At 69.5% G+C, this 227,392-nt stretch carries 214 protein-coding genes and 1 pseudogene (2 of these 215 cut by a window edge); 111 read left to right on the top strand and 104 right to left on the bottom strand.

Annotation, left to right across the window (positions count from 1 at the left end; genetic code table 11):
- Together F9C11_RS03200 and tsaE are read left to right on the top strand one after the other, a co-directional pair.
- Window positions 1–208, top strand: the final stretch of a protein-coding gene (locus tag F9C11_RS03200; protein ID WP_409183456.1) for an alpha/beta fold hydrolase. Its footprint begins 881 nt before the window's first position; 208 of the gene's 1,089 nt are visible here — the last part of the coding sequence; the start codon falls outside the window, past its left edge; the stop codon is at window positions 206–208.
- Entirely contained in the window at window positions 205–660 is a 456-nt protein-coding gene (gene tsaE / locus F9C11_RS03195) for a tRNA (adenosine(37)-N6)-threonylcarbamoyltransferase complex ATPase subunit type 1 TsaE (RefSeq protein ID WP_409183455.1), read from the top strand. The genes F9C11_RS03200 and tsaE overlap by 4 nt, the downstream gene beginning before the upstream one ends.
- A 20-nt stretch (window positions 661–680) precedes the next feature.
- On the opposite strand, the gene F9C11_RS03190 is transcribed toward tsaE, so the two are convergent.
- On the bottom strand, window positions 681–2,339 hold the full coding sequence (locus F9C11_RS03190) for a DUF2207 family protein (RefSeq protein WP_409183454.1): 1,659 nt from the start codon (window positions 2,337–2,339) through the stop codon (window positions 681–683).
- A 91-nt stretch (window positions 2,340–2,430) separates the two neighbouring features.
- On the opposite strand from F9C11_RS03190, the gene F9C11_RS03185 reads away from it, so the two are divergent.
- Window positions 2,431–3,795 (top strand): neutral zinc metallopeptidase, encoded by a 1,365-nt coding sequence (locus F9C11_RS03185; RefSeq protein WP_409183453.1) that lies wholly within the window; start codon window positions 2,431–2,433, stop codon window positions 3,793–3,795.
- An 82-nt stretch (window positions 3,796–3,877) separates the two neighbouring features.
- Here F9C11_RS03185 and F9C11_RS03180 read toward each other — a convergent pair whose 3' ends face one another.
- The 9 genes from F9C11_RS03180 to F9C11_RS03140 form a co-directional block, all read right to left on the bottom strand.
- Window positions 3,878–5,287: an MFS transporter gene (locus tag F9C11_RS03180; RefSeq protein ID WP_409183452.1), complete on the bottom strand. Its 1,410-nt coding sequence runs from the start codon at window positions 5,285–5,287 to the stop codon at window positions 3,878–3,880.
- A gap of 366 nt (window positions 5,288–5,653) precedes the next feature.
- Window positions 5,654–6,970 (bottom strand): carboxyl transferase domain-containing protein, encoded by a 1,317-nt coding sequence (locus tag F9C11_RS03175; protein ID WP_409183451.1) that lies wholly within the window; start codon window positions 6,968–6,970, stop codon window positions 5,654–5,656.
- Complete coding sequence (locus tag F9C11_RS03170; protein ID WP_409183450.1) at window positions 6,967–8,388, bottom strand: acyl-CoA synthetase; 1,422 nt, start codon at window positions 8,386–8,388, stop codon at window positions 6,967–6,969. The genes F9C11_RS03175 and F9C11_RS03170 overlap by 4 nt, the downstream gene beginning before the upstream one ends.
- A 109-nt stretch (window positions 8,389–8,497) precedes the next feature.
- Window positions 8,498–9,244 carry an ESX secretion-associated protein EspG gene (locus tag F9C11_RS03165; protein WP_409183449.1) on the bottom strand — a complete coding sequence of 249 codons (747 nt, stop codon included), beginning with the start codon at window positions 9,242–9,244 and terminating at the stop codon, window positions 8,498–8,500.
- A 2-nt stretch (window positions 9,245–9,246) separates the two neighbouring features.
- Window positions 9,247–10,536 (bottom strand): hypothetical protein, encoded by a 1,290-nt coding sequence (locus F9C11_RS03160; RefSeq protein ID WP_409183448.1) that lies wholly within the window; start codon window positions 10,534–10,536, stop codon window positions 9,247–9,249.
- Window positions 10,536–11,201 (bottom strand): DUF3558 domain-containing protein, encoded by a 666-nt coding sequence (locus tag F9C11_RS03155; protein ID WP_409183447.1) that lies wholly within the window; start codon window positions 11,199–11,201, stop codon window positions 10,536–10,538. The genes F9C11_RS03160 and F9C11_RS03155 overlap by 1 nt, the downstream gene beginning before the upstream one ends.
- Window positions 11,201–11,794, bottom strand: a complete 594-nt coding sequence (locus tag F9C11_RS03150; protein ID WP_409183446.1) for a DUF3558 domain-containing protein — start codon at window positions 11,792–11,794, stop codon at window positions 11,201–11,203. Before F9C11_RS03150 ends, F9C11_RS03155 begins: the two co-directional genes overlap by 1 nt.
- Before the next feature lie 4 nt (window positions 11,795–11,798).
- Window positions 11,799–12,290, bottom strand: a complete 492-nt coding sequence (locus F9C11_RS03145; protein ID WP_409183445.1) for a PE domain-containing protein — start codon at window positions 12,288–12,290, stop codon at window positions 11,799–11,801.
- Window positions 12,291–12,391: 101 nt separating this feature from the next.
- Window positions 12,392–12,940, bottom strand: coding sequence for a DUF3558 domain-containing protein (locus tag F9C11_RS03140; protein ID WP_409183444.1), 549 nt, complete (start codon window positions 12,938–12,940; stop codon window positions 12,392–12,394).
- Between the two features lie 79 nt (window positions 12,941–13,019).
- Here F9C11_RS03140 and tsaB point away from each other — a divergent pair, with 79 nt between their 5' ends.
- The 3 genes from tsaB to tsaD are packed head-to-tail and all read left to right on the top strand — an operon-like array spanning window position 13,020 to window position 15,210.
- A complete protein-coding gene (tsaB, locus tag F9C11_RS03135) occupies window positions 13,020–13,685 on the top strand; it encodes a tRNA (adenosine(37)-N6)-threonylcarbamoyltransferase complex dimerization subunit type 1 TsaB (RefSeq protein ID WP_409183443.1) in 666 nt (221 codons plus the stop codon).
- Window positions 13,682–14,164, top strand: coding sequence for a ribosomal protein S18-alanine N-acetyltransferase (rimI, locus tag F9C11_RS03130; RefSeq protein ID WP_409183442.1), 483 nt, complete (start codon window positions 13,682–13,684; stop codon window positions 14,162–14,164). Before tsaB ends, rimI begins: the two co-directional genes overlap by 4 nt.
- The gene (tsaD, locus tag F9C11_RS03125; RefSeq protein ID WP_409183441.1) at window positions 14,164–15,210 is read left to right on the top strand and encodes a tRNA (adenosine(37)-N6)-threonylcarbamoyltransferase complex transferase subunit TsaD; all 1,047 of its coding nucleotides are present in this window, start codon (window positions 14,164–14,166) and stop codon (window positions 15,208–15,210) included. The genes rimI and tsaD overlap by 1 nt, the downstream gene beginning before the upstream one ends.
- Here the strand turns inward: tsaD and wecB are convergent.
- From wecB to F9C11_RS03110, 3 genes are all read right to left on the bottom strand, one after another.
- Entirely contained in the window at window positions 15,191–16,354 is a 1,164-nt protein-coding gene (gene wecB / locus F9C11_RS03120) for a non-hydrolyzing UDP-N-acetylglucosamine 2-epimerase (RefSeq protein ID WP_409186801.1), read from the bottom strand. The two genes, tsaD and wecB, sit on opposite strands and share 20 nt — an antisense overlap.
- 68 nt (window positions 16,355–16,422) lie before the next feature.
- Window positions 16,423–16,602 carry an LPXTG cell wall anchor domain-containing protein gene (locus F9C11_RS03115; protein ID WP_409183440.1) on the bottom strand — a complete coding sequence of 60 codons (180 nt, stop codon included), beginning with the start codon at window positions 16,600–16,602 and terminating at the stop codon, window positions 16,423–16,425.
- 21 nt (window positions 16,603–16,623) lie between these two features.
- Window positions 16,624–17,376: a choice-of-anchor P family protein gene (locus F9C11_RS03110; RefSeq protein ID WP_409183439.1), complete on the bottom strand. Its 753-nt coding sequence runs from the start codon at window positions 17,374–17,376 to the stop codon at window positions 16,624–16,626.
- 218 nt (window positions 17,377–17,594) lie between these two features.
- Here F9C11_RS03110 and xrtP point away from each other — a divergent pair, with 218 nt between their 5' ends.
- Window positions 17,595–18,275, top strand: coding sequence for an exosortase P (gene xrtP, locus F9C11_RS03105; RefSeq protein WP_409186800.1), 681 nt, complete (start codon window positions 17,595–17,597; stop codon window positions 18,273–18,275).
- A gap of 53 nt (window positions 18,276–18,328) precedes the next feature.
- Window positions 18,329–19,657, top strand: coding sequence for a glycosyltransferase family 2 protein (locus F9C11_RS03100; RefSeq protein ID WP_409186799.1), 1,329 nt, complete (start codon window positions 18,329–18,331; stop codon window positions 19,655–19,657).
- A 45-nt stretch (window positions 19,658–19,702) separates the two neighbouring features.
- Here F9C11_RS03100 and F9C11_RS03095 read toward each other — a convergent pair whose 3' ends face one another.
- Window positions 19,703–21,625 (bottom strand): N-acetylmuramoyl-L-alanine amidase, encoded by a 1,923-nt coding sequence (locus F9C11_RS03095; RefSeq protein ID WP_409183438.1) that lies wholly within the window; start codon window positions 21,623–21,625, stop codon window positions 19,703–19,705.
- A 312-nt stretch (window positions 21,626–21,937) separates the two neighbouring features.
- On the opposite strand from F9C11_RS03095, the gene groES reads away from it, so the two are divergent.
- Together groES and groL are read left to right on the top strand one after the other, a co-directional pair.
- Window positions 21,938–22,267 (top strand): co-chaperone GroES, encoded by a 330-nt coding sequence (groES, locus tag F9C11_RS03090; RefSeq protein WP_020662728.1) that lies wholly within the window; start codon window positions 21,938–21,940, stop codon window positions 22,265–22,267.
- 98 nt (window positions 22,268–22,365) lie between these two features.
- Window positions 22,366–23,979 (top strand): chaperonin GroEL, encoded by a 1,614-nt coding sequence (gene groL, locus F9C11_RS03085; protein ID WP_409183437.1) that lies wholly within the window; start codon window positions 22,366–22,368, stop codon window positions 23,977–23,979.
- A gap of 370 nt (window positions 23,980–24,349) precedes the next feature.
- Here groL and F9C11_RS03080 read toward each other — a convergent pair whose 3' ends face one another.
- Complete coding sequence (locus F9C11_RS03080) at window positions 24,350–25,090, bottom strand: SDR family NAD(P)-dependent oxidoreductase (protein ID WP_409183436.1); 741 nt, start codon at window positions 25,088–25,090, stop codon at window positions 24,350–24,352.
- 93 nt (window positions 25,091–25,183) lie between these two features.
- Here F9C11_RS03080 and F9C11_RS03075 point away from each other — a divergent pair, with 93 nt between their 5' ends.
- Window positions 25,184–25,846, top strand: coding sequence for a TetR/AcrR family transcriptional regulator (locus F9C11_RS03075; protein ID WP_409183435.1), 663 nt, complete (start codon window positions 25,184–25,186; stop codon window positions 25,844–25,846).
- A 1-nt stretch (window position 25,847) separates the two neighbouring features.
- On the opposite strand, the gene F9C11_RS03070 is transcribed toward F9C11_RS03075, so the two are convergent.
- The gene (locus F9C11_RS03070) at window positions 25,848–26,150 is read right to left on the bottom strand and encodes a WhiB family transcriptional regulator (protein ID WP_037368697.1); all 303 of its coding nucleotides are present in this window, start codon (window positions 26,148–26,150) and stop codon (window positions 25,848–25,850) included.
- 247 nt (window positions 26,151–26,397) lie between these two features.
- Between F9C11_RS03070 and F9C11_RS03065 the strand changes: the two genes are divergently transcribed.
- From F9C11_RS03065 to F9C11_RS03040, 6 genes are all read left to right on the top strand, one after another.
- Window positions 26,398–27,303: a MerR family transcriptional regulator gene (locus F9C11_RS03065; RefSeq protein ID WP_409183434.1), complete on the top strand. Its 906-nt coding sequence runs from the start codon at window positions 26,398–26,400 to the stop codon at window positions 27,301–27,303.
- A 714-nt stretch (window positions 27,304–28,017) separates the two neighbouring features.
- Window positions 28,018–28,506, top strand: coding sequence for a hypothetical protein (locus tag F9C11_RS03060; RefSeq protein WP_409183433.1), 489 nt, complete (start codon window positions 28,018–28,020; stop codon window positions 28,504–28,506).
- Between the two features lie 131 nt (window positions 28,507–28,637).
- Window positions 28,638–29,234: a response regulator transcription factor gene (locus F9C11_RS03055; RefSeq protein WP_020662719.1), complete on the top strand. Its 597-nt coding sequence runs from the start codon at window positions 28,638–28,640 to the stop codon at window positions 29,232–29,234.
- A gap of 321 nt (window positions 29,235–29,555) precedes the next feature.
- Window positions 29,556–30,128, top strand: a complete 573-nt coding sequence (locus F9C11_RS03050; RefSeq protein ID WP_009072423.1) for a sigma-70 family RNA polymerase sigma factor — start codon at window positions 29,556–29,558, stop codon at window positions 30,126–30,128.
- Window positions 30,129–31,070, top strand: a complete 942-nt coding sequence (locus F9C11_RS03045) for an anti-sigma-D factor RsdA (RefSeq protein ID WP_409183432.1) — start codon at window positions 30,129–30,131, stop codon at window positions 31,068–31,070.
- 63 nt (window positions 31,071–31,133) lie between these two features.
- Window positions 31,134–31,427, top strand: a complete 294-nt coding sequence (locus F9C11_RS03040; RefSeq protein ID WP_409183431.1) for a hypothetical protein — start codon at window positions 31,134–31,136, stop codon at window positions 31,425–31,427.
- A 117-nt stretch (window positions 31,428–31,544) separates the two neighbouring features.
- Here F9C11_RS03040 and F9C11_RS03035 read toward each other — a convergent pair whose 3' ends face one another.
- On the bottom strand, window positions 31,545–31,940 hold the full coding sequence (locus tag F9C11_RS03035) for a DUF5319 domain-containing protein (RefSeq protein WP_009072430.1): 396 nt from the start codon (window positions 31,938–31,940) through the stop codon (window positions 31,545–31,547).
- 139 nt (window positions 31,941–32,079) lie between these two features.
- Between F9C11_RS03035 and guaB the strand changes: the two genes are divergently transcribed.
- Window positions 32,080–33,591: an IMP dehydrogenase gene (gene guaB / locus F9C11_RS03030; RefSeq protein ID WP_409183430.1), complete on the top strand. Its 1,512-nt coding sequence runs from the start codon at window positions 32,080–32,082 to the stop codon at window positions 33,589–33,591.
- A 70-nt stretch (window positions 33,592–33,661) separates the two neighbouring features.
- Entirely contained in the window at window positions 33,662–33,826 is a 165-nt protein-coding gene (locus F9C11_RS03025; RefSeq protein ID WP_409183429.1) for a DUF3574 domain-containing protein, read from the top strand.
- On the opposite strand, the gene F9C11_RS03020 is transcribed toward F9C11_RS03025, so the two are convergent.
- Window positions 33,778–35,043, bottom strand: a complete 1,266-nt coding sequence (locus tag F9C11_RS03020; protein ID WP_409183428.1) for an MFS transporter — start codon at window positions 35,041–35,043, stop codon at window positions 33,778–33,780. The two genes, F9C11_RS03025 and F9C11_RS03020, sit on opposite strands and share 49 nt — an antisense overlap.
- 140 nt (window positions 35,044–35,183) lie before the next feature.
- Between F9C11_RS03020 and F9C11_RS03015 the strand changes: the two genes are divergently transcribed.
- From F9C11_RS03015 to F9C11_RS02995, 5 genes are all read left to right on the top strand, one after another.
- Window positions 35,184–36,323, top strand: a complete 1,140-nt coding sequence (locus F9C11_RS03015; protein WP_409186798.1) for a GuaB3 family IMP dehydrogenase-related protein — start codon at window positions 35,184–35,186, stop codon at window positions 36,321–36,323.
- 125 nt (window positions 36,324–36,448) lie between these two features.
- On the top strand, window positions 36,449–36,631 hold the full coding sequence (locus F9C11_RS03010) for a hypothetical protein (RefSeq protein WP_406640658.1): 183 nt from the start codon (window positions 36,449–36,451) through the stop codon (window positions 36,629–36,631).
- Between the two features lie 60 nt (window positions 36,632–36,691).
- Window positions 36,692–38,398: a GMC family oxidoreductase N-terminal domain-containing protein gene (locus tag F9C11_RS03005; RefSeq protein WP_409183427.1), complete on the top strand. Its 1,707-nt coding sequence runs from the start codon at window positions 36,692–36,694 to the stop codon at window positions 38,396–38,398.
- Between the two features lie 14 nt (window positions 38,399–38,412).
- Window positions 38,413–39,102, top strand: coding sequence for a maleylpyruvate isomerase family mycothiol-dependent enzyme (locus tag F9C11_RS03000; RefSeq protein WP_409183426.1), 690 nt, complete (start codon window positions 38,413–38,415; stop codon window positions 39,100–39,102).
- 179 nt (window positions 39,103–39,281) lie between these two features.
- Entirely contained in the window at window positions 39,282–40,745 is a 1,464-nt protein-coding gene (locus F9C11_RS02995; RefSeq protein WP_409183425.1) for an FAD-binding oxidoreductase, read from the top strand.
- A gap of 85 nt (window positions 40,746–40,830) precedes the next feature.
- On the opposite strand, the gene F9C11_RS02990 is transcribed toward F9C11_RS02995, so the two are convergent.
- Entirely contained in the window at window positions 40,831–42,276 is a 1,446-nt protein-coding gene (locus tag F9C11_RS02990) for an aldehyde dehydrogenase family protein (RefSeq protein WP_409183424.1), read from the bottom strand.
- 128 nt (window positions 42,277–42,404) lie between these two features.
- Here F9C11_RS02990 and F9C11_RS02985 point away from each other — a divergent pair, with 128 nt between their 5' ends.
- Window positions 42,405–43,052: a rhomboid family intramembrane serine protease gene (locus F9C11_RS02985; protein WP_409183423.1), complete on the top strand. Its 648-nt coding sequence runs from the start codon at window positions 42,405–42,407 to the stop codon at window positions 43,050–43,052.
- Here the strand turns inward: F9C11_RS02985 and F9C11_RS02980 are convergent.
- Window positions 42,985–43,530 (bottom strand): DinB family protein, encoded by a 546-nt coding sequence (locus F9C11_RS02980; protein ID WP_409183422.1) that lies wholly within the window; start codon window positions 43,528–43,530, stop codon window positions 42,985–42,987. The genes F9C11_RS02985 and F9C11_RS02980 overlap by 68 nt on opposite strands.
- 117 nt (window positions 43,531–43,647) lie before the next feature.
- Here F9C11_RS02980 and guaA point away from each other — a divergent pair, with 117 nt between their 5' ends.
- Window positions 43,648–45,204 carry a glutamine-hydrolyzing GMP synthase gene (guaA, locus tag F9C11_RS02975; RefSeq protein ID WP_409183421.1) on the top strand — a complete coding sequence of 519 codons (1,557 nt, stop codon included), beginning with the start codon at window positions 43,648–43,650 and terminating at the stop codon, window positions 45,202–45,204.
- Between the two features lie 54 nt (window positions 45,205–45,258).
- On the opposite strand, the gene F9C11_RS02970 is transcribed toward guaA, so the two are convergent.
- The 6 genes from F9C11_RS02970 to F9C11_RS02945 all read right to left on the bottom strand — a co-directional run bounded on the left by F9C11_RS02970 (window position 45,259) and on the right by F9C11_RS02945 (window position 50,321).
- On the bottom strand, window positions 45,259–45,489 hold the full coding sequence (locus F9C11_RS02970) for a hypothetical protein (protein ID WP_037368646.1): 231 nt from the start codon (window positions 45,487–45,489) through the stop codon (window positions 45,259–45,261).
- Window positions 45,482–46,774, bottom strand: a complete 1,293-nt coding sequence (locus F9C11_RS02965; protein WP_409183420.1) for a PspC domain-containing protein — start codon at window positions 46,772–46,774, stop codon at window positions 45,482–45,484. The genes F9C11_RS02970 and F9C11_RS02965 overlap by 8 nt, the downstream gene beginning before the upstream one ends.
- Window positions 46,775–47,179: 405 nt before the next feature.
- Window positions 47,180–47,734 carry a hypothetical protein gene (locus F9C11_RS02960; protein ID WP_409183419.1) on the bottom strand — a complete coding sequence of 185 codons (555 nt, stop codon included), beginning with the start codon at window positions 47,732–47,734 and terminating at the stop codon, window positions 47,180–47,182.
- Between the two features lie 12 nt (window positions 47,735–47,746).
- Window positions 47,747–48,292 (bottom strand): hypothetical protein, encoded by a 546-nt coding sequence (locus F9C11_RS02955; RefSeq protein WP_409183418.1) that lies wholly within the window; start codon window positions 48,290–48,292, stop codon window positions 47,747–47,749.
- Entirely contained in the window at window positions 48,289–48,786 is a 498-nt protein-coding gene (locus F9C11_RS02950; protein ID WP_409183417.1) for a hypothetical protein, read from the bottom strand. The genes F9C11_RS02955 and F9C11_RS02950 overlap by 4 nt, the downstream gene beginning before the upstream one ends.
- Window positions 48,787–48,857: 71 nt before the next feature.
- Window positions 48,858–50,321 (bottom strand): hypothetical protein, encoded by a 1,464-nt coding sequence (locus F9C11_RS02945; protein ID WP_409183416.1) that lies wholly within the window; start codon window positions 50,319–50,321, stop codon window positions 48,858–48,860.
- A 155-nt stretch (window positions 50,322–50,476) separates the two neighbouring features.
- Here F9C11_RS02945 and F9C11_RS02940 point away from each other — a divergent pair, with 155 nt between their 5' ends.
- Both F9C11_RS02940 and F9C11_RS02935 read left to right on the top strand, forming a co-directional pair.
- The gene (locus tag F9C11_RS02940; RefSeq protein WP_409183415.1) at window positions 50,477–51,835 is read left to right on the top strand and encodes a PspC domain-containing protein; all 1,359 of its coding nucleotides are present in this window, start codon (window positions 50,477–50,479) and stop codon (window positions 51,833–51,835) included.
- 44 nt (window positions 51,836–51,879) lie between these two features.
- Complete coding sequence (locus F9C11_RS02935) at window positions 51,880–52,548, top strand: response regulator (protein WP_409183414.1); 669 nt, start codon at window positions 51,880–51,882, stop codon at window positions 52,546–52,548.
- Here F9C11_RS02935 and F9C11_RS02930 read toward each other — a convergent pair.
- Window positions 52,545–53,453, bottom strand: coding sequence for a DMT family transporter (locus F9C11_RS02930; protein WP_409183413.1), 909 nt, complete (start codon window positions 53,451–53,453; stop codon window positions 52,545–52,547). The two genes, F9C11_RS02935 and F9C11_RS02930, sit on opposite strands and share 4 nt — an antisense overlap.
- 105 nt (window positions 53,454–53,558) lie before the next feature.
- Here F9C11_RS02930 and F9C11_RS02925 point away from each other — a divergent pair, with 105 nt between their 5' ends.
- A complete protein-coding gene (locus tag F9C11_RS02925; RefSeq protein ID WP_409183412.1) occupies window positions 53,559–54,461 on the top strand; it encodes a LysR family transcriptional regulator in 903 nt (300 codons plus the stop codon).
- A gap of 7 nt (window positions 54,462–54,468) precedes the next feature.
- On the opposite strand, the gene F9C11_RS02920 is transcribed toward F9C11_RS02925, so the two are convergent.
- The 7 genes from F9C11_RS02920 to F9C11_RS02890 form a co-directional block, all read right to left on the bottom strand.
- Window positions 54,469–55,635 carry a serine/threonine-protein kinase gene (locus F9C11_RS02920; protein WP_409183411.1) on the bottom strand — a complete coding sequence of 389 codons (1,167 nt, stop codon included), beginning with the start codon at window positions 55,633–55,635 and terminating at the stop codon, window positions 54,469–54,471.
- A 17-nt stretch (window positions 55,636–55,652) separates the two neighbouring features.
- Complete coding sequence (locus tag F9C11_RS02915) at window positions 55,653–57,302, bottom strand: protein kinase domain-containing protein (protein WP_409183410.1); 1,650 nt, start codon at window positions 57,300–57,302, stop codon at window positions 55,653–55,655.
- Between the two features lie 212 nt (window positions 57,303–57,514).
- The gene (locus tag F9C11_RS02910) at window positions 57,515–58,411 is read right to left on the bottom strand and encodes a hypothetical protein (protein WP_409183409.1); all 897 of its coding nucleotides are present in this window, start codon (window positions 58,409–58,411) and stop codon (window positions 57,515–57,517) included.
- A 252-nt stretch (window positions 58,412–58,663) separates the two neighbouring features.
- Window positions 58,664–60,331, bottom strand: coding sequence for a hypothetical protein (locus F9C11_RS02905; protein WP_409183408.1), 1,668 nt, complete (start codon window positions 60,329–60,331; stop codon window positions 58,664–58,666).
- 347 nt (window positions 60,332–60,678) lie between these two features.
- Window positions 60,679–60,984 (bottom strand): hypothetical protein, encoded by a 306-nt coding sequence (locus F9C11_RS02900; protein WP_409183407.1) that lies wholly within the window; start codon window positions 60,982–60,984, stop codon window positions 60,679–60,681.
- 57 nt (window positions 60,985–61,041) lie between these two features.
- The gene (locus F9C11_RS02895; protein ID WP_409183406.1) at window positions 61,042–61,338 is read right to left on the bottom strand and encodes a chorismate mutase; all 297 of its coding nucleotides are present in this window, start codon (window positions 61,336–61,338) and stop codon (window positions 61,042–61,044) included.
- A gap of 164 nt (window positions 61,339–61,502) precedes the next feature.
- Window positions 61,503–61,937 (bottom strand): DUF1707 domain-containing protein, encoded by a 435-nt coding sequence (locus F9C11_RS02890; RefSeq protein ID WP_409183405.1) that lies wholly within the window; start codon window positions 61,935–61,937, stop codon window positions 61,503–61,505.
- 133 nt (window positions 61,938–62,070) lie between these two features.
- Between F9C11_RS02890 and pcrA the strand changes: the two genes are divergently transcribed.
- Entirely contained in the window at window positions 62,071–64,482 is a 2,412-nt protein-coding gene (gene pcrA, locus F9C11_RS02885) for a DNA helicase PcrA (RefSeq protein ID WP_409183404.1), read from the top strand.
- A gap of 14 nt (window positions 64,483–64,496) precedes the next feature.
- Here the strand turns inward: pcrA and F9C11_RS02880 are convergent, their stop codons facing one another.
- A complete protein-coding gene (locus F9C11_RS02880; protein ID WP_409183403.1) occupies window positions 64,497–65,114 on the bottom strand; it encodes a histone H1-like repetitive region-containing protein in 618 nt (205 codons plus the stop codon).
- Between the two features lie 437 nt (window positions 65,115–65,551).
- On the opposite strand from F9C11_RS02880, the gene F9C11_RS02875 reads away from it, so the two are divergent.
- Window positions 65,552–65,770 (top strand): hypothetical protein, encoded by a 219-nt coding sequence (locus tag F9C11_RS02875; protein WP_409183402.1) that lies wholly within the window; start codon window positions 65,552–65,554, stop codon window positions 65,768–65,770.
- Between the two features lie 260 nt (window positions 65,771–66,030).
- On the opposite strand, the gene F9C11_RS02870 is transcribed toward F9C11_RS02875, so the two are convergent.
- A complete protein-coding gene (locus F9C11_RS02870) occupies window positions 66,031–66,717 on the bottom strand; it encodes a M23 family metallopeptidase (RefSeq protein ID WP_409186797.1) in 687 nt (228 codons plus the stop codon).
- A gap of 2,767 nt (window positions 66,718–69,484) precedes the next feature.
- Here F9C11_RS02870 and F9C11_RS02865 point away from each other — a divergent pair.
- The 8 genes from F9C11_RS02865 (at window position 69,485) to purH (ending at window position 78,456) form a co-directional block, all read left to right on the top strand.
- Window positions 69,485–71,080 carry a hypothetical protein gene (locus tag F9C11_RS02865; protein ID WP_409183401.1) on the top strand — a complete coding sequence of 532 codons (1,596 nt, stop codon included), beginning with the start codon at window positions 69,485–69,487 and terminating at the stop codon, window positions 71,078–71,080.
- A gap of 20 nt (window positions 71,081–71,100) precedes the next feature.
- Complete coding sequence (locus F9C11_RS02860) at window positions 71,101–71,397, top strand: hypothetical protein (protein WP_409183400.1); 297 nt, start codon at window positions 71,101–71,103, stop codon at window positions 71,395–71,397.
- Window positions 71,398–71,515: 118 nt separating this feature from the next.
- A complete protein-coding gene (gene sucC, locus F9C11_RS02855; RefSeq protein WP_409183399.1) occupies window positions 71,516–72,685 on the top strand; it encodes an ADP-forming succinate--CoA ligase subunit beta in 1,170 nt (389 codons plus the stop codon).
- A 1-nt stretch (window position 72,686) separates the two neighbouring features.
- Window positions 72,687–73,577 carry a succinate--CoA ligase subunit alpha gene (sucD, locus tag F9C11_RS02850; protein WP_009072477.1) on the top strand — a complete coding sequence of 297 codons (891 nt, stop codon included), beginning with the start codon at window positions 72,687–72,689 and terminating at the stop codon, window positions 73,575–73,577.
- Between the two features lie 217 nt (window positions 73,578–73,794).
- Entirely contained in the window at window positions 73,795–74,520 is a 726-nt protein-coding gene (locus F9C11_RS02845) for a DUF5336 domain-containing protein (protein ID WP_409183398.1), read from the top strand.
- A gap of 143 nt (window positions 74,521–74,663) precedes the next feature.
- Window positions 74,664–76,205, top strand: a complete 1,542-nt coding sequence (locus F9C11_RS02840; RefSeq protein ID WP_409183397.1) for a DUF6350 family protein — start codon at window positions 74,664–74,666, stop codon at window positions 76,203–76,205.
- Between the two features lie 74 nt (window positions 76,206–76,279).
- Window positions 76,280–76,897, top strand: coding sequence for a phosphoribosylglycinamide formyltransferase (purN, locus tag F9C11_RS02835; protein WP_409183396.1), 618 nt, complete (start codon window positions 76,280–76,282; stop codon window positions 76,895–76,897).
- Window positions 76,894–78,456, top strand: a complete 1,563-nt coding sequence (gene purH / locus F9C11_RS02830; protein ID WP_409183395.1) for a bifunctional phosphoribosylaminoimidazolecarboxamide formyltransferase/IMP cyclohydrolase — start codon at window positions 76,894–76,896, stop codon at window positions 78,454–78,456. Before purN ends, purH begins: the two co-directional genes overlap by 4 nt.
- Before the next feature lie 45 nt (window positions 78,457–78,501).
- Here purH and F9C11_RS02825 read toward each other — a convergent pair whose 3' ends face one another.
- Entirely contained in the window at window positions 78,502–79,014 is a 513-nt protein-coding gene (locus F9C11_RS02825; protein ID WP_409183394.1) for a GNAT family N-acetyltransferase, read from the bottom strand.
- 2,231 nt (window positions 79,015–81,245) lie between these two features.
- Here F9C11_RS02825 and F9C11_RS02820 point away from each other — a divergent pair.
- The 4 genes from F9C11_RS02820 to F9C11_RS02805 all read left to right on the top strand — a co-directional run bounded on the left by F9C11_RS02820 (window position 81,246) and on the right by F9C11_RS02805 (window position 87,659).
- Complete coding sequence (locus F9C11_RS02820; protein WP_409183393.1) at window positions 81,246–81,839, top strand: hypothetical protein; 594 nt, start codon at window positions 81,246–81,248, stop codon at window positions 81,837–81,839.
- Between the two features lie 50 nt (window positions 81,840–81,889).
- Window positions 81,890–83,476: a DNA polymerase Y family protein gene (locus F9C11_RS02815; protein ID WP_409183392.1), complete on the top strand. Its 1,587-nt coding sequence runs from the start codon at window positions 81,890–81,892 to the stop codon at window positions 83,474–83,476.
- A 172-nt stretch (window positions 83,477–83,648) separates the two neighbouring features.
- Window positions 83,649–86,981 carry an error-prone DNA polymerase gene (locus tag F9C11_RS02810; RefSeq protein ID WP_409183391.1) on the top strand — a complete coding sequence of 1,111 codons (3,333 nt, stop codon included), beginning with the start codon at window positions 83,649–83,651 and terminating at the stop codon, window positions 86,979–86,981.
- A 90-nt stretch (window positions 86,982–87,071) separates the two neighbouring features.
- Complete coding sequence (locus F9C11_RS02805; RefSeq protein ID WP_409183390.1) at window positions 87,072–87,659, top strand: pentapeptide repeat-containing protein; 588 nt, start codon at window positions 87,072–87,074, stop codon at window positions 87,657–87,659.
- 59 nt (window positions 87,660–87,718) lie between these two features.
- On the opposite strand, the gene F9C11_RS02800 is transcribed toward F9C11_RS02805, so the two are convergent.
- A complete protein-coding gene (locus tag F9C11_RS02800; RefSeq protein ID WP_409183389.1) occupies window positions 87,719–92,218 on the bottom strand; it encodes a glycohydrolase toxin TNT-related protein in 4,500 nt (1,499 codons plus the stop codon).
- A gap of 265 nt (window positions 92,219–92,483) precedes the next feature.
- Here F9C11_RS02800 and F9C11_RS02795 point away from each other — a divergent pair, with 265 nt between their 5' ends.
- Window positions 92,484–93,338: a bifunctional methylenetetrahydrofolate dehydrogenase/methenyltetrahydrofolate cyclohydrolase gene (locus tag F9C11_RS02795; RefSeq protein ID WP_409183388.1), complete on the top strand. Its 855-nt coding sequence runs from the start codon at window positions 92,484–92,486 to the stop codon at window positions 93,336–93,338.
- Entirely contained in the window at window positions 93,338–93,649 is a 312-nt protein-coding gene (locus tag F9C11_RS02790) for a DUF3017 domain-containing protein (protein WP_409183387.1), read from the top strand. Before F9C11_RS02795 ends, F9C11_RS02790 begins: the two co-directional genes overlap by 1 nt.
- Window positions 93,650–93,656: 7 nt before the next feature.
- Here the strand turns inward: F9C11_RS02790 and F9C11_RS02785 are convergent, their stop codons facing one another.
- Window positions 93,657–94,835, bottom strand: a complete 1,179-nt coding sequence (locus F9C11_RS02785) for an MFS transporter (protein WP_409183386.1) — start codon at window positions 94,833–94,835, stop codon at window positions 93,657–93,659.
- 185 nt (window positions 94,836–95,020) lie between these two features.
- Window positions 95,021–95,344, bottom strand: coding sequence for an ArsR/SmtB family transcription factor (locus F9C11_RS02780; RefSeq protein WP_409183385.1), 324 nt, complete (start codon window positions 95,342–95,344; stop codon window positions 95,021–95,023).
- Window positions 95,345–95,453: 109 nt separating this feature from the next.
- Here F9C11_RS02780 and F9C11_RS02775 point away from each other — a divergent pair, with 109 nt between their 5' ends.
- On the top strand, window positions 95,454–96,644 hold the full coding sequence (locus tag F9C11_RS02775; RefSeq protein ID WP_409183384.1) for an MFS transporter: 1,191 nt from the start codon (window positions 95,454–95,456) through the stop codon (window positions 96,642–96,644).
- 13 nt (window positions 96,645–96,657) lie between these two features.
- Window positions 96,658–97,305 carry a spermidine synthase gene (locus tag F9C11_RS02770; protein ID WP_409183383.1) on the top strand — a complete coding sequence of 216 codons (648 nt, stop codon included), beginning with the start codon at window positions 96,658–96,660 and terminating at the stop codon, window positions 97,303–97,305.
- A 39-nt stretch (window positions 97,306–97,344) separates the two neighbouring features.
- Here F9C11_RS02770 and F9C11_RS02765 read toward each other — a convergent pair whose 3' ends face one another.
- Window positions 97,345–97,926, bottom strand: a complete 582-nt coding sequence (locus F9C11_RS02765) for an HhH-GPD-type base excision DNA repair protein (protein ID WP_409183382.1) — start codon at window positions 97,924–97,926, stop codon at window positions 97,345–97,347.
- 27 nt (window positions 97,927–97,953) lie between these two features.
- The gene (locus F9C11_RS02760; RefSeq protein ID WP_409183381.1) at window positions 97,954–98,715 is read right to left on the bottom strand and encodes an AraC family transcriptional regulator; all 762 of its coding nucleotides are present in this window, start codon (window positions 98,713–98,715) and stop codon (window positions 97,954–97,956) included.
- A gap of 50 nt (window positions 98,716–98,765) precedes the next feature.
- Between F9C11_RS02760 and F9C11_RS02755 the strand changes: the two genes are divergently transcribed.
- Window positions 98,766–99,179, top strand: coding sequence for a DUF2000 family protein (locus F9C11_RS02755; protein WP_409183380.1), 414 nt, complete (start codon window positions 98,766–98,768; stop codon window positions 99,177–99,179).
- Between the two features lie 85 nt (window positions 99,180–99,264).
- On the opposite strand, the gene F9C11_RS02750 is transcribed toward F9C11_RS02755, so the two are convergent.
- From F9C11_RS02750 to F9C11_RS02740, 3 genes are read right to left on the bottom strand one after another with little or no spacing between them, the layout of a single operon-like run.
- Window positions 99,265–99,864, bottom strand: a complete 600-nt coding sequence (locus F9C11_RS02750) for a class I SAM-dependent methyltransferase (RefSeq protein WP_409183379.1) — start codon at window positions 99,862–99,864, stop codon at window positions 99,265–99,267.
- Between the two features lie 29 nt (window positions 99,865–99,893).
- A complete protein-coding gene (locus F9C11_RS02745; RefSeq protein ID WP_037712331.1) occupies window positions 99,894–100,259 on the bottom strand; it encodes a DUF2203 domain-containing protein in 366 nt (121 codons plus the stop codon).
- A gap of 37 nt (window positions 100,260–100,296) precedes the next feature.
- On the bottom strand, window positions 100,297–100,773 hold the full coding sequence (locus F9C11_RS02740; RefSeq protein ID WP_409183378.1) for a hypothetical protein: 477 nt from the start codon (window positions 100,771–100,773) through the stop codon (window positions 100,297–100,299).
- A gap of 227 nt (window positions 100,774–101,000) precedes the next feature.
- Here F9C11_RS02740 and F9C11_RS02735 point away from each other — a divergent pair, with 227 nt between their 5' ends.
- Both F9C11_RS02735 and F9C11_RS02730 read left to right on the top strand, forming a co-directional pair.
- Complete coding sequence (locus F9C11_RS02735) at window positions 101,001–102,224, top strand: NADP-dependent isocitrate dehydrogenase (protein WP_101435914.1); 1,224 nt, start codon at window positions 101,001–101,003, stop codon at window positions 102,222–102,224.
- Between the two features lie 190 nt (window positions 102,225–102,414).
- Window positions 102,415–102,726, top strand: coding sequence for an SH3 domain-containing protein (locus F9C11_RS02730; RefSeq protein ID WP_409183377.1), 312 nt, complete (start codon window positions 102,415–102,417; stop codon window positions 102,724–102,726).
- A 381-nt stretch (window positions 102,727–103,107) separates the two neighbouring features.
- Here F9C11_RS02730 and F9C11_RS02725 read toward each other — a convergent pair whose 3' ends face one another.
- A complete protein-coding gene (locus F9C11_RS02725) occupies window positions 103,108–103,839 on the bottom strand; it encodes an MBL fold metallo-hydrolase (protein WP_409183376.1) in 732 nt (243 codons plus the stop codon).
- 62 nt (window positions 103,840–103,901) lie between these two features.
- Here F9C11_RS02725 and F9C11_RS02720 point away from each other — a divergent pair, with 62 nt between their 5' ends.
- From F9C11_RS02720 to yhjD, 4 genes are all read left to right on the top strand, one after another.
- Window positions 103,902–104,717 carry an exodeoxyribonuclease III gene (locus F9C11_RS02720; protein WP_409183375.1) on the top strand — a complete coding sequence of 272 codons (816 nt, stop codon included), beginning with the start codon at window positions 103,902–103,904 and terminating at the stop codon, window positions 104,715–104,717.
- A 347-nt stretch (window positions 104,718–105,064) separates the two neighbouring features.
- A complete protein-coding gene (locus F9C11_RS02715) occupies window positions 105,065–105,487 on the top strand; it encodes a hypothetical protein (protein WP_409183374.1) in 423 nt (140 codons plus the stop codon).
- A 328-nt stretch (window positions 105,488–105,815) separates the two neighbouring features.
- On the top strand, window positions 105,816–106,835 hold the full coding sequence (trpS, locus tag F9C11_RS02710) for a tryptophan--tRNA ligase (protein WP_409183373.1): 1,020 nt from the start codon (window positions 105,816–105,818) through the stop codon (window positions 106,833–106,835).
- Window positions 106,836–106,902: 67 nt separating this feature from the next.
- Window positions 106,903–107,916: an inner membrane protein YhjD gene (gene yhjD, locus F9C11_RS02705; protein WP_409183372.1), complete on the top strand. Its 1,014-nt coding sequence runs from the start codon at window positions 106,903–106,905 to the stop codon at window positions 107,914–107,916.
- A gap of 56 nt (window positions 107,917–107,972) precedes the next feature.
- Here the strand turns inward: yhjD and F9C11_RS02700 are convergent, their stop codons facing one another.
- Window positions 107,973–109,202, bottom strand: coding sequence for a D-alanyl-D-alanine carboxypeptidase family protein (locus F9C11_RS02700; protein ID WP_409183371.1), 1,230 nt, complete (start codon window positions 109,200–109,202; stop codon window positions 107,973–107,975).
- A gap of 42 nt (window positions 109,203–109,244) precedes the next feature.
- On the opposite strand from F9C11_RS02700, the gene F9C11_RS02695 reads away from it, so the two are divergent.
- Window positions 109,245–109,490, top strand: a complete 246-nt coding sequence (locus F9C11_RS02695) for an SCO4848 family membrane protein (protein ID WP_409183370.1) — start codon at window positions 109,245–109,247, stop codon at window positions 109,488–109,490.
- 78 nt (window positions 109,491–109,568) lie between these two features.
- The gene (locus F9C11_RS02690) at window positions 109,569–110,951 is read left to right on the top strand and encodes a S8 family peptidase (RefSeq protein ID WP_409183369.1); all 1,383 of its coding nucleotides are present in this window, start codon (window positions 109,569–109,571) and stop codon (window positions 110,949–110,951) included.
- A gap of 65 nt (window positions 110,952–111,016) precedes the next feature.
- Here F9C11_RS02690 and F9C11_RS02685 read toward each other — a convergent pair whose 3' ends face one another.
- From F9C11_RS02685 to sdhC, 4 genes are read right to left on the bottom strand one after another with little or no spacing between them, the layout of a single operon-like run.
- Window positions 111,017–111,790 (bottom strand): succinate dehydrogenase iron-sulfur subunit, encoded by a 774-nt coding sequence (locus F9C11_RS02685; RefSeq protein WP_409183368.1) that lies wholly within the window; start codon window positions 111,788–111,790, stop codon window positions 111,017–111,019.
- Entirely contained in the window at window positions 111,790–113,544 is a 1,755-nt protein-coding gene (sdhA, locus tag F9C11_RS02680; protein ID WP_409183367.1) for a succinate dehydrogenase flavoprotein subunit, read from the bottom strand. The genes F9C11_RS02685 and sdhA overlap by 1 nt, the downstream gene beginning before the upstream one ends.
- Window positions 113,545–113,579: 35 nt before the next feature.
- Window positions 113,580–113,996 carry a succinate dehydrogenase hydrophobic membrane anchor subunit gene (locus F9C11_RS02675; protein WP_101435902.1) on the bottom strand — a complete coding sequence of 139 codons (417 nt, stop codon included), beginning with the start codon at window positions 113,994–113,996 and terminating at the stop codon, window positions 113,580–113,582.
- Window positions 113,997–114,000: 4 nt separating this feature from the next.
- Complete coding sequence (sdhC, locus tag F9C11_RS02670) at window positions 114,001–114,450, bottom strand: succinate dehydrogenase, cytochrome b556 subunit (RefSeq protein WP_078870582.1); 450 nt, start codon at window positions 114,448–114,450, stop codon at window positions 114,001–114,003.
- Window positions 114,451–114,992: 542 nt separating this feature from the next.
- Between sdhC and F9C11_RS02665 the strand changes: the two genes are divergently transcribed.
- The 6 genes from F9C11_RS02665 to F9C11_RS02640 all read left to right on the top strand — a co-directional run bounded on the left by F9C11_RS02665 (window position 114,993) and on the right by F9C11_RS02640 (window position 121,818).
- Window positions 114,993–116,138, top strand: coding sequence for a BMP family protein (locus F9C11_RS02665; RefSeq protein ID WP_409183366.1), 1,146 nt, complete (start codon window positions 114,993–114,995; stop codon window positions 116,136–116,138).
- Between the two features lie 80 nt (window positions 116,139–116,218).
- Complete coding sequence (locus tag F9C11_RS02660) at window positions 116,219–117,784, top strand: ABC transporter ATP-binding protein (RefSeq protein WP_409183365.1); 1,566 nt, start codon at window positions 116,219–116,221, stop codon at window positions 117,782–117,784.
- Window positions 117,781–118,878, top strand: coding sequence for an ABC transporter permease (locus F9C11_RS02655; RefSeq protein ID WP_409183364.1), 1,098 nt, complete (start codon window positions 117,781–117,783; stop codon window positions 118,876–118,878). Before F9C11_RS02660 ends, F9C11_RS02655 begins: the two co-directional genes overlap by 4 nt.
- A 47-nt stretch (window positions 118,879–118,925) precedes the next feature.
- A complete protein-coding gene (locus F9C11_RS02650) occupies window positions 118,926–120,158 on the top strand; it encodes an ABC transporter permease (protein WP_409186796.1) in 1,233 nt (410 codons plus the stop codon).
- On the top strand, window positions 120,158–120,547 hold the full coding sequence (locus F9C11_RS02645) for a cytidine deaminase (RefSeq protein WP_134732499.1): 390 nt from the start codon (window positions 120,158–120,160) through the stop codon (window positions 120,545–120,547). The genes F9C11_RS02650 and F9C11_RS02645 overlap by 1 nt, the downstream gene beginning before the upstream one ends.
- Window positions 120,544–121,818: a thymidine phosphorylase gene (locus F9C11_RS02640; RefSeq protein ID WP_409183363.1), complete on the top strand. Its 1,275-nt coding sequence runs from the start codon at window positions 120,544–120,546 to the stop codon at window positions 121,816–121,818. The genes F9C11_RS02645 and F9C11_RS02640 overlap by 4 nt, the downstream gene beginning before the upstream one ends.
- A 61-nt stretch (window positions 121,819–121,879) precedes the next feature.
- On the opposite strand, the gene F9C11_RS02635 is transcribed toward F9C11_RS02640, so the two are convergent.
- Entirely contained in the window at window positions 121,880–122,971 is a 1,092-nt protein-coding gene (locus F9C11_RS02635; protein WP_409183362.1) for a PA containing protein, read from the bottom strand.
- 211 nt (window positions 122,972–123,182) lie between these two features.
- Here F9C11_RS02635 and F9C11_RS02630 point away from each other — a divergent pair, with 211 nt between their 5' ends.
- Entirely contained in the window at window positions 123,183–124,274 is a 1,092-nt protein-coding gene (locus tag F9C11_RS02630; protein WP_409183361.1) for an adenosine deaminase, read from the top strand.
- Window positions 124,275–124,372: 98 nt separating this feature from the next.
- Window positions 124,373–125,581, top strand: a complete 1,209-nt coding sequence (locus F9C11_RS02625) for an MFS transporter (RefSeq protein ID WP_409183360.1) — start codon at window positions 124,373–124,375, stop codon at window positions 125,579–125,581.
- Here F9C11_RS02625 and F9C11_RS02620 read toward each other — a convergent pair.
- A complete protein-coding gene (locus F9C11_RS02620) occupies window positions 125,578–126,132 on the bottom strand; it encodes a TetR/AcrR family transcriptional regulator (RefSeq protein WP_409183359.1) in 555 nt (184 codons plus the stop codon). The genes F9C11_RS02625 and F9C11_RS02620 overlap by 4 nt on opposite strands.
- Window positions 126,133–126,232: 100 nt before the next feature.
- On the opposite strand from F9C11_RS02620, the gene F9C11_RS02615 reads away from it, so the two are divergent.
- Window positions 126,233–126,937 carry an SDR family NAD(P)-dependent oxidoreductase gene (locus tag F9C11_RS02615; protein ID WP_409183358.1) on the top strand — a complete coding sequence of 235 codons (705 nt, stop codon included), beginning with the start codon at window positions 126,233–126,235 and terminating at the stop codon, window positions 126,935–126,937.
- Window positions 126,938–126,942: 5 nt separating this feature from the next.
- On the opposite strand, the gene F9C11_RS02610 is transcribed toward F9C11_RS02615, so the two are convergent.
- On the bottom strand, window positions 126,943–128,196 hold the full coding sequence (locus F9C11_RS02610) for a primosomal protein (RefSeq protein ID WP_409183357.1): 1,254 nt from the start codon (window positions 128,194–128,196) through the stop codon (window positions 126,943–126,945).
- A gap of 154 nt (window positions 128,197–128,350) precedes the next feature.
- Here F9C11_RS02610 and F9C11_RS02605 point away from each other — a divergent pair, with 154 nt between their 5' ends.
- The gene (locus F9C11_RS02605; RefSeq protein WP_409183356.1) at window positions 128,351–130,855 is read left to right on the top strand and encodes a DEAD/DEAH box helicase; all 2,505 of its coding nucleotides are present in this window, start codon (window positions 128,351–128,353) and stop codon (window positions 130,853–130,855) included.
- Here the strand turns inward: F9C11_RS02605 and F9C11_RS02600 are convergent.
- Together F9C11_RS02600 and F9C11_RS02595 are read right to left on the bottom strand one after the other, a co-directional pair.
- On the bottom strand, window positions 130,842–131,396 hold the full coding sequence (locus F9C11_RS02600) for a hypothetical protein (protein WP_409183355.1): 555 nt from the start codon (window positions 131,394–131,396) through the stop codon (window positions 130,842–130,844). The genes F9C11_RS02605 and F9C11_RS02600 overlap by 14 nt on opposite strands.
- Before the next feature lie 468 nt (window positions 131,397–131,864).
- The gene (locus F9C11_RS02595) at window positions 131,865–132,446 is read right to left on the bottom strand and encodes an NAD(P)-binding domain-containing protein (RefSeq protein WP_409183354.1); all 582 of its coding nucleotides are present in this window, start codon (window positions 132,444–132,446) and stop codon (window positions 131,865–131,867) included.
- Between the two features lie 73 nt (window positions 132,447–132,519).
- Here F9C11_RS02595 and F9C11_RS02590 point away from each other — a divergent pair, with 73 nt between their 5' ends.
- A complete protein-coding gene (locus F9C11_RS02590) occupies window positions 132,520–132,837 on the top strand; it encodes a winged helix-turn-helix transcriptional regulator (RefSeq protein WP_409183353.1) in 318 nt (105 codons plus the stop codon).
- A gap of 32 nt (window positions 132,838–132,869) precedes the next feature.
- Here F9C11_RS02590 and F9C11_RS02585 read toward each other — a convergent pair whose 3' ends face one another.
- Entirely contained in the window at window positions 132,870–133,799 is a 930-nt protein-coding gene (locus F9C11_RS02585) for a sugar-binding transcriptional regulator (RefSeq protein ID WP_409186795.1), read from the bottom strand.
- Between the two features lie 185 nt (window positions 133,800–133,984).
- Between F9C11_RS02585 and F9C11_RS02580 the strand changes: the two genes are divergently transcribed.
- The 6 genes and pseudogenes from F9C11_RS02580 to F9C11_RS02555 form a co-directional block, all read left to right on the top strand.
- Window positions 133,985–134,992, top strand: coding sequence for a zinc-dependent alcohol dehydrogenase family protein (locus F9C11_RS02580; RefSeq protein ID WP_409183352.1), 1,008 nt, complete (start codon window positions 133,985–133,987; stop codon window positions 134,990–134,992).
- Window positions 134,985–136,325, top strand: coding sequence for an ABC transporter substrate-binding protein (locus F9C11_RS02575; protein ID WP_409183351.1), 1,341 nt, complete (start codon window positions 134,985–134,987; stop codon window positions 136,323–136,325). The genes F9C11_RS02580 and F9C11_RS02575 overlap by 8 nt, the downstream gene beginning before the upstream one ends.
- The gene (locus F9C11_RS02570; protein WP_409183350.1) at window positions 136,322–137,254 is read left to right on the top strand and encodes a carbohydrate ABC transporter permease; all 933 of its coding nucleotides are present in this window, start codon (window positions 136,322–136,324) and stop codon (window positions 137,252–137,254) included. The genes F9C11_RS02575 and F9C11_RS02570 overlap by 4 nt, the downstream gene beginning before the upstream one ends.
- A gap of 86 nt (window positions 137,255–137,340) precedes the next feature.
- Window positions 137,341–138,129, top strand: a complete 789-nt coding sequence (locus tag F9C11_RS02565) for a carbohydrate ABC transporter permease (RefSeq protein ID WP_409186794.1) — start codon at window positions 137,341–137,343, stop codon at window positions 138,127–138,129.
- Between the two features lie 12 nt (window positions 138,130–138,141).
- On the top strand, window positions 138,142–139,224 hold the full coding sequence (locus F9C11_RS02560; RefSeq protein WP_409183349.1) for an ABC transporter ATP-binding protein: 1,083 nt from the start codon (window positions 138,142–138,144) through the stop codon (window positions 139,222–139,224).
- 126 nt (window positions 139,225–139,350) lie between these two features.
- A pseudogene (locus tag F9C11_RS02555) lies at window positions 139,351–139,728 on the top strand (DUF3995 domain-containing protein); the annotation flags it as partial.
- Window positions 139,729–139,917: 189 nt separating this feature from the next.
- On the opposite strand, the gene F9C11_RS02550 reads toward F9C11_RS02555, so the two are convergent.
- Window positions 139,918–140,502 (bottom strand): TetR/AcrR family transcriptional regulator, encoded by a 585-nt coding sequence (locus F9C11_RS02550; RefSeq protein ID WP_409186793.1) that lies wholly within the window; start codon window positions 140,500–140,502, stop codon window positions 139,918–139,920.
- Window positions 140,503–140,553: 51 nt separating this feature from the next.
- Between F9C11_RS02550 and F9C11_RS02545 the strand changes: the two genes are divergently transcribed.
- Window positions 140,554–141,357 (top strand): class I SAM-dependent methyltransferase, encoded by an 804-nt coding sequence (locus F9C11_RS02545; RefSeq protein ID WP_409183348.1) that lies wholly within the window; start codon window positions 140,554–140,556, stop codon window positions 141,355–141,357.
- Window positions 141,358–141,395: 38 nt separating this feature from the next.
- Here F9C11_RS02545 and F9C11_RS02540 read toward each other — a convergent pair whose 3' ends face one another.
- The 3 genes from F9C11_RS02540 to F9C11_RS02530 are packed head-to-tail and all read right to left on the bottom strand — an operon-like array spanning window position 141,396 to window position 144,073.
- The gene (locus F9C11_RS02540) at window positions 141,396–141,590 is read right to left on the bottom strand and encodes a ferredoxin (RefSeq protein WP_037356317.1); all 195 of its coding nucleotides are present in this window, start codon (window positions 141,588–141,590) and stop codon (window positions 141,396–141,398) included.
- A 40-nt stretch (window positions 141,591–141,630) separates the two neighbouring features.
- Window positions 141,631–142,836, bottom strand: coding sequence for a cytochrome P450 (locus F9C11_RS02535; protein WP_409183347.1), 1,206 nt, complete (start codon window positions 142,834–142,836; stop codon window positions 141,631–141,633).
- Window positions 142,837–142,846: 10 nt separating this feature from the next.
- Window positions 142,847–144,073 (bottom strand): cytochrome P450, encoded by a 1,227-nt coding sequence (locus tag F9C11_RS02530; RefSeq protein WP_409183346.1) that lies wholly within the window; start codon window positions 144,071–144,073, stop codon window positions 142,847–142,849.
- A 206-nt stretch (window positions 144,074–144,279) separates the two neighbouring features.
- On the opposite strand from F9C11_RS02530, the gene F9C11_RS02525 reads away from it, so the two are divergent.
- A complete protein-coding gene (locus F9C11_RS02525) occupies window positions 144,280–144,912 on the top strand; it encodes a TetR/AcrR family transcriptional regulator (protein ID WP_409183345.1) in 633 nt (210 codons plus the stop codon).
- Window positions 144,913–145,054: 142 nt separating this feature from the next.
- Window positions 145,055–145,591: a DUF4232 domain-containing protein gene (locus tag F9C11_RS02520; protein ID WP_409183344.1), complete on the top strand. Its 537-nt coding sequence runs from the start codon at window positions 145,055–145,057 to the stop codon at window positions 145,589–145,591.
- Between the two features lie 13 nt (window positions 145,592–145,604).
- On the opposite strand, the gene F9C11_RS02515 is transcribed toward F9C11_RS02520, so the two are convergent.
- The 10 genes from F9C11_RS02515 to F9C11_RS02470 form a co-directional block, all read right to left on the bottom strand.
- Complete coding sequence (locus F9C11_RS02515; protein WP_409183343.1) at window positions 145,605–146,444, bottom strand: helix-turn-helix domain-containing protein; 840 nt, start codon at window positions 146,442–146,444, stop codon at window positions 145,605–145,607.
- 140 nt (window positions 146,445–146,584) lie between these two features.
- Complete coding sequence (locus F9C11_RS02510; RefSeq protein WP_409183342.1) at window positions 146,585–146,824, bottom strand: hypothetical protein; 240 nt, start codon at window positions 146,822–146,824, stop codon at window positions 146,585–146,587.
- Between the two features lie 133 nt (window positions 146,825–146,957).
- Window positions 146,958–147,710: an ESX secretion-associated protein EspG gene (locus F9C11_RS02505; RefSeq protein ID WP_409183341.1), complete on the bottom strand. Its 753-nt coding sequence runs from the start codon at window positions 147,708–147,710 to the stop codon at window positions 146,958–146,960.
- An 11-nt stretch (window positions 147,711–147,721) separates the two neighbouring features.
- Window positions 147,722–149,080: a hypothetical protein gene (locus F9C11_RS02500; RefSeq protein WP_409183340.1), complete on the bottom strand. Its 1,359-nt coding sequence runs from the start codon at window positions 149,078–149,080 to the stop codon at window positions 147,722–147,724.
- Window positions 149,080–149,703 (bottom strand): DUF3558 domain-containing protein, encoded by a 624-nt coding sequence (locus F9C11_RS02495; RefSeq protein ID WP_409183339.1) that lies wholly within the window; start codon window positions 149,701–149,703, stop codon window positions 149,080–149,082. The genes F9C11_RS02500 and F9C11_RS02495 overlap by 1 nt, the downstream gene beginning before the upstream one ends.
- Complete coding sequence (locus tag F9C11_RS02490; protein ID WP_409183338.1) at window positions 149,700–150,281, bottom strand: hypothetical protein; 582 nt, start codon at window positions 150,279–150,281, stop codon at window positions 149,700–149,702. Before F9C11_RS02490 ends, F9C11_RS02495 begins: the two co-directional genes overlap by 4 nt.
- Before the next feature lie 222 nt (window positions 150,282–150,503).
- Window positions 150,504–151,370: an aldehyde dehydrogenase family protein gene (locus F9C11_RS02485; protein ID WP_409183337.1), complete on the bottom strand. Its 867-nt coding sequence runs from the start codon at window positions 151,368–151,370 to the stop codon at window positions 150,504–150,506.
- A complete protein-coding gene (locus F9C11_RS02480; protein ID WP_409183336.1) occupies window positions 151,363–152,796 on the bottom strand; it encodes an aldehyde dehydrogenase family protein in 1,434 nt (477 codons plus the stop codon). Before F9C11_RS02480 ends, F9C11_RS02485 begins: the two co-directional genes overlap by 8 nt.
- 1 nt (window position 152,797) lies before the next feature.
- Window positions 152,798–153,772: a deoxyribose-phosphate aldolase gene (gene deoC / locus F9C11_RS02475; RefSeq protein ID WP_409183335.1), complete on the bottom strand. Its 975-nt coding sequence runs from the start codon at window positions 153,770–153,772 to the stop codon at window positions 152,798–152,800.
- A gap of 136 nt (window positions 153,773–153,908) precedes the next feature.
- On the bottom strand, window positions 153,909–154,541 hold the full coding sequence (locus F9C11_RS02470; protein WP_409186792.1) for a DUF1707 domain-containing protein: 633 nt from the start codon (window positions 154,539–154,541) through the stop codon (window positions 153,909–153,911).
- Window positions 154,542–154,646: 105 nt separating this feature from the next.
- Here F9C11_RS02470 and F9C11_RS02465 point away from each other — a divergent pair, with 105 nt between their 5' ends.
- Together F9C11_RS02465 and upp are read left to right on the top strand one after the other, a co-directional pair.
- Window positions 154,647–155,090, top strand: coding sequence for a protein tyrosine phosphatase (locus F9C11_RS02465; protein WP_409183334.1), 444 nt, complete (start codon window positions 154,647–154,649; stop codon window positions 155,088–155,090).
- Window positions 155,091–155,452: 362 nt separating this feature from the next.
- Window positions 155,453–156,076 carry a uracil phosphoribosyltransferase gene (upp, locus tag F9C11_RS02460; RefSeq protein ID WP_409183333.1) on the top strand — a complete coding sequence of 208 codons (624 nt, stop codon included), beginning with the start codon at window positions 155,453–155,455 and terminating at the stop codon, window positions 156,074–156,076.
- On the opposite strand, the gene F9C11_RS02455 is transcribed toward upp, so the two are convergent.
- Window positions 156,069–156,659 (bottom strand): TetR/AcrR family transcriptional regulator, encoded by a 591-nt coding sequence (locus tag F9C11_RS02455; RefSeq protein ID WP_409183332.1) that lies wholly within the window; start codon window positions 156,657–156,659, stop codon window positions 156,069–156,071. The genes upp and F9C11_RS02455 overlap by 8 nt on opposite strands.
- 95 nt (window positions 156,660–156,754) lie before the next feature.
- On the opposite strand from F9C11_RS02455, the gene F9C11_RS02450 reads away from it, so the two are divergent.
- The 8 genes from F9C11_RS02450 (at window position 156,755) to F9C11_RS02415 (ending at window position 165,342) form a co-directional block, all read left to right on the top strand.
- The gene (locus F9C11_RS02450; RefSeq protein ID WP_409183331.1) at window positions 156,755–157,156 is read left to right on the top strand and encodes a MerR family transcriptional regulator; all 402 of its coding nucleotides are present in this window, start codon (window positions 156,755–156,757) and stop codon (window positions 157,154–157,156) included.
- Complete coding sequence (locus F9C11_RS02445; RefSeq protein WP_409183330.1) at window positions 157,153–158,133, top strand: aldo/keto reductase; 981 nt, start codon at window positions 157,153–157,155, stop codon at window positions 158,131–158,133. Before F9C11_RS02450 ends, F9C11_RS02445 begins: the two co-directional genes overlap by 4 nt.
- A gap of 132 nt (window positions 158,134–158,265) precedes the next feature.
- The gene (locus tag F9C11_RS02440; RefSeq protein WP_409183329.1) at window positions 158,266–159,810 is read left to right on the top strand and encodes an NAD(P)-binding domain-containing protein; all 1,545 of its coding nucleotides are present in this window, start codon (window positions 158,266–158,268) and stop codon (window positions 159,808–159,810) included.
- A 1-nt stretch (window position 159,811) separates the two neighbouring features.
- Window positions 159,812–160,837, top strand: a complete 1,026-nt coding sequence (locus tag F9C11_RS02435) for an alpha-hydroxy acid oxidase (RefSeq protein WP_409183328.1) — start codon at window positions 159,812–159,814, stop codon at window positions 160,835–160,837.
- Entirely contained in the window at window positions 160,834–162,156 is a 1,323-nt protein-coding gene (locus tag F9C11_RS02430; RefSeq protein WP_409183327.1) for a cytochrome P450, read from the top strand. The genes F9C11_RS02435 and F9C11_RS02430 overlap by 4 nt, the downstream gene beginning before the upstream one ends.
- Complete coding sequence (locus tag F9C11_RS02425; RefSeq protein WP_409183326.1) at window positions 162,153–163,424, top strand: cation:proton antiporter; 1,272 nt, start codon at window positions 162,153–162,155, stop codon at window positions 163,422–163,424. The genes F9C11_RS02430 and F9C11_RS02425 overlap by 4 nt, the downstream gene beginning before the upstream one ends.
- A gap of 92 nt (window positions 163,425–163,516) precedes the next feature.
- Window positions 163,517–164,164 (top strand): response regulator transcription factor, encoded by a 648-nt coding sequence (locus F9C11_RS02420; protein WP_409186791.1) that lies wholly within the window; start codon window positions 163,517–163,519, stop codon window positions 164,162–164,164.
- Window positions 164,161–165,342, top strand: coding sequence for a sensor histidine kinase (locus tag F9C11_RS02415; RefSeq protein WP_409183325.1), 1,182 nt, complete (start codon window positions 164,161–164,163; stop codon window positions 165,340–165,342). Before F9C11_RS02420 ends, F9C11_RS02415 begins: the two co-directional genes overlap by 4 nt.
- Here F9C11_RS02415 and F9C11_RS02410 read toward each other — a convergent pair.
- A complete protein-coding gene (locus tag F9C11_RS02410; protein ID WP_409183324.1) occupies window positions 165,317–166,009 on the bottom strand; it encodes a DUF6198 family protein in 693 nt (230 codons plus the stop codon). The genes F9C11_RS02415 and F9C11_RS02410 overlap by 26 nt on opposite strands.
- Before the next feature lie 23 nt (window positions 166,010–166,032).
- Window positions 166,033–167,727 (bottom strand): adenine deaminase C-terminal domain-containing protein, encoded by a 1,695-nt coding sequence (locus F9C11_RS02405; RefSeq protein ID WP_409183323.1) that lies wholly within the window; start codon window positions 167,725–167,727, stop codon window positions 166,033–166,035.
- Between the two features lie 180 nt (window positions 167,728–167,907).
- Here F9C11_RS02405 and F9C11_RS02400 point away from each other — a divergent pair, with 180 nt between their 5' ends.
- Entirely contained in the window at window positions 167,908–168,816 is a 909-nt protein-coding gene (locus F9C11_RS02400) for a LysR family transcriptional regulator (protein WP_409183322.1), read from the top strand.
- 3 nt (window positions 168,817–168,819) lie between these two features.
- Here the strand turns inward: F9C11_RS02400 and F9C11_RS02395 are convergent, their stop codons facing one another.
- Entirely contained in the window at window positions 168,820–169,173 is a 354-nt protein-coding gene (locus F9C11_RS02395; protein ID WP_409183321.1) for a hypothetical protein, read from the bottom strand.
- A gap of 40 nt (window positions 169,174–169,213) precedes the next feature.
- On the bottom strand, window positions 169,214–169,666 hold the full coding sequence (locus F9C11_RS02390; protein ID WP_409183320.1) for a hypothetical protein: 453 nt from the start codon (window positions 169,664–169,666) through the stop codon (window positions 169,214–169,216).
- A gap of 146 nt (window positions 169,667–169,812) precedes the next feature.
- Here F9C11_RS02390 and F9C11_RS02385 point away from each other — a divergent pair, with 146 nt between their 5' ends.
- Window positions 169,813–170,196, top strand: a complete 384-nt coding sequence (locus F9C11_RS02385) for a hypothetical protein (RefSeq protein WP_037816084.1) — start codon at window positions 169,813–169,815, stop codon at window positions 170,194–170,196.
- Between the two features lie 36 nt (window positions 170,197–170,232).
- Complete coding sequence (hisS, locus tag F9C11_RS02380) at window positions 170,233–171,528, top strand: histidine--tRNA ligase (RefSeq protein ID WP_409183319.1); 1,296 nt, start codon at window positions 170,233–170,235, stop codon at window positions 171,526–171,528.
- A 443-nt stretch (window positions 171,529–171,971) separates the two neighbouring features.
- Here the strand turns inward: hisS and F9C11_RS02375 are convergent, their stop codons facing one another.
- Together F9C11_RS02375 and F9C11_RS02370 are read right to left on the bottom strand one after the other, a co-directional pair.
- Window positions 171,972–172,421 carry a flavodoxin family protein gene (locus F9C11_RS02375; protein ID WP_009072659.1) on the bottom strand — a complete coding sequence of 150 codons (450 nt, stop codon included), beginning with the start codon at window positions 172,419–172,421 and terminating at the stop codon, window positions 171,972–171,974.
- A 10-nt stretch (window positions 172,422–172,431) separates the two neighbouring features.
- Entirely contained in the window at window positions 172,432–174,060 is a 1,629-nt protein-coding gene (locus tag F9C11_RS02370; protein WP_409183318.1) for a phospho-sugar mutase, read from the bottom strand.
- A gap of 57 nt (window positions 174,061–174,117) precedes the next feature.
- Here F9C11_RS02370 and F9C11_RS02365 point away from each other — a divergent pair, with 57 nt between their 5' ends.
- The gene (locus F9C11_RS02365) at window positions 174,118–175,269 is read left to right on the top strand and encodes a glycosyltransferase (RefSeq protein WP_409183317.1); all 1,152 of its coding nucleotides are present in this window, start codon (window positions 174,118–174,120) and stop codon (window positions 175,267–175,269) included.
- 48 nt (window positions 175,270–175,317) lie between these two features.
- Here F9C11_RS02365 and F9C11_RS02360 read toward each other — a convergent pair whose 3' ends face one another.
- From F9C11_RS02360 to F9C11_RS02350, 3 genes are read right to left on the bottom strand one after another with little or no spacing between them, the layout of a single operon-like run.
- Window positions 175,318–176,103, bottom strand: a complete 786-nt coding sequence (locus F9C11_RS02360) for a purine-nucleoside phosphorylase (RefSeq protein ID WP_409183316.1) — start codon at window positions 176,101–176,103, stop codon at window positions 175,318–175,320.
- Entirely contained in the window at window positions 176,100–176,528 is a 429-nt protein-coding gene (locus F9C11_RS02355; RefSeq protein WP_409183315.1) for an ABA4-like family protein, read from the bottom strand. The genes F9C11_RS02360 and F9C11_RS02355 overlap by 4 nt, the downstream gene beginning before the upstream one ends.
- Window positions 176,525–177,502, bottom strand: a complete 978-nt coding sequence (locus F9C11_RS02350; protein ID WP_409183314.1) for a hypothetical protein — start codon at window positions 177,500–177,502, stop codon at window positions 176,525–176,527. Before F9C11_RS02350 ends, F9C11_RS02355 begins: the two co-directional genes overlap by 4 nt.
- 108 nt (window positions 177,503–177,610) lie before the next feature.
- Here F9C11_RS02350 and F9C11_RS02345 point away from each other — a divergent pair, with 108 nt between their 5' ends.
- Window positions 177,611–178,231 carry a MerR family transcriptional regulator gene (locus tag F9C11_RS02345; protein WP_409186790.1) on the top strand — a complete coding sequence of 207 codons (621 nt, stop codon included), beginning with the start codon at window positions 177,611–177,613 and terminating at the stop codon, window positions 178,229–178,231.
- A gap of 210 nt (window positions 178,232–178,441) precedes the next feature.
- Here the strand turns inward: F9C11_RS02345 and F9C11_RS02340 are convergent, their stop codons facing one another.
- Window positions 178,442–180,280 carry a serine/threonine-protein kinase gene (locus F9C11_RS02340; RefSeq protein WP_409183313.1) on the bottom strand — a complete coding sequence of 613 codons (1,839 nt, stop codon included), beginning with the start codon at window positions 180,278–180,280 and terminating at the stop codon, window positions 178,442–178,444.
- 124 nt (window positions 180,281–180,404) lie between these two features.
- Here F9C11_RS02340 and F9C11_RS02335 point away from each other — a divergent pair, with 124 nt between their 5' ends.
- From F9C11_RS02335 to F9C11_RS02315, 5 genes are all read left to right on the top strand, one after another.
- Complete coding sequence (locus F9C11_RS02335) at window positions 180,405–182,270, top strand: methylmalonyl-CoA mutase family protein (protein ID WP_409183312.1); 1,866 nt, start codon at window positions 180,405–180,407, stop codon at window positions 182,268–182,270.
- The gene (gene scpA / locus F9C11_RS02330; RefSeq protein ID WP_409183311.1) at window positions 182,267–184,435 is read left to right on the top strand and encodes a methylmalonyl-CoA mutase; all 2,169 of its coding nucleotides are present in this window, start codon (window positions 182,267–182,269) and stop codon (window positions 184,433–184,435) included. Before F9C11_RS02335 ends, scpA begins: the two co-directional genes overlap by 4 nt.
- Window positions 184,436–184,438: 3 nt before the next feature.
- Complete coding sequence (meaB, locus tag F9C11_RS02325) at window positions 184,439–185,431, top strand: methylmalonyl Co-A mutase-associated GTPase MeaB (protein ID WP_409183310.1); 993 nt, start codon at window positions 184,439–184,441, stop codon at window positions 185,429–185,431.
- Window positions 185,432–185,606: 175 nt separating this feature from the next.
- The gene (locus F9C11_RS02320) at window positions 185,607–185,921 is read left to right on the top strand and encodes a hypothetical protein (protein ID WP_409183309.1); all 315 of its coding nucleotides are present in this window, start codon (window positions 185,607–185,609) and stop codon (window positions 185,919–185,921) included.
- Between the two features lie 190 nt (window positions 185,922–186,111).
- Window positions 186,112–187,398, top strand: coding sequence for an amidohydrolase (locus F9C11_RS02315; RefSeq protein WP_409183308.1), 1,287 nt, complete (start codon window positions 186,112–186,114; stop codon window positions 187,396–187,398).
- A gap of 588 nt (window positions 187,399–187,986) precedes the next feature.
- On the opposite strand, the gene F9C11_RS02310 is transcribed toward F9C11_RS02315, so the two are convergent.
- Window positions 187,987–188,439, bottom strand: coding sequence for a gamma-glutamylcyclotransferase (locus tag F9C11_RS02310; protein WP_183124553.1), 453 nt, complete (start codon window positions 188,437–188,439; stop codon window positions 187,987–187,989).
- Between the two features lie 132 nt (window positions 188,440–188,571).
- On the opposite strand from F9C11_RS02310, the gene F9C11_RS02305 reads away from it, so the two are divergent.
- The 5 genes from F9C11_RS02305 to F9C11_RS02285 all read left to right on the top strand — a co-directional run bounded on the left by F9C11_RS02305 (window position 188,572) and on the right by F9C11_RS02285 (window position 192,870).
- Window positions 188,572–189,975 (top strand): NAD(P)H-quinone dehydrogenase, encoded by a 1,404-nt coding sequence (locus F9C11_RS02305; protein WP_009072684.1) that lies wholly within the window; start codon window positions 188,572–188,574, stop codon window positions 189,973–189,975.
- Between the two features lie 54 nt (window positions 189,976–190,029).
- Entirely contained in the window at window positions 190,030–190,506 is a 477-nt protein-coding gene (locus tag F9C11_RS02300) for a hypothetical protein (RefSeq protein WP_409183307.1), read from the top strand.
- A 198-nt stretch (window positions 190,507–190,704) separates the two neighbouring features.
- Window positions 190,705–191,340 (top strand): hypothetical protein, encoded by a 636-nt coding sequence (locus F9C11_RS02295; RefSeq protein ID WP_409183306.1) that lies wholly within the window; start codon window positions 190,705–190,707, stop codon window positions 191,338–191,340.
- A gap of 79 nt (window positions 191,341–191,419) precedes the next feature.
- Entirely contained in the window at window positions 191,420–192,001 is a 582-nt protein-coding gene (locus tag F9C11_RS02290) for a class F sortase (protein WP_409183305.1), read from the top strand.
- Window positions 192,002–192,072: 71 nt separating this feature from the next.
- Window positions 192,073–192,870 (top strand): VOC family protein, encoded by a 798-nt coding sequence (locus F9C11_RS02285; RefSeq protein ID WP_409183304.1) that lies wholly within the window; start codon window positions 192,073–192,075, stop codon window positions 192,868–192,870.
- A 1,491-nt stretch (window positions 192,871–194,361) separates the two neighbouring features.
- On the opposite strand, the gene glpK is transcribed toward F9C11_RS02285, so the two are convergent.
- On the bottom strand, window positions 194,362–195,870 hold the full coding sequence (gene glpK / locus F9C11_RS02280; RefSeq protein ID WP_409183303.1) for a glycerol kinase GlpK: 1,509 nt from the start codon (window positions 195,868–195,870) through the stop codon (window positions 194,362–194,364).
- Between the two features lie 22 nt (window positions 195,871–195,892).
- On the bottom strand, window positions 195,893–196,642 hold the full coding sequence (locus F9C11_RS02275; RefSeq protein WP_182894669.1) for an MIP/aquaporin family protein: 750 nt from the start codon (window positions 196,640–196,642) through the stop codon (window positions 195,893–195,895).
- 213 nt (window positions 196,643–196,855) lie between these two features.
- On the opposite strand from F9C11_RS02275, the gene F9C11_RS02270 reads away from it, so the two are divergent.
- Window positions 196,856–198,625 (top strand): glycerol-3-phosphate dehydrogenase/oxidase, encoded by a 1,770-nt coding sequence (locus tag F9C11_RS02270; RefSeq protein WP_409183302.1) that lies wholly within the window; start codon window positions 196,856–196,858, stop codon window positions 198,623–198,625.
- Window positions 198,626–198,755: 130 nt separating this feature from the next.
- Here F9C11_RS02270 and F9C11_RS02265 read toward each other — a convergent pair whose 3' ends face one another.
- Window positions 198,756–199,289 (bottom strand): GNAT family N-acetyltransferase, encoded by a 534-nt coding sequence (locus F9C11_RS02265; protein WP_409183301.1) that lies wholly within the window; start codon window positions 199,287–199,289, stop codon window positions 198,756–198,758.
- 148 nt (window positions 199,290–199,437) lie between these two features.
- On the opposite strand from F9C11_RS02265, the gene F9C11_RS02260 reads away from it, so the two are divergent.
- Window positions 199,438–200,892: a class I adenylate-forming enzyme family protein gene (locus tag F9C11_RS02260; RefSeq protein WP_409183300.1), complete on the top strand. Its 1,455-nt coding sequence runs from the start codon at window positions 199,438–199,440 to the stop codon at window positions 200,890–200,892.
- 1 nt (window position 200,893) lies between these two features.
- Here the strand turns inward: F9C11_RS02260 and F9C11_RS02255 are convergent, their stop codons facing one another.
- From F9C11_RS02255 to F9C11_RS02235, 5 genes are all read right to left on the bottom strand, one after another.
- On the bottom strand, window positions 200,894–202,141 hold the full coding sequence (locus tag F9C11_RS02255; protein WP_409183299.1) for a histidine kinase: 1,248 nt from the start codon (window positions 202,139–202,141) through the stop codon (window positions 200,894–200,896).
- Window positions 202,126–202,509: a DUF1707 domain-containing protein gene (locus F9C11_RS02250; RefSeq protein WP_409183298.1), complete on the bottom strand. Its 384-nt coding sequence runs from the start codon at window positions 202,507–202,509 to the stop codon at window positions 202,126–202,128. Before F9C11_RS02250 ends, F9C11_RS02255 begins: the two co-directional genes overlap by 16 nt.
- A gap of 8 nt (window positions 202,510–202,517) precedes the next feature.
- Window positions 202,518–203,069, bottom strand: coding sequence for a DUF1707 domain-containing protein (locus F9C11_RS02245; RefSeq protein WP_409183297.1), 552 nt, complete (start codon window positions 203,067–203,069; stop codon window positions 202,518–202,520).
- A 54-nt stretch (window positions 203,070–203,123) separates the two neighbouring features.
- Entirely contained in the window at window positions 203,124–204,917 is a 1,794-nt protein-coding gene (locus F9C11_RS02240; protein ID WP_409183296.1) for an acetyl/propionyl/methylcrotonyl-CoA carboxylase subunit alpha, read from the bottom strand.
- Window positions 204,918–205,018: 101 nt separating this feature from the next.
- Window positions 205,019–205,318 carry an SAV_915 family protein gene (locus F9C11_RS02235; protein WP_037716509.1) on the bottom strand — a complete coding sequence of 100 codons (300 nt, stop codon included), beginning with the start codon at window positions 205,316–205,318 and terminating at the stop codon, window positions 205,019–205,021.
- Between the two features lie 50 nt (window positions 205,319–205,368).
- Between F9C11_RS02235 and F9C11_RS02230 the strand changes: the two genes are divergently transcribed.
- Window positions 205,369–206,097, top strand: a complete 729-nt coding sequence (locus tag F9C11_RS02230; protein WP_409183295.1) for a hypothetical protein — start codon at window positions 205,369–205,371, stop codon at window positions 206,095–206,097.
- A gap of 42 nt (window positions 206,098–206,139) precedes the next feature.
- Here the strand turns inward: F9C11_RS02230 and F9C11_RS02225 are convergent, their stop codons facing one another.
- The 4 genes from F9C11_RS02225 to F9C11_RS02210 form a co-directional block, all read right to left on the bottom strand.
- On the bottom strand, window positions 206,140–207,486 hold the full coding sequence (locus F9C11_RS02225; protein ID WP_409183294.1) for a dicarboxylate/amino acid:cation symporter: 1,347 nt from the start codon (window positions 207,484–207,486) through the stop codon (window positions 206,140–206,142).
- Between the two features lie 103 nt (window positions 207,487–207,589).
- Entirely contained in the window at window positions 207,590–208,201 is a 612-nt protein-coding gene (locus F9C11_RS02220; protein ID WP_043831863.1) for a nucleoside triphosphate pyrophosphatase, read from the bottom strand.
- Window positions 208,202–209,169: 968 nt separating this feature from the next.
- On the bottom strand, window positions 209,170–210,789 hold the full coding sequence (locus F9C11_RS02215) for a DHA2 family efflux MFS transporter permease subunit (RefSeq protein WP_409183293.1): 1,620 nt from the start codon (window positions 210,787–210,789) through the stop codon (window positions 209,170–209,172).
- Window positions 210,770–211,378, bottom strand: coding sequence for a PadR family transcriptional regulator (locus tag F9C11_RS02210; RefSeq protein ID WP_409183292.1), 609 nt, complete (start codon window positions 211,376–211,378; stop codon window positions 210,770–210,772). Before F9C11_RS02210 ends, F9C11_RS02215 begins: the two co-directional genes overlap by 20 nt.
- Window positions 211,379–211,612: 234 nt before the next feature.
- Here F9C11_RS02210 and F9C11_RS02205 point away from each other — a divergent pair, with 234 nt between their 5' ends.
- Entirely contained in the window at window positions 211,613–211,783 is a 171-nt protein-coding gene (locus F9C11_RS02205; RefSeq protein WP_409183291.1) for a hypothetical protein, read from the top strand.
- Here F9C11_RS02205 and F9C11_RS02200 read toward each other — a convergent pair.
- Window positions 211,773–213,059, bottom strand: a complete 1,287-nt coding sequence (locus tag F9C11_RS02200; RefSeq protein WP_409183290.1) for an MFS transporter — start codon at window positions 213,057–213,059, stop codon at window positions 211,773–211,775. The two genes, F9C11_RS02205 and F9C11_RS02200, sit on opposite strands and share 11 nt — an antisense overlap.
- 91 nt (window positions 213,060–213,150) lie before the next feature.
- Here F9C11_RS02200 and F9C11_RS02195 point away from each other — a divergent pair, with 91 nt between their 5' ends.
- Both F9C11_RS02195 and F9C11_RS02190 read left to right on the top strand, forming a co-directional pair.
- A complete protein-coding gene (locus tag F9C11_RS02195) occupies window positions 213,151–213,762 on the top strand; it encodes a TetR/AcrR family transcriptional regulator (protein WP_409183289.1) in 612 nt (203 codons plus the stop codon).
- A 12-nt stretch (window positions 213,763–213,774) separates the two neighbouring features.
- On the top strand, window positions 213,775–214,179 hold the full coding sequence (locus tag F9C11_RS02190) for a hypothetical protein (RefSeq protein ID WP_409183288.1): 405 nt from the start codon (window positions 213,775–213,777) through the stop codon (window positions 214,177–214,179).
- Between the two features lie 173 nt (window positions 214,180–214,352).
- Here the strand turns inward: F9C11_RS02190 and F9C11_RS02185 are convergent, their stop codons facing one another.
- Window positions 214,353–214,565, bottom strand: coding sequence for an acyl-CoA carboxylase epsilon subunit (locus F9C11_RS02185; RefSeq protein ID WP_409183287.1), 213 nt, complete (start codon window positions 214,563–214,565; stop codon window positions 214,353–214,355).
- Window positions 214,566–214,572: 7 nt separating this feature from the next.
- Window positions 214,573–216,210: an acyl-CoA carboxylase subunit beta gene (locus F9C11_RS02180; protein WP_409183286.1), complete on the bottom strand. Its 1,638-nt coding sequence runs from the start codon at window positions 216,208–216,210 to the stop codon at window positions 214,573–214,575.
- A gap of 98 nt (window positions 216,211–216,308) precedes the next feature.
- Between F9C11_RS02180 and F9C11_RS02175 the strand changes: the two genes are divergently transcribed.
- Window positions 216,309–217,190, top strand: coding sequence for a GNAT family N-acetyltransferase (locus F9C11_RS02175; protein ID WP_409183285.1), 882 nt, complete (start codon window positions 216,309–216,311; stop codon window positions 217,188–217,190).
- Here the strand turns inward: F9C11_RS02175 and F9C11_RS02170 are convergent.
- Entirely contained in the window at window positions 217,187–218,062 is an 876-nt protein-coding gene (locus F9C11_RS02170) for an SRPBCC family protein (RefSeq protein WP_409183284.1), read from the bottom strand. The genes F9C11_RS02175 and F9C11_RS02170 overlap by 4 nt on opposite strands.
- 31 nt (window positions 218,063–218,093) lie before the next feature.
- Window positions 218,094–218,795, bottom strand: a complete 702-nt coding sequence (locus F9C11_RS02165; RefSeq protein ID WP_409183283.1) for an NAD(P)H-dependent oxidoreductase — start codon at window positions 218,793–218,795, stop codon at window positions 218,094–218,096.
- A gap of 70 nt (window positions 218,796–218,865) precedes the next feature.
- Between F9C11_RS02165 and F9C11_RS02160 the strand changes: the two genes are divergently transcribed.
- Complete coding sequence (locus F9C11_RS02160) at window positions 218,866–219,849, top strand: GlxA family transcriptional regulator (protein ID WP_409183282.1); 984 nt, start codon at window positions 218,866–218,868, stop codon at window positions 219,847–219,849.
- A gap of 125 nt (window positions 219,850–219,974) precedes the next feature.
- Here F9C11_RS02160 and F9C11_RS02155 read toward each other — a convergent pair whose 3' ends face one another.
- Both F9C11_RS02155 and F9C11_RS02150 read right to left on the bottom strand, forming a co-directional pair.
- The gene (locus F9C11_RS02155) at window positions 219,975–220,799 is read right to left on the bottom strand and encodes an NBR1-Ig-like domain-containing protein (RefSeq protein ID WP_409183281.1); all 825 of its coding nucleotides are present in this window, start codon (window positions 220,797–220,799) and stop codon (window positions 219,975–219,977) included.
- Between the two features lie 246 nt (window positions 220,800–221,045).
- Entirely contained in the window at window positions 221,046–221,906 is an 861-nt protein-coding gene (locus F9C11_RS02150; protein WP_409183280.1) for an alpha/beta fold hydrolase, read from the bottom strand.
- A 70-nt stretch (window positions 221,907–221,976) separates the two neighbouring features.
- On the opposite strand from F9C11_RS02150, the gene F9C11_RS02145 reads away from it, so the two are divergent.
- Window positions 221,977–224,904 (top strand): BTAD domain-containing putative transcriptional regulator, encoded by a 2,928-nt coding sequence (locus F9C11_RS02145; protein ID WP_409183279.1) that lies wholly within the window; start codon window positions 221,977–221,979, stop codon window positions 224,902–224,904.
- Here F9C11_RS02145 and F9C11_RS02140 read toward each other — a convergent pair.
- Window positions 224,864–225,391, bottom strand: a complete 528-nt coding sequence (locus tag F9C11_RS02140) for a hypothetical protein (protein ID WP_409183278.1) — start codon at window positions 225,389–225,391, stop codon at window positions 224,864–224,866. The two genes, F9C11_RS02145 and F9C11_RS02140, sit on opposite strands and share 41 nt — an antisense overlap.
- 105 nt (window positions 225,392–225,496) lie before the next feature.
- Window positions 225,497–226,609 carry an NlpC/P60 family protein gene (locus F9C11_RS02135; RefSeq protein WP_409183277.1) on the bottom strand — a complete coding sequence of 371 codons (1,113 nt, stop codon included), beginning with the start codon at window positions 226,607–226,609 and terminating at the stop codon, window positions 225,497–225,499.
- 80 nt (window positions 226,610–226,689) lie between these two features.
- Here F9C11_RS02135 and F9C11_RS02130 point away from each other — a divergent pair, with 80 nt between their 5' ends.
- Window positions 226,690–227,392, top strand: partial view of a biotin--[acetyl-CoA-carboxylase] ligase gene (locus F9C11_RS02130; RefSeq protein WP_409183276.1) — the 5' portion only. Its footprint extends 107 nt past the window's final position; the window shows 703 of its 810 coding nt (coding positions 1–703); its start codon is at window positions 226,690–226,692; its stop codon lies beyond the right edge, outside the window.

Raw genomic sequence — 227,392 nt, 5'->3', positions numbered from 1 at the left:
CGGCGACTCGGACCGGTTCACGCCGTTCGCGCACGCCGAGCGGATCGCCGCCGAGCTGCCGGACGCCGAGCTGGTGCGGGTGCGCGGAGCCGGGCACATGGTGCAGCTCGAACAGCCCGAGCTGGTGAACAGCCATCTCATCGACCTGCTGCAGCGCTGTGCCGGCAGCGCCGCGCCGAACCGGCGAAACTGGTGGTGGACAAGGTGATTCTGGAAACCCCCGAGGACACGATGGCCTTCGGGCGAACGCTGGGCGCGGCCCTGCGCGCGGGCGATCTGGTGCTGCTGGACGGTCCGCTCGGGGCCGGGAAGACAACGCTGACCCGTGGCATCGCGGACGGGCTCGGCGTCGGCGGGCGGGTCAGTTCGCCGACCTTCGTGCTGGCGCGAGTGCACGCCGCCGGTGCGGCCGGAGTGCCGCTGATCCACGTGGACGCGTACCGGCTCGGCGGCGATCTGTCCCAGTTGGACGACCTCGATCTGGACACCGACCTGGAATCGTCGGCGGTGGTTGTCGAGTGGGGCGAGGGCAGCGCGGAGCGGCTGTCGGAGGACCACCTGGTGGTCCGGCTGACCCGGCACGACGACGACACCCGGACGGTCGTGCTGGAACCGCACGGCTCCTGGACCACCCGGGTCGCCGAGCTGCGAGCGGCCTAGCGCTTCCCGTCCGGCATCCGCTACGACCCGGTTTTCGACGGTTCCTTCGTCAGCGCGTGGTTGAGCGCGGTCAGGAAGGCCAGCAGCCGAGGGCCGAAGCGTCGCAGGTCATCGTCCTGTTCGACGCCGCCGTACCAGGAGAGGCCGGCCTGGCCGTCCGCGTCCGGGTCCACCTCGGCGAACGCGCCGAGCCAGCGTTCGGTGTCGCCGAGCACCACCGCGTACGGCAGAGAACGGGAGAACACCATCTCGCGGTCCTCCGGGCGTTCGATGTCTTCCGCGCGCACCCGGTGCAGGTAGCGCAACAGCCCGCGGATCTGGCCGGCGACTGCGCGGCCGCGGGCGGTGCGGGACGGCAGCAGCGCGCGAGCCGCGGCGAGACCCAGGCCGGCGAGCGCCACCGCGACGCCCAGCAGCGCGTGCCCGACGGTGAACGAAAGCACCGCCGTCGCGACCAAGCCGAGCCCGAACAGCAGGATGCCGGGCAGCGCCAGCACCCCGCGCGAGGTGTCCGGACGACGCGAGAACCATTGGCTGGCAACGACGTCCCGGTACATGGAGTCCTGGATCGGTGTCGCGTCGAGATCGTTCAGCCGGGACAGCAGGACGGTGTCGGTTCCTTCCGGCAGCAGCGTTTCATAGACCACCCGCTCGAAATCGCGCAGGTGCTCGTCCGGCGGGTTCCGCCGGGAGATCTGCCAGTCCGGACCGGGAAGCTCGGCCAGCCACAGGTAATTCCGCACCGCCAGATCGACGACGGTGGCCGCGATGTCCACCGGGTCCACCGACTCGTCCATCACGGTGCCGATCTGCCCGGGAAGCACCCCGTCCGGAGAAGCGAACCAAGTTCGGCCGTTTTCCCGCAAAAGAACTTCAATTGTGGTATCGCCGGTGCTGGTCGCGAGTTCGTCTTGCTTTCGGCGCCGCCATACGAATAGCGTGGCGGCAATCAGCAAAACGGCAACCACGGCGAAGCCGATGACGGACGGCAAGGTGAGCGAGAATGCCGCCGCCAATGCGCTGGCCGGCACGAAATCGGCATTCGCCGGCGCGGTGCCCGGCGGCAGCCCGACCGACAGTTCCATCCGCGCGCCCGGCGGCAAATCGTTCTGCTGCAGCCGCAGCACGCCGGTGTGGTCGACCTCGGACAGCGTGCACGGCTGGTTCGCGCCGACCGAACAGGTCACCGGCGCCATCTGCCGGGCCGGGGCGAGGAAGGACGCCTTGATTTCCTTCACCGGCTGGTCGAAGCCGCCCGCGACGAGCGCGCGCACCTGCTGGCCGCCGCCCTGGTCGGCGAGGGCGCCGGCGAGCGTGTAGGCGACGGTGGATTCGCCCGCGCCGAAGGTGAGCGTCAACTGGTCGTCGGCCTGCGCGACGGCGGCGCCGCCGGTGGCCTTCGCGTCCCGCATCGTGTAGCGCAGGTCCTGCCCGTCGTCGGCGGGCAGCCGCAGCGGCAAGGTGGACACCAGCCGCTGTCCGCCTGGGACAGTCACCTTCTCGGTGACCTGGAAGCCGCCGTCGCGCAACAGTTTAAGTGCGATTTCCGCAGTCGCTTCGGGGGCCGCTTGCGCATTCTCGGAATGCCGCCCGATTCCGGAGAAGGCCGCCGCCGGACTCAGGCCGGAGAGCACCGCCAATGCCGCGATCGCCGCCGCGGAAACCCATTTCCTCGCCACGGCAGCAGAGCCTAGAGCACACCGGCTAGGCTGGGTGCCCCGGCGGTGAAAAAAGCCGGATTACGCGAATCACGCAATCGCAGGGGGAACGATGACCTGGCCACCGCAAGGCGGTCCTTATCCGGTTCCGCCGGGAGCCGCCCCGCTCCCGCCGCCGCGGCCGCTGCCGCCGGGGATGCCGCCGGGCGCCGGGATGCCAGGCGGCGCGATGGCGGGGCCGGGGATGCCGCCGGGACAGCAGTTTCCGGGCGGGCCGCCGGCTCAGCAGTTCCCTCCCGGACCGCAGTTTCCCGCTGCCGGACCGGCAGTTCCGCTGCCGCCGCCTGCCGCGCCGTTGCCGCCGCCGCAGGTCGCTCCGGCACCGGGACCATTCGCCGCGTCCCCTGGGGTGCCCGCGCCGGCATTCGACGCGGGCACCCGGCTCGACGGCTACCGTGCAGGGCGCCCGCCGAAGAAAAAGCACGCCGGGGTGATCGTGCTGGTGTCGGTGCTCGGTGCGATCGTGCTGGTCCTCGGGGGACTGGCAGCGCTCGGTGCGGCCGTGCACAAAGACAAGCGCGTCGACGCGGCGAGCACCACGCCGCCGACGTATTCCTCAATCTCCAGCGAAACGCCGTCCACCCGGTACCCCACCGAAAGCAGCACTTCGGCCACGACCACCTCGGCAAGCAGGGCAACCCGCGCAACCACCAGCCACTCGGAACCGGCGTCCGAGGCCCCGCCGGCGCCCCGCGGCCCGCGACCAGTGAAGGAGACCGCGCGGAACCCGCTGTTCGCCAGCGCCGACGCCGGATTGCGAAACGTGGCGTGCACGCTCAGCCGCTGGAGTTCGGACCGGGCAGGCGCGGAACGGTTCTTCCAGTCCGGCATCCGCTGCCTGAACACGGTGTGGGCGCCGGTGCTCGGCGACGCCGGCCTTCCGTTCGACGGCCCGAACCTGGTGGTCGCGCAGTCCGGCCAGATGCAAAGCCCGTGCAGTTCGTCCGGTGACAATTTCGCCGCCTACTACTGCCCGACGAACGGGACCATCTACATGCCGATGGACAAGCTCCAGATCGAGGAATACGGCGCGCATCCCGGCGTCTACCTCGCGGTGCTGGCCCACGAATACGGTCACCACGTGCAGAACCTGTCCGGCGTCGAGGAGGCGATGAGCGAGCAGCGGTATGACGCGGGGGCCGACTCCGCCGCCGGGCTGGAGCTGTCCCGCCGTCTGGAACTGCAGGCGCAGTGCTTCTCCGGCATGTTCCTCGGTGCGTCGTCCAGCGCGGGCGGGTCGATCGACCGCAACATCTACAACGAGGCCTGGAACTCCGAGGACCGCGGGGACCACGGCGGCGGTCCTCGCGACCACGGCACCGACGAGCACTCCGCCGCCTGGTGGCGCCAGGGGGCGACGAAGAACCGCACCCAGCAGTGCAACACCTGGACGGCGAACTCCTCCGACGTGGCCTGACCCGCCGCGACGAGCTGCAAGCGGCCTGAACGCCAACAAGGGCCCCTCGAACGCGAGGGGCCCTTCTCAGCTCGGCAAGCGGTTACTGGCTGGCCCTGGCCGCCGCGTCCTCCGAAGCGGACAGTGCCGGAGCAGACCCGAGCAGCGGCCTCTTCGCGGTTTCCTTCAGCTTCAGCAGCGTGAGTACGCCGACCACGCCCGCGATCATCAGGTAGTACCCCGGCCACTTGAGGTCCCCGGTCGCCAGCACCAGCGCGCTCATCACCAGCGACACCGTCCCGGCGAACGCGGACACGAAGATGTTGAACGAGATCGACAACCCGCCGTAGCGGACCTCGGTCGGGAACAGCGCGGGGAGCGTGGACGGGCAGGTCGAGGAGAAGCAGATCAGCAGCAGTCCCATCAGGACCAGGCCGAGCAGCACCGAGAGCAGCGACCCGCTCTTGAGCAGCAGCACCATCGGAAGGCCGAGCACGATCAGCCCGCCGGCGCCGACCCACAGGATCGGCTTGCGGCCGACCTTGTCGCTGAGCCTGCCGAGCAGCGGGATGAGCAGCACGCCCAGCCACAGCACGCCGATCTGCAGCCATTCCGCCGCGGTCGCCGAAATGGCCTGCCCGCCGTTCGCGGACATCGTGCGGTCGTCCTTGAGGTAAGTCGGCATATAGCTGGTGAGCATGTAGTTGGTGACGTTCCAGGTCACCACGAGCCCGCCGGCCAGCAGCATCGTCGGCCAGTACTTGCTGAAGATCGTGCGGACGACGTGCTGGGACTCGGCGTCCTCGCGCTTGCCGGATTCGTCGAGCAGCTGCTGGAAGGCCGGCGTCTCCTCGAGCTTCGTCCGGAGGTAGACCCCGACGATGCCGAGCGGAAGCGCCACCATGAACGGGATCCGCCAGCCCCAGGTGTCCATGAAGGCCGGCGTGGAAACCAGCGGGAGCACCGACGAGACGGTCGCGCCCAGCGCGTAGCCGATGAAGGTGCCGAACTCCAGGAAGCTGCCGAAGTAGCCGCGACGGCGGTCCGGGCTGTACTCGGCGATGAACGTCATCGCGCCGGCGTACTCGCCGCCGGTGGAGAAGCCCTGCAGGACCCGCGCGCAGACCAGCAGGATCGGCGCGGCCAGCCCGATCGAGGAGTACGACGGGATCAGTCCGATCAGGAACGTGCCGGTCGCCATCAGGATGACGGTCACCGCGAGCACCTTGGTCCGGCCGATCTTGTCGCCGAGCGGGCCGAAGAACAGGCCGCCGAGCGGGCGGACCAGGAACGCCACCGCGAAGGTCGCGAACGTCGCGAGCTGGGCCAGCGCGGGATTGCCGGGCGGGAAGAACTGCGCCTCGATGGTGGTGGAGAGGTAGCCGTAGACCCCGAAATCGAACCACTCGGTGATGTTGCCGACCGCGGCCGCGCCGACCGCCCGGCGCATTGTCGCGTCGTCCGTGACGGTGGCGCCGCCCGACGGCCCCCTCCCGTCTGCTGCCTCTGTCACATCGCTCCCTTCGCGTTTTCAGGACTCACTGCGCAGAGCCCCCGCCATCACCTACCGCGAGCGGTCCAAAGCCTAACGTGATGCGTCTCACTCCCGCTCGGGGGTAGCGGAGGTAACGCCGACCGGGGAGCATGCGTTGTAGCAGGTAGATACCTGTAAAACCCCATCAACTCGCTCGCGTCGGCCAGCGGATCACCCGGATTCGCCGACGGCAGTGACGCGCGCAACCCGTGAGGAGGAGCCGCAATGACGGCAGTATTCGTGGCCATCGCAAGCTGTGCAACCGCGGGAGTCGCTGTAGCGGCCACCCTCGCGTCCTACGCGCAGCGCAAGTGGCGGGTCCGCGCCGTCGAGGCGTGACCTGTCTTAAGGCTTGACGATTCCGACGGCCAGGCCGAGGCCGACCAGGTCCTGCGGACGCAACCGCAGCTGGTCGGCCACGGCCGGCACGTCGGTCATCGGGCGTTTGAGGATCGCCGCCGCGGCTTCCGGGGAAGTGACCGAGAAGTAGGCGTCCGGGGCGATCCATGTCGCGCCCGCAGCGGCGAAAGCCAGCGCGCCACCCGAACCGCCTTCGCCGATCACCAGCGTCGTGACCGGCACCGCGGCGGTGGCGATCGCCTCGAACAGTTCCGCGATCGCTGGTCCTGCCCCGTTTTCTTCCGCTTCCGCGTCGTTCGCCGCGCCGGGAGTGTCCACCAGGGTCAGCACCGGAATCCCTAGCCGGGACGCCAGCCGCACGAGCCGGGCTGCGGTACGGAATCCGGCTGGACGCGTCGCGGTGCCGCATTGTGCGGCGTACGCGATCGCGCGGCCTTCTCGCCAGCCGAAGCCACATTGGACGCCTTCGTCCACATGACCGGCACGGTCGCCTTGTACGTTCTCTCGCCAGTCGAAGTACGCGTCGAGGTACTCGGGTGCGCGCGCTCGCGAAGAAGCGCGCGCTGCGCGTACGGCGTCCCAGCCGGTCTCGGGCAACGCGGCGTCGCGACGGGCGTTAGGCGGGGGAGCGGGCTCTGTCGACGGCGAAGCCAACAGCTGTAGCCAGCGCGCGAGTACGGGACCCAGTTCTTCGGTCTCAACGAGACGGTCGACCTGACCCCACTCCAGCTTCGCTTCGACGGTGTACGCCTCGGCCGGAGACGTCGCTGGCCGTACGCGAGAGCCCGCGAAACCGACCTGTGCGTCGGGGAGTCCTAACACGACATCAGAACCGGCACCGAGCGTCGCCCAGCCGCCGCCGGTGGATGGATCGCGCAGGACGGAAATCTGCGGGACGCCCGCCGCGCGTGCTTCCGCGGCGGCGCGCGCGATGCGTTGGAGCTGGGAAAGCGCGCGCATGCCGTGCTGCATCCGGCTGCCGCCGGTCGCGACCAGTGAAACCACCGGCAGTCCACGCTCCTTCGCGTGGGCGAAGGCGGCCTCGACGCGGTCGCCGGTCTGCTGGCCGATCGAACCGCCGAGGAAGCCGAACTCCCAGGCGATCAGCACCGTCGGCACGGCACCGATCCGGGCTTCCCCGACGACGACCGATTCGGTCTCGCCGGTGCGCGCGGCGGCTGCGGCCCGAGCCTGGAGATATCCCGGCCAGCCGAGCGGATCGTCCGCTGGAGTGTCCGGAAGGGACAGGTCGGTGAACCCGGTGGAGATGCCGGCCAGCAGCTCGCGCGCGGTGGTCCTCATCCCAGCGCTCGTTTCATGACCTTGCCCATGTCGTTGCGCGGCAACGCATCCAGGTACCGCACGACGCGGGGCCGCTTGTGCGGGGCGAGCAGTTTCGCCACGTGGTCGGCGAGTTCCTCGACCGTCGGGCGCGCGCCGTCCGGCACGACCCACGCGACGATCCGCTCGCCGAGGTCGTCGTCCGGTTCGCCGGTCACCGCCGCCTCGGCGACGTTCGGGTGTTCCAGCAACGCGTTCTCGATCTCGCCCGCGCCGATCTTGTAGCCGCCGCTCTTGATCAGGTCGGTGGCCTTGCGGCCGACGATGCGGACGTATCCGTCGGGGTCGCGGGTGGCCATGTCGCCGGTGCGGAACCAGCCGCCGTCGAGCGCGGCGGCGGTCGCGTCCGGGCGGTTGAGGTACTCGGTGAACAGATTCGGCCCGCGGACCTGGATCTCGCCGACCGCGTCCGGCTCTTCTACCGGAGTCCCGGTCTCGTCGACCAGCCGCAGATCGACCCCGGCCAGCGGAACGCCGACCGAACCCGGCTTGCGCTCGCCGTCGGCGCGGACGCTGGTGTTCATCAGGGTTTCGGTCATGCCGTAGCGCTCGACGACCTGCTGCCCGGTCGCGGCGGTGATCCGCTGGTGGTCGTGCACCGGCAGCGCGGCCGAGCCGGACACCAGCAGCCGCGCGGACTTGAGCGCGTCGGCGAGGGCTTCGTCGGTCGCGACCGCTTCGGCGATGCGGTGGTACATCGTCGGGACGCCGAACAGCATCGTCGCGCCGTTCGCGAGTTCTTCGGTGACGCCTTCGAGCGAGAACCGCCCCAGGTGCCGGACGGAGCCGCCGCGGCGCAGCGGTCCGAGGATGCCGAGGATCAGGCCGTGGACGTGGAACAGCGGCAGGCCGTGGACGAGCACGTCGTCGGCAGTCCACTGCCAGGCGTCCTCGAGCGCGTCGAGCGTGCTCGCGATCGCGCGGCGGGGGAGCACGACGCCCTTGGGCGGGCCGGTCGTGCCGGAGGTGTAGACGATGAACGCGGGCGCTTCGGCGTCGGGCTCGCCGGACGGCGGCTTCCCGTCGCCCTCCAGCGGAATGTCGCGCCGCGGCAGGTCCAGCGCGGCAGGCAGTTCGACGCCGGGTTCGGCGAGCACCAGCGCGGGCTCGCTGTCGGCGAGGATGTGGCCGAGTTCGCGTTCGCCGATCTTGGGGTTGAGCGGCACCACCGGAACTCCGGCGAGCAGCGCGGCGACCACCGCGACGCTCGTGTGCAAGGTCGGGGTCGCCCAGACCGCGATCCGGCGGTCCGCGGGCAGTTCGGCGGCCAGCGCCCCGGCGACCGCGCCGAGTTCGGCGTAGGTGAGCTTTCGGTCGCCGAAGCGCAGCGCTTCCTTGCCGGATCCGGCGGCGACTGCGGGAAACAGCGGATCGGGCACTTTCGCGGACCTCCTGCGTCACCGGCACCTGGAACCGCACCGTACCGCCTGGCGGCGGTCGCCACCTGCGATGCGATTCACAGATCCTGATTGTCAGGGGTACCCAGGTTCAGGCGAGATTATCGAGCAGCGCGCGCACCCGCTCGACCATCGTTTCGTACCGGGCCGGGGCGACGTTCACGTACCGCTCGCCGCCGTCGGTTTCGGAGAACGAGAACAGGTAGCGCCCGTGCTCGGTGTCGTAATACGTGCAGATGTCGCGCCCGCTGATCCGCCGCCCGCCGAGCCCGTCGCGTACGCCCGCGGTGATCTGCCCGCCGCCGGCGCGGGGCAACGCGGCGATGTCGAGCAGATGCCGGACGTCCTGTCGCGCCGGACCGCCGTCGATGGCCAAGTTCAACGCCGATTCCGGCACCGACACGGCCTGCCCTCGCGCAGGCTGGACTCGCGGCAGCTCCCGGATCAGGTCCTCCGCCAGCGCCTCCGCCCGGGCGGGCCGCAACACCACCGTGCTGGTCGACGGCATGTGACAGGCCAGCACCGCGTCCTTGCCCAAGGCCGCGACGACCAGCCGATACCGCCGCTCCCGCCCGCTCTCGACGGTCGCCGACAGCTCACTGGCTCCCCGGCACAGCACGGTCATCGTCCGGGCGAACGTCTCGTCCAGCCCACCGCGTCCCCAGACCCCTTGGTCCGCCATGGCGCTCACCGCGGCTTCGCGGTACGCGCGCATCTCCTCGGGATCGCGCCACAGCGGGTCGGGCGCGAGCGCCGCCGGGAGCGAAACCCCAGCCAGTTCCGCCGCGAGGGGCAAGCAGTCGGCCGGGAGCACCACCTCGCGGGTGAGCACGAGCATCGTCAGAGCCCGATCACCGGCGGAACCGCCTTGGGAAGGTCCCCGATGAGCGCCGCGTCCGGGTCTTGCTCGACCAGGTAGTCGGCGGTTTCGTGGACGAGGTCTTCTTCCCCTTCGCCCTTCTGCCCGTGGCCCATCGCGCCCATGCCTCCCGGTGCGCCCGCGCGCCCGTTGGCTCCCGCTGCCGCGCCACCTCGTGCGAGGCTCTCGGCGTTGGGCCCGACGCCGGTTCCCGCTCCTCGGCCGACGTTGTTGCCCGCGTTCCCGCCGCCGTTGCCGTTGCCGTTGCCGAGGCTGCCTCCGTTGCCGCCGCCGGTTCCCGGGAGCCCAGGGGAGTAGAAGCTGTTGCCGCCGCTGGGGTTTCCGGTGCTGTTGTTGAACGACCAGGAGCTGGGGTTGCTGGTGTTGGTGGGGTTGCCAGTGCTGGTCAAATCCGGCGGAACGTAACCGGACGTCCGAGTGTCGTCCGGCAGATTCGCAGGCGGCACGTGCCGCCCCGACTCCGGCGGATTGCCGGGAGGCGGAGTGTAGCGCCCCGGATCCCACCGATGGGTCTCCGAGGGAGGCAACGTCCCCGGCGGACCGGTGCGATCGTTGGTGTGGTCTTGGTGGGTGGTGCTGCCGGTGTTGTCGCCGGTGCTGCTGGTGTTGCCGGTATTGCCGCTGACGTAGCCGCCCTCGGAGTAGGTGCCGCCGGGCCCGCCCGGGGTGTAGTGCGTGGGCAGGTGAGCGGTCCCGGTGCCGCCGGGCTGGGTGATGGTGAAGTCACCGCCTGCGGAGGGGAGAGCGAGCTGGCCGTATTGCGACGGGTCTGCCCAGCGGGCGGAGTTTTCCGTGGACTCCCCGTGATACGCCTGGTAACTGTTGACGACCTCTTGCGCCTTCTTCTCCCACGCCTCGATTTCGTCGGCCCGGTTGGACATGAACGACAAGGGAGTGTCGCTGACCCAGTCGTCCGCCGGCTTGTCTCCGAGATCGCCGACGGACTCGATTTTGCTGCGCAGCCCGTCGAAGGAACCGCCCTGGCCGGAGTAGAGCGCCTGGGCCTGTGCGAGGTGCTGGCCACTGGTCTGGGACGCCTGGACCAGCGGTCCGGCCCCGACGTAGGCCCGGCCGGCGGCGTCGCCCTTCCAGTACTCGTCCATCGCGCTCTGAAGCTGCCGCATCTCGTTGGCGATGTCCTCGTGCTGCGCGGAGAGCGCCGCGGACTGGTCGGAACCGTGGAACATGCCGCCGGAACCCTTGCCCGATTTGACCAGGCGAACGATTTCCTGCGGGGTGAGGTTGGCCATCAAGCACCTGCCTTGATAGTGGTGACGGCAGCGGCGGCGGTTTTCGTCGCCAGCGCGCACGGGTCGTCGTAGCCGGGGAAAGATTTGTCGAGCATCACGGAGGCGGTGAAGGTTTCGTCGTCTTTGATCCCGACCGCGATCTGGCAGCCGCCGCGCTTGCGGTCGTCGGTGGTGCCCGCGAAGACGGCGGGATAGCCGTTGACGTCTGGAGCGACCTCGAAGTAGCCGGATTTGCTGTCGCTGTTGGCGTAGGCGCCGGCCAGGCCGCCCTGTCCGGGGAGCAACCCGAGGCCGACGCTGTTGTCCCGGTCGTCGTACCAGGTGCACAGGGGCGCGACGAGACCCTGCCCTTGCCGGTGGCGGACGGCGTTGATGACTTCGGTCGCCTGGGCTTGGCTGAGCAGGGAGCAGGGGTTCTGCTCGTATTTGGTGGCGTCGAGCGGGTTGTTCACCTTGGGCACGCTGCGCGTCGCGCTCGTCGGCGAAGCCGACTCTGGCGTCGCTGCGACCGAGGTCCCCGGAGTCGAGGAACAGGCAGTCAAGGAGAGCAGAAGGAGACTCCCGGCTGCGGCGAAGGCGACCGGTTTTGCTGACTCAGGCCCGGTGGCCACGGAGTTGTCGGGGTCGCGAACGCGGATGACCTCCAGCACGATGCGGTTTGCCATCAGGCCCCCGCCTTGATCGTGGTGAGAGCAGCCGCAGCTGTTTTCACCGCAAGCGAGCACGGGTCGTTGTAGAGCGGTGAGGTCGTCCGGAGCGCGACCGAGCTCGTGAAGGCCTCGTCGTCTTTGATTCCGACGGCGATTTGGCAGCCGCCGCGTTTCCGGTCGTCGGTGGTGCCCGCGAAGACGGCCGGGTAGCCGTTGACGTCGGGGGCGGGTTCGAAGTATCCGGATTCGCTGTCGCTGTTGGTGTAGGCGCCGGCGAGGCCGCCCTGCCCGGGGAGCAGTCCGAGGCCCACCCGATTGTTGTCGGCGTCGTACCAGCTGCAGATAGGAGCGACGACGCCTTGGCCTTGGCGGTTGCGGACGGCCTTGATGACCTCGGTTGCCTGGGCTTGACTGAGGAGAGCGCAGGGGTTCTGCTCGTATTTGGTGGCGTCGAGCGGGTTGTTCACCTTGGGCACGCTGCGCGTGGTGCTCGTCGGTGCCGGCGACGACGCGGCTGTCGCCGGAACCGGATTGCCTGGGTTCGAGGAGCAGGCGGTGACGGCGAGCAGGACGAGGCCGCCGGTCGCGGCGAGGGCGAAAGGCTTCACCGGTTCATCCTTGCTTGCGCAGGCTGGCGGTATTGGCGTGGTCCTGGTTCTCGTACTTGGCGATGGCGTCTTTCAGCTTGTCCGCGTAACCCTGCGCGTAGGCCCGCTGTTGCTGAAGGCTGGCCACATATGCGTCAGCATGACCGTCGGCGGCCTTCTTCTGCATCGTGCTGGCCGGATCATCGGCAGGTGGGGGCACGATTTTCAACTGCCCGCCCGCTTGCGCCATGTTGTCGAGCTTGTCCGCGATTTCCTGCCACTTGGGCTGCAAGGCCTTCATCGCGTCGATGTCCATGTTGAACCCGCCACCAGCCGCGGCGGCGTTCACCTTGGCGTCTTCGGCCGCGCGCTGCTGGTAGACCCGCACGCCGTTGGAGTTCATCGCTTCGCCGAACTGCTTGTCCTGACGGTCGCGTTTGGCCTGCTCTTCGGGGTCGACGTACCCGGCGCGCCCGTCCACCGGCTGGCTGCTGCTGGACGGCTGCCCATTGCCCACGATGACGCTCCCCCTCGCTCCCGGCCGACTGCCGATGCTGTGACTCAGCTTAATCGGTCGAGGTTCCGCGTGCGGACAAAATCCCCCAAGCCGGGCAGGTCTCAGGAGCTTGCTCGGAGGGTGGCGACGACCGCGGCAGCTGCGTTGACGGCGACTGCGCAGGGGTCGCCGTAAGACGGGGACCGGGGGCGGAGGACGACTGAACTGGTGAATGCCTCCTCGGCTTGGACAGAGACGGCGATCTGGCAGCCCCCTTCCGATCGGTTGTCGACGACGTTCGTGAAGGCCGCTGGGTACCCGCCGATCGGCGGGGCGGTCTCGAAGTAGCCGGTGCTGCTCCCGTTTTGGTAGGCGGCGGCGAGGCCGCCAGGGACCGCGACGAAACCGATGGTCAGGGAGCTGTTCTTGCTGTCGTTCCAGACGCAGGCCGGGATGGTGGCTCCGGCGGTCGAGCGGTTGCGGACGGCGTTGAAGACCTCGGTGACCTGCGGGAGCAGAGCGCACGGGTCCTGTTCGAATTTCCGTATGTTCAGCGGCTGCGGCATCTCGGACGGCGGGGAAGATTCCACCACCGGCGGGGTGGGAGCAGCCGAGCAACCAGCCAAAACCAGCACTCCGCCGAGCAGTGCCCCCAAAGTCAGCTTAGTCACGGAAAGTATTCTTCCGGACCCCCGAAACCCACCCGCCCGCTCCCCAGTCCCCATCGGACCAGCGCTATCCTGGGAAATCGTGCTGGTATTGGCGATCGACACGGCTACTCCGGCGGTGACGGCGGGCATCGTTGCCGTCGACGAGGCTGGGCTCGTCACCCGGGCGGATCGCGTCACGGTGGATCTTCGGGCGCACGGCGAGTTGATCGCCCCGCACGCGTTGGCTGCTGCGGAGGCGGCGGGCGTCACGCTTCGCGAGCTTGACGCGATCGTGTGCGGCGTCGGGCCGGGTCCCTTCACTGGACTGCGGGCTGGCATGGCCACGGCGGCTGCGTACGCGCACGCGCTCGGCATTCCGGCGTACCCGGTGTGCAGTCTCGACGCGATCGCGGCGGACGTCGTACGCACGGAGAAGCCGTTTCTCGTCTTCACGGACGCGCGGCGTCGCGAGGTCTACTGGGCTGCGTACGACGCTTCGGGCGTGCGTACGGACGGTCCCCACGTACAGCGGCCCGCGGACATCGAGACTGACATTCGCGTTGCGGCGGGCGACGGTGCGTTGCAGTACGCGGCGGCGGTGGGCGTGGTGCCGATCGAGCCGCGGTTTCCGTCGCCGGCTGGGTTGGTGCGCGTTGCGCGTACGGCGCTTCTCGAGCGCGCGGAGCCGGAGCCGTTGACGCCGTTGTACTTGCGTCGTCCGGACGCTGTCGAGCCCACGGCTCGCAAGAGGGTGACCGCGCTGTGAAGCTCGACCAGTTGCGCCGCGCTGACGTCGTGAGGTGTGCGGAGATCGAGAAGATCCTCTTTCCCGGCGACGACCCGTGGAGTGCGCGCGCCTTCCATTCCGAGCTTGACCAGGGGCATTACTACCTGGCCGCGCGGTCGGACGACGGGAAGACGCTGCTGGGGTACGCGGGGCTCGCGGTGGTCGGGCGCCGCGGAGATTACGAAGCGAGCGTCCACACGATCGGCGTGGTGCCGGAGGCGCAAGGGCAGGGCATCGGCAAGGCGCTGCTTCGCGCGTTGCTGGCGCGCGCGGACGAGCTGCACGCGGCTGTGTTCCTCGAGGTGCGTACGGACAACGACCCCGCCGTGAAGCTGTACGAAGCGCACGGTTTCCAGAAACTCGGCATCCGGAAGCGTTACTACCAGCCCTCCGGCGCTGACGCGTTCACCATGGCCCGCCCCGCGCAGGCCCCGGCACGAGACGAGGTGGCCGGCTGATGGCGCGCGTCATCATGGGCATCGAAAGCTCCTGCGACGAGACCGGCGTCGGCCTCGTCCGGCTGCACGAAGACGGCACGGTCGAACTCCTCGCCGACGAGGTCGCGTCCAGTGTGGACCAGCACGCTCGCTTCGGCGGGGTCGTGCCCGAGGTCGCCAGCCGCGCGCATCTCGAAGCGATGGTGCCGACCGCCGAACGCGCATTCGCCACGGCCGGGCTGAAACTGTCCGATGTGGACGCGATCGCGGTGACGGCCGGGCCGGGTCTCGCGGGCGCGTTGCTGGTGGGCGTTTCGGCGGCGAAGGCGTATGCGACCGCGCTGGATGTGCCGCTGTACGGCGTGAATCACCTTGCCGGGCACATCGCGGTGGACACGTTGCAGCACGGCCCGTTGCCGACGCCGGTGTTGGCGTTGCTGGTTTCCGGCGGGCACACGCAACTGTTGCGAGTGGACGACATCGCGTCGGCCATCACCGAGCTTGGGTCCACTGTGGACGACGCGGCGGGCGAGGCGTACGACAAGGTCGCGCGCGTGCTGGAGCTTCCGTACCCGGGCGGGCCGCCGATCGACAAGGCGGCCAAGCAGGGCAACCCGAAAGCGATCGCGTTCCCGCGCGGGATGACTGGCCCGCGTGACGCGAAGTTCGACTTTTCCTTCTCTGGTTTGAAAACCGCGGTGGCGCGCTGGGTGGAGAACGCCGAGCGCGCGGGCGACGCGGTGCCGGTGAACGACGTCGCGGCGTCTTTTCAGGAAGCAGTCGCGGACGTGCTTACCGCGAAGGCGATCCGCGCCGCGCGCGAACAGAACATCGGAACGCTGGTGATTTCCGGCGGCGTGGCAGCGAATTCGCGGCTTTCGGAGCTGGCGGCGGAACGGTGCGCGGAGGCGGGGATCGAACTGCGCGTGCCGCGGCCCCGCTTGTGCACGGACAACGGCGCGATGATCGCGGCATTGGGGGCGCACGTGGTGGCGGCGGGCCGGCCCGTGGCGCCGCTGGACTTCTCGGCGAACCCGGGACTTCCGGTCAACGTTGTGTCCCTTTAGGACTCACCAGAGCGGCGGACGCCTCGGAAACCCCTAGCAGGGCCTCGATCGCCAAAACAGACTGAGCGGCCGCGGAACCGTTTCCGTACGGATTCGCGGCCGTCGCAGCGCTGATCTCCCCGCGAAGAAGGCGCGCGGCGGTGTAGGTGATCAGCTCCGTGTCAGTGCCGACCAGCCAAGCGCAACCGGCTTCGACGGCCTCCGGGCGTTCCGTAGTGTCGCGCAGCACCAGCACCGGCGTGCCGAACGTCGGCGCTTCCTCTTGAATACCACCGGAATCCGTCAGCACGAGCGACGCCAACCGCAGCGCACGCACGAGGTCGGGGTATTCCAACGGCTCGGTCACCGTCACTCGCGGGACCCCGCCCAGCACTTCCTCAACCTGTTGTCGCACAGCCGGATTCGGGTGCACCGGGAAGAGCACCTGCACGCGCGGATGAGCCTCGACGATCTGGCGCACGGCGGTCAGCGTGCGCGTCAACGGCTCACCCCACGACTCGCGGCGATGCGACGTCACCAGCACCAGCTGTTCGCCCGCTTCGGCGATTCCCATCTCCAGCAAGGCAAGCGCCGGATCGCGAGCGGGCAAGTCCCGCGCGGCCACCGCCAGCACGGCGTCCACGACTGTGTTGCCAGTACGCGTGATTCGCTCCGCCGGTACGCCTTCGGCCAGCAACGCCGCGCCAGCAGCCGCCGTCGGGACCAAGTGCAGCGCCGCGATCCGCGAGATCATCTGCCGCGTTCCCTCCTCAGGGAACGGCGCCGTCAGATCGTGCGTACGCAGTCCGGCTTCGAGGTGCACCACCGGAATGCCGAGCCAGAACGCGGCGAGCGCGCCGGCCAGCCCGGTGGTGGTGTCGCCCTGCACGACGACCGCGGACGGCTGGTACCGCCGTAGTGCGGCGTCGAGCGCGGGCAGCAGACCGGACACCAGTTCCGCCTGGGTGCCGGACACCCGCGGCGGCACGTCGAGCCACGCGTCGATCTCGACCTCGAACGGGGCCAGCGCCTGTTCGACCATGCCCTGGTGCTGACCGCTGTGCACCACGAGCGGCCGCAACCCGGGCCGGGCGTCCAGGGCCAGCGCGAGCGGCGCGAGCTTCACCGCTTCCGGCCGCGTGCCGGCCAGCAGCATCACGTCCAACGTTTTCACCCTTCGAGTGTCCCGGGAATCCGGGCTGCCGGCGGGTTCGCGCCGGCAGCCCGGATTCTTCAGCCGTCCAGGCGGGCGAACCGCCGATTCCGGCGGCGGACGGCGATCAGCGCGGCGATCCCGAGGAGCACCAGCGCCACGCCGACCGCGACCCACCAGCCGACGTCGGCGCCGGTGGCGGCGAGGGTGCCCACCCCGCCACCGGCGACGCCGACCCCGGCGCCAGGCATCTTGTACATCGGTCCATCACCTCACCAGGGTCAGGCGGCCGAACGACGGCGGGTGAAGCGCAGGCCGACCGGCACCGCGATCGCGGCGACCACGCCGAAGCCGATCCACATGCCGGCACCCGAGGCGAGCGGCATCGGCGGAGCGGCCGGGCCGCAGGTCGCCGAGGACAGGATCACGTCGCCCGAGCCGAGCGCGCCCAGCGCGTCGCCGCCGAGCAGCTTCAGGTGCAGCGCGTTGACGGTGAGGCTGCCGTCGCTGTTCTTGATCTGCTCGTTCAGGATCAGCGTCGCCACGTGCAGCGGGCCGACCTGGACCTTCAGTGCGGTGTTCGGGGCCGGGTTGGCGTCGACGGCGCCGAGGCTGCCGAGGCTCGCGCCGACCAGCGTGGTGCTGCCCTTGACGCCTTCCTGGGTGGCGGTGCAGACGGCCTCGACCGCCTTCGCGCCGACGTCGCCCACAGCGGCCTTGAGCAGCGGCAGCCCGACGTCGGCGACGGACGCCTTCGAGGTGACCGCGCCGGAGTTGTCGTCGCGCACCGCGGACGTGGTGATCACGCCGGTGGTGAGCACGCCGGGAACGTTCGCGGAGACCGCGGTGTTTTCCGTCGGGCCGCCTGTGTTCGCGGCCGCGAGCGGGCCGAGGTGGACCGCGGGCTGGCCGAGCAGCGTCACGTTGACGTCGACGCCGTAGGCCGACCCGTCGCCGGGAGCGGCGCTGGCCGGAGCGGCTCCGGCCAGGGCGATGCTCGCCACGACAACGGCGAGCATTCCGCCTCGTCGCACGAGGTGTCTCTTCACTGGTCCTCCGATTTTTCTCAGGGCGAGCCGCTGCACGGACGAATCCCGCTGAGCAAGAGTCGGCACGCGGATCGGTTATCGGCGGAGGTTTCCGGAATTGCACAGTTTTTTCGCCAGATCACCACATCGGGTGATACGGAATCCGCATTTCCCCAGGTTGCGTGAAGCATCACCCGAACGGAGTAGCAAGCATAGGTAAGAATATGCCGAAAGGTGCTCGGGCGTCCCCGGAACGGGGCTGCCCGGCGAAGGGCGGACGCCGGCGCGGACACGACCGTGGCAGGGCCCGCCCCGGTGCCGCTGGGTTTCTTCTCGAGAGGGTCGTCGTGACAGCAGTCAACGCGCCGGTGTCAGGCGCATCCCGGTTTCCGCTGCTCATCGCGGTGTCCGGGGTGCTCGCCGCGGGGGTGGTGCTGGTGCTCGTGGAACGCGGGTACCGCGAACTGGAGGTGCGGCTGGCCGGGGCCATCCTCCAGGTTTTCACCTCATCGGGGGTCTATGTGGCCGGAAACCGGGAATCGGTCTACTTCGGGTTGTCTAGCGATACTCCATTCGGGTTGCGGATGACTCCGGAATGCTCGTCGGTTTTCCTTCTTCTACCCTTGATATTAGTGACCGCCGCACTTCTGTGGTTCCGGCCGAGGAATGCCCGCCGGCTCTTTTTCTCGCTGGGGATTGCCGCGATCGCGGTGATTCTGGTTAATCAGTTACGGATTCTCACCATCGTCGGGCTGGTCAACGGGCTCGGCACCGACGAGGGCTACTACTGGGGCCACACCCTGCTCGGCTCGCTGGTCAGCGTCATCGGCGGTGCGATCTCGCTGGTGCTGTTCGTCTGGCTGGCGACCCGGAAGACGAAGGCCGAGAAGCGGGCCGCGGCGTGAGCGACTCCGGCCTGAAGATCCTGCTGTCGGTCACGCAGGCGTTCGCGCTCACCATGAGCGTCGCGTTCCTCGTGTACGTCGTGGTGATCGTCGTGCCGTACCTGCGCCGCAAGCCCGCGCCCGTCGGCGATCCGGACGACTTCTCCTGGCACTTCTTCGTCCCCTGCCGCGACGAGGAAGTGGTCATCCGCGAGACGGTGAAGTACCTGCGCGGCACCTTCCGTCGCGCGCACGTCTGGGTCGTGGACGACGACTCCGACGACCGCACCGCCCGCGTCGTGCGCTCGGTGTGGCGGCGCAACGGCGGTTACGACCCGAACCTGCACCTGGTCGCCCGGCAGCGTCCGGAAGCACGCACGGGCAAGGGGGACGCGCTCAACGCCGCCTACCGCGAACTGGACGACTGGCTCGGCCCGGACGCGGATCGCGACCGGGTAGTGGTCGTGGTCGTCGACGCGGACGGCCGTCCCGCGGCCAACTGTCTCGAAGTCTGCGCGGCGGACCACTTGTTCGGCGATGAAACCGTCGGCGCCGTCCAGCTCGACGTCCGGATGAGCAACGCCCGCAGCCGCCCGCCCGGCCGCACGTGGTTCTCCCGCGCCTTCGGGCTGAAGCTCGCCCAGTTGCAGGACTTGGAGTTCCGTACCGCGATCGCGGCGATCCAGACGTCGCGCGGCTTCACCGGCACGATCTCCATGGGCGGCAACGGGCAGTTCACCCGGCTGTCCGCATTGGACTCGATCGCCGGCGAGGAACTGGCCCCGTGGCGCGGTTCGCTGCTGGAGGACTTCGAACTCGGCGTGCATCTGCTCACCGCGGGCTGGCGCACCGGGTTCACGCCGGATTCCTATGTGGCGCAAGAAGGTCTGTACAGCCTGCGGCGATTCCTGGTGCAGCGCACGCGCTGGGGGCAGGGGACCATGCAGTGCATGCGGTACCTGCGCCGGATCTGGGACTCGCCGCATGTGTCCACTTTGGGCGCCGCGGAGATGATGTATTACCTGGCGCAGCCGTGGATGCAGCTGCTCGGCTCGCTGCTGTACCCAGTGCCGTTCATCATGCTTCTCGTGACCACCGCCGGCCATCCCGGTCAGGTGTGGACGTGGTTCACCAACGGTGCCTGGATTCTCTTCGCGATCTACGGTTCGTTCGGGCTGCTGCCGTTCGTCGTCTGGGGACCGATTTACCAGATGAAATGCTTGCGCAGCAAGAACATCTTCCGCGGGCTGGGCATGGGCCTGCTGTACGCGGCCTACATCTACACCTTCTACATCACGTCCTGGCGCGCGCTGTTCCGGCTGGTGCGCGGTCGTAACGGCTGGGCCAAGACCCGGCGTAATACGGAGGCTAGCGCGGGCGTGAAAGTGGCGCTGGACGCGTGAATGCCCGGGCCGCGTGCGTGCGGCCCGGGCATTCGGAAAGGTTGATCAGGACGCCGGTTCGAGGTCCACGTCGTCGCGGCTGACGTACGCGACGCGGTGGCCGAGCTGGATTTCCACGTACTTCGCCTTGCCCTTCACGACCTTGTTGGTCGCGACGTCGAAGGACGCCGAGTAGTACTCCGAGCCGGTCAGCCCGCCGACCGAGTACTTCTGGCCCGCGCCGAGCTGATACGGCAGCGGCTTGAGTTCCTGCACCGGAATGTCCTTCGGGTACGCCCCGGCCTCCGGGTACGCGCTGCCGTAGACCGGCACGGCCGCCTTGCCTTCCTTGGGCGTCGCGACGAATCCGCCGGCCGGATACGCGGTGGGCGCGTCGCCCGGGTTGCGGAACCAGCCCTTCTGGCCCAGGTACCAGATCGCGGTCCAGTCGTCCTTGGTGTCCGCGACGGCGTACTTCTGGCCGGTGGCCGCGCGGCTGCCGATGTCCGCGACGTCCATTGTGGACGGATTGGGTCCGTGCATGCCCACATCGGACAGCAGCGGCGCGGACTCGCTCGGCTCGGTGTGCAGCACGACCGAGCCCGAAGCCCGCTCCGGGCAAGGGTTTCCGGACCCGATCTTGTCGCAGCCGGTGAACACCGGACGGTTGGCGGAGAACTCCGGCGCGATCATCACCAGGTCGGAATCCGGCGCGCCGTCGTGCTCCAGCGGGGCGCCGAGCAGGTCGAAGTAGTGCGCCCAGTCCCAGTACGGACCCGGGTCCCAGTGCATGCTCTTGATCTTGTCCGCGTTCGGGCCGGGCACGTTGTCGTGGCCGAGGATGTGCGCCCGGTCCAGCGGAACGCCGAAGCGGTGGGCGAGGTAGCGCACGAGCTTGGCGGACTGGCGGTACATCGCCTCGGTGAACCAGGTGCCCTGCGCGGCGAAGCCCTCGTGCTCGACGCCAAGGGACTTCGCGTTGAGATACCAGTTCCCGGCGTGCCAGCCGACGTCCTTGGTCGGCACGTGCTGGGCGATCTGGCCGTCCGACGAGCGCACGGTGTAGTGCCACGCGGTCTGGCCCGGGGTTTGGGCCTGCTTCAGCACCGAGTCCCAGGTGCCCTCGGTGTCGTGGATGACGATGTAGTCGATCTTCTGGTCGCGTGGCCGGTCGGCCTGGTCGTAGTTGCCGTAGCTGTCGCCGATCTTTTGGAACGGCGCGGGCACCGATTCGCAGGACAGCGACCGCGGGCACTCGGTGGCCGGCGGCTTTCCGGCACGCAGGCCGAGGCGGTCCGCCTGGGCCCGGTCCGGGGTGACGCCGGAAGCTGCGGCGAGTTTGACGGCCTGGCCGTCGTCGGTCGTACGCGCGACGCCGCTGTTGATGGTGGCGAAGACTTCGTCGGCGAAGGTGCGGGCGCCGGTGACGTCCTCGGAGCCGCTGTAGCGCGCGACGGCTCCGTACCAGTCCTTCGCGTTGTCGCTCTGGACGCCCAGCTCTCGCTGGTACTCGGCCAGCAGCGCCGCACCGCCGCGAATGTTCGCTTCGGCGTCCGTACGCAGCTTCGCGGCGTCGGTGTGCAGCAGTTCGGCGGCCTGGTCGATGGTCTGACTGCCGGGCGGGGGAGCCGGGGCTTCGAGCGGCCGCAGGCGCAGGGTCGGGCGAGAGTCGTCGCCGCGGGGGTCTTCGTCGGGATTGTCGAATTCGCTGGTGCGCAGGCCGGCGGTGCGCACGTCGGTGAGGTGCATCGGGCCGTACCCGGCGGCGGTGCTGGGCGCGCCGGAATGAGTGTCCCAGCGTGATTCCAGGTACGAGACGGCCAGCAGCACGTCCGCCGGGACGCCGAATTCGGAGGCGGCGTCGGCGAAGGCGCGCTGCCGGGCCTCGTTGGCGGGCTGCGCGGAGGCGGGCACGGTGACCGCGATCGCGGCCAATGCCAGCAGCCCGGTGGTGGCAGCGGCCAGCCGCCACGGGAGTGAGCGGGGCATAGGAGGACTCCAGGAGTGAGATGCCTGTCTGTGCGGATCCAACCAGGTGTCGCCGGGAGTCGGGGATGGTTTTCCGCCAGATGGGGCCGAACGGGCACGCGGCGGCGCCCGGGCGGCGCGGTGCCTGGTGGAGGGGCTCGCGCGCACCCTGGAACAAAGTGGCCGGTCAGCGGCTTCCGGCTCAGGATTCACCAGGTCCGGCGGACCCTCCTTGCGAAGCTGGCACTCACGTGGCTAGAGTGCTAATCGAACGGCCCGGACACGCCCCGGCACCCGCGACGGCGGGGGTGGTATGAGCCGTAACCAGTCATCATGCCGACGCTTTCGACGACCGTGGAGGTCAACCCGGTGAGCGTGAACATCAAGCCGCTCGAGGACAAGATCGTTGTCCAGACGAGCGAGGCCGAGGAGACGACCGCTTCCGGCCTCGTCATCCCCGACACCGCCAAGGAGAAGCCCCAGGAGGGCAAGGTTCTGGCCGTGGGCCCGGGCCGCATCGACGACAAGGGCAACCGCGTTCCGCTGGACGTGGCTGTCGGCGACGTCGTCATCTACTCCAAGTACGGCGGCACCGAGGTCAAGTACAACGGCGAGGACTACCTGATCCTCTCCGCCCGCGACGTGCTGGCCGTCATCAACTGACGCGTCACTCGCAGCGCAAGGACGCCCCGGGCCCCGCTCATGCCGGGGTGCGGGGCGTTTTGCGTCGCACGACAACCGAAAGGTAAGCGGAAAGCGTTATGCCCAAGCAGATCAGTTTCGACGAGGACGCTCGTCGCGCGCTCGAGCGCGGGGTGAACAAGCTCGCCGACGCGGTCAAGGTGACCCTCGGCCCGCGCGGTCGCCACGTCGTCCTCGACAAGAAGTTCGGCGGACCGACGATCACCCTCGACGGCGTCACCGTCGCCCGCGAGGTCGAACTCGACGACCCGTTCGAGAACCTCGGCGCGCAGCTCGCGAAGAGCGTCGCCACCAAGACCAACGACGTCGCCGGCGACGGAACCACCACCGCCACGGTGCTGGCCCAGTCGCTGGTCAAGCACGGCCTGCGCAACGTCGCCGCCGGCGCCAACCCGACCGCGGTCGGCAAGGGCATCGAGGCGGCCGCGGAGAAGGTCGTCGAGGTCCTCAAGGCCAAGGCCACCCCGGTCAAGGGCCGCGACAACATCGCCCAGGTGGGCACCGTCACCTCGCGGGACGCGGCGATCGGCGCGCTGCTCGGCGAGGCCGTCGAGCGCGTGGGCGAGGACGGCGTGATCACCATCGAGGAGTCGTCGACGCTGGCGACCGACCTCGTGATCACCGAGGGCGTCCAGTTCGACAAGGGCTTCCTGTCGGCGCACTTCGCGACCAACCCGGAGGACCAGAAGGCGATCCTCGAGGACGCCTACGTCCTGCTGCACCGCGAGAAGATCTCGGCGCTGGCCGACCTGCTCCCGGTGCTGGAGAAGGTCGTCGAGGCGAAGAAGCCGCTGCTCATCATCGCCGAGGACGTCGACGGCGAGGCGCTGTCCACCCTCGTGGTGAACTCGCTGCGCAAGACGATCACCGCGGTCGCGGTCAAGGCCCCGTTCTTCGGCGACCGCCGCAAGGCGTTCCTGGACGACCTTGCCGTCGTCACCGGCGGCGAGGTCATCTCCGCGGAGATCGGCCGCAAGCTGTCCGAGGTCGACCTCGGCTCGCTGGGCAAGGCCCGCCGGGTCGTCGTCACCAAGGACGACACGACGATCGTCGACGGCGCGGGCACCAAGGACGCCATCGCCGCGCGGACCGCGCAGATCCGCAAGGAGATCGAGACCACCGACTCCGACTGGGACCGCGAAAAGCTGCAGGAGCGGCTCGCGAAGCTCGGCGGCGGCGTGGCCGTGATCAAGGTCGGCGCGGCCACCGAGACCGAGCTGAACGAGCGCAAGCACCGCATCGAGGACGCCGTGGCTTCGACCAAGGCGGCCGTCGAAGAGGGCATCCTGCCCGGCGGCGGTTCGGCGCTGGTGCACGCGGTCAAGGAGCTGGACGGCGACCTCGGCCTGACCGGCGACGAGGCCACCGGCGTGCGCATCGTCCGCGACGCGCTCACCGCGCCGCTGTTCTGGATCGCGACGAACGCGGGCTACGAGGGCGCGGTCATCGTGAACAAGGTCCAGGAACAGGGCTGGGGCCAGGGCTTCAACGCCGCCACGGGCGAACTGACCGACCTGATCGCGGGCGGCATCGTCGACCCGGTGAAGGTCACCCGCTCGGCCGTCGCGAACGCGGCGTCCATCGCCCGGCTGGTGCTGACCACGGAAAGCTCCGTGGTCGAGAAGCCGGCCGAGGAAGAGCCGGAGGCCGCTGGCCACGGGCACGCGCACTGACGCTGGGTTGTTTTTGACGGGGCGGCACTCCTTGGGGGTGCCGCCCCGTTGGCGTTGGCTCCGTTTGGTGTTGGTCCCGTTTGGCGTCGTCGATCGGCCAGATCGCCACCTCGGGAGCGGAGGCGGTCACCTGGACCGCCGTGCTCCTGGTGCAGTTCCCGTAGCGGCTCGTCAAGGCGGGCCCCGATTTAGGTTATGCCGTAGAGTTTTCGCGACTCGCCAGCGGCTGCGCAGACGCACCTCGCTTCGGCCCCGCACGGTTGCCATCCACAACTCCGTGACGCTGTGGACAAGTGCGGTCGAGGACCGGGTTCCGGGGACCAGGGCCGATAGACTGGGACCGGGGGGCCAAGCGGAAGGTCGGGGCTGGTCAGGCGGTGAACCCGCCGTCCACCGTGATCGACGTTCCCGTCAGGTACCGCCCGTCCGGGCCGGCCAGGTAAGCCACCGCCGCCGCGATGTCCGACGGATTTCCGTAGTGCCCCAACGCGATATGCGCCAACTGATCGCCGGAGTGCGGGCCGTCCGCGGGGTTCATTTCGGTGTCCGTCGAGCCTGGGTGGACCAGCATCGCCGTGATACCGCGTGGTCCCAGGTCGCGCGCCAGCCCCTTCGTCATCCCGACCAGTGCCGACTTGCTCGCCGAGTACAGGCTCAAACCGACGAACGGCGAACGCTCGGCCAAGTCGCTGCCGATCGACACAATCCGGCCGCCGGGAGGCATGTGCCGCACCGCGGCCCGGGCTGCCACCAGTGGTGCCTTGACGTGGATCGCCAGCGTTCGGTCGATCGTTTCCGTGGTCAGTTCGTCGACCGGCGCCGACGGGAAGATTCCGGCGTTGTTCACCAGCACGTCCAGTCCGCCGAGTTCGGCCGCGGTCTGGTCGACCGCGCTGGTCACCGCGTCCGCGTCCGCGACGTCCGCCTGCAGGGCGAGACCTCGCCTGCCCAGTTTTTCGATGGCCGCGACCACGTCCGCCGCCCGGTCCGCGGCGCGTTCGTAGGTGATCGCGACGTCCGCGCCGTCCTCGGCCAGCCGGAGTGCGATCGCCGCGCCGATCCCGCGGCTTCCGCCGGTGACCAGTGCGACCTTGCCGTCCAGGGTTCCCATGCCCCACCTCTTTCTGTAGTGATGACTAAATAAATAGCCGCGTACGATGGGCTGGGTCAAGACTTCTGTATCGCTCACTAAAGAAGGTGGTCCATGTCACCCCGCGGCCGCCCCCGCGCGTTCGACCGCGAGCACGCGCTCACCCAGGCCATGTTCGTGTTCTGGGAGCGCGGTTACGAGGGAGCGTCGCTGGCGGAGCTGACCGAGGCGATGGGGATCAAGCCGCCAAGTCTGTACGCGGCCTTCGGGGACAAGGAAGCACTGTTCCGCGAAGCGATCGAGCGCTACCAATCCGTGTACGGCCAGCACACGATGCGCGCGCTGACCGAAGAGCCGACAGCGCGCGCGGCGGTCGAAGCGATGCTTCGCAACAACGCTTGCGCGTACGTGGAACCTGGACATCCGAAGGGATGCATGGTGGTTCTCGCGGCCACCAACTGCACGCCCGCCAATGCGTCCGTGTGGAAGTTCCTGGCCGCTTCGCGCGACGAAGTGCGTCACCAGATTCGCGCGCGCCTTCGTCGCGGAGTGGAAGAAGGCGACCTCGCGGCCACTGTGGACATTGACGCGCTCGGTGCGCTGTACGCGACTGTCTTTTATGGACTGACCCTGCAAGCGCGCGACGGCGTCGACCTCGACTCGCTGATGACCGTCATCGACCTCGCGCTCGCGCTGTGGCCCGAAAACGGCGGAGGGGCGGCGTCCACTGTGGACACCGCCCCTTCCGCGCCGGGATTGAAGCCAGTCGTGCGATAAGTCAGAGGTGCGCCATGGTCAGCGCGCGTTTGTCCTGTTTGATGATGTGGTCTCGTTCCGATTCGGACAGTCCGCCCCAGATGCCGTAGGGCTCGTGCACGGCGAGCGCGTGCTTGCGGCACATCTCCAGCACCGGGCACGACAGGCAGATCGCCTTGGCCCTGGCCTCGCGCCGCGCCCTCGCCGGTCCCCGCTCTCCGTCCGGGTGGAAGAAGGATCCGCTGTCCATCCCCCGGCACGACCCCTCCAGCTGCCAGTCCCACATGTCTGCGTTGGGGCCGGGGAGCCTGCGCGTGTCTGCCATCCTGACCGCCTCCGTCATCCGGTCGATGCCATTAGCTGCTCTGCTGTGGTGCCGATACTCCATTCGGTGCAACGGCGGTAACGTTAGAAGCGCGCCAATAGTTGTTCAATAGATCGGCGGCGATTCAGCCGTTAGGCATCCCCCAGATGTGTGAGCAGGGCTTTTGGCTCGGGTTGCCGGGAGTCCGGGCGGGCTGGATATTGACCGGGTGGGATCCGGATCAGGCGATGGAGAACCCACCCTGCCGGTGGCCTCGGTCGCCCGCCGGCTCGGTGTCGCGCCGTCCACCCTGCGTACTTGGGACCGTCGCTACGGTCTCGGCCCCAGTCGGCACACCGACGGCAGGCACCGCCGCTACGGCAGCTCCGACATCGGCCGTCTCGAACTTATGCAGCGCGCGCTCCTTCGCGGCGCTTCGACAGCGGAGGCCGCGCAGTACGCGTTAGAGCAGATGCCGCGCGCGGATTTCGTGCCAGCGCCCGCCGAGCCTGTTGAAGCGACGCAGACGAAGGCGGCGACTGATGACGTCGAAGTCCCTTCGCGGCTCGCGCGTCGCCTTAGTACTGCTGCGTTGGCCATGGACGTCGGCGCGGTACAGCGAATGCTTGTCGACGCCATCAGCGAGCTAGGCGTGCTTCAGGCGTGGTCGGGCGTGATCGACCCTGTTCTCACCGCGCTCGGCGCGCGGTGGCGAGGCGTGCACGCGGGCGCGGAAGTGGAGTACCTGCTCGCTGAGTGCGTGTACGCGGCTTTAGTGCGCGCGACACCAGTCCTCGACGAGCCTCGGAACCAACGGCCGGTCCTTCTCGCGTGCGTGCCGGACGAACGGGACAACATGCCGGTGTACGCGCTCGCGGCCGCTCTCGCCGGGCGAAGGATCGGCGCGCAGCTCTTCGGCATTGCGCTGCCTCAAGAAGTGTTGGCGGTAGCGGTCCGGCGAAGCGCGCCCGCGGCAGTGGTGTTGTGGGCGAATCGGGCGGAGGCAGACCCGCGCCTCTTCGCGCGCGTGTCCCGCGGCCGGCAGCGGACCCGGCTGTTCGCCTGCGGCCCCGGCTGGGATCCGGCGCTGCTGCCGCCGAAGGTTGAGCTGCTGCCGGATCTTTCCGCCGCGGCCGACCGCGTGGAGCACGTTCTTGTCGGTGCTCCGCGCTAGAAAGGTCGAGTGGACGAAGAAGCGCTGACGGCCCTCGCGTTCGGCCCGGACGCCGGGTCGCCGGATCCGATCCCTCGCGACGGCTCGCCAAGGCAATGCCTCCTGGCGGCGATCGTGCTGGGCGCACGAGGCCGGTACGCGGCGGCCGCGGAGTTGCTCGACCCGCTCCGGCGAGACCGCGACCCGCTGACGGCTTCACTGGCGGCGAGCACGCTGGCATCGCATCGGCGGCAGCTGGGGGCTCACGTCGCGGCACGGAAGCTGGACGGGGAGGCACTGCTGGCGGTCGGGCTGCGCGGGAAGGGAGCGCGAAGTGCGGCGACGACTGGCGGCCGTTCGAGAACGGCTAGCGGCGGCTCGGGAAGGGCTGGCGGCGGTTCGGGAACGGCTAGCGGCGGCTCGGGAGGCGCAGGTGGTGGTTCGGGAACGGCTGGCGGCGGCTCGGGAACGGCGCGCTCGGGCTCGCTTGGCGTTGGCTTGAGTTCGGCAGGCGCGAGAACGAGTTCGGTGGCGGCGGCCGGTGTGGGCGAGCGTGGTGCTGGCGCGGAAGCGGGATCCGCAGCCACCGCATCGGCGTCGTCCGCACCAGGGCCCACTCAGGCAGCCGTCCGTACCCACGCACCGGCCACCCCGAGCCAAAGCAGCCACGTCACATCCGCCGAAGACCCGTACGGGCTGGACCTCCCAGGTGCCCGCGCCGATGCTCTCCTCGGCTTGGCCGCCGACAACCTCGCCCTCGGCCGCCTCTCCGCCGCTCGCCGTCTCGCCATCCGGGCCGCGCAGGCTGACCGGCGCTGGCGGGCGACCATCCGCGGCGGCTGGGTCGGCGCTGAGATCGAACTCGCCGCCGGGCAGCCCGAAGCCGCCGTCGCTCCGGCTCGGCTGGCCTACGAGACCGCCGTCGGTCGTCACGCTCGGCGACACATCGTGAAGTCCGGCATCGTCCTCGGTGTCGCCCTGCTTGCCGCCGGACAGGATGGCGCGCGGGAACTCGTCCTCGCAGCTGCCGCCGACGCCGAAAAATATGAACTCGACTCACTTAATTGGGTGGCCGCTCGCGTAGCCGCGGACCTGGACCCCGACCGGGCTGAGGAGTATCGATTCAGGAGCCGTCAGGTGTTGCACGCAGTGTTACGGCACACCGATCCTTGTGTGATGCGCATCGCACACGAATCGCCGTGGGTGCCCGTCGGACCCGGGTAGGCCTGCGGGAACGGGCGTTCCGGCATCCGGGCTAAGAAACTTCAAAAAAAGCCACCGGATCGTGTCAAGGTTCGGGCTAAAGCGTCCGATAGGGGAAGTGGAATGTCACCCGGCTGCAGGAAGGAAACCCCGTGACGACGGTCTTGATCTGCGACGACCGACGCAGTGTCCGCGAAGGGCTCACCCGTGTGATGTCCGCGGTGCCTGGGGTCAGTCGCATCGACTGCGTAGCGCACGGTGACGAGCTGCTGGCCCGGTACACCCGTCAGCCGGTCGACGTCGTGCTGGTCGGAACGCAACGTGCGGTCCCGACGGGCGTCGAGGCCACCCGCCGGCTCGTCTCCGCGAACCCCCAGGCGAACGTCATCGTGTTCGGAGCCCCGGACGACGCGGGCAGCATCGCGGCCGCCATCGCTGGCGGAGCGCGCGGCTACCTGCGCTGGGACGCTTCGCGGCCCGAACTGGTCGCCGCGCTCGCGCACACCCTGGCCAGCACCTCGGTGCCCGCGCCGCGGCAGCCGTCCGACCCGGGCGTGCAGCTCACCGAGCGCGAACTGCAGGTGCTTCGCGGCATGAGCCAGGGCAAGAGCAACGGCCAGATCGGCCGCGAGCTGTACCTCTCCGAGGACACGGTCAAGACGCACGCGCGGCGGCTGTTCCGCAAGCTTGGCGTCCGCGACCGCGCCCAGGCCGTGGCGCACGGCTTCCGCCGCGGTCTCGTGTCCTGACCGAGGCCGGGCAAGCCAATACGGGACTTCCGATCCGGTTCCCGCGGTGACGAACGGGCCAGGGCTGACAGCCCTGGCCCGTACCTGTTGTCCTGGCCTCTGCTCCCGTGCCCGCCCGCGTCCCCACCGCGTGACGGCACTGCCCCAGTCCGTCTGCCTGCGACAATCGCCGCCCGGCCGCGCCCGGCGCGCCGGTCACCACCTCTGGCGGTTGTCTGGTAGGACTCCGACGGTACGGTAGCTGTGACCGGCGCAGGACGGGGACGACCACGCGCCGGATTCTTTGCACGCCTACACGTAACGCTGGGACTGTTGTCTGCGATGGCCACTGTGGGGGATGGACTGGACGAGCCGGTCGCCGCCGCTGTCGAGGGAGACCCTCAGGCAGTCGAGCGGTTGCTGGCCGCCATTCGTCCCCTTGTGGTGCGGTATTGCCGCGCCAGGGTAGGCAGGCAGGAGCGTTCGTTCGCTTCGGCAGACGACGTTGCGCAGGAGGTGTGTCTCGCGGTGCTTACGGCCTTGCCTTCGTACCGTGACCAGGGCCGCCCCTTTCTGGCGTTCGTCTACGGAATCGCCCAGCACAAGGTGGCCGACGCGCACCGCGCCGCGGCCCGCAACCGGGCGGAGCCGGTCGCCGAGATCCCGGACGAGATCGAGGGCGGCGTCGGCCCGGAGCAGCGTGCTCTGCAGGGTGAGCTGAACGAGCGGATGGCGCAGTTGCTGCAGGTGCTGCCGGACAAACAGCGGGAAATCGTCGTTCTGCGGGTCGTGGTCGGGCTGTCGGCGGAGGAGACGGCGGAAGCCGTCGGTTCCACGCCGGGCGCCGTCCGCGTCGCCCAGCACCGGGCGCTCGCCCGGCTGCGCAAGGTGCTTGCCGCCGAGGAGGTGATCTGAGTGACCGATCGCGAAGACCGGGACAGAGACCTGTCACCTTCCGCCCAGGCCGGCGGCCTGACCGGGTACGAAGCGGAAGCCGACGGCGACCTTACGGCCATCCAGGCCGACGACGCACTGCTCGACGCGCTCGGCGGGACCGATCCGGCTGTCGCCGACGGGCTCGGTGACCAGGAACTGAACGCGCTGCTGCTCGCGTGGCGCCGCGACATCGACAGCGAGCCGCTCGCCGAGCTGGTCGACGTCGACACCGCGGTCACCACGGTGAAGACCGCCACGCTGGCGCGCAAATACCAAAGCCGCGGCCGCCGTCGCCGCTATCTCGTGCCGGTGGCCGCCGCGTGCGCCGCCGCCGCCATCGCCTTCACCGGCACCGGCCTCGCCGCGCGCGACGCCCAGCCCGGCGACACGCTCTGGGGCCTCACGAAGGTCCTCTACGCCGACCACGCCCGCTCCGTCGAGGCCGCCGCCGCGGCGAAGCTCGACCTGGAGAAGGCGAACCTGGCGCTGGCCGACAACCGGCTCGCGGACGCCCGGCGCGCGCTCGCCGACGCGCAGGCCGCGCTCAACCAGGTCACCGACGCGGACAACCGCAACCAGCTCCTGCAGCAGCACCGCGAACTGGCCGCTCAGCTCGGTCAACCGACGGCTCCGCCCACCGGGCAGACCCCGTCGTCGCCGCCCGTCGTTCCGCCCGCGCACGACCCGGTCAGCAGCGCCGCGCAGCCGCCCGGCCAGTCGACGTCGCTGCCGGGCACCGGCGGCGGGCACACCAATCCGCCGCCGGTCACCTCGGTCACGCCGCTGCCGCCGGTCACGTCCACTCCGAGTTCGCCGCCGCCGTCGCCGAGCGCCACCCCGAACGATCCAGGCACGGGCAGCAGCCCGCGCAACGAGTCGTCACAAGGGGCGCAGACCCCGAACGGCACCAGCGGCTCCTAGCTTTTCCGAAGGTCCCGGCACGCACCGTGCCGGGACCTTTTTCGTACCGACGGGGGAGGCACGATGCTGGTTTTCGGAGAGCCCTTCGAGACCTCGCACGGGACGGTCCTGATCACCGTCACCCGGCAAGGCCGTCGAGGCGGGCCGGGGCGTGCGATCGGGCTTTACTCGATCACCGAGGACGGCGTGACCTGGACGCCCGCGGTCGACCAGGGCCGGATCGCGCTGATCGGCGTGTGCACCGGTTTCGTGGCCGCCGCCTTGGCGACGCTGGCCGTGGTGCACCGTCCGCCGTGGCCGAACCTGTCCGAGCGGGCGCTGATCGCCAAGGCGGAGAGCGCGAAGCACCGCCGCTGACCACGGTTGTCCACAAGTCGACTTCCCTGTGGACAACCCTTGTGGACAACGTGCCCGCACACGAAGAAGACCCTGGTGGCCAAGCTCACCAGGGTCGTCCTTGCTGGGGCGAAACGCTCAGTACGCGCTTTCGTTCGCGGTGACCCCGTCCGCGAAACCGCGGCAGTAGTCCCAGCTCACGTAGTCGGTCGGGTTCGGGTCGAACGCCGGCTCGTGCGGGCGCATCCGGCCGTCGGACAGCAGCTGCTCCAGGCTCGCGCGCAGCAGCGTCCAGTCGTGGTAGTGGGGTTCGTCGCACTCGCCGCAGTCGACCACGATGCCGCGAACCCCGCGAGGCTCCAGCAAAGCCTGGTACACGGCGAGGTCGGACAGGTCGGCCAGCAGCTCGGTGCGCTCGTCCGCGCTGATCGGCTCTTCGAGGTGGTCGTCGGGGTCGGGGATGGCCCGGGCCGGATCGTCCGGGTCGTCCGCGAACGGATCGGGGGGCAACACATCGTGCGGCACGGCCTGCACGCTACCCGCCGGGCCACCCGCCCGGGCCAGGGCCCCGGGCCGGATATCATGAGGGGAAGGCCCGAGGCCCCTCGGCCCACGCCCGGCACCGCTGCCCGCGACTCCAGCCCACTCCCGCCAGGAAGGCCCTTCGCCCCTCATGACCAGCGAAAGCATCACCTCCGCAGTGCCCAGCAAGTTCGCGATGCTCGGCTTGACCTTCGACGACGTGCTGCTGCTGCCCGCGGAATCGGACGTGGTGCCCAGCGCGGTGGACACGAGCACGCAGCTCACCCGCAACATCAAGCTCAACATTCCGCTGGTCTCCGCCGCGATGGACACGGTCACCGAGGCGCGGATGGCGATCGCCATGGCCCGCCAGGGCGGGATCGGCGTGCTCCAGCGCAACCTGCCGATCGACGAGCAGGCGGCGGCGGTCGAGGTGGTGAAGCGGTCCGAGGCGGGCATGGTCACCGACCCGGTCACCTGCTCCCCGGACGACACGCTCGCCGAGGTCGACGCGCTGTGCGCGCGGTTCCGGATCTCCGGCGTCCCGGTCACCGACGCCTCCGGCGCGCTCGTGGGCATCATCACCAACCGCGACATGCGGTTCGAGGTCGACCACACCCGCCTGGTGAGCGAGGTCATGACGAAGCCGCCGCTGGTGACCGCTCAGGTGGGCGTCACCGCGGAGGCCGCGCTGGGGTTGCTGCGCAGGCACAAGATCGAGAAGCTGCCGATCGTCGACGGCGCGGGCAAGCTGCGCGGCCTGATCACGGTCAAGGACTTCGTGAAGACCGAGCAGTACCCGCGGGCTTCGAAGGACCCGGACGGCAGGCTCATCGTCGGCGCGGCGGTCGGTGTGGGCCCGGACGGGCACAAGCGCGCGATGGCGCTGGCCGAGGCAGGCGTGGACGTGCTGATGGTCGACACCGCGCACGGCCACTCGCGTGCGGTCGTGGAGACCGTGCGGCTGCTGAAGAAGGAACTGGGCGACACCGTCGACATCGTGGGCGGCAACGTCGCCACGCGGGCCGGCGCGCAGGCGCTGGTGGACGCGGGCGTCGACGGCGTGAAGGTCGGCGTCGGCCCGGGCTCGATCTGCACCACGCGGATCGTCGCGGGCGTGGGCGTGCCGCAGATCTCCGCGATCTACGAGGCGGACCAGGCGTGCCGTCCGGCGGGCGTCCCGGTGATCGGCGACGGCGGCATCCAGTACTCCGGCGACATCGCGAAGGCCATCGCCGCGGGCGCGTCCTCGGTCATGCTCGGCAGCCTGCTCGCCGGCACCGCCGAATCGCCGGGCGACCTGATCCTGGTGAACGGCAAGCAGTTCAAGGTCTACCGCGGCATGGGCTCGCTGGGCGCCATGCAGTCGCGCGGCGAGGCGAAGTCGTACTCCAAGGACCGCTACGCCCAGGACGACGTGCTCAACGAGGACAAGCTGGTGCCGGAGGGCATCGAGGGCCGGATCCCGTTCCGCGGTCCGCTGTCGAACGTCGTGCACCAGCTCGTCGGCGGCCTGCGCGCGGGCATGGGCTACGCGGGCGCGGAGACGATCGCCGCGATGCAGGAGGCGCAGCTGGTCCGGATCACCGCGGCCGGGCTGAAGGAAAGCCACCCGCACGACATCACCATGACGGTCGAGGCTCCGAACTACACGACCCGCTGATCGACCCTGTTCGCCCGCTCCGCCTTGCCGCCACACTGGATCCCCAGGTGACGGCGAGGGGAGCGGGCGAATGCGGTTTTCCCGGAGGTTCGTGCTGACGGGGGCTATCACCCAGCTCGAGGGCACGAATCAGCACGCGAACGGCGACCTCGAACAGATCCGCACCGACTACAAGCACCTGTTCGCTCAGGAATCCGTGCTGCGGACCGATTCCACCGCGCGCGTCTCGTTCTGAGCGCGGTTCCACCCGAGCAACAGCAACGGCGTCGCCAGCATCAGCGCGCCCGCCAACCCGAGCGCACCACGCGTGCCCAGCCACGTCGCCACCAAACCCCACAACAGGGTCAGCCCGGCAGTGCTGGCGCTGCCGCTGATCCGCCACGCGGACAACATTCGGCTCACGTACCCGTCTTCGGTTTCTTCGAGGCGGTATGTGGCGAGGACCGTGTTGTACGCCGCCGCGCAGACGATCAGGCCGAACTCCACCGCCATCACCCAGAACAGCCCGCCGATCCCCGGCGGCACGAACGCCAGCAGCACGACCCAGCACGCCCGGGCCGCGGCGAGGACCGGCAGCAACCGCACCCGGCCGTAACGCGGCACCAGCCGCCGGGCGAGCCGGGAGCCGGCCAGTCCGCCGAGGCACGGGACGCCGAACGCGAGCCCGTACTGCCAGACCGGCAGGCCGAGTTCGCCGAGCAGCAGCACCGCGAGCACCGGGGAGGTGGCCATGATCAGGCCGTTGACCAGGCAGGTGTTGAGGAACAGCCGCCGCAGCCGCGGGTGCCGGAAGAGGTATCGCCAGCCTTCGACCAGGTCGGCGGGGCGGAACGCGGCGGGGCGGGCGGGTTTGGGTTCGCGGGTGCGGATGGTCGAGAGCGAGAGGGCGGACAGGAGGTAGCTGATCGCGTCCAGGAGCACCGTGGCCAGCGGGCCGAAAAACCCGATCGCCGCGCCGCCCGCCGGCGGACCGAGCGCGGTCGCGGTCCACAGCGTCGTCTCGAACCTGCCGTTCGCGGTCAGCAGGTCTGGACCAGTCGCCAGTGCTTTCAGATACGCGCCGCTCGCCGAGGTGAACGCGATGTTCGCCGCGGCCACGACCACCGATACCGCCACGAGCTGGGCGAACGTCAGCAGGTCGAGCAGATACGCGGGCAGCAGCGTGAGCAGGGCGGCGAACCGGAGGAGGTCCATCGCGATCAGCACCGGCCGTTTCCGCCGGAATTCCACCCACGGGCCGAGCGGCAACGCGGCCAGCGAGCCCGCCGCCAGCCCGGCTCCGGCCAGCAGCGACACCTGCGCGGCGCTGCTGTGCAGCACCCGGACCGCGATGATCGAGAAGGCGTCGAGCGCGAAGTAAGTGCCCGCGATGCTGACCGCATAAGCCAGCCACAGCCGGTGAAAGTCCTTGCCCAGCGCCAAATCCGCCCCTTCGTTCAGCCGGGCAGCCAACCATCCGCCCGCGCCGGTGGCAAACAACCGCGCGCACAACCGGTGGTTGTCGCCACCGCTACGGTCCCCCGCGCGCAGGTCACCCGCGCCGACTCGCGACAATGGACCGCGAAGGCGGCAGGCGCGAGAAGGGACATCACGTGCGGGATCTGGTCGAGATCGGCATGGGCCGCACCGCGCGGCGGGCGTATGACCTCGATGACGTGGAGATCGTGCCGTCGCGGCGGACGCGGTCCTCGTCGGTGGTGTCCACTGCCTGGCAGATCGACGCGTACCGGTTCGACCTGCCGCTGGTCACCCACCCGACCGACGCGATCGTGTCGCCGGGGACCGCGGTGGCGATCGGCGAGCTGGGCGGCCTCGGCGTGCTCAACGCCGAAGGGCTGTGGGCTCGGCACTCGAACGTCGAGGAAGCGATCTTCCGCCTCGTCCGCGCGGCCGAGGACAGCGACGACCCGGCCGCGGTCGTGCGCGAGCTGCAGGAACTGCACGCCGCGCCGATCCGGCTCGACCTGCTGACCGAGGCGATCAAGACGGTCCGCGAATCCGGCGTGACGGTCGCCGCTCGGGTCAGCCCGCAGCACGCCGCCGAGCTGACGCCGGACCTGATCGCCGCCGGCGTCGAGATCCTGGTCGTGCAGGGCACGATCATCTCCGCCGAGCACGTGCAGCGCGACGCGGAACCGCTCAACCTCAAGGAGTTCATCGGCCGGCTCGACGTGCCGGTGATCGCGGGCGGCGTGAGCGACTACCGCACGGCCATGCACCTGATGCGCACCGGCGCGGCGGGCGTCATCGTCGGGCACGGCTACACCGAGGGCGTCACCAGCACCGACCGCGTGCTCGGCATCGGCACCCCGATGGCGACGGCGATCGTGGACGCGGCCGCCGCGCGCCGCGACTACCTGGACGAGACCGGCGGCCGGTACGTGCACGTCCTCGCCGACGGCGGCATCACGACGTCCGGCGACATCGCGAAGGCGATCGCCTGCGGCGCGGACGCGGTCATGCTCGGCGCCCCGCTGGCGACCGCGTCGGACGCTCCGGGCCAGGGCCTGTACTGGACCGCCGCGGCGGCGCACCCGTCGCTGCCGCGTTCGCGCGTGGTGGCCGGCCCGGACTCGGACTACGCGGTGGACCTCAAGACGCTGCTGTTCGGCCCGTCCTCGGACGCGGAGGGCGTGGTGAACCTCTTCGGCGCGCTGCGGCGGGCGATGGCGAAGACGGGGTACTCGGACCTGAAGGAGTTCCAGCGCGTCGGGCTGACCGTGCGCGGCTGAGGCGACTCGCGAAAAAGGCCCCCCTTCGCGGGGGCCTTTTTTGTGCCCGCCGGTCCGAAACGCTCCCTTCTCCGTTATACTTTCGTTATATTCGGAGTTCGGTGTCGCGCCTGAAGGGTGAGCGGATGGCACTGCTGGGGGAGTCCGCGTCGACCTGGTGGCTCGGCGGCATCGTGGTGGGCAGCCTGCTGATCCGGCTGCTCGCGCTGGTCGTGGCGTTGCGCGGGACGGAACCGGCGGAACGGCCGGCCATCATCCGGGCGCTCGGCGAGCTGTTCCGGTTCGCGCCGCGGCGCAAGACGCGGTGATGTAACCCGTCAGTAACTTACCTCTGGTCAGCCGGACTTCCGGGGGTTACTCTCTTTCCTGTGACTGCCAGTAACACCACCACCGCGCGGCAAGAACCCGACTACGACGTCCTCGTGGTCGGTTCCGGGTTCGGCGGCAGCGTCGCGGCGTTGCGGCTGACCGAGAAGGGCTACCGCGTCGCGGTGGTCGAGGCGGGCAGGCGGTTCGCCGACGACGAGTTCGCCAAGACGTCCTGGGATCTCAAGCGCTACCTCTGGGCGCCGCAGCTCGGCTGCTACGGCATCCAGCGCATCCACATGCTCAACGACGTGATGGTGCTGGCCGGCGCGGGCGTCGGCGGCGGTTCGCTGGTGTACGCGAACACGCTGTACCGGCCGCTCAAGCCGTTCTACCGAGACCGGCAGTGGGCGCACATCACCGACTGGGAAAGCGAACTCGCGCCGCATTACGACCAGGCCAGCCGCATGCTCGGCGTCGTCACGAACCCGACGATCACGCCGTCCGACGTGGTGATGCGGGACGTCGCGAAGAAAATGGGCGTCGAGGATTCGTTCCACGCCACGCCGGTCGGGGTGTATTTCGGCAAACCCGGCGAGACGGTGAAGGACCCGTACTTCGGCGGTGCCGGACCGGATCGGGTCGGCTGCACCGAATGCGGTTCGTGCATGACCGGGTGCCGGGTCGGCGCGAAGAACACGCTGGTGAAGAATTATCTGTACCTCGCGGAAAAGGACGGCGCGCAGGTCATTCCGCTGACCACGGTCACGTCGGTCAGCCCGCGCGGCGACGGTTACGAGATCACGCTGCAAAAGACCGGTACGCGTTCGCGGCGGTTCCGGACGACGGTCACGGCCTCGCAGGTGGTGTTCGCCGCGGGTACTTGGGGCACGCAGAACCTGTTGCACCGCATGAAGGACACGGCCACGCTGCCGAAGTTGTCGAAGCGGCTCGGAGAATTGACCCGGACGAATTCCGAAGCCATCATCGGCGCGGCCCGGACCACGGTGGACCCCGAACAAGACTTCAGTCGCGGGGTCGCGATCACCTCGTCGATTCATCCGGACGAAAACACGCACATCGAACCGGTGCGGTACGGCAAGGGCAGCAACGCGATGAGCCTGCTGCAAACCGTTGCCACCGACGGGTCTTCGCTCGTTCCGCGCTGGCGGCAGGCGCTGACGTTCCTGGTCAAACACCCGGTGCAGTCGGCGAAACTGCTGAATGCGCACCGGTGGAGCGAGCGCACGGTGATTCTGCTGGTGATGCAGAGTCTCGACAATTCCATCACCACCTACACCCGGCGCGGCCTTTTCGGACGGCGGAAATACACGTCGAAACAGGGCCACGGCGAGCCGAACCCGAGCTTCATCCCGGCCGGGCACGAGGCGAACGTCCTGACCGCGGAACGGATCGGCGGCATGCCGGGCGGCACCTGGGGCGAGGTTTTCGACATCCCGCTCACCGCGCACTTCATCGGCGGCGTGCCGATCGGCGACAGCGCGGAAACCGGCGTGATCGACCCGTACCACCGGGTTTACGGCTATCCCGGATTGTCCGTTGTGGACGGTTCGGCGATCACCGCGAACCTCGGCGTGAACCCGTCGCTCACCATCGCCGCGCAGGCCGAGCGGGCGTTCTCGTTCTGGCCCAACAAGGGTGAGGCCGACCAGCGGCCGGAGCAGGGCAGCGGGTACACCCGGATGGATCCGGTCGCGCCGAAGAACCCGGCGGTTCCGGCGAACGCGCCCGCGGCACTGCGCCGCTGACCTAAGATCGTCCGGTGACTACCGCGGCGCTGGACCGGATCCGGAAACTGCACGACGAATGGGCTCGGGTCGCCGAGGCCCTGCCGGCCTCGGCGTTCGGCGAGCCGAGCGCGCTGCCCGGCTGGACGCGGGCGCATCTGCTCACCCATCTCGCGCGCAACGCCGACGGCCTCGGAAACCTGCTGACCTGGGCTGAAACCGGGATCGAGCAGTCGATGTACGGGCCCGGCAACGCCCGGGACGACGAGATCTCCGCCGGTGCCGGTCGCGCCCCGGCGGAAATCGTGGCCGACCTGGTGGCGTCTGGAAACCGGCTGACCGACCACGCCGCGCGGCTTTCGGACGAGGCTTGGTCCGCGCCCGTGCGGCACCGGCACGGCGGTGCGCTGACCGGTGCGGACGTGCTCACGCTGCGGCTGTCCGAGACCACGATCCACCTCGTCGACCTCGACGCCGGCCACGATTTCGACAGCGTCACCGCGCTGCTCGGCGAGCATCTCGACGCGGTGGTCGCGACGATGATCCGGATGTGCCCGCGTCCGCTGCCCTCGTTCCGGCTCACCGACGGCGTCCGCACCTGGACTTTGGGCGAGGGTGGCGAGCTGGTCACGGGCACGCCGGGGACGGTGCTGGCTTGGCTGACCGGGCGCGGCGACGGGTCCGCGCTGTCCGGGCCGGTGCCGGAGATGGCTCCGCTGCTCTGAATCAGCCGGTTCGCCGGGCAGCGGCGAGTTGAGGAGGGCCTGGTGACCGTTCGGAGGGCTCCCGCCTGGTACGGAGTCCGATGTGGACAGTCCGGTTCCCCTCGACGCGGACCGCTTTCCGCTGCTCGCGCATTACTGGCCGGACTGTTCGCAACCCACCCATGGTCTGAGGCGTCTGAATGAACATGACACTGGGGAGAAGGACGTTCTTGCGCGCCGCCGGGTTGACGGCGGTCGGCGCGGTGGCCGCGGCGTGCACGGCGAAACCGGGACCACCGGTACCGCAGACGAGCCCGACGACGAGAACGTCCGTACCGCCGAGCACCAGTTCGAAGCCGTCCGGGCCGCCGGACTGGAACGCGTTGCGCGGCAAGCTCTCCGGCGATCTCGTACTGCCTTCCGACGGCGGATTCGCTACCGCGAAGCGGGCGTTCAATCCGCTTTTCGACGGGCGTAATCCAGCGGCGGTAGCGAAATGCGCGAAACCGGAGGATGTGCAGGCCTGCGTCGAAGCGGCCGGCGGACGGGTCCCGCTCGCCGCGCGCAGCGGCGGGCACAGCTATGCCGGGTATTCCGCGCCGGACGGCGGGCTGGTCATCGACGTCGGCGGAATGGCCGGCGTGGACGTCCAGGGTGACCAGGTGGTGATCGGCGCGGGCGCGAAACTCGGCGACGTCTATGCGGAACTGGCGAAGGCGGGTCGTTGCCTGCCTGCCGGTTCGTGCCCGACTGTCGGTATTGCCGGACTCACGCTCGGCGGCGGAATCGGCGTATTGACCCGGAAATACGGCCTGACCTGCGACCGATTGCAGTCCGCGCAGATCGTCACGCCGGACGGCAAGCTGCGCACCGTCAGCGCGCAATCCGACGACGACCTGTTCTGGGCGCTGCGCGGCGGCGGAGGCGGAAATTTCGGCGTGGTCACGTCGTTCACCTTCACCACGGTGGAAGCACCGACCGTCACGGTGTTTTCGCTCAAGTTCCCTTCTGGTTCGGCGAACGACGTGGTCGACGCCTGGCAGCGCTGGCTGCCGAGCGCTCCGCCCGAATTGTGGTCGAATTGCGTGGTTTCCGGCGGTCCGAGCGGAGCGTGCCGGGTCGGCGGTGCGTTCGTCGGCAGTTCGGCGGGCCTGAACTCGGCGCTCAGCGGATTGTCGGCGACGCCGTCCAGCCGCACGATGAAAACCCTCGGCTACGGCGCGGCGATGAACTATTTCTCCGGCAGTTCGGAGCGGCAGACCTTCGTGGCGTCGTCGCGGATCATCGCCGATCCGGTCGACGGCGGGAGGATCGCCGATCTCGCCTCCGGGCACAAGGGAATGGACTTGCTGATCGACGGCCTCGGCGGTGCGGTGGGCGAAATCGCGCCGACGGCCACGGCCTTCCCGCACCGGAAAGCGTTGGCCAGCATTCAGGTCTACGCTCCGGCCACGGCGAGCAGTCAGGAGAACGCACGCAAGTCAGTGTCCACTGTGGTCGCTGGCTTGGCGGACGCGGGCGCGCGCGGCGGCTACGTGAACTACATCGACCCGGAGTTGCCGGACTGGAAGTCGGCCTATTACGGCGACAACGCGGCCCGGCTGGACCAGGTGGCGAAGAAGTACGACCCCAACGGGGTGTTCAAGTTCGCTCAGTCGGCATGAGGCGGGGACGGCGATGAATCCGTAACCCTCGCATCGGCGATGTCGCGTGCACCCGCGGCCGTTGCCCGCCTCAGGTCCACTGTGGTCAGAGTTCGACCCCGGTGAAGACCGTGACCCGTTCCTCGGTCAGGTCGTGCATCGCCGACAGCACGCCCTCGCGGCCGACACCCGAACCCTTCACGCCGCCGTACGGCATCTGATCCGCGCGGTACGACGGCACGTCGCCGATGATCACGCCACCGACCTCAAGTTCCGCCGACGCGTGGAAGGCCAGCTGCACGTCGCTGGTGAACACTCCGGCCTGCAGCCCGTACGCGGACGCGTTCACCGAAGCGAAAGCCTCGTCCACTCCATCCACAATGGACACTGCGAGCACTGGCCCGAAGATTTCCTCCGACCACGCCTTGGCATCCGCGGGCACGTCGGTCAGCAGAGTAGGAGCGACCGTTGCGCCCGAACGGGTTCCGCCGGTCAGCACCCGTGCGCCACCGGCCACCGCTTCGTCGACCCACGCGATGATCCGTTCCGCGGCCGCTTCGTCGACGACCGGGCCGACGTCAGTGTTGCGGTCGTATGGATCGCCAGTCTGCTGCGCTTCGACGGCTTCGGTCAGCGCGGGTACGAATTCGTCGGCGATCGCCGCGTCCACGATCACTCGCTGCACCGCGATGCACGACTGGCCCGCCTGGTAGTTCCCGAACGTCGCAATCCGCTGTGCAGCACCCTCGACGTCCGGCCAGTCCCGCAGCACGACCGCCGCGGCGTTGCCGCCGAGTTCGAGGACCACGTGCTTGCGGGCCGCCGCGTCCGCGATCGACCAGCCGACCGGGCCCGAGCCGGTGAACGACACGACCGGCAGCCGCGGGTCGGCGACGAGAGCCTGAGTCTCCTCGTTTCCCAGCGGCAGCACGGAAAACGCGCCCTCGGGCAGGTCGGTCTCGGCCAGCAGCTCGCCGAGCACCAGCGATGACAACGGCGTGCGCGGCGCGGGCTTGACGATGATCGGCGCGCCGACCGCCAGCGCGGGAGCGACCTTGTGCGCCACCAGATTCAGCGGGAAGTTGAACGGCGCGATCCCGAGCACCGGCCCGCGCGGCACCCGGCGGGTCAGCGCGAGCCGGGCGTCGCCGGACGGGTCGGCGTCGAGCCGCTGCACGTCGCCGCTGAACCGGCGCGCCTCCTCGGCCGCGATCCGGAACACCGACACCGCGCGCTTGACCTCGGCCTCGGCCCACTTCAACGGCTTGCCGTTCTCGGCCGTGATCACCTCGGCGAGTTCCTCGGCCCGCATCGCGAGCCCGCGCGAAACGTGCTCCAGCGCGGCCGCGCGCTGATGCGCCGGAGTGCGCCGGAACTCCTTCGCGACCGCGGCCGCCGCGGCCACCGCCCGCTCCACCTGGTCAGCGCCGGGCACCGCGACCGTCGCCACTTCGCTGCCGTCGAACGGATGGTGCACCACGAGGGTGCTCGCGCCCTGCTCAGCCTGACCGGCGATCCACGCGGCCCGCGGCTGTGGGGTGATCGTGTCCATGGGCTCAAGGTATTAGGGAGCGCCACGCCCAGCACGCCGGACTCGGTCCTTCGATTGTGGCGGGCGTCCTGGGCCTGAGATGACATTTGTCGGGGGTCTCGCGCGCTCGCCCGGCATATCGTCAGCGCATGACCAACTCGGTGGCCTCTCGCTGGTCCGAAAGCCCGCTGCGGACCTTCTTCGCGCGCGTCGGAACACCGCGTCGTCCGGTGCTGACCGGCGCGGTGTTCCTCGTGACCGCGGGCGTGCTCGTCGCCCAGCTGGCGGACCCGTCCCTCTTCGACCGCTTCAAGCGCGACGCCACCGCGATCGACGCCGGAGAGTGGTGGCGGCTGCTGACCGGGATGTTCTTCCAGGACGGGAAGCTTCTCGGCGGGATTTTCAACCTGGCCGCCCTCGCCGTCGTGGGCACGCTCGCGGAATGGTGCCTCGGCCGCGTGGCGTGGTTCGTCCTGTACTTCGGCTGCGGACTGTTCGGTCAGTTCCTCAGCTACGTCTGGCTGAACCCGGTGGGGGCGGGGAACTCGATGTGCGTCGCCGGGCTGCTCGGCGCGCTCGCCGTCGTGGTGTGGCGGGCGCGCGACGCCGAGCCGCCGCAAGGGCTCTACCGCGCCGCGCTGCTGATCGCGCCGCTGGCCGTACTCGACACCGTGCTGCACGACAACCACGGCATGCCCGCGCTGCTGGGCATCGCCTTGGGACTGCTGCTCACCGGTTTCGGTAAAGGTCGCGCAGCAGCAGGATCTCCGCGCAGTGATGGATCATCTCTCGGTTGATGTGCAGGACGAGCGTGGCCATCGGCAGCTCCGCGTACGGCCCTTCAGCCGGACCGCAGGGGCGGGCCAACGCTTCGGCGTCGAGGCTGCGTACGCCGGCGATCCAGGTCGCGTACGCGTCGTCGAGCTGCTTCAGCGCTTCGTCGGCTGAGCCCGCGTACGGGAAGTCCTGATAGGACATCGCTGGCCCGCCGAAGTGCGACGCGGAGCGCATGCCCAGCACGCCCACGATGATGTGGGCCAGCCGCCACGAGATGGTGGTCACCGGCGGCGGGGTCGGCTCCGGGAACGAGAAGTCGACGGTGAAATCGCCGGTGCCTGGATCGTTCTCGCTCGTGCGAGGGTGCACCGTCCAGCAGTTCGCGACCGGCTGCCAGAAGTACTCGTCGTCGGTCAGCCCCTCCAGCTTCGGGCGCACGTGGTGCTGCCAGTGCCAGTCGAGCTGCTCGGTCAGTTCGTTGGTCCAGTCGTTGGTCATGGGGGCACGGTAAGCCGGTTCGCGGACAGCGGCTGTCCTCATTCCGGGGGCATTGCCGACGTGACAGGGCCCACCTGGGACGATGGTGGCAAAAGCGCTGATACCTGGAGGTCTTGGGTGGCCACTCCCACCGGTCCGGTACTCGTCATGGACTTCGGGGCGCAGTACGCGCAGCTGATCGCCCGTCGCGTGCGCGAGGCGCAGATTTTCTCCGAGGTCGTGCCGTCCAGCTCGACCGCCGAGGAGCTGCTGGCCAAGAACCCGTCCGCGATCATCCTGTCCGGCGGCCCGTCGAGCGTGTACGCCGAAGGCGCCCCGGCGATGGACCCGAAGCTGGTCGAGGCCGGCGTGCCGATCCTCGGCATCTGCTACGGCCACCAGCTGCTCGCTCGAGCGCTCGGCGGCGTCGTCGAGCCGACCGGCGTGCGCGAGTTCGGCCGCACCGACGTGCGGATCGTTGGCGAAGGCGGCGTCCTGCACACCGGGCTGCCCGGCCACCAGACGGCGTGGATGAGCCACAACGACAGCGTCACCAAAGCCCCCGAGGGCTCGGTCGTCACGGCCAGCTCCGACGGGGCCGAGGTCGCCGGCTTCGAGGACGTCGAGCGGCGCTTCGCGGGCGTGCAGTACCACCCGGAGGTGGCACACTCGCCGCACGGCCAGGAGGTGCTGCGCCGGTTCCTGTACGAGATCGCCGGCGTGAAGCCCGGCTGGACCACTTCGTCCATTGTGGACGAGCAGGTGGCGCGGATCGCTTCCCAGATCGGCGACGGGCGGGCGATCTGCGCGCTGTCCGGCGGCGTCGACTCCGCGGTCGCGGCCGCGCTCGTGCAGCGCGCCATCGGCGACCGGCTGACCTGCGTGTTCGTCGACCACGGCCTGCTGCGTGCGGGCGAGCGCACCCAGGTGGAGCGCGATTTCGTGGCCGCCACGGGCGTCAACCTGGTCACCGTGGACGCGCGCGAGCGGTTCCTGAACGCGCTGGCCGGCGTCACCGACCCGGAGCAGAAGCGCAAGATCATCGGCCGCGAGTTCATCCGCGTGTTCGAGCAGGCCGAACGCGACCTCAAGGCGCAGGGCGACTACCGGTTCCTCGTGCAGGGCACGCTGTACCCGGACGTGGTCGAATCCGGCGGCGGCGAGGGCACCGCGAACATCAAGAGCCACCACAACGTCGGCGGCCTGCCTGACGACCTGCAGTTCGAACTGGTCGAACCGCTGCGGCTGCTGTTCAAGGACGAGGTCCGCCGCGTCGGTCTCGAACTGGGGCTGCCGGAGACGATCGTGCAGCGGCAGCCGTTCCCGGGGCCGGGTCTCGGCATCCGGATCATCGGCGAGGTGACCGCGGACCGGCTGGAAACCCTGCGCGAGGCCGACGCGATCGCCCGCGAGGAACTCACCGCGGCCGGGCTGGACCAGCAGATCTGGCAGTGTCCGGTGGTGCTGCTCGCGGACGTCCGCAGCGTCGGTGTCCAAGGCGACGGCCGCACCTACGGTCACCCGATCGTGCTGCGCCCGGTGTCGTCGGAGGACGCGATGACCGCCGACTGGACGCGGCTGCCGTACGAGGTGCTGGAGCGGATCTCGACCCGGATCACGAACGAGGTGTCCGAGGTCAACCGCGTGGTGCTGGACGTGACGAGCAAGCCGCCGGGCACCATCGAGTGGGAATGACGTGAAAACGGGGCCTGGACTTCCAGGCCCCGTTTTTCGTTGTCTTACGGCGTCTTACGGCCGTCGCTTGCGGAACGACGCGCCGAGCATCAGGATCCCGCAGAACACCGCGCCGCCCGCGATGATCCAGCGGAAGTCGAAGGTGGGCAGCCAGCTGGAGCCGTCGGTGAGGACGTAACCGGAGACCAGCAGCGTCGCGACCCCGACGATCAGCGTGATCCAGTCGACCCCGCGGCGGCGAGCCGGGGCCTCGGGCTCGTCGTAGGAGTACGGGTTCTCAGCCACGGCGCACCTCCACCTGGCCCACGCCGTTGGTGACGTGGAGCGTGATCTTCTGTCCGCCGACGTTGTCGTCGCCGTTGTCGGTCCCGGTGATGGCCGGCTGGCCGACCCCGTTGGACGTGCGGTTGAGGCAGTCGACCTCGCCGGCGCTGTTCTCGCAGGTGAAGGTGACGTCCGCGGTGCGCGGCACGATGACCTCGGTGCTCCCGGCGCCGTTGGAGATCGTCGTGGTGATCGGCTCGCTCGCGGCCAGCTGGGTCAGGTCGATCTTCATGTTGCCCGCTGTGTGCCGGTATACCGGCTGCAGTTCGGCCACCGTACGCGGGGTCGCGGACAGGTCGCCGACGCCGCCGCGCACGTCGATGTTGTCGAACGCGCTGGTCGTGAGCACCATCCCGGCGACCGACAGCGGAATCGCGAGCCCGATCAGGCCGCGCGCGCCGCGAGCGAACGCCCCGGCCACGAGCCCGACGCCCAGCACGGCGAGCGTCATGCCGATGATGTGCCGCAGGGAGAACCAGTCGAACCCGTTCAGCGCGAGCGCGACGCCGACGCCGGCCACGATCACCGCGACCCCGAACGTGGCGGGCCCGATCTTGGAGTGCCGCCGCGGCGGCTTGGGCGCGGAGTCGTTGTAGTCGCCGCTCGGAGGCGGCGGCGGGACCGATGCCGCCGGGTCGGGCAGATCCCAGCCCGCCGGATCGGCGGCCAGCGGATCCCAGCCCGGCGCCGCCGCCGCGGGAGTCGGGGTGTCGCTGTTCATCGTGAAAGCTCCGGTTCCGGAAGCGACCCCGTCCGCCGCGAACGCGACGACCGGCGCCGGTCGGTTGTCCTGCCCGCGGGTGCGATGCAGGAGATAAAGGCACGTGGCGAGCAACGCGAACCCGATCAGGCCGCCCCCGTCGAACCAGCCGCCCCCGAAAGTCCACCCGACGACCGGAATCACCGCGATGGTCAGCACGGCCGCGAAGGCTTTCGTCATGGTCGACCGGCCGCGCCCGAGCATCGCCTCGAAGCCGGAGACCTCGTCGCCCTCGGCGGGGAAGAACAGCCACCCGAGCAGGTAAAGCACCAGCCCGAACCCCCCGAAAACGGTCGCCGCCGCCAACGCGACCCGAATCACCACGGGATCGATCCCGTAGCGATCCCCCAGCCCAGCCGCGACCCCCGCAACCTTCCGACCCGAGAGCGGCCGCCGAGGCCTGCTGGCCCAGAAGTCCTTGACGGTCTCCTCGAACCCGTTCAGCGGGTTCGTACGGGGAGGCCGCACGTCGTTCGCACCACTCATGCCGTACAGCATGGTCGACGTCCGGGGGCGGCACATCGGGGAAGGTCCCTGAGGTTGTCCCCGAGATGTGTCCCTGGGGAGAAGCGGGTCCAGCTTGACCGCCAAGCCTTCAGCGGTCGGTGCCAGTGCCTACGGTGACATCGATGATCGCGCGAGGACGAGTCGCGACTGCCAGCGTGAGCATGCATGATCCGCTTGAACCGGAGCCACAACGCCAGCGTCCAGGCCATCTCCTGGTTTCTGGGGCGCAATAACGTTGTGGGGATTTATGCTGGAAACTGCATTCGACCTGGCAGGAGTCGCCGCGCCATTGACAGAATTGCTGCAGGCTGCGGTGTCAGCCAGGGCTAGTGCTACGCCGAATGCCCGGCTGCGCGTCGATTCGCGGTCACGTGCTTCCTGCTTCTAGCTTTTAGGGAGAAGTGGATCCAACTTGTCGGCCAGGTCTTCGGCGCTCTTGCACGCCGCGTCGGTGTCGGTTCCTCCGGTGACGTCGACGATTGCTCGCGAATTGGGCTCAACGGCCAGCTTCAGCATGCACTGACCACTCGAACCCAGAGGCTCCCGTTCTTCGAGCACGGGGCGGCTGCCGTTGATCTTTCCGGTACGAGTTCTGCTGGGATTGACGACGTTGTCTGTGTAGCGCTGGCCGTCTTGAAGGGTGAGGCCGACCACGGTGGCGTCCGGGCCGCCCCCAGGCTTCTGCGCGGCGCAGGAGCGTTTTGAATCAGCGACAGAAGGCCTTGCCTTGGCGTATCCCCATCCGGTGAGGAGCTGGTCGAGTAGTGCGCACTGGTTCCTTGCGGAGAAGGGATTTCCGGACGAGGACGGGCGCGCGGATGGAATGGAGGGAACCGTTTGTCGTGGTGCTGCGACGCCGTCGACTGAGCTGTCGCACGCAGTCAGGGCAATCGCGGCCGCGCCGAGCAGGGCCAAGAGGCGTGGTCGCGTCTCTGCCATTGGATTCTCCGCTCAGTTCTTCGGGAGCAGAGGTTCCAGCTTGCTGGCCAGGTCTTCGGCAGTCCGGCACGAGGCAGCTGTATCCGTGCCGCCGGTGACGTCGAGGACCGCACGCGAATTGGGCTCGACCGCAAAAAACATCGAGCACTGGCCGCTGGATCCCAACGGCTCGGGGTCCTCCACGAACGGCCGCCCGTTGAGCTTTCCGCTGCGAGCTTTGCTGGGGTTTCGAATATTGTCCGAGTAGCGCTGACCTTCTTGCAGGAGGAGCCCGATGGCGGTGAAATTAGTTTCTTTCCCGCCTTGCGAGCCGCAAGACCTCTGTGCTTGCGCCTCTGTCGGGGTCGCTTTCGGAAATCCCTTCCCGCTGAGAATTTGATCCAGGAGGGCGCATTGGTTCCTCGAGGCAAAGGGGTTTGCCGGTGAAGAGGTGGGCGCGGACGAAGGCGCTGGCGTGCTAGGTAGTGCGTCACCGTTGACGGAGCTGTCGCACGCGGTCAGTGTTGTCGCCGCGACACCGAGAGCGACAAAGGAAACCAAGATACGCAATTTTTTCACTTACCATCAATTTTCTTGTTGAGCTCCGCGAAGGATACGGAGTGCGCATGCTCTGTTTCTTGGTAGTTTTTGCGCGCGATGGCGAGGGCTTGTTGCGCCGCGTCGACGGCATCTCGCATCAGTACAAGGTTTGGCAGCATCGCGTCGCCTCCTACGCTCGCCACTTGCACGTTAAAATTCGCGACAGCCACCCCGTAGTCGAAATTCCCCATGCCTGCGGGGAGGGACAATACGCCTAATTCGCGGATCATTCTGTTGTATCCGTGCATGAAGAAATCGCAGGCCTTCATGTATGCGTTGAAACCCGCTTCATTGACCGCGAACGAACCGTTCTGCGCCAACGTCTTCAGCGTGTTTCCTGCGTTCTTCATTTTCTGCGCGGCGTCGTGGCTTCCGGGCCCGTCAGTGAACCCAGCCAGAAAGTCGTTGCCTGCGGTGCCGGCGGCGGGAGCACTTCCGGCCGCCGGGGCCGCATCCCATTCGTATCCTGACATCGGCTGCTCCTGTGTCTGCGCGCGAGGGTGCGAAGGCTATGAGGAACGTGGCGAAGGATCCTTCGAGGGGATCAACCGCCGAGAACCGGAGGTGTGATCTTCTCCCCGTCCGGTCCTCGTTCCGGCTTCACCTCGAAGACCTCGTCCGGATCGACCTGTGTCGGGATCTTGTTCTTGTGTTCCTTGTCCTCTTCCTTCTTCTTCCCGGCACCGGAGCCCGCAGCCCCAGCCCCAGCACCCGCCCCAGCAGCACCAGGCTTACCGCCCTTACCAGCGTTCGCCGCCGCAGTCGCGCCCCGTTCCAGCCGTTCCGCCGCGCCCTTCCCGGCGCTTTCACCCGGCTTCCCGGAACCACCCGAACCAGTCCCGCCGGTCACCCGGCCGCCGGCGCCGCCTCGGCCGGAGCCGCCCGAGCGGCTGCGGGGCGTCTCTTCGCTGGGGGTTCCGGTCCCGCCGCCGCCGAGTGCCAGGCCGTCGGGGGACAGGCGGCCGAGTGGGCCGGGGGTGGTCCGGGGAGGGTTTCCGCCGGTCAGGCCAGTGTTGCTGAGCGGTCCGGTACCGGTGTTGACGCCCGGCCCGGGGGCATAAGGCACTCCGGGCGGGGAGACCGCGGGGTTTCCGACGGAAGGCGGGCCGAACGTGTTGACAGCGGGCCCGCCGAGTGGCGGATTCGAGAAACCGCCACCAGGAACACCCGGGCCGGCCGGACCGCCAGGACCGACATAAGGCCCGCTGGAAGCCCCGCCAGGCACGGTCACCGGCGCGGCGCTGCTGGCGTGCGTGCTGTCGTTGTTCATCTGCGGCGGCGGCGAGTAAACCGGCTGCGTGGTCGACGTCTCGTGATACGTCGAGTCCAGTCCGTGCATTACCTGGACCGCCTGCTGGTGCGCCGCGTCGGCCTGTTGCTGTTTGGCCGCGATGTCGTTCAGCGCGATCACGCCCTGCAACGGGTTGCCGTTCTGGAACTGCTCGGTCGCCTTGGCCATTTCGGCCTTTTGGTTGAACCCGGTCGGCTCCGGCATGTTCTTGTGCGCGTAATCGGCCGCCGCGGACTGCTGGGAGTAGCGGTTCGACACCAGCTGCATCGCGTTGCCGGTTTTTTCCGTGTGGTCCGCCGTGCTCTGGAAGAACGAATGCGCTTGCGCCGCGGCCGTGCCCTGCCATTCGGCGCCGGCGGTGTTGGCCGCGTCGCGGAACTGGTTGGACACGTCGGCGAGCCAGTTGCCGTAGGTGTTCGTCACGCGGCTGCGGTCGTTGATGCTCTCGAAGTTCAAGCCCTCGTTGACCATTTTGTGCAGGTCTTCGTGGCTGTACGACGCGTAATTCGCGTCCGGCGCTGGCGCGTCGCTCCGGGTTTGCTGGCCCTGGAGCAGCTGCTGGCCCTGCTGGACCGAGTACTGCGAGGCGTCCTGCTCCGTCGCGCTGCGCGTCTCCGGCGAATCCTCGCCGACGGAGAAAATCTGGTGCACGTTCTGCGTCCGGGCGTAGTAATCGCCTGCGGACTCGACGTGCTCCGCGCGATGTTGCTCGGTCATCCGGCCTCCCCGCCCCGTGTACGCACTGTGATCGCTCGCCCCCTGCATCGTACCGAGTCCCGGACGGCGGCAGGGAGGTTCGCGGAATTTCCTCGCCGGCGGCCGTCTGGGGGAATGGATCAGGGCCTTCCCCGATGTCCGGGCCGCTCCCGCGTGTGACGATGGGACTCGTGCAGGACTTTCTCGACATCAGTGCCCCAGGGCGGGTTTCCCCGGTTTCCGAGGAGCCCTCGGCACTCCTGTCCTCCCCGGCGATGGAGGTCGCCGAACCCGAAGCGCGGCCCAAGATGTACCGGCGGCGCTCCGGGCGGGCCGTCGCGGGCGTAGCGAGCGGCCTCGCCGACCACCTCGGGGTTCCGGTCGTCTGGGTGCGCGTCGTGTTCGCGCTGCTGGCCGCGCTCAACGGGGCCGGCCTGCTCGCCTACGGCCTGCTCTGGGTGTTCGTGCCGCAGAGCGCCGAGGAAAGCGAAACCGCGCCCAGGGCCCGCGACCGGCAGCAGGCGTACGGGCTGATCGCGCTCGGCATCGGGCTCGCGATCGCCAGCAGCACGCTCACCGGGGCCATCCGCGGCTGGGTCGCGGTGCCGCTCGCGCTCGCCGCGCTCGGTGCGGCGGTCGTCTGGCGGGAGGCGGACGAATCGCAGCGGCGGCGCTGGCGCGTCGGGGCCCGCGACGGCCTGGTCGGCGAGGGCGGCCGGCTCGCGGCGTTCGTCCGGATCCTCGCCGGGGTCGCGCTGGTGGCCACCGGCATCGGCTTCGTCGTGTTCGCCAGCGGCGACTTCGACCAGGTCAAATTCGCCCTGATCGCGGTGCTCGCGACCCTGATCGGCGTCGCGGTGCTCACCGTTCCGTTCTGGCTGCGGCTGGTCCGCGACCTCGGCGAGGAACGCCAGGCCCGCATCCGCACCGACGAACGCGCCGAAATCGCCGCGCACCTGCACGACTCCGTCCTGCAGACCCTCGCGCTGATCCAGCGCCAGGCCGACCAGCCCGCCGAGGTCGCCCGTCTCGCCCGCGGCCAGGAACGCGAGCTGCGCGGCTGGCTGTACGGCCCCGGCGGCTACGGCAAGCCCAGCGACAAACGGACCAAAGAAGAGGAAGAAGGCACCCGCCAGCAGCTGTCCGAGGCGCTCGCCGCGGCGTGCGGCGAGGTCGAGGACCAGTTCGCGATCTCGGTCGGCCAGGTCGTGGTCGGCGACGCCGAGCTGAACCCGCCGCTCACCGCGCTGGTGCAGGCGGCCCGCGAGGCGATCGTCAACGCGGCCAAGCACGCCGGCGTCGCCGAGGTCAGCGTGTTCGCCGAGGTCGAGCCCACCGAGGTCACCGTGTTCGTGCGCGACCGCGGCAAGGGCTTCGACCCGGACGTCGTGCCCGCCGACCGGCACGGCCTCGCCGACTCGATCCGCGGCCGGATGGAACGCCACGGCGGCACCTGCAAGCTGCGCACCGCGCCGGGCGAAGGCACCGAAGTCCAGCTCGCCATGCCGGTGAAGGCGGGCAAAGGGGTGGCGTGACCTCGCTATGCTCGGGGGCAGGCGAAGCGAGGGAGTGGGCAGTCGTGACGGATAGCCAGCGGGAACCGGTCAAGGTCTTCCTCGTGGACGACCACGCGTTGTTCCGCGCGGGAGTGCGCACGGAACTCGATTCGATCACCGACGAGGTGCAGGTGGTCGGCGAGGCCGGGTCGGTCGCCGAAGCGGTCGCCGGCATCGCGCGCACCCGGCCGCAGGTCGTGCTGCTCGACGTCCACATGCCCGACGGCGGGGGAGCCGAGGTGCTCCGCCGCGTCCGCCCGGAGCTGCCGGACGTCGTCTTCCTCGCGCTGTCGGTGTCCGACGCCGCCGAGGACGTCATCGCCGTCATCCGCGCCGGTGCGCGCGGGTACGTCACCAAGACGATCTCGTCGCAGGAACTCGTCCGCGCGGTGGTCCGGGTGGCCGACGGCGACGCGGTGTTTTCCCCGCGCCTGGCCGGTTTCGTCCTCGACGCCTTCGCCGACCGTCCCGGTTCCGCGCCGATCAACGACCCCGAACTGGACCTGCTCACCCCGCGCGAACGCGACGTCCTGCGCCTGCTCGCCCGCGGTTACGCGTACAAGGAAATCGCGTCCGAGCTGTTCATCTCGGTGAAGACGGTCGAGACGCACGTGTCGAGCGTCCTGCGCAAGACCCAGCTGTCGAACCGCTACGAGCTGTCCCGCTGGGCCTCGGACCGCCGCCTCGTCTAGGCCGGAGTCAGTTCCTCTTCCGGAGTCACCTCGGCCTTGCGCTGCAACCGGGTCAGCGCGACGCCGAGCAGCACCACGACCATGCCCGCGATCACGCGCAGGTTCAGCTGCTCGTGCAAGAACACCGCGCCCAGCAACACCGACACCACCGGCAGCAGATAGCCGACCACCGACGCGGCCACCGCGCCTTCGCTCGCCAGCAGCTGGTAGTTGAGGGCGAACGCGATCCCGGTCGAACCGAGACCGAGGATCACCACCGCGATCAGCGCGCCCGGGCTCAGGTGCACCGGCGTCAACCCGCCGAACGGCATGGCCAGCACCAGAAAACCGGTCGCCAGCAGCATTTGCCCGGCCGCGATCGCGTACGGCGAGGAGCCGGTGTTCGACAGGTACCGGCCTTCGTAGACGAACGCGAATCCGTAGCTCGCCGCGGCGGCGAGGCAGGCCAGCGCGCCCCAGCTGAGCAGTCCGGACGCCTGCCACGGCGCGAAAATCAGCAGGATCCCGCCGAGCCCGATCACCAGTCCGGCGATCCGCGTCGCGTTCATCCGGTTCGACACCCCGAGGAACGGGGCCACCACGAGCACCCAGAGCGGGGTGGTGGAGTTCAGCACCCCGGTGATGCCGGAGTCCACAGTGGTCTCGCCGACCGCGAAAAGCAGGAACGGCAAGGCATTGTGAAAGAACGCCGCGACGAGCAGGTGTCCCCAGGTGCTCCGTCGCGCCGGCAGGCTCCGCCGCCCGATCAGGCACAGTGCCAGCAGCACCGCCGCGCCCAGCACGAGCCGCGCGAGCACCAGCTGCACCGGGGAAAGCGCTTCCAGCCCGAGCTTGATCCAGAAAAAACTCGATCCCCACATCAACGCGAGCGCCGCGATCCTCAGCAGCGTCTTCGTCTCGCCCACCCCAGGTTCCTCCTTCGCCTCGGTAGCCAGCTTCGCCGCGCCGAGGCGTAAGAACAAGCGAAAATAACTGCAGGGACAATTAAGCAAACCTGTAGGATCAGGACCATGCTCGATGTACGGCGCATGCAGGTGCTGCGCGCGGTGATCACGAGCGGTTCGATCACTGCCGCGGCGAGGAATCTCGGCTACACGCCCTCGGCGATCAGCCAGCAGCTGGCGGTGCTCGAACGCGAAGCGGGCACGCCGTTGCTGGAACGCGTCGGACGCGGAGTCCAGCCGACCCCGGCGGGAACGCTGCTGTCCGAACACGCCGAGACGCTCAGCGCGGAGCTGGCTCGCGCCGAAGCCGCGCTCACCGAGTTGAAGGAAGGCCGTACCGGCAAGCTCGCCATCCGCTACTTCGCCACCGCGGGCGCGACGATGGTGCCGTACGCCGTGGCCGCGCTTCGCCGCGAACATCCGGGCGTGTGGCTCGACCTCAAGCTCATCGACCCGGGCGATCCGCTCACCGAGGTCGAAGAAGGCCGCGCTGACCTGGCGATCATCGTGTATCCGCGGCCGTCGGAGCCGGGGCAGGGCATCGAACTGGTGCCGCTGCTGGACGATCCGTACCGCGCGGTGCTGCCGCGCGCGCACCGGCTGGCCCGCAAACGCGTCCTCGACCTGGCTGATCTCGCCGACGAACCGTGGGTCGGCGTCGATCCGATCCCCGGCGCTTGCCGGGCGATCCTGCAAGGGGCCTGCGCGTCCGCCGGGTTCCATCCGAACGTCGTGGTCGAGTCCGAGGACTATCCGTCGGCGCAAGGGTTCATCGCCGCCGGACTCGGCGTGGGGCTGGTTCCGGAGCTGGGGCTGGGCACGCCGCATCCGGGCGTGGTGGTGCGCCGGGTCCGCAATCCGCAGCCGAGCAGGCACATTCACGCCGCGGTGGCCGCGCGCGTCGTGGGCAGCCCGGCTGTGCGGACGTTCCTCGAAGCCATGCAAGAGGCGATCGAGAACGTCGCCTGACGCCGGCTCAGACGAACAGCAGCTGCGAAACGCCGATCCCGATCAGAATCGCGCACAGAATCGCCGCGACGGTGAGGATGATCCGGCGCCGTGCGGCGGCCTTTTCCCGGACAGCCTGCGCGGCCGCGGCCTGCTGCGCCGGAGTGGGCGTGTAGCGGGCGGTCGGCTGCTGCATCGCCTGCTGCCGCATCGGCTGCGGGGGTGCGGGGGCCTGCGGCACCTGCTGGACCGGAAGCTGCATCAGCGGAGCGGGTTGCGGTGGCTGTTGCGGCTGTTGCGGAGGCAGGATGTGCTGCGTGGCGTCCGGCTGGATCTGCTGCGTGGGCTCCGGAACGTTGGGCGGCTGCGCGGGCAGCGGCCGGGACGCCGGAAGGGTCGGCAGCGCGGGCGCGGTCGGCGGGATGAACGCGGTCTGCTCGCGCCCGACGGTGATCGCCTTCAGCGCGTGCACGGTGTCGTCCATGGTCGGCCGGGCCGCCGGGTCGGCGCGCAGCATCTTCTGCAACGCGCCAGCGAGCGGCCCCGCGTTCTCCGGCGGCCGTTCCGGGGACTGGCCGTCGTCGCCGAACGGCGGCACGCCCTCGACCGCCGTGTAGAGCGTCGCGCCCAGGGAGAAGACGTCTGCAGCTGCAGACGGAGGCGCGCCGCGCGCGACCTCGGGCGCCACGTAGGCGGCGTGCGGACCACCGCCGGTGATGCCGATGTCGGTGAGCTTGACGCTGCCGTCGTCAGCGAGCAGCACCGTGTTCGGTTCGAGCGTGCGGTGGACGATGCCCGCCGAGTGAATCGACGCCATCGCGTCGCCCAGCTGGATGCCGAGGAACGCGGCCTGCTCCGGGGTGAGCCTGCCGTGTTCGGCGAGGAACACCGACATCCCGCGCGACGGGATGTACTCCATCACCAGCCACACGTCCGGGCCGTCGGGCAGCACGTCGTACACCGTGATCGCGCACGGATGATCGATCCGGGCCGCGGCCTTGCCCTCTTCCATCGCCATCGCGCGGGCCTGCTCGGCACGCTCCGGCGGCAGGCCGACGGGCAGGTACATGCGTTTGACGGCGACGGTCCGGAACAGCCGCGTGTCGAACGCGAGCCACACGATGCCCGCACGGCCGCGCCCGATCGGCTGGTCGAGCCGGTACCGCTCCCCGACGATGCTGCCTTCTGAACTCAATGCTGTCCCTGGATCGCTTAGCTGGTCGCGCTAGCTGTCGGCGTCACCGGATGCGAACTCTCCGGCGGCTTCGGCTTGGTCTCCGACTGCTTGGTCTGAGACACCCGCGTCTGCGACGGCTGGTCCTGCGTCGGAGTCTCCTCCGCACTGGTAGACCGCCGCGAGTGCCGCGTCGACTGGGTCTCGCGGGTCGCGCTTTCCCGGAAAGACGTAGGCGGGGACGTAGTGGTTGCTTCCGAAGGCGGCTGTGTGACGGACGTCGGCGCGACCGCGGACGACGACGCGGGCGGGGCGGGCTGCGAAGCGTCGGGCGGATTGCCCGGGGTCAGCAGCCACACGCCGAGCGCGACCAGGCCGACGACCACGATGCCGCCGATGATCGCGGGCTTCTTCCACGCGCCGGGCTTCTCGTCCTCGTCGTCCTCGGGCGCGGTCTGCACGCGGGTCCGCGGCGCGGACTCCTCGTCGTACGGATCGTCCTCGTAGTGCTCCGGGACCGGGACCGCGCGCGTGGCGGCGAGGCCGTTGCGGCTCGGGTCGCCGTACAGCGGCGGCTCCTGGTGGTAGCCGTCCTGCTGGTAGCCGTGGTCGTCGTAGTCGTTCTCCGGGTAACCGGAGGCCGGCGGGTACGGGGCCTCGTCGTAGTACTGCTGCGCGCTCGGGTCGTACTGCTGGGTGACGCCCGGTTCGTCGAGCAGCGTGCCGGAGTGGCTGGCCTGCTCGTCGTCGGGATGCAGCAGACCCGCGGCGGCCGCGCCGCCCGCCGCACCGAGCGCGGCCGCGCCGAGGGTGCCCGAGGACGAGGCCATCACCGTGTCGTCGGCCGGGCCGCCGAGCGGGGTCTCGCCGCGCGCGACCGCGGCCAGCAGCTCCTCGCATTCGTCGGCGGTGGGCCGGTGCTGGGTCTCCGGGTGCAGCAACACCGCGAGCACGCTCGCCAGGGGACCGGACTGCCGCGGCGGGTTGATCTGCCCCGCGGCGACCGCGTGCAGCAGGCTCAGCGTGTTCTCGGACAGGCCGAACGGCGGCTGTCCCTCGCAAGCGGCGTACAGCGTGGAGCCGAGCGAGAAGACGTCCGACTCGGGCCCGGGGTCGCCGCCGATCGCGACCTCAGGGGCCAGGTACGCGGGGGTGCCGGCGATCATCCCGGTCTTGGTGACCGTGACGTCGTCCTTGGCCCGGGAGATGCCGAAGTCGGTGATCTTCACCGTGCCGTTGCCGGCGAGCAGGATGTTGCCCGGCTTGATGTCGCGGTGCACGATGCCGACCGCGTGCGCCTCGCGCAGGGCGGCGGCGATCTGCGCGCCGATCCGCGCCACCTCCAGCGGCGGCAGGGTGCCCTTTTCCTGCAGCACCTGCGCCAGGCTGGTGGAAGCCAGGTATTCCATGATCAGGCAGGGCTGGCCGTTGTCGTCGGTGACGACGTCGAACACGGTGATCGCGTTCGGGTGGTGCAGCCGCGCGGCGATCCGGCCCTCGCGCATGGTGCGCTGCCGGGCGTCCTCCGCCTCGTGGTTCTCCAGCCCGGGCTGCAGAAGCAGCTGCTTGATGGCGACCGTACGGCCCAGCACCTCGTCGTGGGCGCGCCAGACAGCCCCCATCGCGCCGGAACCGATTTTCCCGACGATCCGGTACCGGCCGGCGACCAGACGACCCTCGTCGCTCACGCGACCTCCCTTTGGGGCTCCGACTTCCCGGGGCGGGACTGTTCTACCCCAAAGGGGTGAGTTCGAACCCGCCGCAGCACCGGAGCGTAGGCACCTGCTGTGGACCGTGTGCCGGTTTTGCCGAGACCGACCCGTGACAAGGCTAGGCGCTCACTCTGCGCACACGCACGCGGCACACGTCGGGCAGCTGGACATAACCACGTTCGCGCAGGTCAGGAGTAGACCGCGGACAGGACGCGGGCCTGGGAGATCACATCCTGCTCGACGACGTCGAACAATTGGGTCACCCGCAACAGGGTTCCGTCGGCCTGGTGGACGAGCGCCACGGCGAAGACGGAACCGTCGTCCTGGACGTGCGCTTCCTGGACGTCGATCGAGTCGGCCCCGCTCCACGCGCGGACCAGATCGCCCGTTTCGCCGCGCGCGACGCTCGGGGCGAGCAGCGAAAGCGCGTTCTCCGGGTGGTGGTCGATCGAGGCGTAGAACTTGCGCACCGCTTCGAGCTTCACCGGATCCGGCGCGGCTGCCGACGAGGTGGCGGACTTCTTGTGCGATTCCGCCGAGGACGGCGCGCTCGACGAGGAAGCCGAGGTGCCGGAAGTGGTTTCCGGCGTCGTGGTGCCCGAATTCAACGGCGTCGTGGCCGCGGAATCGGTGTGCTTGGACGGCGTCGTGCTTTCGCTCTGTCCCGACGTCGTGCCGCCGGACGAGTGGACCTTGCGCTGCTGCGGCACGGCCTGGCCGCCGAGCGCTGCCGCACCGCTGAACCCGGCGGGCATCGCGGCTCCGCCGGCGACCGGCACGGTGGGCCGCGGGCCTCCGCTGAGCAGGGAGGCCGTGACGACGGCACCGGCGACCAGCGCGCCCGCTCCGACGAGCCCGGCCAGCTTCGCGCGGCGGGCGAGCTTGCTTTCGGGCTCTTCGACGGGCACCTCGTCGCGGGCGACCGGACGGCGGGCGCGCGGCGGCAGGTACTTCTGCGGTTCGCGGACCACCTGCTCGAGGTATTCGCGGTCGGCTTCGGCCACGTTCTCGAGCAGTTCCGGCGGGATCACGTCCTCGACGCGCACGGCGTCGGGTTCTCGCCGGGTTCGCTGCCGTTCAAGCACGAAAGTCCTCGCTCTGGGGGTTCGGGGCAGGACCCGGCGCGGTGGCGGGGTCCTCGGGGCGGTCCGGGCGATTCGTGGTCGGATCCGGTCCTCGTAGTCGCCAGGTAACCCTGTGCCGACAGGCGTCCGCCAGACTCCGTCGCCGGAATGCCGCCGTCGTACGACGAACGGCAGCTTATGTCACCCAACCGGACGAGGGAACAACCGCTCACCGCACCGCACGTGCATCGGCATTTGCAGACAGTGTGCTGGTCAGCGACCGTCGCCGGTGATCTTCCCGTTGTCGTCGAAGGTGAGGGTGCGCTGCTCGGTGCTCTTGCTGCCGTCCTTGTGCGTGACCTCGACGGTGTTCACCGTGGTGCCGTGCTGCGGGTCGATGGTGACCTTCTTGACCTCGAAGTACGCGACGTCGGCGTACCGCTTGCGCAGCCCCTGCGGGCCCTCCTGCTTGAGCTCGCCGGACGTGACCGACGAGGCCTCCGACGGGTCGGTGGTGACCGTGTTGAAGAACTTCTCCGAGTTGTTCCCCATCGTGTTCGCGTCGTTGGTGGTGAAGTACGTCGGCTCTTTCGTTTCCCGCTGGGCGGGAGTGACCGGCGGCTTCTCCGGCGGTTCGCTCGACGAGGGCGAGTCCGTGGTCGTCGGCGCGGACGTCCAGCCGCCGGTGCTGGTCCCGGGGCCGGCCGAGGTGGTCACGTCGGCCGAACTGCTGCTCGCGGAGCTGTTCGGACCGGTGCCCTGCTGCGGGTGCGTGCCGTTGTCCGAGGTGACGCCGTCGGGGCTGGTGCTGGAGTTGTCGCGCGGGACGGTGCCGCCGATCCCGCCGTGCTGTCCGTTCGGAAGCAGCGCGCTGAGGTTCGGGTTGCCGCCGTTCTGCCTGCCGGGCCAACCGCCGCCGCCGATCGCGTCGGTCGTCGTGGCGGTGGGTCCGCCGACCAGGAACGTCCCGGCGAACAGCAGCCCGACGACCACCGCGCCGGACGCGCCGGTGGCGAACCACGCGGCCTTGCGCCAGGTCTTCGGCGGGGTGACGGACGCGGGCACCGAGCCGAGGTCGAACGTGCCGAGGCCGTCCAGCAGCGGCGCGGAGTACACGCGCACCTCGTCGTCCTGCTGCTCGTGGTCTTCCCTCGGCGAGACGGCCGGTTCGCCGAGGGTGACGCGCTGGCGGCGCGGCGGCTCTTCGGCGACCGGATTCAGCTCGACGCGTTCGCGGGGGCTTTCCGGCCGGTTGGCCAGCGCGGCGGAGGTGGTGGCGACGCGTTCCTGCCGGGTGCGCCGGGCCGTCGGCTGCGGGAGCGCGCTGTGCGGCGGGGCGAAGGCGCGGTGCTCCTCGGGAATCCGGTCCTGCGGGGGAGCGAAGGCGGCCTGGGACTCGGCCCGGCGGCTGGGGGAGGCGGCCTGGGACTCGGCCCGGCGGCTGGGAGATTCGGAATGCCGGGCGGCGGGACGGCCCGGGGGTTGCGCGGTGCGGCTCTGGGGTACGGCGGTCTGGCCGGGGGAAACGGGTTCGGCCAGCCGCTCCGGGGCGGAGGCGCGGCGGCCCCTCGGTTCGATCGTCGCCCGGCGGCGCTGCGGCTGCGGCAGCGGGGGATCGCTGATCGGCAACGTGCCGCTCGCGGTGGGGAACACCGGCTGGTTCGGAGCCGGGCGGTTCCCGTCGTCGGGCACCCGGTTCGCACGCGGAGCCGGTGCGCCGCGCTGCTGCGGATTCTCGCTGCCCCGCGGCGCCGGAGCAGTGGTGACGGCTGGCGCGGCCCCGGTGCGGTGCCGGTGATGCCCGGCGGTGCGCGGCGGCACCACCGGCGTCCAGGTGCCGTCGGCGCGGACGCGGTGCCGTCCGGGAACGGTGACCTCGGCGTCCGGCATCGCGCCGGGACGGCCGGCGTGCCGCGGACCGCCCATCGTGTTTCCCGTCATGCCGGTCCGACCCCTCCGCGAGAGGGGCGTGACGGCGCCGGGGGGCTCGTCAACCCGAACGGAGCAGGGGCGAGGAGAACGGCGCTTGCGTCCACACTTGCGAACTCCCGAGCAAATGCACGCGCACGCGGAGAACGGCGCGCGGAGCCGCAGCTCCCGCGCGTCCTCCGGGCATAGCCCGGCGCAGACGCCAGGATCCTCACGGACTTCACAGTAGGAAACCGGCAGGCGAATGTCTTCACCCATCCTGCAACTTGCACCGGTTTCACTCGACCGGGCGCGCCCGAACGGGCGGCACGTCACGCAGCGCAGCGTGTCGCCCGGTGTTTGCCCAGTTCGGGGGCTCGTCAGCCGCCGCTGCGGTACTTCGCCTGCGTCGACTGAAGGGCCTTCATCGACGTCGCGCCGCTACCGACCGCGATGACGATGGCCAGCACGTCCAGCACGACGTTGCCGGAAGTGAGCAACCAGGCGAACAGCGAGGCCGCGGTGGCGCCGCCGGCCAGTGCCCAGCGGCTGCGCACGTACTGCGCCACCGGAGCCCCGCCCGCCCGCTTGCCCGCCGCGTTGTTCAGCAGCGCCAGGTAGCCGACGTGGCCGAGGGACGCCAGCACGCTCGCGATCGCGATGATGACGGCGATGAGGTTAATCATGTGTCCAGTCTGCCCGTTTTCCCTGCCGTGCGAATCGGGGATGCCCCGGATACCGCGTCAGCGGCCGAGCCTGCCGCGGCCGAGGTTCAGCAGCAGCAGTGCCAGCTGACGGCCCTCCGGGCCCAGTTCGCGGTAGCGCGCCAGCACGTCCATCTCGCGGTTGTAGACGATTTTCGTGCCGCCCGCGGCCATCCGGGCCGCGCCGATGGTCTTCGACACCTCGACCCGGCGCTTCACGAGCCGGAGGATTTCGGAGTCGAGCCAGTCGATCTCCTCGCGAAGCGACGAGATGTCCTCGCCTGCCGGGGTGTGCTCGGCGGGCTGTCCGTCGGCGTTCTGCGTCTGCGCGTTCATCGGGACCTCTCTGAAGTCCGGACTTCCCTTGGCCCAGGGATGGCGAAAGCCCCGGGTCCAGTGGACTCCGGGGCTGCGGGTGATGGCGGGTGGGGCACTACGCGATCACGGGAGCCGGAGTCCGGGTCCCGTGAAAAAATCGCTCGCTGCTGTGCCGCACGGATTCAGTATGGCACAGGCGCGCCCGGCCGCTGCCGCGCCGTCCGCGCCCGCGCGTGCAGCACCAGGCTGATGAACAGCCAGAACAGCGGCATCGCCGGCCAGAAGAACAGCGCGCCGCCGATCGCCCAGCGCACGATGAGCAAGGTCGCGAGCACGGCGGCGATGCCGAGGTGGACGCGCAGCGCCGGATGTTCGCGCAGCGCGGCCCGGGTCAATGGCCAGCCGCCGCCGCGCGGACGGACCGGTGCCGGCCGGGGGAGGTCGGCGGTGAGTTCGCCGAGTTCGTCGGTGTAGCGGGCGGCGTAGACCGTGCGCAGCCGCTCCTCTACTTCTTCGAGCGTGAGCCGTCCGTCGGAACCGGCGGACTGGATGGTCTCGGCGACGCGTTCGCGGTCGCTGTCGGAAGCCCTCAACCGGGCGGGAATCTTGTCGTCCATGCCATTCGATGCTCCGCGCCGCGGCTTCGGCGCGCGTCGGGCGCGAGGCGACACTGCGGCGTACGTCGGCAAGCGCAGGCCGACCCGTGGCTGTTCCGGGACTGTCGTACCCCCGGGGTAGCGTTGACAGACGATGGACACCCTCTTCGATCTCCCCGCAGACCCGCCCGCCCGCGCTGCCCGGCCGGGAACCGCAGACCTGCTCGAGGACCTCAACCCCGCCCAGCGCGAGGCGGTGACGCACGCCGGAGGTCCGCTGCTGGTCGTCGCGGGAGCCGGATCGGGCAAGACGCGCGTGCTCACGCGCCGGATCGCCTACCTGCTCGCCGAACGCGGAGTGCATCCGGGCGAGATCATGGCGATCACGTTCACCAACAAGGCCGCCGCCGAGATGCGCGAACGCGTCGCGGCGCTCGTCGGCAAGCGCGCGAACGCGATGTGGGTGTCCACGTTCCACTCGATGTGCGTGCGGATCCTCCGCCGCGAGGCGAAAACGCTCGGCATGTCGTCGAGTTTCTCCATCTACGACTCGGACGACACGAAGCGGCTCATCACGCTCGTGGCGCGTGATCTCGACGTCGACCCGAAGAAGTACGCCGCGCGCACGCTCGCGGTGCACATCTCGAACCTGAAGAACGAGCTGGTCGATCCGGAAGAGGCGGCCTCGAAGGCGGCCAACGACCTGGAGCGCCGCGTCGCCGAGGTTTACGCCGAGTACCAGCGCAGGCTGTCGAGCGCGAACGCGTTCGACTTCGACGACCTGATCATGCAGACAGTGTCGCTGCTGCAAGCGTTCCCGGACGTCGCGGAGTACTACCGGCGGCGCTTCCGGCACGTCCTGGTCGACGAGTACCAGGACACCAACCACGCGCAGTACACCCTGGTGCGCGCGCTCGCCGGGACCGAAGCCACGGACACCGGGATCGAGCCCGCCGAACTGTGCGTGGTGGGTGACGCGGACCAGTCCATCTACGCCTTCCGCGGCGCGACCATCCGCAACATCGAGGAATTCGAACGCGATTTCCCGAACGCGCACACGATTCTGCTGGAGCAGAACTACCGCTCCACGCAAACGATCCTGTCCGCGGCCAACGCGGTCATCGCGCGCAACCCCAACCGGCGCGCGAAGCGGCTGTGGACCGATTCGGGCGACGGCGAGAAGATCGTCGGCTACGTGTCGGACAACGACCACGACGAGGCCGCGTTCGTCGCCGGGGAGATCGACTCGCTGGCGGAGAAGGGCGAGGCGGACTACTCGGACGTCGCGGTGTTCTACCGCACCAACAACCAGTCGCGGGTGTTCGAGGAAATCTTCATCCGGCTCGGCCTGCCGTACAAGGTCGTCGGCGGCGTGCGGTTCTACGAACGGCGCGAAGTGCGGGACATGATCGCGTACCTGCGCGTCCTGGCGAACCCGGACGACACGGTCAGCCTGCGGCGGATCCTCAACGTCCCCAAGCGCGGCATCGGCGACCGAGCCGAGGCAGTCGTGGCGACGCACGCGGAACGGGAACGGATCTCGTTCTGGGCCGCGTTGCGCGACGCGGTCGACGACAAGGTGGCGCTGCTGAACCCGCGCTCGGCCAAGGCGATCACCGGTTTCGTGACGCTGCTGGACGAACTGCGGGAAATGGCGTCGTCCGGCATTGAGGTGCACGACCTGCTCGAAGCGATCCTGGAGCGCACCGGTTACCGCGCGGAGCTTGAGGAATCGGACGACCCGCAGGACGCGTCGCGCGTCGAAAACCTCACCGAACTGGTGACGGTGGCCCGGGAATTCGCCGAGTTCACCGCCGAGGTCACGAACGACGAAAACGCGGAACTGGTCTTGGACGACGGCGTCCCCGCCCCCGGTTCGCTGCCCGCCTTCCTGGAGCGGGTTTCCTTGGTCGCGGACGCCGACTCGATCCCCTCGCCAGACGGCGGCGAGGAAGGCGACGGCGGCGCGGGCGTGGTCACCCTGATGACCGTGCACACCGCGAAGGGTCTGGAATACCCGGTCGTCTTCTGCACGGGTTGGGAGGACGGGGTCTTCCCGCACATGCGCGCCCTGGGCGATCCCGCGGAGCTGGCGGAAGAACGCCGCCTGGCCTACGTGGCGATTACCCGTGCACGGCAACGACTTTACGTATCCCGGGCCCTCACCCGGTCGGCGTGGGGACAGCCCCAGATGAACCCGGCCTCCCGCTTCCTGGACGAGTTGCCCCCGGACCTGGTCGACTGGCGCCGCCTGGAACCGTCCTCGCCCGGCTTCGGAAACTTCGGCTCCTCTTCGGGGTCTTCGTCAGGCCCCCGAGCCGCGACGACGTGGGGTCGCCGGTCTTCGTCGTCGACGTCTTCGAGTTCGCCGTTCGGGAAGGCGTGGAAGGACACGGTGGCGCTGAAACTGGACGTCGGAGACCGGGTAAGCCACGACAAGTACGGCCTGGGCACAGTCATTTCCTGCGACGGCGTAGGCCCGCGCGCGACGGCGACGATCGACTTCGGCGCTTCGGGCAAGGTCCGGCTGATGCTGATCGGAAGCGTGCCGATGGTGAAACTCTGACGGTCGCTGGTTTTTCAGCTGCAACGGCTGCTGTTGCAGCAGCTGTGGTGGACGTGGCCGTGGCCGTCGCTGCGGTGGTTGCAGTTGTGGTTGGTGCGGGTTGTGGCTGCGGCTGCTGTCGCGGCTGCGGTGGTTGAGGTTGCGTCTGCGGTTGTTGAGGTTGCGGCTGGAGCGGTCTTGAGGGTTTGATCCTCCGTGCCGTGCCGTGCCGTGCCGTGCCGTGCCGTGCCGTGCCGTGCCGTGCCGTGCCGTGCCGTGCCGTGCCGTGCCGTGCCGTGCCGTGCCGTGCCGTGCCGTGCCGTGCCGTGCCGTGCCGTGCCGTGCCGTGCCGTGCCGTGCCGTGCCGTGCCGTGCCGTGCCGTGCCGTGCCGTGCCGTGCCGTGCCGTGCCGTGCCGTGCCGTGCCGTGCCGTGCCGTGCCGTGCCGTGCCGTGCCGTGCCGTGCCGTGCCGTGCCGTGCCGTGCCGTGCCGTGCCGTGCCGTGCCGTGCCGTGCCGTGCCGTGCCGTGCCGTGCCGTGCCGTGCCGTGCCGTGCCGTGCCGTGCCGTGCCGTGCCGTGCCGTGCCGTGCCGTGCCGTGCCGTGCCGTGCCGTCGAAAGCTGCAATCCGGGCCCAGATTCCCCTTAATCCCACTCATCGGAGCCGGTCCGCCCAAGCTGACTTGCCGCGGCACGTACTGGCCACGCGTCAGAACTCGTGCCGCCGCCTCGCAATGCCGCCTGCGCGGCTTCAAACCATCTCTCCGGCCCCCAACCACCGGTGCGGTTCCGCCGGTCCGCACGGGCTTGCTGAGACCGCCCGTACCAGCTGCCGCGATGCCCTCTCCCGCCCGTCCTGGACATCTTTCGCCGGACCGAGTGAACCCTCCAGCGAACCCGCTGATCTTGTCGGTCCCCTCCGGCATACTGAACTTCATCGAACACAAGTTCGATGAAATGCGGTAGACTGTGGAAGGGGCGCAGGGGATGGACGCGGTGCTGTTTGGGGTATTCGCAGCTGGGGTACAGGAGTACTTGAGGAGAGTCGCGGGGACGGTTGCTGTGGGGACGGCGACCCGGCCAGCTCGGGACGTGCCAGGGGATGTGGCACGGCTGGCCGCGGCATGGCGCGCGCTGCTGCGGCAGCACGCTTTGGGACCAGACGGCAGATGTGTCGTCTGCGGAGGAACGTCGCGCGCCGACGAGGGCATCGCGCGATGGCTGCCGTGGCGAAGACGCGCGGACCTGTGCACGGTGTGGCAGGTAGCCGTCGCCTACTTCGGCCGCCGCCTGCCTGGCAACGATCCGTGACGCCATCAGGCGTGGAGACCACTCGCATCAACGGCTCATGTCTGAGTGGCTCTGCGTCGAAAGCCAGCCAGTAGCCGCAGGGCCTTACCGTGGCCGCTGACGAGCTGGCCACGTACGCACGCTGGCACCACCAGAAATCCTTGCGTACAAAGGCATTTCCGCCGCTAGCCGTCTCGAACGATCCAAGCGGGGATCAAGCTCGAAAGACGGCCTGCGGCGGGGAACCGCTACCCGCCCTGGGGCGAGAAATGCGGGTCAGCTCAGATGTTCACGCCGCGGGCAGCGAGCCACGGGCGCGGGTCGATCTTCTTGGTGCCGTCCTGCCACACCTCGAAGTGCAGGTGCGGGCCGGTGCTCTCGCCGCGGTTGCCGATCTCGGCGATCTGCTGACCGCACTTGACCTTCTGGCCCTCGCGGACGGAGAAGCTGTTCATGTGGCCGTAGACCTGGATGGTGCCGTCGTCGAGCTGGATACGTACCCAGAGACCGAAACCGCTGGCCGGGCCGGCCTGGATGACGGTGCCGTCGGAGGCGGCGTAGATCGGGGTGCCGATGGAGTTGGCGATGTCGATGCCGAGGTGGCTCGTGCCCCAGCGAGCGCCGAAGCCGGAGGTGAACGTGCCGTGAGCGGGCAAGCAGGTCTTCGGGCGGGCAGCCTCTTCGGCGGCCTGGCGCGCGGCTTCGGTTTCCGCCTGCACACGGGCCTTGGTGACCTTGGCGCTGTCGGCCATCTTCGCCGCTTCGGCGGAGGCATCGACGGCGTGGCCGGTCGGCAGCAGTTCGGGAGCTCCCCCGGAGCCCGCGCTGCCGAGGGTGAACGAAGCGCTCGCGTTCTGTGCGTTGGCGAGCGGGGTGACTGCGGCGTCAGAGTCGCCACCGCTGGTGGACTTGAGGGTCTGCCCGGCGGCGGCTGCGGCGAACGCGCCAGCCGCGACGGCGGCGACCACGACCCGCCCGCGAAGGGCGGAGGAGGGCGGAGCGATGCGGTGCTGGCCCCGGACGCGAACGACGGCACCGTCCAGTGCGTCTTTCAGCGCCGGGGAAGGGGCTTGGCCGCCGGGGGAGCGGTGTGAAGCCAAGACAGGGCCTTCCATCGTCGGGGGAGTCGGGGCGGAAGCGAACTCGGGCGGGGGATCCCGTGAACGAACCTCGGGGGTGATTCGCTCAATGTCCTGCTTCGTGACCTGACTGTAATGGGGACCGGAGGACAGTAACGAAGCGGCGCCTCAATGAGCAAGACGCGACCCGGCTTTCGGCCGAACGAGTGGCGCGCATCGAGCGTCTAGCTGTGGAAACTACCCAAAGTTAACCGGGAACTACTTGGCTGGTTGTGGTTTGAGACACATACCTTCGGATGGCCCAACGCGTCCGAAGGCCCTCCCGGCGGCCGCGCGGACGAAATAACCGGCCACCCGGGTGCGTTGAAGCAGTTTCACGCCGAATCTTGTGATGCCGCTCACTCTCGATGGTCCCGTCAGCTCCTCTCGAAGGCTTCGCCCGCGACGCTTCGGCTCGCCTCTCCGGCGGGGAATCCCCGTTAGGTTTCCTGGGCCACCGCCCTGGGGGACTCGGCCCGCCTGCCCGTCCGGCGTGCCCCGCCCCGCCGGACCAAGATCGTCAACTGTCTCCACGGCGTGCCGACACCCCGCCGCGCCTGTGCCAACGAGGCAAGCCCCGGCTCCCCGAACTGCCCGGTCCCACCAGTCGCTTGCCCAGCCCGCCGAAGCCCGTCGCGGGCCTCCGCCAGCGGTGCGGCCGGATACCTGTCCTCCCAGGCAGGCCCGTCTCAGCCCCAGGTCCGGGCGGATCGCGACCTGCCGAATTTCGGTCGCGGCTCCCGTCACGACTCGGTTGGCTGCCCGCCTTCCCTGGCAGGCCCTGGCAATTCCTGTCCCCGGCGGGTCGCCCCGTGACCCGCCGGATCCTGCCGCGGTTCCGTCCGCGACCCGGCTGATTGCCCCGGCAGGCCATGGCCGTCCCGCCCGGTCTCGACGGATTCACTATGCGATTTGGCAGTCGCGGCCTGCCGACGACTCGGCTGGTTGCCTGCCTTCCCCGCGGCTGGCCCTGGCGTGTTTCTGTCCCCGGCCCCAGCAGTTCATCCCCACGAGCTTCCGGATCGTGTCGCGGTTCCCCTCCGCGGTCCGGCCGGTGACCTGTCTGGCCTGTTCCTGTCCCGGTCCTGGCGGATCGTCCCCACGATCTGCCGGATCCTGTCGCGGCTCCCTCTGCGATCCGGCCGGTGACTTGTCTGGTGTTTCTGTCCCGGCCCCGGCAGTTCATCCCCACGATCTGCCGGACCCTGTCGCGGCTTCCTCCGCGATCCGGCCGCGACTTGTCTGGCTGTTCCTGTCCGGGTCCTGGCGGACCGTCCCCACGATCTGCCCAAGCCATTCGCGGATCCGGCTGGTCGCCCACCCCCGGCGGACCCTGGCCGTCTCCGTTCCTGGCAGGTCCTCCCCGGCCTGCCAGGAACGGAGATCGCGGCTCCCCTCCGCGACGTGGCCGTCACCTGCCCTCCCCGGCAGGTCCCGGCCCTCCACTTTGGTCCCGGCAAGCCGTCCCCACGACCTGCCGGCACCCGTCGCGGCTCCCTCCGCGACCTGGTCGGGTGCCTGTCCCGAACAGGCATCCGACCTCGTCCATCGCCCCCGCGACGTGTCCCCGTGCTTCGTCCCGCGCCGGTGTGACGCCCCGAACGCCACTCCCTTACGCGACTTCCCCGAAGTTTTTCTCGACGCTCCCTCCGGCACTTCGATCCCTCTGCCGTCGAGACCTCCGGCCCGCGCCCCTCTTACGCGGATCGGCGGATTTTTTCTTCGCACCCGTCAGACGCGCGGGGACCGCCGGAGGTTCATCCGGCGGGGAATTCACCTGGAAGTGCGTTCCGGCCTGGTCGAGGCGGCCCTGCTGTCCCCGCGCCGGGAGCGGTCCTTGCTAGCGTCGCGAGCGATGACTCCGCCGACCCCAGAGCCCCGCGACGGCGATTCCGCCTCGGACACCCCGGACACCCCGGGCCGTCCCGCCGGACCCCGGCGTCCCAGCCTCGCCGAGCGCAAGGCCGCCGCCCGCGCTCGAGCCCGCCGTGCCGCCCATCGCGCGAAATCGGATCCAGCCGACTCGTCCGGCCGCCGCGGGACGGGTTCGGCTGACTCGTCCGGTCGCGGTGAGACGAAGCCGGGGGAAAGCTCCGCGGACTCGCCTCGCCGTGGCGAAGCCGCTTCCGCGGAAACTCCGGGCGGCCTGTCCGGTCGTGGCGCGCCGACCTCAATGGAGGGGGCCGGCGAGCCGTCCCGGGCTGGGGTGATTTCCGAGGGGAGCCCGGCTGGGTCTGCGACGGGAAACCCAGCCGAATCATCTCCTCGTGGCGGAGCAGCTTCCGCGGAAAGCCCAGCTGCCCCATCCAATCGCGACGAGCCCGCAGCGGAAAGCCCGACGAGTCGAGAAGCGGCGTCCCCCGACACCCCCTCAGCCAAGCAGCAACGCGACGAGGCACACCTGACCAGCCGTCAAAAGCCCGTCTCCATCCCGGCCGAGCCGAGGTCCGCACCTCGAACCATCCCCAGCCGCCGAGAGGCCAGCCGCCGAGAAACCAACCGAGACTCAAACCGCCAAGACCCGAATCAGGTCAAGGCCCTCCTGGACCTCACCGACCAACCCCCCTCCCCAAGGCTCCGAGCCGCCACCGCCCTCCTCGGCGTCGGCGCCCTCGCCTTGGCCGCCGGTGCCATCGCCCCGGTCTCGCCCGACGCCAGGCCCGGCTACCTCTCCTGGCCCCTGCTCGTCATCCTCGCCATCGTTCCGGCCGGGGTCGCGGTCGCGGCGGCTCGCAGTGGGCGGCACGGGCTGGCCGCCGGGCTCGTCGCCGGGCTCGCCGCTCTCGCGCCGGGGCGGCTGGTTCTCGATCTTCAGTTCCTCGTCAACGGCTCCAAAACCATCCGCCCCGAGCTGTATCTCCCGGACCGGCTCCTCGACCGCAGCGGGGTCGGTCTCGGGTTCTGGCTGCTGATCGCCGGGCACCTGCTGACGCTCGTCGCCGGGATAGCGGCCGCGCGGGTGGTGCGCGAGCGGAACGAGATCGCTGGCGGCGACGACCAACGCCGCTGGCGGCTGATCATTCCGCTGCTCGCCGTGGTCGCCGCGGTCGGATTGCTGATGACTCCCGTTCTCTCGGACGATCCGTTTCTCCTTGCGCGGTCAGCGTTTGAAGGTCCTGGGCTGGCACTCGCCGGGTACCTCCTCCTCGCCGGCGCGCTGCCGGTCGCGGCGGTGCTCGGGGTTTTCGCCGGATCCGACGGCGTCGCGCGCGGGACGCTCGGCGGGATCGTCGCGGCGGTGCTCGCCGTCGCGGTGCCGACGTTCGTCGCCGGGCTCGCCGTGCCGGGGCTGGCGGTTTCGACCGGCGCGTATCTCGCCGTCGTGCCGATGGTGCTGGTCCTCGTCCTCACTCCACTTGCGACACCGCAGCAAACCCAAACCGAGCGCACCGACCTGGCCGGCGAGGCCCGCGTCCCGGGGCTCACCATCTGGCGCACGCTCACCGCTCTGCTCGCGGTGCTGACCGGCATCGCGGCGGCGATCGGTGCGCTCGCCCCGCAGCTCGGCAACAGCACGGACAGTCCGGCCCGCTGGCAACTGCTGGTCGCGGCGATTCTTGTCGTGCTGCCAACGCCTTTTCTTCTCGCTCGCCGCACCGCGCCGGTCGCGCGCGGGATGCTCGCGGTGTTGTGGGCCGGTGTCGTTCTCGCGGGGACGGCAGTGCTCAGCACGGCCATCACCGCCTCCGAAGCGACTGGGCTCGGCGGGCTCGGCGGCGCGATCGACTACCACCTCGGAGCGGGAGCCGTTTTCGCCGCGATCGCGCTTGGTCTCGCCGGGCTTACCGCTTTGGCCGCGGTGATCACCGGGGTCGTGGAACGCGACGACACCGGGACCGAAGGGGCGCGCTCCACCGCGGCGATTCCCGCCGGAATCACCGCGATACTGGCGATCGCGACGTTCGGCACGCCGGTATTCACCGCACCTGATTACGCGACGCCCGGGCTTTGGTCCGATTTCGACACTCCGTCGTGGGGATTGCTCGCCGCGCTGCTCGTCGTTCTCGGAACGCTCGGATTGAGCCTTCGTTCGCGGCCCGGCGCCGCGGCGGCAGGAGCAGCCGGCGCGGCCTTGCTGCTGGCCTTGCACGCCGCCGAGGTTCCGCTGGTCAGTTCCGCCTTCGACGGCGCACGGCCGGGAGCGGGTTTCTGGCTCGGAATCGCCGCGGTGCTGGCGGCGGCCGGCACCGCTGTCGTCGGTGCGAAGAAGTGAGCCCGCGGCGCGTAGTCCTCGTGGAGCTGGCCGAAGAAACCGCGGCGATTCCGCTGGCGCGATTACTGCGCGACGCCGGTCTCGAAGTCGTCCACGTAGGACACCTCGACACGACGGAAAAGATCGTGCGCACCACCGAACAGGAGGATCCAGACATTCTGGGCCTCCTCGGCGGTCCGGCGCCCGAGGGGCTCGCGGAAGCGCTCGCCGGCACCGCGGTGATCGAGCTGGGCGGCGAAAGCGCCGAAAAGGCCGCCGAAATGCTTGTCGGTGGGCGGTCTCACACCCTCGGCACACCCTCTGACCGCGTACGGTGACCGACTTCACCAGGTGCGGCGTCCCCTGCGTCTGCGCTGGTCGCTAACCTCGACTGGTCCGACAGCGCGGTCCGGAAAACGGACCACCACAGTGGCGTGTCGTCAGGAGACTGGAGTAGTGGACCTCTACGAGTACCAGGCGAGGGATCTCTTCGCCGCCCACGGAGTACCGGTTCTGCCGGGCGCCGTGGCAAGCACCCCGGAAGAAGCCAAGGCCGCCGCGGAGCAGATCGGCACCCAGGTCGTCGTCAAGGCGCAGGTGAAGGTCGGCGGCCGGGGCAAGGCGGGCGGCGTCAAGCTGGCCCAGACGCCCGACGAGGCGAAGGAGAAGGCGGAAGCCATCCTCGGCCTCGACATCAAGGGCCACATCACGCACCGCGTGCTGGTGGCGGAAGCCTCGGACATCGCGTCCGAGTACTACTTCTCCTTCCTGCTCGACCGCGCCAACCGCACCTTCCTCGCGATGGCGTCGTCCGAGGGCGGCATGGAGATCGAGCAGCTCGCGGTCGAGCGCCCGGACGCGCTCGCCAAGATCCCGGTCGACGCGATCAAGGGCGTCGACAAGGCCACCGCGCTCGAGATCCTGAAGGCCGGCCACTTCCCGGCCGAGATCATCGACGAGGCCGCCGACGTCGTGGTGAAGCTGTGGGAGACCTTCGTCTCCGAGGACGCCACCCTGGTCGAGGTCAACCCGCTGGTCCGCGACCCGCAGGACAAGATCATCGCCCTCGACGGCAAGGTCACCCTCGACGAGAACGCCGCCTTCCGCCACCCGGAGCACGAGGAACTCGTCGACAAGCAGGCCGAGAACCCGCTCGAGGCGAAGGCCAAGGCCAAGAACCTCAACTACGTCAAGCTCGACGGCGAGGTCGGCATCATCGGCAACGGCGCGGGCCTCGTCATGTCCACTTTGGACGTCGTGGCGTACGCGGGCGAGAAGCACGGCGGCGTGAAGCCCGCCAACTTCCTCGACATCGGCGGCGGCGCGTCGGCGGAGGTCATGGCGGCCGGGCTGGACGTCATCCTCAACGACACCGACGTGAAGAGCGTGTTCGTGAACGTCTTCGGCGGCATCACCGCCTGCGACGCGGTCGCGAACGGCATCGTCGAGGCCCTGAAGATCCTGGGCGACGAGGCCACCAAGCCGCTGGTCGTCCGCCTGGACGGCAACAACGTCGTCGAGGGTCGCCAGATCCTGGCCGACGCGAACCACCCGCTGGTCACCGTGGTGGACACAATGGACAACGCGGCCGACAAGGCTGCCGAGCTCGCCGCGGCAGGTGCGTGAGATGTCGATCTTCCTCAACGAGAACAGCAAGGTCATCGTCCAGGGGCTCACCGGCTCCGAGGGCATGAAGCACGCGACCAAGATGCTGAAGTCCGGCACCAACATCGTGGGCGGCGTCAACGCCCGCAAGGCAGGCCAGACGGTCACCATCGAGGGCAAGGACCTCACCGTGTTCGGCACGGTCGAGGAGGCCATCAAGGAGACCGGCGCCGACGTGTCGGTCATCTTCGTGCCGCCGAAGTTCGCCAAGGACGCGGTCATCGAGGCCATCGACGCCGAGATCCCGCTGGCGGTCGTCATCACCGAGGGCATCCCGGTGCACGACTCGGCCTACTTCTGGGCGCACGCGGTCGCGACCGGCAACAAGACCCGGATCATCGGGCCGAACTGCCCCGGCGTGATCAGCCCCGGCAAGTCGAACGCGGGCATCATCCCGGCCGACATCACCGGCGCGGGCCCGATCGGCCTCGTGTCGAAGTCGGGCACGCTGACCTACCAGATGATGTACGAGCTGCGCGACATCGGCTTCTCCACCGCGGTCGGCATCGGCGGCGACCCGGTCATCGGCACCACCCACATCGACGCCCTCGAGGCGTTCGAGAAGGACGCCGACACCAAGGTCATCGTGATGATCGGCGAGATCGGCGGCGACGCCGAGGAGCGCGCCGCGGCCTACATCAAGGAGAACGTGACCAAGCCGGTCGTCGGCTACGTCGCGGGCTTCACCGCCCCCGAGGGCAAGACGATGGGCCACGCGGGCGCGATCGTCTCCGGCTCGTCCGGCACCGCCGCGGCGAAGAAGGAGGCCCTCGAGGCCGCCGGCGTCAAGGTCGGCAAGACCCCGAGCGAGACCGCGGTTCTCGCCCGGGAGCTGTACAACAGCCTCGGCTGACCAGCAACGACACCACTGGCGGAGGCCGGGCACCGACACGGTGCCCGGCCTCCGTCGTTTCCGCCCGCAACCGATCCGGCGGTCAGTGCGTCCAACGTCGCGGACGCCCAGTGCGGATGCGCTAGCGTGCAGTCACTCGTGAGCGGGGGACGCCGCCGGTGCACCCCGGGCATTTCAGGATCCCGAACCGCCGGTCGATGAGACAGGAGAGCTTCCGATGACCTTCCCCAGTGGCGGGCCCGGCTACCCCCAGCAGGGCCAGCCGTCCCAGGGACCGCCCCCGACGGGCGGGTTCCCGCAGCAGCCCCAGCCGCAGCAGGGCCCGCCCGCCTCGGGTGCCGGAGCGCCGCCGAACCTTCCGCTGCTGCTGACCCTCGGCGTGGCCGGGCTCGGACTGGTGCAGTACTTCCTCGGCTTCGCGGCCGAGGCGGGCACGGCCGGGCAGCCGATTCTGTTCCTGCTCGCCGGCGGTCTCCTGGCGGCGCTGAACCTGCTGCCCAAGGGGCCGAAGACGCTGCCGTTCGCCGCGCTGCTCAGCGTGCTCGGCGGGCTGGGCGCGCTCGACGCCGTCATCTCCGGGCGGACGTCCGCCATCGTGATCGTGGTGCTGATCCTCGGTCTCCTGCAGATGGCCGCGGCGGTCGCCGTGCTGCTGTTCGAGTACGGCGTGCTCAAGCCGCCGACGCCGCAGCCGTCCGCTCCGGCGTATCAGCAGCCGTACAGCCAGGGCCAGTACCAGCCGACGCAGTACCAGCCGGCTCCCGGCCAGCAGGGCCAGCAGACTCCGGGGCAGCAGCCGCCGGCCGCCCAGCAGCCGCCCGCCACGCCGCCGCCGGGCGGACAGGCCACGACGTACGCGCCGCAGCAGGGCCAGTTCTTCCAGCCGCCCGCCGAGCAGAACAAACCGGGCACGCCGCCCGGAGGTTTCGGACAGCAAGGCTGAAATCCCTTCGCTTCACCCACCCGCTGTGACTCTCCGTGTCACAGCGGGTGTTTTTATTGGCCCGGTGCCACGACCGGGTGGGCGTTGGATTCGCCACGTCCGCCCGGCGGCGTGCCTCACCCGGACGGCCGAGCGCGGATGTCATGGTCGAGGACATGCAGGTGCTCACCAGTCCCGGACGCCCCGCGGGCGACGAGCCGGTGGGCGACTCCGTGGACCAGGATGTCCCGCAGGCGCCCCGGTTGCGGGTGTTGCTCGTCGCGGCGCTCGGCCCGCTCGTCCTCGGCTACGCGGCGGTCGTCACCCTGCTCGCGCTCGTCGCGCTGACCGCCGAGCACGCGATCGTCTCCGCGGGCGGCGTGCTGCGGTCGGCGGGTCCTGGCTGGCTGGCCGTCTACCAGGTCGAACTCGGGATCGGCGGCCATCCGCTCGGCATGCTGCCGTTGCTGCCGACGGTCGGTGTCGTGCTGCTGGTCGCGCGGGCGGCGGCCAAGGCCGTACGACGGCTGCGCTGCGCGAGGCTGCGGCACGCGGTCCCGTTGATTGCCACGATTTCCGGTGCGCATCTGCTGTTCGGCCTGCTGATTTCGCTGCTGTCGATCGGCGAACCGGTGCGGGCGAACGTCGCGCTCGCCTCGGTGGTGCCCGCCGTGCTCTCCGGACTCGCGGCCACCGCTGGGGTGCTTCGCCGGTTCGGCATGCCGCAGGTGCTTGCCGACCGGCTCGACCCGCTGGCTCTTCGCGGTCTGCGCGCGGGCCTGCTCGGGTTGTTCGCACTGCTGGCCGCTGGCGCTCTGACGCTGACCGCGGCCATGGCGCTGTCCGCGCGCACGGTGTCCGGGCTGTTCGAGCCGTCGTTCGGGGCCAGCTTCGGGCTGTTCCTGCTTTCCGTGCTGTACCTGCCGAACGCCGTGGTCGCCGCGATGTCGTTCGTGAGCGGGCCCGGGTTCAGCATCGGCGACCTCGACGTGCACCTCATCGGCTACCGCGGCGGTTCCGTCCCCGGCGTGCCGCTGCTTGGCGGCATTCCCGAGCACGCCGCGGCGTGGTGGCCGGCCCTGCTGGTGCTGCCGCTGGCGGTCGGGGTGCTGGTCGGCTGGTCGGTCCGGGCGGTGGACGAGGACCCGGCGGCGCGGCTGCGGGTGGTGGTCGTCGCGGGCGCGGTGGTCGGGTTCGGCTGCGTGCTGCTGGGCACGCTCGCCGGCGGACGGCTCGGCGACGGTCCGTTCGACCCGGTCAGCGTGCCGGTCGGGGTGGCGTCGATCGTCGCGTTCTGCTGGATCGTGATTCCGGCCGGGTTCGTGGCGTTCTTCGCGGGGGCGCACGCACCGATGCGGCCGGTCGGGTCGCTTGAGGTGGAGGACGAGGTCGAGGCTGGGTCCGAGGTTGCTGAGGATGCCGAGTCCGAGGTCGCGGACGAGGTGGAGGAATCCGAGGCCGCGGAAGAATCCGAGGCTCCAGCGGAGGACGCGGCGGAGGACTCAGCGGAGGACGACGAGGACTTCGACGCCGAGGCCGACGCGGAACTGGGTCTCGACCTGCCGGAGGACGAGCCGGAAACCGAGGCCGCCGCGAGCGAGGACGAGCCGGAAGACAAGCCCGAAACCCCCGCCGAACAGGCGGAAGCTGTGACCGAGTCCACCGAGGACTCCGGCGACGAGAAGCCCGCCGAGGACGACCGTTAGGGTTGGGGCGACCTGGTGAAGCGCCGTGCGCCCGAGGCGCACCGCCGTGCAAGGAGCCCGTTCTGGCCAGCCGCTTGGAACTGCCTACTCCGGTGAAGATCGTCGTGCTCGCGTCCGGTTCCGGCACGCTGCTGCAGGCGGTGCTCGACGCCGCCGGGCAGCCCGGGTTCCCGGCCACTGTCGTCGCGGTCGGAGCCGATCGCACCGGCATCGAGGCGCTCGCGCGAGCGGAACGGGCGGGAGTGCCGTCGTTCACCGTGCGCGTCGCCGACCATCCGGATCGGGACGCGTGGGACCGCGCGCTCGCCGAGGCGGTCGCGGCCTATCAGCCCGACCTCGTGGTGTCCGCCGGGTTCATGAAGATCCTCGGGCCGGAGTTCCTGGCGCGGTTCGCGGGCCGCGTGATCAACACCCATCCCGCGCTGCTGCCGTCGTTCCCCGGGATGCACGCGGTCGCCGACGCGCTGGCCGCCGGCGTGCGCGTCACCGGATCGACGGTGCATTTCGTCGACGCCGGGGTGGACACTGGCCCGGTCATCGCCCAGGAGGCGGTGCCGGTGGAGACCGACGACACCGAAGACGTCCTGCACGAGCGGATCAAAGCCGTGGAACGCAGGCTGCTGGTTGAAACGATCGAGCGACTCGGCCGTGGTGGGTGCACCGTGGACGGACGAAAGGTGAGGTTTTCGTGAGCACAGCACAGGGACGGCGCCCGGTCCGGCGCGCGCTGATCGGCGTCTCGGACAAGGCCGGCCTGCTCGAGCTCGCGACCGGCCTGCACGCGGCCGGCGTGGAGATCGTGTCGACCGGCGGCACGGCGAAGGTCATCGCGAACGCCGGGGTCCCGGTCACGCCGGTCGAGCAGGTCACCGGGTTCCCCGAGTCGTTCGACGGCCGGGTCAAGACGCTGCACCCGCGCGTGCACGCCGGGCTGCTCGCCGACCAGAGCAACGACGACCACGTGGCGCAGCTCAAGCAGCTCGACATCGCGGCGTTCGACCTGCTCGTGGTGAACCTGTACCCGTTCCAGGAGACTGTCGCGTCCGGCGCGAGCCCCGAGGACTGCGTCGAGAACATCGACATCGGCGGTCCCGCGATGGTGCGCGCGGCCGCGAAGAACCACGGCAGCGTCGCTGTCGTCGTGGACCCGGCGCGGTACGCGTGGGTGCTTGAGCAGGTCTCCGCGGGAGGCTTCGAACTCTCGGACCGCAAGCGGCTCGCTGCGGCTGCGTACGCGCACACGGCTGCGTACGACACCGCTGTCGCGTCCTGGTTCGCCAACGCGTACGCGCCTGCCGACGACAGCGGTTTCCCGGACTTCCTCGGCGCGACGTGGGACCGTGCGGACGTACTGCGCTACGGCGAGAACCCGCACCAGAAGGCGGCGCTGTACCGCGGCGCGCAGCCGGGCCTCGCGCACGCGGAGCAGCTTCACGGCAAGGCGATGTCGTACAACAACTACGTCGACACTGACGCCGCGCGTCGCGCTGCCTTCGACTTCTCGGGGCCGGCTGTCGCGATCATCAAGCACGCCAACCCGTGCGGGATCGCGGTCGGTGCGGACGTCGCCGAAGCGCACCGCAAGGCGCACGCCTGCGACCCGGTGTCCGCGTACGGCGGCGTGATCGCCACGAACCGGCCGGTGAGTGTCGCGGCGGCGGAGCAGATCGCCGAGGTGTTCACCGAGGTCGTGCTCGCCCCCGACTTCGAGCCGGAAGCGCTGGAGATCTTGCAGCGCAAGAAGAACGTGCGGCTGCTGAAGCTGCCCGCGATCGAGAACGCGGCCCCGGTGGAGTTCCGGCCGATCTCCGGCGGCGTGCTCGTGCAGACCGCCGACGCGATCGACGCCCCCGGCGACGACCCGGCGAACTGGAAGCTGGCCACCGGCTCGCCCGCCGACGAGAAGACCTTGGCGGACCTGGAATTCGCGTGGCGGGCCCTGCGCGCGGTGAAGTCCAACGCGATCCTGCTGGCGCACGAGCAGGCGACCGTCGGCGTCGGCATGGGACAGGTCAACCGCGTCGACTCGTCGCGGCTGGCGGTCTCGCGAGCGGGCGACCGGGCGAAGGGCTCGGTCGGCGCGTCGGACGCGTTCTTCCCGTTCCCGGACGGGCTCGAGGTGCTGATCGAGGCCGGCGTGCGAGCCGTCGTGCAGCCCGGCGGGTCCATCCGCGACGCCGAGGTGATCGCCGCCGCCGAGGCCGCCGGGATCACGCTGTACCTCACCGGAACGCGCCACTTCGCGCACTGATTTTCTTGCTGACCGGCCGGGACCTGACGGGTCCCGGCCGGTTTTTCATCCCTCGCGCAAGATCGCGTAGACGACCTCGTCGCGGTAATCGCCGTCGCGCCAGGTGACCTGGCACAGCAGGCCTTCGCGGTGGAAGCCGGTCTTCTCCAGGGTGTGCTGCCCGGCGAGGTCCTCGCTGTCGACGAAGGCCTCGAGCCGATGCGCGCGGGTGTGCCGGAAGACCTGGTCGACAAGCAGTTGGTAGGCCTTCGCGGCGGTGCCGTGGCCGCGGTAATCCGGCAGCAGCGCGACGCCGACCCGGAAACATCCGCCGGCGGGCCCGCCCCGGTCGGCGGCCTCCCAGGTGGCCATCCCGGCGACGACCGAGTCGACAGTCACCGCGACCGCGCTCGACGCCGGGCTGAGGAAGCCGTCCTCGGCGAACCGGCGCCGTGCCCTCGGCCCGGTGAAACTCGTCCACTGGAAGGTGCCGGCGCCGTCCGGGTCTGTGGAGAACCGGTCGAGCACCGGCAGGTCAGCTTCGGTGAAACCCCGCAGGGCGATGTGTCCTGTCTTCATCAGGGTTCCCAGTGTAAAGAGCGGTTTTCCCGGCGTCCGGTGATCTTCCGGGTTCTTTCCCCCGCGCGCGCTTGACAGCCGGGGAGGGGGCGGGTGAGACTGGGTGGTGTCGAACGGGTGTTCGATTCTGTTCGGCGCAGTGGTGTGTTTTTGGATGTGATTGCTGGGTGACCGTGCGGTTTCCGCACGGATGAGGATGCGGAACCGCCTTCCCCGCGGTGTGTCGGCGTCCGTCCCGGGCTTGGTGTGACGGCCTTGCCCGGGACGGACCGTCGGCTGCTCGGAGGAAGGAGGAACCGGTGACGACCGAAGCGGCTTCGGGGACTGCTTCTTCGAGGGTTGCTTCTTCGGGGATTGTTTCGGAGGTCGCGGAAGCTTCGGGGGCTTGCGCGGCTGGGGGGACTTCCGCGGGCGGTGCGGGCGCGGCTGGTTTTCCTGGAGCGGGCGAGGCTTCAGCTCTGGCCGGGATGGCTCCGGGGGTTTCGGCGAGCGGTGCTTCGGTCTTGGCCGGGACGGTTGCGGGGGCTTCCGGGGCTAGGGGAGTTCCGGAAGCTGTCGGGGCGGCTTTGGCGGCGAGCGGTGCTCGGTCTTTGAGCGGCGCTGTGGCCTTGGCCGAGGCTGCTTCTGCGGTTAGGGAGGCTCCGGGAGCTGTCGGGGCGGCTTTGGCGACGAGCGGTGCTCGGTCTTTGAGCGGTGCTGTGGCCTTGGCCGAGGCTGCTTCTGCGGTTAGGGAGGCTCCGGAAGCTGTCGAGGCGGCTTTGGCGGCGAGCGGCACTCGATCTCTGGGCGGATCGGTGTCGGGCGTGGGCGGTGCCTTGGCCGGGGCTGCTTCCGCAGGGGGTTGTGCGGTAGCTGAGGCGGTGCAGGGAGCAGTCGGAGCTTGGTCTCCGGCCGAGGCGCCTTCGGAGGCGAGCAGCTCTTCGGCCGTGGCCGGGAAACTGGGCCCTTCAGTCCTGCCTGCTGGCTCCGTCCCGACCGAACTCCTTGGCACCGCGGGAATTCCGGCCCGGCAGAAGAAACCTGGCCGGTCACCGCGGGAGGCCTTTTCCGACGCGGAAACGCAGGCTTCCGCGCCCACGAGCGTGCCGGAGGCGCGGCCGGCACGCTCGTGGGAAGTACTGGTTCCGTGGTCGGCGATCGAAGCATTGGCGAAGGAACGGACGCCAGTCGCCGCGATGTCCGCAGGTTTTTCATGGGGGGAGAAGGAATCCCGCGCTCAGCTGAGTTCTCTGGCCGCGGCATTCGAACCCCGGATCCCGGCCAACCCCGGTGGGGCGGCGGAGACTGGCTCGCCAGCCATGCTTCGTTCACAGGTCTGGTCGGCTCAACCCGGTCGTGAGCTTGGTCCAGGGACGGCATCGGCTGCCGACTCGCGACCGGATTCACCGGCTCCGCTCACCCCGGCGAGTCAGCCTGGTCCGGCTGCTCGCCCGCCATCTTCGACTCGGATTCGCTCGTCTGCTGAACGAGATTCGCCACCGCAGCCAGCGACTCCAGCCGACTCGAGCCTGGGAACTTCCTCCGAGCCACCGGTCCCGCTTCGTCCGGAAGCTCCTTCCGGCTCGCTGGCCGAGCCTGGTCTGGAAGAACAGCCCGAGTCTCCGCTCACCCCTCCGACTCCGCTGCGCCCGCCGAACCCGTCAGGCCTGGCGACTCCGGAACTGTCGGAACTGTGTCCTCCGACCCGCGTTCATCCCGCTGATCCGGCGAACCCGTCGGGCCTGGCATCTCCGGAACTGTCGGAACTCCGGCCCCCGGCGCGGCTCCGTCCCGCTGATTCGGAGGGTCCGGCGACCCCGTCCGGCCTGGCATCTCCGGAACTGTCGGAACTCCGGCCCCCGCCCCGGCTCCATCACACCGCCTCGGCGGATTCGGCGAACCCGTCCAGCCTGGCATCTCCGGATCCGTCGGCACTCCGTCCTCCGACGCGGCTCCATCCCGCTGATCCGGAGGGGCCGGCAAACCCATCCGGCCCGGCACATCCGGAACTGTCGGAACTCCGGTCCCCGGCGCGGCTCCGCCCCGCTGATCCGGAGGGTCCGGCAAACCCGCCCGGCCCGGCACATCCGGCACCGTCGGAACTCCGCCCCCCGCCCCGGCTCCACCCCGCCACCTCGGCGGATCCGGCGCACCCCCTGGCCAAGCTGACCGCCCTCCCCGGTGTCAGCACTGCCAGCACCGTCGCTGCCGAGCGGGCTTCCCGGGCCGACTGGGGGCAGGCCGCCGGGCGGATGCTTCCGGTGGCCCCCGCCTTAGCCGATCTGCTGCCTGGGGCGGGGTTGCGGCGGGGGAGCGTCGTCGCGGTTCACCACTCCACGTCGCTGCTGTTCGCGCTTCTCGCGGAGGCGACCTCCGCCGGGGCGTGGGCAGCGGTGGTCGGTGCTCCGTCGCTGGGGATCGTCGCGGCGGCCGAGCACGGAGTCGTTGTTTCGCGGCTCGCGTTGGTTCCTCGGCCAGGGGCCGAATACCAAGCGGTGATGGCCGCTCTGCTCGACGGCGTCGACCTCGTTGTCACCGAGCCTCGTTCAGTCCGGCCGGACGTCGCGCGGCGGCTCGCGGCGCGGGCTCGGCATCGCGGGGCCGTGCTGCTTTCGCTGGGGCACTGGCCTTCCGCCGACGTCGAACTGCACTGCACCCCCGGCGCCTGGACCGGGGTGCTCGAGCACGGTGCCGGACATCTCCGTTCCCGCCCGGTCGAAGTACACGCCCGCGGGCGCGGCGCGGCGGCCCGGCCCCGGTCGGCATCGGTGCTTTTGCCCGGTCCGGACGGGCGGGTTTCCCGCGGCGAGAAGCGGGTCGCGGCACGGGAGGAAGCAGTCGGGTGAACTACACTGTCCACAAAGGACAAAAGGACCCGCGGCGCCATCCAGTGCGGATGCTGGTTTTGTGGTGCCCGGACTGGCCCGCGGTCGCCGCTGTCGCCGCGGCGGGGGGCGTGCTTACCCGGCCGGCGGCGGTGTTTCACGCGAACCGGGTCGTCGCGTGCACCGCGGTCGCGCGGGCGCGGAACATCCGGCGCGGCATGCGGCGGCGGGAAGCGGAATCCCAGTGTCCCGACCTGGCGGTGTTCGGCGTAGACGAGGCGCGGGACGCGCGGTTGTTCGAGAACGTCGCGACGGCGGTGGAGGAACTGGTCGTCGGGCTGGAAGTGGTGCGGCCCGGGCTGCTCGCGGTTCCGGTCGCGGGGGCGGCCGGGTATTTCGGCGGCGAACCGCGGCTCGCGGAGAAACTGGTGGACCAGGTGGCCGCGGTCGCCGGGGTCGAATGTCAGGTCGGGATAGCGGAAGGGCTGTTCGCGGCGACCCTCGCCGCGCGGCAGGGGACGCTGGTCGAACCTGGGCGGGCGGCCGAATTTCTCGCTCCGTTGCCGGTGACCGAACTGGACCAGCCGGATGCCGAGCGGGCGGATCTGGTCGGCCTGCTCGTCCGGCTCGGGTTGCGCACGCTCGGTGCCTTCGCCGAACTCGGCGAGCGCGACGTGGCCGCCCGGTTCGGGCGCACCGGCGTGCTCGCGCACCGGCTGGCCCGGGGGCTGTCCGACCGGCCGCCGTTGCGCCGCAGCCCGCCGCCGGAACTGTCGCTCGCCGAATCGTTCGATCCGGTGCTCGCCAGGGTGGACGTAGCGGCGTTCATGGCCAAAAAACTCGGCGCGCGGTTCCACGCCGCGCTCGCTGATCGCGGGCTCGCGTGCACTCGATTGGGTATATACGCGACCACCGAGAACGGCGAGCAGCTCGGTCGCGTCTGGCGTTGTGCGGAACCACTTACGCCGCAAGGGGTGGCGGACCGGGTCCGGTGGCAGTTCGAGGGCTGGCTCAAGGCCGCGCCCGGCGAACGGCCCACGGCCGGGGTCGCGCGGTTGCGGCTCGAACCGGAAGAGACTGTCGAAGGGAGGTCATTGCAGCTGGGGCTGTGGCGGGGGAGCGATCCCGGCGCCGGCCCGGGCGAGGACGAGGAATTGGCTGCCGAACGGGCGGGCCGGGCATTCGTGCGAGTGCAAGGTCTGCTCGGTCCGGAGGGCGTGGTCACGCCGGTGCTCGACGGCGGACGCGATCCGGCGAGCCGGGTCCGGCTCATTCCGTGGGGCGATCCGCGGGAACCCGCCGGACCGCCGGACGCCACGTGGCCTGCCCGGTTGCCGTCCCCGTCTCCAGCGACGGTGCTGGAACAACCGTTGCCAGTCCAGGTCATCGACGCACAGGGGCGGCCAGTCGGCCTCACCGCGCGCAAACGGCTGACCGCGCCGCCGCACGGACTGTGCGTCGCGGGCGGGCCGCCGAGGCCGATCACCGGATGGGCCGGTCCGTGGCCGGTCACGTCGGGCCGTCGTTCGACCGGGCCGCAGCAAGCCCGGTTGCAGCTGCTGCTCGCGGCAGGGGAAAACGAGGCGCCGGAGGCGGTGCTCGTCCTCTGCTCCGGAACGGAAAATCCAGTGTGGACAGTAGAAGGAAGCTACGACTGAACCGACCTGCCAAGAAACCCTGCGGAGACAACGAAAGGAAACCGCATCTGATGGAGCACGAACTGCCGGTGCCCCGCGTCCCGGCCGAACCGCCGTGCCCGTGCGACCCGGTGCCGGTCGCGCTGCTGATCCCGGAACCCCGCCGCTCGCCTGAGAACCGGATGGACTGACGATGGGCTGGAACAACCCGCCGGTCCCGTGGAAGGACCTCGCGCGGGCGCTGTCGGGCGGGATGCCGCCCGGCGACCACGGCGACAGTCCCGCGTGGGGGCGCAAACGCGAGGCGTACCGCCGCCCCGCCGACATCCCGCCGCCGCGCAGCGACCTGGAAGCCGGGCCGCGAGTGGCGTACGCCGAACTGCACTGCCACTCCAACTTCAGTTTCCTCGACGGAGCCAGCCACCCCGAGGAACTGGTGGAGGAAGCCGCGCGGCTGCGGCTCGACGCGATCGCGCTCACCGACCACGACGGCATGTACGGCGTGGTCCGGTTCGCCGAGGCGGCCAAAGAGCTAGGCGTCGCAACGGTATTCGGCACCGAGCTGAGCTTCGGGCTGTCCGGGCCGCAAAACGGCGTCGCCGACCCGGAAGGCGAACATCTCCTGCTGCTGGCCCGCGGCAGCGACGGCTACCGCAGCCTGTGCCGCGCGATCACCGCCGGCCAGCTGCGCGGCCACGACGACGAAAAAGCGGAACGGGCCGAAAAAGGGCGTCCGATCTACGATTTGTCCGCCGTGGCGGAGGAAGTCGCGGGGAAGTGCGCGGTGCTGACCGGATGTCGCAAGGGATCCGTGCGTTCGGCGCTGGTGCGCGAAGGCGCGGACGCGGCGTTCGCCGAACTGCGGCGGCTGGTCGACCTCTTCGGCCAGAACCAGGTCTACGTCGAGCTGATCGACCACGGCCAGCCGCTCGACAGCACACACAACGACTTGCTCGCCGAGATGGCCAGCGAACTCCAGCTGCCCACCGTCGCGACCACCGCCGCGCACTACGCCCGCCCGGAACGCGGCCGGCTCGCGGACGCCGTCGCCGCCATCCGCGCCCGGCGCAGCATCGACGACCTCGAAGGCTGGCTGCCCGGTGACGCCGCCGCGTTCCTGCGTTCGGGCAACGAAATGGCGGAGATCTTCCAGCGCTACCCGGGCGCGGTGCAGCGGTCGGCGTTGCTGGGCATGGAATGCGCGTTCCCGCTGGAGCTTCTCGCGCCGGAGCTGCCGCCGTTCGACGTGCCGGACGGCGAGACCGAGACCACGCACCTGCGCAACCTCGTCAAGGCGGGCTTCGCCGAGCGTTACTCGGGCAAGGCCCACGCGGACAAGGCCTGGCAGCAGATCAAGCACGAGATGGGGGTGATCGAGGAGCTAGGGTTCCCGGGGTACTTCCTGATCGTCTGGGACATCGTCCGGTTCTGCCGGGAAAGCGACATCCTTTGCCAGGGAAGGGGTTCCGCGGCCAACTCGGCGGTGTGCTACGCGCTCGGCATCACCAAGGTCGACCCCATCGAGTACCACCTGCTCTTCGAACGGTTCCTCGCACCCGACCGCGACGGTTACCCGGACATCGACATCGACATCGAGTCCGACCGGCGCGAGGAAGCGATCCAGTACGTCTACCGCAAACACGGCAGGCTCAACGCCGCGCAGGTCGCGAACGTGATCACCTACCGCGCCCGCTCCGCGATCCGCGACGCCGCCCGCGCACTCGGCTACTCGTCCGGCCAGCAGGACGCGTGGAGCAAGCAAATCGACCGCTGGGGCGCCTTGCGCAGCACGGAGAAAGACCACGACCACGACATCCCGAACGACGTCGTGCAGCTCGCCTTCGCACTCGAAGACTTCCCGCGGCACCTCGGCATCCACTCCGGCGGCATGGTGATGTGCCGGGAGCCGGTGAGCCAGGTGTGCCCGGTCGAATGGGCGCGCATGGAAAACCGCAGCGTGCTGCAGTGGGAGAAAGAGGATTGCGCCGCGGCGGGCCTGGTGAAGTTCGATTTGCTCGGGCTCGGCATGCTCTCCGCGCTGCACTACATGCTCGACCTGGTCGAGGAGTACAAGGGCGAGAAGATCGATCTCGCCGAACTGGACCTCAACGACCAGAACATCTACGAAATGCTCTGCCGCGCGGACGCGATCGGCGTGTTCCAAGTGGAGAGCCGGGCCCAGCTGGCGACGTTGCCGCGGCTGCGGCCGAAGGAGTTCTACGACCTGGCCGTGGAAGTCGCGCTGATCCGGCCCGGTCCGATCCAAGGCGGTTCGGTGCATCCGTACATCCGCCGCAAGCAAGGTCGCGAGAAGTGGGAGTACGACCATCCGCTGCTGGAGAACGCTCTGTCGAAGACGCTGGGAGTGCCGCTGTTCCAGGAGCAGATGATGCAGATCGCCCTGGACGTCGCGAAGTTCACTCCGGCCGAGGCCGACCAGTTGCGGCACGCGATGGGATCGAAACGGTCGCAGCGGAAAATGGAGCGGCTGCACCAGCGGTTCCTCGACGGGGCCATCGCCAACGAGGTGGACGCGGAGCTGGCGGAGAAAATCTTCCAGAAGCTCAAGGCCTTCGCCAACTTCGGCTTCCCGGAAAGCCATGCGCTGAGCTTCGCGCATCTGGTGTTCGCGAGCGCGTACTTCAAGTACTACCACCCGGACGCGTTCTGCGCGGGCCTGCTGCGGGCGCAGCCGATGGGGTTCTACTCGCCGCAGTCGCTGGTGGCGGACGCCCGTCGGCACGGCGTCACCACGCTCGGCCCGGACATCAACCGGAGCCTCCCGCACGCGACGCTGGAAGCGTTGCCGGACAAGGGAAAGCTCCACGCGGTGCGCGGCGGGCTCAGCACTGTCCGGACGATCGGCGAAACGCTGGCGAAGGAGATCGTGGCGGAACGGGAGGCAAACGGCCGGTACGAGAGCATGTCGGACCTCGGCCGGCGCGTCCGGCTCACCACTCCGCAGCTGGAAGCGCTGGCCACCGCGGGCGCGTTCAGCGCGTTCGGCCCGGACCGGCGGCAGGCGTTGTGGTCCGCGGGCGCGGTCGCGCAGGACCGGCCGGAGAAACTGCCCGGCACCGGCGTCGGCGTGGACGCGCCGATGCTGCCCGGGATGGACGGGCTCGACCTCGCCGCGGCCGACGTGTGGGCCACCGGGATCTCGCCGGACAGCTATCCGACGGAGTTCATCCGCGACCGGCTCGACGCGCTCGGAGTCGTCACCGCCGATAAGCTGCTGGACCGGTCCGACGGGGAGCGCGTGCTCGTCGGGGGAGCGGTCACGCACCGCCAGCGGCCGGGGACCGCCGGCGGAGTCACGTTCCTGAACCTCGAGGACGAGACCGGCATGGTGAACGTGATCTGCACCCTCGGGCTGTGGCAACGGTTCCACCGGATCGCGCGGGGCAGCGCGGCGCTGCTGGTGCACGGAGTACTGGAAAAAGCGGATGGCGTCGCGAGCGTGCGCGCGCAGAAACTGGAGCAGCTGAGGCTGCGGATCCCCACGAGATCGCGGGACTTCCGATGAGCGGCGGACAGTTCGTGGACACACGCCTTCCGGCCGCTCGCAGCCACCCCGTCGATGAGGCGGCGCCGGGGCTGATGTCATCCTGTCCGGGTGACCGAGACCGGCGAGGACTACACCGAAGCACGACTTTCCGGCCAGTGGTGGGAAAAACGCCAGTTCGCGAATTGCGATTTCACCGAGGCGGACCTGCGCGACCTGCGCACCCGCGGCTGCACCTTCGACAACTGCGACTTCACCAAGGTCGACCTCGCCGGTTCGCGGCACGACGCGTCGGCGTTCCGCTCGTGCACGTTCGACCGCTCCGTGCTCGCAGACAGCCGCTGGTCGTCGTGCTCGCTGCTTGGTTCGTCCTTTGTGGACTGCCGATATACCGGGATCGCGCTGACCGAATGCGATCTGTCGCTGGCGTCGTTCGCGCGCGGCCGGTTGCGGAAACTGGACCTGTCCGGCCTGCGGATGCGGGAAGTGAACCTCAACGAGGCGGATCTGACGGATTCCGACCTGCGGGGCACGGATCTGTCCGGGTCCCGGATGATCGGCACGAGGTTCCCCGGAGCCGATCTGCGCGGCGCGGTGGTGGACGCGAACGGGCTGGTGCAGGCGGATCTGCACGGCGCGTACGTGGACGTCGAACTGGCGGTGGCGTTCGCCGCGGCACACGGCCTGGTCGTCAAGTAAACCGTTTCCGGGCACGGAAAAGGGGCGAAGCCCGCTGGCCCCGCCCCTGGTCCGCGTCCTCAGTCGATCGGCGGTTCGCCCGGGTCGAGTTCGATCAGGTCGCCCTCGGCGAGCAGTTCTTCGATGCTCGCCGGAAGCAGGTACGCCGACCCGCCGCCCGGCTGGTTGAACCACGGGATCGCGACCCCGGCGAGGGTTTCGAGCGGCCGCTGCACGCGGTACACGTGATACGGCCGGTTCACCCACTCCGGCACCAGCGAACGCTCCTCGAACGGGGTGCCCGCCGCGTAGGTCAGGTTGCCGTTCGGGCCGCCGAAGCGGTCCAGTTCGCTGCCGGCGGGCAGTTCGCGCAGTTCCTTACCGCGGAACAGGGTCAGCGGCGGTTCCCCGGACAGCGGCGCGATCGGCCACTGCCCGCTGCCGCCGGTCCCGTTGGCACGCACCGGTTCCTCGCGGCGCACCGGCGGTTCCCGCCGCGGCGGCGGGCCGACCGGCGGGGCGACCTGAGTGGGCGGTGCGCTGACCGGCGAGGCGACCTGGGTCGGCGGGGCGCTGACCGGGGGAGCCACCTGGGTCGGTGGGCTCACCGGTGCCGCGACCTGCGTCGGCGGTGGGGGCGGCGGAGTCTGCCGGACCGGCGGCGCCGGCGGTTCGTCGTCGGCCAGCAGCTGATCGGCGGGCGTGAACGCGGTCTGCTCCTGCGGCGGCACGTTCTCGCGCGGCCGGACCGGGAACGAGCCCGTCGCGACCTCCGGCGACAACGTCGCCACCACGGGCGGCTTCGGCGCGTCCGCGACTGGCTGCGCAGCCGGCACGGGGGCTTCCGCCGCGACATACCCGTCGGGGTGCAGCAGCACCTTGCCGAGCATGAACGCCGCGGCGTCCTCCGCGTCGCCGAACACCGCCGGGTTGATCAGCTCGCCGTCGTACCAGCCGACGCGCCAGCCCTCGCCCACCTGCTCGACGCTCCACCCGCGTTCGGTGGGGCCGCCGAGCCGGTACGCGGCCTCGGGCACGTTCAGCTCGTCGAGCTTCGCCTGCAGTTCGGCCAGCTCCGGCTGGGCGGGCTGCTCCCGCCGCGCGACCGGGGCCGGTTCGGCCTGCTCGCGTGCCGCGCGCCGCCCGCCGGACGTCGGGGCCACCGGCATCTCCGGCACCGGAAGCCCGCCGGGGATCTCGGACCCCGGCATGATCATCGCGGTGGGCGGGCCCGCGTCGTACTCGGGCTCGCGGCGGTTGTCGTCTTCGTAACCACCGGAGTGCGTGAACAGTTCGGCACGCTGCTGCTCGTCGTCGTCGCGGGACGGTTCGTTGCCGTGCGTGAAGAGCACCGGCTCCTCGTGCCCGTCGTCGACCGGCTGGTGCACGTCGGTGTCGTCCTCGTCGTCGGCCGGGTGGCCCGGCCCGGCGCCGTTGCGGCCGGGGACGAGGTCGTGGTGGACGTCGGTGTGGTCTTCGTCGTCGTAGCGGTCGTACTGAGCGCCGTCGAAGTCCTGCTCGAACGGCGGCTCGGCGGCACGCTCCGGCGCGGCGCCGTGGCGGCTCTCGGCCTCCTTCTCACGGCTCCGACCGTGCGCGGCGGCGAGGCCTGCCGCGGCCAACCCGCCAGCCGCGGCGACCCCGGCCGCAGCCGCGCCGACGTGACTGCCGTGCTCGTCCGCGGGTTCGGCCGGACTGTCGGGCTCGGTGCCGCGTCGTCCGCTGTCTTCGGCGTTCAGCCGCACGTCGTCCCGACGGCTGTCGTCCGCTTCGGCGTCCGGCTGGGCACGCCGACGGCCGCCCTCCTGGTCGCCGGGGCGAGCGTCGTCCGGTGCGCTGCGCCGACCGGCTTCCGGCTCCGCGGTGTGGCGGTTCGGAGCGGGTTCGTCGGCGGAGTCGTCCGCGCCGATGAGCCCGTCGGCGCCGATGACGCCATCCGCGCCGACCAGCCCGTTCTGCGCGCCCGGAGCAGCGGGCTGCTCGAACGTGCCGACGCCGGGGATGTTGCTCCCGTGCGCGTCGAGGTGGTCGTCGTACGCGCGGGCGTCGTCGTAGCCAGCCGCCTCGCGGGCGCGGTCGTCGACGTGGTGCGCGGACTCGTCGTAACCCGCTTCGTCGTGCCCGTGCTGACCGGCTTCGTCGTACCCGTGCGGTTCGGCGTAAGCACCGGCCTCGTGGGAGGCCGCGTCCTCGTACCCGTGCTGGTCGTCGTACGGCTCGGCGTCGTATCCGCGGGCGTCGTGCGGCGCGGATTCGTCATAACCGACGTGGCCAGGCTCTTCGTAGCCTTCGTCGTGCTGGTCGTAGTGCTCGACGTGGTCCCGCTGGTCGTAACCGTCCGCGTGGTCAGGCTGGTCGTAACCGGCCTGCCCGTGCTGGTCGTAGGCCGCGTCGGGGTGACCTTGCTGGTCGTAGCCGTCGGCGTCGTGGTGGCCGGGTTCGGCGTAACCGGCGGCGTCGGGGTGCTCGGCGTAGCCGGCCTCGTGCGGGTGGCCGGATTCGGCGTGGGTGCCGCTCGCGGCCGCTCCCGCTGCCCCGGCAACGCCCGCCGCTCCTACCGCGGCAGCGGCGGTGCCGAGTCCGTGCGACCCGCCGGGACTGTCCGGCCCGGAGACCGGCGCGGACACTCGCGTGCCCTGCGGACCGCTCGGTGCCGAGGAACCCGGAGCGGGCCGGTCGCGCCTGTCCGCACCGCCGCGGGATGGCCCGGCGGGCTCGAAGTGCTCGTCCGAGCCGCGGTCGTCGAAACCGGGCTCGTCCGTGGTGCCGGGGCCGCCGAAGTCGTCGGCGGGGTGGAAGTTGTCGGGACCGTCCGGTCGGCCAGCCGTTCCGGGCCTGCCGGAGTCGCGGTGGTCGAATTCATCGGCGGTGCCGGGCCTGCCGGGGGCGCGGTGGTCGAATTCATCGGCGGGGCCGGGCCTGCCGGGGCCGCGGTTGTCGAACTCGTCGGCCGCGGCAGGCCTGCTGGGGTCGTGGTGGTCGAACCCATCGGCTGGGCCGGGCCTGCCGGAGTCGCGGTGGTCAAACTCGTCGGCGGTGCCGGGCCTGCCGGGGGCGCGGTTGTCGAATTCGGCGGCTGGGCCGCGCCGGTCGGGGCCGGGGGTGCCGGTCGCATCGGGCCTGCGGGAACCGGGGGTGCCGAACTCGTCCGGGGAGTCGAATCCGTTGGCTCCGGGGCCATCGGCGGTGCCGTGGCCGCTGAAGTCGTCGGCGGGGTGGAAGTTGTCGGGATTGCTCGGGCCGCCGGATCCGCCGAGTGCGGCTGCGCCGAGACCGGCTGCCCCGAGTCCCGCCGCGGCCGCGCCGACTCCGGCTGCGCCAGTGCCAGGAGCGACGGGGGCCTCCGCGCCGGGGCCGGAACCCGGTCCGTTGGCGTCGAATCCGCCAGCGCCGCCGGGACCGCCAGGTCCGCTCGCACCGCCGGGGCCACCGGTGTTGCCGGGTCCGCCCGGTCCGCCCGCAGCCCCCGCGTTACCCGGACCACCGGGGCCGCCAGGCCCGCCAGCCGCACCCGGTCCGCCTGGACCACCGGCGCCCGGACCGCCAGGTCCACCAGCGCCAGGGCCACCGGCAGCAGGCCCACCAGGCCCACCAGGCCCACCAGGCCCACCAGGACCAGCGGCACCCGGCCCGCCAGCCCCAGGACCACCGGCCCCAGGCCCGCCAGCCGCACCCGGCCCGCCAGGACCACCGGCCCCGGGACCACCAGCCCCGGGACCGCCGGGAGCGGGACGCTGCTGCGGAGTCTGGCTCCCCCGAGTCAGATAAGCCGCCGCCCCTTGCAGGGTCAGTTCGTCCACCTGCGGAAGCTGGAACCCGTTGGCCCGGATGTGCTCGATCAGGTCCGCTTCCGGCGAGACGCCGTACGTGCGGAGGTAGAAGTTCACCGCGGCGGGCCAGATCCAGTGGCCGTCGCTGTGGAAGGCGACCGGGACCGTCGCTTCGGGGGTCTGGGCGAGACGGTCGATGTCGTAGCCGCGGTCCTGGACCACGACGGGTGCGTGGTCGAGGTAGTCCAGCAGCCGGTCCTGCTCGTCGACGTCCAGGTCCGGGCGGTTGATGACCGGGCGGCCGGCCGGGCCGATGGTGTCGAAGATCCGTGCGATGCGGAAGTGCGGTCCGGGCTGTTCCGGGCCGAGGCCGGACATCCGGCGGATCAGCCACTCGGGCACGTTCTCCTCGGTGCGGGGGAACATGCGCAGCTCGTCGGAGTACGCCTGCGGCGGCGGGGCGAGGTGCCACTGCGGCTCGTCGCGGTTGTACTCGAGGTTGTAGCTGGAGGGGTGGTCCAGCTGGTAGCGCGCGTTGAACCAGGTGCCGCGGCCGTCGCGGTACATGCCCGCGCGGAGTCTCCCGAAGAGGGTCGCGATGTCGTGCGTCGCGATCCATTCCTGAGTGGAGCCGTCCTCGAGCACGATCTCGCCGGTCAGCTCGTGGTACCTGCCGACGGCTCGGTACTCCGCGGAGACTTTGCGCCAGTCGCGCGGGGCGGCGCGCAGCAGGGCCAGTCCGATCTGCTTGACCAGAGTGTCCTGCTCCGTCGCGTTCAGCTGCGTCGTCGGTTGTGCCACAGAGAACATTTTGACTGTTCGCGCGCACGAACGCACCCCGCATAGGGCTTTTGCCACCCTCGGACCGGTGGACGTGCCCGCTGACCTCGGCGGACGCGATATGGCACGGGTCACACGCCCGGGTGGGTGATGCGGTGGAGCTTCTCCAGCTTAAGACCCGGGACGGCTGATTCCACGGAAGACGCGCGGGCCGATCGGGTGGTGTCGCGGACACACAGAGTGCAGAACCCACTCCTGACCGGCGGGCTCCGGCGGCTCTGCGACAATGGCCGCCGTGACGGCGAAGATTCTCGACGGCAAGGCCACGAAGAACGCCATTTTCGCAGAGCTGCGCCCGCGCGTGGCCGCGCTCGCGGAGAAGGGGATCACCCCGGGGCTGGGCACTGTGCTGGTCGGCGACGACCCCGGTTCCCACTCCTACGTGAAGATGAAGCACGCGGACAGCGCGAAGATCGGGGTCAACTCGATCCGCCGCGACCTGCCCGCGGACATCTCGCAGGAGAAGCTCGAGGCCGTCATCGACGAGCTGAACGCCGACCCGGCCTGCCACGGCTACCTCGTCCAGCTGCCGCTGCCGAAGCACCTCGACGCGAACCGCGTCCTGGAGCGCATCGACCCGGAGAAGGACGCCGACGGCCTCGCGCCGATCAGCCTCGGCCGGCTCGTGCTCGGCGAACCGGGCGCGCTGCCGTGCACCCCGTACGGAATCATCGAGCTGCTCAAGCGGCACGGCGTCGAGCTGAACGGCGCGCAGGTCACCGTGGTCGGCCGCGGCATCACCGTCGGCCGCACGCTCGGCTTGCTGCTCACCCGGCGCAGCGAAAACTCCACCGTCACGCTGTGCCACACCGGCACCCGCGACCTCGCCGCCGAGGTGCGCCGCGCGGACATCGTGATCGCCGCCGCGGGCGTGCCCGGGATCATCAAGCCGGACATGGTCAAGCCCGGCGCGGCCGTGCTGGACGTCGGCGTTTCCCATGTCGACGGCAAGCTCACCGGCGACGTCGACTCGGCGGTCGCCGAGGTGGCCGGCTGGCTGTCGCCGAACCCCGGCGGCGTGGGCCCGATGACGCGGGCGATGCTGGTCACCAACGTGGTCGAGGCTGCGGAACGCGCGGCCGCCCGCTGATGGCGATGACCGGGCACCGGCGCCGCGGCGACCGCCCCTGGCTCGTCCACGTGCCGTTCGCGGTGATCATGCTGCTGCTGGCGGCGGCCGTGGTGCGGGCGCTGCAGTACCACTGGCGCGAGGGCGCGGTGCTGGTCGGCGTGGCCCTGTTCGTGGCTGGTGTGCTGCGCGCGGTGCTGCCGGAGGAGCGCGCCGGGCTGCTCGCGATTCGCGGCAAGGTCGTCGACATCCTTACCTACGGCGCGTTGTGCGCCGCGGTGCTCTTCATCTCGCTGACGATCGTCGGCGGACCTTTCGACGCCTCCTCCTGAGCAGCCGTCAGGACGCGAGCGCGAGTTCCTTCTCGACTCGCGCCTCGCGCCGGTCCAGCAAGCCGGACACCGCGGCGATCGACACGCCGAGCACGGCCAGCAGCGCGCCGACCCAGTTCGGGGCCAGCAGGCCGAGCCCGCCCGCGATGACGAGGCCGCCGAGGTACGCGCCGATCGAGTTGGCGATGTTGAACGCCGACTGCACCGCGGCCGAGACCAGCGACGGCGTGCCGCCCGCCTTCTCCATGATCCGCGCCTGCATCATCGGGCCGATCATGAAGCCCGCGACGCCGACGAAGAAGATCGTCACCGCCGCGCCGACCTTGCCCTGCGCGGTCACGGTGAAGATCGCCAGCACGGTGGCGAGCGCGAGCAGCGCGACGTACAGGCTCGGCATCAGCGCCTTGTCCGCGAGCCGTCCGCCGAGGTAGTTGCCGATCGTCATGCCGACCCCGGCCAGCGAAAGCAGCACCGTGACGTTGGCAGGCGAGTATCCGGCGACGTCGGTCAGCATCGGCGCGATGTAGGACATGCAGGCGAACACGCCGCCGAGGCCGAACATCACGATCGCCAGCGCCAGCCACACCTGCGGGCGGCGGAACGCGCCCAGTTCGCCGCGGATCGACGGGTCGGCCGGGCGGCCCTGGTGCGGCACCAGTTTCGCGATGGCGGCGATGGCGAGCAGGCCGATCACCGCGACGACGCCGAACGTCGCGCGCCAGCCGACCTGCTGGCCGAGCAGCGTGCCGAGCGGGACGCCGATGACGTTCGCCAGCGTCAGGCCCATGAACATCATCGACACGGCCTTCGCGCGCTGGCCCGGCTGCGCGAGGCTGGACGCGACGACCGCGCCCGCGCCGAAGAACGCGCCGTGCGGCAGGCCGGCGAGGAACCGGAACGCGATGCCGAAGTCCTGGTTCGGCGAGAGCGCGAACAGCGCGTTGCCGACCGTGAACAGGCCCATCATCGCCAGCAGCATCGTTTTGCGCGGCAGCCGGACGGCCAGCGCGGTGAGCAGCGGCGCGCCGATCACCACGCCGAGCGCGTAGGCGGAGATGAAGTAGCCCGCGGACGGGATGTCGATGTGGAAGTCCGCGGCGGTCAGAGGCAGCACACCCATCATCACGAACTCGGTGGTACCGATGCCGAAGGCACCGACGGCGAGCGCGAGCAACGCGACGGGCACGGCTCTCCCTTCCTGAAGAAATCGTTTTCTCATCGCCTGGGTCACAGGCTTCTGAAGCGCTTTAGAACGAGGGCAAAAAACTAGACAGCCCCGACGTCGTCGTGCTGTCTCGCTCTAGTTCAACCGATGGAGGGCGGCCTTGTCATCCCGGTATCCGGGTGAGGCCCGCCACGTAGCGCGACGGTTCAGCGCGGCGCGGCCAGCACGCCGTCGAGCAGTCCGGGGAACAGCGCGTCGAGATCCTTGCGGCGCAACGAGTTGTACCGGGTGGTGCCTACCTGGCGGCCGGCGAACACCCCGGCCTGGCGCAGGATCGCGAGGTGGTGGGTGAGTGTGGACTTGGTCACCGGCACCTCGAACCCGCTGCACGAGAGCTCCGTTTCGGAGTTCGCCAGCTGCCGGACCATCGCCAGCCGGACCGGGTCGGCCAGTGCGCGCAGCACTCCTTCGACGGTGATCTCGTCGCGGTCCGGGTAGGCGAGCGGGGGCAGGGGCGCGGAAGCGGGCATGTGTCCATAGTACGACGGCTGTCGAAATTGTCAGCGGCTCCGTGTACGGTCGTCATCGAACTACGACGTTCATCGAACTACCCGTTCAGTTCTCATTGGGGGGACATTCATGTCCAGCGTCTCGTCTTCGGCCGCGGCCCGGAACTCGGTGCTCGCGTTCGGGGCCTTCGGCGTCGGCACCAGCGGCTACATCGTGGCCGGCCTGTTGCCGGCGCTGACCTCCGAGCTGCACATCTCCGCGACGGCGGCGGCGCAGCTCGTCACCTCGTTCGCCATCGCGTACGCGGTGGGCTCGCCGCTGTTCGCCGCCGCCACCGGCCGATGGGAACGGCGCACCCTGCTGGTCGCCGCACTCGCGGTGGCCGCGGTCGGGAACATCTTCGCGGCCGTCGCGCCGGGGTACACCACGCTGCTGATCGCGCGGGTCGTCACGGCGATCGGGGCCGCCGTCTACACCCCGGCTGCCACCGCCGTCGCCGCTGAGCTGACCACGCCGGAACGTCGCGGTCGCGCCGTTTCGCTGGTGTTCGGGGGACTCACCATCGCGCTGATCTTCGGCGTTCCGTTGGGCAGCGTGATCTCCCAGCAGTTCGGTTACGCGGGCGCGTTCCTGTTCGTCGGCCTCCTGTCCCTGCTCGGTGCGCTCGGCGTGCGGGTCGCGCTGCCGAAGGTCGCGCCGCCGCCGGTGGTCGGGCTCGCCGAGCGGTTCGCGGTCGCGCGGGACAAGCGAGTGGTCGCGCTGCTGGTCACCACCACGCTCGCCTGCCTCGCCGCGTTCATGGTCTACACGCTGGTGTCGCCGGTGCTGTCCGCGACGGCGGGCGTTTCCGGCGGGACGATCACGGTGCTGCTGTTCTGCTACGGCATCGGCGGTGCGATCGGCAACTTCGCCGGAGGTCGCGCGGCTGACCGCTGGGGTGCGCGCAAGCCGCTGCTGATCGTGCTGATCGGCTTCACCGCGGTGATGGCGCTGCTGCCGTTCACCGCGACGACCGTGGTCGGGGCCGGGATCACGTTGTTCGTGTGGGGCTTGGCGAACTGGTCGTTCAGCCCGCCGCTGCAGCACCGGCTCATCGAACTGTCGCCGAGGCACGCCGGTCTCGCGCTGTCGCTCAACGCGTCGGCGATCTACCTGGGCGTCGGGCTGTCCGGCGTCGTCGGCGGTGCGGTGCTGACCTCGGCCGGACCGACCGTGCTGCCGGAGGTCGCCGCGGTCCTCGCCGCCGCGGCGATGCTCGTGATCGTGTTCTTCTGGGGCGCGCGCAAGCGGGTTGAGGTCCGCGAGAAGGTCACGGTCTGAGAAGCTGCCGGGCGTGGCGGAGGTACTGGAAACCGTGTCCGGGCACGGCGGCGAACTGGTGCTGCGGCGCGACGGCGCCGAGTTCGAGGTGATCGAAAACGGGATGTTCCTGATGGACACCCGCAACGGCGAGTCGGAACGGCTGCTCGTGACCGGGGCGGCCGACCGGCTCGCGCCCGGCGCGCGAGTGCTGATCGGCGGCCTCGGCGTCGGGTTCTCGCTGCGCGCCGCGCTGGATCATTCCGCGGTCGGCTCGGTGGTCGTGGTGGAACGCGAACCGGCGGTGATCGCCTGGAACCGCACCGGTCCGCTGCGCGAGGTCCACGGCGCGGCGCTGGACGATCCGCGGGTGACGGTGGTCGAGGCGGATCTGCTGGAGTGGCTGCGAACGACGACCGAGACGTTCGACGCGCTGTGCCTGGACATCGACAACGGTCCAGAGTGGACGGTCACCGAGGGGAATGCCTCGCTGTACGCCGATTCCGGCTTGGCCGGGTTGTCTCGGTTGCTGCGTCCGGGCGGAGTGCTGGCGGTGTGGAGCGCGGGCGCGGCACCGGGGTTCACGGCTCGGTTGCGGGAGCGGTTCGCCGAGGTGGACGTGGTGGAGGTTCCGGTGCCGCGCGGAGAACCGGACGTGGTCTGGTTCGCGCGAGGCTTGTGAGTGTTTATCGCGGTTCTAACCGGGATAAACACTCACGAGTCAGTTCGCCTTGGCGGCGGCCTTCGCGGCCTTCTTGAACGCGCGCACCTCGCCGAGCGTCTTGGCGTCCGTCACGTCGGCAATGGACCGACGCGAGCCGCGGTCGCCGTACGCACCCGCGGCTTCTCGCCAGCCCTTCGGGGCGACGCCGCGCTGTTTGCCCAGCAGCGCCAGGAAGATCTTCGCCTTCTGCTCGCCGAACCCGGGCAGCGCCTTGAGCCGCTTCAGCACTTCCTGGCCGTCCGGCTTGGGGCGGCCGTCGAGCCAGATGCCCTCGGTGCGGCCGTCGTAGTTCTCGATGATGTGCAGCGCGAGCGCGTGCACCCGGCGCGCCATCGAGCCGCCGTAGCGGTGGATCGCCGGCGGGACCACGCACATCTCGACGAACTTCTCGACGTCCGTCGCGGCGATCTTGCGCAGGTCGAAGCCGTCCATCCGGTCGGCGATCTTCCGCGGGCCCGCGAAGGCGTGCTCCATGGGGTACTGCTGGTCCAGCAGCATTCCGGTGAGCAGGGCGAACGGGTCGTCGTTGAGCAGCTTGTCGGCCGCCGGGTCGCCGGTCAGGTGCAGTTCGCGCAGCATGGCGTCATCTTCGCACAAACCGCCCGGTCAGCCGCGTGCGAAGCGGGCCGGGGTGGTGCCGAGGTAGCGGCGGAAGTGCCGGGTCAGGTGGGCTTGGTCGGTAAACCCGGCGGTGGTGGCGACGGTCGCGGGCGGGGTGCCGTCGAGCAGCAGGCGGCGGGCGTGGTCGACGCGGCGGCCGGTGACGTACCGGTGCGGCGGCAGTCCGAAGCGGCGGCCGAAGGCGCGGACCAGGTGGACCGGGTGCGCGCCGAGCACCTGCGAGGCGTCGGCCAGGGTCAGCGAATCCGGCAGGCGTTCGTCCAGGAGGTCGCGCAGGTCGTCGGCCAGGCTGCGGTCGGGCGGCGGGCTCGTCGGGCGGCCGAGGTGGGTGCGCAGCCGCTGGGCGACCAGGGCCAGGCGGCTTTCGGCTTCCAGCGGTTCGGCGAGTGACTGGTGCAGCTGGTGGATTCTGGTGCGCAGCAATGGATCCGGCAGGCTCGGCTGGTCGACGGCGGCCCCGATCAGGTCGTCGCCGAGCACGTCGGCGTCGAGGTAGAGCACGCGTTTGCGGAAGCCCTGGCTGGTCGCGGCGCGCCCGTCGTGCGTGACGTTCGGCGGCAGCAGCGTGACGGCCGTGCCGAGTGCGCCGTGGTGGTGCCGGTCGAGGTCGTAGCTGATCACGCCGTCGTCGACGATCAGCAGCGTCCAGGTGTCGTGCGTGTGCGCGGGGTAGGCGTGATCGGTGAACCGGGCGTGGAACGCCTCGGCGATCCCGGGCACCGAAGGGCGCCAAGCCGACACCGTCATGTTCAAAACGTACAAGACCTGCGCGCGGCCCCGAGCCGATGCTGTCCGGCATGACCCGATTCGACACGAAGATCGCCGTGCTGCTGCGGGACGACTTGGCCTCGTGGCAACGGCTGAACGTCACGGCATTCCTGGTGAGCGGCGTGGCCCACACGACGCCCGAACTGATCGGCGAGCCCTACCTCGACGCCGACGACACGGAGTACCTGCCGATGTTCCGCCAGCCGGTACTCGTGTTCGCGGGCGCCGCCGAGACGCTCGCGCTGGCGCACAGCCGCGCGCTCTCGCGGGGTCTGCGGTTCTCGATCTTCACCGACGAACTGTTCCAAACCGGCAATGACGTCGACAATCGCGCGGCGGTGCGGGCGGTGCCGCGGGAGAAACTGGCGTTGGCCGGGATGGCGGTGCACGGGCCGAAGAACGCGGTGGACAAGATCCTCAAGGGCGCTCGGCTGCACGGCTGAATGGCGAGTTGCCGAAGCGGCGGAGCGTCGCGCGCAGGATGTGATCGATTGTGCTGCTATGACTCCGCCGCTCACGGCGAACTAGTTAAGCCTCCGCGAAAACCGCGAAAACCTGCCGTACCCGGTCGCCCTGATCGAGGGTTACGTGCTGTGCCGTCGCCGAGCTGAATCCGGCGTCGGTGGCCAGTGCGGCGGCTTCCTCGAGGGTGCCCGGGACGCGCAGGTCGCGCGGGACCGCCTCGGCGAATTTGCCGGTCGGCTTGAAGCGTTCCGCCGACACCATGCTGAACGCCAGCTTTCCGCCCGGGCGCAGCACTCGCCGCCAGTCCGCCAGGGCGGCCGGGCCGAGGAAGTGCAGTGCGGACGCGCAGACGACCGCGTCCGCCTCGCCGTCGCCGATCGGCAGCGGTACCGCTGAGCCGACCTGCCAGGTGATCCGGCCGTCCGGGTCGCGGTCGGCGGCTTTCGCGCGGGCGATCTCGATCATCGTGGGGGAAAGGTCGATCGCGAACACCGCGGCGGGTTCCAGCCGCAGTGCTGAGAAGGCCGCCGCGCCGGTGCCCGCGGCGACGTCGACCAGCAGGGCGGGCTTCGGGGCCAGGCCGTCGATCAGCCGCTCGGCCACGTACGGGTGGAAGGTGTCCTCGTCGTATCCCGCCGCGTCGGCGTCGAAAAGTGTGGTCACTCCGTCACCGTAGTGCGGTTGACCAGTGATTATCCGGGCAACCGGCGGCGGCCGGCGAAACCGAGGTCGGCCCGGTGGTACCAGGACAGCTCGCGGTCGCCTTCGAGCCAGCACAGCAGCACGTCGTCGCCGTCGAGGGAGGACGGGAAGTCCACGAGCAGCGGGGCGAACCCCTTCAGCTCGGCCCCGGTCGCCTGGATCGCGGTCATCAGGTCGTCCAGCCGGGCCTGCGCGGCCTTCCACTCCGGCAGGCCGCCGAGGCTGGTGTCGCGTCCGCCCGGACGCAGGGACGCGGCGAGTTCGGCGGCGTCGGCGCGGACCCGGATCAGCTCGGCGAGCACGGGAAGCAGCCGGGCGAGTTCGGCGCGGGCCTCGGCTACGGTGAACAATCCCATCTGCAAATACTCTCACCGGGCCCGCGCCGTCCCGCCGCTACCTGCGCCGGCGCGCCAGCGTCGTCGCCAGACCCGTGCCGACCAGCAGGAATCCGGTGCCGAGCAGGGCACCGGAAACCAGCCAGCCGCCGAAGCCCGCCGCCACCTCGTCGCCCGGCAGCAGGCGCAGCAGGTCGTATCCGGTCCGCGGCGACACGAGCGTGACCACCCCGGGCAGCACTCCCCAGACCAGCCCGCCGACGACCGGCCCGGCCGACGACCACGCGCCGAGCGCGGCCACGCCGACCAGCAGCAGCGCGCCGATCACCAGCAGCGTGGCGCCGAGGCTGTCGCCGTGTTCGGCGAAGGTCGCCGCCACCTTCGCCTGCTGGCGGAAGCCGCCGAAGGCCAGCACGCCGATCGCGATCGGCGTGAGCACGAGGCCGGACAGCCCGCTCAGCACGCGGGCGGCGGCGCGGCTGCTCGGCTGCTGCGCCATCGCCGGTTGGGCGGGGTAGGGCGCGGGGTACGACATGACGGTGACCTCCCAGGCTGTGGTTACGCGATGGGATGATCGCCGGGCTCGTCCGGTTCCCTCGGGCGGGGCCGGATCGTGCCCGGTCGGAGGGCCGGGTCAAGGGTGGTAGAGACTTGATTCCGACCACTTCTGGAACCATCCAGCTCTGTTAAGCAGTACGCTTGTACCGCTATCGGAGAGCGAAGAAGCGAACGCGAAGATCCGCGGAAGGAGCACCGCTGCTCATGGCCAAGATCAAGGTCCAGGGCACCGTCGTCGAACTCGACGGCGACGAGATGACCCGCATTATCTGGCAGTTCATCAAGGACAAGCTGATCCACCCGTACCTGGACGTCAACCTGGACTACTACGACCTGGGCATCGAGGAGCGGGACCGCACCGACGACCAGATCACGGTCGACGCCGCCAACGCCATCAAGCAGCACGGCGTCGGCGTCAAGTGCGCCACGATCACGCCCGACGAGGCGCGCGTGGAGGAGTTCGGCCTCAAGAAGATGTGGGTGTCCCCGAACGGGACCATCCGCAACATCCTCGGCGGCGTGATCTTCCGCGAGCCGATCGTCATGCGGAACGTCCCCCGGCTGGTACCGGGCTGGACCAAGCCGATCATCATCGGCCGGCACGCGCACGGCGACCAGTACAAGGCCACCAACTTCAAGGTCCCCGGCCCGGGCACCCTGACGATGACCTACACCCCGGAAGACGGCTCCGAGCCGATGGAGTTCCAGGTCGCGAACTTCCCCGAGGGCGGCGGCGTCGCGATGGGGATGTTCAACTTCCGCAAGTCGATCGAGGACTTCGCGCGCGCGTCGCTGCAGTACGGCCTCGACCGCGAGTACCCGGTCTACCTCTCGACCAAGAACACGATCCTCAAGGCCTACGACGGCATGTTCAAGGACGTGTTCCAGGAGATCTTCGAGACCGAGTTCAAGGCCGACTTCGACGCCAAGGGCATCACCTACGAGCACCGGCTGATCGACGACATGGTCGCCGCGTCGCTCAAGTGGGAGGGCGGCTACGTCTGGGCGTGCAAGAACTACGACGGCGACGTCCAGTCCGACACCGTCGCGCAGGGCTTCGGTTCGCTCGGCCTGATGACCTCGGTGCTGCGCACGCCGGACGGCAAGACCGTCGAGGCCGAGGCCGCGCACGGCACGGTCACCCGGCACTACCGCCAGCACCAGCAGGGCAAGCCGACCTCCACGAACCCGATCGCCTCGATCTACGCGTGGACCCGGGGCCTCGAGCACCGCGGCAAGCTGGACGGCAACTCCGAGCTGATCGGCTTCGCGAACAAGCTGGAGCAGGTCGTCGTCGACACCGTCGAGGGCGGCAAGATGACCAAGGACCTCGCGCTGCTGGTCGGCAAGGACCAGGAATGGCAGACGACCGAGGAGTTCCTCGCGACGCTGGACGAGAACCTGGCCAAGAAGATCGCGCAGGGCTGATCTTTCTTTAGCCGTTTGGGAGAAGGGCACCTCGGAGGAGTCTTCCGAGGTGCCCTTCTCTTTTTTGTGACTCTTCGTGTTGTGTCGGTGACCGGATTGGCACCTCCGGGTGGAATGGCGGCCAGAGCCTGTCCGGGCGCGGGCGGAATGCCTACTCTGGACGAGGGGTTTTCGCGACTGAGGAGCGGCCGTGATTCTGGGTTTGCCCAAGAAGACACTGATTATTATCGGGGTCATCGCCGCGGTCGTGGTCATCTACGCGTTCGGCCAGAAAGGCCAGGCCGACGCGCAGGGGTCCCCGACCGGGTGCAAGGTCTCGGTGACCGCCGACGTGCTCAACGCGCGGGAAACCGCAGCGGGCAACGGGAAAGTCGTCGGGAAGTACTTGCGTGGCGCGGAATTCGACGCACAACCCGTGGTGCAGAACGGCTTTCGGAAGATCGCCGACACCAAGTGGGTCGCGGACAGCTTCGTGACGCCGCTTCCCGGGGCCAAGTGCTGAGTCCGGTTCGCACTGGCTGAGTGCCGGGGCGTTCGGTGCGGATGGGTTGCCGCGCTTGGGTTCGCGGGGTTGCCGGGTTGGGTGCGACACGTGGTTCGCCTGGGACTGAGCGGTGAGCTTGGTGCGGTGGGGTTGTCCCGTGTGGTGGGACAGTTTTCCGTTGTCCGGCTAGGAATGCCGAAGCGATCCTGGTGCTGGCGTCCGGAACGATGGGCGCCGCCACCGCCGGTCGGTTGAGCCGATGCGTCCGGACGGCTTCGGAAACGTTCGCGATTGCCGGACGCATTCCCCGCGCCCGTTCTGGTTCGGTTCGCTGTGCGCGCCGGGGTATCGAGGCGAAAGCGTTCAGCGCGGGCGTGGTTTGCGGTGCGGAACTCGCGATTATGCGTGATTCAGCATGAGTCCTTCTTCCGCGGCGAGCACTTCCCCGGAGAACTCGGCGCGGGCTTCGGCCACTGAAACCGCCCGGTCGGAACCCGGCCAGAAATGCGTGAGCACCAACGTCCGGACATTCGCCGCGGCGGCGAGCCGGCCTGCTTCGGCAGCGGTCATCAGGTAGCGGGGACCGTCCGGTGGCGCGCCTTGCAGCGTGGCTTCGCAGAGGAGGACGTCGGCGTCGCGGGCCAGGTCCGTCAGGTGCGGAGCGGGACCGGTGTCGCCTGAGTAGGCGAGGGTGTAGCCGGAGGTGGTGAGCCGGACTCCGTAGTTCGGCACGTGGTGCGGCAGGAGTGCGGTGGTGAGCCGGAACGGGCCGAGGTCGGTCTCCGGGCCGAGGTCGTGGAGGTCGAAGATCTCGTCGGGGGCCGGGTTGGGCTCCATCGCGGCCAGCCGCCGCACGCTGCCGGGGGTGCAGTGCATCGGGAGTTTGCGGTCGGTCGTGTAGTGGCGGGCCCGGCCGAGCGCGCTGACGTCCGCGAGGTGATCGGGATGCTCGTGGGTCACGACGATCGCGTCGAGCCGGTCGGCGGGGACGTGCCGGAAGAGCTGCGGCGCGGCTCCGTAGCCGAGGTCGAGCGCGACGTGGAAACCCTCGTGGGACAGCAGGAATCCGGCGCAGGCGCGACCGGGTTCCGGCCAGGCGCCGCAGCTGCCGAGGACGGTCAGTCGGGGCATGGCGGTCATTCTGGACTCATCCGACCGGCCGGGCCCGGAAATTGTCGGACCCGGCGGGTAGCGTGCGCGGGGTGCTGATCGTCTCCACTGTCAACGTCAATGGCCTCCGGGCCGCCGTCAAGAAGGGCTTCGTCGAGTGGCTGGCCGCCACTGAGGCGGATGTCGTCGCGTGTCAGGAAGTGCGGGCCGAGGCCGCGCAGCTGCCCGCGTCCGTCGTCGCGCCGGAGGGGTGGTTCGCCGCGCACGCGCCCTCGGCGGTGAAGGGGCGCAACGGGGTTTCGCTGTACAGCCGCGTCGAGCCGGACGAGGTGCGGACCGGGTTCGGCGAGCCCGAGTTCGAGGACAGCGGGCGGTACCTGGAAATGCACCTGCCCGGCGTGGTGGTGGCGAGCCTGTACCTGCCGAGCGGCGACGTCGGCACCGAACGGCAGGACGAGAAGGAGCGCTTCATGGCCGCGTTCCTGCCGTACCTGGTCGAGCTGCGCGCGAAGGCGGCCGCGGAGAGCCGGGAGGTCGTCGTGGTGGGCGACTGGAACATCGCCTACGACACCGTCGACCTCAAGAACTGGCGCGGCAACCAGAAGAACTCCGGCTTCCTTCCCGAGGAGCGCGAGTGGATGGGCCGTGTCTACGAGGCGGGCTACGTCGACGTCCAGCGCCGTCTCGATCCCGAGGGTCCCGGCCCGTACACGTGGTGGTCCTACCGGGGCAAGGCGTTCGACAACGACTCGGGCTGGCGCATCGACTGCCAGCTGGCGACTCCCGGCCTGGCGGAGAAGGCGACGTCGGTGGTGGTCGAGCGGGCGGAGTCCTATGACCAGCGCTGGTCGGACCACGCGCCGGTCACCGCGACCTACGACGTGCCGTTCCCGCGCTGAGCCGGTTGTCCTGCTGGTGACCAGCGGATGAAAACCTGCTGAGGGTAGTCCGGGTTTGTTCCGCGGGGTGATTCTGTCCGGTTCGGCCGGGGTCGAGGACACTGTGCGTGGTTCCGCGAGCGGCGCACGGCGCTGACCACCGACGACACCGAGACGGCAGGGGTGCCCTCGGTTACTCCCCGAGTGGGCGCTAGCCTCGGCTCCCGAGTTGATCAGATCCGACAGGTCTTGACACGCTCGGTAGTTTTCTGACCAGTAGCACGTCGAGAACTCATCCTTACGGGTGAGGGGCTCGCTCAGACAGTCACCTCGCGGGAGGCACTCCGGTGCGCAACCCAGGCCGGTTCGTGACACGGTCCACGCTGGCGCTCGGCCGTCCAGCGCTTCGCTCGTCCGTCACCCCGTCAGGGGCGGTCGGACGGACGCCGGTCCGCGACGCGGTGCGGGACGGTCGCGGTGCTGGCAGCCGTGCCCTGGCGGTCGCGAGCGGCCGGGTGCTGGCGGTGCTGGCGACGATCCTGGTCGCGGCCGCCGGAACGGGTGCGACGGCGTTCGCGGACGACAATGTGGTCCGGGCGGAAACGACGTCGACCGGCTTCGGGATGCTCGGACCGGTCGGCTTGGTCGCGGTGGGCTTCGGAGTCCTCGGGATGGCACTGGGCGTCCTCCGGCAGCGGCGCAAGGCCCGCGCCAAGGCGCTCGAGGCGATAGCCGCCGGGGCCGAGGAGCCGCCCCTGGAACCGGCTGCGCTGAATCTGCGGCAGTCCTAATCGGCTGGCTGGTTGCTGAGATTCTCGCGGCGCGAACCGCTCCCGCCCAGGCTCTGGAACCGGCTCCGGCTGCGCTGAATCTGCGACAGTCCTAATCCGCTCCCCGGTCCTCCCGCAACCGAGATCTTCCGCGGCACCGGACCGTCAAGCAGCGGTGAAATCCTCGGCTCCTTCCCCTGTCCGCAGGCCTGCTACGCCGCGCATCGGCAGCTCCTTCCCGGAACCAGATACCCAGGCGCAGGCCGCCGAAACGTCCTGTCTGCCCGTCCGTTCCGCGAACCGCCGGGCCCGCGGCGAAGCCTTCTCCGCAGCCTGAAAGAATCTCGGCGTGTCTGACGAACAGAACGGTCGCCTGCGGGTGCTTTCCGGGATTCAGCCCACTGCCGACTCCTTCCACCTCGGCAACTACCTCGGCGCCCTGCGTCAGTGGGTGCGGCTGCAGGACACCCACGAGACCTTCTACTGCGTCGTCGACCTGCACGCGATCACCGTCGAGCAGGACCCCAAGGTGCTGCTGGAGCGGACGCGGCGGTCGGCCGCTCAGCTGCTCGCCATCGGGGTCGACCCGGCGCGCAGTGCGCTGTTCGTGCAGAGCCACGTGCCCGAGCACGCTCAGCTGAGCTGGGTGCTCGAATGCCAGACCGGCTTCGGCGAGGCCGGGCGGATGACCCAGTTCAAGGACAAGGCCGCCAAACAGGGCAGCGACCACGCGAGCGTCGGCCTGTTCACCTACCCGGTGCTGATGGCCGCCGACATCCTGCTGTACCAGACGAACGCGGTGCCGGTCGGCGAGGACCAGCGGCAGCACCTCGAGCTGACCCGCAACCTCGCGCAGCGGTTCAACAGCCGGTTCGGCAAGACGTTCGTCATGCCGGAGCCGTTCATCGTCAAGGACACCGCGAAGATCTACGACCTGCAGGAGCCGACGGCGAAGATGAGCAAGTCGGCGGCGACCGGCAACGGGCTCATCGAACTGCTCGAGGACCCGAAGCGCTCGGCGAAGAAAATCCGTTCCGCGGTCACCGACACCGGCCGCGAGGTCCGGTTCGACCGCGAGGAGAAGGCCGGCGTCTCCAACCTGCTCACGATCTACTCGGCGCTGACCGACCGGACAATCGCCGACCTCGAAACCGCTTACGAGGGCAAGGGTTACGGCGATCTCAAGAAGGATCTCGCCGAGGTGCTCGTCGACTGGGTCACGCCGCTGCAGGAACGCGTTCAGTCCTATTTGGACGATGTCGCCGAGCTGGACCGGATCCTCGCCGCGGGTGCGCACCAGGCGCGCGAGGTCGCGTCGGCCACGCTCGCGTCGGTGTACGAGCGGATCGGGTTCCTGCCCGCCGGCTGATCGCGACCGGTAACCGGGCGGGCACGCTCGCGTTGCGGCGCCCGGTTGCCGTGGTTAGCGTTTTACAGTGGCGAACGAGACCGGTGACAAGGAAAAGCTGCTGCCCCGGCTGCGGCGGAAGTACCCGTGGCTGGATCACCTGATCCGCGCCAACGACTCCTTCAACGAAAACTACGGCAACCATTACGCGGCGGCGATCACGTACTTCAGCGTGCTGTCGGTGTTCCCGATCTTCATGGTGGCGTTCGCGATCGTCGGCATGGTGCTCGGGCACAACACCGCGGTGATCGACCAGATCACGCACGGGATCGACAGTTCGGTGCCGGAGGGGCTGCGCGGCCTGGTCAAGCAGATCACCGACGCGGCGCTGAAGTCCGGCAGCGGCATCGGGATCTTCGGGCTGCTGCTGGCGGCCTACTCCGGCATCGGCTGGATGGCCAACCTCCGCGACGCGCTCACCGCGCAGTGGGGGCAGGAGAAGAAGACGGAACCGTTCGTCAGCAGGACGATCAAGGACCTGCTGTCGCTGATCGGGCTCGGGCTGGCGCTGATCGTGTCGTTCGCGATCACCGCCGCGGGCAGCGGCCTCGGCGAGCTGCTGCTGGAACTGGTCGGGCTGGAAGGCCAGGGATGGGCGAAGTTCCTGCTGCACCTCGCGACGATCGTGCTCAGCCTCATCGCCAACGCGCTGGTCTTCCTGTGGGTGATCGCCCGGCTGCCCCGGGAGCACGTCGAACTGCGGAGCGCGGTCAAGGGCGCGCTCATCGCCGCGGTCGGATTCGTCGTTTTGCAGCAGGTCGCGACGATCTACCTGGCGAGCGTCACGAAGTCCCCGTCGGCCGCGATCTTCGGGCCGGTGATCGGGTTGCTGGTGTTCGCGAACCTGGTTTCGCGGTTCCTGCTGCTGGTGACGGCGTGGACGGCGACCGCGCGGGAGAACCAGCGACGCGTCGTGCAGCCGCCCGCTCCGGTGGTGCTGGAGCCGCGGGTGACGGTGCAGCACGGGCTCGGAATCGGCTCCGTGGCGGGCGCGTTCAGCGCTGGCGCGCTGCTGGCTTGGCTGGGCAGGCGGAAGAACTGACACCGGGAAAAGGGCCTCCTCGAGCGAATCGAGGAGGCCCTTTCTCTTGACCGGAGTTACCCGCGCACGTTGCGTTTGCGCTGGTAGCTGAGGACGAACCCGGCGATGATGATCAGGAGCACCACCACCGTCAGGATCCAGCCGGTCGTCCCGAACGGGTCCGGCTTCTCCGCCGCCGCGGTCGTCGCGCCCGCGGGAGTGACGCCCTTGTCCGACATCGGGGCGGCGTCGGAGGACAGCGGCTGGTAGGCGATCTGACCGACCGGCTGCGCGCCGTTCTTCTCCAGTGCGAAGCCGTAGTCGAGCAGTTTCGCCGCCTGGTCGACCACCTTCGTCGGGCGCTGCTCGGCCCGCATCAGCACGATCGCGAGGCGGTGCCCGTCGCGTTCCGCGCCGCCGACGTACGTGTGCCGCGCGTCGTCCGTGAAGCCCGTTTTCCCGCCGAGGAAACCGGGGTACACGCCGAGCAGCTTGTTGTCGTTGAACACCGGGATCGGCGGTTTCCCGTCGACGGCCGGGATCGTGTACGTCTTCGTCGCGACCGCCTTGGCGAACTCCGGCTGCTTCATCGCATAGTGGAAAACCAGGCTCAGGTCGTACGCCGAGGTCGACATGCCCGGTCCGTCGAGGCCGGACGGGGACGCCGCGCGGGTGTCGGTCGCGCCGATGCGGGCGGCGAGCGCGTTCATCTTGGTGACCGTCGCGTCGACGCCGCCGAGCGCGGTCGCGAAGGCGTGCGCCACGTCGTTGCCCGAATGCATCAGCAGGCCGTGCAGCAGCTGGTCCACCGTGTAGTGCGCGCCGGCGGCGATGCCGACGCAGGTGCATTCCTGCTCGGCGTCCTCCTTCGTCGGGACGATGACCTGCTCCGGCTTCATCTCGGTGACCACCACCAGCGCCAGCAGCGTCTTGATCAGCGACGCCGGCCGCTCCCGCGCGTGCGGGTCCTTCGCCGCGACGACCGCGCCGGTGTCGAGATCCTGCAGCACCCACGACGCCGAGGTGTCGCCCGCGGGCAGCGGCGGCGCGCCCGGCGGGAGGATCGGACCGCAGCCGCCGAGCCGGTCGCCGCCGACGGGCTGGGCGGGCACCGGAAGCGGCGGCGGGACGGTCTGGCCCGGCTTCGGCTTCTCCGAGGTGTCCACCGGGGGCGGCGGGACGGCGTGTTCGGTGCATTGCTCCGCCAGCGCCGGTGCGGCGAGGGCGACGGGCGCGGCGAAGACTGCGAGGGCTGCGGCGAGTGTCGCGGCGAATGCTCGCTGCGACCGGGCGAAAGCGGGGTGCACCCACGCAATCTAGCGCCGATGGTCCGGCGGCATACTCGAGACATGCGCATTTCCCGAGGTACCGCGATCGCCTTGTTCGCTTTCGGCATCTGGTCCTGGATCATTTGGATCACGTTCGCCAAGAATCTGTGGGCCAGCAACCAGTCGTGGGCGGCCGACGGTTCGCCCACCGGGTACTTCATCGTGCACGCGGTGCTGACGGTCGTTTCGTTCGTGCTCGGCACCGCGATCGGGGTGCTCGGCTGGCGCGGCATCCGGGCGACTTCGCGGGATCGCGCGAACACCTGATGCGGCGAAGCGACCTTTGGCCGGTGGCGGGGCGCGTCCGGGCGGCTTAGTTTCGGGCGAGACGACCATGGAGGCTGAATGTCCCGTTTACGTCGATTGCTCGTTCCCGTCGCGGCGGCTGGGATCGCCGCCGGTGCGGTGGCCGCGCCAGCGTCCGCCGCACCCGCGCCGTCGTGCGATGCCACCAGTACGCAATACAGCTACGTCGTGCTGTACCAACCGGGTGAGAAACAGAGTTCGGTCGATGCGGAGCTGGCCGCCAAATGCGGCAAGCGGATCGCGTACTACCCGGAGATCGGAGTCGCGGTCGCCAGCTCGCGCAACGCGGACTTCGCCGAGCGGATCGGCGTGAAACGGGCGTACTCGGGAGGCAAGGACGTCGCCGCGCAGGCCGCCGCCCGCGCCGGACTGCGCTCGGCGGTCGGGACGCTGGAGCGGACGGAGAGCGTCGCCACTAGTGACGATTTGTCGACTCAGCAGTGGGACATGCGGGCCATCCACGCTCCCGAGGCGAACAAGATCAACCCCGGTTCGCAGTCGGTCACCGTCGGAGTGCTGGATTCCGGCATCGACGCCAAACACCCCGCGCTCGCGCACGCGGTAGACCCCCGCTCTTCGACCGGCTGTGTCACCGGCGCGCCGGATGCCTCCGCGTGGACCCCGACGAACTCCGACCACGGCACGCACGTCGCCGGCACCATCGCGGGCAAGGACGTTAAACGCGGCTTCACCGGCATCGCGCCGGGCGTGCGTTTGGCGTCCGTGAAGGTGGTGAGCGACGAGGGCTACATCTTCCCCGAGGCGGCCGTCTGCGGCTTTGTCTGGGCCGCGCAGCACGGTTTCCAGGTGACGAACAACAGCTACTACATCGACCCCGGGATGTTCTACTGCCGCAACGAAGCGGGCGACGCTGCTGCGTACGAGGCCGTACGGCGCGCCGTGACGTACTCGACGCAGCGCGGAACTCTCAATGTCGCCGCGGCGGGGAACTCGGGCTTCGACGTCACGAAGCAGACTGTCGACCCGAACCGTCCACACAAGATCGACTCTTCGTGCGGCATCCTGCCGAAGGCGATCGACGGAGTGGTAACGGTGTCTGCGGTTGGTTACGCGGGCACGAAGTCTTCGTACTCCAACTACGGGGCGGTCACGGTTACCGCGCCAGGCGGGGATTTCGCGCAGCAGCCGCCTTCTGGACAGGGCGAGGGCTGCACGTTGTCGACGGTGTTCAACGGCGCGTACGGCACTAAGTGCGGCACTTCGATGGCTTCGCCGCACGCGGCTGGGGTCGCGGCTTTGCTGGCGTCTACGCACCGGAACGCGCCACCGCAGGCTTTGACGGCTTTGCTTACCGCGGAAGCGGATCCGGTGGCTTGCGAGGTGTCGGCTTGTGAAGGGCCGAAGCAGGACAACTCGTATTACGGGCACGGTTTGGTGAACGCGCTGGACGCGGTTCACTAACCGCGGCAACGAAAACGGCCCTCGTCCCGAATGCTCGGGCGAGGGCCGTTTTCTTGGCTCAAAGATCAGACGCGCTTGAAAAGCAGCGCCCGCTTCACTTCCTGAATCGCCTTCGTCACCTGGATGCCACGCGGGCAGGCGTCGGTGCAGTTGAACGTCGTGCGGCAGCGCCACACGCCCTCACCGTCGTTCAGGATGTCCAGCCGCTCCTCGGCGCCCTCGTCGCGGGAGTCGAAGATGAAGCGGTGGGCGTTGACGATCGCCGCCGGGCCGAAGTACGAGCCGTCGTTCCAGTAGACCGGGCAGGACGACGTGCAGCAGGCGCACAGGATGCACTTGGTGGTGTCGTCGAACCGGTTGCGGTCGGCCTGGGACTGGATCCGCTCGCGGGTCGGCTCGTTGCCGTAGGTGATCAGGTACGGCTTGATCGCCCGGTATGCCTCGAAGAACGGGTCCATGTCGACGTAGAGGTCCTTCAACGTCGTCAGGCCCTTGATCGGGGCGATGGTGATCTCGGTCTTCTTGCCGCTCTTCTCCAGCAGGTCCTTCAGCAGCACCTTGCAGGCCAGCCGGTTGATCCCGTTGATCTGCATCGCGTCCGACCCGCACACGCCGTGCGCGCACGAGCGGCGGAACGCGAACGTGCCGTCGATGTAGTCCTTGACGTAGAACAGCAGGTTCAGCACGCGGTCGGTCGGCTGCGCCGGGACGTCGTAGGTCTCCCAGTGCGGTTCGGAGTCGACCTCCGGGTTGAACCGCAGGATCTTCAGCGTGACCTGGATCGGCGTGTGCTCGTCGGACGCCTTGGAGGAGGGCGCCTCTGGGGTGGCCGTCGTCATCAGTACTTCCGCTCCATCGGTTCGTAGCGGGTGAAGGTGACCGGCTTGTAGTCGAGCCGGATGTCGGCCGACAGCCCCTCGCCCTGCTTGTAGGCCATGGTGTGCCGCATGAAGTTCGTGTCGTCGCGGTTCGGGTAGTCCTCGCGGGCGTGGCCGCCGCGGGACTCCTTGCGCGCGATCGCGCCGACGACCAGCACCTCGGCCAGCTCCAGCAGGAAGCCGAGCTCGACGGCCTCGAGCAGGTCGGTGTTGTACCGCTTGCCCTTGTCCGCCACGGTGATCCGCTGGTAGCGCTCCTTGAGCGCCTGGATGTCGGTCAGCGCCTGCTTCAGCGTGTCCTCGGTCCGGTACACCGAAGCGTGCGAGTCCATCGTCTGCTGCATTTCCTTGCGGATGTCGGCGACGCGCTCGTCGCCGTGCTCCGACAGCAGCAGGCTCAGCTGGTCCTCGACCAGCTGGGTCGGGTTCTCCGGCAGCTCGACGTGGTCGTGCGACAGCGCGTACTCCGCGGCGGCGATGCCCGCGCGGCGGCCGAACACGTTGATGTCCAGCAGCGAGTTCGTGCCCAGCCGGTTCGACCCGTGCACCGACACGCAGGCGACCTCGCCCGCGGCGTACAGGCCGGGGATGACGTGCTCGTTGTCGCGCAGCGCCTCGCCGTGGACGTTCGTCGGGATGCCGCCCATGACGTAGTGGCACGTCGGGAACACCGGCACCGGCTCCTTGACCGGGTCGACGCCCAGGTAGGTGCGGGAGAACTCGGTGATGTCCGGCAGCTTGGTCTCGAGGACCTCGACCGGGAGGTGGGTCACGTCGAGGACGACGTAGTCCTTGTTCGGCCCGCAGCCGCGGCCCTGCAGCACCTCCTGGACCATCGACCGGGCGACGATGTCGCGCGGCGCGAGGTCCTTGATGGTGGGGGCGTAGCGCTCCATGAACCGCTCGCCGTCGGCGTTGCGGAGGATGCCGCCCTCGCCGCGCACCGCCTCGGAGATCAGGATGCCGAGGCCGGCCAGGCCGGTCGGGTGGAACTGGAAGAACTCCATGTCCTCGAGCGGAAGGCCCTTGCGGAAGATGATGCCGAGGCCGTCGCCGGTCAGGGTGTGCGCGTTCGAGGTGGTCTTGAAGATCTTGCCCGCGCCGCCGGTGGCGAACACGATCGACTTCGCCTGGAACACGTGCAGCTCGCCGGTGGCCAGCTCGTAGGCGACCACGCCGGAGGCGACCGGGTTGCCGTCCTCGCCCTCGGAGAGGATCAGGTCGAGCACGTAGAACTCGTTGAAGAACTCGGTGCCGTGCTTGACGCAGTTCTGGTACAGCGTCTGGAGAATCATGTGGCCGGTGCGGTCCGCGGCGTAGCAGGCGCGGCGCACCGCGGCCTTGCCGTGGTCGCGGGTGTGCCCGCCGAACCGGCGCTGGTCGATCTTGCCCTCGGGCGTCCGGTTGAACGGAAGGCCCATCTTCTCCAGGTCGAGGACGGCGTCGATGGCCTCCTTGGCCATGATCTCCGCGGCGTCCTGGTCGACGAGGTAGTCACCGCCCTTGACGGTGTCGAAGGTGTGCCATTCCCAGTTGTCCTCTTCGACGTTCGCCAGCGCGGCGCACATGCCGCCCTGTGCCGCGCCGGTGTGGGACCGGGTCGGGTAGAGCTTGGTGAGGACCGCGGTGCGGGCGCGCTGACCGGACTCGATGGCGGCGCGCATGCCGGCGCCGCCCGCGCCGACGATCACCACGTCGTACTTGTGGAACTGCATAGGGAAAGACTCCGCTAGCTAGTGGTGGGTGCGCCTCAGGAGGCAGGCATCTCGGGGTCGAACGTGAAGATCACCATCGTGCCGACGGCCAGGATGAGCACCATCGAGACGTAGAGCAGGATCTTCAGCCAGAACCGGGTGGAGTCCTTGCGCGCGTAGTCGTCGATGATCGTGCGCAGGCCGTTGCCGCCGTGGATCTCGGCGAGCCACAGCATGGCCAGGTCCCAGAACTGCCAGAACGGCGAGGCCCAGCGGCCGGCGACGAAGCCCCAGTTGATGCGGTGCACGCCGCCGTCGAGGATGTTCATGATGAACAGGTGGCCCAGCACCAGGATGATCAGCGCGAGCCCGGAAATGCGCATGAACAGCCAGCTGTAGAGCTCGAAGTTGCTGCGCCGGGCGGCCGGGCGCCGCGGCGAGCGCGGCTTGTCGAGGATCAGAGCGTCGGCCATGGGATCAGGCACCCCCGAAAAGCGTCTCGACGGTGCGCTTCAGCATGAAGAACGCACCCGGAACCATCACGACCACCCACACGACGCCGATGACCCAGAGCATCGTCTTCTGGTACTTCGGGCCCTTGGCCCAGAAGTCGACCAGCAGGACGCGCAGCCCGTTGAGCGCGTGGAACAGCACCGCGCCGACAAGGCCGACCTCGAGCAGGTTCACGATCGGCGTCTTGTACGTCTCGATGACCTGGTCGTAGGTGTTCGGCGACACGCGCACGAGCGCGGTGTCGAGCACGTGCACGAACAGGAAGAAAAAGGTCAGCACGCCGGTGATGCGGTGAAGCACCCAGGACCACATGCCGGGGTCGCCCCGGTAGAAGGTTCCCTGCCGGCGTGAGGCACCCGCCCGATCGCTAGCTCCTGCCCCGCTTTCGGTGGCAGTGCTCGCCGTGGTGGACATCGGTGAACGGCCTCCAACGTCATGACTGTCGTGCCCGGGTGACCGGTGAGGTCCGCACCCGAGGCCGGGGTCGGTCCACTGGGGACAACTCCGGCGACGGTGCCGAGATCAGGGGCCATCGAGCGTGGATGCATGGATGCTAGACCCGACCCCAACGCGCGGCTCACCTCCGGGTTCCTCTCTGTGATGGACCAGACACCGGTGACCACGGCAGACCACTCGGACGTGTGGTCTGGAGCACGTCTGAGCTGGCCATGAGGGGAACCCGGAAGGACGCTGCTTCCCCCAGGGGTCCCTTCGCGGACTTTCGGGGGCCACGGTGAGTGAGCGCGGGCGGCAGGGCGGCGGCAGTTGATCACGGTCGGCGCCGGAATGGTCGCGGATCAGACCTCCGAGTAAACGTTTGTGTTACGTAGCGTGCCGTTCCTATGGCGGTTACCCGGCGGTTGGGTACGGTCTGCCAGTTGAGCCCGGCGACCGTGACCGGGCCGTTCCTGGATCGTCCGCTGGATCAGCGGGGAGGGAGACACACGTTGCGTCGCATGCGTGGAACCGCGCTGGCCGCCGCGACCATGGCTGGGGTGCTTGCACTGGCCGGGTGCGCGAAGGACACCGGGGGAAGCAACAACAACAACGCGTCCGGTTCGGACGGCAATTCGGGCTCGAACTGCATCACCGCCCCGAAGCCGCCCGCAGCGCCGGCCGCCGCCACGAGCAGCAGCGCCGCCTCGGGCAAGGTCGACGGCAGCAAGCTCAAGGTCGGCCTGGCCTTCGACGTCGGCGGCCGCGGTGACGCTTCCTTCAACGACGCGGCCGCCGCGGGGACCGACCGGGCGAAGTCCGACCTCGGCGTCCCGACGGTCAACGAGAGCACCGCGAGCGCGAGCGAGAGCGAAGCCGCCAAGCAGCAGCGGCTCGAGCAGATGGCGCAGTCGGGCCTGAACCCGATCATCGCGGTCGGCTTCGCCTACGCGCCGTCGGTGAAGACGGTCGCCGCGAAGTACCCGAACACCAAGTTCGCGATCGTCGACGACGACTCGATCAGCCTGCCGAACGTCACGCCGCTGGTCTTCGCCGAGGAGCAGGGCTCGTTCCTGGCCGGCGTCGCCGCCGCGTACAAGAGCAAGAAGTGCCACGTCGGCTTTGTCGGCGGCGTGAACACCCCGCTGATCCAGAAGTTCGAGGCGGGCTTCCTGCAGGGCGCGAAGGCCGTATCGAGCAAGATCAAGATCGAGGACGAGTACCTGACGCCGGCCGGCGACTTCTCCGGCTTCCAGGACCCGCCGAAGGGCAACGCGAAGGCCGCCGCGGAGATCTCGCGCGGCGCGGACGTCGTCTACCACGCCGCCGGCGCCTCCGGTAAGGGCGTGTTCGACGCGGCCAAGCAGAACAACGCGCTGGCCATCGGCGTCGACTCCGACCAGTACAACCAGAAGACCGTCGCCGCCGACAAGGACATCATCATCACCTCGATGATCAAGCGCGTCGACGTCGCGGTCTTCGAGTACCTGCAGGCCGTCGCGAAGGGCGACCTGAGCACGGTGCCGAAGCGCTTCGACCTCAAGTCCGACGGCGTCGGCTACTCCACCTCCGGTGGCAAGGTCGACGACATCAAGGACGTGCTGGACGGGTACAAGGCCCAGATCGTCTCCGGCGCCATCAAGGTCTCGGACAAGCCGGCCAAGTAACGCTCACGACGCGGCAGGGCTCGGAAGGATCTTCCTTCCGGGCCCTCACGCGTTTCCGACAGAACGGGATGTCCCCTCCGATGACCGAGATCGAGGCCGAAGCCGTCCCCGACCGGGGCGTGCCGGCCGTCCAGTTGACCGGGATCACCAAACGGTTCCCCGGCGTCGTCGCGAACTCCGACGTCAACCTCACCGTCGCGGCGGGCGAGGTGCACGCGCTGTGCGGCGAGAACGGCGCGGGCAAGTCGACCCTGATGAAGATCCTGTACGGGATGCAGCAGCCCGACGAGGGCAGCATCGCCATCAACGGCGCCGAGGTGAGACTGCGCAACCCGCAGGACGCCATCCGGGCCGGGATCGGCATGGTGCACCAGCACTTCATGCTCGCCGACAACCTCACTGTCGCGGAAAACGTGTTCCTCGGCGCGGAATCGCTGCACGGCATCGGCCGCGCGGCGCGGGCGCGGCTGCAGGAGCTGGCGAAGCGGACCGGGCTGCACGCGAAGCCGGACGCGCTGCTGGAGGAACTCGGCGTCGCCGACCGCCAGCGCGTCGAGATCGTCAAAGTCCTTTACCGCGGCGCGAAAATCATCATCCTCGACGAGCCGACCGCCGTGCTCGTGCCGCAGGAAGTGGACGCGCTGTTCGCCACCGTCCGCGAGATGCAGGCCGACGGGTACACGTTCCTTTTCATCTCGCACAAACTGGACGAGGTGCGCGCGATCGCTGACACGGTGACCGTGATCCGGCGCGGCACCACGGTCGGCACCGCTGATCCGAAGAAGATCACGAGCCGCGAGCTGGCCGAGATGATGGTCGGGTCGGAGCTGCCGAGCCCGGAGACGCGCGAGTCGACGGTGACCGACCGCGCGGTCCTGCAGGTGCGCGAGCTGCGGCTGTCCGCCGAGGGGTCCGAGCGCAACGTGCTCGACCACATTTCCTTCACCGTGCACGCGGGCGAGGTGCTCGGCATCGCGGGCGTCGAGGGCAACGGCCAGACCGAACTGGTCGAGACGATCATGGGGATGCGCAAGGCGAGCGGCGGCCACATCGAGCTGACGCCGCCCGACGGCGAGACGCACGACCTGGTCAAGCTGGGCACGCTGGCGCGGCGCGAGGCGGGCATCGGCTACATCGCCGAGGACCGCACGCGGCACAGCCTGCTGCTCACGCAACCGTTGTGGGTCAACCGGATTCTCGGGTACCAGACGCGGGAACCGGTGTCCGGCGGGCAGTTGCTCAACATCGCGGGCGCGCGCGAGGACACCGAGCGGATCGTGCGCGAGTACGACGTCCGCACGCCCGGCATCGACGTTCCGGCCGCCGCGCTGTCCGGCGGCAACCAGCAGAAGCTGATCGTCGGGCGCGAGCTGTCCGGCAATCCGGTGCTGCTGATCGCTTCGCACCCGACGCGCGGGGTCGACGTCGGCGCGCAGGCGCTGATCTGGGAACAGATCCGCCAGGCGCGTGCCGACGGGCTCGCCGTGCTGCTGATCTCCGCGGACCTCGACGAGCTGATCGGGTTGTCCGACACCATTCGCGTGATGCTGCGCGGGCGGCTCGTGAGCGAGGCGAACCCGGCCACCGTCACTCCGCAGGAACTCGGTTCCGCCATGACCGGCGCCGAAGAAGGTGAAGACTCATGAGTTCGTGGCGCACGCGGCTGTTGCCGCCCCTGCTCGCGATCGCGTTCGCGGTGATCCTGTCCGCGATCGCGCTCGTCATCTCCGGCGCCGACCCGTTGCAGGCGTACGGGACGATGATCGGCCAGCTGTTCAAGGGCTCCACCGCGGTCGACACGGTCAACCTCGCGACGGTGTACTACCTCTCCGGCCTCGCGGTGGCGATCGGGTTCCAGATGAACCTGTTCAACATCGGCGTCGAGGGCCAGTACCGGTTCGCCGCGGTGGTCGCCGCGATCATCGGCGGGGCGCTGCAGCTGCCGCCGGTTGTCCACACCATCGTGATCCTGCTGGTGGCCATCGTTTCCGGTGCGCTGTACGCGACGATCCCGGCGGTGCTCAAGGTGACCCGCGGCGTCAGCGAGGTCATCTCGACGATCATGCTGAATTCGATCGTCGCCGGCATCATCGCGTTCCTGATCAACGCCGACCAGTTCGGCGTGCAGACCGGCAACAACATCGGGACCAGGGTGATCGCGCCGTCCGGCCGGATCCCGGGCATCCCGGTCGGGTCGGGCACGCTGTTCGGGTTCGTGCTCATCGCGATCGTGATCGGCGGCGCGTACTGGTTCATGTTGAACCGCACCAGGTTCGGCTTCGAGCTGAAGGCGAGCGGCGAGTCCGCGACGGCCGCCGCGGCCGGCGGGGTGAGCGCGAAGAAGATGACGCTCATCGCGATGCTGCTCTCCGGTGCGGTGGCCGGTCTGGTCGCCATGCCGGAACTGCTCGGCCGCGACTACTCCTACGGCATCACCGCGACCCAGATGTACGGCTTCACCGGCATCGCGGTCGCGCTGCTCGGCCGTAACCACCCCGGCGGCATCGCGTTCGGCGCGCTGCTGTGGGCGTTCCTCGACACCTCGGCGGTGTCGCTGGAGCAGATCAACGTGTCCAAGGAAATCGCGACGATCATGCAGGGCATCATCGTGCTCTCGGTCGTCGTGGCGTACGAGATCGTGCGCCGGGCCGACCTCGCCGCGGAACAGCGCCGGGTCGGCAGGGCGCTCGCCGGCAACGGCCGCAAGGGCGCCTCGGTCGCGGAAGGCGGTGCGGTGTGACCACCACGACGGAGTTTTCCCGGCCGGGACCGGAATCCGGGACGCCGATGCCGGTCAAGCGCAAGCGGCCGCGGATCCCCGGCTGGCTGCGCGGCGTGATCTGGGCCGTGGTCGCGATCGCGGTCATGTCGACCGCGTCGTACGCGACCGGCGTTTCGGCGCTGACGTCCAGCAACACCGCGTCGACCGCGCTGCGGCTGGCGTTGCCGATTCTGCTGTGCGCGCTGGGCGGGCTGTGGGCCGAGCGCGTGGGCGTGATCAACATCGGCCTCGAAGGCATGATGATCCTCGGCACCTGGGGCGCGGCCTGGGGTGCGTACTACGGCGGCGCGTGGGTCGGCCTGCTGGCCGCGATCGGGTTCGGTGCGCTGGGCGGGCTGCTGCACGCGGTGGCGACGGTGACGTTCAATGTCAACCACATCGTCTCCGGCGTCGCGATCAACCTGCTCGGGCTCGGGGTCGCGAAGTATCTGGCGAACCTCATTTTCGAGCCGCTGTCGGGCAACCCGCGCCAGTCGCCGCCGGTGCCGAAGTTCGACACCTACTCGGCGGCCGGATTGTCGGACTGGCTGGGTTCGCTGGAAGACCAGCAGCGCGTCGGATTGTCCGATGTCGCGGGCATTCTGCGCGGTTTGGTGACCGGGGTCGCGCCGCTGACCATGATCGCGATCCTGCTGATTCCGGTCAGCTACTGGATTCTTTGGCGCACGCGGTTCGGCTTGCGGCTGCGTTCGTGCGGCGAGAATCCGGTCGCGGCGGAGTCGCTCGGCGTGAATGTTTATCGGTACAAGTACGTCGGCGTACTGATTTCCGGCGGCTTCGCGGGCATGGGCGGTGCTTCGCTGGTGCTGCTCAAGGGCGGCGCGGATTACCTGGAGAACCAGACCAATGGCCGCGGGTACATCGGTCTGGCCGCGATGATTTTCGGCAACTGGCGGCCGGGCGGGCTGCTCGGCGGTGCCGCGCTGTTCGGGTACTCCGACGGTCTGCAGCTCGCCGGCGGCGGCGACGCGGTGCTGGCGCTGCTGTATGGCGCGGTCATTCTGCTGGCGATCATCGTGATCGTGCAGCTGATCCGGAAGCGCTGGCTCGCGGCCGCGCTGGGTGTGGTCGGCGCTGGGATTCTGTACGCGATCTACTGGACCAACGACACTCTGCCGAGCGACTTGATCCCGTACACCGCGCACTTCGTGACGCTGATTGTGCTGGCCGTTGCGTCGCAACGACTTCGGCCGCCCAAGGCGGACGGTGCGCAGTACCGGCGAGGTGAGGGCGACTGATGTCCGAAGTGGACTGGGAAGCTTTGCGTGCGGCCGCGGTTTCGGCTGCTTCGCACGCATACGCGCCTTATTCGGGACTGCATGTCGGCGTCGCGGCCATTGTGGACGATGGTCGGCAGGTGACCGGGTGCAACGTCGAAAACGCTTCGTACGGCTTGGGTTTGTGCGCTGAGTGCACAATGGCCGGACAATTGCGACTGTCCGGCGGCGGCCGTCTTGTCGCGGTGGCTTGCCGAAGCGGCTCGGGTGAGCTGTTGATGCCTTGTGGACGGTGCCGGCAGATTTTGTTTGAACTCGGCGGTTCCTCTTGCCTAGTCGACACTCCGCGCGGGGTGCTGCCGATGTCGGAGGTGCTGCCGGACGCGTTCGGTCCGGAGGACTTGCCGTGACTTTCACTGCGGTAGACGTGATCCGGACCAAGCGGGATGGCGGACGGCTGAGCGACGAGCAGATCGACTGGGTCGTCGACGCCTACACCCGCGGGGCGGTCGCGGAAGAACAGATGGCCGCACTGGCCATGGCGATTTTCTTGCGCGGCATGGACGACGGCGAGATCGCGCGCTGGACGGGCGCGATGATCGACTCGGGTTCGCGGCTGTCGCTGGACGTCGCGCGCCCGACGGTGGACAAGCACTCGACCGGCGGGGTCGGCGACAAGATCACCTTGCCGCTGGCTCCGCTGGTCGCCGCGTGCGGTGCCGCGGTGCCGCAGCTGTCCGGTCGCGGACTCGGCCACACCGGCGGGACCTTGGACAAACTGGAGTCGATCCCCGGCTGGCGCGCGGCTCTTTCGCTGGACGAAATCGCGGCCCAGCTGAACTCCGTCGGCGCGGTGGTCTGCGCGGCGACCGAGGGATTGGCTCCGGCGGACAAGAAGCTGTACGCACTGCGGGATGTCACGTCGACGGTCGAGTCGGTGCCGTTGATCGCCAGCTCGATCATGAGCAAGAAAATCGCCGAGGGTGCTTCCGGCCTGGTGCTGGATGTGAAGGCGGGCTCCGGGGCGTTCATGAAGACCGTGCCGGAGGCGCAGCTGCTGGCGCGGACGCTGGTGGACATCGGCACGGCGCACGGGGTGGCCTGCACGGCGTTGATCACCGACATGAGCACGCCGCTCGGCCGAGCGGTCGGGAACGCGGTCGAGGTCGCGGAGGCGGTTGAGGTCCTTCGCGGCGGCGGCCCGGCTGACGTCGTCGAGCTGACGGTGGCGCTGGCTCGGGAAATGCTTGCGCTGGCGGGTATTTCCGTCGATCCGGCTGAGGTGCTGGCTTCGGGTGAGGCTTACGAGGTGTGGGCTCGGATGATCACCGCGCAAGGCGGAGACCCGTCGGCTGAGCTGCCGCGTCCGGCTCACGTGCACGTTGTCACCGCGCCGGAGTCGGGAGTGCTGACATCGCTGGACGCCTATGCGGTCGGCGTCGCGGCTTGGCGGCTCGGGGCCGGTCGGGCGCGGAAGGAAGATCCGGTGCAGGCCGCGGCGGGGATTTTGTGCCACGCGAAGCCGGGTGACCAGGTGGTGGAGGGGGAGCCGCTGCTGGAACTGCACACGGACACTCCCGATGCGGTGCCTGCTGCCCTCGCTGCTCTGGAAGGCGGGTTCACGGTAGGGGCGGAGGCTCCTGCCGCGCGGGGGATCGTGCTGGAGACGGTTCGGCCCTGACCCCTCGAAACGACGAAGCCCCCGTCCAGAACTCTGGACGGGGGCTTCGGTCATTCAGCTGTCAGTCGGTCGACTCGTCCGCGTCGCCGCCGGCCTTGGCCTTCGCTTCAGCGGCCTTGGGCGACCGCCCGTTCCGCGAGCTGCGGCGCGGCTGCCGCGGGGCGGGCGGCGGCGGGGCGATCTGCTGCACCGCCGGGCCTCCGCCGAGCATCAGCTCCGCGAAGGTCGCCATCGCCTCGTCCAGCTGCCCGCCGATGCGGCGCACCGATTCGTCGTTGCTGCGGCGCACCAGCGAGTCGACCGCGTCGGTGTCCGGCTGCTTCGCCAGCGTGCCTTCGACCTTCGACAGACCGCTGCGGACCGAGCCGTCCAGGTCGCCGATGCGGCCGGTGACGTCGTCTTCGACCTTGTCGATGCGGCTGGACAGGTCGTCGAGACGCTGGGTGATCGTTTCGAGCTTCGTGCCCACCGCGTCGAGCCGGGCGGCCGGGTCGATCATCTCGCCGGTGTCGGACACGGCGCTCTTCAGCGCGTCGGTCGCGGTGGCGATGCGTTCCTTCGTCGCGCGGTCCAGTTCGTCCACGCGCGAGCGCAGTTCCTGGTCGGTGGTCTCGATCCGCTCGCGCAGCGACGCCTCGGTCATCTCGATCCGGTCGCGGATCGGGCCCTGCGTCGCCTGCGGCAGCGACTCCAGCTTCGCGTCCTGCTTGTCCAGGTGCCCGCCCAGCTCGTCGAGCCTGCGGTGGATGTTCTGCAGCTTGTCCTCGAGCCCGTCCATCCGGCCCGCGACACCCTCGAACCGCGCCGCCACGCCGTCGAGGCGTCCGTCGAGCTGGGCGAAGGGCTTCGCCAGCTTGTCGACGATGCTCTCCACCGCGTGCGTGAGCGCGGCGATCGCGTTGTCCTGCGACTCCAGCCGCGTCATCGCCTCGTCGAGGCGTTCCGCCAGCACCCCGACCTCGGTCCGGTCCGGCAGTTCCGACAGCCGCTTGCGCACCGCGCCCAGGGAGTCCACCGGCGCGAGCCGGGCGTAGATGTCGTCGAGCGCGTCGAAGATCTGCTGCTGCTCGCTCTCACGAACCTCGGCCGCGCGCACCAGCATGTTGCGCATCCGGTCGAACGACGGAGCGGCAATGTGGTTGTCAGTGGTCACTGCGGTGTCCTTCGTCGGCGGGGAAAATGGAAGGGACTGACCCGAGCTTATCTATGAAGAAAATTGCTGTGCGTATGGCCCCCGGGGAACGCGGATAAGGGGCGCGCCACCCGGATGGCCGATTCCTTGCGCACAGTGCTGAGCAGAGGGTTGTTCCGGTGCTCTCGGTTACGGCCAGGCAGGGGAATGACAGCGAGGCTACCGTTGGAGCATGTCGGACGTAACCCCGCTGAGCGCGGAGATCCTGCGCCGTGCCCCCAAAGTCCTGCTCCACGATCACCTCGACGGCGGCTTGCGCCCCGGCACGGTCGCCGAACTCGCCGACGATCTCGGCTACCGGGACTTGCCCGCGACGGATCCGGCCGAGCTGGGCCGCTGGTTCCGTGCCGCGGCGGACTCCGGTTCGCTGGTGTCGTACCTCGAGACGTTCGCCCATACGTGTGGCGTCATGCAGACGGAGGAAGCGCTGGTCAGGGTTGCCGCGGAAGCGGTCGAAGACCTGGCCGCGGACGGGGTGGTCTACGCCGAGCTGCGGTACGCGCCGGAGCTGTTCGTGGAACGCGGGCTGTCACTCGATGCAGTGGTCGAGGCGGTCCAGGAGGGCTTCGCCGAGGGGACGCGGAGGGTAGCCGCGGGCGGCGGCCGGATCCGGGTGCGGACGCTGTTGTGCGGCATGCGCCAGCACGCCCGCGCGCTCGAGATCGCCGAACTGGCGGTGCGCTACCGCGACGCCGGGGTGGCCGGATTCGACATCGCCGGACCGGAGGACGGATTCCCGCCCACCCGCAATCTGGACGCATTCGACTATTTGCGCCGGAACAATGCGCATTTCACTATTCATGCCGGCGAGGCGTTCGGGCTTCCGTCGATCGGCGAGGCAATCCAGTACTGCGGCGCGGAACGGCTCGGGCACGGCGTGCGGATCGCCGAGGACATCACCACCGACGCGGACGGAAATGTCCATCTTGGACGGTTGGCCGCCTACGTCCGGGACCGGCGGATCCCGCTGGAAATCTGCCCCTCGTCGAATGTCCAGACCGGAACCGTGCCGTCGCTGGCCGAGCATCCGATCGGCCTGCTCGCCCGGCTGCGCTTCCGCGTCACCGTCAACACCGACAACCGGCTGATGAGCGGTTGCACGATGACCAGTGAATTCGCCGCGCTGGCCGAGACGTTCGGCTTCGGCCTCGACGACTTCCGCTGGTTCACCATCAACGCGATGAAATCCGCGTTCCTCGATTTCGACGAGCGGCTCGAGGTGATCGAGAACGTCGTCAAACCCGGGTACGCGGCGCTCGGCTGATTCCCGGCCGTCCCCCAGCGGCGGTTGCGGTCGTTAGCCATGCCAACTATCGTTCACCATGTAAGACATAATTCTCAAATAATGAGACGGTGGAAGGAATGGCGCAGGTCGAGGCCGGGGAGCAGGTGCGGCAAAAAGGCAGTTCGCGACGGTGGCTGATCCTCGCGCTCGGCCTCGCCGCGCAGACCGCCAGCTGCTCGTTCCTTTACGGGCTGCCGTTTCTCGTGCCCGCCATGCGCGAGGCCGACCAGCTGACGCTGGCGCAGGCGGGCACGGTCGTCGCGGCGCCGAGCATCGGCCTGCTGCTGACGCTCATCGCCTGGGGCGCGGCTGCGGACCGTTACGGCGAGCGCCTCATCATGGCGCTGGGCCTGGGCGCATCGGGGTTACTCCTCGTGTACGCCGCCCTGTGGCACCACCCGGTCGGCCTTCTCTTTGGGGTGTTTCTCGTAGCCGGTGCGTGCACGGCTTCGGTGAACGCGGCGAGCGGCCGGGTCGTGATGGGCTGGTTCGCGAAATCCGAGCGCGGCGTCGCGATGGGGATCCGGCAGACGGCCCAGCCGCTGGGCGTCGGAGTGGCCGCACTCGGGCTGCCGCCGCTGGCCGCGCAGTGGGGTTTCCAGGCGGCCATGCTGCTGCCGGCCGTGCTCGCGATCGGCGTGGCGCTGCTGGTGGCGGCGTTCGTCGTCGACCCGCCGCGGCCGCCGCGCGCGGCGAAGGGGGAGCGGCCGCCGTCGCCGTACCGCAAGCCGTGGTTGTGGCGCGTGCACGGCGCGAGCGCGCTGTTGGTGGTGCCGCAGTTCGCGGTGTCCGCGTTCGCGCCGGTGTATCTGGTGTCGCAGCATCAATGGACCGCCGCGCAGGCCGGGGTGTTCGTCGCGGTGGCTCAGGTGCTCGGCGCGCTCGGGCGGCTGGCGTCCGGGTACTGGTCGGACCGGGTCGGCAGCCGGTTGCGGCCGATGCGGCAGCTCGCTGTCGCCAGTGTGGTCGTGATGTTGCTGGTCGCGCTCGGAGACGCGACCTGGCTGTGGCTGGTATTGGCCGCGCTGGTGCTGGCGGCGGTGATCACGGTGGCGGACAACGGTCTTGGCTTCACCGCGTCGGCGGAACTGGCCGGCGTCGCATGGTCGGGGCGGGCGATGGGGACGCAGAACACCGCGCAGAACATCGCCGCGTCCCTGACGCCGCCGTTGCTGGGGCTGGTGATCGGCGACAGTCGGTACGCGCTGGCGTATTGCGTGGCGGCGGTTTTCCCGTTGCTGGCAATAGGTTTGGTGCCGGTACGCGCGGAGTCCGAAAAGGACTAAGCGCGCAGGCCGTCGAGAAAGAACGCCAAGTGCCGCCGCCAGGTTTCGGGTGATTCGCGGATCAGCTGCGACATCGCGGAGACCAGCGGGGCCAGGTCCGCGGGTTCGAAATCGGCGCGCAGCTGCCCGGATTCCTTTGCCCGGTCGATAACCCGCGCGGCGTGCTCGAAACCGGCGCGGCACGCTTCCAGCACGGCCGGGCTCAGCGGCAGCCGCCGGGCAAGGGCGTCGCTGAGCCCGTGGTCCTTGGCCTGCAACGCGAACAGTCCGTCGAGGAATCCGGTGAAGCCCTGCCATGGGTCCGGTTCCGCGAGCGCCTTCGTCGCCAGCTCGTCCAACGCGGCGAGCTGTGCGGGCAGGATCGCGTCGACGAAGGCTTCCCGGGTCGGGAAGTGCGCGTACAGCGTGCCGATGCTGACTCCGGCGCTGCGGGCGATCTGCTCCAGCGGCGCGTCGAGGCCCTGCTCGCCGAACGCGCGCGTCGCGGCGGCCAGCAGCTTGTCGCGGTTGCGGGCGGCGTCCGCGCGCAACGGCTTCGATCCGGTGGCCATGGGTCCCATCGTACAAAGTTGAGGGCACCCTCGGGTTTTGTGGTAGCTTGACGGAAGTCGAGGCAGCCCTCGATTTACCTCTGGGGAAGGAAGACAAGCCATGACCGCACGCCCGACCGCTGTCGTTCTCGGAGCCGGACCCGGCCTCGGGATGTCGATAGCCCGCCGGTTCTCCGGCGAGGGATACCGCGTCGCCCTCGTCTCGCGGACCGCTGAGCGGCACCCGGCCTACCTGGCCGAACTCGACAACGCGGAAGCGTTCGTCGGCGACGTCCGGAACGGAATCGGCGCGACGCTCGACGAAATCGCCGGACGATTCGGCGGCATCGACCTCGCCTACTACGGCCCGGCCGCGATCGAGCCGGACAGCATGCCCACCGACATCGCCGACGCGACCGTCGACGCCGTCGAGAAGGCGATGAGCTGGGTGTACCCGGCGGTGGAGGTGGTCGGCAAACTGCTGCCGGGCATGCTGGAGCGCGGGCGAGGCGGATTCCTGTTCGCCGGCGGGCTCAGCGCGGTCCGGCCGATGCCCGCGCTCGGCGCGCTCGCGGTGTCGTCGGCGGCGCTGCGGAACTACGCGCGGACGCTGCACGAGGGGCTGGCCGGGACCGGCGTCTACGCGGGCAGCCTGATCATCGGCGGCTTGGTCGAACGCGGCGACATCCACCGGATGGTCGTTGCCCAGCGGGAAAAATACGGCGACGCCGGCGGGCACACCCTGGATCCGGATGCGATCGCCGACGCCGCCTGGAAGATGTTCTCCGCCGGGGACCCGGCCGAGAGCGTGTTCGACGCCCTCTAGAAGGTTCAGACCACCGTGAGGCGGTTCTCGAAGTCCTCCACCAGCTTGCGCCAGGCGCTCTGCTCGGCGTCGAACGGAGCGCTCGGCTCGAGCCGGCTCGGGTCCGGCCGCAGCACGAACGACACCAGCCAGCCGAGGCTTTCGTTGGCCGCCAGCGCGGTTTCGACGGTGTCGTCGCCCGCCCATTCGGCGGCGTCGGTGATCAGCTCGACGGCCAGTTCCAGCTGGGTCGGGTCGATCGACTCCGGGCCCTCGGCGATGTCCTCGTCGAGGCCGGGGAACACGTAGGTGTTGTCCTGGTCGACCTCGATCTCCAGCTCGTCGGCCGCCGCCTTCTCGCGCACCTCGTCCCAAGTGGACACCCCGGCGAGGTCGGTGTCGGCGAGTTCGTCGCCCGCCTTGATCGCCTTGAGCAGCGCCTTCGGCGAGCTGAACACGTCGATCTCGCCCTCGGTGCCGAGGAACACCGGCTTGTCGTCGAGGTAGCAGCGCAGCGTGTAGTACTCCGCGCCGGAGGTGACGATCTTGATCGGGTCGATGCCGACCTCGCCCCAGAAGCCGACCGGCTCGTCCTCGGCGTCCTCGTCGTCGGCGTCGACCGCCTCGAGGTCCTCCGGCCCGCCGTCCTCTTCCCCGGCCTCCGCCTCGGCGGATTCCTCGTGGAAGGCGGCCAGCTCCTCGGCGGTCTGCTCCAGCACCGCGGCGTCGACGTCCGGCACGGTCACCAGGTTGTCGATCGCGTCGAGCACGGTGTCCCACTTCTCGGAGACGGCCTTCGACAGGTCGTTCCACAGCGCTTCGCCCTCGCGCCCGGTGAACGGCAGCCGGCCCTGCTCCAGCAGCGAGAAGCCCTCGTACGCGTCGAGGACCTCGTGCACCTCGTCCAGCTCGCACACGTCGGCGAGCGAACGGACGATGCCGACGATCTCGGCCAGCTCGCCGATCGTCCACGAATCCGGCTCCTCCGCGACCAGCTCGGGCACGCCGACGAGGTCGTAGGAGTGGTCGTCGTCGGGGATCAGCTCGGGCACGTTCAGCGCGGGCACCGCGTCCCACGCCGGGTGGTCCAGCAGGTCGTGCTGCTCGGCCGTGCGCACGAAGGCGGCTAGGTGCGCGGCGTCCGGGAAGGCGTACAGGTCGTCCTCGTCGCCGAGGAACGCTTCCCACTCCTCGCCGTCTTCCCGCCACCGCGGGGCCCAGAGGGTGACCACGTCGCCCTGCGGCAGCCCGAGCTCGATCGGGATGATGTCCTGTGCCATTTGCCGAATCCTCCGCGAGTACCGCCCGTGTGCGCGCCCGCCTGTCCGTTCCCCTCCGGCAGCGCGCGGTACCGGAAGCCTACGGGTTGGGGCAAGCACCCGCGATCTCCCCCGCACCCGGAACCGGGGGCGGGATGGCACGATGGGGGCCGCGATGACTCTCACCGACCTCCTGCCAGCGGATCCCGACGCAGATTCCCTGTTCGAAGCCTTCACGACGTGGACGGGCCAGCGGGGCATCGAGCTGTACCCGGCGCAGGAGGAGGCGGTGATCGAGGTCGTCTCCGGGGCCAACGTGATCCTGTCGACGCCGACCGGCTCCGGCAAGAGCCTCGTGGCGGTCGGCGCGCACTTCACCGCGCTCGCACACGGCAAACGCAGTTTTTACACCGCGCCGATCAAAGCGCTGGTCTCGGAGAAGTTCTTCCAGCTCATCGAGATCTTCGGGGCCGATCAGGTCGGCATGATGACCGGCGATTCGAGCGTCAACGCGGACGCGCCGATCATCTGCTGCACCGCGGAAATCTTGGCGAACATCGCGTTGCGCGACGGCGTCGGCGCCCCGGTGGGCCAGGTCGTCGCCGACGAGTTCCACTTCTATTCGGAACCGGACCGCGGCTGGGCGTGGCAGGTCCCGCTGATCGAACTGCCGAACGCGCAGTTCGTGCTCATGTCGGCCACGCTCGGCGACGTTTCGTTCTTCGAAAAGGACCTGACCCGGCGGACCGGACGGCCGACCGCGGTGGTCACTTCGGCGCAGCGGCCGGTGCCGCTCACCTTCCGGTACGCGCTCACGCCGCTGCACGAGACGATGTCCGAGCTGCTCAACGGCGGCCAGGCGCCGGTGTATGTCGTCCATTTCTCGCAGGCCGCGGCCATCGAACGGGCGCAGACGCTGATGAGCATCAACGTCACGACCAAGGCGGAGAAGGAGGCGATCGCCGATCTGCTCGGCGACTTCCGGTTCTCCGCCGGGTTCGGCAAGACGCTCTCGCGGCTCGTGCGGCACGGCATCGGCGTGCACCACGCCGGCATGCTGCCGAAGTACCGGCGGCTGGTCGAAACGCTCGCGCAGTCCGGGCTGCTGAAGGTGATCTGCGGGACGGACACGCTCGGCGTCGGCATCAACGTGCCGATCCGCACGGTGGTGTTCTCGGCGCTGACGAAATACGACGGCGTGCGGCAGCGGCATTTGAAGGCGCGCGAGTTCCACCAGATCGCCGGACGCGCGGGCCGGGCCGGGTACGACACCGACGGGTACGTGGTCGTGCAGGCTCCGGATCACGTGGTGGAAAACGCGAAGGCGTTGGAGAAAGCGGGCGACGACCCGAAGAAGAAAAAGAAGATCGTCCGGAAGAAAGCGCCGGAGGGCTTCGTCAACTGGACCGAGAGCACGTTCGACCGGCTGATCGCGGCCGAGCCGGAACCGCTCACGTCCAGCTTCCAGGTCAGCCACTCGATGCTGCTGAACGTGATTTCCCGGCCGGGCAACGCGTTCGACGCGATGCGGCATCTGCTGGAGGACAACCATTCGGACCGTCCGACGCAGCGGAAACTGATCCTGCGGGCGATCGAGATCTACCGTTCGCTGCTCGCCGCCGGGGTGGTGGAGAAGCTGCCCGAACCGGACGCCGAGGGCCGCATCGTCCGGCTGACGGTGGACCTGCAGTTCGATTTCGCGTTGAACCAGCCGCTTTCGCCGTTCGCCTTGGCTGCCATCGAACTGCTGGACATGGAGTCGCCGTCGTACGCGCTGGACGTGGTGTCCATTGTGGAATCCACTGTGGACAACCCGAGGCCGGTGCTGTCGCAGCAGCAGTTCAAGGCGCGCGGCGAGGCTGTGCAGGCGATGAAGGCCGACGGGATCGAGTACGACGAACGGATGGAGCTGCTCGAGTCCGTCACGTACCCGAAACCGTTGGAGGAACTGCTCAACGCGGCTTACCAGTCTTATCGGGCCGGGCATCCGTGGGTGGCGGATTACGAGCTTTCGCCGAAGTCGGTGGTGCGCGATATGTACGAGCGCGCGATGAACTTCGTGGAATACGTGGGCTTTTATCAGCTCGCGCGTTCCGAGGGGTTGGTGCTGCGCTATCTCGCCGACACCTACGACGCGCTGCGGCACACCGTTCCGGACGAGGCGAAAACCGAATCGCTGCAGGACCTCATCGAATGGCTCGGCGAATTGGTGCGCCAGGTCGACTCGAGCCTGCTGGACGAATGGGAAGCGCTGCGGCATCCGGACGAGGAGGGCCCGGTGTCGCACCGGCCGCCGCCCGAGCCGCCCGCGGTCACGCGCAACGAGCGGGCGTTCCGGGTGCTGGTGCGCAACGAGTTGTTCCGCCGGGTGGAACTGGCCTCGCGCCGGGCTTACGACGAACTGGGCGCGCTGGACGCCGCTTCCGGCTGGGACGCGGACGCGTGGGAAGACGCGATCGAGGACTACTTCGACGAGCACGATTCGCTCGGAATCGGCCCGGACGCGCGTGGTCCGGCGTTGCTGCTGATCGAGAAGGAGCCGGACCTGTGGCGGGTCCGGCAGATCTTCGACGATCCCGCCGGCGACCATGACTGGGGAATCAGCGCGGAGGTCGATCTGCGCGCCTCGGACGAGGTGGGCAGCGCGGTGGTGCGGATCGTGGACGTTAACCAGCTTTGAGCACGCGCTTCGGCCGCCGGGCGAGCGCTACGACGAGCATGAGCAGCGAAAGCGCGGGCATCGGATAGCCGAGCGCGATCCCGGCGGCGGTGTCCGCGATCGGCGCGGCGATCCCGGCCGCAAAGACCCAGACCGGCGCGGTCGGCGGCTTGACGGCGGCGGACCACGGCGTGCGCGACCACGGTTTGGCCACCGAGATCCAGACCTGGAACGCCAGACCGCTCGCCATCAGCGCGGTGCCCGCGGCCTGCTGCCAGCCGGGCCTGCCGGTCGCCGCGGCTTCGGTGAGCGCGGGGGAGAGCAGGAAGATCCCAGCGTACAGCTGGACGAGCGTCAGCCCGAACTTGACCAGCACCCACCAATGCCGGAAGAAACCCCAGGCTGTTGCTCCGGCGAGAAGCAGGCCGGTGAAGGCGGCGGTGTTCGCCATCGGAGCGAGCAGCACGGTGTCGAGGTGCTTGGCCATGGTCATCGCCGGGCCGGGTTGTTCTCCGGAAAGCGCGACCAGGGCCAGCACGAAAAGGGCGAGGGCTTGGCTCATCCACGCGACCGAAGAGATTACGTGGAGCCACACCAATGTCTGCCGCCAGCGCGGGGATACCCTAGTCACCGGGCCAGTTTCGCGGGTGCCGGGGCGGGGGACATCCGGTGAAAGCACCCAAATCGACCCTGAGATCAGCTTAGGCGGCGCGGCCACAGCCTCGAACGGGCCAGCAGTGACGTCGGCGTCGCCCGGGTTTCGCATCGCGATTGGCCGAACGCCACTCCGCGGTCCCCGATGAGGTTGAAGTCCGAAGAGGACAGTTCGATCGGTTCGGCGGCGATGACGTGACCACGGTGGCGCCCTCGACGGCGGTCGCACCGGCGAGGGCAACAGCGAAATCCCGGAACCGGCGTCGTCCAGTTCGCCGGGCAGGCGCTCGAAAACCGTGACTTGCCAGCCGACTCGCGACAATCCGAGAGCCGCGGCCAGCCCGCCGACAACGATCGCCCCTCAGGACAGGGCGGTTCAGGCGCTCATCAGCATGGAACGCGCGTCCAATCCGTCGAACCACAGGCCGATCGCCAGCCCGGCGGCGGCTTCCAGCAGGGCGGCGCGGTCGAGGCCGCCGGCGGGCAGGGGAGTGCAGCCCAGGTCCTGGACCAGCTCCGTTGCCACCGCGACGGCCTCCGGGGCACCGCACAGCGGGACGCCGAGCGGGCGGCCTTCGAACAGCGGCGGGGTCATTCGCCAGACGTCCACGTGGGCGAGGTTGAACGCCTTCACCACCAAGGCGCCGGGGGCGTATCCGGCGATCCGGGCGGCCACCGGTTCGCCGGTCGCGCCGGGGGTGTTGGTGCAGTCGACGAGGACTTTGCCGGTGAGGTCGAGCGGGGTGAGCAGGGCTTCGAGGGCGGTGGTGGGGACGGCCAGCAGGATGGCGTCCGCTCGGGCGGCGGCGTCGGCCCAGTCCAGGACCTCGGCGCCGAGTTCGGCGGCCAAGGCGGCCGCGCCGGCGGGGGAGCGGCCGGACACGGTCAGCTCGTGCCGGGTCCATTGGCCGCCGAGTGCGGACGCCATGCCGCCGGTGCCGAAAAGTGCGATGCGCATGGGAAGGTCTCCTGTCGTCGCGCGGTTGTACGGAAGCGACGTTATGGACCCCGGCAGGAACCGAAAGGTAACCATGGAATTCGTCGCCGACTGCCGCACCCGGCTCGCGTTCGACCTGGTGGCGAACACCTGGCACCCAGTCGTGCTGTGGACGTTGAAAAACGGCCCGCTGCGGCACGGCGAACTGCGCACGCGCATCGGCGGGATCAGCGCGAAGGTGCTCACCGAGGCGCTGCGCAAGCTGGAACGCGACGGGCTCGTCGAGCGCGCGGACGGGGCGTATCGGCTGACCGAGCTGGGGGTGAGCTTTCTGGGGCCGATCGAGGGGTTCGGGCGCTGGGCGGAGGAGTACGGGGATCGGGTGGTGGAGGCGCAGAGCCGGGTGTCGTGAGTGGCGATGCCGGTTCTAACCGGCGCCAGCACTCACGAGGGCAACGGCCTGGCCCGCGCCAGCTCCAGCAGCGGTACGGCCGCCGCGGCGTCGGTGACCAGCGTCGACACCAGACCAGACCGCAGCACCGCGTCCACGGCTTCGGCTTTCGGGCGGCTGTAACCGATCGCGATCACCTCGGGGACTGCCATCAGTTCCTCGTGGCTGATTGCCAGCACGTGGTGCGCCAGCCCGGTGCCGAGTGAGTTGCCGTCTGCGTCGAACAGCCGCGCGGCGACCTCGGCGGTGGCGCCTCGGGCGGCGATGGCGGCTCGTTCGGCCTCGTCCAGCGCGTCGTACACGGTGGATTCCCCGGCCTCCCACGAACCGATGCTGACCACGGCCTTCGTGAGCTTTCCGAACTGCGCGAACGTTTCCGCGATGCCCGGCTGGTGCCGCAGGATCTCGGTGGTCCTCCGGTCGGGCAGGACGAGCGGGCCGAAGATCGGGTACGAATCGCCGCCGGACACCGAGGTCACGCGGCTGACCGTTTCCACCGAACGGCCGCGCATGTCCATCCCCGCCTGCACCCCGCACAGCTGCACGATCGGGCAGCGCGGCAGGGTCCGGATCGCCTCGGTCATCGCGTTGACCGACCTCGCCCAAGACAGCCCGATCACGTCGTCCGGGGTCGCGATCTCCTCCAGCAGCCGGGCGGCCAGCGCGCCGACCTGCTTGCGGACGACCTCCCTCGGCTCCTTTTCGGATGCTCGTTCGAGCACGAGCACGCGGTCCAGCCGGTAGGCCCGGCGGATCTCGTCGGACAGTTCGACGTCGATCGGCGCGGGCAGGTCGAACTCGATCCGGACCAAACCGGACTCCAGCGCCGTGTCCAGCATCCGCGCGACCTTGAACCGGCTCATGCCGAACTCGTCGGCGATCTCCAGTTTCGAGGCGCCCTGCACGTAGAACCGCCTGGCCATGGTCGCCAGCAGCAGCGTCTCGGTCAGCGGCAGCGGCCCCTTTTTCCTGCTCACATGAGCAGGATAGCGCAAAAATGAGCTGTGCTGGTTGACGGATCCGCAGGCTGCGGCCTCTAATGCCTACGCATGTTACCTACGGCATAAGTCAATATCGCTCAAATGAGCATCTTGGAAGGTGATGACGCATGCGCGCCGCGATCGTGGACCGGCCCGGGGAGATCCGGGTCGGCGAGGTTCCCGATCCGAAGCCCGGGGAGCGCCAGGTCGTCGTGAAGGTGGGTGCCTGCGGGATCTGCGGCACGGACCTGCACATCGCCGACGGGCATTTCCCGCCGACCCCGTATCCCATCGTTCCCGGGCACGAGTTCTCCGGGGAGATCGTCGAACTCGGCGCGGACGTGCCCGCCGAGTGGAAGGTCGGCGACCGGGTCGCGGTCGACCCGTCGATCTACTGCGGATACTGCCCGCCGTGCCGGTCCGGGCACGGAAACCTCTGCGCGAACTGGAACGCCACCGGCGACACGGTCAACGGCGCGTTCGCCGAGTACGTCGCGGTGCCCGCGGACACCTGCTACCGGATGCCCGACTCGATGACCTGGGAACAGGGCGCGCTGGTCGAACCTGTTTCCTGCGCGGTGCACGGCGTGCGCCGGATCGGCGTGGAGGCGGGTGAACGCTTCCTCGTGGTCGGCGCGGGCACGATGGGCCTGATCATGCAGCAGCTCCTGCTCCGCGCCGGCGCGCACGTGACGATGGTCGACCGCAACGCCGCGCGCCTGCCTCGCGCGACTGACCTCGGCGCGGCCGCGGTGGCCTCCGATGTGTCCGAATTGGACGATGAACGCTTCGACGCCGCCGTGGACTGCACCGGTGCGGCACCTGCCATCGAAGCGGCTTTCAACGCGCTGCACCGCGGCGGCCGCTTGCTCGTATTCGGGGTCGCCCCGGCCGAAGCCCGCGTCGCGCTTTCGCCGTTCCGCATTTACAACGACGAAATCACCATCGTCGGTTCGATGGCCGTGCTGAACAGCTACGGCAACGCGCTCGACCTCGTCGCGAACGGCTATATCGACACCGAAGCGCTGATCACCGACACCCTTCCGCTCGAGCAGTACCCCGAGGCGCTGGCGAAGATGCGCAGCGGGTCCGGCCTCAAGATCCAGGTGCTGCCCGGAGGTGGTGGCGGTGCGTAAACTCCTGTGCCTCCTTGCCGCGACAGCGTTGTTAGTGACGGGATGCGCGGGAGCCGGGGCGCTCGGCACCGGCGGGCGGACACTGGTCGTCGCGATCGTGTCCAATCCGCAGATGAAGGACGCCATCTCGCTCAAGGGCGAGTTCGAGCAGGCCAACCCCGGGATCAAGCTCAAGTTCGTGTCCCTGCCGGAAAACGAGGCAAGGGCGAAGATCACCGCGTCCACCGCCACCCAGGGCGGCGAGTTCGACGTGGTGATGATCAGCAATTACGAGGCTCCGCAATGGGCGGCCAACGGCTGGCTGGAGAACCTCGAACCGCACATGAAGGCGACGCCGGGATACGACGAGGCCGATTTCATCCCGAGCATCCGGCAGTCGCTGTCGTATGAGAACCAGATGTACGCGGTGCCCTTCTACGGCGAATCGTCCTTTGTGGTCTATCGCAAGGACCTGTTCGAGAAGGCCGGGCTGACCATGCCCGCGCATCCGACATGGCAGCAGATCGCCGATTTCGCCGCGAAACTCGACGACAAACAGGCTGGCGTCGCCGGGATCTGCCTGCGCGGCAAGCCGGGCTGGGGCGAAAGCCTCGCGCCGTTCACCACGGTGGCGAATACCTTTGGCGCGCAATGGTTCGACAAGGACTGGAACGCGAAACTGACCAGTCCGGAGTTCACGAAGGCGGCGAACTTCTACGTCGATCTGCTGCGGAACCACGGCGAAGTCGGGGCCTCCAGCGCCGGGTTCACCGAATGCGGTACGAAGTACGCCCAGGGCAACGCCGCGATGTGGTACGACGCCACGTCGATGACCGGCACCACGGAAGACCCGAAGACCAGCCACGTCGGCGGCAAGAACGGCTACGTCGCCGCGCCGGTGGACAAAACGCAGGCGAGCGGGTGGCTCTACACCTGGGCGCTGGGCATCCCGAAGGTCGGCAAGAACAAGGACGACGCCTGGAAGTTCATGGCGTGGATGACGAACAAGGAGTACGCGAAGAAGGTCGGCGAGACCTACGGCTGGAACCGGGTTCCGCCGGGCACGCGCAAGTCGACCTATGAGATCCCGCAGTACAAGGAAGCCGCGAAGGCCTACGCCCAGCCCACGCTGGACGGCATCGCGTCGGCCAACCAGCAGAAGACGATGGTGAACCCGGTGCCGTACCCGGGCATCCAGTTCGTCGGGATCCCGGAGTTCCAGGACCTCGGCACCCGGGTGAGCCAGCAGCTGTCCGCCGCGATCGCCGGTCAGACCTCCGTCGCCGACGCGCTCGCGCAATCGCAGAAATACGCGGAATCCGTTGGAAAGTCGTATCAGGAGGTGCAGCGATGAGCACCCTCTCCGTCCCCGCCGGAACCGCGCCGGCAACCGCGAAGCCCGTCGCGAAGAAAGTCACCGGTTCGGCCGGGAAACGACGGCTGCCGCTGCTGCCCGCGCTGATCTTCGTGATCGCCGTGACGCAGATTCCCTTCCTGCTCACGGTGTTCTACTCGTTCCAGTCGTGGAACCTGGTGCGCCCTGGTTCGCGGCATTTCGTCGGCTTCCGCAACTACGTCGACGTCTTCACCGACACGACGTTCCTCGGCGCGCTGCTGAACACCGTCGTGCTCACCGTGGTTTGCGTGTTCCTGTCGCTGCTGCTGGGACTCGGGCTAGCGGTGCTGCTGGACCGCAAGTTCCTCGGCCGTGGCTTTGTCCGGACGCTGCTGATCACGCCGTTCCTGATCCTCCCGGCGGCCGGTGCGCTGCTGTGGAAGACGACGGTGTTCGACCCGACGTACGGCCTGCTGCATTTTGTGTTCGGCACGGACACCGACTGGCTTTCGCAATTCCCGCTCGCTGCGGTGATGGCGCAGATCGTCTGGCAGTGGACACCGTTCATGACGCTGCTGATCCTCGCCGGGCTGCAGAGCCAGTCGAAGGAGGTGCTGGAGGCGGCGTCGGTGGACGGCGCGAGCCGCTGGCGCACCTTCGTTTCGATCACGCTGCCGCACCTGTCGCGGTTCCTGCAATTGGCCACGCTGCTCGGCGCGATTTACATCGTGAACAGCTTCGACGCGATTTTCCTGATGACGCAAGGCGGTCCGGGCACGGCCAGCACGAACCTGCCGTTCTACATTTACCAGCGCGCGTTCGAAGGCTTCGACATCGGACAGTCGTCCGCGATGGGCGTGGTGGTGGTCATCCTGACGATGATCGTCGCGACCTTCGCGCTGCGGCTGATGTTCCGCGCGTTCTCCGTGGACGGAGGAGTCAAGTGACCGCAACCGCCACCGCCTCGCCCGCCGCCACCGGCACCACGCCGTCTCCGCCGCGCCGGACCAAACGCCGCTACGGCCCGGGCACGCTGACCGTCGCGACGTGGATCATCGCGATCCTCTTCGTTTTCCCGTTGCTGTGGATGATTCTCACCGCGTTCAAACAGGAAAACGACGCCTACACCGATCCGCCGAAGCTGTTCTTCACCCCGACGCTGGACCAGATTTCGAACGTCCTCAACAGCGGTTTCCTGCCGTACCTGGGAAATTCGGCGTTCGTCACGGTGATTTCGACGCTGCTCGTGCTGCTGCTGGGAATCCCGGCCGCGTACGCGCTGTCGCTGGCTCCGGTCAAGGGCACGAAGAACGCGCTGGGTTTCTTCCTGTCGACCAAGATGCTGCCGATCGTGGCCGCGATCATCCCGCTGTACGTGATCTCGCAGAACACCAATCTGCTGGACACGGTGTGGGCGCTGATCATCCTGTACACCGCGATGAATCTGCCGCTCGCGATCTGGATGATGCGGTCGTTCTTCCTGGAAGTCCCCGGCGAAATGATCGAGGCGGCGCGGATCGACGGGGCGAACCTGCCGACGTTGCTGCGCAAGATCATCATGCCGGTGGTCGCGCCCGGGATCGCCGCGACCGCGCTGATCTGCGTGATCTTCTCCTGGACGGAGTTCTTCTACGCGGTCAACCTCACCGCCGCGAGGGCCGGCACGGTGCCGGTGTTCCTGGTCGGCTTCATCACCAGCGAGGGCCTGTACTGGGCTCAGCTGTCCGCCGCCGCGCTGCTGGCCTCGCTGCCGGTGATGATCGTGGGCTGGATCGCGCAGAACCACCTGGTGCGCGGGCTGTCCATGGGCGCGGTGAAGTAAGGGAGAACGCAGATGTCCGCTGAAGTGATTTACGACCAGGCGTCGCGGATCTACCCGGGAAACCCGGGCGTCCGCGCGGTCGACCAGCTGAGCCTCGAAGTCCCGGACGGCGAATTTCTCGTGCTGGTCGGACCGTCCGGCTCGGGAAAGTCCACCGCGCTGCGGATGCTCGCCGGACTGGAGGACGTCAACGAGGGCACCATCCGGATCGGCGACCGCGACGTGACGGACCTGCCGCCGAAGGACCGTGACATCGCGATGGTGTTCCAGTCCTACGCGCTGTACCCGCACATGACGGTCGCCGACAACATGGGTTTCGCGTTGAAACTGCGCGGTTTCTCGGCGGCCGACATCAAGAAGCGGGTCGACGAGGCCGCCGCGATGCTGGACCTGACCCGGTTCCTCGACCGCAAGCCGAAGGCGCTATCCGGCGGACAGCGGCAGCGGGTCGCGATGGGCCGGGCGATCGTGCGTGAGCCGAGCGTGTTCCTGATGGACGAGCCACTGTCCAATCTGGACGCGAAATTGCGCGTCGAAACCCGCGCCAACATCGCGAAACTGCAGCAACGGCTCGGCACGACGACCATCTACGTCACCCACGACCAGGTCGAGGCCATGACGATGGGCGACCGGGTAGCTGTGCTGAAGGACGGCGTGCTGCAGCAATGCGCGTCGCCGCGGTCGCTGTACGAGAAGCCGGCGAACTCGTTCGTCGCCGGGTTTATCGGGTCGCCGGCGATGAACTTGGCGACGCTGCCGTTGTCCGACGGCGGTGTGCGGCTCGGCGACCTGGTGGTGCCGCTGCCCACCGAAGTACGGACCCAGGCGGCGGGGCTGTCCGAGATCGTCTTCGGCATCCGCCCGGAGTCGCTGCGTCTGGTCGGCGAGGCGGACGAAGGTTTTGAACTCGTGGTGGAACTCGTCGAGGAACTCGGCGCGGACGCGTACTTGCACGGCAAGGTCGGCGACGACCGGTTCGTGGTCCGGGTCGACGGACGGACGCCGCCGCGGATAGGCGACAACGTCCGGGTGGCATTGCGCGGCGAAGGCGAGACGCACGCGTTCGATCCGAAGACGACGCTGCGGCTGGGCTGAGTGCGTCGTGAGTGTTCCTCCCGGTTCTAACCGGGAGGAACACTCACGACCCCCTAGCTCCCGCGGGGGAGACGCTTCCCTCTCTCGCCCGATCCTCTCCGCCTCGGTCCAGGCGACGCTTAACGCATGTCGTCGAAGCAAGCCAAGTTGAGCAAATGGCCAGGCTACGCCGCCGCGGTCTGGGGCGTGGTGTTCGCGATCCCCAGCTTCGTCTGGGCGACCGGCAGCACCTTCGGAGCGCAGTCCACGGTGTCGCCGTCGCTGGTGAAACTCGCGCAGGACCGGGTGCCGTGGTTCGTGGCCGTCCTGGTGCTTACCGGGCTGCTGAAGGTTTTCGGTGCGGTGGTCGGCGTCAGTCTGACGCAGCCGCGCGGCCGCTGGCTCAGCCGAGTGGCGGTGTTCTGCGGCGGCGGTGCCGCGATCCTGCTGACCTGGCACGGCGGGCTGTTCGTCGTGCAGGGCGTGCTGGTCAAGACAGCAGCCTTGGTCGTTGAATCAACTGAGCTGGTCAACTGGTATCTCTACCTCTGGGGACCGTGGTTCCTCGCTGGGGGTCTCGCGTTCGCCGCGGCTGTCGCGCAATACGTCCGGCACCGCGCCGACCGGCGCACGTTGACGCGTTACGGAGCGGTCGGCGCGCTGGGTGCCTTGGCCCTGTCGGTGTGGCCGGGGTGGCGACCGGCATCGGGTGAGTCAGCGGAGAACTCCCGCGAGGACGGTGGCCGCCATCTGGCGGACGGCTTCCTCGCTCGGCGGCTCCCCGGTGCGGTCCGCGAAAAGCAGATGGCCTGCCCCGATGAGCGTCGGAGCCAGCGTCCGCACGTCGGCGTCCGGGGCCAGCCTGCCGAGAGTTCGTTCCGCGGCAAGGTAATCCGCGAGTACGTTCGCCGCGTCCGTCGCCAGCGGAATCCCCGGACCCGGCCGCGCGGCCCGGAGCCGGTGCCGCAGTTCGTCGCGGAAGGTGATCAGGGCGACGATCGACACCGCGACCGACGAGAAGACCTCGGTGAGCAGTTCGGCCACCGTCTCGACCACGTCGCCGGTCCCGGCGTGCAGCTCGCCCGCCCGGGCTTCGAGGCGCTGGATCCGGTCGAGCACCAGTGCGGCGAGAAACGCGTCGAAATCCTCGAAATGCCGGTGCAGCACGCCCTTCGCGCAATCCGCCTCGGTGGTGACGGCGCGGCTGGTGAGGCCGCTCGGGCCTTCGCGGAGCAAAACCCGTTCCGCGGCGTCGAAAAGCTGGGCGCGGACGTCGCGGAGATGGATCCCGGTGGGCAACTTCACGGTCCTTCCTGGCCATAGTGGGCGCTTGCCCACTATGGTGGGCACATGCCCACTTTACCTCGTCCCGAACCGCATCAGCACCGGACCATGGCGGAGTCGTTCGGCGTTGATCCCGAGCGCTACGACCGGGCGCGCCCGCGTTACCCGGACGAACTGGTGACCGCCGTGCTCGAGGCCAGCCCGGGGAAGGAGATTCTCAACGTCGGCTGCGGCACCGGCATCGAGGGCCGGCAGTTCCACGCCCGCGGCGCCGTCGTGCTCGGCGTGGAGCCGGACGCGCGGATGGCGGAGTTCGCCCGGCGCGATTTCCCGGTCGAGGTCGCGAAATTCGAGGATTGGGACCCGGCCGGGCGGACTTTCGACGCGCTCGTGTCCGGGCAGGCCTGGCACTGGGTCGACCCGGCCGCGGGCGCTGCCAAGGCCGCGCGGGTGCTGCGTCCGGGCGGCCGGTTCGTCGCGTTCTGGCACGTGTTCATGCCGCCGGAAGAAATTTCGCGGGCGCTGGCGGACGCATTGCGCCGGGCGATGCCGGACTCGCCGTTCAGCGGCAACTACCTGAAAAGCCCCAGCGCCGACGCCTACCAGCCGATGCTCGACAAAGCCGCGGACGGCTTGGCCGGGACCGGCGCGTTCGGCAAGGCGGAGAACTGGCGGTACGACTGGACGCAGGACTACCGCCGCGACGAGTGGCTGGACCTGCTCGCCACGCAGGGCGGCGTCACCGTGGCGACGCCGGAACAGCGCGACCAGGTGCTGGCCGAGGTCGGCGCCGCGATCGACGCACGCGGCGGCCGACTGACGACGAATTACTCGACCGCCGCGGTGACCGCCGTCCGTATTCCGGGGTGAAAGGCCGGTCCCCGGCCGGAAACCGGGGACCGGTCCGGTCACTCCTCCAGCGAAAGCGCTTGGCTCGGGCAGATGTTCACGGCCTCGCGCGCCTTCTCGACCAGCTCGCCGTCCGGAGTGTCGTTGAGGACGATGACCGTGCCGTCGTCCTCGCTCTGGTCGAACAGCGCGGGCTCGGTGAGCACGCACTGGCCCGCGCCGACGCACTTGCCGGTGTCCGCGATGATCTTCATGATGGCCTCTTCCTGGCTTGTGGTGGGAGCACTCTGATCTCTACCAGGTCACCGGCAGCTGGTACAGGCCGAAGATCGTGGCGTCTTCCTTCACCGGGATCTGGTCGACCGGCAGCACGCTCTTCAGCGTCGGGATACGGCGGAACAGCGTGTCGAACACGATCTGCAGCTCCATCCGCGCCAGGTTCTGGCCGAGGCACTGGTGCGGCCCGAACCCGAACGCGACGTGGTGGCGCGCGCCGCGTTCCAGGTCGAGCTTCTCCGGGCTTTCGAACACGTCCGGGTCCCAGTTCGCGGCGTAGCCCAGCACGAGCACGCCCTCGCCGGCCTTGATCGTGACGCCGCCGATCTCCACGTCCTCGGTCGCCACCCGCGCGGTCGCACCCTCGACGATCGTGAAATAGCGCAACAGTTCCTCGACCGCGAGGAGCGTCTTGCCCGGATCGGCCTCGATCGTCGCGCGCTGCCCGGGGTTCTCCAGCAGCCCGATGGTGCCGAGCGAGATCATGTTCGCGGTGGTCTCGTGCCCGGCGACCAGCAGCAGGAAGGCCAGCCCGATCATGGCGTCGTGGTCGTAATTGCCTTGTTCGCGGCGCTTGACTATCTGCCTGCCGAGCAGGTCGTCGGTCGGGTCCTTCTCCTTCGCCGCGACGAGATCGCCGAGGTACCCGCGCAATTCCTCGGACGCCTTCTTGCGGTCCTCGACCGTGGTGCTGCGGCGGATGAGCGCCATCGTGCGCTGCTGGAAGTAGTCGTGGTCGGCGTACGGGACGCCGAGCAGTTCGCAGATGACCAGCGACGGCACCGGCAGCGACAGCTTTTCCACCAGGTCCGCCGGTTTCGGCCCGGCGAGCAATTCGTCGATCAGGCCGTCGACGATCTCCTGGATCCGCGGCCGCATCGCCTCGACCCGCTTGACGGTGAACTCGCCGAGCACCTCGCGGCGGGCCTCGCCGTGCTCGGGCGCGTCCATCGAGATCATGGCTTTTTGCTTGGTGTTGGTGAGGATCGCGGCCCCGCCCTCGGCCAGGAACGGGAAATTGGGCAGGAACCGGTCCGAGGAGAACCGGCGGTCGCCGAGGATCTGCCGGGCTTCCTCGTGCCGCGAGGCCACCCAGGCCTCTTTGCCGCCGGGGATCCGCACGCGGGTGAGCGCACTCGTCTCGCGCATCCGGACGTACTGCTCCGGCTGCGAGAACGGGCAGGTGCGGGCGACCGGCATGCGGAGTTCTTCAGTGGCAGTCATCGTTTCCCCTTCACCAGGTCACCGGGAGGCAGTACAGCCCGAAGACGCCGGAGTCGTGTTTGAACGGCAACTCCTCGACCGGCGCGGCGAGACGCAGCGTCGGGACGCGGCGGAACAGGGTGTCGAACACGATCTGCAGTTCCATCCGCGCGAGGTTCTGACCGAGGCACTGGTGCGCGCCGAAGCCGAACGCGACGTGGTGCCTGCCGCCGCGGGAGATGTCGAACTGCTCGGGCTCCGGGAAGACCTCGGGGTCGAAGTTGGCCGCGTAGCTCAGGCCGAGGACGCCTTCGCCTGCCTTGATGGTGACGCCGGCGATGTCGACGTCCTCGAGCGCGACGCGGGTGGTGGCGAATTCCGCGATGGTGAAGTAACGCAGCAGTTCCTCGACGGCGTCGAGGGTTTTGCCCGGATCCTCCTTGATCGCGGCGAGCGACTCGGGGTTCTCCAGCAGGGCGACCGTGCCGAGCGAAATCATGTTCGCGGTGGTCTCGTGCCCGGCGATGAGCAGCAGGAACGCCAGCGATACGAGGTCGTCGTGGTCGTAGGCGCCCTCCTCGCGCTTCTTCTCGATCTGGCGGCTGAGCAGATCGTCCGCCGGTGCGGTTTCCTTCGCGGACACCAGGTCGGACAGATACTTCTGCATCGCTTCGACCGACGCGCCGCGCTCGTCGGCGGAGACCTCTCGGTTGAGGAGCCGCGAGCTGTGCTTCTGGAAGAAGTCGTGATCGGAGTACGGCACGCCGAGCTGTTCGCAGATCACCAGCGACGGCACCGGAAGCGAGAGCGCGGACACCAGGTCGGCGGGCTTGTCCCCGGCCAGCATCGCGTCGATGTGCTGGTCCACGATCTCCTGGATGCGCGGCCGCAGCGCCTTCATCCGCTTGACGGTGAACTCGCCGACGACGCCGCGCCGCGCCGGGCCGTGTTCCGGCGCGTCCATCCCGATCAGCGACGGACGCAGCCGCGGGCGGCGCTGCACCCCGTCCTTGAACAGGATCGGGAAGCCGGGGTTGAAACGGTCCGAGCTGAAGCGCGGGTCGTTCAGCATCGCCCGCAGATCCTCATGCCGGTGCAGCACCCAGGCGCGCTGGCCGCTGTGCTCGAGCTCGACGTAGTGCGCGCGAGCGTCGCGGAACCGGTCGTAGCCCGGCGGCGGCGCGAACGGGCAGGTCCGCTTCATCGGGAACGCGGCCTTCTCCGGCTGGGTGCGGACGGGCTGGGCGACTTCGGTCATCTGAACCCCCTGTGGTGGGTTTGCCCCGTTACGGAATGAATGTGGAGGATTACATTCCGGTTCACTGCCCAAGGTACCGAAGTGGAGGATCGCCGTCCACTAGCATCGGGGTGACAATCACTGTCTCTTGCCCGGCCGCCGGCACGTTTGCGCAGCTGACCCGGCATGCGAGAATGCGCGCCAACCGGAAAGACGGAAGGCCGGGCATGAGTGCAGACCCCGAGACGCCGCTGCGAGCGGACGCGCAACGCAACCGCGACCAGATCATCGCCGCGGCTCGCGGCATCTTCGCCAGCCACGGTCCCGAGGTCCCGATGGAGGAGATCGCGCGCGCGGCCGGCGTCGGAGTAGGCACCCTCTACCGGCGTTTCCCGGACCGCGACGCGCTCATCCGCGCGGTCGCGGTGGACAACTTCGCGGGCGTGCTGGACCACGCCAGGCGGCTGTCGAGGGAAGCGCCGACGGCGTGGGAAGCGTTGGTGCAGCTGCTCTACCACGGCGCGGAACTGCAGTTGTCCATGCAGCTGGCCATGTTGTCGCAGCGCGCGCACGAAATTCTCAAGGACGACCCCGAGGTGGCGCACCTGCGCGAAGCGGTGCTGCTCGAGGTCGAAGGGCTGGTCGGCCGGGCGCAGGCCGAGGGGACGCTGCGCAAGGACGTGGGTGCGGGAGACGTCGCGGTGCTGTTCGCCCGCCTCATCCGCCAGCTGCCCGCGCATCGGCTGAAATCGCCGGAGATGGCGACGGCCCGCAACATCGCGATCATGATCGACGGCCTGCGAGCTGGTCCGGCTACGCCGTTGCCGGGGCGGCCGATCGGCAAAGAAGATTTGCTCTGAGGCGTTTCTTCAGACGTGACGGGCCGTCTGGGGTTGCTCCCGCGGGGGTGATCTCACAACGGGCCATCGCGTCGCGGGCGGAGACGTCTTACCCCGTGAAAGCCGGTGCGGAGCCACCGGAAAACACGGGAGGGGACGAATCATGAAGAACATCCGCCGAATCGCCGTCGCGGTCGCCGTCGCCGGGGGAGCGGCCGCTCTCTTCGCCGGGACCGCCAGCGCCACGACCGCGGACTCGTCGGCCTTGCAGTGCACGGCGAACCAGTTCAGCACCAAGCTCGTCTACGGCGGGGCCGGCGCGGGCCAGCGCAACGCGGCGCTGCAGTTCACCGCCAACGAAGGCGAGCGGTGCCTCCTGCCTGGCCGGGCCGACGTCAACCTGGTCGGTGCGCACAACGTCCTCGTCAACAACGAAGCGCCGGTTGACGCGCCGCCAGTGCTGATCGCGAACGGTTCGTCGGCGTACGTGCCGCTGCACTGGACCGCGATCGGGTCCGACGACGAGCAGGAGACGCCGAACGCGGTGACCATGACCGCCCCGGCCGACTCCAACCCGCACGGGGACCCGATCGACCCGAACGTGACGGTGGACTGGACCTTCGGCGCGGTGGACGCCGGCTCCGACAGCCACAACCTGGACGTCGGCACCCTGACGGCGGGCGAAGCGCCTGCGGCGTAAGGGTTTCCGGGAGTCAGTCCGCCTGGGTGAGTGCTTCGAGAACCCGCTGCAGCACTTCCCGGGCGGCGTCTCCCTCGGCCGCGACTGTCCACAGTAGATCCGCGACCTCGTGGTACGGGTCGACGTCGCTCGCGATGTGCTCGCCTTCGGGGGTTTCGACCATCGCGACGTCGTCGACGACCCAGAAGTCGGCGGTCACCGGATAGGGCACGACGACGTCCGCCGGGATGATGCCGAAGCGGATGTTGGGGGTGCCGAGCAGCGCGAGCAGCTTGTGCACCTGCCCGATCATCACCTCGCGCGGCGCGTTCGGATACCGCAGCGCGGCCTCGGAGGTGAGCAGTTCGATGGTCCGGCCGGGTTCGTAGAGGATCTGCTGGCGCTGCATCCGCGCCCGGACCGCTTCGGTGATGTCCTGCGCGCCGCCGTGGATCCGGGCGTGGGCCAGCAGCGTATGCCGCGCGTACTCCGGGGTTTGCAGTAATCCGGAGACAATTCGGAGGTCTACCGCCCGAATTCGTAGCGCTCTGGCTTCTCTTGCTATGGATTCCTCTTGTCTGGCCCGGTGTCCGTCGCGGACTTTTTCTTTCCAGCTGGCGTGCGCGTCGCGGACCTCGACCAGTTGTTCCCGCAGTTGCGCGGCAAGTTCCGGAGGTCCGCCGACCGCGGCGACCCAGGCTTCGAGGTCGTCGTCGCCGACGGTCTGCCTGCCGTTCTCGATCTTGCTGACCTTGGGCGCGTTCCAGCCGATGGCCCTGGCGAAATCCTTTCCCGTCTCGTAGCCCGCGTCGACCCGGAGCCGGCGCAGGCGATCGCCAAGCTCTGCCCGGCGTTTCTCGAAACTGGTAGGCACTCGCCCTCGCTAACGCATGCGGAATTCCTCGAACCCGATGGCATCTTCCCACACCTGGGGTCGAGTTTCGAGAAATCCGGGGCGTCTAGTGCGTCTGAATCGCCGGGATGCCCTTGCCTCGCCTGCGCCGGTCGTGGTGCTCAGGCTTCCTGCGGGAAGAATTTGAGCAGGCCGGCCGGGATTTCGACGGCCGTTTCCGTGTCCGGAAGGCCGCGTTCGCGCAGTTGGCGCAGTGCGTGGGCGTCGGTGACCCGGTAGCCCTGGACGACGTACGTGCCGCGGTTGGTGCGATAAGCGTTGGGGCAGTTGCCGCCCGCGCTGGTGGTGCCGAGGAACTCGAGGGCTAGTGCTTCTTCGGGTTGAGCGGGATGCAGGGTCATGTGGAGTCCTCCTGACGTGCTGCTGCGCCTCTGCCGGACACGGGGCGTCGAAATTTCCCCAATGGCTCATGTTGGCAGAGAATTTCGCGAAAGGATAGAGCTGTGGCGCGAAATGTTGGGCCGTGCGCTTCGGTCAGGAGAGCTCGGCGAGCGTGAGCGTCAGCGCGTCGACGAGGTGGGCTCGGGTGCCGGAGTAGACGTTGATCCGCAGCCCGCCGGTGTCGTCCGGGCTGACGAAACTCAGCACGCGCCCGCGACCGGTGAGGTCGATCGCGGACAGCGGGGTGCTGTGCGTCCGGCTGCCGTCCGGCCCGCGAACCGCGACGTGCATCAGGTGCACCGCGTCGCGCCGGGCCCGCATCAGATGCCGCAGTTCGTCCGCGCTGGCCGACGATTCGGCGAGCGGATCGGCGGCGGCGCTGTCGTAGTAGTCCTTGGGCACCTTGAGCGGCCGGAGCTTCGCCGGAGCGCAGCAGGGAAGCAGATCGACGAGGCTGCCGCTGATGTCGCGCGGAGAGACGGGTTCGAGCTGCACGGACCGGTTGTCCGTCACGAGCCGCACGGCCTCCCGCCCGGCCGCCGCGACGAGAATCGCGCCGTTGTCCCCGCGCCGGGCGCGGAAATCGCTCCAGGAATACACCTCGCGCCGCGCCTCGGCGAGAAGTTCGAGAGTGTCGCGCAACCGCGGACTGGGCGCACCGCTCGCCGCGAGCCCGAACCGGGCCAGCAGCCCGTACGACTGGACCCGGAGCTTGTCGGCGAACTCGTCGGTCATGAACATCGGCGCGTGCTCGACCACGACGGGCGGATCGCCGAGTTTCTCGTGCCCCCACACGGCGAGAAACGCCAGCCGGGGCATCCGGACCGGTCTCTCGAGGATCGGCATCGCGGCGCCCCTCAGCCGCCGATGGTCGGAGGAGTCGGCGGCAACCCGGTCCGCGGGTCGACGGTGCGCTCGCCGTCGTCATCGTCGTCGAAGGTGAAGGCGGAGTCGGTTTCGAGGCCGTATTTGCGGTGGTGGTCTTCGCGGTCTTCGTCTTTGCCTTTGCCCTGAGCGGGGGTTATTCCGCCGATGCCGGGGGCGCCTCGGGAACCGGGGGCGCCGGCGGTGCCGCGTGCGGAGGGGTTTGCTGCGCGGCCTTCTTCTCCTAGGCCGGTTCCCTTGCCTGGTCTTGGGGGTGGACCGCCTGGTCGGCCGCGGGGTTCGCCTGCGCGGTCGCTTTCCCCTTTCGCGATTCCACCGGTGGCGCCCGCGGTTCCGGGTTCGTTTTGCGGGGGAATGCCGACCAGCCCAGGCGACGAGGTGCTGTTGCCGGATTCGCCGGGGCGGGGCGCGACGGTGGCCGCCGCCGGATCCGGTGCCCATCCGGAAACTGTTGTCCGCTCGTCAGTTCTTGGCTGCGGTGCGATGTCCGGGCTGGGTTTTCCGCTGGGCCCTTGCGTTCTGCCGGGCCCGTGCTGCGTTGCGGACGGCCCGCTGTCCGGCGGCCCGCTGACGGACGGCCCGCTGACGGACGGCCCGCTGTCCGGCGGCGCGGCGGTCGGCGGAGGACCTTCCGGCGGATGCCCCGAGTTTCGGGGTTTCGGGAAAACCGGCGCCTCGTCAGGTCCTTGCCGCGACTTCAGCCGCGAGCTGACGGTGTCGCTCCGCCCGCCGAAATCGTCAAGCCGCCCGTAGTCGGATTGCAGCTGCTGGCTGCCGGTGCGGGCATGCTGGACGTAAGCCTGATAGCGGTCGACGTTCTGCTGGGCCACCGCGTTGTAGTGGTTGATCTCCTTCTCCGCGTCGGTGTCCCACGGAGTGCTCCGGTCGATAAAGCTCAGGTGCGGCGGCTGGTCCGGCATCGGCTGAAGGGAGGTTTTCATGGCGTCGAACCCGTGCGCGACGTCGGACAAATTGGCGCCGTTGGTGGTGTAGATCGCCGCGGACACGGAGGCGATTTCCGCCAGGGCCCGAATCCGGGTCTGCGCGGCGTCCGCGGCCCGGCCGGTCCAAGCGGATTCGAGTCCGGTGCTCATCCGGGCGACCAGGTCGCTGGCCTCGTGGTGCTGCTCGCCGAGATCGGCGGCGCGGCCGGCGCCCCGGTGCCAGTCGGACGTGCCTGGTCCGGCGAGCACTTTGTGAGCCAGCTCGGGTGCGGAGAGGGCCTCGGCGCCGGTATCGGCTTGGAGTACCGCGGAATAGAACTTGCCGAGATCGTCGATGCGCTCGCCGACCCAGTGGCCGACGTCCTCGAGGATCGAGAAGAAGCCCATCACGAACCCGCCCGCTGCCGGAGATTGCCGATGACCATGTCGGCGACCTTGGCCGTCAGTTCGCACGGGTCGGCTTTTCCTGCTTTGCCGCGGCCGAGGTTCAGCGCGGCGTCGACGGTGTAGTCGTCCGCGATTCCTACGCTGACATCGCAGGAATCATCGAGGCCGATGCCGGTGTAGATCGACCAGGCGACGGCGGGCAGTTCATGGATCGGCGGCAGCGGCCGCCACGTCGTCGTCTTGGGCTTGGTGTTCTGATAGACCGAACTCAGGCCCTGGCGCGTGCGAACGTCGTAGAAAACATTCAACCCCGCGCCGGACTCCAGGTTCCCCCATCGGCAGGACGGCCCGGTCGCCGAGATGTTTTCCGGTTTAGGCGGGGTGGCGGTGGTTCCGAGGATTTCTTTGATCTGCTCCGGCGTGAGCGCGTCGTGGCAGGGGTTTCCGGACAGGACCGAGGGCGGCAAAGGCCGATCGACTTTCGGCGCTCCCGCATAGGGCAGCGAGGCGGCGGCCGGCGACGGGGTCGTCGGCACGGACGGTGCGGGTCCGCCGGAGCAACCCGCAGTGAGGGCAATTGCTCCGATAGCGACGAAAAATGGCGCTGACGAGTGACGGTTCATCCCGCGAAGCCCTTCGCCGAGGCTTCGGAGCCGGCGGCTTTCACGTCAGCGGTCGCAGTTTCCTCGGCTCTTTCGGTGAGGCCGAGTGCTTGCTCCAGTTTCCGGACGAGCTGGTCCGCGTAGTCGTACATCCGGGTGACAGCCGCCAGGCCCGCGCCGAACGCGCCGTCCTCGGACCCGTCGCCGGTTAACCGCCGGTTGTAGCCAGTGCTTGCCGGCTCGTCCGCGGGCGGCGTCAGTTTGGTCAAGTACGCGGCTGTATTGCGCATGTCGCCGAACTGTTCCCGGGCTTGTCTGGCCAGGTTGAGCATGCTCCGGGCGTCGTCGCGGCTCATCGTGAAACCTGGGCCGGGCGGGGGTGTTCCAGAGTCGGTGATGGTGAAGGTGAAGTCCGGCAACCAGTTCTTACCTGCGGCAGCGGCAGGCTGGTCCATGTCCTCGCCCTCCCCAGAACCCGGCGGACATTTCGCGCGACTGTCGGTTCGGTGCCTCACGGCGCTATTCACCGTAGCCGACGGCGCACGCTTAGTCGTGCGGGCGGAGAGAATTTGCAGGAAATCGGCGAGCGATTCGCGCAATTGGGCGAATGCTACTGTTCGGAGGTAATGCAGCTGCGGAAATCTCTGTCCGGAAAAGCGGCGACGCGGCTTCCTGGGTGCGGGGCGGTTCACTCTACTCCTTCTTGGTCGGCCGCCCAACCTAAATACCAAGCCTGCCCGCCGCGCAATTTTTCGAAAGATCGCAGACAAAAACCTCCGTTCCGGGGGTAACCGGAACGGAGGTCTGGGTGAACTCGTCTGTCAGACGCCCATGGGGTGCCAGACCGTCTTCGCTTCCAGGTAGCGCCGGAGGCGGGAGAGGTCTGGCTCGGCCGTCCAGTCCGGTTCGGCGTCCGGGACGGACAGGACCCGTTTCACCGTTCCGGCGGCTTCCTGGGCCAGGGTGACGCGGTCCTCGGGGGTCGCTCCCGTCGGGTCCAGTGCGTTGACGTCGCCGTGGGAGGCCAGCCATGGGCCCAGTTCCGCGGCGCGGCCGGTGAGGATGTTGGCGACCCCGCCGGGGACGTCGGAGGTGGCCAGTACCTCGGACAGCGTGATGGCGGGCAGAGGACGGTCCGCGCTGGAGACCAGGACCGCCGTGGAGCCGGTGGCCAGCACGGGGGCCAGGACGGTCACCAGGCCGAGCAACGAGGACGCTTGCGGGGCAAGGACTCCGACGACCCCGGTCGGTTCGGGCGTGGTGAAGGAGAAGTACGGCCCGGCGACCGGGTTGGCGGCGCCGAGGACCGACGCGATCTTGTCGGTCCAGCCCGCGTACCAGACCCAGCGGTCGATGGCGGCGTCCACCAGGGACTCGGCCTTTTTCGCGGCGACGCCTTCGCAGGCGGCCACCTCGGCGGCGAACTGGGCGCGACGGCCCTCCATCACCTCGGCGACGCGGTAGAGCACCTGGCCTCGGTTGTATGCAGTTGCCGACGCCCAACCGGGGAACGCCTTGCGGGCGGCGGACACCGCGTCGCGCAGGTCTTTGCGCGACGCGTGGGCCGCGTTGGCCAGGAAAGCGCCCTGGGAATCGGTGACCGGATAGACCCGGCCTGATTCCGAGCGCGGAAATTTGCCGCCGATGTACAGCTTGTAGGTTTTGGCTACCGAAATCCGGTCAGACATTGAGGTAGGCCTCCAAACCGGTGCGTCCGCCTTCGCGGCCGAAACCGGACTCCTGGTAGCCGCCGAAGGGTGCGGCGGGGTCGAAACGATTGAACGTATTGGCCCAGACCACTCCGGCCCGGAGCTGGTTCGCCATCCACAGGATGCGCGAGCCCTTCTCGGTCCAGATGCCCGCGGACAGCCCGTACGGCGTGTTGTTCGCCTTCGCCACGGCCTCTTCCGGCGTACGGAAGGTGAGGACCGACAGCACCGGGCCGAAGATCTCCTCGCGGGCGATCCGCATCGACTGGTGGACTTCGGAGAATACCGTCGGCGCGAAGAAGAATCCGCGGTCCGGCACCGGGCACGGGCTGGTCCAGCGTTGCGCGCCTTCCGCGTCGCCGGATTCGACCAGGCCGCGGATCTTCGCCAGCTGCTCGGCCGAGTTGATCGCGCCGATGTCGGTGTTCTTGTCCAGCGGGTCGCCGAGCCGCAGCGTGGACACCCGGTAGCGGAGCTTCTCCAGCACCTCCTCGGCCACCGATTCCTGCACCAGCAGCCGCGAGCCCGCGCAGCAGACGTGGCCCTGGTTGAAGAAGATCCCGTTGACGATCCCCTCGACCGCCTGGTCCAGCGGGGCGTCGTCGAACACCACGTTCGCCGCCTTGCCGCCGAGTTCCAGGGTCAGCTTCTTGCGGGTGCCCGCGACGGTGCGCTGGATCAGCTTGCCGACCTCGGTGGAGCCGGTGAACGCGATCTTGTCGACGTCCGGATGCTCCACAATGGACGCTCCGATGTCGCCGGCGCCGGGCAGGATGTTCACCACGCCCGGCGGCAGCTCCGCCTGCTGGCAGATCTCGGCGAAGACCAGCGCGCTGAGCGGCGTGGTCTCGGCCGGCTTCAGCACCACGGTGTTGCCGGTGGCCAGCGCCGGCGCGATCTTCCACGCCAGCATCAGCAGCGGGAAGTTCCACGGGATCACCTGGCCCGCGACGCCGAGCGGCTTCGGGTCCGGGCCGTAGCCCGCGTAACCGAGCTTGTCCGCCCAGCCCGCGTGGTAGAAGAAATGCGCGGCCGCGGTGGGCACGTCGGAATCGCGCGACTCCTTGATCGGCTTCCCGTTGTCCAGCGTCTCCAGCACCGCCAGCTCGCGCGAGCGTTCCTGGATCAGCCGCGCGATGCGGAACAGGTATTTCACCCGTTCCGTGCCCGGCATTTTCGACCAGACCGACGTGTACGCCTTGCGCGCGGCCTTCACCGCGGTGTCCACATCGGACTCCGACGCGGTGCCGACCTCGGCGAGGATCTCCTCGGTGGCCGGGTTGACCGTCTTGAGCGGCTCGCCCGAACCGTCGACGAACTCGCCGTTGACGAACGGCTTGTAGTGCTCTTTCAGATTGGCCAGTGCGCGCGATTCCGGGGCGGGCGCGTATTCGAAGATGCCCATGTCAGTCCACCGTCACGTAGTCGGGGCCGCTGTAGTGGCCGTCCACCTGGGTGCGCCGCTGCAGCAGCAGGTCGTTGAGCAGGCTCGACGCGCCGAACCGGAACAGCTCCGGCGTGAGCCACTGCTCGCCCGCGACCTCGTGCACGGCGACGAGGTACTTGATCGCGTCCTTCGTCGTCCGGATCCCGCCCGCGGGCTTGACCCCGCGCAGTTCGCCGGTGCGCTCGTGCCAGTCGCGCACCGCCTGCAGCATCACGTGCGTGACCGGCAGCGTCGCGGCGGGCGACACCTTTCCGGTGGACGTCTTGATGAAGTCGCCGCCCGCCAGCAGCGCGAGCCAGGACGCGCGGCGCACGTTGTCGTACGTCGCCAGTTCGCCCGTTTCGAGGATCACCTTCAGGTGCGCCGAGCCGCAGGCCTCCTTCACGGCGCGGATCTCCTCGAACACCTCCAGGTAGCGGCCTTCGAGGAAAGCGCCGCGGTCGATCACCATGTCGACCTCGTCCGCGCCGGCCTCGACGGCCTGCCGGGTGTCGGCCAGCTTCACCTCGCGGCTCGTGCGGCCGGCCGGGAACCCGGTGGCGACGCTCGCCACCCGCACCCCGCTGCCCGCGAGCGCTTCGACGGCCGTCTCCACCAGGTCCGGGTACACGCACACGGCCGCGACGCGCGGGCAGTCCTGCCGCTCAGGGTCCGGCCGCATCGCCTTGGCGGCGAGGCCGCGGACCTTGCCGCGCGTGTCGGCTCCCTCGAGCGTGGTCAGGTCGACCATCGACACCGCGGTGTCGATCGCCCACCGCTTGGCTTCCTTTTTGATGCTCCGGGTCGCGAGTCCGGCCGCCCGCTGCTCGACGCCGACCTGGTCGACACCGGGCAGCCCGTGCAGGAACCGCCGCAGGCTCGCTTCGTCGCGAGTGACGTCCGTCAGCGGCGACGGGGTTTCCGGCGCCGCTGCCGGGCTGGTGGTAGCTGTCATACCGCTGAGTGTAGGTGCGCGACAGCAGGCGCCGGAGCGCTCACCGGAATCTGTGGACAGCTGGTCACCGGCTCGCGGTTGTCCACAGCCGCGAGCCGTGAGCGGCGATTTTTGTCGGTGTCGTGTGCAGTCGGGGTCAGGACTCGAGCCGCGGGGCGTTCAGGTCCTTGGCCGGTTTGCGGTAAACGACGACGCCGCCCCAGAAGCCGAGGCCGTTGATCGTCACGGTCGGGGCGGTCGGCGGCGCCGGCGGCGCGCCGGACTTGTCCTCCAGCATGAACGCTCCCATGAAACCGATGCCGGTGACGTTCACGTTGATGTCGTCGGGGACGGTGATCTCGATCCCGCCCATGATCGCGATGGCGGTGATCGTGCACGACTTCTCCGCGAACCGGGCGCTGCGCAGGTCGATCTCGGCACCGCCCCAGAACGCGAAAGTCGTGTGCTGCTGCGGCAGGACCCAGCTGCCCTTGCGCACGGCCCCGGACATGACGCCGATCGACATGGCGGAACCGGGGTGCCCGCCGATGCGGTTGTCCGGCAGCCCAAGCGCGCGCGACGGAGCGGGCTGCAGCGAGGCCGACGCGGCGGTGGCGACCGCGGCGCTGCCGGGCAGGTCGGCGGTCACCGGCTTCAGGTCGGCGAACGTCTTCGCGGAGTAGACGCTGGAGAGCCGCTCTTCCAGCTCGTCGATCGTGATGCGGCCTTCGGACAGGGCCTGGTGCAGGACTTGCGCGACCTGCTCCCGATCAGCGTCCGACACGCGCATCTGGTCCGGGCCCGGCGTGGCTGGGTCTTCACTCACCTGGGGCAGCCTAGCCCTGTCGGGTCGGGCTCGGGTCCATCTAACGATGGATAGCGGGATCATGGAGTGATGGAATCTGCGTTGGTGGGGGCCCTCGTGCTTCCGGACGGGGCTGTGGTGCGGGGCCGCGGGCTGGGGAAGCCGAAGCCGGAGGGGCCGGAGCCGGAGTTCGGGTTGTATGTGGGATCGCGGCGGATGCGGGCCAAATACGACGCTTCATTGGGGTGGGAGCGGCGGTGGGTGGTTTGGCCGGACTTTTCGCTGCCGCGGGATTGGGAGGGGGCTCGACGGGAGATCGTGGGGCTGCATGAGCGGGCGGTTGCCGGGGAGGCGGTGGAGGTGGCTTGCCTTGGCGGGGTGGGGAGGACCGGGACTGTGCTGGCTTGTTTGGTGACGTTGGGCGGGGTGGATCCGAGAGGGGCTGTGGAGTGGGTGCGGAGGGAGCATCATCCGCGGGCGGTTGAGACTCCTTGGCAGCGGTGGTGGGTTGGGTGGTTTTCTCGGGGGAGGTAGGGCGGCGGGCGGCTCGTCGCCCTGGGGGCGACATTGCGCCCAGTCCGGCGTGGGGCACCCCGAAGCCCAAGTGTGCTGACGGTCGGTGGGTGCTTGTCAAGGCGGGAAAGATGCCTTGACAAGCACCCACCGACCGCAGGGAGGCTTCGTATCGGGGTGCGGGGGAGGGGCTGGGTGCCACGCTCTTTGGGTGCATCGGTGCGGTTTTAGGGCTGGGTGCCTCGCTGTTTGGGTGCATCGGTGCCTGTTTGGGGCCGTGAGGGGAATCAGGGGCGGCGAGGGTTCTCTCGCGGAAGTAATCGGGCCCACGAAGGTGCGGGGGAAAGAGTGGCGTCTTCGGGGGCGGCGGCTAAGTTGTCGCCATGGATGTGCATGTCGTCGATCACCCGCTGGCCAAGGCTCGTCTCTCGACCATGCGGGACGCTCGGACCGACAGTGCTGCGTTCCGGGCCGCGCTGCATGAGTTGACTGTCATGCTCGTCTATGAAGCCACTCGGGATGCTCCGGTGCGTACTGAGCGCATCCACACCCCGGTCGCGCGGACTGATGCGTATCGGCTGGCCAGTCCGCCTCTGCTGGTTCCGGTCTTGCGGGCCGGGCTGGGGATGGCTGACCAGGCGCACAAGCTGATCCCGGACGCGCAGATGGGGTTCGTCGGTCTCGCTCGCGACGAGGAGACCCTTCAGCCGACTCCGTATCTCGAGTCGTTGCCTGAGTCGCTCGCGGACCGGCCGGTGCTGGTGCTTGATCCGATGCTCGCCACTGGCGGTTCGATGGAGTACACGATTCGCCTGCTCACCGATCGTGGTGCTACTGACGTCACCGCTATCTGTGCGCTCGCCGCGCCGGAGGGGCTCGCGCATCTGGAGCAGACTGGGCTGCCGGTTCGGGTCGTCACGTCGAGCATTGACGAGCGGCTCAACGATTCCGGGTTCATCGTGCCGGGGCTCGGCGACGCGGGGGACCGGCAGTACGGCGCTAGATGAGCCAGCCGGAAGCGTTGGCCTGCAAGGCTTTTTCGTACGCGTCGGAAACGCTGAAGCTGTCCGGCAGGCGGCCGGACAGTTCCAGCGACACCAAGCCGTGCACGAAACCCCACAGGCTGACGGTGATCAGTTCCGGCGCGACGTCCTGGAACTGGCCGGACGACACAGCGGTGCGGACCACGCCCATCAGCGGGGCCAGGGTGGCTTGCGCGACCTCGTCGGCCTCGGCGTTGGGTTCGAAACCCGGCACCGAGCGGCTGAACATGATCGCGTACAGGTGCGGGTCGGCGAGGGCGCTTTCGCGGTAGGCGATGCCCAGGCGCACGAGGTCGGTTACCGCGTCCCCGGACAGCGGCACCCTCGCCAGGCGGGCGCCGAAGCGGCGGAAGCCTTCTACGTACAGTGCGTTCACCAGGTCCGGCTTGCTGCCGAACAGCGAGTACACCGCGGTGGTCGACGTGCCCGAGTCGGCGGCCAGTTTTCGCAGCGACAGGGCCTTGGGGCCGTCGGCGGAGATCAGTTCGCCTGCCCGGTCCAGGAGCTTCAGCCGGAGGGTTTCGTCGTGCGTTCGGGGGCGGGGCATGTACCCAGCGTAACGCAACAACGTTATAAAACGCGAGCGTGACCACTGGTTTCGGATTTGACCTGGAGTGCACTCCAGGTCGTACTGTCGGGCGCATGAGCTACTCGATAGCGGAAGCCGCACGACGTAGCGGCCTGTCGATCGACACCCTCCGGTACTACGAACGGATCAAGCTTCTCGAACCGCCCGCCCGCGATTCGGCGGGGCGGCGCGCCTACTCGGACGAGGACCTGAACTGGCTCGGCTTCCTCACGAAGCTGCGGCTGACCGGGATGCCGATCAAGGCCATGCGCGAGTACGCCTCGCTGCGCCGGCACGGGGTGGCCAGCGCGGGACGGCGCAAGGCGATCCTCGTGGAGCAGCGGCAGTCGGTCGCCGACCGGATCGCCGAGCTGCAGGGTTGTCTCGACATTCTGGACTACAAGATCGCCAACTACGAGCAGATCGAGCGCAAGGCCTTCGGCGTCGCGCCCGAGATGGAGGGAATTTCCGCGTGATCGGTACGAGGAAGCTCGGCGCGCTGGAGGTCGGGGCGCAGGGGCTCGGCTGCATGGGGATGAGCGCGGCCTACGGCGTACGCGACAACGACAGCGAGTCCATCGCCACCGTGCACCGGGCGCTGGAGCTGGGGGTGACCCTGCTCGACACGGCCAACGTGTACGGCGCGGGGGAGAACGAAAAACTCGTCGGCAAGGCCATCGCCGACCGTCGCGACCAGGTCGTTCTCGCGACGAAGTTCGGCATCGTGCACACCGACGAGGGCATGGCCGCGCGCGGGGACGCCGCGTATGTGAAGCAGTGCTGCGACGAATCGCTGCAGCGGCTCGGGGTCGACCACATCGACCTCTACTACCAGCACCGCGTCGACCCGAATGTCCCGATCGAGGAGACCTGGGGCGCGCTCGCCGAACTGGTCCAGGCCGGGAAGATCCGCTATGCCGGGATTTCCGAGGCGGGTGCGGAGACGATCCGCCGGGCGCACGCGGTGCATCCGGTCACCGCGCTGCAGAGCGAATGGTCGCTGTGGACGCGTGGCATCGAAGGCGAAATCCTCGACACCTGCCGGGAGCTGGGTATCGGAATCGTGCCGTTCTCGCCGTTGGGCCGCGGGTTCCTGACCGGCGCGGTCACCTCGGTGCGGGAGCTGCCCGAGGGCGACATGCGCCGGGGCCTGCCGCGGTTCGCCGAGGACAACTTCGCGCGCAACATGGCGATCGTCGAGGCGCTGCGCGCGCTGGCCGCGGACAAGGGCGTCACGGCGGGGCAGCTGGCGCTCGCCTGGGTGCAGGCCAAGGGGGCCGACGTCGTGCCGATCCCGGGCACGAAGCGGCGGAAATACCTGGAAGAGAACGTCGCCGCGGCCGAGCTGGAACTGTCCGAAGAGGACCTCGCGGCGATCGAGAAGGCCGCTCCGGCCGACGCGGTCGCGGGCGAGCGGTACCCGGAGGCGCTCGCGCGCGTCACCGGCAAGTAGCCGCCGGGCCGGTGCCCCGCCTCCGCCGCGGGGCACCGGTGTCCCGGGGACCGGGTACGTTCTGAGGGATTTCTGAGATCTTCCGACCACTCTGATCGCCGTCAGTTCAAGGCGACGCGGGAGGTCGGTGTCATGGCGGACGTGCTGGACTACCTGGTGGTCGGAGCCGGGCCGGCGGGATTGCAGCTCGGGCGGCAGCTGGGCGGGGCCGGGCGCGGTTACCTGGTCCTGGAGCGCGGGTCCGTGCCCGCCGCCTTCTTCACGCGCTTTCCCCGGCACCGCACGCTCATCTCGGTCAACAAGAAGCACACCGGCTGGACCGACCCCGAGCTGAACCTCCGGGTCGACTGGAACTCGCTGCTCGACGACGGGCCCGACCCGCTCCTCTTCACCGACTACAGCGCCGAGATGTTCCCGCCGGCGGACGCGTTCCTGCGCTACACCGCCGATTACGCGGCGAAACACGACCTCAAAATCCGGTACGACACCGAGGTGACACGAATTTCGCGCGCGGACGACGTCTTCACGGTCGCCGCCGCGGACGGGGAAACGTTCCGTGCCCGGCGGCTGATCATGGCGACCGGCGTGACCAAACCGTATGTCCCGGATGTGCCGGGGATGGAACTGGTCGACCAGTACTCCGATTACGACACCGATCCCGAGCAGTTCACCAACCAGCGCGTTCTCGTGCTGGGCAAGGGAAATTCGGCGTTCGAGACCGCTGACAGCATCAACGCCTACGCCGCGGTGCTGCACGTCGCGGGTCCGCGGCCGGTCAAGCTCGCGTGGCGGACGCACTTCGTCGGGCACCTCCGCGCGTTCAACGCTGGCGTGCTCGACATGTACCAACTCAAGCTGCAGCACGCGATCCTCGACGGCGACGTCCGCGAGATCACCAAGGACGACGACGGCTACCACGTCAAATTCGCCTTCGCCCGCGCCGATGAACTCGTCAAAGAGATCCGTTACGACCGGGTCATCGCGGCGACCGGATTCCGGTTCGACGCCTCGATGTTCGATGAGGATTGCCGTCCGGAACTGACCATCAACGACCGGTTCCCGGCACAGACGTCGTCCTGGGAATCGGTGAACGTGCCGGGACTCTATTTCGCCGGGACGATCACCCAGGCCCGCGATTTCAAGAAGGCCACCAGCGCGTTCATCCACGGCTATCGCTACGGCGTGCGCGCGCTCTGCAAGGTGCTTGACGAGCGTTACCACGACACCGAATGGCCAAGCACGGTGGTGGCCAACAAAACCGGTGAACTGGTCGACGCCGTGATCGGCCGGATCAACCGTACTTCCGCGCTGTATCAGCAGTTCGGCTTTCTCGCCGACGTCCTCGTGGTCGACGGCGACCAGGCTCGCTACTACGAGGAAGTTCCGGTCGACCGATTCCACGACACCCCCATCGGGCAGAGCGCCAACGCGTTCGTGATCACCCTCGACTACGGACCGGACCACGACAAGATCGACCCGTTCGACTTCACCGTCACCCGCGCGAGCCAGGACGTCGCGAACGATTCCGGCGAGGGCCATTACCTGCACCCGATCGTCCGGCATTACCAGGGCGGCGAATTGGTCGCGACCCATCACGTCACCGAGAATCTCGAAAACGAGTGGAACCGTCCGGTGCACGTGGACGCGTTGGCGGCCTTCTTCACGAAGCAGCTCTGACATGCGCACGATCGCGGAGCTGGAAGCCCTCGCGCGGGAACGGATGGAACCAGCGCACTACGACTATTACGCCGGTGGCGCGGGCACTGAAGCCACCTTGCGGGCCAACGAGGAAGAATTCCGCCGCCGGGTGCTCGTGCCGCGGGCACTGCGCGGAGTCGGCAAACGCGATCTGGCGGTGGAAATCGCCGGATCGCCGTTGTCAATGCCGATTTTGGTGTGCCCGACGGCATTCCACCGGCTCGCGCATCCGGACGGCGAACTCGCGACCGCGCAAGCCACCGCGGAAGCGGGCACCGTCTTCGTATGCAGCATGGCTTCGACGACGGCGGTCGAAGACGTCGCCAAAGTCGCGGACGTGTTCTGGTTCCAGCTATACGCCCAGTCAGACCGGGAGTTCACCGAAGCGGTCATCAGCCGGGCGGAGAACGCGGGCGCGCGGGCATTGGTGGTGACAGTCGATTCCGCGATACACGGACGGCGGGAACGCGAATACCGGCACGCCTTCCATGATCTCCCGCCCGGGTTGGCCGCCGAGAATATGCGCGACGCGACGGGTCGCGTGCGGAACATCGAAATGCCCGCCGACCTGACTTGGGAAGACCTGGACTGGTTGCGCGAAGCCACGAAAATGCCGGTGCTGCTCAAGGGAATACTGCATCCGGAGGACGCCCGACGCGCGGTGGCGGCCGGAATCGACGGGCTCGTAGTGTCCAATCACGGCGGCCGTCAACTCGACGGTGCGATTTCAAGCCTCGCCGCCCTGCCGGACATTGTGTCCGTTGTGGACGGTCAACTGCCGGTGCTCCTCGACGGCGGCGTGCGGAGCGGCGCGGATGTCGTCAAGGCGCTCGCCCTCGGCGCGGACGCGGTCGGCGTCGGCAGGCCGGTGCTGTGGGGGCTCGCCGCGGCGGGTCAGGAAGGGGTCGCTGAAGTGCTCGAACGGTTGCGCGAGGAAACAGACACCGCGCTCGGGCTGTGCGGCGCACGCACGCCCGGCGAGCTGACCCCGGACCTGGTCCGATGAAACGGCTCGTGCTCGCCGGGGCGGCCGGACTGGTCGCCACGAGCCCGAGGTGGCTGCCCGGCCGCGTGGTCTCGCTGCGGAACCGGATTTTCGCGCTGGTCAACGGGAACGAGGGCTACCAGGTGCCGGTCGAGGACTTCCGCCGGGTGTACGCCGATCCGGCGGCCGACGGGCGCAGCGAGGGGGCCGCGCTGTCGGACCTGTTCTGGTACTGGCTCGCGCCCGGACCGCAGGTGCACCAGGAACACCTCGAACCGGGCCCGCGCTACGACGAGGTCGCCAAAACCACCCGGACCATCCTGGTCAAGCCGAAGGCGGAAGCGCAGGCGCTGACCGAACGGGTCGCCGCGCGCGTGCTCGACCGGATCGAAACCGGGCCGGGGCGGCTGATCCGGCTGCGCGACGAGATGATGCCGGTCTGGGCCGAGCTGTACTACGAGCTGGTGTTCGGCGAGGAATGCCCGCCGGAGGCCCGGGACCTGATCGTCGGGCACGCCGACGACGTCGTGTCCGCGCTGAAGTGCGTGCGCCCGCGCAACATGCGCCGTCGCGCCCGGCTCACCGAGTACCTGCGCCGCCGCCTCGACGACGTGCCGCATCCACTGCCGTCCCGGCTCACCCGCGAGGAGCAGGTGTTTTACCTGCAGGGCACGTTCTTCAACACCGCGGTCGTGCAGATGTCCGAGGCGATGGCGCATCTGCTGATGGTGCTGGCCGAACACCCGCAGGTGCAGCGCCGGCTGGCGGAGAACCCGGACGACGACGAGTATTTCGACCGCGTGCTGGACGAATGCCTGCGCACCTACCCGCTGTTCGGCATCGCGCACCGCATCGCCACCGGCGACATCGAACTGGCCGACCGGACCATCGACGCCGGCACCGTGCTGCTGTTCAACTACCCGGAATTCCACCACGCCGGAGTAGACCGGCCGGACGAGTTCGACCCGGAACGCTGGGCTGGTTGCCCCGCGCACCAGCCGAGAAATTTCCTGCCGTTCGGCGTCGCGCAGAACCGGCCGTGCCCCGCGCGCGGTCTCGCCCCGGTGACGATGCGCGTGGTCACCCGGGAATTCCTGCGCCGGTTCAGCCTCGCCACGAGCGCCGCGCACACCCGGTCGATCCCCAATCGCGGACCGGTTTTCCTCGCCCCGCGCGGATCGCGGAGAAATCCCCGGACCCCGCTGGCCTACCTGGCCGTGCGCGATCGCTGGGAAGACGTGTGGCGCAGCCTCGCGCAGCTGGTGTTCGGCACCTACATGGTGGTCGACGCGCGGCGGCTGCGGTTGTGCACCCAACACTTCCAAGGAGGAACCCGATGAGTGCCGCCGAAGCCGCACCCGCGTTTTTCCTGGCCGCGGTGGTGATCCTGGCCGCCTGCCGGGCGGTGAACGCGCTCGCCGTGCGGCTCGGGCAGCCGCCGGTGGTGGGCGAGATGGTCACCGGCGTGCTGCTGGGCCCGTCGCTGCTCGGGCTCGTCGCGCCGGGCGTGCAGGAATGGCTGTTCCCGGATTCGGTGCGGACGCTGCTCTACCTCGGCGGCCAGATCGGGTTGGTCATCTACATGTTCGGCGCGGGCTACGAATTCCGGCTGAGCGCGCTCAAGGAAGGGAGGAAAACCGTCGCCGCGGTCTCCGCGGCCGGCACCGTCGTGCCGCTGGCGCTCGGCGTGGGGGTGAGCGTGCTCGGCGCGAACTGGGCCGGAATCCTGAAACCCGGGGTGTCGCCGGTGGTTTCGGCGGCGTTCGTCGCGGTGGCGCTCGCGATCACGGCGTTCCCGATGATGGCGCGGATCATCACCGAACGCGGGCTGGGCAGCACGAGGTTCGGTTCGCTCGCGCTGGCCTGCGGTGCTCTCGACGACGTCCTCGCCTGGATTCTGCTGGCGGTCGTGCTCGGCATGCACGCCGGCACTGCCGGCCCGATCGCGACGGCCATCGGCGGCGGCGTGCTGTTCGTGCTGCTGGTGTGGCTGGTGGTCCGCCGGATCGTGGCCCGGGTGATGGACAATCCGCGGGTATCGGTGGATCAGCGGATGCTCGTCACCGCCATGTTCCTCTTCGGTGCTGCCTGGTTCACCGACATCATCGGCCTGTACGCGGTGTTCGGCGCGTTCATGCTCGGGCTCGTGTTTCCTCGCGGCGAGGCGGCCGACGCGGTGCTCGCGCGGATCATGCCGGTCGGCCGGGTCGTGTTCCTGCCGCTGTTTTTCACCTACTCCGGCCTGAACACGCGATTCGCGCTGCTCGCCGACCCGAAGCTGCTGCTGTTCGCGCTGCTCTGCATCGCGGTCGCGGTGCTCGGCAAACTCGGCGCGTCGTGGGGCGCGGCACGGGCGACCGGCGAACCGCAACCGGTCGCGGTGCGGATCGGCGTGCTGGTGAACGCGCGCGGATTGATGCAATTGGTCGCACTGAACGTGGGGCTGTCCGCCGGAATCGTTTCGCCCGCCCTGTTCACCGTGCTGGTGCTCGTCGCGCTCGTCACCACGATCATGACCTCGCCGGTGCTCGGCTGGCTGGACAAACGCGACGCCCGCCGGTACGCGGACGGGGAAATGCCCGAATTCCTCCTCACCGGGCGAAGCTGAGCGATTGCCTACGAAAGTCGAGGGTCGGATGGCCGGATCACTGCGAGTATGGACCTGTGCACGATGAGGCAGAGACCCCGGCGGCTTCCCGGGTGCTCCTGGTCGAGGACGATCGCGACCTCGCCGGGATGCTCGTCGAATTGCTCGCCGGAGAAGGTTACGAGACCGAAGTGGCCCACGACGGCCAGCGCGGCCTGCATCTTGGGCTCACCGGACGGTACGAGGTGGTGATTCTCGACCGGCGGCTGCCGGTGGTCGACGGCCTTGCGGTGCTGGCCCAGCTGCGCCGCCGGGCGGTGCCCGCGCGGGTGCTGGTGCTGTCCGCGCTGGGCGAGCTGGCCGACCGGGTGCACGGCCTCGACACCGGGGCCGACGACTACCTGGTGAAACCGTTCGAGACCGACGAACTGCTCGCCCGCGTGCGCGCGTTGTGCCGTCGCGACACCGAGCACGCCGAATCCCTCCCGCTCGGCGCGGCGGCGCTCGACCTGCAGCGGCACGAGGTCGTGCTGCCGCGCGGCGAACGGGTGACGCTGTCCGGCCGCGAGTTCGAGCTGTTGCGCACGCTCGCCCAGCGGCCGAAGGCAATCCACCCGCGCGCGTCGCTGCGGGCGGGGGTGTTCACCGAGTCGGCGGCAGAGTCCATTGTGGACACCTATGTGTACTACCTGCGGCGGAAGCTGGGCCGGGACGTGGTGAAGACCGTGCACGGCCTCGGCTACCAGATCGGGGCGGTGTGACCACCGTCGTCGCCCCGGAGGCGCGAGCGCTGCGGCGCGCGCGGCGGACCATCGCGAGTCAGATCGCCGTGGTGATCACCATGGTCGTCCTCGCCGCGGGGGTGATCGCGTACTGGGTGCTGCTGCGCGGGCAGGCCGCGGAGACCGAGCGGCAGCTGGAGTTCGCGCTGGGGCACGGACTTTCCGCGACCCCGCCCGGATGCACTTACCTGGTGACGCCGCGGGGGCACGCTCCTGCCGGGCGGCTGCCGTTCACGCCCCCGCCGGTGCCGCCAGTGCCGAACGACGGCGACGCGGTGACGGAAGAACGCGTGCTCGACGGTGCGACGTACACCATCCGCACGGTCAACCGCGGCGGCGAGGTCTGGCAGGCGTATTTCAACGAGCACTACCTGATCTCCGACCGCGAACAGCTGTTGTTAGGGCTCGGGGTGGCCGAGCTGGTGGTGCTGCTCGCGTCGGTGCTCAGCGGGTATCTGCTGGCCGGGCGGGCGATCCGGCCGTTGGGCGAGGCGTTGCGCCGGCAACGAACGTTCGTCGCCGACGCGTCCCACGAGCTGCGGGCGCCGCTCACCCGGTTGCACACCCGCACCCAGCTCCTGGCCCGGCGTGGCGCCGCCGGACCGGACGAGCTGGAAGCCCTGGTCTCGGGCACCCGGGAACTGGGTGCGGTCGTCGACGATTTGCTGTTGTCCGCGCAGGCTGGTTCCGAGCGGCCGCATCTGGAGCCGGTGCAGCTGGCGGTGCTGGCGGAACAGGCCGTGGCGGCGGAATCGGACCGTGCGAACGACCGGCAGGTGGACCTCCGGCTGAGCCGTTCGCCGGGGTTGGAGGACGTGGTGCCGGGCGTGCCGACCGCGTTGCGGCGAGTGCTGTCCGCCTTGCTGGACAACGCGATCGGGCACACACCACCGGGCGGGTCGATCGAGGTGATCCTCGCCAACCCGGACGCCCGGCACGTCGAACTGCGGGTGTGCGACACCGGCACGGGCTTCCCGCAGCACGAAGCGGACCGGCTTTTCGAGCGGTTCGCCCACGGGCCGCACGGCGAGGGCCGCCGGTTCGGGCTGGGGCTGGCGTTGGTGCAGGAGGTCGTGACCGGACACGGCGGGACGATCGCCGCGGTCGGAAAGCCCGGGGTGGGCGCGACGTTCACGTTGCGCTTTCAACGGGCTTGAGCTTGCCGGCCTGGAACTTCTTGTACAGGAAGAAATAGAGCTTGATGTACTGGCCGACCAGGACGGCGTTGATGATCGTGCCCTCGCGGATGAAATGCGGTCCGCCGAGGAAGAGCAGCCCGATGCCGGCCGAGAGGGCGAGCAGTGTGCAGTCGAAGACGGTTTTGATGTTGCCCCATTTCCGGCCTGTTTTCTTCTGCAGGGTGTTGACGAACAGGTCGATCGGCATCAGCATGAGATTGGCGCGGATCATCAGGAAAAGTCCGAAGGCCAGCATCGCGTCGGCGAGGAACAGCAGCGCGAGATTAGCCGCGTAGGGCGCCAGGGAGATCCATTTCGTCGCCATCAGGTTGAAGTCGAGCAATGCGGCCAGGAGCAGCGCCGGGACGAGCGAGAGCAGGTGGCGGAGCTTGAACGCCCTTGGCAGCACTAGGAAAGTCAGCCCGAGCATGAGCACTTCGAGCAGGAGATTGAACGTGCCCTGGCTGAGCGGCGGGAGCACGAGCGTCATCGTGCGGGTCAGGCTGCTTTGCGGGGAAATGCCGATCCCGGCCCGGATGGCCAGGCCGAGACCGAGTGTCAGCAGGTAGATTCCGGCGACATAGACAATCCAGCGCCGTACCACGTTGCCGTTGTCGATGACTCCCGCGTCTTTGTCGTAAGGCACGACCGCGACCTCCTCGTCGAGGGTTACTTCATGAATCCGAAACGGTCGAGCGAGATGAACAGGGTCAGGAGTTTGTTGACGACGGGCTCGCCCTCGTTGTGGTTGCCCAGCTTTTCGAGGGCGGCGTCGACCGAGCGGGTCGCGTCGACGAGTTCGGCGAGGTCCATGTCGGCCATTACGCCGTAGAACTCCAGCGGCAGACAGGCTTTCTGCTCGCCCTCCTCGGTTACGAGGCAGCCACCGACCAGCGTGTCCAGCTGCTTCAGGTTGGCGCACATCTCCGCGCTTTCGCTGCCCACGCTCACGAAGTACGCCGACGGGGCGGGCCAGAACGTCGATACCGCGCCGCGGTCGATGGACACGCCTTTGAACAACCCGGTGACGATGTGCCGCTCTCCGTCGGCGTAACGCTGCACGACCGCGATTCGATTGAGCCGCACGCCTTCGTGTTCGGGAACGACCGTGCCGTCGCGGAACGGTACCCAGATCTCCTGGGCGAACTTGAGATGTCCGCGGCCGTAGACGTCGAAGAGCAGTACCTTCGCCTGATCGCCCTCGGGCGAGATTTCGCTCGGTGTCAGGTCGAGTTGTTCGGGTGCCAGGTCGGCGAGGCCCGGCTTCGGTTTCTTGGCCAGGCTGGAGTAATCGATGCCGACGCGGTTGAGCAGCTTGCGGTCGCGGGCCACCAGTTCGCCGCCCTTGAACACGTATCGCGGGTTGATTTTCGCGAGGCTGTCGGTGAGAACGATGTCCGCGAAGCGGCCCGGGCTGAGCGAACCGAGGTCACGGTCCTTGTGGAAGGAACGGGCGGCGTACAGGGTGCCCATTTTGATCGCCTTGATCGGCGGCATGCCCATCTCGATCGCCAGCGAGATCACCCAGTCGATATGGCCTTGCCGCAGGACTCGATCCACTGAAATGTTGTCGGCGCAGAGTTGGAAGTTCTCCGCGGGCCAGCGCCGTTTCACGATGGCGCGCAACATGGTCCGGATGACTTCCGGGCTTCCGACACCGAACTTGATCTGCGTGTTGAGACCGTACCGGACGCTCTTTTCGATGTCGTCCTCGTTCCAGACGTCGTGGTTGTTGTCGACGCCGATCGCGGGCAGGTAGTTCAACAGCATGTCCGGCAACGCCGTGACGCCCCAATGGCAGTTCACGAATCCGGAATTCGCCCGGCCCAGCGCGGCTTTGCGGAAGTCGTCGGCGTTCCCGGTCATGTAGGAGAGGTGCGCCAGTTCGCCCAGGCCGATCACCGGATCCATCTTCAGCATGGCCTCGGTGACGTCCGTCGAGGTCTTCTTCCCCGGTGCGAACGCGTAAAGCCGGTACGGCAGCTTTTCGTGGTCAGCGAACAAGGTCTGGACGGCTTCCACCGCCTCGTCTCCGGCCGCGCTGGCGAAATCCAGGGTTTCCCCGAAGACCGTGGTCGTTCCGCTCGGGACGATCGCCTCGCCGAACGCCGCCGGATGCGCCAGCTGGGACTCGAAATGCAGATGCGAGTCGATCAATCCGGGGATCGCGTAAAGCCCTTCGCCGTCGAAAACCTCGCGCACCCGCACGATCGACTCGTCGGGGTTCAGCGCGATGATCCGCTGCCGGTAAACGAGAAGCGAGCCGGGGCAGACACTTTCCGTGTGCACGTCGACGATGTGAAGATTGCGCAGCAGCAGGTCCGCTTCCTGCTCTCCGGCGAGAATGTCGAAGATCGTCCGCACGTGATCTTCTTGCGCGGCAACGTCTTCCGCCGCGAGCGGGGGATAGGTCGGCGATTCCAGCACGGTTTCCTCACTTCGATGTCGTTGGTGCACTGATAGAACCCGCACCGCACCGTTGCTGACAAGCATTCATTTTCGTACGACGCGTACTCTTTTTTCGTACACTTAGGAGGTCCGCCCGTGCTCCACTCCCGGTTGCTGCAGTACATCGACGAAGTGGCGCGCCTCGGGTCCATCCGCGCGGCCGGTGCGCGGTTGCACGTCGCGCCGTCGGCGATCAACCGGCAGATCCTGCTGCTGGAGGCGGAACTCGGCGAGCAGCTGTTCGACCGCCTGCCGCGCGGGATGCGCCCGACGCCCGCCGGGGAGGCGCTGCTCGCGCACGTCCGGCGCACGCTGCAGCAGTACCGCGAGACCGTCGCGGACATCCGTGACCTGCACGCGCTCGGCAGCGGCGAGGTCGTGATCGCCACGATGACCGGGCTGGCCAGCAGCGTCGTCGCGACGGCCGCGGCGGCGTTCCGCGGCAGGCACCCGCGAGTCCGGATCTCGATCCGCACGATGACGACGCAGGACATCCTGCGTGCCGTGGAAGCCAGCGAAGCCGACCTCGGGCTCGGCTTCAACGTCCCGCCGTCCGCGCATCTCGAGGTCTGCTGGCAGATGAACACGCGGCTCGGCGTCGTCGTCGCCCCGCACCACCCGCTCGCCGGGCCGGATCCGATCCCGCTCGCGCAGTGCCCGCCCTACCCGCTGATCTTCGCCGACCGGTCGATGGTCATCCACGGCATCGTCGCGGAAGCGTTCGCCAAGGCGGGTCTCGACATCGAACCGGCCTTCCACACGAACTCAATCGAAACGATGAAACGCCTCGCGGCCTCAGGAGACGCCATCGCGTTCCTCAGCGAATTCGACATCGCGGAGGAAATCCGAGACGGACGGCTCGTCTTCCGGCCGGTTCGGGACGCGTTCAGCAACAACGTGGTTTCGTTGGTACGGCGGGAGAAACATGGACATGGCTTGGCGAGTCTGTTGCTGGCGGAGGACATCGTGGGTGCGCTGACCCAAACCCAGACCCCGCGACCGTAACCCTCAGTCGGTGAGCGGGTCCGTCGGCAACAACGCCCGCAACCGCCGAGTCGTCGCCTCATACTCCACATACGCGCGTGAATTCTCCGGCCCGCCCGCGGCCATCAGCTCGTCGTGCGCGATCGCCTGCTCCGCGATCACCGAAGCGAGCAGGAGCAAAAACCGCGTCGAACGTTCCGAGCGGAGGGCCATCTCGGCGGAACCGGGAAGGCCGCGTTCGGCGAACCCCTCGAACGCGGCCGTGTTCTCGCGTTGCTTCTCCGCCAGCAACCGGCAGGTCGCCGATTGCTGGCGGAGCTGGTCGGCATAAGCCAACTGCGGCGAAGCGGCATCCCCGGGCTGGCTCACGCCCGCCATGATGCCTGGTCTTCGCCGCGGCCACCTACTGGATCGGTTCTCAGAACACGACGACCGTGAACACCGCGGAGGCGGCGGCGGTGAACAGGGTGGATTCGGGGTGGAAGACCCGCAGGGTCAGGGTTCCGGACACGTTCAACCGGACACCGAGGTCGAAGTCGTGGTCCGGGGCGCACGAGGTGGAGGCGAGGTTCACCCAGACCCCGGCGCGGATTTCCTGCTGCAGGTAAAGGATCCCGTCGTCGTCGGCGCGTCCCGCAGGGCCGGTCGCGAAGCGGCCGTGGACCCGGATCTGCTCGCCCTTGCGCACCTTGGCCTTGACCGGCACGGCCTTGAGGTGGACGGGCTTCTTCTTCGCCATCTGGTGCGCGGCGGGAACCGCGGCTGGAGCCGTGGCCTGGGCGGGCAGGGCCGTCGCGCAGAGGCCGCTGAGGGCGAGGGGCAAGGCGAGACCGGCCCATCGGGCGCGGTGCCGCATCGAGGTCGTAGTCATGAACTCCAGCGCAGTGCACCGCCGCCCGCTTCGCCGCCCCATTCCCTCGACCGTCGGGTGACAGCCACCGGCAAGAGGGACCAAGAAGTTTCGTGACAGTGTTTTAAAACAGTGTTATGGTCGCTTCGCACCCCAAGGAGGCGACCATGCACGGCCCAGTCCAGTTGTTCACCGTCATCGCGCTCGTATCGCTGCCCACCGTCATGTACGGCGGCTACGCGCTGAGCGGCGTCCTGCGCCGCGGAGACCTCACCGAGAAGCAGCGCGGGTTCTTCCGCGCCGGGCACGCGCACGCCGGTGTGCTGCTCGTGCTCACGCTCGCCGCGTTGCAGCTGGTCGAGCACGGCGGACTCGGCGACACCGCGCGCTGGATCGTCTGCTTCCTGCTGCTGTTCGGCGTGCTCGCGCAGTCCGGCGGATTCTTCCTCGCGATGCTGCGCACCCGCGTCGGCATGAGCGTCACCACCGGCGGCGCGGTGCTGCTCGGCGCGGCGATGCTGCTCACCGCGTACGGCGTCGCGTTCCCCTGACAAATCGGCTGGCGCCGGGTCGTTAAGCTGGATGACGTGCCTGAATACCTGTCAACCGCGCCTGTCAAGGGGACCCGAGACTTCCTCCCCGCCGAAATGTCCGTCCGCACGCAGGTGTTCGGCCATCTCTACGACGTGCTGGAGCGCTACGGCTACCTCCGCTACGACGGCCCGATCCTGGAGCAGGCGGAGGTCTACGAGCGGAAGTCCGGCCAGGAGATCGCCGACCAGCAGCTGTACACGCTCACCACGCGCGGCGGCGAGCGGCTCGCGCTGCGCCCGGAGATGACGCCCTCGGTGGCCCGGATGATCGCCGGCCACGCGAAATCGCTGTCGTTCCCGGTGCGCTGGTACAGCCACCCGAACTGCCACCGCTACGAGCGTCCGCAGCGCGGCCGCGTGCGCGAGCACTGGCAGATCAACGCCGACATCTTCGGTTCGGAAAGCGCGAACTGCGAGATCGAGATGTTCGAGCTGATCCACGACCTGATGGGAGCGGTCGGCGCGACTTCGGACATGTTCGCGGTGCGGGTCAACGACCGGAACCTGCTGTCGTCGGCGCTGACCGACGTCGTCGGCATCTCGCCGGACCACCTGCCGCAGGTGTTCGCGCTCGTCGACCGGTGGGAGAAGACCTCGGCCGAGGACCACGCGGCGAGCGCCGCCGAGATCGGGCTGTCGGACAAGCAGTACGAGAAGCTCGCCGAGACCCTCGGCGCCGGCCCGGCGCTGCTCGACGAGCTGCCCGAGACGGTCAAGGCCGAATCGAACCTGGTCAAGGTGCTCTCCAGCAGCGCGGCGAGCCTGGTCCGGTACGAACCGCTGATCGTGCGCGGGCTGGCGTACTACACGTCGACCGTGTTCGAGGTCTTCGACACCTCGCCGCAGAACCGCCGGGCGCTGTTCGGCGGCGGCCGGTACAGCAACCTCGCCTCGATGTTCACGAAGGAGCAGATCTCCGGCATCGGGTTCGGCATGGGCGACGTGACGCTGATGGACTTCCTCGACACGCACGGCCTCACGCCGCGGCCGCGCAGCGAGGTCGACGTCACGGTCATCCCGGTCACCGAGGAGCTGGCGGACCCGGCCCGCGACGTCGCGACGGCGCTGCGCAAGGCGGGACTGCGCACGTCGACCCCGCTGGAACTGCGCAAACTGGGCAAGGAGCTCACCCGCGCGGACAAGGCGGGCGCGGTCGCGGTCGTCATCGTGGGCGAGGAGGACTGGGCGGCCGGCCGGGTGACCGTCCGGAGCCTGGCCACCCGCGAACAGCAGCAGGTCGCGGTGTCCGACGTGCCGGCGACGGTGCTCGGGATGGTCTCGCCTGCCTGATTTCCCGGGGCGGGCGCCGGTCTTCGGGCCGGCGCCCGCCTTCTTTATCCGCCGAGTGGCGGATCCGGTGCGGTTTCGTCACCCACCGCAGTCGGCTGTCGATGAATCAGCCGCCGCGCCGCTCTATCCACAATGGACACTCCGGGGCCGGTCCGTTGGGCCGGACGGGGCGGGGGTGGCCCGCTGACCGGGACGCGGGCGGTCCGGAATCCAGGTTTCTCACGCTGGACGGCCCTGGTCGGCGCCCTCGGAGTTGAATCGAGCACGCTTGGTTGTCATCGCAGGGTCGTCATGATCCGTTCTTTGTAGTACCCTTGCGTAGTCGAGGTTGATCGCCTTCGTTGCGAACCCTCGATTGGCCTGTTGCCGGAGGTCGACCCCCAGGGCTTCCGGTGACAGGCCTCTTTACTTTCCCTGGTACGGCTTCCGGCCCGCCCGGCCGCTCACATGAGCGTCGCGGCGAGGGTTCCGCCGAGTTCGGTCACCGCTTCCAGCGCGGCTTTGTCCGGTTCGCCCGTCACGAGCACGGGCTCGGCCACCCGGGTCCAGCCGAGCCCGGTCGTGATCGCGTCGAGTTGCCGCACGGTCCCGGACGTGTCGTTGTTGCCGTGCACGTACGCCCCGAACGGACGGCCCTTCGTCGCGTCCAGGCACGGGTAGTACACGGTGTCGAAGAAGTGCTTCAACGCGCCGCTCATGCTGCCGAGGTTCGCCGGCGTGCCCAGCAGATAGCCGTCCGCGGCCAGCACGTCGGCCACCGTCGCGCCGAGCGCGGGACGACGGACGACGTCGACGCCTTCGATGTCCGGATGCTTCGCGCCGGCGAGCGCGGCCTCGAACATCGCCTGCATCGACGGCGACGGCGTGTGGTGCACGATCAGCAACGTTGGCATGGTTCTCCCGTCAGCGCAGCAGCGCGGTGATCTCCTCGCGGACCGCGTCGAGCACTTCCGTCGCGCCGCGCCGCGCGTCGGCGAGCCCGCCGGTCACCGGAGCCACCACTTGCAGGTACGCCTTCAGTTTCGGTTCCGTGCCGGACGGCCGCACCACGACGCGCACGCCGTCGCCGCTCAGCCGGAGCACGTCGGCGTCCGGCAGGAGGTCTTCGAGCGTCACCGGCACCCCGCCGAGCGTGGCCGGCGGGTTCGAACGCAACGCGGCCATGAGCCGTCCGCGCACGGAAAGATCGGTGACCCGCAACGACACCTGGTCGGTGAGGTGCACACCGTGCCGCGTTGAGATGTCGTCGAGCACGTCCAGCAGCGTGCGGCCTTCGGCCTTGAGCGTCGCGGCCAGGTCCGCGCCCGCGACCGCGGCGGCGATGCCGTCCTTGTCGCGAACAAAACTCGGATTCACGCAGAGCCCGAGCGCTTCCTCGTAGGCGAACACCAACCCCTCGCCCGCGCGGACCAGCCATTTGAACCCGGTCAGCGTTTCCGCGTAGCGCGCGCCCTTTTCCTTCGCCACTTCGCCGAGCAGCGAAGAGGACACGATCGTGGTGGCCACCAACGGATCCGGACTGTCCGTTGTGGACAAAAGGTGTGCTCCGAGCAGGACGCCGGTCTCGTCGCCGCGCAGCATCCGCCAGCCGTCCGGGCCGCGGACGCCGAGCGCGCACCGGTCGGCATCCGGGTCGAGCGCCACCGCCAGGTCAGCGTCCACTTCGGACGCCAGAGCCAGCAGGAGATCGGTCGCGCCGGGTTCCTCGGGGTTCGGGAACGAGACGGTGGGGAAGTCGGGGTCCGGTTCGGACTGGGCGGAAACCAGGTGCACGTCAGTGAAACCGGCGCGGGACAGCGCGGCCCGCAGGGTTTCCGCGCCGACGCCGTGCAGGGCCGTCGCGGCGATCCGCAGCTCGCGCGTCGTGCCGCGGGGCAGCGCGCCGACCGCGGACAGGTACGCCTCGCGCGGGTCGACGATCTCAGCGCCGGGCGTGCGCGGAACGCTCCGGGCGGCCGGGGCGGACTGGATCGCGCGCTCGATTTCGCCGTCGGACGGCGGCACGATCTGTCCGCCGGTGGAGTCGTAAAGCTTGTATCCGTTGTCCGCGGGCGGGTTGTGCGACGCGGTGATCTGGATGCCGGCGACCGCGCCGTAGTGCAGCACCGAGAACGCCAGCAACGGCGTCGGCAACGGCTGCGGCAGCACCTTCACCGCGAACCCGGCGGCGGTCAGCACCTCGGCGGCGGCCGTGGCGAACGCTTCCGAACCGTGCCGCGCGTCGCGGCCGACCACGACCACGCCGCCCGCGTGCCCCTGCGCGTCGAGCCACGCTGCGACGCCCGCGGTGGTTCGCGTGACGACCGCGACGTTCATCCCGTTCGGACCCGCGCGCACCGGCCCGCGCAGCCCCGCGGTGCCGAACTCCAGCGGTCCGGCCATCCGGTCGGTAATCTCGTCGATCGCGCCGGGCTCTTTGCCCATCGCGCGGGCGAGGGCGGCGGTCAGTTCCTCGCGCGACGCCGGATCCGGGTCGTCGGTGATCCAGCGGTAGACGGAATCGCGGAGGCGGGAATCGAGGCTGTCGGACACCCGGGCCAGCTTACGCGGATCGGGAAACCGGGTAGCGGCTGACGATACGCTCGGGTGGTGCGCATTCTTTTCACTTCCCTCGCGTCTTACGGACACCTCTATCCGTTGCTGCCGCTCGCCGTCGCCGCGCGCGACGCTGGCCACGACGTGGTTTACGCGACCGCGCCCGACTTCCACCCGAGCCTGGAAAAGGCCGGGCTCGAACCCGTCGCCGCCGGGCTGACGCTGCAGGAAGCCTTCGGCGAGGTCTTCGCCGGAGACACCCGCAGCCGCTACGAGGTCCCGCCGGACGAGCTGAACGAGGCGATCGGCAAGGCCTTCGGACGGCTGCTGCCGAGCCGGTTCATGACCGACCTCGCCCCGGTGCTCGCCGAGCGGAAACCGGACCTGGTCGTGTACGAAATGGGCAATCCGGGCGGCGCGTTCGCCGCGCACCGGGCGGGGATTCCCGCGGTCGGGCACGGATTCGGCCGGGTGTCCTCCGGCGGCCCGATGGAGCACATCAGCGACCAGATCGACGCCTTCGCCGCGGAAGTCGGACTCGCCGGCAGCAACCGGCTGTTCTGGGGCCATCCGTTCGTGGACATCTGCCCGCCGTCGGTGCAGGCGCCGGAGTTCCTCGCCGAGGCCAACCGCGTGCCGCTGCGGCCGGTCGGCTGGAGCGAACCGGGCGATCTGCCGTCCGGCATCGAAGGCCGGGACCGCGGCCGTCCGCTGGTGTATTTGACGCTCGGCACCACCGGGGCCAGCCAGGCGCACCTGCTGACCGCGGCGTTGCAGGGGCTGGCTTCGCTGGACGTGGACGTGCTGGTGGCCACCGGCCCGGCCGTCGACGTCGCGGCGCTCGGCGAGGTGCCGTCGAACGTGCGGCTGGAGGCGTGGGTGCCGCAGTCGGAACTGCTGCCGCACGTCGATCTGGTGGTGCACCACGGCGGGAGCGGGACCACGCTGGGCGCGTTCGGCGCGGGGGTGCCGCAGCTGCTGTTGCCGCAGGGCGCGGACCAGTTCACCAACGCGGACGCCGTGGTGGAAGCCGGTGCGGGCGCGAAGCTGGTCGGCGACGAACTGACGACGGACGCGGTCCGCGAGACGGCCGGCCGGTTGCTGGCCGATCGCACGGTGGCGGACGTCGTGCGCGAGCTGGCCGCGGAGGTCGCGGGGATGCCTTCGCCGGAGGAAGTGGCCGCGCAGCTGCCGCAGTACGCCTGAGTCGTGAGTGCTGGCGCCGGTTAGAACCGGCGCCAGCACTCACGAGGCTCACGCGCGGGCGACGAGTTCCTTCAGCAGCGAACCCATCCGCGTCGCCGACTGCCGTCCGGCCTCGAGGACTTCCTCGTGGTTGAGCGGCTCGCCGGTCATGCCCGCGGCCAGGTTCGTGACCAGCGACAGCCCGAACACCTCGAGCCCGGCCGCGCGGGCGGCGATCGCCTCCAGCACGGTCGACATGCCGACCAGGTCGGCCCCCATGGTGCGCAGCATCCGGATCTCGGCGGGCGTCTCGAAGTGCGGCCCGGGCAGGCCCGCGTACACGCCTTCCTCTAGCGAACCGTCGATCTCCCGCGCCAGATCGCGCAGCCGCTGGGAGTAGAGATCGGTCAGGTCGACGAAGTGCGCGCCGACGATCGGCGAACGCGCGGTCAGGTTGAGGTGGTCGGAGATCAGCACCGGCTGCCCGACGTTCATGCCCGCGCGCAACCCGCCCGCCGCGTTGGTGAGCAGCACTGTCCGCGCGCCCGCCGCCGCGGCCGTGCGCACGTTCTGCACGACCGGGTCGATGCCCTTGCCCTCGTAGAAATGCGTACGGCCGAGCAGGACCAGCGCGCGCTTGTCGCCGATCCGCAGTGACCGCACCGTGCCGCCGTGGCCGACGGCTCCGGGCGGGGTGAAGCCCGGCAGTTCGCCGAACGGGATCTCCGCGTCGGCGGTTCCGATCACGTCCGCGGCCGGACGCCAGCCCGAACCGAGCACCACGGCGATGTCGTACTTCTCGACGCCGGTGCGCTCGGCGATGACGGCCGCGGCCGCCTCCTCCAGGTTGCTCATGCCGCCGAGCGTATCCGGGCGCCGCGCACGACGAGGAACGCGACCAGGCCGAACGGCGACAGGAAGATCGTCAGCAGAAGCAGCGGGCTGACGATCCACCACGGGATCCGGTGCGTGCGCGCCTCGAAGAACATCCAGCGGGCGATGAACAGGTCGAACGCGATGAGCTGCGCCCAGACCAGTGCGGCCCCGTACGACGTGCTCAGAAATCCTTGCAGCACCCCGAGATCCGGCCGTTGCATCGCGTGCCACAGTTCGCCGAAATGCGGGATCGCCAGCACGAAATACCAGGCCAGCGGCAGCAACGGCACCCACGGCGAGGCCAGGATCCGGCGGGTGCCGCGCCATCCGGGCAGGAAGATCATCAGCGCCCAGAACGGCACCGCGACCGGGAACGTCCAGGCGAAGACGGTCAGGTCGCTCACCGGACCGCCTTCCGGACCGGTGCCAGCACCGACGCCGCGGCAGCCGCCGCGATGACGCCGACCAGCAGACCGGCGGCGGCCAGCGTCGTGCCGCTCGGGTAGATGAGCGGTTCGCCGCGTTCGGCCTGCCACAGGATCAGGGCGACGAGTCCCGCGTAGCCGACCGAACCCGTCCAGACCAGCCGCACCCGCACCGCGCTTTCGCGCAGCCGGGGAAGCCGCGTCGCGAGCACCGCGAGCCCGAAGGCCAAGAGCGGCAACGCTTGCAGCGCGTGCAAGCCGACGAAGTGCGCGATCCGCAGGTCGCCGCCGGTGGTGCTCCAGCCGAGCAGCGGAAGACCGGGGCCGCCGTCCGCGACGCCGACGCTGTGCGCGCCGATGAGGTCGGAATGCCCGGTGGCCTTGATCTCGGCCCGTTCGATCGGGGTCGGCCGGGTCATGGTCGCGCCGAGGCCGGCGCCGATCAGCGCGACGACCGCGCTGGTGCGCACCGCCCAGTACACCGCGCGGTCTTCAATGCGGGTGAACATGAGCACGACGGTGGTCACCAGCGTGGCGAGCCAGAGTCCGGCCACCATCACGCCCATGGCCTGGAACAGCGCGGCGTCGAACGGCGAGGTGTTCGCGAAGTGGCTAGGCCGGACGCGAGCTGCTTGGAACACGATCGCCACGTACTCGGCGGCGAACAGCACGACGGAGACGGTCGTCGCGACGCTCGCGACCTTGCGCAGCCTGCCGCGCAGCAACGAGACGAGCCAGCTCCAGGTGAAGTAGTAGAGCCCGCCGGAGACGGCGAACTTGAACGGCTTCGCCCACACCGGCGCGCCGAGCAGGGTCCGGTGGTCGAGCAGCATCGCCGCGACGGTCAGCACGGTCGCGACGCCCATCGCCGCGGCGAACCACAGCGACGGGCGGTGCCAGGTGCGCATCCGTGCGGTGATCAGCGTCGGCGGCGGGTCGACGGTGGTGGTCATGGTGGTCCTCCCAGAATGGATAGTGAAGCTCTCCGTTATGGGAAGTTAAACTATCCATACTGAGAAGTCCTCAGGGTTTTTCCCGGAAGTAGGGTCGAGCGGGTGCGGATGGCAGAGCTGAGCGCCGAGTCCGGGATCCCGGTGGCGACGATCAAGTACTACCTGCGGGAGGGGCTGCTCCCGGCCGGGGAGCGGACCAGCCCGAACCAGGCTCGCTACGGCGAGGAGCACGTGCGGCGGCTGAAGCTGATCCGGGCGCTGGTCGAGGTCGGGGGGCTGTCCGTGGCGACCGTGCGGGAGGTGGTCGCGGCGGTGGATTCCGATCGGGCCGCGTACAACGTGCTCGGGGTGATGCAGCGGGCGTTGACCGGGGCCGTGGTCGAGGTTTCCGCCGAGGACCGGGAGTGGGCCTGGGAGCTGTTGTCCGCGCTGGCCCGGGAGCACGGGTGGAAGTTCGGGGACGACAATCCGGTGGCGGAATCGTTAGTGGGGACTGTGTGCACTGTCCGGGCGTTGGGGCATCAGGCTTTGCTGGATCAGATCGGGCGTTACGCGGAGGTCGCCGATCGGATCGCGGAGGCTGATTTGGATACGCTCGAGGCTGGGGTTTCGATGGATCGGATTGTCGAGGCCGCGGTGGTGGGGACTGTTTTGGGGGATCGGTTGTTCGAGGGGTTGCGGAGGTTGGCGCAGGCTGCGGAGACTGCGCGGCGGTATTCGGAGGGGTGAGATTTCTCGGGCGGCTCGTCGCCTGGCGGCGACATTGCGTCCGGAGCGGTTGCGCGGCACCCCGAAGTCCATTGTGCTGACGGTTCGGGGGTGCTTGTCAAGGCGGGAAAGATGCCTTGACAAGCACCCCCGAACCGCAGGGAGGCTTCGTATCGGGGTGCAGGGCGGGGGCTGGCTGCTTGGTTGGGTGTGCGTGCTGCTTGCTGTTTGTTATGAAGATGCCGGGAAAGACAGTGTCGGGGCTATTTGGCTGAAGGTTGCGGAGCCGGTGTCTTCTTGTTCTGACGGGACTGTCAGGGAGAGCAGCCAGGCCGCGGTTCCTGATTGCTTGATGAGGGCGAAGGTTGCCCGGGTGATTACCGTGTCTGGTTTTGCCGAGTGGTTTTGTGCTCGTTCCACTGCTCGGTAGGTCAGTTCGGTGCCGTTGGGGGTTTCGTGTTCCGGCTGGGCGATGGTGAACGAATCCTGGGACGAGGCCAGGCGCAGTGCTTCTACCGCGTCGTGTTCCGAATACTTCTCGTAGAAGTTCGGGATGCGTTCCAGACGCAGGGATTGGCGGCCGTCCGGGGAAAGGTATTGCACTACCGTCGAGGTGCCGAATACTGATTTCCTGGACGCGATGAAGCGTTGCCATCCTTCGGGGACCGAGAGGGTGTATTCGCTGTCTCGCGTGACGTTTGCCGTCGAGCTTGCGTTGGCGTGCTGCGGTATCAGCTTCAGCGGCTGTGCGGAGCCTCCGACTGTGCCCAGGGTGGCCAGCACTCCGGTTTCCGGGCCTTGCGGCGGCAGCAGGTCCTGGCCGCTCACCACGCGGGCCAGTGCGAACCCGCCGCCGCAGGCCAGGGCGAACAGGACCATGGAGGCGACCGCCAGCAGTGCCGTCGCTTTGCCGCTGCGGCGTGGGGGCGGCGGCGGGAGCGGGGCGGGCAGCGGCGGCGGGGGCGGCAGCTGCGGAGCAGGGGCGGAGCCGGTGTTTCCCGAGCGCAGGAACGGCAGCGGGCCCGGGTCCGCTGCCAGTGCGGCGGGCTGGTCCGGCGAGTCCGGTTTCGGGGCGACCGTCTTGATCACCTGGGTGTCGGTGGCGTCCAGCTGGGCGGCCGTCTTCTTGCCGTCCGGCGTGCGGAACAGCTCCGGGCCGAAGAGGTCCAGTGCGGCCTTGTTCTGCAGCGGGTACAGCCGGTGGCGCACCTCGCGCAGGGAGATCCGCTTTTCCGGCTCCTTCTTCATCAACGCGGTGATGACGTCGGCCAGCGGGCCCGGCTTCGGGCGCGGGACCTTGCCGTTCACGACCTTGCCGACGGTTTCCAGCGGGTCGCCGTCCGCGTCGTACGGGGGTGCTCCCTCGACGGCGGCGAACAGCGTCGCGCCCAGGCCCCACAGGTCGGCGCTGGGGGTGACCGCGCCGCCCGAAGCCACTTCCGGCGAGATGTAGGCGGGAGAACCGAGCATGATCCCGGTCCTGGTCATGGTGGCTTCGGAGACGTTGCGGGCGATGCCGAAGTCGGTCAGTTTGATCCGGCCGTCGCTGGCCACCAGCACGTTGCCCGGCTTCACGTCGCGGTGTGTGATGCCCGCGTCGTGGGCTGCTTCGAGCGCGGCGGCGACCGCGATGCCGACCGCCGCGGCCTGTTCGACCGTCAGCGGGCCGTGGTCGCGCAGCAGGTGCGCGAGGCTCCGCGACGGCAGCAGTTCCATCACGACGAACGGCGCGTCGTTCTCGCGGGCGACGTCGTGCAGCGTGATCACGTTCGGATGCGACAGCACCGCGATCGCCCGTGCCTCGCGCAGCGTGCGCTCGCGCAGTTCGTCCGCTTGCTCCGCCGGGATGCCCGGCGGCACCTTCATCTCCTTGACCGCCACCGGACGGTGCAGGAACTCGTCGTAAGCCGACCAGACCGTGCCCATCGACCCCGACCCCAGAACCGACCGCAGCCGATAGCGTCCGGCGACTACCCGTTGCTGCTCGCCGCCGGTCGACGGCTCGGCGTTCGCGGAGCCGGTGCTGTCGGTGTTGCCGGGCTGGTCCAGGTCGCTGTTCTCCGAGGGCACCCCATGATTGTGGCCCACGGCACCGGCACTGTCCGACCCAGCACCGCTACCCCTGAGTTCACCCGTACGGGGGGCGAGCAGAGTCACAGGTGCGGGTGGTGGCCTGCCTCTACCATCACTGGGTATGACGAACGTGGCTGGTCCGGAGTCGGCGCCGCACTCCGAGCCCGGGCTCGCGCTCGCGGCGGAGTTCCCCGCCGCGGACCGCGCCCAGTGGCAGGAGCTGGTGGCGGGAGTGCTGCGCAAGAGCGGCAGGCTCCCGGAGGATTTCGCGGGCGCGCCGGAGAGCAAGCTCGTCTCGCGCACCTACGACGGCATCGAGATCCAGCCGCTGTACACCGCCGACGACGCGAGCGGCGACCTCGGCTTCCCGGGGCTGCCGCCGTTCGTGCGCGGGGCCCGGCCGGAGGGCGTCGTCGACACCGGGTGGGACATCCGGGTCCGGCACCAGCGCGAAGACGTCCGCGCGGCGAACGCGGCGATCCTCGCCGACCTCGAAGGCGGCGCGTCCTCGGTGTGGCTGCGGCTCGGCGAGGGTTCGCTGCCGATTTCCGCGCTCGCGGACGCGCTGAACGAGGTGTACGTCGGTCTCGCGCCGATCGTCCTCGACGCCGGCGCGGAGTACGAAACCGCTGCTCAGGCGCTTCTCGACCTCTTCGCCGAGCGCGAGATCCCGGCCAGCGAAGCCGTCGGCACGCTCGGTGCGGACCCGATCGGCACCTCGGCGCGGACGGGGCGTTCTCTTCCGCTCGGCCCGGCCGCCGAATTGGCCGCGAAGGTTGCCCCCAAGTACCCGAAGGTGCGCACGATCGTCGCCGACGGACTGCCGTTTCACGAGGCAGGCGGCTCCGACGCGCAGGAACTCGGCGCGACGATCGCGTCCGGCGTCGCTTATCTGCGTGCGCTCACCGAGGCCGGGCTGGACGTCGCCGCGGCCGCCGCGCAGATCGAGTTCCGGCTCGCCGCGACCGCGGACCAGTTCCTCACCATCGCCAAGTTCCGCGCCGCGCGCCGGCTGTGGGACCGCGTCCTCGAGGTCTCCGGTGCGGCCGCGGAAGCCCGCGGGATGCACCAGCACGCGGTCACGTCGCCGTCGATGTTCACCCAGCGCGACCCGTGGGTGAACATGCTGCGCACCACCGTGGCCTGTTTCGCGGCCGGGGTCGGCGGCGCGGACGCGGTCACCGTGCTGCCGTTCGACGCGGCGATCGGCCTGCCGGACGCGTTTTCCTCGCGGATCGCCCGCAACACCAACGCGATCCTCATCGAAGAGTCGAAGCTGGGCAGCGTGATCGACCCGGCGGGCGGCTCCTGGTACGTCGAGAAGCTCACCGACGAACTCGCCGAAGCCGCGTGGCGCGAGTTCACCGCGATCGAGGCCGCGGGCGGGATCGAAACCGAACTGGCGTCCGGCGCACTGGCCGGACGGCTCGCGCAGACCTGGCAGAAGCGCGCGAGCCGCCTCGCCACCCGGCGCGATCCGCTCACCGGCGTCAGCGAATTCCCGAACCTGGACGAAAAGCCGGTCGCCCGCGAACCGCTTCCGTCCACTGTGGACGGAGGACTGCCGCGGCACCGGTACGCCGAGGAGTACGAGAAACTGCGCGACGCGTCCGACGCCTACCTCGCCAAGCACGGCGAGCGGCCGAAGGTCTTCCTGGCCACGCTCGGGCCGGTCGCCGCGCACACCGCCCGCGCGTCCTTCGCGACGAACCTGCTGCAGGCGGGCGGCATCGAGGCGGTGAACCCCGGCGCGACCGACGACCTGCCCGGCGCGTTCCGCGAGAGCGGCGCGAAAATCGCCTGCCTGTGCGGCACCGACGCGGCGTACGAGGAACAGGCCGCGTCCGTCGCGGCGTCGCTCGGCGCGGACAGCGTTCTGTTGGCGGGCAAGGGAACCTACGACGGAATCAGCGGCAATCTGTACGCCGGGTGCGACGCGCTCGAAATCCTGACCAGCCTCCACGCACAGCTGGGAGTCTCCGCATGAGCATCCCGAATTTCGCCGACATCCCGCTCGGCAAGCCGGAACCGGGCGACCGCGCGGCGTGGGCGCAGGCCGTGCAGGACGCCACCGGCAAGGGCCCGGACGCGCTGGCCTGGGAAACCCCCGAGGGCATCGGCGTGAAGCCGGTCTACACCGCCGCCGATCTGTCCGATGTGGACTTCCTGAACACGTACCCGGGCATCGCGCCGTACCTGCGCGGGCCGTACCCGACGATGTACGTCAACCAGCCGTGGACGATCCGCCAGTACGCCGGGTTCTCCACCGCGCAGGAGTCGAACGCCTTCTACCGCCGCAACCTCGCGGCCGGGCAGAAGGGCCTGTCGGTCGCGTTCGACCTCGCCACGCACCGCGGCTACGACTCCGACCACCCGCGCGTGTCCGGCGACGTCGGCATGGCCGGCGTGGCGATCGACTCGATCTACGACATGCGCCAGCTGTTCGACGGCATCCCGCTGGACAAGATGTCCGTCTCGATGACGATGAACGGCGCGGTGCTGCCGGTGCTCGCGCTCTACGTCGTCGCGGCCGAGGAGCAGGGGGTGAAGCCGGAGCAGCTCGCGGGGACCATCCAGAACGACATCCTCAAGGAGTTCATGGTCCGCAACACCTACATCTACCCGCCGCAGCCGTCGATGCGGATCATCTCCGACATCTTCGCCTACACCTCGCAGCACATGCCGAAGTACAACTCGATCTCGATCTCCGGCTACCACATGCAGGAGGCCGGGGCGACCGCCGACCTGGAGCTGGCGTACACGCTCGCGGACGGCGTCGAGTACATCCGCGCGGGCGTCGACGCGGGGTTGGATGTCGACAAGTTCGCGCCGCGGCTGTCGTTCTTCTGGGCCATCGGCATGAACTTCTTCATGGAGGTGGCGAAGCTGCGCGCCGCGCGCCTGCTGTGGGCGAAGCTGGTGAAGCAGTTCGATCCGAAGTCGCAGAAGTCGCTGTCGCTGCGTACGCACTCTCAGACGTCCGGCTGGTCGCTTACCGCGCAGGACGTCTTCAACAACGTCACGCGTACGTGCGTCGAAGCGATGGCCGCCACCCAGGGGCACACGCAGTCGTTGCACACCAACGCTCTTGACGAAGCGCTCGCGCTGCCCACCGACTTCTCCGCACGGATCGCGCGCAACACACAGCTGTTGCTGCAGCAGGAATCCGGCACCACGCGCGTTATCGACCCGTGGGGCGGTAGCGCGTTTGTCGAGAAGCTCACGTACGACCTCGCGCGCAAGGCGTGGGGCCACATCACCGAAGTCGAGAGCGCGGGCGGCATGGCGCGCGCGATCGACGAAGGCATCCCGAAGCTGCGTATCGAAGAAGCAGCCGCGCGTACGCAGGCGCGCATCGACTCGGGACGACAGCCGGTCATCGGGGTGAACAAGTACCAGGTCACCGACGACGAGCAGATCGACGTGCTGAAGGTCGACAACGCGGGCGTACGCGCGCAGCAGCTGGAGAAGCTGCGTCGGCTGCGCGAAGAACGCGACTCGCAGGCCACCGAGGACGCGCTGCGCCGCCTCACCGAAGGCGCGCAGAACAACGGCAACCTGCTTGAGCTGGCCATCGACGCCGCGCGCGCGAAGGCCACCGTCGGCGAGATCTCCGACGCCCTGGAGAAGAACTGGGGCCGCCACTCCGGCCAGATCCGCACGATCTCCGGCGTGTACCGGGAAGAGGTGGGGAAGTCGGACAACGTCGAGAAGGCCCGCGAGCTGGTCGACAAATTCGCCGAAGAGGAAGGCCGCCGTCCGCGCATCCTCGTCGCGAAAATGGGCCAGGACGGTCACGACCGCGGCCAGAAGGTGATCGCCACCGGCTTCGCCGACCTCGGCTTCGACGTCGACGTCGGCCCGCTGTTTTCCACCCCGGCCGAGGTCGCCCGCCAGGCGTCCGAAGCCGACGTGCACGTGATCGGCGTGTCCTCGCTGGCCGCCGGGCACCTCTCGCTGGTGCCCGCGCTGCGCCGCGAGCTGGCCGAACTGGGCCGCGAGGACATCATGGTCGTGGTCGGCGGCGTGATCCCGCCGCAGGACTACCCCGAGCTGCGCGAAGCGGGAGCGGCGGCGATCTTCGGCCCGGGCACGGTGCTCGCGGACGCCGCGATCGACCTGCTCCAGCAGCTGGCCGCGCAGGAGTCCTGAGCCTTGCCGCGGCGGATCGACGTCGGCGAGTACGCCAAGGGCGTGCTCGCGGGCGACCGGGGGACCCTGTCCAAGGCCATCACGCTGGTCGAATCACACCGCGAGGACCACCGGCGGCAAGCCCAGGAACTGCTGGTCGAGCTGCTCCCGCACGCCGGCGGGGCGCAGCGCGTCGGCATCACCGGCGTACCCGGAGTCGGCAAGTCGACATTTATCGACCAGCTCGGCACCGACCTCACCACCGCCGGGCACCGGGTCGCGGTGCTCGCCGTCGACCCCTCCTCGACCCGCACCGGCGGTTCGATCCTCGGCGACAAGACCCGGATGGCACGGCTGGCGGTCGACCCGAAGGCGTTCATCCGGCCGTCGCCGACGTCCGGCACGCTCGGCGGCGTCGCCCGCGCCACCCGCGAGACGATCGTGCTGATGGAGGCGGCCGGTTTCGACGTCGTGCTGGTGGAGACGGTCGGGGTCGGGCAGTCCGAGGTGACCGTGGCGAACATGGTCGACTGCTTCCTCTTCCTGACCCTGGCGCGCACCGGCGACCAGTTGCAGGGCATCAAAAAGGGCGTGCTGGAGCTCGCGGACGTCATCGCCGTCAACAAGGCCGACGGACCGCACGAACGCGACGCCAAGCGCGCCGCGCGCGAGCTGCAGGGCGCGCTGCGGATAATCTACGGCAAGGACGCGCTCTGGACGCCGCCGGTGCTCACGTGCAGCGGGCTCGAAGGCAGCGGCCTCGACGAGGTGTGGGCGGCGATCGGGAAGCACCGCGAGGTGCTCACCGAATCGGGTGATCTTGGCGAACGGCGCAAACGACAGCAGGTCGACTGGACGTGGTCGATGGTCCGCGAGCAGCTGCTCGACCGGCTCACCGCGCATCCGGCGGTCCGCGCGCAGGTCGCCGACGTGGAACGAGCGGTGCGCGACGGGGAACTCACCGCCACGCTGGCCGCGCAGCGGATTCTGGCCGCGTTCGCCGAACCCTCTTCTTGAACGTTGTCCAAGAAGAGAAAACGCTCTGCGCACAAGTGGCTTTTGACCGTCTTAGGGGCTGGTTGCGCCCGACGGTCGTCGGCACGGGGCGAGCGGACCCGGCTCCACCGCGTGGCGGCTGACGCGTCCGCGTTCCGACGGGCACAATGCACGGGGACGGCGTAGAAGGGAAGTCATGGCGAAGGTGCGGGGACTGCTGCTGGCCGGTCTGCTCGGCGTGCTGCTCACCGGGACGCTGCCGGCGGCGGCGGCCGCGGCGACCTCGGCTCCGGCCTCGGTCACCGTGGCGGCTGAGACGGCGATCACGCAGGTGAACGCGCTTCGCCAGGCCCCGCCGGGACCGGTGCTCGACCCGTCGCAGACCGACAAGGCCAACGCCGACAAGACGAAGAAGAACCTCATCGCCGGCGGCGCCGCGGTGGTGCTGCTCGCCATCGTGTTCTTCGGCCGCCGCCACCGCATCAAGCGTCGCAAGGCCCAGGGCGGCTGAGCTTTCCGGCGTTCACCCACGCCGAACTTCGTCAGCCGTTCGCCGCAGATCTTCTACCGGCCGTCTTGGTCGGAGCGCACCGCACCGCCGCTTGCCACCTGCATGGTGCACGATCGACTGCGATGCGTAAGACAGATCGATTGGCACGTTGCGTGTTCCCCTGCGCTCGTGTTGCGGGAGGAGGTGCGGCGTGACGGTGCTGGATTCACGGCCGGACGTTCCAGGCGACCACAACCCGATCGCGGCGCCCGGCGCGCTGGTGACCGACGCCGGCGTCAGCATGGCTCCGGTGGAAGACCTTGGCGCGGGCCGCGGCCCGTTCTGGCTGGACGACTGGCTGCGCGCGAACGCGACGGACGTGCTCGCGTGGCGGCGGCACATCCATGCCCACCCCGAGCTGTCGCGCGACGAGTTCGCGACGACCGAGCTGATCGTCTCGCTGCTGCGCCGCGTCGGGCTGAAGCCGTGGGTGCTGCCCGGCGGCACCGGCGTGGTGTGCGACATCGGCAAGGGCGAGCGCTGCGTCGCGCTGCGCGCGGACATCGACGCGCTGCCGCTGACCGAGGACACCGGCCTGCCGTATTCCTCCACCACCGAGGGCGCGGCGCACATGTGCGGCCACGACGCGCACACGGCGATCCTGCTGGGCGCCGGCCGCGCTCTGGCCGGCGCGCCCGAGCTGCCCGGCCGCGTGCGGCTGATCTTCCAGCCCGCCGAGGAGGTCATGCCCGGCGGCGCGCTGGACATGATCGCCGCGGGAGCCCTGGAGGGCGTCGAGCGGATCTACGGCCTGCACTGCGACCCCCGGCTCGAAGCGGGCAAGGTCGGCACCCGGGTCGGCGCGCTGACGTCCGCCGCCGACCTCATCGAACTGCGCCTCACCTCGCCCGGCGGGCACACCTCGCGGCCGCATCTGACCGCGGACCTGGTGTACGCGCTCGGCACGGTCATCACGTCGCTGCCGTCGGTGCTGTCCCGGCGCGTCGACCCGCGGTCCGGCACGGTGCTGGTGTGGGGCGCGGTGCACGCCGGACAGGCCGCGAACGCGGTGCCCCAGGACGGCGTCCTGCGCGGCACGCTGCGGACCGCCGACCACGAGGTGTGGAAGGCGCTGGAGCCGCTCGTCGCGTCGTCGGTGGAATCGCTGCTGGCCCCGACCGGCGTCGGCTTCTCGCTCGACTACCGGCGCGGCGTGCCGCCCGTCGTTTCCGACGCGGAGTCGACCGCGCTGATGCGCGCGGGCGTCGAGGCGGCGGTCGGCGAAGCGGGGCTGGCCGGGACGGAACAGTCGTCCGGCGGCGAGGACTTCGGCTGGTACCTGGAGCACGTCAGCGGGGCCTTCGCCCGGCTCGGCGTGTGGTCCGGCCCGCCCGCACCGCAGGCCGACATCCACCGCCCGACGTTCGTCCTCGACGAGCGCGCGCTGCTCGTCGGAGTGCGCACTTTGGTGCACACCGCGCTGGCTTCGCTGGCCTGAGTTATCCACAGGGGCCGCGCCAATGTGGATAACTTGGGCGGGTGAGAGGTACCCCTCGTCCGGGGGTGTCAGCGGGGAGTTACGCGGCGTGGTCTAGACCGCCGATGCTCCGCTGCGGTGCGCTTACCGAGAGTCAATTCGGACTTCCGTGCTGCCCGGGTGGGACGGTGGCCCGTTGGCTCCCGAAGGTGGAGTTCGTGTTGCGCGGCAACGGCTTTGGCGAAATCCGGGGCCGTTCGCGACCCGTCGTTGACCTGATTTCTGCCGTCGTCTTCGGTGACGCACCGCGATTTTTCCTGCGCACTGAGGTGCCGGATGCCCGTGTGGGTGAGCCTCTGCCGTGTGGTATTGGACGGCTGTCCGGCGGGCCGGGGAATCGTCCGGAGACGCAGAGTTATCCACAGGGAGGCGCCGTTGGGGACAACTTTCGGCCCTCTGCTAGGCGGGTGTGGATGACTCCGGAAACGAGCGTTCCAGGCAGCCCGCGGCGAGGTCGGGACGGCGGGGTTGCTTCGTCTCTCGAACGGCTGAACGCCGGACGCAAACGGTCCGTGAAGGTTCCCCTCACGGACCGTCAAGCGGAAGGCGTCAGCCGCTGATCCCGGTGCACGGCCGGGTGCGCAGATCGTCCACGTAATCCGCCGGGGCCCCGGCCGCCTCCGCGGCGTCCGCCAGCACCCCGAGATACCGCGCCGAGGGCAGGCCGCCCTCGTAGGCGTCCAGGACGTACAGCCAGGCCAGCACCGAGCCGTCCATCGTCTGGACCCGCAGCCGGATCTTCGTGTGCATTCCCAGCTCGCCGCCTTCCCAGCGGTCGAGGCGTTCCTCGTCGAGCGCGGTCACGTCGTACAGCACCACGAACACCCGCGACGACGGGTCCTCGACGATGGTGGCCAGCGCGCCTTCCCACCCGATGTCCTCGCCGCCGAAGGTCAGCCGCCAGCCTTCCAGCCAGCCGGTGCCTGCCATGGGCGAGTGCGGGGCGCGCTCCAGCATCTGGGCGGGCTCCATGTTGGATCCGTAAGCGGCATACAACGGCACGCGGCACAGCCTAGCGACCTCTGTTCTCCCCGATCGGATGCACATGCCGTGTCCGGGCACTTCGCTTGCCGGTCAGGCTCGCCGCGTAGGGTCGAGGCCACCGCCAAGCACGTGTGACAGAGGAGGACCCAGGTGACCAGGATCGTGATCATGGGTGGCGGCCCGGCGGGCTATGAAGCCGCCTTGGTCGCGGCGCAGCACGGCGCCGACGTGACGATCGTCGAGCGGGACGGCCTGGGCGGTGCCTGTGTCCTCTACGACTGCGTGCCCTCGAAGACGTTCATCGCCTCGTCCGGCGCGCTCGCGAAGATGCACGACCTCGGCGAGCTCGGCATCAACACCGACCTCGCGGACACCACCGTCGACCTGCCGACTGTGCACGGCCGGGTGAAAGGCCTCGCGCTCGCGCAGTCGGCCGACATCCGCGCCCGCGTGCAGCGCGAGGGCGTTCGCGTGATCACCGCCGAGGCCCGGTTCGCCGACGACGAGCCCGGCCTGGCCACCCACACGGTGGAAGTCACGCACTCCGACGGGAAAGTGGAATCGCTGTCCGCGGACGTCGTGCTGATCGCCACCGGGGCCACCCCGCGCGTGCTGCCCGGCGCGGTGCCGGACGGCGAGCGGATCCTGGACTGGCGGCAGCTGTACGACCTCACCGAGCTGCCCGAACACCTCGCGGTGATCGGCTCGGGCGTCACCGGCGCCGAGTTCGCCTCCGCGTACACCGAGATGGGCGTGAAGGTCACCGTCGTGTCCAGCCGGGACCGCGTGCTGCCGCACGAGGACGCCGACGCCGCCGCGGTGCTCGAAGAGGTCTTCACCCAGCGCGGCACCACGGTGGCCAAGCAGGCCCGGGCGGAACGCGTCGAGCGCACCGAGAAGGGCGTCGAAGTTCACCTGGCCGACGGTCGCGTGATCGAGGCAAGCCACGCGCTGATGACCGTCGGGTCCATCCCGAACACCGCCGACATCGGCCTCGACCGCGTCGGCATCGAGCCCGGCCCCGGCGGCTTCATCGCGGTGGACCGGGTGTCACGCACGAGCGTGCCCGGCGTCTACGCGGCGGGCGACTGCACCGGCGTGCTGATGCTCGCGTCCGTGGCGAGCATGCAGGGCCGCATCGCGATGTGGCACGCGCTGGGCGAGGGCGTCGCGCCGATCAAGCTCAAGACTGTCGCGGCGAACGTGTTCACCCACCCGGAAATCGCGACCGTCGGCATCAGCCAGCAGGCGATCGACTCCGGCGAGGTGCCGGCGCGCACGATCATGCTGCCGCTGGCCACCAACGCGCGCGCGAAGATGGAAGGCCTGCGCCGCGGTTTCGTGAAGCTCTTCTGCCGCCCCGCCACCGGCGTGGTGGTCGGCGGCGTGGTGGTCGCGCCGTCGGCGAGCGAGCTGATCCTGCCGATCGCGCTGGCCGTGCAGAACCAGCTGACGGTGGACCACCTGGCGCTGACGTTCTCGGTGTACCCGTCGCTGTCCGGGTCGATCACCGAAGCGGGCCGTCAGCTCATGCGGCACGACGATCTGGACTGATTTCCCGCGTCCGGGCAACCCCGTGCCGCAGCTCGCGTCTTGCGGGGTGACCAGGTGCGGCACGGGGAAGGGACGAGGGTGCGCAAGAGCGCGATTTTCGCGGTGGCGGCGGCGATCGGACTGGCCGGGACAGCGGTTCCGGCGGTGGCGGCGGACGGTCCGGCTCCGGATCCGGTGACCGTGCAGCTGAACCGGGACACCGCGGTGCTGCACGGCCACGTGAACGCCTACCAGCGCGGCTCCGAGCCGAACCAGGCGTTCGCCTACTGCCCGGGGGCGAACGCGGGCACGGCGGAGTTCAGCTCGCCCGTGCTGAAGTTCTCCCAGTACTTCTACGGCGAGATGGTCGGGGTGAAGGCCACGATGAGCGCGCACGCGGACCTGGTGCCCGGCACCGGACCCGGCAGCTATCCGCTCACCCTCACGTGCGCCGGGAAGCAGTACCACGCGACGTTCACCGTGCCCGCCGCGCAGGTGTCGCGCGTGCCCAAGGGCGCGGCGAAAGCGGGCGACGGGAGCCTCGCCGGCTAATCGGCCATGCTTGCCGAAAACCGCCGGAAAAGTGTTTCCGGCGGTTTTTTCGTTCCCGGGGCAACCCCGCGGCGGGCGGAGACGTCTTGGTGGTTGTCGGAACGAAAACGCCCGGGCCGCAGGGGGAACTGCCGGCTGGGCGCGGATTCGCCGCTGTTTTTCTGCGGGGTGAATCGTATTTTCAGCAAGGGGAGTGTCATGAAGCGTACCGTTGTTTTCTCCGCCCTCGTCGCCGCCGGAATGCTTTCGGCCGCACCGGCTTTCGCCGCGGAGGTGCCCACCACGCCGCCCACGACGAGCACCGCCACCACGCCGCCCTCGTCCCCCACCGAGGAACCGCCGGACGGCGACGCCGGCGTGCCCAAGGCGTTCATCCGGGTGCTGCCGTCGTCCGGCCACGCCGGGGACCGCGTCACGGTGCGCGTCGGCTGCGAGGCCTCGGAAATCAAGAACCTGAAGTCGGCGGCGCTGCAGTTCGGCAAGCTGCACCCGGCCGGTCCGCAGAACGATCCGGCCAAGGCCCCGATCTCGCAGGGCGCCGCGACCGTCCGCAGCGGGGTGAAGCCCGGGACGTACCAGGTTTCGTTCTCGTGCGGCAGCGCCGACGTCACCACGAAGTTCACCGTGCTGGGCGCGAAGCCCTCCCCCAAGCCGACCGCTCCCGCGCCGAAGCAGGTCAGCAAGGTCCCGTCCGGCGCGCCGCAGACCGGCGGCACGGACGGCCCGGTCGCGGACGACCAGTCGAACCTCGGCCTGCCGATCGCGGCCGGCGCGATGGGCGTGCTCGCCCTCGGCGGCACCGGACTGGTGGCGGCGCGTCGCCGGCGTGGCTGACTAGTCTCCTGGGCCTGGCTGCTTTTCTCGGTTTCTCGCTTTCTCGCGGCCAGGCCTGGGGCGGATCGGGGGAATGACGATGAGGAAGACACTCGCCGCGGCGTCCGTCGCGCTCGCCGCGCTGCTGACCGGATGCTCGGCCGGGTCGACGACCGCGGCGCCCGCCTCCAGCGCTCCGTCCGTTTCGGCGGCCGGCATGCCGAAATCGGAGCCGGTTTCGCTGGACATCCCGCGCATCGACGCGCATTCCAGCCTGGTGCCGCTGGGTCTCAATCCCGACAATACGGTGCAAGTCCCGCCGGTCAGCACGCCGCTGCAGGCCGGGTGGTACGAAAACGGCCCGACGCCCGGCGAGGTCGGCCCCGCGGTCGTGCTCGGACACGTGGACGGAAACAAGCACAAAGGGATCTTCTACCGGCTCAAGGAAATGAAGCCGGGAGACGACGTCGACATCGCCCGCCGCGACGGCACCACCGCGCACTTCGAGGTGACCAAAGTGGACCAGGTGCCCAAGGACGTCTTCCCGACCGACGCGGTCTACGGGGACACTTCGGACCCGCAACTGCGCTTGATCACCTGCGGCGGCGCGTTCGACCGGGCCGAGCACAGCTATGTGGACAACATCATCGTGTACGCCCGCCTGGTCAACGGCGGGCACTGAAAAGCCGCCCCCGGTTTTTGTCGGTCCCCGGTGCGACACTGTGGCGGTTGGCACAATTCCGGGAGGCACCCATGATCACCAGGACAGAACCGTGGCCCGCGGGCACCCCGTGCTGGGGCGACTTGATGGTGCCGGACCGCGACAAGGCGGTCGCGTTCTACGAGTCGCTGCTCGGCTGGACAGTCGAATCCGGCGGCCCGGAGACCGGGTTTTACGGAATGGCGCAGATCGCCGGCAAGCCGGTGGCGGGAATCGGCCAGCTCCCGCCGGAGCAGGCAGGCATGCCGCCGACGTGGACGACGTACCTGTCCGTGTCCGATGTGGACAAGACAGTGACCGCGATCGCGGAGGCGGGCGGACAGGTGGTCGCCCCGCCGATGGACGTCCTGACCGAGGGCCGGATGGCCATCGCAACCGACCCGACCGGCGCGACGTTCGGCCTCTGGCAGCCGGGTCGGCATTCCGGAACGCAGGTCACGCTGACGCCCGGGGCCCCGGCGTGGAACGAATGCATGACCCGCGATTTCGCCGCGGCGAAGCAGTTCTACGGGGATGTGTTCGGGTACGGCTTCGGCGACATGTCGGGGCCAGGTTTCACGTACGCGACTCTGGACGTCGACGGCCGCCCGGTCGGCGGCCTTGGCGAGCTGTCCTCGGACAGCCCCGCGCAACCCGGATGGGTGACCTACTTCTGGACCGCGGACGCGGACAAGTCGGCGTCGCGAATCACCGAACTGGGCGGGACCGTGGTGAGCCCGCCGGTGGACACGCCACACGGCCGAATGGTGGTCGCGACGGACGACCAAGGGGCGGGCTTCTCGCTGATGGCCCCCAACGCCCAGTCCGGCACTCAGGACGGGTGGGGGTGAGGGGGAGGCTGATGTGGTCCTGGTGGGTGATGGCTGGGGTGAGTTGGCTGGGCGGTGATACGGAGGGCTGAGTTTGGGGTGGTTTGCGCCGCGCCGGGTTGTGTCGGTTGGTGCGGTGGGTGTGCCGAGTCGTGCTGATTGGTGCGCTGGGCGGACTGTGCCGGGTGCGTGCCGATTGGTGCCGTGGGCCGAGCGGGCCTAGCTGGGTTGTGCCGCTTAGCGCGCGAGGTCGTGCTGCTTGGTGCGCGGGTGGAGCCGGGCTGTGCCGTCGGCGCGCTGGGCGGGATGATCCGCGCCTGGTCGTGCTGGGCGAGGCGAGCTGTGCTGCTTGGCGCGCGGGGCGGGACAGTGCCGATTGGTGCCGTGGGCCGAGCGGGCCTAGCTGGGTTGTGCAGGTTGGCGTGAGGGCGGAGCGGGCCTAGCTGGGGCCGTGCAGGTTGGCGTGCTGGCCAGAGCGGGCCAAGCCGGGGCACGCCGATTAGCGCGGGCGGTCCGCGCGAGGTCGTGCTAATCGGTGCGCAGGTGGAGCCGCGCTGTGCCGGTCGGCGTGCTGGGCGGGATGGTCCGCGCCTGGTTGTGCTGGCTCGCGTGCTGGGCGAGGCAGGCTGTGCTGGAAGGTCCTGATTGGTGCGCGGGCGGCTCGAGCCGGGCCGCGTCGATTGGGTTGCTTGGCGGTCGGGCCAGGCTGCGTCGATTGGTGCTCTAGGCGGGCCGTGCAGGTTGGCGTGCTGGGCGAGGCGGGTCGAGCCCGGGCGTGCCGAATAGCGTGGGCGGTTTGCCTGCGCCAGTTCGTGCTGATTGGTGCGCGGGTGGAGCCAGGCCCCAGGCTGTGCCGGTCGGCGTGCTGGGCGGGAGGGTTCACGCCTGGTTGTGCTGGGCGAGGCGGGCTGTGCCGGGCCGTCCTGATTGGTGCGCGGGTCGGCTTGAGCCACCTGCGCCGGTTGGCTTGCTGGGCGGTCGGTCTGCGTCGAGTGTGCGCTGGGTGGGCCGTGCAGGTTGGCGTGCTGGGCGAGGCAGGTCGAGCTGGGGTGCGCCGGTTAGCGCGGGCGGTCCGCGCGAGGTCGTGCTGATTGGTGCGCGGGTGGAGCCGGGCTGTGCCGGTTGGCGCGCTGGGCGAGGCGAGCCGTTCTGCTTGGCGCGCGGGGCTGGGCCGTGCTGGGCCGTGCAGATTGGCGGGCCGGGCCGATTGGTGTGCTGGGCAGCGCAGGCCAAGCTGGGGCCGTGGCGATCGGCCCCGGGGACCGCGGACCAAGCCGCTACCTGCCAACCCGAACCGTCGCCGGAGCGAGCCATGCGCAGCCATTCGCGTCGGAAGCGGCGGCGAGGTCGGCGCATCCCACCGAGCGCCGAGTCAGCGTGCCCCAACGCGCGGGCCGCAAACGCCCGTGAGGGGAACCCCGAAGGAATCAAATCCCCCGAAGTTCCCCTCACCGCCCTCAACCAAGCCGCAAGCCCTAGCCCCGCCAACTCAGGCAGGCATTCCCGGAAGGATCAGTCCTCCACCCAGTCGAAGGTCTTCGTGACAGCCTTCTTCCAGTTCCGGTATTCCTTCTCCCTCCGGGACTCGTCCATCGACGGGTCCCACTGCTTGTCCTTCGCCCAGTTGGTCCGGATGTCGTCCTCCGACTCCCAGAATCCCACCGCCAGCCCGGCCGCGTACGCCGCTCCCAGTGCGGTCGTTTCGTTCACCACCGGGCGGATCACCGGCACGCCCAGGATGTCCGCCTGGAACTGCATCAGCAGCTCGTTCACGACCATCCCGCCGTCGACCTTCAGCGACTTCAGCGGGACGCCCGAGTCGGCGTTCATCGCGTCGATCACCTCTCGCGACTGGAACGCCGTGGCCTCCAGAACCGCCCGCGAGAGGTGGCCCTTGTTCACGAACCGGGTCAGGCCGACGATCGCGCCGCGGGCGTCCGAGCGCCAGTACGGGGCGAACAGGCCCGAGAACGCCGGGACGAAGTACGCGCCGCCGTTGTCGTCGACCGTCCGGGCGAATTCCTCGATCTGCGCCGCCGACGAAATCAACCCCAGGTTGTCCCGCAGCCACTGCACCAGCGAACCGGTGACCGCGACCGAACCCTCCAGTGCGTAGACCGTGTCGTTCGAGCCGATCTTGTAGCAGACCGTCGTCAGCAGGCCGTTCTCCGACAGGACCTTCTCCGTGCCGGTGTTCAGCAGCACGAAGTTGCCGGTGCCGTAAGTGTTCTTGGCCTCGCCCGGCGAGAGGCACGCCTGGCCGAACGTCGCCGCCTGCTGGTCGCCGAGGATGCCCGCGATCGGCACCTCGGCCAGCGCTCCGCGCGGGCGGACCTTGCCGTACACCTCCGACGACGACCGGATCTCCGGCAGCATCGACAGCGGAATCCCCATCTCCGCCGCGATCTCCTCGTCCCACTTCAGGGTGTCGAGGTCCATCAGCAAAGTGCGCGACGCGTTCGTCGGGTCCGTCACGTGCACGCCGCCGTCGGTGCCGCCGGTCATGTTCCACAGCACCCAGGTGTCCATGTTGCCGAACACCAGATCGCCCGCCTCGGCCCTGGCCCGCGCGCCCTCGACGTTGTCGAGGATCCACTTGATCTTCGGGCCGGAGAAATACGTCGCGAGCGGCAGGCCGGTCTTGGAGCGGTAGCGCTCCTGGCCGCCGCCGAGCGCTCCGAGCTCGGCGGCGATCTTGTCGGTGCGCGTGTCCTGCCAGACAATCGCGTTGTACACCGGCTTTCCGGTCTTGCGGTCCCACACCAGCGCCGTTTCGCGCTGGTTGGTGATGCCGACCGCGGCGATGTCGGTCGGCCGCAGGTCGGCCTTGGCGAGTGCGCCCGCCGCGACCGCGCGGGTGTTTTCCCAGATCTCCTCGGCGTTGTGCTCGACCCAGCCCGCCTGCGGGAAGATCTGCTCGTGCTCGCGCTGGTCGACCGCGACGACGCGGCCGGAGTGGTCGAAGATCATGCAACGCGTCGACGTGGTGCCCTGGTCGATCGCGGCGACGTACGAAGTCATGGATTCCCTCCGGAAAGCTGGGTCAGGTCAGGTTGTGCACGGCCAGGTACACCAGCGCCGCCAGCGCGGCGCCGACGAGCGGCCCGAGGACCGGCACCCACGAGTAGTTCCAGTCCGGGTCGCGCTTGCCCTTGATCGGCAGCAGGAACGCGTACGCGATGCGCGGGCCGAGGTCGCGGGCCGGGTTGATGGCGTAGCCGGTCGGCCCGCCGAGGGAGATGCCGATCACCAGCACGACGAACGACACCCCGGCGTAGCCGAGCGCGGTGTTGCCGAACGTCGGCGTCCCGTCCGCGGCGGTCTTGAACGCCGGCGTCAGCAGGATCCAGCCGACCAGCACGAAGGTGCCGATGATCTCGGTCACCAGGTTCCACGCCTTGTTCCGGATCTGCGGGGCGGTGGAGAAAATGCCGAGCGTCTCTTCCGGATTCGGGTGGTCGTCGAACTGCAGTTTGTAGGTCAGCCAGCACAGCACGGCGCCGAGAATCGCGCCGAGCATTTCCCCGATCAGATAGAACGGCACGTCCGCCCACGAAACCTTGCCCGAAATGGCCAGGCCGAGCGTGACCGCGGGGTTCAGGTGCGCGCCGGTCGGCGCGGCGAGGCTCGCCCCGGCGAACACGCCGAAAGCCCACCCGAACGTGATGAACAGGGTTCCGGCCTGGAAGCCGTTGTTCTTGCGCAGCACCACGTTGGCGACCACGCCGTTGCCCAGCAACAGGAGCACTGCCGTGCCCAGCAGCTCCCAGACGATGATCGCACCCGGACTCAGACTTGGACTCACGCTTTCCGCACCTCCACACTGGACAGTCTGTGCAGGGCCGATCACGTCCGGCCACCGCCTCGTAGCCGACCCCAGTCCGCGGCACGTTACCGGTGCGTACGCGCGCAATCCATAAGCCGGGCGAAGCAATGTGACCATGATCGTCATGGGTTCCGCCACACGTGTCACCTCGGGGTCAGCAGACGATCACGCAAGCGTGCGATGCTGGGGAAGGTGGAGCACGAGGAGGAACGAGTGGTGACGAACTCGCAGAACGGCAGTGACCCGGCCCGGCTGGGTCCGGCGGGCCGGGAGGAATCCTGGCGGCGCTTCGGCGACGAGACCTTCGATCTGGTCGTGATCGGCGGCGGGGTCGTCGGCGCGGGCACCGCGCTGGACGCGGCGACCCGCGGCCTGCGGGTGGCCCTCGTCGAGGCCCGCGACCTGGCGTCCGGCACGTCGAGCCGGTCGAGCAAGCTCTTCCACGGCGGCCTGCGGTACCTCGAACAGCTCGAGTTCGGCCTGGTGCGCGAGGCACTGCACGAGCGCGAGCTGATGCTGACGAAGATCGCGCCGCACCTGGTGAAGCCGGTGAGCTTCCTGTACCCGCTGACGCACCGGATCTGGGAGCGTCCGTACACCGCCGCCGGGCTGCTGATGTACGACACGATGGGCGGAGCCCGGTCGGTGCCCGGCCAGAAACATCTCACCCGGGCGGGTGCCCTCCGAATGGTTCCCGCGCTCAAGCGGTCCGCGCTGATCGGCGGCATCCGGTACTACGACGCGCAGGCGGACGACGCCCGGCACACGATGACCGTCGCGCGCACCGCCGCGCATTACGGCGCGGTGGTCCGGACCTCCACCCAGGTCGTCGGCTTCCTGCGCGAGGCGGACCGGATTTCCGGCGTGCGCGTGCGCGACGTCGAGGACGGCCGCGAGACCGAGATCCACGCCGGCGCGGTGGTCAACTGCACCGGCGTGTGGACCGACGAACTGCAGCGGCTCTCCGGCGGCCGCGGCCGGTTCCGCGTGCGCGCCAGCAAGGGCGTGCACATCGTGGTTCCGCGCGACCGGATCGTGTCGGAGTCGGGGATGATCCTGCGCACCGAGAAGTCGGTGCTGTTCGTGATCCCGTGGCGCAACCACTGGATCGTCGGCACCACCGACACCGACTGGAATCTCGACCTCGCCCACCCGGCGGCCACCAAGCACGACATCGACTACCTGCTCGAGCACGTGAACTCGGTGCTCGCGACGCCGCTGACGCACGACGACATCGAAGGCGTGTACGCGGGTCTGCGGCCGCTGCTGGCCGGGGAGAGCGAAGAGACGTCGAAGCTGTCGCGCGAGCACGCGGTCGCGCGGGTCGCGCCGGGCCTGGTCGCGATCGCGGGCGGCAAGTACACGACGTACCGGGTGATGGCGGCCGACGCCGTCGACGCCGCGGTGGTCGACCTGCCGGGCCGTCCGCCGTCGTCCATCACCGACAAGGTCCCGCTGCTCGGCGCGGACGGCTACCACGCGCTGGTCAACCAGGCCGATCACCTGGCCGCGGAGCACGGGCTGCACCCGTACCGCGTGCGGCACCTGCTCGACCGTTACGGCTCGCTGGTGCACGAGGTGCTGGCGCTCGCCGCGGACCGGCCGGAGCTGCTCAAGCCGATCGAGTCGGCGCCGGATTACCTCGGCGTGGAGGTCGTGTACGCGGCCAGCCACGAGGGTGCGTTGCACCTGGAGGACGTCCTCGCCCGGCGCACGCGGATCTCCATCGAGTACGCGCACCGCGGCGTCGACTGTGCGGAGCAGGTCGCCCAGCTGGTGGCCGGAGTGCTGGGCTGGTCGGAAGACGAGACCAGGCGCGAGGTCGAGGTCTATCGGGCGCGCGTCGAGGCGGAGCGGGATTCGCAGCTGCAGCCGACGGACGAGTCGGCGGACGCGCTGCGGGCGGCGGCTCCGGAGGCTCGGGCCGGGTTGATCGAGCCGGTCAGCTGAGAGTGCCTCGTGAGTGTCGGGGAGAACCGGCACTCACGAGGGCTCGGGTTTTCCGGGCTCACCGCGCGCCCGCTTCGGACGCGAGCCGGTCAGGTGAGAAAGCCTCGGGAGTGCTGCGGAGAACCGGTACTCACGAGGGCTTGAGCACCCACCTGATCAGCTTTTCCCCGCTGGGCGAGGGCCGCTCCTCGGGGCCGACTCGCCGGAACCCGGCCCGCTTCGCCACCACCTCGGACGCGGTGTTGCTTTCGTCGTGCCGGTAAGCGATTTCGTGCAGGCCCAGCCGGGCGAATCCGAACTGGATCGCGGCCGAAAGCGCTACCGCCGCGATGCCTTTGCCTCGTTCGGCCGGGTGTGTCCACACCGACGCCTCGGCGGTGCCGAAGTCGAGGTCCAGGTCGCGCAGTCCGACCTCGCCGAGCAGCCGGCCGGTCGCCGGGTCGGCCACGGCCCACGAGCAGCGCTCGTCGCACGCCCACTGCGCGGCGCGCAGCGTCACGTACTCGGTGGCTTCGTCGGGGGTGCGCAACTGGTAGTTCAGCACGTACCGCCGATGCTGCGGGTCCGCGAACGCCTCCATCAGCGCGGGCCGGTCGTCGAGATGCCGGTCCGCGCGGAGCTGGCGCAGGCGGTACGCGCCCGCGTTGATTTCCACGGGTTCCACGACTCGAGCCTAACCGTCTCCAGGCGCGAAACGGCTGCGTGCCGCGTCACGGCCGGGGCGGACGAAGGGTGAAAAATCCTTGCCGCTTCGGGCAGTACCGGGGAAAGACCGCCCCGGCGCGAAGATCGTCCTGGCAGCGTTGCCGGGTATGCCGGACAATCTGACCCAGCTTGCCGCCGACCACGCCCGCCGACACGGATGGGCCGACCTTCCCGCCTTCCTCGCCGACGACCGGACCTGGACGTTCGCCGAGGTCTACGCCGGAGCCGCGCGCGTCGCCGGCGGTTACCGGGCCGCCGGACTGCGCCGCGGCGACCGCGTGCTGCTCGCGCTTCCGGACAGCATCGAACTGGTCTGGTGCCTGCTCGGCGCGTGGCAGGCCGGAATCGTCGCGATTCCGGCGAATGTCCAGATGAGCCACGACGATCTGACCCGCGACACCCGCACCGCCGAACCCGCGCTGATCGTCGCGGACCCGGAAACGGCGGGCTGGCTCGCCGGCGTCGACCTCGCTCCGACCACCGGCGCGGAGCGGCTGGCGGCGGCGGATCCGGAGACGGAGTTCGCGCCGGGCGGAGACAATCCGTCGCACGCGATGTTCACGTCGGGGACGACCGGCGCGCCGAAGCTGTGCTTCTATCTTCACCGCAATTTCGATCCGTCGATGTTTCGCACGGACGGCGTCGGCACGGTCGCGCTCTCGGTGTCGCGGATGTATTTCGCCGGTGGCCTGTATTCCTCGGTGATGGCGACGATCTGCACCGGCCAGACGTCAGTCCTCTCGCGGCCGCGCGCGACCCCGGCTGCCGCGCTGGAGTTGATCCGCCGCCACAACGTCGCGACGCTTTTCGCGCAGCCGAGTTTCTACGCGCGTCTGCTGCTGGAGCCGGGGCACGCCGAGACGCTCGGGCAGTTGCGCGGCGCGATGTGCGCGGGCGAAGTGCTTTCCGCTCAGCTGCGCGAGAAGCTGGTGCCGATTTTCGGGGACCGGCTGGTGAACCTTTACGGCGCTACCGAGGCTGGTGGGTACGCGATGGGGCGGCCAGCGGATTACGCCGACCCGTCGGCGGTCGGGCCGGTCTACGAAGGCCGTTCGGCACGCGTAGTGGTTGACGGACACGAGGTGGCGACCGGAGTGCAGGGCGAGCTGCAAGTTCTGGTCCCGTTCGCTACGCGCGGTGTCGCTCGCGGCAGCCTCGGCCCGGATCAGGTGACCGACACTTGGTGGTCGACCGGCGACCTCGGGTCGATCGACGCACAGGGTGTCCTCCACGTCTACGGACGGCTCGACGACGTCGAGGTGATCGGCGGACAGAACGTGGTCCCCGGCGAGGTCGAACGGCTTCTCGAAAGTCACCCGAAGGTGCGGGAAGCAGCGGTGAGCGCGGTGCGGCGCGAGGCGGGGGACACGACCTTGCGTGCGTACGTGGTCGCGACCTCCGGCACGGGCGACGAGGACTTGAGCGCGGAACTGATCGCGCTGGCTCGTGCGCACCTGTCGTGGTACAAGGTGCCGCAGGACGTGGTCTGGTTGGAAGCGTTGCCGCGCAATGGAAACGGCAAGGTGTTGCGCCGGAAGCTGCGTGTGGCGGGCGGCCAGTGACTTAAGCGGGCGATGGGACCTCCGCGTGCACGGCGGTCCCTTCCCCGCGTGCGGACTCGATGGTCAGCGAGCCCGCGACCCGTTGCACGCGCTGGCGCATCGCTTCCAGGCCGAAGCCGGTGCCGTCGCCGCGGTCGCCGGGGGCGAAACCTCTGCCGTCGTCCCGGATGTCGAGCATGACCAGGTCGCTGGTGTAGGTGAGGGTGATGTCGATCCGGCTGGCGTGCGCGTGTTTTTCCGCGTTGGCCAAGGCTTCCTGCGCGACCCGATACAACGCCACTTCCAGCTCCGGCAGCAACGGCCGAGCATCGCCTTCGACGGTAGCGGTCACCTTGGCGCCGGAGGTATCGGACACTCGGTTCGCCAAGCCTGCCAACGCTTCCGGCAGGTGCGAGTCCGCCAACGGTTCCGGCCGCAACGCCTGCACTGCCCGGCGCGCCTCAGTGAGACTGTCCTTCGCCAGCGCGTGCACGTGGTCGAGGTGCCGTTGCCGGTCCGCGGCTTCGGTGGCCCGGTCGGCGGCCTGCAATTGGGTGACAATGCCGGTCAAGCCCTGGGCGACGGTGTCGTGAATTTCGCGGGCCATTCGCTGCCGCTCGTCGAGCACCCCCGCCTCGCGGGCTTGGGTGAGCAATTGCGCTTGCAGCGCCGCGTTTTCCGTCAACGCCGTTTCCAGCTGCGCGTTTGATCGCGCGAGCTTTTCATTGGTGCGACGACGTTCCTCGTTCTCCGCGCCGACGAACCATGCCACGTACAGAATCGGCCCGACAATCGACACTGCCGTGATCCACGGCGGCGACGGTTCCCAAATCCCCTTGGCCAGCAACGGAACTATCGCCGTAGCGGCTGCGGCGAAGATGCTCCAGCGCGTCGGGAACAACACGAACGCGATCGGGTAGCCGATCGAAGCGAAGGCAGTGAACGGGTCCAGCCGAGAAGCGAGCACCGTCGCGCCAGCTAGCAGCACAATAAAGAACCCAATGGCCAGCCACGGTTTTCGCGTGCGGCGCGGGAAAACCGGGATCAGCATCAGCAACCACAGCCCGCTCGCCGCGGCGAGAAGCATGGTTGTGCGCCATTGCGCGGAATCACCGTGCGGCTGACCGGCGGCGATGATCGTGCACACCGCGAGCGCCAGAATCCCGACCCCGGCGAACACCGGGCCTGCCCATCGTTCGGCCCTCGGATCGACCGAACCCGGCCGCAGCCCCATCATCGGGCCGGGCCGCGGGCTCAGCGCCGCCGCCATCCGCTGAACAGGATCAAGAGCAACGGCAGCGCGAACACGATCAGCAGCCGACCGCGCGTGACGATGAGCACGAGGACCGCCAGTGCGATCGAGAGCGGCACCGAATACCGCCACACGAACGCGCTCAGCTTGCCGTTCCCCGCGGCCGGGACGACCGGTTCCGGCCGGGCCGTGGCCAGCAGCGCGCTCGGCCGCGGCGAGGGGAGGTCGTCGAACAGCGGCACCAGTTCGCTCACCAGCTTGGCCGACGTGACCTTCGCCGAGCGGCTGCCGTACTCGTCGATGTCGAGGCGTCCGGTGCGGACGTGCTCGGAGAGGACGTCGAGCGCGTCCTGGCGTTCGGCGTCGCTCAGCCGCAGGTCAGCCATGGTCCGCCTCAGCGGTCCAGCCGGCGCTGGCGCCGGTGCTCGTCGCGCATCGCGCGGAACTCCTCGCGGCGTTCGCGATGCCGGTCGTGGCGGTGGTGGTCATGGTGCTCGAAACCCTTGCCCCAGAGCGCGCGGCCGACCGCGGTGAGCGCGATCGGCGCGAAGATCACCGGCCATCCCGCGGCGCCGGTGGCGATCAGGGCGATCGCCGCGATCCAGACCAGCGGAATCAGCGCGGCGACGACGCGTTGCCCCGGCGACCACTCCGGCTGCCGGGCGGCTACTTCGCCGGACGCCGCGGGCTGCGGCACGGGCATCGGCGCCGCCGCGGCCGGTTCCGGCGCCGCGGTCGCGCCGCCGAACACTGGATGCGGCACCGGCAGGTCGGCGAACAGCTCGCTCAGTTCGCCCCGGGTCTTGGCCGCGGTGATCCGGGCGGAGCGTTCGCCGAACTCGTCGATGTCGATCCGCCCCGCGCTCATGTGCTCGCCGAGCGCGTGCAGCGCGGACTCGCGCTCCCGGTCGCTGATCCGCAGCTGCGGAGACGGAACCTCAGTCACGTAGTCGATGGTAGGCCGCGCGAGCGCGCGGCACCCACGACATTCAGCACAACTTCAGTCCTTGAGTTCCAAGAGTTGCGTTCCCTGCGTGACCGCGGAGCCGATCTCGACCGAAAGCCCGGTGACAGTGCCCGCTTTGTGCGCGGTTACCGGGTTTTCCATCTTCATCGCCTCGAGCACCACGATCAGCTCGCCCGCCTCGACGTGCTGGCCTTCCTCGACCGCGATCTTCACGATGGTGCCCTGCATCGGCGCGGTGACCGCGTCGCCGCTCACCGCCGCCTTCGCGCCGCCGGCCCGCTTGCGCGGCTTGGCCTTCGTCGCCGCGGGCGCGCCGCCGCCTTCGAGGGCGAACCCGCCCGGCAGCGAAACCTCGAGCCGGCGTCCGCCGACCTCGACCACGACGTTCTGCCGCGGCGCCTCTTCCTCGGCCTCGACGTCCGGCGCGGTGAAGGGCTCGATCTGGTTGTCGAACTCGGTCTCGATCCAGCGGGTGTGCACGCTGAAGCCGTTTTCGTCGCCGATGAACGCCGGGTCGTTCACGATCACGCGGTCGAACGGCAGCACCGTCGCCATGCCCTCGACCTCGAACTCGGCCAGCGCGCGCCGGCTGCGCTCCAGCGCGTTCTGCCGGTCCGAACCGGTGACGATGAGCTTGGCGAGCATCGAGTCGAACTGGCCGCCGATCACGCTGCCGGATTCGACCCCGGAGTCGACGCGCACGCCCGGGCCGGACGGGGCGACGAACTTGGTGACCGTGCCCGGAGCGGGCAGGAAGCCGCGCCCGGCGTCCTCGCCGTTGATGCGGAACTCGATCGAGTGGCCGCGCGGCGTCGGGTCCTCGGTGATCCGCAGCTTCTCGCCGCGCGCGATGCGGAACATCTCGCGCACCAGGTCGATGCCGGTGGTCTCCTCCGACACCGGGTGCTCGACCTGCAGCCGGGTGTTCACCTCGAGGAAGGAAATGGTGCCGTCGACCGCGACGAGGTACTCCACGGTGCCCGCGCCGTAGTAGCCGGCCTCCTTGCAGATGGCCTTGGCGGACTCGTGGATCCGGGCGCGCTGGTCGTCGGACAGGTACGGCGCGGGGGCCTCCTCCACCAGCTTCTGGTGGCGGCGCTGCAGCGAGCAGTCGCGGGTGCCGACGACGATCGCGTTGCCGTGCTGGTCGGCCAGCACCTGCGCCTCGACGTGCCGCGGCTTGTCCAGGTAGCGCTCCACGAAGCACTCGCCGCGGCCGAACGCGGCCACCGCCTCGCGCGTCGCGGATTCGAACAGCTCAGGGATTTCTTCGCGGGTGCGGGCGACCTTCAGGCCGCGGCCGCCGCCGCCGAACGCCGCCTTGATCGCGACCGGCAGGCCGTGTTCGTCGGCGAACGCGATGATCTCGTCGGCGTCCTTGACCGGCTCCTTGGTGCCGGGCACCAGCGGCGCGCCGGCGCGCATCGCGATGTGCCGCGCGGTCACCTTGTCGCCGAGGTCGCGGATCGACTGCGGGCTCGGCCCGATCCAGGTCAGGCCCGCGTCGAGGACGGCCTGGGCGAAGTCGGCGTTCTCGGAAAGGAAGCCGTAGCCGGGGTGGACCGAATCGGCGCCGGACCGCTTGGCGGCGTCGAGGATCTTGTCGATCGCGAGGTAGCTCTCGGCCGCGGTGGTCCCGCCGAGGGCGAACGCCTCGTCGGCGAGACGGACGTGCGGAGCGTCGCGGTCCGGGTCGGCGTACACGGCCACGCTCTGCAGGCCCGCGTCCTTCGCGGCCCGGATCACGCGAACCGCGATCTCGCCCCGGTTCGCGATCAGGACCTTGGTCACCGGACCGCCCGTGCTCGCGGTGTCCTGCTCGCTCACCACATACCTCCCGTGCCCGTCGCCGCGCTGCTGGTCAACCGGGAGTCTACGGACCCCGGCGGGGCCTGGATTGAGAGGTGGACCACCCAGTTCGGTCCTGTTTATACCCGTCCGGCGGGGGCCTGATGCCGCAGTTCGGCCGGGAGTTCGGAGTCGAGCACGATGACGTCGTAGGGGTTGACCTGGTGCACCAGCGCCAGGTTCTCGGTGTTGACCAGGATCCACGGCTGGTGCTCGCCGCAGCAGTCGACGAGCCGGTCGAGCGCGGTGAACGCGACCAGCGCGGTGCGTCCGTCCGGGGTGCGGCGCAGTTCGACGTTGGCTCCGGTCTGGCCGTCGGTGGTCGGGCCGGCGGGCCCGGTCGGCAGGTAAAGGGCCGGGGGAAGATTGGGGTTCGTCACTCCGACAACATAGACGGACACGGTGCGCGAGGTCGCTTACAGTCTCGGATATGCGGACTAGGCCGAAGCGCGTCCCGCGATCCGCGCTGCTCACCGCCGTTCTCGCGGCGGTGGCCACGGCGGCGGCGCTCGTCGTGGCCGTCGTGCTGCGCCCGAAGCCGGACGGCGCGGTCACCATGGCCCCGCGCGAGCCGGCGGCGGCTCCGGTGGAGGGATCGGCCTCGACCTGCGGCAACGGTCCGTGCCGGCAGCTGGCCGCGGTGAGCGTCGGCGGTACCCCGGTCGTGTTGCTGGCGGACGCCGCGGGAGGCTCGGGACGGGTCCAGGTCGGGAAGGAGCCGGGCACCGAGTTCGAACTGGCGATCACGAACCTGGGCGCGAAGCTGACGGAGACTTCCTTGCGCTGCATCGACGGGTCGACCGCCGCGTGCCTGGTCCGCGGCGACGCGGCCGGCGGCTCGTACGGGGAACTGCTCACCGAATCCGGCGGGGTGTGGCGAGACTACGGCAAGCCGTATTTCTCCGACGCGGGCTCGCTGTCGCTCTACGACGTGAGCCAGGACGGCCGTCCGGACGTGATCGTCGTCCGGCACGAATGCCCGCAGGCGGTCTCCGGTTCGCCGCGCTGCCAGGCGGCTCCGGTGGTGGCTGAGGTCTACGAACTCGACGGCGAGGTGATGGGGTGCACGAGCACCGTCACCTCGCCGTCGAATTTCCGGGGCTGGCCGGACGTCGAGCTGAGGAAATCCCAGCTGCGGCGGTGTTCCGGCAACTCGTGAGCGGCAATCCCGGTTAGAACCGGGATTGCCGCTCACGAGGCGTCAGGCGGTGGCGGGCCGGGCCGCGCTGCCCTCGTCGCGGTGGTTCGGGCGAGCGGTGTGCGTGCTGAGGATTTCGTCGTCGAGCAGGCCCTCGCTGCGCGCGACGATCGTCGGGACCACGATCTGGCCCGCGACGTTCGTGGCCGTGCGCATCATGTCCATGATCGGGTTCACCGAGTAGATCAGTGCGATGCCGAGCGCGACCTGCTTGGCGTCGAGACCGATGAACGCGGTGGTCAGGGTGAGCGCGGTCAGCCAGCCGGTGGTGCCCGCGGTGGCCAGCGCGCCGACCACGGCGACGACCACGATCCCGACGTACTGGCCGAAGCTCAGCGGCACCCCGGCGAGGTTGGCGATGAAGATCGCGCCGATCGCCGGGAACACCGCGGCGCAACCGTCCATTTTGGTCGCGCTGGCGAGCGGGGTGGCGAAGGCGGCGTACCCGGGGTCGACGCCGAGGTTGACCGCGGACTGCCGGGTCAGCGGCAGCGTCGCGGAGCTGGACTGCGACGCGAACGCGAACTGGATCGCGGTGCCCGCCTTGGCGAAGAACGTCAGCGGGCTCACCTTCGCGACGAACTGCAGCAGGATCGGGTAGACCACGAAAAGGACCAGCAGGCAGCCGACGTACACCGCGAGCGTGGTCGACAGCAGCGGGCGGAACAGCGCGTCGCCGTAGTTGGAGACGGCGGCCCCGATCAGGCCGACGATGCCGATGGGCGCGAGGCGCACGATCCAGCCGAGGTAGCGCTGGATGATTTCGAAGGCGCTGGTGGTGAACTCGACGAACGGCTTGGCCTTGTCGCCGAGGCTGTAGGCGGCGGCGCCGATCACGACGGCGAGGAAGAGCACCTGGAGCGTGCTGCCCTCGGCGAAGGCGGAGAAGAAGTTCTCCGGCAGCAGGCCCTTGATGAAGGCGTCCCAGGAACCCCAGTGGCTCATGCTCTTCGCGGCCTTGTCGGCGTTCTTCGCGGTGGCCGCGACGCCCTCGCCGAGCCCGCCGGAGCCGGGGTTGAACAGCTTGCCGATCGCGATCCCGATCAGCGAGGCGATGAACGACGTGATCGCGAACCACAGCACGGTCTTGCCGCCGAGCCGCGCGGCGGTGCGGCCGCCGCCGAGGCCGCGGAGGCTGTTGATGCCGACCACGATCGCGGTGAAGACCAGCGGGATCACCGCGATCTGCAGCAGGGTCGTGAAGATCGTGCCGATGTGGTCGAGGGTGTCGGTCAGCCAGCCGGCTTCGGTCGTCCGCGCGAGCACGCCGAGGCCGGCGCCCACGACAAGCGAACCGAGCACGGCCGCGGCGAACACGCGCGGCTTGGTGTACGTCCTGACGAAGGACATGTGCCACCCCAGAGAGGTCGAGAGTTTCCGCTGACCCGGGTGCGGGCCGGAGTCGACTCTCCCTGATCACTCGTCCGAGTGACACATCGTCCCAATATGTGAACTAGTTCCACATTTCGGTGACGCTGACGCCGACCTCGGCGAGGAGCTGACGCAGCAGCGGAAGACTGATCCCGATGACGCTGGACGGGTCCCCTTCGACGCCCTCGACGAACCACCCGCCGAGCGCGTCGAGCGTGAACGCCCCCGCGACGTGCAGCGGTTCGCCGGTCGCGACGTAGGCGTCGATCTCGGCCTGGCTGGGGTTGGCGAAGTGCACGGTGGTGGACCGGGTGCCGGAGGCTTCCTTGGTCCGCTGCCCGCCGTCGAGCCGGACCACGGCGTGCCCGGTGAGCAGGACGCCGGAGCCGCCGGCCATCCGGGCCCAGCGCTCCTTCGCGACCTCGGCCGTGGCGGGCTTGCCGACCATCTCGCCGCCGATGGAAAGCATGGAATCGCAGGCGACGATCACGGCGTCGGGCTCGGAGACCATCTCGACCACGGCGTTGGCCTTGGCTTTCGCGAGAGCCAAGACGAGTTCGGCGGGTTCGGGATCGGTGAGCGCGGCCGCGACGGCATCCTCGTCGACACCGGACACGACGACGGCCGGATCGAGACCGGCACTCCGCAACACAGCGAGACGGGCGGGGGACTGGGAGGCGAGGACTAGACGCACGGTCGAACGCTACCTCGGCGGGTGGGGGCGGTGGGGTCTGGCCTGGGAGGGGTGGGAGGTCGTGTCGGCTGGGTGAGGGGGTTGCGGTGGGTGGCCTGGGGGGGTTGCGTGGGTGGTTCGGGGTGGCTGGGTTGAGTGTGCGGTGGGGCGTGGTCTGGGCGGAGTGGGAGGGTTTCGCACCTAGGCAAAGGGAATGCGGTGGGCGGCCTGGGCCGGGTGCGTGGCCGGTGGTTCGGCAGGGGCGGCTGGGTGTGTGCGGTGAGTGGTTCGGCAGGGCGGCTGGGTTGTGTGCGGGGTGGGGCGTGGCCTGGGCAAAGTGGGCGGTTGCGCCACCTAGGCGAGGGGATTGCGGTGGGCGGCCTGGGCGGCGGCTGGGCCGAGTGCGTGGCCGGTGGCTCGGCAGGGCGGCTGGGTTGTGAGTGGCTCGGCAGGGCGGCTGGGTTGTGAGTGGCTCGGCAAGGCGGCTGGGTTGTGTGCGGGGTGAGTGGCTCGGAGGAAACCCGGGGCGGGTGCGAGGTGAGCGGGCAGCTGTTTCCGGGCATCGGGAGACCGCGCGGCCGCGGATGCGGAGACCGCCGCGCGGATTCGCAGTGCATCGCGATCGCCACTTCACTGCCGGGTGGCGGGGCCGCGCTCGGGCCGCGGCCGATCGGGGTGCGGCTGCGGGGTTTCTGCCTCTGCTTGCATTGGGCAGCTCAATGAGTCCAGGCGTGGTTTCTCCGCCGCGACTTGAGCCGCCCGAAACCGGCCGACTCAAGATCGCCGATCAGCCGGTAGCGGCCGCTGATCGGGGCGTCCTGGTCGTGCCTGCCGTTCGGCTCTCGCCGCGCTCCTTGCTTTGCTCAGCCTGGCTTGCCCGCAGGAAGTTCCGGCCGACGCGCGTGCTCGCCTCCTCTCTGCTCGGCCTCTCCTCCCTCAGCGCCTGCCCGGCTGGGTTTCGGCCAGCCGGGCAGGGTGAGGTCAGCCGTTCATCGTGCTGGCTCCGGGGTCGGGGCGGTCGGGGCTGGCGTACGCGGCCGAGGCGTTACCCGGCGCAGAGCCGCTGCCGACAGGACTCCCAGTACCAGCACCGCGATCGGCAGGATCAGCGTTGCGCGGGCGGCGTCGGTCAGTCCATTGTGGACAACCTCGCTGGCGAGGCGGCCCGCTTGTTCGGCGAGGTCCGCCGGGAGGCCGGGCATGGGGGCTGGGCCTCCGGAGGAGCCGAATTCGCCGGTGGAGGCGGCGGCGTGCGCGATGCCTTCGGTGAACGGGGCTCGGTACTGTTCCGGCAGTTGCGCGGCCGCGGTGGCGGCTTCGCTCGTGATCGACGCGCTGATCCTCGCCTGCAGGAGCACGCCGATCGCGGCGCTGCCCAGGACTCCGCCTACCTGGCGGGCGGTGTTGAAGATGCCCGACGCGGTACCGGTGAGCCGCGGTTCCACCGACGCCATCGTCAGGTTGCTCATCGGCGAGAAGATGCAGCCGACGCCCAGGCCGCACACCAGCAGGGCCGGGATCAGTGCCCACGGGCTCGTGTCCGGCCGCGCTTGCAGCGCGATGATGCCGACGCCCGCGGCCAGCAGGGCCAGGCCGCCCATCACCAGGTATTTGCCGTTGACCTTGTCCGAAGCGCGGCCGACGAACGGCGCGATCACGCCGGACAGCAGCGACATCGGGGCGGTGAGCAGACCGGCCATGGTGGGGGAGAGGCCGAGCACCGTCTGGATGTAGATGATCAGCGGCAGGAACATGCCGGTCATCGTGAAGCCGACCGTGGTCGCGGTGAGCGTGCCCGCGGAGAAGTTGCGGTTCGCGAACACGGCCAGCGGGACCAGCGGTTCCCGGCGGTTGTAGTGCTGCCACAGCACGAAGGCGATCAGCAGGACCACGCCGGCTCCGATGATTTCGAACACCGTGATGCCGCCGAACACCGTGCCCCAGTCATACTGCTGTCCATTTTGGACACCGAACACGACGCAGAAGAGCCCCGCGGCCGACAGCAGGATGCCGATCAGGTCGAACGAATGCGAGTGCTTCGGCTGCCAGTCCGGCACCAGCCACAGGGTCAACGCGATGGCGACGACGCCGATCGGCACGTTGACGTAGAAAATCCACTCCCAGCCTAGGTGCTGCACCAGCACGCCGCCCAGCAGCGGGCCGGTGATCGTGGCCAGGCCGGCCACGCCGCCCCACGCGCCCATCGCCGCGCCGCGTTTCGCGGGCGGGAAAAGGTGGCTGATGAACGCCAGCGTCTGCGGCGTCATCAACGCGGCGCCGAGGCCTTGCACCGCGCGGGCGGCGATCAGCATCTCGACGTTGCCGGACAGCCCGCACCACAGCGACGACGCGGTGAACACGACGAGCCCGGCGACGAACACGCGCTTCGGGCCGAAGCGGTCGCCGAGCCGGCTGGTGAACAGCATCGGCACGGCGTAGGTGAGCAGGTAGACGCTGATCACCCACACCACCGAGTTCAGCCCGGCTCCGAGGTGCTGCAGCATGGCGGGCACCGCGATGGACACGATCGTGGTGTCCAGCAGGATCATGAAGAACCCGATACAGAGCGCGCTCAGCGCGGCCCACGGGTTAACCGGTCTTGCGTTCATCGTTTTCCTTGAGCTTGAGTTTCTTGTCCTGGAAAGGGATCCGGCCGCTGCTGAGGTCCGCGAACAGCTGCTCGATCCACGCGAGCTCGAACTTCCGCTGTGCCGCGCTGAACCGGAAGTCGAGCCAGTAGATTTCGGGGGTGCCGTCGGATTCCAGCTGCTTGACGATCACCTCGTCGGCGGCCACGCCCGCGCGCAGCCGGGTGATCCGGTGCTCCAGCTCGAGCAGCGCCACGTCGCGGCCGAGATCGTCGATCACGGCGAGCCCGCTGAGCACGTCGCTGTAGTCCGGCACCACGTCGCCCAGCATTTGCCGGGCTCGTTCCTGGAAGGCGTCTTTGCCCGCCGCGGTCATCGCATACACCGTGCGCTCCGGCCGTTTGCCGTCCCGCTGGGTTTCCACCACGTCGACAAAACCGTTGCGCTGCAACCTGTCCACCGTGTGGTAGAGCGAGCCCGCCTTGAGCTTTACGCGGGTTTCGACGTGCCGTTCCCGCATGAGCTGGGCCATTTCGTACGGGTGCATCGGCCGCTCGTGCAGCAGCTCGAGCACGGCGACGCCCAGCGCCGTGAGCTTGGCCGCGACCATGACGGTGTTCCTCCAGAAGATCCAATCGGGTGACCCCACGTGGGTTATTCCACGTGGACTATACGGTGTGGAGCAAGCTGCGGTCCAGTGTGATGTGCGCTGGTGAGCAGCTTGTCGCTGACGGTGATGGGTGCTGCGAGATGGGGAGAGCGTAACCAGCAGCACCGACAAAAACTGGCGATCGCCTGTTCGACGGCCCTTTCGCGGCCCTCGGCGGCCTGGCGATCCGATCCGGTGGCAGCACGGAGCCCGCGCAGTTTCTCGGTCCGCCGCCTCTTCGTCACCGAAGAGAGCTGGATCCCGGCGCGGGAACCCGGCCTGCGCGCCTACTACCGCGACTACCTCGTCCGCGCCGGAATGGCCGCGGACGAGGTAGCTCGTCTTCGGAGCAGGCTCAGTCGGTGACCTGGTGTAGCTGCCGAGCCCGGCGGCTGCCCAGCGAGTACCAGCCGGCGATCCCTGTGCCGACGGTGAGCGCGGCCGCGCTGATGCCCAGCGACCAGTGCACTCCGACCGCAGAACCGAGCAGTCCCACGGTGAATCCGCTGCCCGCGCGAAGACCGTTGGCGGACACGCTGTACACGCCGATCACGCGCCCGCGTTCCTCCGGTTTCGCCAGCAATTGCACGACGGTCTGGCCGATCGACATCGACGCCAGGTTCGCCACGCCGCCGATCACCAGCAGCGCCACCGCGATCGGATAGCTGGCGGTCATCGCGAAGAACAGGCTGGAGATCCCGTAAATCGCCGTGCTGAGCACCGCGGCGGGCACGCTCGGTTTGATCTTTCCGGTCGCTTCCAGCAGGATCCCGCCGATCACGCCGCCCGCGCCGTTGGCGAACAGCAGCACGCCGTACGCGGTTCCGGCGCTGCCCGCGCCGAGGTCCTGGGCGAAGATCGGCATCGAACTCTGCATCGAAGCGCCGACGAAGAACGCGCCGAGCCCGGCGAGGATGATCATCCCGACCATGGTCGGATTGCCGCTGATTTCCTTCAGCACCCGCACCGAATCCCGCAGCCCGACTCGCGGCCGGCGAATGATTCCGCCGTCTCGGGTGTGTCCGGTGAACTTGGTGCGGAACAGGAAAACGGTCAGCGGCAGGTAGAACGCGACGTTCACGAAAATGCCCGCCACCGGTCCGAGTCCGAGCAGCAATGCCGAACCGACGACCGGGCCGAAGAGAATTCCCAGACTGCGGAAGGTGGCATTGAGCCGGACTGCGCTGGGCAATTCCGTGGGGCCGACGAAATCGTGCAACATGAGCTGCTCGCCCGGTCCCCAAATCGCGCCCGCGCAGCCGTGCAAAATCAGCAGTACGCAGGCATTCCACACCTCGAGGGTGTCGGTGACGATCAGCACGCCCCACGCCACGGACACGGCCATGAACAGCGCCTGAGCGGCCTGGATGATCCGGCGGCAGTCGTGCCGGTCGGCCAGTCCGCCGAAATATACCGAGAACAGCAGGAACGGCACCCAGTGGCTGATTACCTCGAACCCCGTCAGTGCGGGCGACTGGAATTTCTCCCACAGCACCCAGTAGGTGATGACGTGTTCAATATTGTCGGCCATCATGGCCAGGCCGGTGCCGATCAGATACGGACGGCAGTCCTTGTTGTACAACGCCGCGAATTTGCGCGGGGCCGCCGCGGCAACCTCGGCTTCGGGTCGGTGCGCTGGCACCCCGCACGCGGAACACATGACTGAGAACCCCCTAGTGAGCTGGTACCCGTAACGCTAGACGAGACGTTGCGTCTTGGCTAGACTTCCGCACGTGGGCGACGTCACTGAGCCCGGCGAGCGCCGGCATCACGGGAACCGGTACGGCCGCAGCGAGAACGCGCGCCGCGCGGTGTTGCACGCGGTCGACGATCTGCTGGTCGAGGTCGGTTTCTCCCGGCTCACGATGGAGGGCATCGCGGCTCGGGCGGGAGTCGGGAAGCAGACCGTCTACCGCTGGTGGCCGTCCAAAGTGGACATTCTGCTGGAAGCGCTGGGCGACGACCTCGTCGAGGAACTCTCCCCGCCCGACTCCGGCGACCTGCGCAAGGACCTCCGCGCGCACCTCGCCGCGATCGCGTCCTTCCTGACTACGGCCGACGCTGGCGCGGTGTTCCGCACGCTGCTCGGCCAGGCCCAGCACGACCCGGACCTGGCGCGGCAGCTGCGTGAGGTGCACCTCCGCGCCCAGCACGTGCGCGACCGGCTCCCGCTCGAACGCGCTGTCGCCCGCGGCGAACTGGGCTCGGGCGTCGACCTGGAGAGCGCGGTCGAGCAGCTCGTCGGGCCGATCTATTACCGCGTGCTGGTCACCGGCGCGCCGGTGCCGCCGGAATTCACAGATGGCCTGGTTGAGCGATTCCTCCGGGAGCACCGGCCCGAGTAGGCTCCTGGAGACATGGGAACGGTCTGGTGGCTGGTCGGGCTGGCTGTCGCCGCCGCGGTCGTGGCCGGGATCGCCTGGGTTTTCCGGGACCGCGCGGGCGGGCTGGACCAGCGGCTGCGCGCGGCCGAACAGGCTTCGCGCTGGCGATTCCTGCAGCAGCGGTGGGAGTCGGAACCAATGGCCCGGCTCGCGACCGTCCAGCAGGTGCACGCGCTCACCCAGAACGGTGGCTGCCAGGTCCGGATCGTCTGGACGGACAGTTACCACGCCGAGGACGTCGAAATCGAGCACGACCAGGCCGACGCTGGCGACTATCTGTTGCTGCGCGGGGTCGGGCCGCTCGGTTCGATTACCCGGGAGGAGCTGCTGGCGCACGCGGGTGCGGACGCGCCGGATTGGGCTCAGCGGGGGCGGTGAGGCGTTCGCCCCGCCGTGCTGGAGCAGGTGCCGAGGCCGAGGCGGCGGTTGCGACCACCGCGGCGAGTGCGGCGTTGTCCGGGTCGCCGCGGACGACGCCGGGCGCGGCCGCCCGGGCTGGGCTCAGCGGGAGCGGCGAAGCGTTAACCCCGGCGTCACCGCGCACGAAAACCTCAGCGAGGCAAGGACGAGGCCCGCCAAGCCCCGTCGCCCGCCGTCACCGGGGCGTGTATCGCGGCGGCCCGGTCGCCCCACCACGAGGTGCGACGACGTGCCGGAGCAGGTGCCGAGGCTGACGCCGCGGTGGCCACCACCGCGGTGAGCGCGGCGAGTTCGGCGTCGTCCGGGTTGCCGCGGACGACGCGGAGCAGGGGGGTGTCCGTCATCGCGGCCTCACAGGGGGATGTTGCCGTGCTTCTTGGGCGGCAGCGATTCGCGCTTGGTGCGCAGCAGGTTCAGCGCCTTGGCGATGTGGCCGCGGGTGTGCGCGGGCACGATCACCGAGTCGACGTAACCGCGTTCGGCCGCCGCGTATGGGTTGAGCAGAGTGTCCTCGTACTCCTGGATCAGCTCGGCGCGCAACGCGTCCACGTCGCGCCCCTCCGCCGCCGCGTTGGCCAGGGTCTTTCGGTGCACGATGTTCGCCGCGCCCTGCGCGCCCATCACCGCGACCTGTGCGGTCGGCCAGGCCAGGTTGACGTCCGCGCCGAGGTGCTTGGAGCCCATCACGTCGTACGCGCCGCCGTATGCCTTGCGCGTGATCACCGTGATCAGCGGGACGGTCGCTTCCGCGTACGCGTAGATCAGCTTCGCGCCGCGGCGGATGATGCCGTTCCACTCCTGGTCGGTGCCGGGAAGGAAGCCGGGAACGTCCACAAAGGTCAGAACCGGGATGTTGAACGCGTCGCAGGTCCGCACGAAACGGGCGGCCTTCTCGGACGCGTCGATGTCGAGGCAGCCGGCGAACTGCGTCGGCTGGTTCGCCACGACGCCGACGCTCTGCCCGTCGACCCGGCCGAACCCGACCAGGATGTTGGGCGCGAACAGTTCGTGCACCTCGAGGAATTCGCCGTCGTCGAGCACGCGGGTGACGACCTCGTGCATGTCGTACGGCGTGTTCGGCGAGTCCGGGATGAGCGTGTCCAGCTCGCGGTCGGTGTCGGTGACGTTCTCGAAGAAGCCGGCGGGCGGCTGGTTCGCGTCGAACTCCGGCGGCTCGGACAGGTTGTTCTGCGGCAGGTAGGAGAGCAGTTCCTTGACGTAGGCGATGGCGTCCTCGTCGTCGGAGCCGAGGTAGTGCGCGACGCCCGACTTGGTGTTGTGCGTGCGCCCGCCGCCGAGTTCCTCGAAGGTGACGTCCTCGCCGGTCACCGTCTTCACGACGTCCGGTCCGGTGATGAACATCTGCGACGTCTCGTCCACCATCACGACGAAGTCGGTGAGCGCGGGGGAGTAGACGTGTCCGCCCGCGTTCGCGCCCATGATCAGCGAGATCTGCGGGATCACGCCCGAGGCCATGGTGTTGCGGCGGAAGATCTCGCCGTACAGGCCGAGCGAGACGACACCCTCCTGGATCCGCGCGCCGCCGCCCTCGTTGATGCCGATGATCGGGCGGCCGGTCTTGATCGCCAGGTCCATCACCTTGACGATCTTCTCGCCGTAGACCTCGCCGAGCGCGCCGCCGAACACGGTGACGTCTTGGCTGAACACGCACACCGGACGCCCGTCGACGGTGCCGTAACCGGTCACGACGCCGTCGCCGTACGGGCGGTTCTTCTCCAGCCCGAAGTTCGTCGAGCGGTGCCGCGCCAGCTCGTCCAGTTCGACGAACGAGCCCTCGTCGAGCAGCAGATCGATCCGCTCGCGGGCGGTTTTCTTGCCCTTGGCGTGCTGTTTCTCGATCGCCCGCGCCGAGCCGGCGTGCACGGCCTCGTCGTAGCGGCGATAGAGATCCGCGAGCTTGCCGGCCGTCGTGTGGATGTCCGGTTCTCCCTCGGGCGGCGTCCCGAGCGGCTGCGTCGCACTGCTCATGTGGCGGAGCTTAGCTACTGCGCGGTTGCCGCGCGTGTGGCGTAGGACTCCCTCAGCGCTGCGGGACGACCGGGGTGTCCGTTGATGGTGTCTATCGCGTGCCGGGCACCAGCGGCGTCAAGCCGCCCTCCGCGACCGCTCTCCGGCCCTATGGTGGGGGCGTGCTGCTCGCCGACGCCTCGGTCCGTTCGCTCGGGCCTGCCGACCTGTCCGCTTGCCTCGACCTCGGAACCGATCGCGGGTGGCCGCGCGAAGAGCGGAAATGGGCGATGCTTCTGGACGTCGGCCGCGGATTCGGCATTGACGCTCCGGACGGCGGTCTCGCCGCGGCGGCGGTGCTCACCCGGACCGGGCCGACCGCGTCGGTGTCGATGGTTGTCGTGGCGGAGCGGTTCGCGCGGCAGGGGCTCGGGCGTCGGGTGATGGCGCGGGCGCTCGACGAAGCCGGGGACGCGGTGGTCTCCTTGCACACCACGGAAACCGCGCGTCCGCTGTACGAATCGATGGGCTTCGAGTTCGACGGCGGCTGCACCGACCATCGCGGGCGGTTCACCGACGACGGCGGTCCGGCGGCGCGGCCGATCGGTCCGCCGGACGTGGCGCGAGTGTACGAATTGGACAGTGCGGCCCAGGGCTTCGCGCGGCGGGAGTTGCTGCGCCGCATGCTGTTCGAGGCCGAGCACGTCCACGTGACCGACGACGGTTACGCGCTCGGCACCACGCAAGCCGGGGTACTGGTGATCGGTCCGGTGGTGGCCGCGGACGAGGACCAGGCTCGCGCGCTGATCCGCGGCATCGCCCGCACCACATCCGGGGATCTCCGGCTCGCGGTGGATCATCGGTTCCCGGAGCTGTCGGCGTGGTGCGAGGCGCGCGGGCTGGCGGTGCACGGTCCGGCACCGCGGCTGGTGCTTCACGGAAAAGCGCTGCCGGGCCCGGCCGAGATGCGGTTTTCGCCGTACAACACTGCTCTCGGCTAGCTGTACCGCTTCCTGACCTCGGCGCGACGCTCCTCCGACCACGGCTCCACCTCGACCCCGAAGGACGCGGCGAACAACGCGTTCAGCTGCTCGTGCCGTGCGGTCAGCAAGTCCGGCAGCTGATCCGCCAGCTCCGCCGGGACGGTCTGCGTCAGCTCCACCCGCACGCCGTCCAGCGGGTCCGCCGTCACTTCCCACCGCACGCGACCAGCTGGTTTCCCGTCGTGCAGCCAGGTGTAGGCCAGCACCTCCGGCGACCGCGACTCCAGCACCTCCGCCCCGGGTTCGGGCTGGGGCAGCCGCTTCCAGACGTCCTCGGCGGGCGGCCAGACCAGGTCCCGGCGGAACCGGAGCACCCCGCCGTCCAGGACCTCGCCGTCCTCCAGGCCGAATTCCTCGAGGTAATGCACCATTCGCGCGTGCCAGTCGGTCGGCGGCTCCAGCGTCCGGCCGTCCAGCGCGGCTTCGAGGGAATCGAGGCAGGCGACCCAGCCGGTGACGTGCCGTCCCGCGCCAAGCCGGGCGATGTCCGGTTCGCCGCGGTGGAAAACGTGCGTGAAGACGAGCTTGCTGCCCGCGCCGTCCGCGGACACCTCGATCCGGATCAGGTCCGAGTTCCAGGTGAACTCGAAGACCTCGGGCGGCCGGTAGCCGACGATCTCGCCCTCGCTGACGTCCCCGGTTTCGGTGAAGGTGAACGCGATCTTCCCGCCTGGCGCCGGGGATTCCGGCAACCGGACCGCGGCCGGGAACCAGTGCGCCAGTTCCTCCGGCGAGGTGACCGCGCGCCACACCTTCTCCGGCGGATGCGCCAGGGTCCGTTCGAGGGTGACGCTCGGTCGTCCGCCGGGAGTGGTTCGCAGGATCGCCATGCCGGTATATAACCACGGAGGTATATACGGGTCAAGCGGTCAGATGCGCCGCATACCCGGTCTGACCTGGGGCGACCTCGGGAAGCAGGACGAGCCGCCGGTCGTAGTCGCCGCCGTCCTGGGTGCGGTACGGCAGCGGGTCGGTCGTTTCCAGGGAGTGCAAACGTTTGCGCAGCCGCTCGACCACGCAGTCGAACTTCTCCGGCGTCATCCGGTTCGTGCCCGTCACCTTGAGCGGCGGCAGGACCGTCATGCCGGTGTAGAAGAGCGTGCCGTGCTGGACGTTGAACAGCAGGTCGTCCAGCGAACCGTGCGCGCCGCGCGGGCCGAGGCTGTCCTCGTGGGCCCCGGCGGTGACGATGACCATCGCGCGTTTCCCGGCCAGCACGCCGTTGCCGTAGCGCAGGGTGTGGCCGGTTTCGTCGCGGTAGTCGTAGCCGTATCCCTGCACGAAGACGCGGTCGAACCAGCCCTTCAGGATAGCTGGGGTGTCCGCCCACCAGAGCGGAAACTGCACGACGACGGTGTCCGCCCAGTCGAGTTTTTCGTGCTCGATCCGGACGTCCTCGGGGACGGTCGCGATCTCGTCGACGATCGGGTTCCACCGCATCGCGTAGAGGTCGGATTCGCGCACGTCGTGGCCGAGATCGCGCAGGGTCGTGACGCCTTCGTCGCGAAGCGCGCCGTTGAGCGAGGCAGGGTCGGGGTGGGCGTAGATCCACAAGACGTTCATGACGCCAGGGTGCAACCGGCGAAACGGCCAAAACAGTGGCCCGATGGCCACCTTGTGCAAGAATCGGGCCATGGCGGTCTTTCGGCATCCGGAGCGGCACAAGGTCGCGGTGCTGGTGCGGCACGGCATGCTGGTGATGGAGCTGGGCATCGTCCACCGGCTCTTCGGCCAGGCTAAATCCGCTGAGGGCGAGCGGTTGTACGAGGTCGTCACCTGCACGCCCGAGCCCGGGGACATCCGCACAGATTCGGACTTCGCCATCCCGGTCGCGCAGGGTCCGGAGGCGGTGGCCGAGGCCGACACGGTGATCGTGCCCGCGTCGTCGCTCGAATACGAGCCCGCCGGACACCAGCTGACCGAGCAGCTCAAGCACGCGATGAACCTGGTGCGCCCGGAAAGCCGGATCGCCTCGATCTGCACCGGCGCGTACGTGCTGGCCGCGATGGGCCTGCTCGACGGCCGCCGCGCGACCACGCACTGGCGGTCGGCCTGCGAGTTCCAGCTGGAGTACCCGCGGGTCCGGCTTGACGCGGACGTGCTCTACACCGAGGACGGCAACGTCCTCACCTCGGCGGGGGTCGCGTCCGGCATCGACCTCTGCCTGCACATGATCCGGCGCGACTTCGGCGCGGCGGTCGCCAACGAGGTCGCGCGCGGCACAGTCGTCTCGCCGCATCGCGAGGGCGGCCAGGCTCAGTTCATCCGCCGTCCGGTGCCGGAGCCGAGGTCGTCGTCCACTTCGGCCGCGCGGGCGTGGGCGCTCGAACATCTCGATCAGCCGATCACGCTGCGTGACCTGGCGATGCGCGAGTCGATGAGTACTCGGACGTTCACCCGGCGGTTCCGGGACGAGGTCGGGATGTCCGCGCTGCAGTGGCTGACCCAGCAGCGAGTGGAGCGCGCGCGGCAGTTGCTGGAGGAAACGGAGCTGCCGGTCGACCGGGTCGCCGCGGCGTGCGGCTTCGGGACGGCGGCGTCGCTGCGCCAGCACCTGCAGGCCGCGCTCGGGGTATCGCCGAGCGCCTACCGGACGACCTTCCGCCGCCCGGCCTGAACGCGGCGGTCCGTGGCAGCGCTGAGCACGACTGCCACGGACCGACCCCCAGCGGCACTCATCCTGGCGAGCGAAGCGGGGTGTTCGGTACCCCGGTGACCAGGTCTTACAGAATCTGACACGCGTCAGGAGACGACCGTCACCAGCACGTACACCGGACGCCGGGTCGAGAAGAACTCCGCGCCGGCCGCGTCGACCATCTTCCAGCCGATCCAGCAGCGCCCCGGCGCGGGCGAAGCGGTCAGCGGGACGCTCACCATCACGTGGTCGCCGGGCGGGGTGTCGCCGATCAGCACCCGGTCCGGGGTGCGGCACGTTCCGGGGCCCGCCGGCAGGTCCATCCGCTGCAGGTACCGCTGATGCCAGGGCACCGAGCCGGTGTTCTGCAGCTCCCACACCTTCTGGACGGTCTCGCCGACGTGCAGCACGGTGCCGTCGGGCACGGTCACGTCGCCGACGAACTTGGAGTTGTCGCCGGGGACCCGCGCGCCGACGTCGACCAGGCCGCCGCTCTTCAGCTTCGGCACCACGATCGCGGCGACGCCGGCGAGAAGGACGACGACGAACACGACCGCGGCCAGCGCGTACTTGCGGCGTCGCCGGGGCTTCTCCGGGACGGCCGGTTCCGACGTGATCAGCACCGGTTCGGTCGACGTGACCTCGGCCGTTGTGCCGATCGCGGCCCCGGCCGGTTCGGGTTCCGGCGGCACGCCCTTCAGCTCTTCCCAGCGGCTGCGCCACTGCTGTTCGTCCGCGTCGCAGGCCCGGACGAACTCGCGCGTGGTGTCCCACGACGGGAACCGGGTGCCGCGGACCGCCTCGTGCAGTGTGGTGTGCGAGATCCGCCCGGAGCGGTCGGCCATCTTGCGGAACGACGGATTCCCGGCCCGCGCGCGCAGCGCGGCCAGTTCCGCGGAGAGCACCTCGGCGGCAGATTGCCCGTCGCCCATTGCTCTCCCTGGTTGTCAGATCCGCTGGTCGGACCCAGTCTGACATTCCAGTTCGGCACAGCTGGGCGCACCCCGGCCGCGGCCCCGGCAAGGCGATGGCGGCCACGATCCGCTTGCGGAACACAGGTCCTCCAAGATCGGCCGGGAAATGCGCTCAGGTGGGAGCGGCATCGAGGAGGCGCCCCGGAGAGCGGCCGGCAGGTGAACAACTGGCGACCACTCATCCGGGGCGTGACCCTGGGCGGGTCAGCGGGCGAGCAGGTCCCGCAGAGATTTCGTAACGCTGGCGGGGGAAGTCTCGGCCATGAAATGCCCACTGTGCACGGTTTCGTGCACCAGATCCGGTGCCCACGCGCGCCAGAGCGCGACCGCGTCGTAGCCCAGTGCGACACCCCAATCCTGCTGCACCACCGTGGTCGGCATCTTCAGCTGATTGCCCGCGGCGCGGTCGGCGCGGTCGTGTTCGACGTCGATGCCCGCGGAGGCGCGGTAGTCGGCGACGATCGACGGGACCGCGTTCCGGCTCGCTTCGAGGTACCGGGCGCGGATGTCGGCCGGGATGGCCTCGGGGTCGGCGCCCCACTGGTCGAGGAAGTAGCTGAAGAACGCGTCCGGGGCGCCGCTGATCAGCTGCTCGGGCAGACCGGGCGGCTGCGCCATCAGGTAGAGGTGGAAGGCGACGGACGCGCTGACGCCGTGCAGCACGTCCCACATGTCCAGTGTCGGCAGCACGTCGAGGATGGCCAGGTGGGACACGTGGTCCGGGTGGTCGAGGCCGGCGCGGATCGCGACGAGCGCGCCGCGGTCGTGCCCGGCGAGCGCGAACTTTTCGTGGCCGAAGGCGCGGGCCAGTGCGACGACGTCGGCGGCCATGGTGCGCTTCGAGTAGGTCTCGCCGTCGTCGGCCGGCTTGTCGCTGTCGCCGTACCCGCGCAGGTCAGGGCACAGGACGGTGTGGTCGGCGGCGAGGTCGGCGGCGACGTGCCGCCACATCAGGTGGGTCTGCGGGAAGCCGTGCAGCAGGACGACGGGCGAGCCGGAGCCCGCGACCGCCACGTTGAGGGACACGCCGTCGGCGACGGGCACTCGCTGGTAGTCGAAGTTCATGCGGCCCAGAGTGCGCCGGGCCGATCAGCAACCGATCAGCAACGAGCGAGCTGATTACAGTACGGAACCGATGACCATCTCGTTCTCGGTGCTGGGCCCCTTGGCGGCCTCCGACGCGCGCGGGCCGGTGGCGTTGCCCGGGCCGCGCCATCGCGCCGTGCTCGCCCGCCTGCTCGTCGCGCGCGGGAAGGTGGTTTCGACGGACGCGCTGGTCGACGCGTTGTGGACCGAGCCGCGGGCCGGCGCGGTCGGTGCGGTGCAGACCTTCGTCGGCGCGTTGCGGCGTTCGCTCGAACCGGACCGTCCGCCGCGGACGCCGGCGAAGCTGCTGGTCACCGCCGGACCGGGGTATGCGCTGCGGGCGGAACCGGAGCAAGTCGACGCGTGGCGCTTCGAGGCGCTGCTGCGGGGCACGCCGTCGGTCGCGCAGCTGGACGAGGCGCTCGGCTGGTGGCGGGGCGAGCCGTACGCGGAGTTCGCCGACGAACCGTGGGCGCGCGCGGAACGGGCTCGGCTCGACGAACTGCGGTTGCTCGCGCTGGAACGGCGGGCGGCCGGGCTGCTGGATCTCGGCCGCGCCGCCGAAGCGGTACCGGACCTGGAGTCCCTTGTGGACGCTCACCCGATGCGCGAGGAAGCGTGGCGGTTGCTGGCGCTCGCGTTGTACCGGGCCGGCCGGCAGGGGGACGCGCTGGCCGCCTTGCGTCGGGCGCGGGCCGGGTTGGCCGCGGAGCTGGGGGTCGACCCCGGCCCGGCGTTGCGGCAGGTGGAGCAGGACATCCTCGCGCAGGCTCCGCAGTTGGCACCGGCCGTTCCGGGCCGGTTGGCCGGGCGGGACCAGGAGTTGGCGCGGCTCACCGAGGTCGCGGCGGAAGTGGCTGAGCGCAAGCGGTTCCGGCTCGTGCTGGTGTCCGGCGAGGCAGGCGCGGGCAAGACAGCGCTGGTCGAGGAATTCGCCGCGCGGTTGGGCTGGACCACGGCGTGGGGCGTGAATCCGGACGGTGCCGGGGTGCCGCCGGCTTGGCCGTGGACGCGGATTCTCGCCGCGCTGGGCGAACCGGTCCCGCCGCGGACGACGGGTGGCGACCCGGCGGTCGCGCGCTTCGAATGGCATCAGGCGATGACCGCGCGGATCGCGGAGGTCGCCCGCCGGGGTCCGCTGCTGGTCGTACTGGACGATTTGCAGTGGGCGGGCGAGGAAACCCTGGCGCTGCTGACGTCGATGACCGCGGCGCCGGTGCTGTTGATCGCGACGTATCGAACGACCGAAGTCTCCGCGGAACTGACCGCGGCGTTGGGCAGGCTCGCGCGCGCCGATCCGGTTCGGCTGTATCTGAGCGGACTTTCGGTGGCGGCAGTGGCCGAGTTGGTCGGTCCCGAGTCCGCTGCGGTGATTCATCGGCGGTCCGGCGGAAACCCGTTCTTTGTCAAGGAACTTGCCCGCGCGATGGATGCCGAAGGCGATCTGCCGGACGGGGTGCGCGACGTAGTCCGGAACCGGATCGCCGCGTTGCCCGACCACGTACGTGCGGTGCTCGGGAAAGCCGCGGTGATCGGCGCGGACGTCGACCTCGGCCTGCTCGGTGACGTCCTCGACGAGCTGGAAACTGCTGTGCAGGCAGGATTTCTGACCGAAAGCGGCCCCCGAGCGTTCCGGTTCGCGCACGCACTCGTCCGTGACGCCGTGTACGACGACCTTTCACTGGCTCGGCGCGCGCAGCTGCACCGTGAAGTCGGCGAGGCTTTGGCGAGCCGTCGACCGTCCGAGATTTCCTTGCTGGCCCACCACTTCCTGCTCGCCGGAGACGACCGCGGCACCGCCTACGCGCAAGCAGCCGCAGAACGCGCCGAGCGAGATTTCGCGCCCCACGAAGCACTTCGGCTCTGGAAAGCTGCTTTGGCGCAAGGCCCGCGTACGGTGGAATTGCTGATGGGATTAGCCCGGACGTCTGCGGTCACCGGCTCCTTGGCCGCCGCCCGCCGCTACCGCGCCGAGGCATTGGACCTCGCTGGCGACGATTCCGCTTTGACCATCAGGGTATTGACCGCGTACGACGTGCCGGGAATCTGGACTGAGAACGACGACCCGGTGCTGGCCCGCCGCATCGCCGACGCGGCCGAACGCGTCCACACCAACGATCCGCTCGTCCGCGCCAGCTTGCTGGCGACCATCGCGTTGGAACTGCGCAACGAAGGCGGTCAACGCGCGTACGACGCGGCTGTCGAAGCAGAAAAACTGGCGCGCGCCGCCGAAGATCCAGCGCTGCTGGCGTTGGCGCTGAACGCCCGCTGGACGCAGACTTTCACCCGCGCCGGCCTGGCACCGGAACGCGCCCGGATCGGGGAAGAACTGGTCGAATTGGCTGCCCGGCACCGGTTGGTGACCTTCGAGGTGCTCGGGCACCTGGTGCTGATGCAGGCCCAGTCAGCGCTCGCCGACTTCGCCGCCGCCGACACTCACGCCGCTGCCGCGGACCGGCTGGGGGAGCAGTACGACCTGCCGCTCGTCAGCGTGTTCACCGACTGGTTCCGCGCGCTCCGCTTGGCCGTCACCGGTCCGGTCGCCGCCGCGGAAGCCGCCTACCGCGGTGCCGCGGCCCGGTTGCCCGGCAGCGGAATGTCCGGAGTGGACCGCGGCCTGCTGCCGCTCGCCCGGCATTGCCTCTACGTCCAGCACGGCCTGGAGTCCACAGTGGACTTCACGCTCCCGCCGGATCGGCCGGACCTGTTCCTGGAACTGCGCGCGTGCCTCACCGCCGCGACCGGAGACGCACGCGAGCTGTACGCGCGACTGGCCCCCGCGGAGAACGAACTGGCCGGAGCCGGTTCCGGCATGGTGACGCTCGGCCCGGTCGCCTATTACCTGGGGGAACTGGCCGAACGCCTGGGATTGCCGCCCGGCGAGCACTACCGCAAGGCCGCCGAAGTGGCCCGCCGCGCGGGTGCCGCGCACTGGGTCAGTCGACTACGTACCATTTGCCGCCGCGATTCTCCATGACCGCGTCGCCGAGGTCGCTGTCGGTGAACTTGACGGAGGCTTTCACCGCGCGCGCCGGGATTTCGACCCGCTTGGCCCCTTCCTTGATCTTGGACCGGTCGACCGTGGCGCTCTGCAGGGCCTTCTTCTGCGTCGGGGAGATCAGCTGGAACGCCATCGGCATCGTCTTCTCGCACGGCCCCATGCCCTGGTCCTCCGCCTGCTTGGCGGCCGGGCCGGCGATCTCGCAGACGGTCGCGAGGTCCTCCCGGCCCGCGGCGTGCATGAAGGCCTCGTACCGCTCGACCGCGTCACCCCCGGTCCCCGCTGCGGCGGCTGACGACGACGGCGCCGCCGAGGTGGACGGCGACGGCTTTGCGCTCGAGGACGACGCGGGCGCGGCCGAGGAAGTGGGAGCCGGGGCAGCGGTGCTGCCGCTTTCGCCGGAGCAGCTGGCGATCAGGAGCGCGGCGCCCACGGCGAAAACGGGCAGGATGCGAGCGGACATGGCGTGCCTTTCCCGTCAGGAAGAATGCTCCGGAGCATAAGCGACAGACGGGCGCTGCGTGCGGAAACGGGAATCTTGGCCGCGGCTCTTCACCGAATCCGGCGGTCAGTTCGCCGGATGCCCCGCCCCGGCGTAGTCGTCCCCGGGCCGGTGGAACGTGTGGATCTGGATCGCCTGCCCCTCAGTCGGCGCGTTGATCATCAGCCCGTTGCCGAGATACAGCCCCACGTGGTGAATGCGCGTCGCCGGGCTGCCGTAGAAGACGAGGTCGCCCAGCTGCGGTTCCTGCCCGCCCGGAACCGGCGGCACCGAACGGAACTGGCTGTCCGCAGTACGCGGCAGGGAAACCCCGGCGCTGTCGTAAGACGCCTTGGTGAGACCCGAGCAGTCGAACCCGGCCGCGCCCGCGTCGGGGCCGTTGCCGCCCCACACGTACGGCAGGCCAAGCTGACCCAGCGCGAATCGCGTGGCGTGCACCGACGGCGCGTTCGCCTTCGCCGGGTCCAGGGAGAGCGTCGCGTACAGCTGGGCGTAGCCGAGCACTCGCTGCCGGAACAGCTCCATGCCGCTGCCGTTCTGGTATCCGGCCACGGCCTTCCACCAGCCATTGCCCGCCGACAAATCGACACCGCTCGCGCACAGCGCGCGACCGGCGGCGACGGACGCGGCCGACGGGTCGGACAGCGCGGGGTGCGCGATGCCCGCGATCTGCGCGCCGTACTTCTTCCATTGCTGCGCCGAAAGCCCCATCGGCTCGCCGGGGCTGCGGCCGTGGTTGTTGCCCGCGACGCCGAGGCCCGCCAGCGTGACCCACGACAGGTGGCAGTCTGGGCGTTCCTTGCGCATCGTCAGCTCGCCGTTGGCGTACCCGAGCAGCGCGGGGGCCGGGATGTCCAGCGGCCCGGCGAGCGAATCCGCCCACTTCTGCAGCGGGGCCGGACCGCCGCCTCCGCCGGCCGCGCCCTGCGCCGGTTCCTGCGCTTGCACCGGAGCGCTCGCCTGCAGCACGGACGGACCGCTGACCGGAGTCTGCGTGGGCGCCGGCGCGGTCAGCGCGGCCTGCGTCGGAACGGGAGCGGGCTGCTCGCGTCCGGCGACCAGCCAGCCCGCGGTGGCGAGCCCGGCGACCAGCGGCAACGCCACGAGCCCGCGATACAGCGCGCCGCGAGCCCAGGCGGGCTTCGGCGGCGCGTCGGCGGTGGGGGTTTCCGGCGGCACGGCGTCCAATCTAGAAGAGCGCACCTCTGGCTAACGAGCGAACGGCTTGCACGTTAGGGGGACTCTCATATTGTGGGCACATGGCTGAACTCGACGCGGCGCGGCTGCGGGACGGACTCGGCGGCCGCTACGACCGCCTCGACGTCGTGGAGACCACCGGTTCCACCAACGCTGACCTGCGGGAAGCCCTCGCCGCGGGAGCGGAGGACCGGACCGTTCTGCTGGCCGAACACCAGACCGCGGGAGTGGGTCGGCGGGCTCGTTCGTGGAGTTCGCCGAAGGGTGCCGGGCTGTACCTGAGCATCGCGCTGCGGCCCGCGGGCGTGCCGTTCTCCGCGCTCGGCTCGCTGTCCGTGGTCGCGGGGCTCGCGGTGCACGCGCTCGCCACCGATTTGGGGGTCGACGTCGCCCTCAAATGGCCTAACGACGTGCTCGCCGGACCCGAGCGGGCCAAGTGCGCGGGCATCCTCGCCGAGGCCGTCGGCACCGGCGACCCGGCCGTGGTGCTGGGCATCGGCCTCAACGTCCTGCCGCTCGGCGACGACGTCCCGGCCGGTCCGGGCGGGCTGCCCGCGACCTCGCTCGCCGAGCAGGGCGCGACCAATACCGACCGCACCGAGGTCGCGCTCGGCCTGCTGACCAGGTTCGACGACCTCGAACGCCGCTGGCGGACGGCGGGCGGGGACCTCACCGAGGCCGGGCTGCTTGGCGACTACCGGGCCCGCTGCGCGACGCTCGGCCAGGACGTCCGGGTGCAGCTGCCGGACGGGTCGACGCTCACCG

The sequence above is a fragment of the Amycolatopsis sp. VS8301801F10 genome (assembly GCF_046195355.1).
Classification (GTDB): domain Bacteria; phylum Actinomycetota; class Actinomycetes; order Mycobacteriales; family Pseudonocardiaceae; genus Amycolatopsis.
This window is presented reverse-complemented; position numbering and strand designations above follow the sequence as displayed.

Excerpts from the sequence above, each read along its gene's own strand:
- F9C11_RS02765 (WP_409183382.1), bottom strand. The coding sequence starts at position 97,926 with ATGCTGCGCGAACTGCACCTGACCGGCGACCCGGCGGCCGACAAGCTG.
- F9C11_RS02500 (WP_409183340.1), bottom strand. The coding sequence starts at position 149,080 with ATGGGCTTCTTCTCGATCCTCGAGGACGTCGGCCACTGGGTCGGCGAG.
- F9C11_RS02480 (WP_409183336.1), bottom strand. The coding sequence starts at position 152,796 with ATGGGCATCTTCGAATACGCGCCCGCCCCGGAATCGCGCGCACTGGCC.
- F9C11_RS02740 (WP_409183378.1), bottom strand. The coding sequence starts at position 100,773 with ATGTCGTACCCCGCGCCCTACCCCGCCCAACCGGCGATGGCGCAGCAG.
- F9C11_RS02690 (WP_409183369.1), top strand. The coding sequence starts at position 109,569 with ATGTCCCGTTTACGTCGATTGCTCGTTCCCGTCGCGGCGGCTGGGATC.
- F9C11_RS03175 (WP_409183451.1), bottom strand. The coding sequence starts at position 6,970 with ATGAGGACCACCGCGCGCGAGCTGCTGGCCGGCATCTCCACCGGGTTC.
- F9C11_RS02580 (WP_409183352.1), top strand. The coding sequence starts at position 133,985 with ATGCGCGCCGCGATCGTGGACCGGCCCGGGGAGATCCGGGTCGGCGAG.
- F9C11_RS02755 (WP_409183380.1), top strand. The coding sequence starts at position 98,766 with ATGACCCGATTCGACACGAAGATCGCCGTGCTGCTGCGGGACGACTTG.
- F9C11_RS02980 (WP_409183422.1), bottom strand. The coding sequence starts at position 43,530 with ATGACCAACGACTGGACCAACGAACTGACCGAGCAGCTCGACTGGCAC.
- F9C11_RS02485 (WP_409183337.1), bottom strand. The coding sequence starts at position 151,370 with ATGTCTGACCGGATTTCGGTAGCCAAAACCTACAAGCTGTACATCGGC.
- F9C11_RS02295 (WP_409183306.1), top strand. The coding sequence starts at position 190,705 with ATGAAGCGTACCGTTGTTTTCTCCGCCCTCGTCGCCGCCGGAATGCTT.
- F9C11_RS02285 (WP_409183304.1), top strand. The coding sequence starts at position 192,073 with ATGATCACCAGGACAGAACCGTGGCCCGCGGGCACCCCGTGCTGGGGC.
- F9C11_RS02375 (WP_009072659.1), bottom strand. The coding sequence starts at position 172,421 with ATGCCAACGTTGCTGATCGTGCACCACACGCCGTCGCCGTCGATGCAG.
- F9C11_RS03165 (WP_409183449.1), bottom strand. The coding sequence starts at position 9,244 with ATGCTCGTGCTCACCCGCGAGGTGGTGCTCCCGGCCGACTGCTTGCCC.
- F9C11_RS02165 (WP_409183283.1), bottom strand. The coding sequence starts at position 218,795 with ATGAACGTCTTGTGGATCTACGCCCACCCCGACCCTGCCTCGCTCAAC.
- glpK (WP_409183303.1), bottom strand. The coding sequence starts at position 195,870 with ATGACTTCGTACGTCGCCGCGATCGACCAGGGCACCACGTCGACGCGT.
- F9C11_RS02990 (WP_409183424.1), bottom strand. The coding sequence starts at position 42,276 with ATGGACACGATCACCCCACAGCCGCGGGCCGCGTGGATCGCCGGTCAG.
- scpA (WP_409183311.1), top strand. The coding sequence starts at position 182,267 with ATGAGCATCCCGAATTTCGCCGACATCCCGCTCGGCAAGCCGGAACCG.
- F9C11_RS02155 (WP_409183281.1), bottom strand. The coding sequence starts at position 220,799 with ATGGGCGACGGGCAATCTGCCGCCGAGGTGCTCTCCGCGGAACTGGCC.
- F9C11_RS02290 (WP_409183305.1), top strand. The coding sequence starts at position 191,420 with ATGAGGAAGACACTCGCCGCGGCGTCCGTCGCGCTCGCCGCGCTGCTG.
- F9C11_RS02840 (WP_409183397.1), top strand. The coding sequence starts at position 74,664 with ATGGTCGAGGACATGCAGGTGCTCACCAGTCCCGGACGCCCCGCGGGC.
- F9C11_RS02390 (WP_409183320.1), bottom strand. The coding sequence starts at position 169,666 with ATGACTACGACCTCGATGCGGCACCGCGCCCGATGGGCCGGTCTCGCC.
- F9C11_RS02810 (WP_409183391.1), top strand. The coding sequence starts at position 83,649 with ATGGGCTGGAACAACCCGCCGGTCCCGTGGAAGGACCTCGCGCGGGCG.
- F9C11_RS02790 (WP_409183387.1), top strand. The coding sequence starts at position 93,338 with ATGGCGATGACCGGGCACCGGCGCCGCGGCGACCGCCCCTGGCTCGTC.
- F9C11_RS02495 (WP_409183339.1), bottom strand. The coding sequence starts at position 149,703 with ATGAACCGTCACTCGTCAGCGCCATTTTTCGTCGCTATCGGAGCAATT.
- F9C11_RS02335 (WP_409183312.1), top strand. The coding sequence starts at position 180,405 with ATGACGAACGTGGCTGGTCCGGAGTCGGCGCCGCACTCCGAGCCCGGG.
- F9C11_RS02905 (WP_409183408.1), bottom strand. The coding sequence starts at position 60,331 with ATGACGGGAAACACGATGGGCGGTCCGCGGCACGCCGGCCGTCCCGGC.
- F9C11_RS02385 (WP_037816084.1), top strand. The coding sequence starts at position 169,813 with ATGCACGGCCCAGTCCAGTTGTTCACCGTCATCGCGCTCGTATCGCTG.
- F9C11_RS02215 (WP_409183293.1), bottom strand. The coding sequence starts at position 210,789 with ATGAACGCAAGACCGGTTAACCCGTGGGCCGCGCTGAGCGCGCTCTGT.
- F9C11_RS03075 (WP_409183435.1), top strand. The coding sequence starts at position 25,184 with ATGTCACCCCGCGGCCGCCCCCGCGCGTTCGACCGCGAGCACGCGCTC.
- F9C11_RS02510 (WP_409183342.1), bottom strand. The coding sequence starts at position 146,824 with ATGACCCTGCATCCCGCTCAACCCGAAGAAGCACTAGCCCTCGAGTTC.
- F9C11_RS03080 (WP_409183436.1), bottom strand. The coding sequence starts at position 25,090 with ATGGGAACCCTGGACGGCAAGGTCGCACTGGTCACCGGCGGAAGCCGC.
- F9C11_RS02925 (WP_409183412.1), top strand. The coding sequence starts at position 53,559 with ATGCTCGATGTACGGCGCATGCAGGTGCTGCGCGCGGTGATCACGAGC.
- F9C11_RS02520 (WP_409183344.1), top strand. The coding sequence starts at position 145,055 with ATGAAGAACATCCGCCGAATCGCCGTCGCGGTCGCCGTCGCCGGGGGA.
- F9C11_RS02685 (WP_409183368.1), bottom strand. The coding sequence starts at position 111,790 with ATGACGACGGCCACCCCAGAGGCGCCCTCCTCCAAGGCGTCCGACGAG.
- F9C11_RS02260 (WP_409183300.1), top strand. The coding sequence starts at position 199,438 with ATGCCGGACAATCTGACCCAGCTTGCCGCCGACCACGCCCGCCGACAC.
- F9C11_RS02735 (WP_101435914.1), top strand. The coding sequence starts at position 101,001 with ATGGCCAAGATCAAGGTCCAGGGCACCGTCGTCGAACTCGACGGCGAC.
- guaB (WP_409183430.1), top strand. The coding sequence starts at position 32,080 with ATGACCAGCGAAAGCATCACCTCCGCAGTGCCCAGCAAGTTCGCGATG.
- F9C11_RS02250 (WP_409183298.1), bottom strand. The coding sequence starts at position 202,509 with ATGGCTGACCTGCGGCTGAGCGACGCCGAACGCCAGGACGCGCTCGAC.
- F9C11_RS02630 (WP_409183361.1), top strand. The coding sequence starts at position 123,183 with ATGTCGGACGTAACCCCGCTGAGCGCGGAGATCCTGCGCCGTGCCCCC.
- F9C11_RS02430 (WP_409183327.1), top strand. The coding sequence starts at position 160,834 with ATGAAACGGCTCGTGCTCGCCGGGGCGGCCGGACTGGTCGCCACGAGC.
- F9C11_RS02800 (WP_409183389.1), bottom strand. The coding sequence starts at position 92,218 with ATGTTCTCTGTGGCACAACCGACGACGCAGCTGAACGCGACGGAGCAG.
- F9C11_RS02985 (WP_409183423.1), top strand. The coding sequence starts at position 42,405 with ATGACCAACTCGGTGGCCTCTCGCTGGTCCGAAAGCCCGCTGCGGACC.
- deoC (WP_409183335.1), bottom strand. The coding sequence starts at position 153,772 with ATGACAGCTACCACCAGCCCGGCAGCGGCGCCGGAAACCCCGTCGCCG.
- F9C11_RS03155 (WP_409183447.1), bottom strand. The coding sequence starts at position 11,201 with ATGGCAAACCGCATCGTGCTGGAGGTCATCCGCGTTCGCGACCCCGAC.
- F9C11_RS02140 (WP_409183278.1), bottom strand. The coding sequence starts at position 225,391 with ATGTCCGCTCGCATCCTGCCCGTTTTCGCCGTGGGCGCCGCGCTCCTG.
- F9C11_RS02760 (WP_409183381.1), bottom strand. The coding sequence starts at position 98,715 with ATGACGGTGTCGGCTTGGCGCCCTTCGGTGCCCGGGATCGCCGAGGCG.
- F9C11_RS03095 (WP_409183438.1), bottom strand. The coding sequence starts at position 21,625 with ATGCCCCGCTCACTCCCGTGGCGGCTGGCCGCTGCCACCACCGGGCTG.
- F9C11_RS02455 (WP_409183332.1), bottom strand. The coding sequence starts at position 156,659 with ATGCCCCGCCCCCGAACGCACGACGAAACCCTCCGGCTGAAGCTCCTG.
- F9C11_RS02320 (WP_409183309.1), top strand. The coding sequence starts at position 185,607 with ATGGCGAAGGTGCGGGGACTGCTGCTGGCCGGTCTGCTCGGCGTGCTG.
- F9C11_RS02570 (WP_409183350.1), top strand. The coding sequence starts at position 136,322 with ATGAGCACCCTCTCCGTCCCCGCCGGAACCGCGCCGGCAACCGCGAAG.
- F9C11_RS03025 (WP_409183429.1), top strand. The coding sequence starts at position 33,662 with ATGCGGTTTTCCCGGAGGTTCGTGCTGACGGGGGCTATCACCCAGCTC.
- F9C11_RS02525 (WP_409183345.1), top strand. The coding sequence starts at position 144,280 with ATGAGTGCAGACCCCGAGACGCCGCTGCGAGCGGACGCGCAACGCAAC.
- F9C11_RS02895 (WP_409183406.1), bottom strand. The coding sequence starts at position 61,338 with ATGAACGCGCAGACGCAGAACGCCGACGGACAGCCCGCCGAGCACACC.
- F9C11_RS02545 (WP_409183348.1), top strand. The coding sequence starts at position 140,554 with ATGCCCACTTTACCTCGTCCCGAACCGCATCAGCACCGGACCATGGCG.
- F9C11_RS02225 (WP_409183294.1), bottom strand. The coding sequence starts at position 207,486 with ATGTCCTTCGTCAGGACGTACACCAAGCCGCGCGTGTTCGCCGCGGCC.
- F9C11_RS02615 (WP_409183358.1), top strand. The coding sequence starts at position 126,233 with ATGACCGCACGCCCGACCGCTGTCGTTCTCGGAGCCGGACCCGGCCTC.
- F9C11_RS02695 (WP_409183370.1), top strand. The coding sequence starts at position 109,245 with ATGCGCATTTCCCGAGGTACCGCGATCGCCTTGTTCGCTTTCGGCATC.
- F9C11_RS02650 (WP_409186796.1), top strand. The coding sequence starts at position 118,926 with ATGCCGGTCAAGCGCAAGCGGCCGCGGATCCCCGGCTGGCTGCGCGGC.
- F9C11_RS02170 (WP_409183284.1), bottom strand. The coding sequence starts at position 218,062 with ATGGCGATCCTGCGAACCACTCCCGGCGGACGACCGAGCGTCACCCTC.
- F9C11_RS02210 (WP_409183292.1), bottom strand. The coding sequence starts at position 211,378 with ATGGTCGCGGCCAAGCTCACGGCGCTGGGCGTCGCCGTGCTCGAGCTG.
- F9C11_RS02585 (WP_409186795.1), bottom strand. The coding sequence starts at position 133,799 with ATGGCCAGGCGGTTCTACGTGCAGGGCGCCTCGAAACTGGAGATCGCC.
- F9C11_RS02150 (WP_409183280.1), bottom strand. The coding sequence starts at position 221,906 with ATGAACTTCGACTACCAGCGAGTGCCCGTCGCCGACGGCGTGTCCCTC.
- F9C11_RS02665 (WP_409183366.1), top strand. The coding sequence starts at position 114,993 with ATGCGTGGAACCGCGCTGGCCGCCGCGACCATGGCTGGGGTGCTTGCA.
- F9C11_RS02675 (WP_101435902.1), bottom strand. The coding sequence starts at position 113,996 with ATGGCCGACGCTCTGATCCTCGACAAGCCGCGCTCGCCGCGGCGCCCG.
- F9C11_RS03100 (WP_409186799.1), top strand. The coding sequence starts at position 18,329 with ATGAGCGTCGCGTTCCTCGTGTACGTCGTGGTGATCGTCGTGCCGTAC.
- F9C11_RS02470 (WP_409186792.1), bottom strand. The coding sequence starts at position 154,541 with ATGCGCGTGTCGGACGCTGATCGGGAGCAGGTCGCGCAAGTCCTGCAC.
- F9C11_RS02645 (WP_134732499.1), top strand. The coding sequence starts at position 120,158 with ATGTCCGAAGTGGACTGGGAAGCTTTGCGTGCGGCCGCGGTTTCGGCT.
- F9C11_RS03010 (WP_406640658.1), top strand. The coding sequence starts at position 36,449 with ATGGCACTGCTGGGGGAGTCCGCGTCGACCTGGTGGCTCGGCGGCATC.
- pcrA (WP_409183404.1), top strand. The coding sequence starts at position 62,071 with ATGGACACCCTCTTCGATCTCCCCGCAGACCCGCCCGCCCGCGCTGCC.
- F9C11_RS02825 (WP_409183394.1), bottom strand. The coding sequence starts at position 79,014 with ATGAAGACAGGACACATCGCCCTGCGGGGTTTCACCGAAGCTGACCTG.
- F9C11_RS02660 (WP_409183365.1), top strand. The coding sequence starts at position 116,219 with ATGACCGAGATCGAGGCCGAAGCCGTCCCCGACCGGGGCGTGCCGGCC.
- F9C11_RS02745 (WP_037712331.1), bottom strand. The coding sequence starts at position 100,259 with ATGGGATTGTTCACCGTAGCCGAGGCCCGCGCCGAACTCGCCCGGCTG.
- F9C11_RS02900 (WP_409183407.1), bottom strand. The coding sequence starts at position 60,984 with ATGATTAACCTCATCGCCGTCATCATCGCGATCGCGAGCGTGCTGGCG.
- F9C11_RS02605 (WP_409183356.1), top strand. The coding sequence starts at position 128,351 with ATGACTCTCACCGACCTCCTGCCAGCGGATCCCGACGCAGATTCCCTG.
- F9C11_RS02230 (WP_409183295.1), top strand. The coding sequence starts at position 205,369 with ATGCGGACTAGGCCGAAGCGCGTCCCGCGATCCGCGCTGCTCACCGCC.
- F9C11_RS02530 (WP_409183346.1), bottom strand. The coding sequence starts at position 144,073 with ATGACCGAAGTCGCCCAGCCCGTCCGCACCCAGCCGGAGAAGGCCGCG.
- F9C11_RS02595 (WP_409183354.1), bottom strand. The coding sequence starts at position 132,446 with ATGCGCATCGCACTTTTCGGCACCGGCGGCATGGCGTCCGCACTCGGC.
- F9C11_RS02540 (WP_037356317.1), bottom strand. The coding sequence starts at position 141,590 with ATGAAGATCATCGCGGACACCGGCAAGTGCGTCGGCGCGGGCCAGTGC.
- F9C11_RS02945 (WP_409183416.1), bottom strand. The coding sequence starts at position 50,321 with ATGACCGAGCAACATCGCGCGGAGCACGTCGAGTCCGCAGGCGATTAC.
- F9C11_RS02960 (WP_409183419.1), bottom strand. The coding sequence starts at position 47,734 with ATGGCAGAGACGCGACCACGCCTCTTGGCCCTGCTCGGCGCGGCCGCG.
- F9C11_RS02345 (WP_409186790.1), top strand. The coding sequence starts at position 177,611 with ATGGCAGAGCTGAGCGCCGAGTCCGGGATCCCGGTGGCGACGATCAAG.
- F9C11_RS02775 (WP_409183384.1), top strand. The coding sequence starts at position 95,454 with ATGTCCAGCGTCTCGTCTTCGGCCGCGGCCCGGAACTCGGTGCTCGCG.
- F9C11_RS02965 (WP_409183420.1), bottom strand. The coding sequence starts at position 46,774 with ATGAGTGGTGCGAACGACGTGCGGCCTCCCCGTACGAACCCGCTGAAC.
- F9C11_RS03185 (WP_409183453.1), top strand. The coding sequence starts at position 2,431 with ATGACCTGGCCACCGCAAGGCGGTCCTTATCCGGTTCCGCCGGGAGCC.
- F9C11_RS02465 (WP_409183334.1), top strand. The coding sequence starts at position 154,647 with ATGGAATCTGCGTTGGTGGGGGCCCTCGTGCTTCCGGACGGGGCTGTG.
- F9C11_RS02160 (WP_409183282.1), top strand. The coding sequence starts at position 218,866 with ATGGCGGTCTTTCGGCATCCGGAGCGGCACAAGGTCGCGGTGCTGGTG.
- F9C11_RS02185 (WP_409183287.1), bottom strand. The coding sequence starts at position 214,565 with ATGACGGACACCCCCCTGCTCCGCGTCGTCCGCGGCAACCCGGACGAC.
- F9C11_RS03070 (WP_037368697.1), bottom strand. The coding sequence starts at position 26,150 with ATGGCAGACACGCGCAGGCTCCCCGGCCCCAACGCAGACATGTGGGAC.
- F9C11_RS02845 (WP_409183398.1), top strand. The coding sequence starts at position 73,795 with ATGACCTTCCCCAGTGGCGGGCCCGGCTACCCCCAGCAGGGCCAGCCG.
- xrtP (WP_409186800.1), top strand. The coding sequence starts at position 17,595 with ATGCCGAAAGGTGCTCGGGCGTCCCCGGAACGGGGCTGCCCGGCGAAG.
- F9C11_RS02255 (WP_409183299.1), bottom strand. The coding sequence starts at position 202,141 with ATGGCGGCGGCGCTGAGCCCGCGGCCCGGCCCGATGATGGGGCTGCGG.
- F9C11_RS02950 (WP_409183417.1), bottom strand. The coding sequence starts at position 48,786 with ATGTCAGGATACGAATGGGATGCGGCCCCGGCGGCCGGAAGTGCTCCC.
- upp (WP_409183333.1), top strand. The coding sequence starts at position 155,453 with ATGGATGTGCATGTCGTCGATCACCCGCTGGCCAAGGCTCGTCTCTCG.
- groES (WP_020662728.1), top strand. The coding sequence starts at position 21,938 with ATGCCGACGCTTTCGACGACCGTGGAGGTCAACCCGGTGAGCGTGAAC.
- F9C11_RS02505 (WP_409183341.1), bottom strand. The coding sequence starts at position 147,710 with ATGCCGATCCTCGAGAGACCGGTCCGGATGCCCCGGCTGGCGTTTCTC.
- F9C11_RS02620 (WP_409183359.1), bottom strand. The coding sequence starts at position 126,132 with ATGGCCACCGGATCGAAGCCGTTGCGCGCGGACGCCGCCCGCAACCGC.
- F9C11_RS02350 (WP_409183314.1), bottom strand. The coding sequence starts at position 177,502 with ATGACCACCACCGTCGACCCGCCGCCGACGCTGATCACCGCACGGATG.
- F9C11_RS02600 (WP_409183355.1), bottom strand. The coding sequence starts at position 131,396 with ATGAGCCAAGCCCTCGCCCTTTTCGTGCTGGCCCTGGTCGCGCTTTCC.
- F9C11_RS02180 (WP_409183286.1), bottom strand. The coding sequence starts at position 216,210 with ATGAGCAGTGCGACGCAGCCGCTCGGGACGCCGCCCGAGGGAGAACCG.
- F9C11_RS03050 (WP_009072423.1), top strand. The coding sequence starts at position 29,556 with ATGGCCACTGTGGGGGATGGACTGGACGAGCCGGTCGCCGCCGCTGTC.
- F9C11_RS02995 (WP_409183425.1), top strand. The coding sequence starts at position 39,282 with ATGAACATGACACTGGGGAGAAGGACGTTCTTGCGCGCCGCCGGGTTG.
- F9C11_RS02625 (WP_409183360.1), top strand. The coding sequence starts at position 124,373 with ATGGCGCAGGTCGAGGCCGGGGAGCAGGTGCGGCAAAAAGGCAGTTCG.
- F9C11_RS02815 (WP_409183392.1), top strand. The coding sequence starts at position 81,890 with ATGCTGGTTTTGTGGTGCCCGGACTGGCCCGCGGTCGCCGCTGTCGCC.
- F9C11_RS02655 (WP_409183364.1), top strand. The coding sequence starts at position 117,781 with ATGAGTTCGTGGCGCACGCGGCTGTTGCCGCCCCTGCTCGCGATCGCG.
- F9C11_RS02590 (WP_409183353.1), top strand. The coding sequence starts at position 132,520 with ATGGAATTCGTCGCCGACTGCCGCACCCGGCTCGCGTTCGACCTGGTG.
- sdhC (WP_078870582.1), bottom strand. The coding sequence starts at position 114,450 with ATGTCCACCACGGCGAGCACTGCCACCGAAAGCGGGGCAGGAGCTAGC.
- F9C11_RS02780 (WP_409183385.1), bottom strand. The coding sequence starts at position 95,344 with ATGCCCGCTTCCGCGCCCCTGCCCCCGCTCGCCTACCCGGACCGCGAC.
- F9C11_RS02560 (WP_409183349.1), top strand. The coding sequence starts at position 138,142 with ATGTCCGCTGAAGTGATTTACGACCAGGCGTCGCGGATCTACCCGGGA.
- F9C11_RS03115 (WP_409183440.1), bottom strand. The coding sequence starts at position 16,602 with ATGTACAAGATGCCTGGCGCCGGGGTCGGCGTCGCCGGTGGCGGGGTG.
- tsaD (WP_409183441.1), top strand. The coding sequence starts at position 14,164 with ATGGCGCGCGTCATCATGGGCATCGAAAGCTCCTGCGACGAGACCGGC.
- F9C11_RS02425 (WP_409183326.1), top strand. The coding sequence starts at position 162,153 with ATGAGTGCCGCCGAAGCCGCACCCGCGTTTTTCCTGGCCGCGGTGGTG.
- F9C11_RS02535 (WP_409183347.1), bottom strand. The coding sequence starts at position 142,836 with ATGACTGCCACTGAAGAACTCCGCATGCCGGTCGCCCGCACCTGCCCG.
- F9C11_RS02435 (WP_409183328.1), top strand. The coding sequence starts at position 159,812 with ATGCGCACGATCGCGGAGCTGGAAGCCCTCGCGCGGGAACGGATGGAA.
- F9C11_RS02820 (WP_409183393.1), top strand. The coding sequence starts at position 81,246 with ATGCTTCCGGTGGCCCCCGCCTTAGCCGATCTGCTGCCTGGGGCGGGG.
- groL (WP_409183437.1), top strand. The coding sequence starts at position 22,366 with ATGCCCAAGCAGATCAGTTTCGACGAGGACGCTCGTCGCGCGCTCGAG.
- sdhA (WP_409183367.1), bottom strand. The coding sequence starts at position 113,544 with ATGCAGTTCCACAAGTACGACGTGGTGATCGTCGGCGCGGGCGGCGCC.
- F9C11_RS02725 (WP_409183376.1), bottom strand. The coding sequence starts at position 103,839 with ATGCCCCGACTGACCGTCCTCGGCAGCTGCGGCGCCTGGCCGGAACCC.
- sucD (WP_009072477.1), top strand. The coding sequence starts at position 72,687 with ATGTCGATCTTCCTCAACGAGAACAGCAAGGTCATCGTCCAGGGGCTC.
- F9C11_RS02395 (WP_409183321.1), bottom strand. The coding sequence starts at position 169,173 with ATGGCGGGCGTGAGCCAGCCCGGGGATGCCGCTTCGCCGCAGTTGGCT.
- F9C11_RS02890 (WP_409183405.1), bottom strand. The coding sequence starts at position 61,937 with ATGGACGACAAGATTCCCGCCCGGTTGAGGGCTTCCGACAGCGACCGC.
- F9C11_RS02270 (WP_409183302.1), top strand. The coding sequence starts at position 196,856 with ATGCTGGGGAAGGTGGAGCACGAGGAGGAACGAGTGGTGACGAACTCG.
- F9C11_RS02440 (WP_409183329.1), top strand. The coding sequence starts at position 158,266 with ATGGCGGACGTGCTGGACTACCTGGTGGTCGGAGCCGGGCCGGCGGGA.
- F9C11_RS02145 (WP_409183279.1), top strand. The coding sequence starts at position 221,977 with ATGACCATCTCGTTCTCGGTGCTGGGCCCCTTGGCGGCCTCCGACGCG.
- F9C11_RS02450 (WP_409183331.1), top strand. The coding sequence starts at position 156,755 with ATGAGCTACTCGATAGCGGAAGCCGCACGACGTAGCGGCCTGTCGATC.
- F9C11_RS03040 (WP_409183431.1), top strand. The coding sequence starts at position 31,134 with ATGCTGGTTTTCGGAGAGCCCTTCGAGACCTCGCACGGGACGGTCCTG.
- F9C11_RS02360 (WP_409183316.1), bottom strand. The coding sequence starts at position 176,103 with ATGAGCAACCTGGAGGAGGCGGCCGCGGCCGTCATCGCCGAGCGCACC.
- F9C11_RS02610 (WP_409183357.1), bottom strand. The coding sequence starts at position 128,196 with ATGGCACAGGACATCATCCCGATCGAGCTCGGGCTGCCGCAGGGCGAC.
- F9C11_RS03160 (WP_409183448.1), bottom strand. The coding sequence starts at position 10,536 with ATGGCCAACCTCACCCCGCAGGAAATCGTTCGCCTGGTCAAATCGGGC.
- F9C11_RS02190 (WP_409183288.1), top strand. The coding sequence starts at position 213,775 with ATGGGAACGGTCTGGTGGCTGGTCGGGCTGGCTGTCGCCGCCGCGGTC.